Genomic DNA, 230686 nt, shown 5'->3' with positions numbered 1-230686 from the left:
GATCATCTGGTGCTGATGAAAGAACTTAAACGGTTACTGCGTCGTAAGGGAACCATTATGTTCTCGAACAATAAGCGCGGTTTCCAGATGGATTTGGCCGGGATTGAAGCCCTGGGACTGGTGGCAAAAGAAATCACCGCTCAAACGCAATCCGAAGACTTTGCCCGTAATCGTCAGATCCACAACTGTTGGCTGGTCACCCACGCCAACGAGGAAAAGTAGAAACTATGTCGTTAATTAGCATGTCAGGTGCCTGGCTGTCGTTCAGTGATGCACCTTTGTTAGACAATACCGAATTACATATTGAACCGAACGAACGTGTCTGTTTGGTCGGTCGTAATGGCGCGGGTAAATCCACACTGTTGAAAATCCTGAGCAAGGAAATTGCGCTGGACGACGGACGCATTGTGTACGAACAAGATCTGATCGTGGCACGCCTGCAACAGGATCCGCCGCGTAACGTGGCTGGCACCGTGTTTGACTTCGTTGCAGAAGGGGTGCAGGAGCAAGCGGAGCATTTGAAAGCCTACCATGCCACTTTGCATCAGGTTGAGTTGGACCCAAGCGAGAAAAATCTGAATCGTTTGGCGGCGTTACAGGAAATTCTTGACCACCAGGGCCTGTGGCAGTTAGATAGCCGCATTCATGAAGTTCTGGAACAGTTGGGGCTCAACGCTGACGCTGAGCTGTCTTCCCTGTCCGGTGGCTGGCTGCGCAAAGCGGCGTTGGGTCGGGCGTTGGTTAGTTCGCCAAAAGTATTGTTGCTAGATGAGCCAACCAACCACTTGGATATCGAGACGATCTACTGGCTGGAAGGTTTCCTGAAAGAGTTTCAGGGCAGTATCATCTTTATTTCCCATGACCGTTCATTTATCCGCGCTATGGCAACCCGTATTGTGGACCTGGATCGCGGTAAACTGGTGTCATGGCCGGGTAACTACGAGCTGTATCTGGCGAGCAAAGAAGAAGCGCTGCGGGTTGAAGAACTGCAAAATGCTGAATTCGATCGCAAATTGGCACAGGAAGAAGTGTGGATCCGTCAGGGCATTAAAGCGCGTCGTACGCGTAACGAAGGCCGCGTGCGCGCCTTGAAAGCGTTGCGTCAGGAACGTTCTGAGCGTCGTGAAGTGATGGGCACAGCCAAGATGCAGGTGGAAGAAACCGTGCGTTCGGGCAAGATTGTCTTCGATCTGGAAAATGTGAATTATCAGGTTGGCGATAAAGTGCTGGTGAAAAACTTCACCGCGCAGGTACAACGTGGCGATAAAATTGCACTGGTTGGGCCGAACGGCTGTGGGAAAACCACTTTGCTGAAGCTGATGCTCGGCCAGTTACAGGCCGATAGCGGTAAGGTTCACTGCGGTACCAAGCTCGAAGTGGCTTACTTCGACCAGCACCGTGCGGAACTGGACCCAGAGCGCACCGTGATGGATAACCTAGCGGAAGGTAAACAGGAAGTGATGGTTAATGGTCGTTCACGTCACGTTCTGGGTTATTTGCAGGACTTCTTGTTCCATCCAAAGCGGGCGATGACGCCAGTGAAAGCCTTGTCCGGTGGGGAGCGTAACCGCCTGTTATTGGCTAAACTATTCCTGAAACCTAGCAACCTGTTGATTCTCGATGAGCCAACCAACGACCTGGATGTCGAAACGTTGGAATTGCTTGAAGAGATGGTGGATGGCTATCAGGGCACCGTATTGTTGGTCAGCCATGATCGTCAGTTCGTTGATAACTCTGTTACCGAGTGCTGGATTTTCGAAGGCAACGGTGAAATCAGCAGCTTTGTGGGCGGTTATTACGATGCCCATAAACAGCGTGCTGAAGCCAAGCCGATTCGCCAAGCTGCGCCGAAGGTAGAAACACCTAAAGCTACTGCTCCGGTAAAAAATACGGCGTCGGCTAAGCGTTCGACAGGTAAACTCAGTTATAACTTGCAGCGTGAACTGGATCAGTTGCCACAACAGCTTGAGAAACTGGAAGAGGAAATTGGCGCATTACAAGCTCAGGTGAGCGATGCCAATTTCTTCTCCCGTCCTCATGAGGAAACCCAGCAAGTGCTAAAAGCACTGGCTGCCGCAGAACAAGCGCTGGAAGTGGCTTTTGCCCGTTGGGAAGAATTGGAAGCACAGAAAAACGGCTAATTAAAGCGGGGGAGGGTAGAGTTATTGCTGCACTCCACTGACTTAACGGCTGCCAAACCGTTCTGTTGCCAATGCGTAAAACGAATTGTGTAGCAGAACGGTATTTTTTGGCGCTGAAATATTGCCGTGAAGGAGAGTTCTATTGTGTTCTGTTAGCCATCACGATCACGGTCATCATCATGTTGAAAGTAATGACGCGATGCTATGCCCGCAGTGCGATATGCTGGTGGCATTGCCGAAGTTATCTTTCGGCACCAAAGCTGTTTGCCCGCGCTGTAAAACGACACTGAGTATGCGGTGGGAAGAACCGCGTAAACGGCCTATAGGCTATGCGCTCAGTGCGCTATTTATGCTATTGGTTGCTAACCTGTTCCCCTTCGTTAATATGCGGGTGGCAGGGATTACCAGTGAAATTACGCTAATTCAAATTCCTCGCGTTATGCTGAACGATAATTACGCCAGCATGGCGACGCTATTCATGGTGCTGGTACAGTTAATCCCCGCATTTTGCATGGTGGCGATTATCTTACTCTGTTCAGGTACTCGACTACCGAAACACCTGAAAACCGTGATGGCCAAAGCGCTGTTTATGTTCAAAACCTGGTGCATGGTGGAAATTTTCCTCGCCGGTGTTTTGGTCAGTTTCGTTAAGCTGATGGCTTACGGAGAGATCGGTATCGGCAGCAGTTTTGTGCCTTACTGTCTGTTTTGCCTACTACAGGTGCGAGCTTTTCAATGTGTGGATCGCCGCTGGCTGTGGCAGGATATCGAACCGGCGCCGGCGATAAACTGCGAACTGACCTTTGGTCGCACGGGGATCCGTCAGGGCGTGCGTTCTTGCTCTTGCTGCACCGCGATTTTACCGGTCAATCAGCGAGAATGTCCGCGTTGCCACACCTACGGCTACGCCCGTCGCCGCAATAGCCTGCAATGGACGATGGCGCTGCTGATTACCTCTATCCTGCTGTATATTCCGGCAAATCTGATGCCAATCATGATCACTGAAGCGCTCGGTAATGAAATGACTTCGACCATTATGGCCGGTGTGATTTTGCTCTGGGGAGAAGGTTCCTATCCAGTGGCAATGGTTATCTTTATCGCCAGTATTATGGTGCCTTCGCTGAAAATGCTGGCCATCGGTTGGCTGTGCTGGGACGCGAAAGGGAAAGGAAAAGCGGATAGCGAACGGATGCATTTTATTTACGAAGTGGTCGAGTTTGTTGGCCGCTGGTCAATGATCGATGTTTTTGTTATTGCAGTGCTTTCGGCGTTAGTCCGCATAGGTCAGCTCATGAGTATTTATCCGGCTATAGGCGCATTACTATTCGCAATGGTGGTGATTTTAACCATGCTGGCAGCATTGACCTTTGATCCTCGTTTAACCTGGGATCGGATGAGTGAAACAACTAAGAAGGAGCCGCAAGGTGACGGACAGTAACCCAAGCCATGGTGTGGCAGAGATAGAAAAAATCAAACGCTGGTCTCCGGTGTGGATCATTCCGATAGTGACTGCCTTGATCGGCGCGTGGATATTGTTTTACCACTTTAGCCATCAAGGGCCAGAGGTGACTTTATATACGCAAAATGCTGAAGGCATCGAAGCGGGTAAAACCAAAATCAAAAGTCGCAGTGTCGATGTTGGCACGGTAGAAATGGTGACGTTGAGTAACGATCTCAATCAGGTCATTATCAAAGCGCGGTTGAATTCGGGTATGGAGAAGTTACTGCGTACCGATTCAGCGTTTTGGGTGGTTAAGCCGCAAATTGGTCGGGAAGGGGTGTCAGGTCTGGGCACTTTATTATCTGGCGCCTATATCGAGCTACAACCGGGCCGCGCGGATAAAAACCATGATGAGTTCCATCTGCTTGATTCACCACCGTTAGCCTCTCCGGATGCCAAGGGGTTGCGTATCGTGTTGGATAGCGATCAGGCAGGGCAATTGAACGCCGGCGATCCGGTGCTGTTCCGTGGTTATCGTGTGGGTTCGGTAGAAACCGGTTCTTTCGATCCAAAATCTCGCTTAATGCAATATCAGCTCTTTATCAGCGCGCCTTACGACAGTCTGGTGACGTCCAACGTCCGCTTCTGGAAAGACAGTGGCGTGGCGGTGGATTTGTCCTCGCAGGGAATGCGGGTGGAAATGGCTTCGCTGGCGACCTTATTCAGTGGCGGCGTCAGTTTCGATGTGCCGGACGGTGTCGATTTAGGTAAGCCTGTTACTCAGGATAAAACTCAGTTTAAATTGTTTGATAATCGCAGCAGTATTCAGAATTCATTGTTTACCGAACATGAGGATTTCCTGCTGTTCTTCTCTGACTCTGTGCGCGGTTTACAGGCTGGCGCGCCGGTTGAATTCCGTGGTATTCGCGTCGGTACCGTCGGCGATGTGCCGTTCTATGCCGAAGGCGTGAGACAGCGCCTGGATAACGATTTCCGTATTCCGGTGTTAATTCGCATCGAACCGGGCCGTTTCCGTAACGATCTGGGGCCGGATGCCAACTTTGAGCAAATTCTGAAAACCGCCAAAGAGCGTGGTTTACGCGCATCGCTGAAGTCTGGCAACTTGTTGACCGGCGCGCTGTTCGTCGATTTAGACTTTTATCCAGATGCTAAACCGTGGAAAGGGCCGCAGGACGTAGCGGGTTATCCTCTGATACCAACGGTGAGCGGTGGGTTGGCGCAGATTCAGCAAAAAGTCATGATGACGCTGGATAAGATCAATAATCTGCCGTTAACGCCAATGTTAAATGAAGTCACGCAGACGCTGGCCGAAAGCCAGAAAACCATGCGTGAAACTCAGAAAACGTTGGCGTCGCTGAACGAAATCACCTCCAGTCAGGCGATGAAAGATCTGCCGCAAGATCTTCAGAAAACGTTAACCGAGCTGAATCGCAGCATGAAAGGTTTCCAGCCGGGTTCACCTGCCTACAATAAAATGGTCGGTGATATGCAACGTTTGGATCAGGTATTACGCGAACTGCAACCGGTACTGCGTACCCTGAATGAGAAGAGTAACGCGCTGGTATTTGAAGCTGCCGGCAGCCAGGACCCTCAGCCTAAGAAGGCCAAAAAATGATGAAATGGATGATGGTATTGATGGCGCTGTTACTCAGCGCCTGTAGCAGCAGCACCTCTAAAACCTATTACCAGTTACCAGCGTTAGGTACGCCGGTTGCCGTCAGCAGCGACACTCAAGGTGTGACTCGGCAACTGTGGCTGGAACATGTCAGCGTCGCGGATTATCTGGCCGCGTCCGGCGTGGTTTATCAGACGAATGATGTGCAGTATGTCATTGCTAATAATAATCTGTGGGCTAGCCCGCTGGATCAGCAATTACAGCAAACGCTGGTCACTAACCTGAGCAGCGCATTGCCGGGCTGGTTAGTTTCAGCTCAGCCGCTGGACAGCGATCAGGCGGTGTTGAATGTAACGGTGACCGGTTTCCATGGCCGTTTTGATGGGAAGGCAATAGTCAAAGGGGTTTGGGTGGTGAAATATCAGGGCAAGCTGATTAAACAGCCATTTGATCTGGAAGTGAAGCAGAGCGAAGATGGTTATGACGCGCTGATTCGTACGCTGGCACAGGGCTGGCAGCAGGAAGCTCAGAACATCGCGACTCAGTTGCAACGCATTCAGTAATATTTTGTACTCATTCAATCTAAACCCCTTTCCTTATTCATTATTCTGATGATACGGCAAGGGGTTTTTTATTTAAAATCATGATGTTATCTCTATTTCCTCTAAATCAATCACTTAGTTAATTAAGCGGGCGTAGCTCACAAATGTGACATTGGCGTGAATATTGCGCATTGATTTTCCCTGTCAAAAGGACTATTTCTTAATCGTGGTTGTACATAAAGCAGCCACTGTTTTCTTTCCAGCAGACAAGAAATGAGGGATAAGAGGCATGAAGAGACAGAAAAGAGATCGTCTGGAACGGGCATTATCAAGAGGATATCAGGCAGGTATTTCAGGGCGTTCAAGGGAAATTTGTCCCTACCAATCTTTAGACGCCCGGTCTCATTGGCTAGGAGGGTGGCGACAAGCCATGGCTGACAGGGCTGTGACCGCTTAAGCGGCTCCCTGTGTTTCGAGGATAACCTCCGCTTTATGCGGAGGTTTTCATTTCAGAGACCATACTATTCAGCAATAGCCTTGCTTATTGTCACAGAAAACTAGCCCTGCCAACGTTTCAGCAAAATACTGGCGTTAACCCCGCCAAAACCAAAACCGTTAGAAAGCGCATAAGTCATCTGGTGAGGGCGAGCTTTGCCGCTGACAATATCCAATCCGGCACTGGCAGGATCTGGATGGGCCAGATTCAAGGTCGCGGGTACGATTTGATCTCGCAATGCCAGCGCGGTAAATACCGTTTCCAGACCACCCGCGCCGCCGAGTAAATGACCGGTTGCTGATTTAGTGGAGGTGACGGCTAACTGACTGTTTGTGCCAAACAGGTGTTTGATCGCGTTGATCTCGCCCAGATCCCCTACCGGCGTTGAGGTTGCATGAGCATTTAAGTGCTGAACCTGATCTGGAGTCACCCCCGCCTGCCGTAATGCGATTTTCATCGCTCTGTAAGCGCCGTCACCGTCCTCTGCGCCGGAAGTCATATGGTAGGCATCCGCGCTGGTACCGTAGCCGACAATCTCCGCCAGCGGCGTTGCGCCACGAGCCAGAGCGTGCTCTAACTCTTCTACCACGAGTAGGCCAGCACCTTCTCCCATCACAAAGCCATCGCGAGCGCTGTCGAACGGCCGTGATGCCTGTTTCGGGTATTCGTTATAGCCATGAGAAAGGGCGCGAGCCGCCGCAAAACCGGCCAAACTGACCTTATCAATGGCCGCTTCGGCACCGCCGCACAGTGCGACGTCGGCCTCGTGGTTGCGAATCATACGTACCGCATCGCCAATGGCCTGAACACCTGCGGCACAGGCGGTAACCGGTGCGCCGATTGGCCCTTTGAAATGGTGTTTAATGGATACGTGGCCAGCAGCCAGATTGACCAGAAACGACGGAATGGTGAAAGGAGACAGCCGTTTGGGGCCGCGACTGTCGGTGGTGCGAACCGCATGCGCAATCGCGGGGAAACCGCCAATACCTGAACCAATCACGGTTGCGGTCCGCTCTTGTTGATCTTCGGCGATCGCCTGCCAGCCTGAATGCGCAATGGCTTCATCGGCTGCGGCTATGGCGAACTCGATAAAACGGTCCATTTTCTTTTGATCTTTCGGTAAAACGGCGCGGTCAGGATCGAAACCGCCTTCTGGATCTTCTGCCAGCGTAGGAACTTGTCCACCGACTTTGGTTACCAGCTCTCCTACAATCTCATCCGGTAGCCGGCGGATACCTGATTGCCCGGCTAGCAAACGCCGCCAGACGATTTCGAGACCTGTACCCAATGGGCAAACCACGCCCATACCGGTAATCACCACGCGACGCATACTCATACAATTTCCTTATTCGGATTCAATGGAACGGGCAGACGCTTTTTCTCGCATCAATGCAAGGCGTCGCTTCACGATATCACTGCTTACCGGGCCTGCGGCGATGGTGACATCCTGATAAAGGATAGGCCGTTGGGTCCGTTGATCAAGCAATTGGGGCTGAATCGGCTCACCGCTGCGGCGATCGACCAGAATCACTGCGGCGCCTTCCGGAGCGAGATGCTTATTACCCCAATCAAACATCGCCGCTAATACCGGGAAAAAATCGATTCCGCGTTGAGTCAGGCGATATTCATAGCGAGCGGGGCGGGCGTGATATAAATGCTTTTCTAGAATGCCACTGGCGACCAGATGCTTCAGTCGGCGAGTTAGCATGGTAGGGGAAAGCTGTAAACTTTGCTGAAACTCGTCAAAGCGCGACAATCCCTGAAAAGCATCACGGAGGATTAATATGCTCCACCACTCCCCAACGCGCTCTAGAGAACGGGCGACCGGACAGGGCAAATCGTCAAAATGGGTTCTTTGCATTAGCTGCCGGTATCCTTGCGAGTAAAGCTAAAAGTAGAAGCAAAATGTAACTCACTACACTTATAGTAGTGACTATGAATCAAAAAAATGCCGTTTGACTGGCACTGTTTTCACTTTACGGGATGACGCAGGGATTGAGATTGCTCTCTCCCTGCGCAAAAACGCTTAGAACGCGTTCGTGTCTTTAAATAAGCCCACTTTCAGATCGGTCGCGGTATAAATCACTTTACCGTCAACCAATACTTCGCCGTCCGCAACGCCCATAATCAGTTTACGCATAATGACGCGTTTGAAGTTGATACGGTAAGTTACTTTCTTCGCTTCAGGTAACACCTGACCGGTAAATTTCACTTCGCCTACGCCCAGCGCGCGGCCTTTACCTTCACCACCCAACCAACCGAGGTAGAAGCCGACCAACTGCCACATTGCATCGAGGCCGAGACAGCCGGGCATCACTGGATCACCTATGAAGTGGCAACCGAAGAACCATAGGTCTGGATTGATATCCAGTTCCGCTTCCACATAACCTTTGTTATGAGTACCGCCGTCTTCGGTCATCTTCACGATACGGTCCATCATTAACATATTACCTGCTGGCAATGGTGGTCCACCGGCGCCAAACAGTTCGCCGCGGCCAGATGCCTCAAGGTCTTCTTTTGTATAGGATTCGCGTTTATCTACCATGTTCTCAGTAAGCCTTATTTTATTGAAGGTCGCAGATTAGCGTACACTTGTACGCTGAACAAGTCCGATCAGCCCTGGTTAAACCAGTTGAGCCAGCGTAATGGCCAAGGTCGGCGTCGATCCTGGGGATTCATTTGGGCAATCCTTTCCTGAATTATACCTAACAAACTGGTTTGCTGTTCATCGGCATAAGGCAGGCCGGTCAGAAGCGGTAACGCTTCGGTGACGGAGTCCACGGCCCACAGATGGAATTGCCCGTTCTGTACTGCTTCAACCACTGACTGGTGCAGACAGAGATGGCGCACATTGGTGCTCGGTAAAATCACGCCTTGGTGAGAGGTTAACCCACGACGTTGACAAACCTCAAAGAAACCTTCGATTTTTTCATTTACGCCGCCAATAGGTTGCACATTGCCAAACTGGTCGACAGAACCGGTCACGGCAATTTGCTGATTAATTGGCTGTTGTGAAAGAGCGCTAATCAAAGCACATAACTCTGCCAAAGAGGCACTGTCACCGTCAACTTCACCGTATGATTGCTCAAAAACAATTGACGCGGAGAATGGCATCGGCTGGTCAAGTTCTAGCTCCGCATTCAGGAATGCCTGCATAATCATCATGCCTTTAGCATGCAGGTTACCGCCTAACTCAGCTTTGCGTTCAACGTCGACAAATTCGCCGTCGCCCATATGCACCACGCAGCTGATACGAGCGGGTTCACCAAAAGCACGTGGATGGCCAGGATATTCCAGTACCGAAAGCCCGTTGATTTGGCCGACAACCGCACCTTCGGTTTCAATTAGAATCTGTCCCAGTTCGATTTCGTCCTGCATCCGCTCGGCCAGATAATTCTGCCGCCAATCGCGATTATTTGCGGCTACATCAAGCGAATTACCGGTAATTTCATCTTCTTCAGCATACATGGCGGCTTCGGCCAACTGGCGAGTTAACCATTGTGGGCAGAGCGGTAAACTGCCTTGATCGCCACTATGGCGAATTGCTTGTTTAAACAATACCGGCCAGGCGTCTGCGGACAGAGGTGGCAAATGATTCTGTTGTACTAACCCATTGATATAACCACACCACAGCGCCATGCCTTCTTCGTCCAGCAGGGGCAATTCGGCTTCAAACTCGCCGTAAATGGCCAGCTCACCCAGCTCCGGTTCCATATCATGGAAATCCCCCAGACCGAGGCGATCGCCAACCAGAACCAAACGTAAATCGAGCGGCATCGACGGGATATGTAATGGTAAAGGCTTGGTTTCATCGGGAGAATGCCACTCGAAACGCTGTTGAGTTACCATTTGTTTCAGGCGTAGCCACATTAACGGCTGCGCCAACAGGGAACGTACCGACAGAATCAGCACACCGCCGTTGGCATGATGGACCAAACCCGGTTGCAAACTGACCGTATCTTTATGGATTCTAACGCAACCAAATAATTGTTCTGGTTCAATCCATTCCTGACATAAACAGGTAGATTTGGCAGCAAAAGCCTCATTGCCTTGCTGAGCCGGCTGCCAGCTCACTTGATGGCCATGTACCAGATAATCACCGCCCGCTAGCGCCGGCGTTTCATTTGCCTGCAACTCTTTAATTGCCTGAGAGAGCAGGTTGAGATAGTCGCCACTCTCTTGCGCTTTGATCAGCATAAAGCGCGGCTTGGATAGTGGGTGACAGAATAGCGTCAGGCCATTTTCCAACCGGGGTTGATATGCCGCAAAAGATACGGGAGCCAACTGAGTGGCGGTAGCAAACAACGCCTCATATGGCGTTGTGTTTGGCAGCAAAGACTGCCATTCAAGTCGGTTATTGGTCAAAGTGTTAGATGCAATCGTCAAAAAGGGAAAGGGCGATTATACAAGAATAACGCAGGCTGCATATACGCAGAGTGGCAGTTGTCGACAAGGAGTGTGACATCCTGATATTTAAGTACAAAAAACAGTCAAAATGAGCGCGATTTGCAGGGGGAAATTTCCTGTAAAGCTGTTATGCTTACTGAAGTTACGCGGTCACTGAAGAGATCACGATGAAATATCAACAATTGGAAAATCTTGAGAGCGGTTGGAAATGGGCCTATCTGGTGAAAAAACACCGTGAAGGTGAACCTATCACTCGCCACGTTGAAAAGAGCGCAGCTCAAGATGCGATTGAACAACTGCTGAAGCTGGAAAGCGAGCCGGTTAAAGTCCTTGAGTGGATCGCTGCGCATATGAATGCAGATCTGGCTAATCGGATGAAGCAAACCATTCGGGCTAGACGTAAACGCCATTTTAATGCCGAGCATCAGCATACGCGTAAAAAATCTATCGATCTGGAATTCCTGGTTTGGCAGCGTTTGGCGGCATTGGCGCGCAGAAGAGGGCATACCTTATCTGAAACGGTAGTGCAGTTGATTGAAGATGCCGAACGGAAAGAGAAATATGCTAATCAGATGTCATCGCTGAAACAAGATTTACAGGCAATTTTGGGTAAAGACGATTAGACACTGAATGAGAAGCAGGCGCTATTTGTTGCCGCTTCCCGCTAATCTGGTTGTTGATTTCAGGTGCAGAAAACAGCTAAAAAAAAACCCCGCAATGCGGGGTTTTTATTAAGAAGTAAACTTAAGCCTGTGGCTGAGTTACAACTTCTTTGATGCCTTTCACTTCGATCTCTACGCGACGATCTGGTGCCAGGCAGTTGATCAGTGCAGCACGTGGTTTCACGTTGTCACAGGTGTTGCCTGTAACTGGATCAGCTTGACCCATGCCACGAGCAGAGATCTTGTCTGCTGGGATACCTTTAGATACCAGGTACTCTACAACGCTGCGAGCGCGAGCTTCAGACAGTTTCAAGTTAGGAGCAGCTTGACCGATGCGGTCAGCGAAGCCCAGAACTACAACAGAACCGTCTTTAGGATCGATAGAGCTCAGCTGAGAGTACAGTTGGTCCAGAGCTTGCTGGCCTTCTGGTTTCAGAGTTGCTTTGTTGAAAGCAAACAGCACATCAGACTTCAGAGTGAAACGCTTAGTATCAACAACTGGAGCCGGAGCTGGAGCTGGAGCTACTGGAGCTACTGCGTCATCTTGACCGAAACGGTAAGAAACACCCAGGCTCAGCATGCCGTTGTCTGGACGAGCACCAACGGTAGCAGCATCACCAATGTTGTTAACCCATTGGTAGTCCAGGCGAGTTGCCCAGTTTTTGGTTACTGCGTATTCAAGGCCAACGGCAGCCAGCGGAGAAACGCCAGTGTCGTGGTTGCTAGCGTGGAAGTTTTCGCTAGGCACGTTTGCTTTAGAGTCTGCACGCCAAACCATACCACCCAGACGAGTGTACAGGTCCAGATCCTGAGCAATTGGGTAGCTCAGTTTAGCAGCCAGCTGAACGCCTTGTGCTTTGAATGCGCCGTTAGTTACGTCGCCTTTGTAAGGCATACGGCCAAGCCAGTCATATCCCATTTCGAAGCCAAGGTACTGGTTCGCTTGGTAACCCAAGAACGCACCTGCACCCAGTTGGTTCTGGTGAGTTGGGCCGTCGTTGCTTTCGTTGTAGATACCATTGCCGGTACCGACGTCATGGTACTGAGACCAGCCCAGTTTACCACCGGTGTACCAGGTATTATCTTTCGGTGCGGCTTGCGCTACTGTAGCGAAACCAGCCAGTGCCACTGCTAATGCGATAGCTGTCTTTTTCATTTTACGCCTCGTTATCATCCAAATAGGCAATGAGCTTTTGTAAAGCCAAGCCCTTGGTTAAAATTCTTCGTTAAGGTTTTAACGCTCCCGTTGATTCACGCTGCCAGTTTAATTTGGCGTTTTAGAGCAACCTTAGCGATGTAAAGTCTACAACGTGGCGAGAAAGTTACAAGTGTGATGTGATAAACCGCCTGAAAAAAAAGCAGAAATGAGCAGGTTTTTTAACACTTTTGGCATAAAAACGGTCGTTTTTAGAACAGTATTTTATGCTGCAAGCCGCGTAATGACTCGCTTTGCACTGATATTCAGAGGTTCCCATGTAATTCACGTTAAATTTCATGGGATAAATCCTAAATTTACTTAATGATACAAATAAGAATGAATTTTTAACGTTGGACACTGTCCTTGGTTCGATTTTGTGTCACTTTGTGGACGCATAATGAACCCATATGCATTTCCCTGCTCCGCAGCTAAGCGAAGTCTTAGTCGATCTTCATCTGTTAAATCAGGCAACCAACCTAGCACTACGCTGTAATTTCCCGTCAGTAGTGCTTTTTCCATAGCTTCAACGGTAGATAAAGAATCTATCTGGCTTAGTTGCACTACTTTATCTACGGGTAAACCGGATTTTTCAAGCCACAAACGGCTAAGCTTCTGCTGTGGCGTTAACCATAGCAACCAACGGGATTGTTTGCCCAATTGTTGCAGCAGGGGAACGAGCAGTTGAACCACTGCAGGCTGACTCTCACTATAAACAACTTCACTGATAAGTCCGCTATCCATAGGGGAAATGGTTCTTGTTGCTAATGTATTAGCAGCAAAAGTATGACTGTTGGAATTATGAGGTTTAAGTGAATGTGTGCGCATGTGATTTCCTGCCCGTAGTGATACTGTATGAATATACAGTAATGGGTGTTTGATGGAAGATCAACCTAATTTTTCAAACTGCTTCGCAAATTTGCGATGAAATTTCATGCAAATTAATTTTGTAATTGGATAGTCGATTTATATTGCGTACTTTTGCAATTAGTTGTTCCTCTTACACTTATTACAGCAAAGTTAGGACTACAGGCTAATCATTTGCTAAAGGAGTAGCGATGAAGCATTTATCAGAAAAAAGGATTGCCCAGGCTCAGGAACGTTTTGCTTTTCTCGGCCCGATCACATTTCGTTCTCAATTTGGCGGATATGGCCTGCTGGCTAACGGCATCATGTTTGCATTGGTTTCTGAAGGCGAAATGTATTTACGTGCGAATGAACGTACCGAATACACGTTCAAAACCTACGGTATGCGCTGTTTGGTTTATTCTAAACGCGGTATTCCCGTTACCTTGCGCTACTACTGGATTACGCCCGAGTTATGGCAGGATGAATCCAACCTTTCCCCATTTGCTCAATTAGCCTATCAAGGAGCAGAAGAAGATGTCGTTACCAGAAGCAGGGAAACCAACCGACTGAAAGATTTGCCTAATGTGAGCATTGCGCTTGAGCGTTTACTGTGGAAAGTCGGCATCAAGAATGCGGATGAGTTGAGAAATGAAGGAGCAAAACGCACTTATCTTAGACTCAGAGCCTTGAGGGAGTCGTTGGGGATCAATGTCCTGCTCTCATTAGCCGGTGCCATTACAGGCAATCATCATGCCGTTTTACCTCGTCGAATTCGCAATGAGCTGATGGAGTGGTTCGATGATGTAGGAATGCCGGTCAGCGCTTGTTATAAAAACTGAAGGCGATGGACGTTCAGTTAACGATGAGCCACGCGATATGTCTTGAAGTCGTCGCTGAGTGAAGGGGGCGTCACAGGCCGCTGAAATATCAACGACCTGTGACGGTGGGTGAGTTTCACCGTTTTATTTTGATAGGTTATTAATTGCTTTGACGAATTTGTTTATTTAATACGGCAAGCTCAGGTAGCAGTTCCAGTAACAATCCTACCTGCTGTAATACCAGCGGTTCTTTGCTTTCAGGATCGGGGGTGAATTGCGCGATACGTGCCGAAAGGGCGGCCAGCGCTTTGTTCATTCGGATATCATCCACCGGTTCTTCGCTAAGCGCCGCTTCTACATAACAGATAGCGTCATTTAATAGCTCTAGAATGGCTGGATTGGTCAGTTTCTCGCGGTGCGCGCCTAGCGCAGAGATGTAGCTCAGCATGGTGTGATTCAGGCACAGCAGCCGGAATGCCGCCTCATGTGTTTTGCGATCATTCTTAGGCTCTGCGGACATATTGGAAATAACCGAGGCTAACTCAGCATCGCTATTGTGCGCATCGCGGCGGGCAATCCTATAGGTCAGGCTGTTGTCCTTTCCCTGATGATATTGCAGCAGGATGGCATCCAGATAGCGGCAGTTGGCGTTGAAGGTCTTGCTGACCACCGCTGGCAGATGGCGAAATTTCCAATCCGGCCAGATAAAGGAAACAGCGACCCAGGAAATACCGCAGCCGAGTAAGGTATCAATCACTCGAGGCATGGCGACCTCAAAGCCTTCACCTAATAGGTTGAAGCACAGTAACACCAAAAGGGTAATAAACATGGTGGCGTGGGCGTATTGCACATTACGGAAGGCGAAGAACAGTACCCCGGTAATGACGATTAAAATCAACTGCCCTTCCAAAGAAGGCACAAAGTAAAGAATAGGTAAGCCGATCAGAATACCCGCGAGGGTTCCGATGATCCTCAGCGCTAAACGGCGGCGGGTGGCGTTGTAGTTAGGCTGGCAGACAAACAGGCTGGTCAGCAAAATCCAATAGCCGTGTTGCATGCCGGTGAATTGGATAAATGCGTAACCAATACAAAGTACTACAGACATGCGAACCGCATGGCGAAATAGGGCTGACTGTGGAGTCAGATGGCGGCTGATCCGGAGCCAGATATCTCCCCAACCGGTAATACGGTCGTCGGCGAGACGATTTTCCGGCTTAGCTTCTTCGGCCAGTACTTGCTCTGATTCAATACCAGCAAGCTGGGCATCAATGGCTCGCAGATTTCTGAGTAAATAGGATAATGCTTTAACCTCTGGAAGGTTTTTATGTTTTTCTGACATTCGCAGCAGCGTGGCGTCCAGATGAGTAAACGCTCGCTCAAAGCGAGGGTCGTGCTGATATTTTTGATGCAAAAGGATGGATTGCGATAATTGCTGGCAGGCTCTGGCCTGCATATTCAGCAGCCGCTGGAAGCGGAACAGCACATCGCTAAACCGAAATTTCTCTCGCAGGCTTTGGTATTGCACATGGGAGGAGCTGGCGCGCTCATGAATGTCCTGCGCGACGAAATAATAGTGTAGTGTTCGGCGTGTGCCCCGTTGCCCGCGATCTCCTTTTAGACGGGTGACGAGGGAGACCTTGGCTTGATTCAAGGTCGAAACCAGTTCGCCGTTGGCCATGGCGACAGCAATCAGCGGCTGATTGTCATTCGCTTCGATATCCGGATCAAACAGGTTAGCTTTGGCTTCCAGATAAGACGAAAGTTGCTGATAGCAGCGTGCCATATTGTCTTGTAGCGGGCGGATAGGGAAGATTAGATGGCCAGCTAGCGTCAGTAGGTTGTACCAAACAGCGCCCAGCACCAAAAGCAACGGTTGCTCATACCAGATAGCGTACATAGACGTACCCAGCATGGTGTAAATCGCGATCAGCAAAGCACCAAAGGCAATGGTGGCGTAACGTTGTCCAAGTGCGCCAAGCAGAATAAATCCGCAGGTCGAAAAAGTCAGGCCAATAGCAAATAGCCAAGGGTAGGGGAAGAGTAATTCAATGGAGGCTGAAGCGGTAAAGAAGCAAACCAACGTGATCAATAAATTGCGGATTCGTCCTACCAGCCTATCGTCCAGATCGGCCAGCGCCGCGGCTACGACTCCCAGAGTCAGAGGAATAGTCAGTGTGGGTTGGCCAAGCCACCAAGGTAGCGCCGTTGTGCCAGTCAGGGCGATAAAAATACGAACGTAATACAGAAAGCTGCTGTTATATGCGTAGCGACGTAAACCAGAAACAAAAGTGAGCACAAAAGACCCCTAAAACGAACAAAACAGCCTGACTGAATTGAGCATTAACCAGGCTAATCAACATAATAGCCTTTAGGCAAAAAAGAGCCTTACACTCGGGACACTCGGGCAAAGCAGATTCACTCGAGCGTAAGGCATCATTCTCAATCAGCGTTGCTGAAAGCGGCGTTTAGCATTCTCGGTTCTGGCTTGTTGCGCCATTTCAACCGAGACCACCCGGCGGCCGACTGGCCATAAGGCTATCGCTGCAATTTTAAAGTTAGCGATACCGACAGGAATACCGATGATAGTTAAGCACTGGGCAATCCCAGCCAAAATATGGGAAATACACAGCCACCAGCCAAACAGAATAAACCAGATAATGTTCAATACTGAACCACCGGTTGTTAGCAGAGCATTACTTTTTTCCGGGTATAATTCATTGACATGGATCGCTTCATTGCCATAAGGCAGAAAGGAAAGCTTGGTAATTTCCCAGCAAGAGCGGGTTAATGGTAAGGTAACGATCAACAGGGCGCTGACCAGCGTAGCCACCAGCCAGGCGAACGTTGTGAAAAAACCACCTAAAACAAAATTCAAAATGTTCAATGCAGTACGCATGATGATTAATCTGCCTGATAAAATTGAAGAACCGCAATGCGGGTGAGTCTAGAAGTGATCTTCCTTTTCCCATTATTACGCGTTTTTGACAATAACCCGTAAACTATCTGATAGCTGTTGTTTAAACTCAATTATTTTATTTACACTCCATTTTGATACGTAAACTCCCTCAATACTAGTTTTGGCGCAGGTATATGGAACTTAAAGCGACATCTTTCGGCAAGCATTTGGCTCAACATCCCTACAATCGGGTGCGATTATTGAATGCTGGCATCGAAGTGAGCGGTGATAAACATCAATATCTGATTCCGTTTAATCAATTGGTCAATATTCAATGCAAACGCGGCATCGTATGGGGAGAACTGGAGTTTGAACTGCCACAGCAGCAGGTTGTCCGGTTACACGGCACCGAATGGCAGGAAACTCAGCGTTTCTATCAGTATTTGCTAGGCGTCTGGCAAAAATGGAGCGAGGAAATGAGCCAGATCAGCGCTGAAGTACTTCAGGCTAAGGTGGCTTCGATCCGTAAAATTGAACAACAAGATAAATGGTTTAAGCGCTCGGATTTGGCTCAATTGCAAGAAAGCATCAAGCAAGCATTTGGCGCGTTACCAATGCCGTTAGAACGATTAAGTGAATTTGAGCTGTGCCGCGACGATTATGCCCTTTGCTTGCGTTGGTTGCAGCAAGGTGCCCGAAGCGTTGAGATGCGTAACCGACAGTGGACCGACCGCATACTGGAACAACACCGCGACTTCTTCCAGCAGGTTGAAACTTCTCCGTTGAACGATTCCCAGTGTCGGGCAGTAGTGAATGGGGAAGATTCGGTATTGGTATTGGCTGGCGCGGGGAGTGGTAAAACGTCGGTGCTGGTGGCGCGTGCCGGTTGGCTGTTACGTCGCCAGGAAGCGCTGCCGGAGCAAATCTTGCTGCTGGCTTTCGGGCGTCAGGCCGCCGATGAAATGAATGATAGAATTAAGCAACGTCTGGGGACAAAAGATATTCAGGCGAAAACCTTCCACGCGTTGGCGCTGCATATTATTCAACAGGGCAGTCGTAAAACTCCAGTTATCAGTAAGCTGGAATCAGACAGCCAGGCGCGTCGCTCGCTATTGATCAAGAACTGGCAGCAGCAGTGTGAAGAGAAGAAAGCGCAAGCCAAAGGTTGGCGGCAGTGGCTGACCGAAGAGCTGGAATGGGATGTGCCGGAAGAGCGTTTCTGGCAGGATAAACGTCTGGCGGCGCGGTTGGGTGGGCGTTTGGAACGTTGGCTTGGCCTGATGCGGATGCACGGGGGTAGCCAGGCAGAAATGATTGAACAAGCTGATGAAGAAGTTCGTGACCTGTTCCAGAAACGTATTCGCCTGATGGCGCCGTTGCTGAAAGCGTGGAAAAGTGCGTTGAAGGACGAAGGTGCGGTCGATTTCTCCGGCTTGATTCATCAAGCGGTGAATTTATTGGAGAAAGGGCGTTTTGTTAGTCCGTGGAAATACATACTGGTGGATGAGTTTCAGGATATCTCGCCGCAGCGCGCATTGTTACTTTCCGCTCTGCGTAAGCAAAATACCCAAACATCTTTGTTTGCCGTAGGGGATGACTGGCAGGCCATTTATCGTTTCAGCGGAGCCGAACTCTTGCTGACCACGGCCTTCAGTCATCATTTTGGTGAAGGTGCAGAATGTGCTTTAGATACCACCTATCGTTTTAACGATCGCATTGGTGAGATCGCCAATCAGTTTATCCAACAAAATCCTCATCAGTTAAAAAAACCGCTAAACAGCCTGAGTAAAGGCACGAAAAAATCCGTGGTAATCCTGCCGCATGGACAGCTAGAAGCGCTGCTGGATAAGCTGAGCGGCTATGTTAAAGATGATGAGAGAATCATGATTTTGGCTCGATATCATCATTTACGTCCGGATATTTTGCAGAAGGCCAAAACACGCTGGCCCAAACTGAATATCGATTTCATGACGATTCACGCCAGCAAAGGGCAACAGGCTGAGTACGTGATTATCGCTGGTTTGCATGAAGGTGGCGATGGTTTCCCGGCGGAAGCCAGGGAGTCGGTGTTGGAAGACGTACTCTTGCCGCAACCGGAAGATTTTCCCGATGCGGAGGAACGGCGTTTACTGTATGTCGCCATGACTCGGGCGAAACATCAGGTATGGTTATTGCAAGACAGCGACCGTCCTTCAGTCTTTATCAGCCAGTTACGCGATCTTGGCGTGCCGGTACAGAAGAAACCCTGACAGGAATAATTTACCCCGCAGGCTTTGGCTCGCGGGGTGAGGATTATTTCAGACGATCTTGCAGGTAGCGCTGATAATCGGGAATGGTAATCTCAATCTCCCGATCGAACAGCGGTGAGCAGACGAGAAAATCAGCGGTAGAACGGTTTGTGGCGACGGGAATATTCCACACCGTGGCCAGACGCAGCAGCGCTTTAACGTCGGGATCGTGCGGCACCGCATTTAACGGATCCCAAAAGAAAATCAACATATCAATTTTCCCTTCTGAAATCAGCGCGCCTACCTGCTGATCGCCACCCATTGGCCCGCTGAGCATGCTGTGTACCGGAATCCCCGTGGCCCGTTGCACCAGATTTCCAGTAGTTCCTGTGGCATAAAGTTCATGCCGTGACAGCAGATCTTTGTTGCCTTCAACCCAGGCAAGCAGCGATTTTTTACAGTGATCATGAGCCACGAGGGCGATATGTTTTCTCGCCGCAACGGTTCGGGTAGTCAGTTCCATAAAAATCCTTAAATAACTGAAGGTTCCCGACAGATTACTGAAACTGGAATTTTGTGCATAGAGGGAGCGCAAGAAATTGCGAGGAGGGATCGAAAAACTCGATACTCACATCAGATTCTGCCGCATTCGACTTCCGGCTGCTTTCTCGGCAAGCCTTCGAGAATGCGGGTTATCTGCACGAGAGAATAGGTGGCGATCCTGACAAACACGTGAATCGATAGCACCTATGATTTTGCCGCGTGTTTCCTAGCCCAAAGCAAAAAACGCTGTTGGGTTTCTTTATCTGCCTGTAAATACCAATACTGTAGCATTTGCTCAGAAACGTTCTCACCGTTCAGGCGCGTGGTTTTGTCGGCGATGCCATTGCCGGCTGCGGGTAGCGTTGTACCGGGTACCGCGCTAACGGTTGAAGGGGGAATAGCGGCGAAAGAGGGAACCGAGGCTTTATGATTGCCTAAGTTATAGATTGCCATGATGTTTTCCAGCGAAGCGCTACTGGTTAAATCATCCGGATGCAGCATATCGGAACGGACCGGCAGAATATGAGCATTGTGATCAATCAGTTGATACAGCGGGTTACGGGAAAATTTCTGCCCTTCTTGCGTATTAGCAATCGTCGGAAGGTGGATTGCGACAGATTTAACGTTTTGAGTATTAAACACCACGATAAGCGGCGGTGAGCTGTAAAACATTTGGGCTGGCGTGCTGGACGGCAGATTTTTGGTAACTTTAAACAGTATCTGATGCTGGCCGCTATTCAGCTCCAAACTTTCCGCGCCTTTTAGCAAAGAGCCGGACATGTTTTTACCGTCAACGACCAGCAAGTCAATCTCAGGCGACAGTTTTAACGTCGTTGCCAGCGCCGAACCGCTAGCGCAGGCGATTAAAACTGCGATAACCATAAGACCGATTTTCATGTTCCACTCCTTTTGCCCAATCTCTGTATTGTCAGATAAGCAAGATAATGCGCCAAAGATTATCCCTCACATTATTATAATTACATTCCGACACTTTTTGTATTATTTGCTTATGTTTATATTTTTGAATTTAAAAGGAAAAGCAATGTAATTTAACAGAAACTACATTGATCAAGGTTAAACGAAGTCAATTGTCGGCTTTCTTTTCAGTCACTTTGGCAGATGATATACACTTAGATAATCGACTCGATTCTAGGCCCTTTTGGGACACGAATCGGTCAAATAAGTTCTATTTATTATGCACATCAGAGGAACTGAAATATGCATGACAATGATATTGCTGAGGTACTGAAAAAAACCAAAACTATCGCATTAGTCGGAGCCAGTAATAACCCCGGTCGTCCAAGCTATGGCGTGATGGCTTACCTGCTTTCTCAGGGATATCAGGTGATTCCAGTGAGTCCGAAATTGGCGGGGCAAACTTTATTGGGGCAAACGGCCTACGGTCAACTGGCGGATATCCCTCATCCGATTGATATGGTGGATGTGTTTCGTAACGCCGAAGCGGCTTACGCCATCGCGCAGGAAGCGATTGCCATTGGTGCCAAGGTGTTGTGGTTGCAGATTGGTGTGATTAATGAACAAGCGGCGGTGCTGGCGGCTGATGCGGGTCTTAAAGTGGTGATGGATCGTTGCCCGAAAATTGAGATTCCGCGCCTAGGTTTAGAAAAACCCTAAAACCATTGCCTATGCTATCCCAATAAACTGTCTTAGTGCTAAGGCAAGGAAATGGAAATAAACGATAAAAAAACCCAACGTCGAGGTTGGGTTTTCATCACATTTCTCGCTTAGGCGATAAGCATTAGTTCCGTAATCTCGGTGCCTGTAACTGATCGCGAATAGAAACCGCCAATTCGTCTAATGAAGGTTGATCAGGATGCGTTTCCTGTACTTCATAGGCCAACTGCGCCTCCGCCAGATAAGTATGTATCGCCTGGCCGCGATCGTCCTCCATAACAACGTGATACCAAGGCGCTAATCGCAGAGTATCGCTATTAACGACGTCTTCAGGTTGAGGTTGATCCAAGGAATATTCGGGATCTATATCGATAACAACCCCCAAATAACCGAGTAGTTTATGGCGAACTTGCTGGCCAATACCGAATTTGCTGGCGATCATAGTCACCTCCTGAAAAACATTACGCTGCCTTCTGATATGAGGGCAGCGCAGGACATTTCAAGTTACATCACCTTCACGTTACATCACTCGACAGGCAAAGCCTTTCAGATACAAACCTTCCGGATATGTTGCGATAACCGGATGGTCGGCCGCCTGACGGAACTGCTCTACAAATTGTATATCACAACCTGCATCTAGCGCGGCATCGGCCAGAATTTTTTGGAACAAATCATTTGGCATTAATCCTGAACAGGAGAAGCTCAGCAAAATACCGCCCGGACGCAGTAACTGTAGCGCTAACATATTGATATCTTTATAACCACGGCAAGCGCTGGCCAGCTGATTTTTATTTTCGACAAACTTCGGCGGATCCATAATGATCATGTCGAATTTTTCCCCTTGCGTGCGGTAATTCCGCAGCAGTTGGAACACATCATCACGAACAAATTCGGCTTTGCTCAGATCAAGCTGGTTCAATTCCACATTTTGTTTAGCGATATCCAGCGCCGCCTGTGAGGTATCCACGCTGATAACCTGCTCGCATCCGCCCATCAGAGCTGAAACGGCGAATGCGCCAGTGTAAGAGAAACAGTTCAGTACACGGCGGCCTTTGGCATAATTGCGAGCGGCCAGACGGCTATCGCGCTGATCCAGATAAAAACCGGTTTTATGGCCCTGCTGGATATCGACCAGCAGTTTCATGCCGTGTTCCTGAATCGGTAGCAGTGCTGGTGGAATATCACCCAAAATAGGACCTTGGGTCAGTTCCATACCTTCTTTTTTACGAACCGATACGTCGGAACGATCGTAAATCGAACACTCTGGGTAGCAATACTGCAGAGCGTTGATCAAGGCTCCACGTTGGTATTCAGCACCGGCAGACAACAGTTGTAGAACAAAGAAATTTTGGAAACGATCGATGGTGACGCCAGGCAAACCGTCAGACTCACCGGCGATCAGGCGATAGCTGTCCAGACCGTCACGCTTTGCAATCCAGTCACGCCAGCTTTGCGCTTGCTGTAAGCGGCGGATAAAGAAATCATTGTCAACGGCTTCGTCCTGCTGGAAGGTCCAAATGCGGGCACGCAGCTGTGATTCTGGCGAATAGGCACCGCGAGCCAGCCATTTGCCTCGGCTGTCCATAATATCAACGGTTTCCCCAGGAAGCGGTTTGCCTTCAACACGTTCAACGGCGCCAGAAAATACCCAAGGATGACGACGGAGCAGGGACTTTTCGCGTCCCATAGCAAGAATTACACGGTTCATAATAATCTTTTATAATCAATTCGTTGGGATTGATAGCTTATTATCAATCAAAAATGAGGCCACAATCATATAGTAATATGAGATGAGTCACTACTTTGGCGGATTGGCGAACTATGATTGTGGATGTATTAAATTTTAATATAAAAATAGTAAAGTTGTGAGATGAACGCGTCATTATCACTTAACCCAGCGTAAAAAAATGCATTAACAGATTTTTATTCCGGCTTAAGCCGTTTATTTTTATGATAAATCACAGCCGGATTGCCTTTGCGCTCCTGATTACAATCGGTGATTTTATCTATAGGCTGGGATATTAAGGAATATGTTCCCATTTGATATCCACCACAACGCCGATAATTTTACAGTTTCCGTTGATAATAGTCGGCGGATGATGCGGGTTTAATGCCTTAAGGTACTTACGTCCAGCATCAGTCATAAACTGTTTGAACGTCGCTTCGTTTTCATTTTCCAGCTTGGCCACCACCAGTTTTCCGCTAACCGGCTCTTTCTCTGGGTCAACTAAAATAATCATTCCTTCGGGGACGGTAAAACCCGTTGGCGCGGTCATGGAGTCACCTTTCACCCGCAGCCAGAAAGAACCGGGGCTGGCATTCACCGTGGTGTCAGGCCAAATATCGATTTCATCTCTGCGATAGGGCTCTACCGCTTCCAGCCAGCTCCCGGCGCTCACCCAACTGATCAGCGGGAAGGTGCCAACCGTCGGTTTTTCTCCAAGATAACTCACGTTATTCGAATTGGCGTTTTCCCCAAGCAGGGCGGCCTCTTTGGCTAACGTAGGGCTGAAATCGGCAATAGCGACCTGAAGATGTTTGGCAAATGCCGCTGCCACCTTGGTGTTTAATGGATTCCGGCCGTTCAGGTAATGGCCAATCGCGCCTTGGCTGACGTCAAGGTCATCGGCTATCCCCTGTTGGGTGATATGCAGCGATTTTTTCTTTGCCTCATAAAGAGATTTCAAACGCATAGCGTCTTCGATCTGTTCGGGCGTGAGCGGCTTTTTCTTTTTCATACGCTCATTCTAATATCAGCGCTATTAAAATAACAATACCGCAGATATTGATTTGATAAATACTTGCGGTATTATTAATGAGTGTTTATTCATTCGGAGAAGACCCGTGAAGCAAACAGCGTCTAGCGATGATGCATGTGTCGTGCGGTTTTATACCGTTGAGCGGCGTTTAAAACGGGTAGGCATGTTGTTCAACTTGGGTAGCGACGTGATGCATATATGCTTATTGCTGGATTCCAGAGTGATGAAGCAAATGGCTATGGACAGTGACCTGTGAGGCAATTTGATTGGCTGAGCTATCGCTACAAGAGCGTCGCCAACGAAACGGTTTTTACGAGGAGTAAGAACTGAGAACGTTGCGCTCCGGCGTGGGGATACGTCAGGGACTGATATATATTTTTATTTACGTCTATCTACGGATAGGTGAGCAGGCGAGGAAAGCAATATGAACCTGGAATCAGCGACGAAGTATTTATTCTGTAAATCACAATCTTTCACCGATAGCCCTCGTGCGACGGGCGATATATTGACCGGTGCCGATGTGATGGGCGCTTTCGGCCTGTGTCAGTCCAAGGCTGAACTTGGGTTTAAAGCCTATTCAGGAAAGCTGGGTTTAAGTGCTAGTGATGCCAAAGATGCGATTCAGTTGCTCACTCAATATGGCATGACCCAATGCGATAAGGTGGCAGCCTTACGTAAGTTGGATGGTAGGGTTAAAGTGAAAGTCGTGCAGAAGCTGGCGGGTTTTGCCTATCAGGATTATTGTCGCAGCGCCTCAGGCGTTGAGGAATGTGCTTGTTGTCAGGGGGAAGGGTTCGTTATCGATCGGGTAGCAACGGCGAAAGATCGGGAAAAGAGAGTTTATAGCCAGCCTACTCAGGTTATTTGCAGCCCGTGTCGGGGAAAAGGCGTGGTTTCCGTTGCCTGCCGGGATTGCCGTGGCCGCGGGGTTGTTGTGGATCAAAAAGAGAGTAAAAAACAGGGTATTCTGGTAAAGCGCGATTGTAAGCGTTGCCGCGGTCGCGGGTATGAGCGAATTCCGGCATCAACCGCATTTCGGGCAGTGAGTTCGCTGACTAACGCCATCAGCGCAGCAACCTGGGATAAAAGTATTAAGCCATTTTACGATTCTCTGATTGGCCAGTTGGAGCAGGAAGAAGTCCGCGCCAGTAACTTATTGAGAAAAGCGATTAAATAGCGAATGAAAAAATAGTGAGTTATTTTATCGTTTACTATTTACTTTTCCGAAAATCGGGGTAAACTATTTCTCACAGTGGGCAATTTATAACAGCTCATCAGGTAAGGGCCTCGGATTAATCACCGGGGCTTTTTGCATTTATAGGTTCTTAGTGAATATCATCGTATCTCGCCGCTCATTTATTTTTTTGATGCAGAGGGGAGTAGAGATATTAGGTAAAGCGGTGTGCACCGTGATTCACCGAAATATCAAATCCAGCATCTTCAACTGATGCCAGGATGAGTCAATCAAGGCCTCGCTTCTGCGGGGCTTTTTCGTATCTGGCTTTCCGTCAAACTCCAACGTCTACAGGCCCCCGTAGCCCAAGGAACCGTGGCGGACAGCCATTCCTGTTTACACCTGAATCTTACAAATGCCCAGCCCGACCGGCAGGGGGAGGCTATGCGAATGGATAAATATTCCAGTGGATCGTCCTACTGGCTTGGCGGTATGACGGCCGCTTTGGGTGCGCTGTCGTTGAACGAGTGGGCAATTATTATCGGGATTGCCTGCAAGATTGGAACCTTTGCCGTGAACTGGCACTACAAGCGAAAAGAATTTCAATTACAGGAGAAATCTAATGGCTCCCGCTCTACGTAACAAACTTTTGGCAGTCTCCGCTGGCAGTGCGATGACGCTGACTCTCGCTTTGATTGGCGGTCATCACGGACTGGAAGGGCGTAAATATACTGCTTATTGTGATGTGGTTGGTGTGCTAACGGTCTGTGGTGGCCATACCGGCCAGGACATGACTCCCGACAAGCGCTACAGCGATAGGGAGTGCGATGAGGTGCTCAAGAAAGATTTAGCTCCGGTATTCGCAGCCATTGAATCTAGCGTGAAGGTGCCGATACCGGACTCTCGCAAAGCGGTATTAGCCTCTTTTGGTGACAACGTAGGTATCCGCGCCATGATTCAATCAACCCTAGTGAAGAAGCTCAATGCCGGAGAAATTCAAGCCGCCTGCGATGAGCTGCGGCGTTGGATAAGGGTGGGCGGTAAAGAATGGAAAGGATTAATTAATCGGAGAGAAGTGGAGCTTGAACTATGTCTGAAAAATTAATCGCATTCTTAACCGCTTCACTTATCGTCTGCCTGTTTGGCCTGATGTATTACCACCGTACTCTTGATGAATTACGGGGAGACGTTGCGGATTTAATCCAGCTTGCTTATCTACAGAAGCAGCAATTGCAGCGGATGGACAATCAGCGACAAGGTGTCACAGCCCTCGACGTCAAACACACCAGAGAACTAGCCGATGCCAAATCTAAAATTAACCATTTGCGCGACAGCCTTGCTGACGGTAATCGGCGGCTGCAAATCCATGCCAGTTGTAAGCGATTGCCCAACTCTGCCAGCGCCACCAGCGTGGATGATGTTGCCCGCCCCGGACTTACTCACGCCGCGGAACGAGGTTATCTCCGTCTCCGAGAACGGATCGCCATGGCCGGTAGACAAATAGCCGGTTTGCAGGAGTACATCAAAAATGTGTGTCAGCCACGGATGGCGGCTAATGCTGAGAATAAAGAGGTTTTTAATTAAAACCTGAGGACAACAACCGCTGGAGGTACAGGAAGACCTCTGTTCAGATTTGCTCACGTAAGCCTTACTTAAAACGGCTCGGGATGAGCTAACTAAAACCGCAGGGATGAAAACCCTTCTCAAGGGATTGAGATTTCAAACTTTGTCACTCATCTCTACCGGCTTAGGCTGGTTTTTTTGTAGCTAAAATTGGCGTATTGCCATGGGCTTCACCTGACCAAACGGTGCAGGGATCTATTGTGTATCAACGATGGCCAACCGATTGATATTCCTCATGGACGTTGGATCAATCTGCGCCTGACTATGCTGGAATGTGATCGAGGAATGCATCAATAATATTAATTTGTCTGACTGTATTTGGCGTGGAACGAGCCTAAGGCCATAATTAGTTGGTTGCGATGAGTTAACAGAAAAGTGGCGATAATAAGTTTGGTATCGGAATATATGCACTAAAAATAAAAATGAGGGAATAAATATGCCTAAAGTCTGTATCGCGGCCTATGTTTACGGTGTGGTTCAGGGCGTGGGTTTCCGTTTTTGTACCCAACATGAAGCGGTGAATCGCGGTATCACCGGTTATGCGAAAAACATGGATGACGGTAGCGTAGAAGTCATTGCCTGCGGTGAATCAGAATCAGTGGAAGAACTGATGGTGTGGCTGCGGCAGGGCGGGCCTCGTGGGGCACGAGTGGATAGGGTGTTGACGGAGCCCAGAGCGGTTGAGGTATTTGATGGCTTTAAGATTCGTTATTAAACCGCCGGCCATTAGGCCGGTCAGTTTATGCAGTGAGTCACTGATCTGAACGATCAGATACATTTTACCGGTTTAGGTAAACCTGCAATCTTGGTGGCCTGTTTCGCCGGGCCTTTTGGAAAAAGGCGGTAGAGGTAGCGGCTATTGCCTTTCTCCTCGCCGTATTTTTGTGCCATGGCTTTCACCAGCATGCGAATTGCTGGCGAGGTATTAAACTCCTGATAAAACGCTCGGACAAAGCGTACCACTTCCCAATGTGGCTCGGTTAGCGTGATGTCTTCCTGCGCGGCTAAAATAGGAGCCAGACTTTCAGACCAGTCATCGCTATTCTTTAGATACCCCTGAGCATCGGTATCAATTATCCGACCTTCAAACTCCAACATACGGCCTCAATTATGCAAAAAACCAAATCAGCGGTTAATTTAGCAAATATTCGTCGGTATCCCAAAAATGTCAGCGAAAAACAAGAAAGTGGCGGTGGGCTGCAGAGATAAAACGCAATGCGCCATTTTTCATCAAGCTGACGATAAATTCGGCTTTCGTTGCCGTGATGGCGGATTTTTGCCCAATTAAACCAAATCAGGCTTTACAAGCCATGTTGCGCTGTTTATAGTGCGCCTCATTGCGGAGGGGTGGCCGAGTGGCTGAAGGCAACGGTCTTGAAAACCGTCGACGGGAAACCGTTCGAGAGTTCGAATCTCTCCTCCTCCGCCATTCACTTCTCGGTTATCTCTTCGTTTTACTCTTCATTGACTCATCTAAAATCCAATCCAATATTTCCTGATTGAACGCTACGGCCTGTTTTCACCGTAAACGAGAGTTTGCATTTCATCGTTCGTTGTCATCATGCAGAAATATTCCCTTCAAACAGAAGTCTGTTTTATGTGCTTTGCGGATAATCTCGCTATCAATATCTGCAATAAAACATTCGCAATAACATTTTTGCAATAAAAAAACGGTGCTGCCTGTTTGAAGGGAACGCGCCACGCTGCTGTTATATCTGGATAAAATCGACTGCCCCGCCGTCTAATTGGTACATGGCTCCGACAATCTTGATTTTTCCTTCTTTTTCCAGCTTATTCAAAATCTCGCTGCGTTCACGAATAGTTTTTATCGTGTTCTCCACGTTAGTTTTCGCTACCGCATCCACGAAAGCGGCGTTATTACCCGAGCGATCGCCACTGTATTCGGTTGCTGCAATGGCCGGTTTTATTTGTGCCAGTAACCCGGTTAAATTCCCCAGTTCAACATTATCAATGGCTCCGCGGATAGCACCGCAGGCGGTATGCCCCAATACCAAAACCACTTTGGCTCCGGCTGCAGCACAGGCAAATTCCAAGCTACCGAGTAGATCGTTATTTGCAATGTTACCGGCGACTCGCCCATTAAATGTTTCACCAATTCCGGTATCAAAAATAATTTCAGCCGGAGCGCGGGAATCAATGCAGCTTAATATCACCGCCGAGGGAAATTGCCCACTGGCGCTGGCGCGTTTTTGCGCTAAATAATCGTGTTGCTGCATTTTCCCGTGTCGGAAACGGATATTACCGTCTTTCAAACCTTGGATAATCTGGTCTGGAGTGAGTTTATCTCTTTCTTCTTTGGTCAGCGCTGCGGCATAGGTTACGCCTGGGCTGGCTAAACCTATGGCACCGGTGATGCTTAGTGCTGACATACCGATGGCCGCTTTTAATAATGAACGTCGCTTATTTGGCGGGCCGTTCTCAGGATCTCTGGTGGGAAGTGATTCCATTTTTATTACCTCAGGGCAAATAAAAGCAGAGAGAAAATCGAATGTAACTGTATGTAACCCTGGTTGGGCTTCTATAAATGTAGCTCATTTTTTGTACGGCGCTGTAATGTCAGTTTACTGGCTCATCAATTGCACAAACTCCCGCGCGGCTTTATTCAGCGACTGATTCTTTAGCCAAACGGCGTGAAGCGGTAATTTCAGTTCGTTTTTGGTGTTTTTAAAATGCAGTTGTTTCAAATGCCCTTGTTTTAGTAATGGTTCGATCAATGAGAAGGGGAGATTTCCCCAGCCCAAACCGGCTTCTACCATGCCCAATGCCATAGCCAGCGTGTCGGTTCGCCAATAGCTGCCAGCAACCAGCGGACGAGTATCGCTGATCGGATGGCTCATGCTGGCAACGATGATTTGGCGAATGGTGACTAAATCTTCAATATAAAGTGCATCATCGGCATTTTCTGCCGCCCAGTGCTGCGCTGAAATAGTGGCAATCAATGATTCACTGCCTACGTATTGAAACTGTTCCTGCACATTGATGCTTAGCCCACCGAAGGCCAGTGCCACGCTGACTCTGCCGCTGTGCAACATATGTAACACATCATCTTGCGGCGCACTGAGCACCTCGATATTCAGTAGAGGATAACGCTGAGACAGCGTTTTTAGCGCCGCCAGAACGGGTGTTTTATCCACTTCCGCCGCCACAGCTAAAGCAAACGTGCTTTCCAATCCTTGAGATAATTCGACGGCGTGAACCCGTAGCTGCTGAAGTTGCTGGGCGATTATTCGCGCCTGTGGCTCCAGTGCTAATGCCAATGGCGTTGGGGTTGGTTCGCGGGAGCGACGGTCAAACAGGGGAAACCCTAGCTCGGCCTCCATATTAGCAATGCCCATGCTGACCGCTGACGGTACGCGCTGTAATGCTCTGGCCGCCGCCGAGAAGGAACCCCGGTCGATAACGGCTAAAAATAGCTCAATATTTTCACTAGAAAAATTCATCCGGCCTCCTATCAGTAAAACTGATAATAGCTAACTTTTAATGTCAGTGCGAATGACGATATCTTGGCGGCCTTAATCGATGGGCGACGAAGATTGTCCATCAGCTAATAATAATGAGGTGGTTATGCAAGGGTTAAAAAGAAAGCTGGTGTACGTCACGGCATATGAAATTATTGGGCTGGTGATTTCGGCTTTGGGGTTGGCGTTGTTATCAGGAACTTCGCCGGGAAATACAGGCCCGCTTTCGGTGATGATTACGACTATCGCGGTGAGTTGGAACTTTGTTTATAACTATATTTTCGAGTTTTGGGAAAGCCGGCAGGTCAGCCGGACGCGTACGGTTAAACGTCGGGTGCTGCACGCCATTGGCTTTCAACTGACGCTGGTGATGTATTTAATTCCGTTAATCGCCTGGTGGATGAATATCAGTCTGCGGGAAGCCTTCTATCTGGATTTGGCGCTCATTGTGCTAATTCCTTGCTATACCTTCATTTTTAACTGGTTGTTTGATCGAATTTTCGGCTTGCCAAGTTCTGCCATTTCTATTGAAACGGTCACGGCAAACTAGCTGAATGATATAAAACCAACGGAGAGAAAAGGGCAGGGTTAGCGAATAACCGCTGGCGACAATAATCACTGCCAGCGGTGTTAAGATTTTTATCGGATAGAATGAGCGGCTGAGAAGATATCAGCCGCTGAAATAACGATCAGGCTTTCTCGGTGAGAATTTTCACGCCAACTTTAGTGACGCGGTCATTATCCATTTCAGCAATAGTCCAGGTCAGGCCATCCCATTCGATCTGGTCACCGATAACCGGTTCCCCGCCCAATAAATAGATCACAAACTGCCCCAAGGTTTGCTGGCTATCAATTCCGTCTTCCAGATTTAATCCATAAATCTGAGAGATATCATTGAGTCGTGCATCAGCTTCCAAAATGAAGTCACCGAAGAAGCGCTCATCCAGAGTGATTGTCGGCGATTGGCTAAACAGTTTACCCAACGCTGGCAAATCGTGTTCCTGACCGATAACACACAGAATATCGCCTTCTTTCAGGCGGGTGCTACCGGTTGGGTGCAGTAAGTCTTTACCTCGAAACAACGCTGCAATTCGAGTGCCCTGCGGCATTTTCAGATCGCGCAGCGCCGCACCAATACACCATTTTTCCGAGCTTAGCTGATAGATGAACTGTTCCCATTGACGATTCATATCAATATCTAACCCGACGCGAGAAATCGGCGCCAGAGCTGGGGGAACCACCAGTTTGGTTTTTCTGGCCGCAAAGGACAAACTGGTGCCTTGTAACAGCAAAGAAACCAGCACCACAAAGAAGGCAACGTTAAAGAATAAATGGGCGTTTGGCAGACCGGCCATCATTGGGAATACCGCTAAAATCACCGGCACGGCACCGCGCAGACCGACCCAAGAGATAAAAATGCGTTCACGTAGGTTAAAACTGCGGAAAGGCAGCAGCCCGATAAATACCGAAAGCGGGCGAGCGAACAAAATCATCCACAGAGATAAAATCAGCGCCGGAATGGCGATCGGCAGTAAATCACTCGGATTGAGCAGTAGCCCCAATACCAGGAACATCCCGATCTGACTGAGCCACGCCAGACCGTCAAAGGTTTGCAAGATCCCGGAACGGTTGCGGATAGGGCGGTTGCCCAGCATCAGCCCACACAGGTAAACGGCCAGAATGCCGCTGCCGTTTAGCGCAGTGGTTAACGCAAAAATCATGATACCGCCGCTGACGGCCAGCAGCGGATATAGACCGTTGGCTAACTCGATGCGGTTAATCAGCATCAGCAGCAGGCTACCGCCCAGCAGGCCCAAGATAATGCCCAGCCCGAACTGCTGCAGTAAATGCACGATGAACATCCAGCTCAGACTGGTTTCGCCGGCGGAAATCATGGCTATCAGCGTGATGGTCAGGAAGACTGCCATAGGATCGTTGCTGCCGGATTCGATTTCCAGCGTAGCGCTGACGCGTTCGTTTAACCCTTTTCCCCCTAATAGTGAGAAAACGGCGGCTGCGTCGGTAGAACCTATAATCGCGCCAATTAACATCCCCTGAATGATATCCAAATCAAATAGCCAGGCCGCGGCCAGACCGGTTAACCCCGCGGTAATCATCACTCCAACGGTTGCTAAAGATAATGCTGGCCATAAAGCCACGCGGAATGATGAGGCTCGGGTGCGCATCCCGCCGTCCAGCAAAATCACTGCTAGCGCCAGGTTACTGACCAGATAGGCAGCCGGATAATTATCAAAAGGAATACCGCCGATACCGTCACCGCCGGCCAGCATGCCAATGGCGAGGAAGATAACTAAAATCGGGATACCTAACCGGGATGAGAGTGAACTGAGTAAGATACTTGCACCCACCAGTACTGCGCCGATTAAAAAGAGACTGTTGATAGTGGTCGCGTCCACGGTGGGGGATCTCCTGGTTTATGCATAAATGGCGGGTTAGGGATGGAACAAGTTAATTATACACAGAAAAGCGCAGTTAAAAGCTAAGATATGACCCAATTCAAGGTGTTAAATTTGTATATTTGAACTATCTCTCTTGCCCAATCGGGAAAAAAAAGTGTTTTATCCCATTGAGGAAGAATTAAGCGGAGCCGAGTGAGGAAATCAGGAGCAGAAGCGGCTCACCCGTGCCGATGGTGCAACGAGTGAGCACAGGCAAAACGTTATGCCCGATCGAGGGTGACCAGAGTACGTTTGATTAATTCGGTCACTATGGCGCGTTCGGGTTCCGGCACCTCTGAAAAGGTCAGTTGTGAAAGCTCATTGAGCAACACGCTGCGATCTTTTCCATTAATGGAGCCGTCCAACGCGCTGCTGAGTCGATTGACCAAGGCAAAAAGGGTGGAAAACTCGGCGCTGATATCGGCATCATTCGTCAGGTCTTTCCCGGTAGTGTCTGGTGTACTCATCACAAATCCTCTGTCATATCACTGCGAGCGAAGCTTATCCCAATGATTGTTGCTCGGTAAGAATGCCTGATTAACGGGCATACAGTGAGGTGTTGCTGCCCCAACTTGTTTTGCAAGGGTTGGACAGTGTAATGGTTTTAAGTGGTTAACGATATTGCCACAACCATATTACTTGGTAATAACATTATGCTGTGAGGAAATAGCGCTGACCGTTTTACCGGAAAACAAGAATTTTAGCAGTGGAATACGTAGATGAATTTCGTATAGCAAAAAGGCGACAGGGCAGACAAACAGTAGGCCCACCAGAAAGCCCATAGCGTTATTCTGAATATGCGGCGCGATGAAAATGCCGTAGATCAAGGTTAACGGATGATGCACCAGATAAATGAATAACGATGCGTTAACCAAATAGGTAATGCCGGACGACGAGTTGTTAAGCAGACGATAACCCAAAGAAAACACCACGTTAGTCATGGTGAGCCCCATCAGCGCTTTGATAATGATATCCAGCTCGAAGGAAAAATAATCCGGGTTATACACTTGTTGATTAATACAATAGGTTGCCAATAGGACAAAGGAGGCGATTAATGCCATCGGTGAAAAGTTTAGAAACACTTCTTTTAGCCAAAGGTATTTAAAAGTCATGGCGCCGAGAATAAAGAAAGGCGCATAAAACAGCGTTTCCATAACCACAAAATTGAAAACACTATTAAAGAGTAATTCGGGGTTAAGTATAAATATTATTCTACGAGCCACTGAATATAATAAATAGAAGAGAAAGAAAAACAGTGAGATTCTTCCTAAACTATTCAATTTATTAATCCCACAGTTAAGTGAGTGGTTGATATTTTTAATTTTATTGAACAGATAAAGGCCAGCTAAGGTCAGTAATGCCAAAGTTAACAAAAACCAGAGGTGGGAAACGCCTTCCCAAATAGCAATATTTATTTTTTGATAAAGTGTAAAAGAATCCCACTCCTGTAATTTATTTGTATAGTGTTTAAGCAAAAAAAATTGCGGCAGGGTAATCAATGGAATGGCGGTGATTAATGGAATACCCACGCGTTCTAGGCGAACTTTCAGCCAGCGGCGCCGCTCATAGCGCTGATACAGCATAAAAGAGAAGTAACCAGAGATAACGAAGAACACCTGCATGCGAAAGGCGTGGATAAAGTCATTCAGCAAGGTGAGAGACGGCGACGAGATGCTGCTGTTTACTGCCCAATGATGGTTGGAGTAAATCAGCGAAAGATGAAAAGGAATCCCTAGTAACATCAAATAGGCGCGAATAGCGTCTAGGAAATATTCTCGCTGTTTAGTACTTTTTTTCATAGATATTCGCTAGTTGTTATAATTGTGAGAATAACGCGCTTATTTTATCGGCACTGGCTAAGACGGAATGTAAAACCCTACTATAAGGTTTATTATTTTTCCATAGCCTATTGCAATGAGGCTTGCTAGGCTTAATGCTTAGTTCGTCGTTTAAACAATAGCCATAAACATGAAATCAGGATTTATCATATTGTCGCCAGACAGGATAATCCATTAAAATGTCTTTAAGAATTTAATTACCCGTAAAGGGGGAATTGTGCCAGTTAATATTTTATCGAAAAGCCAGAATGCGAATCGCGCTAAATGGCTGAGCGTTGCTATTTTGTTATCTTTATTCTCTTGTTCGGTTTCAGCTTTTACTTTGGATGACGTGGCAAAAAAAGCCCAAAATCTGGCGGATAAAAGTTTTGATGCCCCTAAGAGTAACCTTCCTTCGCAATTCCGCGAGATGAAATTCGCCGATTATCAGCAAATTCAGTTCAATCACGATAAGTCCTATTGGAATAAGCTGAAAACACCTTTTAAGTTAGAGTTTTATCATCAGGGTATGTACTTCGATACGCCGGTGCAAATCAATGAGATTACTGCCAAAAGCGTTACACCGATTAAGTACAGTCCGGATTACTTTAATTTTGGTTCGGTAAAGCACGATCCTGACTCGGTGAAAAACCTCGGTTTTGCAGGTTTCAAGGTGCTTTATCCACTGAATAAAGCCGATAAAAACGACGAAGTCATGAGTCTGCTGGGTGCCAGCTATTTCCGCGTGATTGGCAAAGGGCAGGTTTATGGCCTGTCTGCGCGCGGGTTGGCGATTGATACCGCTTTGTCTTCCGGTGAGGAATTCCCTCGTTTTCGTGAGTTCTGGATTGAACGACCTAAGCCTAACGACAAACATTTAGTGATTTACGCGCTACTGGATTCTCCGCGCGCTACCGGAGCTTACCGCTTTACCGTTTATCCGGGCCGAGATACCACTATTGATGTGCAGGCTAAGGTATTCCTGCGCGACAAAGTCGCCAAACTGGGCATTGCACCACTTACCAGCATGTTCCTGTTCGGGCCGAATCAGCCTTCTAAGGTATTGAATTACCGTCCGGCTCTACATGATTCCAACGGCTTATCTATTCACGCGGGCAATGGTGAATGGATCTGGCGTCCGCTGAATAATCCAAAACATCTGTCTATTAGCACCTACACCGTTGAAAATCCGAAGGGATTTGGTTTATTGCAACGTGGCCGTGCTTTCTCTCAGTATGAAGATTTGGACGACCGCTACGATCTGCGCCCAAGTGCCTGGGTAGAACCGCGGGGGGATTGGGGGAAAGGTAAGGTCGAGCTGGTGGAAATACCAACGGCGGATGAAACTAACGACAATATTGTGGCGTTCTGGACGCCAGACGTACTGCCAGATGCTAAGCATTCGCTGGATCTTAATTATCGTCTGCACTTTACCCGCGATGAAGACAAACTTCATTCGGACGACGTGGGTTATGTCAAACAAACCTTACGTTCTACCGGCGATGTGAAACAGTCGAATTTGATTCGAGAACCGGACGGCAGCGTGGCCTTCCTGGTTGATTTTATCGGACCGGTATTAAGCTCATTAGATCCGAATGTATCGCTGGCTTCTCAGGTCAGCGTTGGTGATAACGGCGAACTGCTGGAAAACAGTGTGCGTTATAACCCGGAAACCAAAGGCTGGCGTTTGACGCTGCGGGTCAAAATAAAAGACGAGAAGAAACCGATCGAAATGCGCGCAGCGCTGGTCAACGGTGACAAAACCCTGACAGAAACCTGGAGCTATCAGCTACCTGCCGATGAATAAGTCAACTCAGAGTCCATTACAGGATTACCTCGCCGCCTTGCCCCTGACGGTTGAGCAGCAGAGGGCATTGCGGACGGCGTTGCCCGATAACGATAACGACGCGCTGGCCCAGTTGCATCAACAACTGGCGGCGGGTCAGTCGGAACCGCACAGCGCGGTGGATAACGATGCCGCGCTGGCGTCGGTTAAGGCTCGCTTGCTGTCTGCTTGGCCAGACGCATTGCAGGACGGTAAAAAACTGTCCGTAGATGCGGAAGGGCGGACTGTTATTCGCGCCACGCCGCCTATCGTGCGCTCGCGTATGTTCCCGGAGGCCTGGCGCACCAATCCGGTGGCACGCTTTTGGGATTCGTTGCTCGGTCGCACCACGGTTTCACGTTCGACTACGCCGGAACAAGCGGACGCCGAGCGTAAATGGCGCGCGGTGGGTTCAATCCGTCGTTATATCCTGCTGGTGCTGATATTGGTACAAACCAGTATTGCCACTGTGTATATGAAGAGCATTTTGCCTTATCAAGGTTGGGCGCTGATCGATCCGATCGAAATCTGGAATCAAAACTGGCAACAATCGGTGATGCAGCTGCTGCCTTATCTGTTGCAAACCGGCATTCTGATTCTGTTTGCCGTCTTATTCTGCTGGGTCTCGGCCGGTTTCTGGACCGCTCTAATGGGCTTCCTTCAACTGCTGATTGGCAAGGATAAATACAGCATCTCTGCCAGCGTAGTGGGCAATGAACCGCTGAATCCAGCGCATCGTACCGCGTTGATCATGCCGATTTGTAATGAAGATGTAGAGCGGGTATTCGCCGGTTTGCGAGCGACTTACGAATCGGTGGCGGCGACCGGGCAGTTGGAACATTTCGATATTTACGTATTAAGTGACAGCTACGATCCGGATATCTGCGTGGCCGAACAAAAAGCCTGGCTGGAGTTGTGCCGGGATGTCGATGGTCACGGCAAGATTTTCTATCGTCGCCGCCGCCGTCGGGTGAAACGGAAAAGTGGCAATATCGATGATTTCTGCCGTCGTTGGGGGGGGCAGTACAGCTATATGGTGATTCTGGATGCCGATAGCGTGATGAGCGGTGAGTGCCTAACTGGGCTGGTTCGTCTGATGGACGCTAACCCTAACGCCGGTATTATTCAGTCAGCGCCAAAAGCCTCTGGCATGGATACGCTGTATGCGCGGGTGCAACAGTTTGCTACCCGGGTTTATGGCCCGCTGTTTACCGCCGGCCTGCATTACTGGCAACTGGGGGAATCTCACTATTGGGGCCATAACGCGATTATCCGTGTGAAACCCTTTATCGAGCATTGTGCATTGGCACCGTTACCGGGGGAAGGTTCGTTCGCTGGTTCCATCTTGTCCCATGACTTCGTTGAGGCGGCTTTAATGCGTCGCGCCGGTTGGGGTGTGTGGATCGCTTACGATCTGCCGGGTAGCTATGAAGAGTTACCGCCCAATCTGCTGGACGAGCTAAAACGCGATCGGCGTTGGTGCCACGGTAATCTGATGAACTTCCGCCTGTTTCTGGTGAAAGGTATGCATCCGGTACACCGGGCGGTGTTCCTGACTGGCGTGATGTCTTATCTGTCTGCGCCGCTGTGGTTTATGTTTTTGGTACTGTCCACCGCGTTACAGGTGGTGCATACCTTAATGGAGCCGCAGTATTTCTTGCAGCCGCGTCAGTTATTTCCTGTGTGGCCGCAGTGGCGGCCTGAGCTAGCGATTGGCCTGTTCTCTACCACTTTGGTATTACTGTTCCTGCCGAAATTGCTGAGCATCATTCTGATTTGGGCCAAAGGAGCGAAAGAATACGGGGGCAGTATTCGGCTACTGTTTTCAATGCTATTGGAAATGCTGTTCTCGGTGCTGCTGGCTCCGGTCCGTATGCTGTTCCACACGGTATTTGTGGTCAGCGCTTTTCTCGGTTGGTCGGTTCAGTGGAACTCACCGCAGCGGGACGATGACGCCACGCCGTGGAGCGAAGCACTGGTGCGTCATGGGCCGCAGCTGTTGTTGGGGCTGATTTGGGCCGGTGGTGTGGCCTGGCTGGATCTTCGTTTCCTGTGGTGGCTGTCGCCGATCGTATTCTCGCTGATTCTGTCGCCGGTGGTTTCTGTACTGTCTAGCCGCAGAACTTTGGGTATGGCCAGTAAGCGCGCCAAATTGTTCCTGATACCAGAGGAATATAACCCACCGCGTGAATTGGTCGCGACTGAGGAATATCTCCAGCTTAACCGCCAACGGGCTTTGGCCGATGGCTTCCTGCACGCGGTCATGAATCCGTCTTATAACGCACTGGCAAGCGCAATGGCGACGGCGCGTCATCGGGCAAGAGAGATTATCGAGCAAGAGCGAGAGCGACAGGTGAATCAGGCGTTGAGTCGGGGGCCTGCGGAGCTTGAGAAGCTGCAACGTTTGGAGCTGTTGAGCGATCCAGTTATGATTTCCCGTCTACACCAGAAGATTTGGCAGCAGCCAACGGCTTACGCGCAGTGGGCTGATTTTTACCAGCACCTGCCGCGTAACCCGCAGGCAATGCCGAGCTAATCCTGCGGAATACCCATAAGCTATAATAGCGGGCAATGTGTTAGGCGCATTGCCCGTTTTGAGTTATAACTTCGCGCCGATTTTTGAACGGATAGGCCAACAAATATGTGGTTAAAATGAACGACCTTAGCCAACAATTGATTACCCGGCGAGCCTGATACTGTGAAGAAAATATTAGATATTGGACTGAAAAAAAGCCTGCGTTTGCTACTGATTCTCACGGGCATTGTGACGCTATCCGGCTGCGGCAGCATTATCAGCCGCACGGTGCCGGGAGCCGGGCACGGCAATCAATATTATCCGGGCGTGCAGTGGGACGTAAGAGATTCAGCATGGAAATATATTACGGTACTCGATGTCCCTCTTTCCATGATTGTTGATACCTTTATGCTGCCTTTTGACGCCCAGCACGGCCCTTACGAGTAGCGTCAGCCTTAGCTTTTTGTCGGGAAAACCAGCAATTTGTAGCCTTTTTGGTGACAAGTAAAGTTTGCCACTGGCGTCATATGTAATCCTTTTACATGCACCACGAATGAATGTGGATTGGCATCATCTACAAAAGCCGCTCCGACGTCATAATTAGCCTGAGTATGTTGCTTTACAGCAGCTAATAGCTTACTAACGATGCCATGACCGCGTTTATTCTGAGCGACGCACACCGGCCCATAGAGAAACACTCGCCGCTCGGTCAGCGGTTTACCCTCAAAACGTTGCTGACTCAGGGCTTCCAGCATTGCGTCTACCACAGGCGGACGCGGTCGGGCATCGGTTTTCATCATGCAGACAAAACCAGCGACTTCGCCATTCTCATCTTCTGCCACCATTATGCCCAAATCATTATTTATCGCGGCTAACTGTTTCTCATCCATGCGGGAAACGATAAATCCCTGTTTTTTTTGCTCGTCACTCAGGTTTTCAGGGATGTTTTCCTGCTGTAATTGCAGGATTGCCGAATAGTCATTAGTGTGAGCCAATCTGATCTTCATCATTAACCACGCTTTTAAGTTATTGGAGTTAACCATGCTGTTTGGGGACGGGAGAAAATTATGTTACCTATTGATGCGGTCATGCGCGTAGCCAGACCGACAGATAATCTTGATTTTATCACTGAAATGTATCGTTTGGGGTTGGGGTTTAACGTGCTGGGCCGTTTTGCAGACCATCAGGGTTTTGATGGTGTGATTCTGGGTCATCCGCATCATGGCTATCATCTGGAATTTACGCATCATCGCGGTACTTCCGTTGGGCGCGCGCCAACGGCAGACACTCTATTGGTCTTTTACCTTCCGGATCCAAACAGATGGGCGACACAATGTCAGCAAATGCTCAAAGCCGGTTTTCAGATTGTGGAGTCCTACAATCCCTATTGGGACGTCAGTGGTCAAACTTTTGAAGACGTTGATGGCTACCGCATCGTGTTGCAACAACGGGCGTGGCCGCTGTAAACGGCAGTGCAGCTGAGCGCGCAGTAAAAAGCCAGCCGAAAATTAGGCTGGCTTTCTTATCAGGTATATTCCGACCAGTTACGCGGTTTTTTCAGCGCCTTGGGTGTTATTCATCATGCGACGAATAGGCACAATCAGCAGAATCAGGATAGCGGCGCAGATGACTAATGCGATGGAGCAACGGGCAAACAGCGTTGGCAGCATATCCAACTGATCGGCTTTTACGTGCCCACCAATCAGGCCTGCGGCCAGATTACCCAGCGCGGAAGCACAGAACCACAGCCCCATCACCTGACCACGCATTCTGTCTGGTGCCAGCAATGTCATCGTCGCCAGCCCGATAGGGCTAAGGCAGAGCTCACCCAGCGTCAGCATTAGAATACTGCCTACCAACCAGAAGGGAGAAACCCCTTCGCCGGTGGCCAGCACATGCTGCGCTGCCAGCATCATCACACCAAAACCGGCAGCGGCGCACAAAATACCGATGACGAATTTGGTTATGCTGCTTGGGCGAATGCTTTTCTTCGCCAGGGCGGGCCATGCCCAACTGAAAATTGGCGCTAACAGAATAATAAATAAGGCGTTAATTGACTGGAACCATACGGTTGGAATTTCAAAGCCCATGACCATACGATCGGTGTAATCATTGGCGAACAGGTTGAAAGACGTCGGTTTTTGCTCGAAGGCTGACCAGAAGAACGCGGCGGAGACCAGTAGGATAAAGCACACCAGCAACCGAGCTTTGTCTTTGCGGCTTAAACCGGCAAAAGCGAAAAGATAGACGAAATACAGCGTTACGGACGCGGCAATCAGGTACACCAGACTACTGGCGACCAGTACCGGATTGATTTCAATCATGCCTTGAGCGACCAGTACTACCACCGCCGCCAATGCCACCATCGCCGCGCAGACCCATTTACCGACGTTTTTACGTTGAACGGTCGGGCTGTTCCAACTGGAGTCCATGCCAACTTCGGCATCGTAGCGAGTCATTGATGGAATCACGAACATGCGGAAGGTTAATAATGCCACCAGCATACCGACGCCGCCGATACCGAAGCCCCAGTGCCAGCCGTGGGTGCGTAATAGCCAGCCAGAGAGCAGCGGGGCAATAAAGGAACCCATGTTGATTCCCATATAAAACAGTGAAAAACCGCCGTCGCGGCGCGCATCGCCAGGCTTATATAAAGTTCCGACCATCACGGAAATACAGGTTTTGAATAGGCCAGTTCCCAATACGATAAAGACCAGTCCAATAAAGAACATGTCATTACCGAAGAATGCGGATAAAGCGATGGAAAGGTGCCCCATAGCAATCAGGATAGAGCCGTACCAAACGGCGCGCTGTTGGCCTAGCCAGTTATCGGCTAGCCAGCCGCCGGGCAATGAAGCTAAATACAGGCTACCGGCAAAAATACCGACGATAGCGGAAGCATTTTCTCGCGGTAAACCTAACCCACCGTCATAAACCGTAGCAGCCATAAACAGAATCAGCAGCGGACGGATGCCATAAAACGAGAAGCGCTCCCACATCTCGGTAAAGAATAGCGAACTCAGAGGATAAGGATGGCCGAAGAAAGTCCGGCTACTGTTGGTATTAGAGGATTGCATAAAGTCTTCCCATAGAAATCGCCTGTTAAGGTCGGGCTGTTGTGCTGTGGTATGAGTGATTCAATACGCCTTATTCCCCTGTTAATGCCGTCCGTTATCGTCAGGTTATCGGGCAGTCATTAATTTCATGAATAATCGATTTAACACTCTCTATAATAGGATTTAACTCCATAATAACGTCATTTTGGTTTTCTACCGTGCTTATATCCCATTATTTAGACGAAAAGTCGATATACATCTCGTTTTTTAGATTTATATCTGTAGGTGGATGTGGATTTTAATGACGAAATCACAGTGCATATTTCGAGACTAATAATCTAATTTATTTATTGTTTTTCAAGTGATTAGCCTGTTTTTTTTAGGGCGACCTTACACCTTTTTCTGAGTGAGTAAATTATTTTTTATTGGAAAGAGAGGAAAATGGCAGTTTTGGGGGGAATAAGGGGGATAGCCACTTTTTAAGTAGGTATAAGTGACATTTATAAGAGGAAAGTCAGCGATAAACTGTGATTTTAGTCACGGCAAAATTTTGTCGTTGAGGAAGAGAGATTTAGCGCTCATCTGGTGGTTGGTTTTAGCTATCTTCCTGACGATTGGTAGATTGTTTCACAGCCTGAGCTGGTCGCCGTTGCAGACACCAGTAGGAGTAAAATGCGTTAAATAACACCACCACGGCGGTGACGCAGAATACCGCGCGGAAGCCATAACTGGCGGAAACGGCGGCGCCCAGTAGCGGGCCGCTGACGTTGCCAACATCCCGAAATGATTGGTTGTAGCTGAAAATTCGACCAGCCACCTGATTTGTACAATTATAAATCAGTAATGTTTGCACTGCAGGCAGTAGCGCGCCATCGGTAGCACCGAGCAGAAAGCGTAATACCGCCAATTGCCACGGAGTCTGTACCAACGCCATTGGGATCAGTAACAACACCGACAGTGCCAGCATGGCAATAAGAATACGTTCGGGGCCGATTTTATCGCCGAGTTTTCCCAGTCTGGGGGCGCTGATTAATGCCGCAACGCCAGGCACCGAGGCAATCATTCCGCTGACAAATGCCAGATTGTGAATATCACCCGCCAGCTCGCGGACATACAGGGTCAGAATCGGTGCGATAGAACCGGTTGCCACCTGAATAATCATGGTGGTAACAAACAGGCTGAGCACCAGTTTAGGATTTTTCAGCGATCGCAAAACCTGCCGTCCGTTGAGCATGTCTTTTTTCAGCACCGGCGTAAATTGCTCTTTAACGCACAGTAATGTCATAACAAAGCACAGGAACAGTACGGCGGCGGTAATAAAGAATACCGGACGCAGGCTGTAGCTGTCTGCCAGTAAACCCCCGATCAGCGGGCCAATTAACGCGCCGCTGACGCCACCGGTAGACAGTGTGCCCAGCGCCCAACCGCTTTTATGTCGTGGCACCTGAGTGGCAATTAGCGCATTGGCGTTGGGAATAAAACCACCGAGCAGGCCCAGCAGGGCGCGTAACGCCAGAAATTGCCAGATATTTTGCGCCACGCCCATTAACACCATCACAAGACTCATGCCTAATGCCGATCGTAACAGCATGATTTTTCTTCCTTTACGGTCGGCAAGATTGCCCCAAAACGGCGAAGCAATGGCGGAAAACAGGAAGGTAATACTGAACACCAACCCGGACCACATATTCAGCGCCTGATGACCGGTCACGCCGAGGATTTCCACGTATAAAGGCAGAAAAGGCATGATCAGACTGAAAGCAGCACCGGTCAGAAAACAGCCCAGCCAGGCGACAAATAGGTTCCGTTTCCAGTTAATAGGTTCTGGTGACGAGGTCATAAATTACCGATAGAAGAAAGTGTTAGCTCTGCGGCACGGTTTAGCGTCATGGTGAGGGCGTTAATATGGCAAAGCATAAAAGCAGATAATTAGCCTGTTAAGTATGCGCCTGTTGAATAGAGACATCAACCATTTGGGTAATGGTTTTTATAAAAATGAAAAGCAGGTTTATTATTTGGAAATAAGCATATAAATTTTTTGAATAAGAAAATAAGGAAGATGAACGAGTACGGCTGAAAACGGGAAGACTAACAGGCGTTATCAAAGTACAGCGATATTTGAAGGTGTGAAAGTACAGACAGGGGAAAAGAATACAAACGCGATAAAATAGCCGCGGGGCATTGTTCACCCCGCGGGAATAGCGATTAAATCTAATAAATTTCCCGAAGTTTACTCGAATTAACGGTAGGCTTCGTTTTTGGTGATTGAGTAACGACCGCTGCCCAACAGCATAATGATGATACCGCCGAAGAAATACAGCGCTTCGTTTTCCAATCCCCAGGCACCCACGTCGGTTAGCGTAAAGAACTTACCGGTGCCGACCATCAGAGTGGCAACCAGCAGGTTAACGGCATAAATAAAGGCCGCTGGACGAGTAAATAGCCCCAGAATCATCAGAATAGGCACAACTATCTCACCAACATACACGCCGTAGGCAACAAAACCAGGGATGCCCTGAGCCTGTAGCATATCGGAAATCCAGTTGGTGCCATGTTGGATTTTTGCTACTCCGTGGAATAACATCAAGATACCAAAGGTCAGGCGTAACAGTAGCTTACCGCCGTCTTGATGATCGGTTAATCGTGTGAACCACTGATTTGCACTTGCCAGCATGGTGTATATCCTTATAGAAATTGAAGAAATAACCGGATAATAACTCTTATTAATTACATTTAATTATGTGTAGTTAATAATCATTCTCATAGTGGATAAAACTGACAGAGTAGGTCAAAAATATTGAACCTGCCGGATTAATTTCTTATTTCTTTTGGGTCTCTACCTTAATTTCCTACTTTTATGCCCTGCTTTGGCAAATCGATATCTTACAAACCTTTCAGAGCAGCTAGCGAGTCTGACGTCATGGTTGGGGTAAATTCGATGACTTCATATCGGGCGACGGCGTTGAAAGAATCTTCAGCCAGAATGGCATCCAGCTCGTCGCGGGGTAAGGCGATGGCAAAAATAATGCCGCCAGTGCGTGGGTTTTTACGCCCAGAAGTGATGAAAATGCCCTGATCGTAGTATTTGTGTAACCAGGCAATATGGGCATCGAGATGAGTATCGACTTCTTCAACGGGACGATGATAAGTGAGATTAATGATGTACATAGCAAAGCCATAGGGAGAAAAGAGAAAGATAAATTCCCATGTTGATTACAAATTAACAAGACTTTGCTCGGTATTTTTGTCGTTAATAAGGGTTAGCGAGGCATAACTCGAGGGATGCAGCGTTGATTTACGCCGGTGCAGAGCAAGGCCCGGCGTGATATTGCGAAAGGAATCAGAGCGCTAATCGTACAGCGAGGGGGCGCCTTCTGGACGGGTTTTGAAGCGGCGGTGCAGCCACATATATTGATCCGTTGCCAACTGAATTTCTTCTTCGATCACTTTATTCATAAAGGCTGCGGCAGTGACTTCGCTTTCCAGCGGGAAGTCTTCCACCGCCGGTTGCAGAATCAGTTCGTAACCTTTGCCATCGGGTAGGCGGCGCGGGGTGAACGGGATCACCGCCGGTTTCGCCGTGCGTACCAATAAATAAGTGCCGGTGGTGGTGGCCGCATCGTCAACGGCAAACAGCGGAACAAACACGCTGCTGCGTGGACCATAGTCATGATCCGGTGCATACCAGATGATTTCGCCTTGTTTCAGGCTACGAATCATCCCTTTCAAATCTTTGCGATCCAGCATGGATTTATTGGAGCGCATACGGCCCCAAGTCTGCATCCAATCCATTGCTTTATTATCGTGGGGACGATAAACCCCGATTCCTGGGTTATGAATGCCGAAAATACGTGCGCCCAGTTCCAGCGTTAGAAAATGCAGGCCGATCAACAGTACGCCCTGACCATTCTCCCGTGCTTTCTCAATGTGTTCCAGACCGCTGACTTTACACCAGCGATTGATGCGCCAGTCTGGCCAAAACCAAGCCATACCGGTTTCGAACAGTCCCATACCGACGGATTCGAAGTTCTTGACCACCAGTTGATCGCGTTCTGCTTTGGACATTTGCGGAAAGCACAGTTCCAGATTACGTTCTGCGATATAAAGGCGGCGTTTGAGGAAACGCATTGAGAAACGGCCGAGGGAAGTACCCAGCGTATAAATCACTGGATAAGGCAGTAAAACCAGCAAGTAAAGGATACCCAAGCCTAACCATGTCAGCCAGTATCTTGGGTGCAGTAACGAGCGATTAAAAGAAGGAACTTGCATCATGTGTTCTCAGCTTCAGAGTGGTCATTTAGGACAGTTAACTTTTACTTTATGGCGGCTAATCTGAGGCCGCTAGTCATGCTTTCAATATGTTTATCTGTCATTTAAGGTAGTTCTATTGTGGCACTTTTAGGGAAAAACGCGAAAACAGACCGCATTAAAAAACTATTCTCAGTAACATTTGCTTTATTTTTGTGCAAAATAAGCCAACTTTAGTTGATAAAATAAACATACCTAGCTTATGCCGCTACGCTTATTCAGCAAACTGACTAATTCTGCCAGACTCCCAGCCGCCATTTTTTCCATGACTTTAGCTCTGTGAACCTCAACAGTTCTTACAGAAACACAGGCTTTATTGGCAATATCGCGGTTGATCAATCCTTGCGCTACCCATTGTGCAATCAACTGCTCTTTGGGTGTCAGACTGGCGTAGCGCAAACTGACCTGATGGCGTGAAACCGCCTGTTCGGAATGTTTCAATGCCTGCTGGAGTGCGTTGATCAAAGGCTGAGTGGCGACGGGTTTTTGCAGGAAATCGATAGCCCCTTGCTTCATTTGCTCAACCGCTAACGGAACATCCCCATGACCGGTAAGAAAAACTACCGCCAGCGTGCTGCCTACTTCACGTAAACGCCGATGAATTTGTGGGCCGTCCAGCACTGGCATACGAATATCCAGCAGTACTACGGCGGTTTGAAACAAATCGGCGTCGTTTAGGAAACTCTGGCCTTGATGCCAGAGACAGACTTTATAGCCCAGACTTTCCAATAAAAAACGACAGGCATCGGTCACGGCCAAATCGTCGTCCACTAAATGTATGACTGACACTAACTTGTTCCTTTTACTGTGGAATGTAGAGGGAAGAACAGTCGAACCTGTGACCCTGCAGCGCCGTTAGCGGCAAGGGCGTTGCTTAACGTCATTTGTCCCCCCTGACTGCCCATCAGCCGTTGGCAAATTACCAAACCTAAACCCAGGCCATCTGGTTTTCCCGATTTGAATGGCATAAATAGCTGATTGAGCTGCGAAGCCGTTAATCCACCACCATCGTCCTGCAAACTGAGTTCTATTCCTTCGGGCGTTTGATTGCCGTTCAGAAACAGTCTCCGCGCACCGGCCTGTAGGCTGTTGGTGAACAGGTTGCAAAATATCTGGTCGAGCAAGGTTGCGGGGAGCATTAGCTGTATTTCAGCCGAAAGTTCAATATTAAGCCTGCTATCAGGATAATGATGTGACGCACCGATAAGTTGCCAAACGTGCTCTGCCACGTCCCTAGGTGCCTGCGGAATACGCGTGGCCGCGGCTGGCGCTTTTTCCACCCAAAGACGCAGGTTGGCGATAATATCCGCTCCTCGCTGCGCCTGCGCGCCGATTTGCTGTAACACCGGTAGCAGCGGATGATCTGGCTGTTCACGTTTTAAACGGATATCACAGCCTTCGGCGTAGTGGCGAATCGCCGAAAGTGGCTGGTTGAGTTCATGAGCAAAGCCGGACGCCATTTCCCCCAAAATACTTAGGCGCTGAGCTTGCTCCAGCGCTGTTTCTCGCTCTCGCAGCTGCAGGTGGGCCAGTTCTAACTGCTGGCTGCGGCGACGCACTAAAAAGGCCACCCAAATATGATTCGCACCCAATAGCAATAATATTGCCGCAATAATCCCGAGCAATAGCCGATTTTGTAGTGCCCAAGAAAGTATCGCCTGCCATAGCTGCGGCTGTTCCGGATGCTGATTTATGGAACGCAACAGAGCTTCGACTTGGCTGGTAGAGGATGGCGCGCCCCATTGAGGCCCCTCGCTGCCCGTTGGTGTGAGCAGTGTCCGCGTCACTCGGTCTGCTAGGGAATCCGGTACCTGCGTCAGCGCGGCAAATGACCAATTGGGGTATAAATCACTGCTGGTCAGACAGGGAACTGTGGTGGGTTTAGCCAGTAACGCCCTGAAATCCGTGGCCTGCAATAATCCTTCGCTTTGCATATCTTCCAGCAAGCAGGTGGGGACTATCGCGGCATCCAGAGCGCCATCTCGTAGCAAATACATCAACGCATCCACCGGGAAGCCGGAAAAGTGCAGCTTAAAATCCTGCTCTGGCCGTAAGCCAGCGTCCCGCAATGCTTTGTAGCCTAAAAGATAACCGCCGAATGCATCGGCTGACACCGCGCCAACCTGTTTACCGCGTAACTCATTCGCTTGAGTGATAGGACTGTCCTGACGCACCAAAATCACGCTGCCAACCACGTTGCGGCTGGCGTTGTCCGGCTCATGGCTGGATCGCAGTGAAACCAGCCAGCGCAGCGGATAGTGGCTATCAATTTGTACGTACTGCGCCGGATTGGTGAGCAGAAAATCCACGCGCCCTTGCTGCACGGCGGTTTTCATCGCTGTGAGATCCAACGGCAACAGGCGAAAAGGCTGGTCGGGCAATCCTTGATTCAGGCTATCCACCAGCGGCTGCCAGCGGTGCAGCGATTGGGCATCGCCGCGTAATGCCAGTACGCCAATCGTCCATTCTTTGCCGTATGCCGCCAGCGAAACACCGTAACACAGCAAGATAATCAACAGGTTTCGCAACGTGTCTTCTCCTTTTTATGACCCAGATCGCCCCAGTGAATTGTCCTGGATCAAGTCCCTAAAGGGAATGTGGAAAACCACAATAGGGCTTCTGTTTGGCAATTTCTACACTCCTCATCATCAACTCGTCACATCTTCCTATCAATTAACCGACGGCGGGTTTGGAGAACACCATGGATCGAGGGAAAAGAGAGTTTCTACAACGATTGGGCGTGCTAACCGCCGGTGCGGCTTTGGTTCCGCTGGCTGATGCCGGTTGGAAACTGGAACCGACCCGTCGCAACGGCAACCCCCAGCGCCGCTACGCCATGCTGATCGATCTGCGTCGCTGTATTGGCTGTCAGGCCTGTACGGTCAGTTGCGCCATTGAAAATCAGTCGCCGCAAGGCCAGTTCCGCACCAGCGTTAACCAGTATCAGATCGCGCTAGAAGGTGAGGGCAGCGTGACTAACGTGCTGCTGCCGCGATTATGCAATCACTGTGATAACCCGCCCTGCGTACCGGTGTGTCCGGTACAGGCAACCTACCAGCGGCAGGATGGCATTGTGGTTATTGATAACACGCGCTGCGTTGGCTGCGCGTACTGTGTGCAGGCCTGCCCGTATGAGGCGCGGTTTATCAATCACAGCACTCAAACGGCGGATAAATGTACTTTCTGCGTACACCGTCTGGAGGCCGGTTTATTGCCTGCCTGTGTGGAATCTTGCGTCGGCGGGGCGCGTATTATTGGCGATTTGCACGATGAAAACAGTGAACTGCGACGGATACTCAAACAGCATGAGGGGGAAATTAAGGTGCTGAAACCGGAGCAAGGTACGCAGCCACAGGTGTTTTACCTCGGTTTAAATGAAGTGTTTACTCGGCCGCTGCAGGGGCAACCGGCGCTGTGGCAGGAGGTTCACCCATGATTCACGAAATTCTGGCGCGTCCGCAGGAAATCAGTTGGTTACCTTGGGCAGTGCAATATTTTTTCTTTATCGGGCTGGCCTGTGGCGCAGTGTTGCTCGGCTGTTGGCAACGCTGGTTCAGGCGAGATAAAGGGCAACCGCTAGAGCGAGCGGCGCTGATGTTGGCTGTCACGGCGGCTATTGTGGCACCGTTGGCCCTGAGTGCGGATTTACATCAGCCGGCGCGTGCCTGGCATTTTTATCCTTATTTTACGCCTTGGTCGTGGATGTCATGGGGTTCGCTGTTTCTGCCGCTGTTTAGCGGGCTGGTGGTGACCTATTTTCTGGCCTTAATCTACGGCCAACGAGTGAACCGACCTTTGACCGGATTATTGCGGTTGTTATCGATTCTGACGGCGTTATCGGCACTTTCGATTCTGATGTATACCGGGCGGGAAGTGTCGGTGCTGCGCGCTCAGCCGCTGTGGTTCACCCTGTGGCTGCCACTGTTTATTTTCCTGACGGCGATGCAGGCGGTGCCTTCGTTGCTGGCTTTGTGGCTGTGGCGTCAGCCGCAGGTTCAGCGGTATCTGGCGCGCTGGCAACTGGTTTCTCTACTGTTTTTGGCGTTGGTGACGTTGCTATGGGCCAGCGGCTCGACGCTTTCTGCTGCGGCGTTACGTCAGTGGGCCAGCGGACACCCATTAACCGCGGCTGCGCCATTATTGATTGGATTGATGCTATTTGGATTGGCATTGCTGAATCTGACACGTCGCTTATCTATCGGTGCGGTTATCCTGCAAAGCCTGCTAGCGATGGTGCTGTGCTGGATGGTGCGTTGGCTATTGCTGATGCAAAGCCAAACCTTACCGAAATATAACGTGCTCACTCATCCTTATCAGTTATCGCTGGGGACTGACGGATTGCTGGCGATTATCGGTACGTTCGGTTTATGGGTGACATTAATTATTGCGCTCCGTGAAGGAGTCAGAAGGTGGGAAGGGAGAGTGCAACATGGCTAAAACAACGCGGCGGCAATGGTTAAAGGGCGGTTTGGCACTGGGCGGATTAGTGGCCTTTGGCGCAGGTTATCACGATGTGGTGCGTAAAACGCTAATTGGGCTGCGGGACGGCAGCGCCGGAAAGCTGACGCGAGACCCAATTAGCGGCAACTCTCTCACGCCGGAAGGTCATGCCGGGCAGGAATGGCAGGCTACGCCGCATCAGGCGGTTTCGATGACACAATGTTTTGGCTGTTGGACGCTGTGCGGGCTACGAGTGCGAGTGGATACGCAGCAAAATCGCATTTTGCGTATTGCAGGTAACCCCTATCACCCGTTGTCTCACGATCACCATTTTCCCTACGGATTACCAGTGAGCGAAGCTTTGCGCCGCATGGGCGGTGAGCAAGGGTTAGCGGACAGATCTACCGCCTGTGCTCGAGGTGCGACGCTGCTGGAAGGTGTTACCAGCCCTTATCGCGTTCTTGAGCCGATGAAACGAGTGGGGGCCCGTGGTGAAGGTAAGTGGCAACGCATTAGTTTCGAACAGTTAGTAAAGGAAGTGACGGAAGGCGGCGATCTGTTTGGGGAAGGGCATGTCGACGGCCTGCGGGCGATTCGCGATCTGGAGACGCCAATCGATCCGGCCCAGCCGTCCTTGGGGCCGAAGGCTAACCAGTTGCTGATGACCAACGCCGGTGACGACGGGCGGGATGCTTTTATCCAGCGCTTTGCCGCCAAAGCCTTTGGGACTAAAAACCTCGGTAGCCACGGTGCTTACTGTGGGCTGGCTTATCGCGCCGGTTCTGGGGCGTTAATGGGGGATTTGGATAAAAATGCTCATGTAAAACCGGATTGGGATAATGTGCGTTTTGCTTTGTTTTTGGGAACCTCTCCGGCGCAATCGGGCAACCCGTTTAAACGGCAAGGTAGACAATTAGCCAATGCACGCCAACGGGACGACTTTAATTACGTGGTCGTGGCTCCCGCGTTGCCGTTGACGACCACGTTGGCGAATCAGCATAACCGTTGGGTGCCCGTGCTACCGGGTAGTGATTCGGCGCTGGTGATGGGAATGATTCGCTGGATTATCGAACAGGAACGTTTTAACGCGCCATATCTAAAAGTACCGGGAGAGGCGGCTATGACTGCCGCTGGAGAGCGTAGTTGGACTAATGCTACCCATTTGGTGATTGTCAGCCCGCAGCACCCGCTGGCCGGTCAGTTTCTGCGGGCGACACATTTGAACGGTGAAATCCTTGCGAAAGGGGAAGAAAGCCCGGTGCTGGTAGCGCAGAGCGATGGGGCGTTAGTGGCGGCACCGGCTGCGATGGACGCCGCGCTCTATGTTAGTCAGAGCGTGACGCTAGCTGACGGGCAACAGGTTGAAGTGCAATCTGGGCTGAGCCTGCTGCGTGAGGCGGCTAATCGTTTTACGCTGGAAGAATACAGCCAGCAGTGCGGTGTACCTGTGGCGACCATCAGCGGGTTAGCGAAAGAATTCACCGCCTATCAGCGTCAGGCGGCGGTGATTTCCCACGGTGGAATGATGAGCGGTAACGGTTTCTATACCACCTGGGCGGTCATGATGCTGAACGCGCTGATTGGTAACCTGAATCTGAAAGGCGGTGTTTCCGTCGGCGGAGGCAAATTTGACGGCTTTGCTGATGGACCGCGCTACCAACTGGCCAGTTTCCCCGGTCAGGTTAAATCTCGCGGTTTGTCATTGTCCCGCAGTAAACAACCTTACGAGAAATCTGAGGAATATCAGAAAAAACTGGCTATCGGTGAACCGCCGTATCCTGCAAAAGGGCCGTGGTATCCCTTTGTGGGCGGGCAGTTAACCGAGCAATTGGCTCCGGCGCTTTCCGGCTATCCTTACCCGCTAAAAGCCTGGATCAGCCATATGACCAATCCGTTGTACGGTGTCGCCGGTTTACGTGGTCTAGTCGAAGATAAGTTGAAAGATCCTAAACAGTTACCGCTGTTTATTGCCATCGATGCATTTATCAATGAAACCACTGCGTTGGCTGATTATATCGTGCCGGATACGCATAATTTTGAAAGTTGGGGATTTAGTGCGCCTTGGGCTGGCGTATGGGTTAAAGCCAGCACTGCCCGCTGGCCGGTGGTGGAATCGCGCACGGCGCGCACTGCCGATGGGCAAGCGGTGGCGATGGAGAGTTTCCTGATCGCCGTTGCCAAAGCGCTGGCTTTGCCCGGTTTTGGTGAAAATGCGATGCAGGATGCACAGGGTATGGGATTACCGCTCGATCGCGCCGAAGATTTTTATCTGCGCGCCGCTGCCAATATCGCCTATCTGGGTGAAAACCCCGTGCCCGCAGCTCAACTGGACGAATTACAACTAACCGGCGTGGCACGTTTACTGCCGGAAATTCAGCGCAGTCTGTCTCCAGATGAGCAAATGCGAGTCGCGTATTTACTGGCGCGAGGCGGGCGTTTTGCGCCGTATGAAAAATCATGGAACGGCGACGCGACCGGGCCGCAGTGGAAGAAACCGCTACATATCTGGAATGAAAATGTGGCTAAACATCGTCATGCCATGACCGGAGAGCGTTATTCTGGTTGCCCGACTTTCTATCCGCCGCGGTTGGCCGATGGCTCCAGTATTCACCAGCATTATCCTGCACAGAATTGGCCATTCAAGCTGATGTCGTTTAAATCACATTTGATGAGCAGCTCTACGCCAATGATTGAGCGCCTGCGGGCAGTCAAAGCCAGTAATCTGGTGGCGATTAATCCGCAGGATGCTAAAGCGCACGGCGTGGCACACGGGGACTGGGTCAAATTGGAAACCCCCGGCGGCAGCATGAAAGCACAGCTCAGTGTATTAGACGGTGTGATGCCCGGAGTTATTGCGATTGAGCACGGTTATGGTCATCGTGAAATGGGCGCGAATCTGCATCAGCTTGACGGCGTGGAAATGGCGAGTGACAGCCGAATCGGCGCAGGAGTTAATCTTAATGACCTCGGATTTACCGATCCTACCCGAGAAGTGCCAAATACTTGGCTAGATTGGGTGAGTGGCGCGGCGGTGCGGCAAGGGCTTCCGGCTAAACTGACGCGATTAGGCTGACATCAGTCTGTTGCTCTGCGTGCGGAACCCCTTCTGGAAAAGAAGGGGTTTTTCTTTTTATGGCGTATTATATACGCAGCAAATTAATCGCCATAAATAGGATAGACAGCGGATGATGCAAGCAGCAAAAATCAGCGTCGGGTTATTGTTCAGTGGCGTCCTGCTCGGTTATGCAGGCGCACACTGGCAGCACAGTTTTTTACTGGTACTGGCCGGCGTCTCAATGCTGGCTGGCATTATAGCCTCTGGTTTCACCGATTGTCGCCACAGCAAAAAACCTTAATTCCGCGCCGTAGAAGGCGATCGGCGCTGTCCGATAAAAGGCGCTACGCTGTGGATGATCATCCCGATAATCACCAGCGTAATTCCCGCCAGTGATAAACCGGTTGGTAATGGCGCCGCCAGCCAGACCATTTCCCCCAGTAAAGCAAACAGCACTTCTCCAGATTGAGTGGCTTCCACCGCCGCTAAACGAGAATAATCCTGTTTGACCAGATTGGTTGCGGCAAAGAACAGCAAAGTGGCAATCACGCCTGAGAACAGCGCCACCAGCAGGGATTGCTCGACTTGCCCCTGAGAGGGCCAGCCGACCTGAAATACCCCAACGGCAGACAGCACAATCCAGAATGGCAGGCTGGCCAGCGTCATATTGAGCACCCGCTGGAGGGTATTCACCTCGCCCTGACAAATAGCCATCATCTTGCGGTTGCCCAGCGGATACATAAAAGCAGCCAATGTAACCGGCAACAAACACCACAGCGTTTGTTGTAAGTTCAACGATTGAGCGTGCTGCCACTGCATTAACCCCACGCCGATCAAAATCAACAGCGACCAGCGCAATCCTTTGAAAGGGATTTTCCCTCGCTGCGTCTGTAACCCCTGTTCCGTGGTAATTTGTTGTTTAAACAGCGGAATCAGCAGTGAGCCGGCAATAATGGTCATTTGCCAGGAACCGGCCACCAGCCAGCCTTCACCATAAGAACCGGCCAGACTCAGTGGCGCGTAAAATAGGCCAAATCCAACGGTGCTCCACAGCAGATAGCCTGACCCGTATTGGCGCAAATGGCTCAGACTTTGCCGCAGTTGCCCACGCATCATTACCAGCAGCCACAGCATGGGAGCCATAAAAATAAACCGCAGCGAGGCACTCCAGATCCAACTGCCGCCGGATAAATCCATGGCTCGATTAAGAATAAAAGTAAAAGCGAAAAAGAACGATGCGGCGAGGCCATAAAATATAGCGCGCATAATTTTCCTTTTTTAAGCTGGCGCCAAAATCCCTCAATAAAATCTGATGATTAACGGAACAGAGTCGCGAGAGTCGATGGCCATCAGGCGGAAAGCGGAACAATAAAACAGAAATATAGATCAACGTCGCTAACGTCAAGTCTCTGATAATTAACCTGCCCCTAAAGATGTGACTGCGGTCAGTTTCGGGTATGATGTGCGCCGCGCGGGTAAATGCTCGTCGCAACCGCAGTCTCGCTGCGTAAAAATCTCTTAGTAACCTCTTCGAAAGACAGGAAAGTACACCATGCCAGTGTTACATAACCGAATTTCTAATGAGGAACTTAAAGCACGGATGTTGGCTGAAACCGAACCCCGTACCACAGTTTCTTTTTATAAATACTTCAATCTGGATGACGCCAAAGCATTCCGTGACAGCCTTTACAGCCAATTTGTGAAATTGGGCGTATTTGGCCGGGTATACGTGGCGAAAGAAGGTATCAACGCGCAAATTAGCGTTCCCGCCAACCGTTATGATGAGTTTAAAGCGGTTTTGTTCGCTTCTCATCCGGCGTTGGATCTGGTTCGCCTGAACGTGGCTCTGGAAGACGACGGAAAGTCCTTCTGGGTGCTGCGAATGAAAGTGCGTGAGCGCATCGTCGCCGACGGTATTGATGACGACAGCTTTAATCCGGCACACGTCGGCCAGTATCTGAAGGCCGATCAGGTTAATCAGATGATTGACGATCCGGATACATTGTTCGTTGATATGCGTAACCACTATGAATATGAAGTGGGGCATTTTGAAAATGCGATAGAAGTTCCGTCCGATACCTTCCGGGAACAGCTGCCGATGGCAGTAGAAATGCTACAGCAAGACAAAGACAAAAATATTGTCATGTATTGCACCGGCGGTATTCGCTGTGAAAAAGCCAGCGCCTATATGTTGCATAACGGCTTCAAAAATATTTATCACGTTGAAGGCGGCATTATTGAGTACGCACGCAAAGCCAAAGAGCAGGGTTTACCGCTGAAATTCGTCGGTAAAAACTTTGTCTTCGACGAGCGCATGGGCGAGCGGATTTCGGATGATGTGATTGCGAACTGTCATCAGTGCGGCACGCCCTGCGATGCTCATACCAACTGTAAAAATGACGGTTGCCACCTGCTGTTTATCCAATGTCCAACCTGCGCCGCCAAATTTGACGGCTGCTGTAGCCAGATTTGTCAGGACGAATTGAAACTTCCCCGTGAAGAACAGCGCGCCCGTCGTGCTGGCCGTGAAAACGGAGTGAAGATTTTTAATAAATCAAAAGGATTATTGCAAACCACTATGCATATTCCTGCGCCTGAAAAATCTGACGACTAAAGCTAAGCTTAAAGGGTTAGTTTCTACCTCAACCCTCTGGCTATATTCGGAAAATTAAGTTTAAGTTGAGAGATCGCTCTGTTATTTTCGATCTCTCACTATTTCTATCATCGTTCTCGATGACGACCTCGATGCAAGGACAGATTATGGTAACGCCGGCAGTCAGCAATAAAGGTTTACGTATTGTCGCCATGTTGGCCATGCTGGTCGTGATTATGGCCGGAATCAAGGCGGCGTCGCCCATCGTGGTACCTTTCCTTTTGGCAGTATTTCTCTCCATTGTGTTGAATCCACTGGTGAGCTTGCTGCAAAAAATCAAAATTCCCCGCACACTGGCGATTGTTCTGTTGGTGGTGGTTATTATTTTGTTGATGTCATTCCTGTTGGGAATGCTCGGTAATTCTTTAAATGAGTTTGCTCGCACATTACCGCAATATCGCGGCATGATGCTGGAAAAAATTCGCGATCTGCACGGTTTTGCCGTGCGTTTCAATATTGATATGTCCGTGGATGACGTAATGAAATACGTCGATCCCGGCGCCGCTATGAATTTCGTCACTCGCTTGATTAGCCATCTTTCCGGCGCGATGACCGGTATTTTCCTGTTGTTGATGACTGTGGTGTTTATGCTGTTTGAAGTTGAGCGCCTGCCGTACAAACTGCAATTAATGTTCGACGATCCGGTAAAAGGCATTGCGGTCTTGCAGCGTGCGGTAAAGGGCGTCACTCACTATCTGGTGATTAAAACGATTATCAGCCTTGCTACGGGGTTGGTGGTTTGGATATTCCTAGCATCAATGAATGTTCGCTTTGCTTTTATCTGGGGTTTGTTGGCATTCGTGCTCAATTACATTCCCAATATTGGCTCGGTGCTGGCGGCTATCCCACCAATTATTCAGGCTTTATTGTTCAATGGCTTTGCCGACGCGCTGGCGGTTACCGGCGGCTTTATTCTGATAAACCTGATTGGTGGAAATATCATCGATCCGCGCATGATGGGACGTGGACTCGGACTTTCTACGTTGGTGGTGTTTCTGTCATTGATCTTCTGGGGATGGTTACTGGGGCCGATAGGGATGCTGCTGTCAGTGCCGTTGACCATCATCGCTAAAATTGCGTTGGAGCTGACGCCAACCGGCCATAAATTTGCTGTATTGCTGGGGGATGGTAAACCAGCAACAGATGAAAGAGAGTCGTAAATCAAACCATCGCAGCGCGATGTGGCTTCAATTTATGCTTCATCGCGCATTTGGGGTAACAAATACGCAAAAAGAATGATTCGGAAAGAGGGATAAACCGTCGTTGGGAAAGGCGTTAAGCGTAGAAAAAGAAGTAGATATCCAGCGCCAGTAAAATCAGCCATAGGCAAATGTAGAACACTAAATGTGCGCGTACGTTGTTGATCAACATCGAAAATAATTTATTGAACATGAATGCCAACGGGCTGCTGAGCTTTGTGATTATTATAGTTATATTTATTATTAAAACAATAAGTTACTACTAAACCCTCAAAGTATATTGCCCAATAGAGTTTCTATTTCATGGTGATCTTCATTAAAAATAAAGGGTGTTCCTTTCCAAAAATAAGGAAAGTGGTAGGTAGGCCTGAGCTCTGACTAAATAACTATAACAAGTGATGTTGGGAAAATAACCCACATTCAACATAAGAATAGTTAATTAATTAAAGTTATCTTCAGTGACGTCTCAATTGTAGATTCCGGCTATATACTCGCCATATTATCGTGCATGGTTAATATTAGCCGGATTTTTAATTCTACTAGTAAGACATTGGTGCCATTAATTTTATCCTAAAGATAATGTTAACCAGTATCTTCGGATGCATTATTGATGGAAATAAAGCCTACCAAGAAATGTGTATCTAAAGAGGTGCTGACTGATGCAGAAAACAGTGAGTCATCTTCAATACAAATATTTAAAAACGTTATAGATAAAGCATAGCTCCAGACGATTCCTAACTTTTATTTTTTCGGTGATATGTCTTTTATGCGAATATACAGTGCTATCGCTGATATTTAGCTTTTTTGCTATGCGATAATTTGGCATTTCTGTCATCCAGTAACACATCACTTTATGTTCTTGCGGACTAAATAAGGACGACTGCGTTGTCCCTTCCTGCCAGCCTTCCTGACTACCCGCATCCTGCAAGTGCGTCAGTGAGTGCAATAAATCGGGTAATCGCCGCTTGGCTAATATTGATACAGACTCCGTTAAAGGTATTGGTGTTTCGCTAAAGGGATAAGATGCATCCAGATAAATATAGACTCTGGCGCGTGTACAGCGGGTAATAAATTCTTCCAGCAATGGACAATGCCCACCGTAGCGACAATATTGGGTTAAATTGACCATTATTACCGCAGGATCGAAACTCTGAATTACCAGCGTTGCTTGCTCAACTGTTGCTACATCCATTAAATTTACAGATGACATGCTATTTAAGTATTTATTTACACCAGAGCGAGTGTAATAACATTCGTCGATGATTAATATTCTCATGGTGTTACATCCTTGTCATACGGGCAACCATACCCGGCCGCAAACGCGAATAAGTTAATCCTCAGGTAGCTTTAGCGTCAATTCGGGATTCGCGATGATAATAGACGGCATTTACGAATGGATAATTATAAATAAGCAGAAAATAGCAGGAATAGCAGCGGGAGAATTGAAGATGAACAGAATAATAAAAAAATGCAGGAAATTCTAAAACTATCAGAATATCCTGCGATAAATAGTCCGATTACGCTAAGACGATCAGTTAAACCGGCTCAAAGAAAAAGGTTTAATATCAATAGGAGACGCCTTATCTTGCGCAAACAGCGCGGCGATTTCGCCCAGAGCCGTCGCGAATTTGAAACCGTGGCCACTTAGCCCGCTAAATACCATAATTCTTTGGCTTTCTGGCAGCGTATCGATAATAAAATCTTCATCAGGACTCATATCGTAAGTGCAGGATGCACCCCTTAAACACACGCCAACGCCGGGCAAATAGTTGCGTAAAAAGCTGAAAACTTCGGTTCCATCTTCGGCAAAACCGCCAAAAGGCTTGCGTTGCTCCGCTGATTCAATGAGCTGTCCACCATTGTGTTTACCGATTTTCAGTTCTTCCTTCTTCGATGGGAAACCATAGTAATGAATGTTATCCGGGGTTTCTACGGTGAAGGCGGGGAAGTGATTTTCTTCGCTGTAACGTCCGTCTGCGTGATGCCAGGCAAAGACTTTACGCACGGCGGTGATGGGTAGCGTAGGAAGCAATTTTGTCACCCAGGTGCCAGCGGTTACCACGACTTTCTTACCGCGGTAGGTACCATCGATAGTCACCACATCCACGCCGTTATCATCAGGATGAATAGCCGAAACCGGACAGTTGAATAGAATCCCGCAGCCCGCGGCGGTGACTTCTTTAATCAGGGTGGATATGGCCAAATCAGATTGCAGATAGCCTGATTTCGGCTCAAATACGCCGACATAGTCGTCAGGGACGGTGAAAAGCGGCCATTTTTGCTTGACTTCGCTACCGTTCATGATCTGAACTGGCAAATCGTACTGGCGGGCACTTTCCTGCACGTTTTTCAGGAATTCGGAGTCTTGTGGCCCCAGGTTAATCACGCCGCAGGCATGAAACAGCTCCGCGCCAGTCGCTGCGGACAGGTCATCCCACAAGGTTTGCGCACGAAGAATCAGCGGCACATATTTCTCTCCTTCGCCATAAGCATGACGAATCAGTCGAGTGTCGCCGTGGTGACTACCGGATTGATGTGGCGGCATACCGCTGTCGATCATCAGAACCTTTAATCCAGCCTGCGCCGCGTAATAACCCGCAGCTGAGCCAACGGAACCGCTGCCAACCACAATCAAATCATATTCCATGCTCTGGGACTCCAGGAAAATAGCGTATATGCCTGATGAACCTTCAGGCCATCGTAGAACGGCAGGCTACGCCAGGGTAATAATTATGTGTATTAGTAATAACATGAGTAGAAGACTATCTAAAGGGGCGAAACGAGCGTGAGGGCGGGAGTGGCGAATAAAAAGGCACCTGATGAAGACTCATCGGTGCCCTGGGGTTTTGCTTTGATATAACTAGTGTTTTCGGTGGTCAATGTCTACATAATCCGTTGATTCGATCTTAGCAATGCCTGCTTCTAGAATATTAATTAATTGGCGTGCTACATCGGTGGTCAGCCACAGTGTTCTATCGACTAAGGCGTTCTCTGTGGGTTGATCCACGGAAGACAGGTAATGAAGACGAATCATCATGGCATTGTACGCGTCTACAGTGCTGATATCCCAGCCTACGAGCGGGTGAGTCTGAATAACTTCATCATTTCTGTCCATATAGACCCCTTGTTAAGTAGTAACTAATTGAAGTAACTAATGAGGATCAATGCGGCTCATAATTGAGTGAGCTTTTTCAGTATACGCAACTAGATATTTATTTGGTGAATAACACAACATCTTTACAAATTTGTTTAATAACGCTGAGAAAATGCACAATAACGCGATTCAGCTTCAATATGGGAATAGAAAGAAAGAGGACAAGGGGTGGGGAAAAAATAATCAAGGAAAATGATGTGAGGACAAAAAAGCCGAGGAGCGACTCCCCGGCAAAACAGCATGACAATGAGTTATTCTGCGTCAAACCAATCGTCGGCGCTTTCCCAAATTTCTTGCAATATTTCAGAGATCCGATCTTTATCGGTTTTGGCTCCGCCAAGTACTGAAAGATCGTTAGCTCCGGCATAACGAACCCTAACGGTCGTATCCGGGAATTGAGCATTGAGCCTTTTAGTTAGCTCCCCGGTCAGGGCTTCAATTGCGCCTGCGGGTAACGGGTTTTTTCTATCAATGCTGACTTCAACACGCATGTTTCATCCTCCGAATATTGATACTGTATATTTATACAGTTAAATGTAACGTCCGACAAGAGGGAGAATGAAAAATGAGAAAAATAAGGGAAGAGAATAACGCTTCCCTTTGAAAGAAATTAGCTTTTTACTGACCAATTCAGCGTTTGGCCTGCCAGATAAGGCACGATAGATTCGTGACCAAGCGAAATTTCTTCCGGCTGGGTGAAGGGCTGGCGCACTAACTCAACAAAATCCTCATTGACTGGCAAACCATAGAAACGCGGTCCGTTCAATGAACAGAAGGCTTCAAAATGCTGTAAAGCATCCATTTCTTCAAACACGGTAGCGTAGGACGGCAACGCCGATGGGGCATTAAATACGCCCGCGCAGCCACAGGAAGACTCTTTACGGTGTTTGGCATGTGGCGCTGAGTCGGTTCCTAGGAAGAAACGCTCGCTGCCGCTGGCAACGGCCTGACGCAGAGCCTGCTGGTGGGTGCCACGTTTCAGGATTGGCAAGCAGAACAGGTGGGGGCGAATACCCCCAACCAACATGTGGTTGCGGTTAAACATCAAATGCTGTGGCGTGATGGTCGCGGCAAGAAAATCATTGCCCGCGAGCACATAATCAGCCGCATCTTTGGTGGTGATATGCTCGAAAACGATTTTTAGCGCAGGGAATTTCCGGCGGATAGGCTCCAGAATCTGATCGATAAAGCGGGCCTCTCGGTCGAAGATATCGACATCTGCATCGGTGACTTCTCCGTGAATCAACAGCGGCATGCCTAATTTCTGCATCTGCTCGAACAGCGGATAAATCCCTAAAATATCGGACACACCGTGGGTTGAGTTAGTGGTGGCATTGGCAGGGTACAGTTTGGCTGCGGTAAATACACCTTGCTCGAAACCTGCGGTTAGCTCTTTCTCGGTTAACTGGTTGGTCAGATAACACGTCATCAGCGGAGTGAATGTTTGGCCTTTAGGCACCGCCGCCAAAATACGTTCCCGATAAGCAATGGCGCTGCTAACGGTGGTGATGGGAGTTGCCAGATTTGGCATCACTATCGCCCGGCCAAATACCTCACTGGTATAAGGGAGAACCCTGGCTAACATGTCGTCGTCACGCAAGTGGATGTGCCAATCGTCAGGGCGGCGAATTTTCAGGGTTTGGGATTGTGCAGTCATTTGGCTAGCTCCACTTTGATGATGAGAGTTTCGAGGTTTTTTTGCTGGTACGGGAGTGTTTCCGGCGGGGTGTAAGGATAAGCGGAAAGTGTGATAGATGCATCTGATTGTTCGGGTTAAGTTGAAAACAATTAGAAAAAGGCATCTTATAGAGACAGGTATTGTGTCAGTGAATTCGATGTAATAAACAGTTATCGGTCGTCAGGCCGACAGAATGTTGAAACAGGAGAGGGCAAAATGGAAGTTCGCGTAATCGCCAGTTTAGTGGCAAAACCAGAGTTTATTGAAGATGTTAAGGCTATTGTGCACCAGATTATTGAGCCAAGCCGTGCCGAAGGTGGCAATCTGCAATACGATCTTCATGCGGAAATCGGTCAGCCGGGTACCTTTGTGTTCTTTGAGCGTTGGGCCTCCGATGATGCGCTGCAAAAGCACAATAAAACCGCTCATTTCCAGGCATTTGTCGGCCAGTTAGATGGCAAATTGGATAATCTGGATATTAAAACGCTGAAACAGATTGCCTGATTGAATCGGGTTAGTACTAAGAAATTACGGTTTTCAGTCGTAAAAAAACCCGCCGTTTGGCGGGTTTTGTCGTTCAGGTGCTTGCTGTCAGTTACTTGACTGGCTGAGGCTTGGTAGCCGGTGCCGTAGCCTTGTTCACTGCCGCGTGGGCGCCCGCAGAGCCTTTACCTGCAAAGTCAAACGCAGGGCGTTGCCATTCACTGTGAGCTGACGCTTGCGTAGCCTGAGTTGGGGCAGAAGCCGGTGCTTTGGTCATCGGAGCGAAGGCATGATGTTTAAAGCGCACGCCTTCCGGATGAACAACCGCTTCGGTCACTAAGGTAGCGGCCACTTCAACGGCTTTCGCTGCTTCAACTACCGGTGTTTCCGCCGCGTCTTCAGTCGCAGTAACTTCAGCAGCAACGATTTCTGCCACATTCTCTTCTACCACAGCTTCTGCTGCTGGCACGGTTTCTTCAACTGCGTCAGTTTCGCTAGCACTGGTTTCGGTATGAGCTTCAAACGGTGCTTCAACAGCGACTTCTTTCGCTACGATTTCTTCAACCGCAGGTTGAGCAGTCACTTCTGGCTCGGACACCTCTGGCTTAACAACCGCTTCCGCTGCTGGCTGGTTAACCGGAGTTTCGGCTACTGTTTCAGCTTTCGTCGTTTCAACGCTAGCCGTTGCAACTTCAACGGTTTTAACTTCAGCAGTTTCGACTACAGGCGTCTCAACTACAGGCGTCTCAACGACTGGAGCAGCAACAGGCGCACGGCCCGGTACGGCAGCAGCTGATGAAGATGAACCACCTGGCTGATGTTTGTAAGCCGCTGGCGCTGGCGCTACCGCTTCAACCGGTTTTTCAGCTTTAGGCGCTTCAATGACCGCAGGTTCAGCGACAATGGCTGGTACCGCCACGATTTGTTCAATCGCTGGCGCTGCAGCAACCGAATTCGCCTGACCGGTGGTGACTGCCGGTACTGTGATGACAGCAGGCGCTTCAGCCGTTTGGGTATTCACGTTTTCTGCGATATTTTCCGCTGCTGGCTCAGCAACTTGCTGTTCCTGCGGTAGTGCAACCGGATAACGAATAAACACCTTGCCTGACGCCATTTCCGGAGAGGCAAACGCCCCGGCCAGTGGCATAGCAGATTGGGTTGGGTAACGTTCGTCACGATAGCGACGACGACGCTGACCACTGACACGCAGGTGACGTGGTGAACGGCGTGAACGACGCGGCATACCATTCTCGTTATTGGCAGAACGATCGTTACCGTTGTCTTCATCCGCGGCTGGCGCTAACAGTTTTACTTCTTCCTGTGCAACCGGAGCGGCGTTTTGCTCGGCGATTTTAGCCACAGGAGCCGTTTCAGTGGCGGTATCCGCAGGGTTCAGTTCATCATTAGCCGATTGAATACGTACTTTTTGATTCAATTGACGGCGCTGACGACGTTGCATCACCTGTTGGCGTTCTTCCTGCTCAGGCTGTGCTTCTTCTACCAGAGTTACCGCTGCAACGCTTTCAACCACTTCAGCCGCTTTCACTTCCTGCGGATTCTGGCGTTGACGACGTTGACGATCGCCACGTTCACGACGCGGTTGCTGTTCTTCCCGTGGCGCTTTGTCGTTGTCGCGATTTTCTACCGTAGCTTCAACCGCGGTATTTTGCTGGTTTGAACGACGGTTACGGCGCTGATCTTCACGACCTTCACGGTTGTCACGATTATCGCGGTTAGCATCCCGGTTGCCGCTGTCACGCGTGTTTTCACGAGTATTTTCGCGACCTTCACGCGGCGTGCGGTCACCGCGATCTTTGCGGCCATTGTTCTGGCGGCGCGGATTACGACGATCCTGACGACGATTATCAGTATTTTCGGTTTTTTCGACGACTGCCGGTTGCACTTCCGCTTCAACTGGCGCGGCGAACAGGCTTTTCAGGCCGCTAATCAAGCGACTGAATAGACCTGGCTGTGCTGCACTGACGGCTGTTTTTGCTGGCTGCGCCGCCGGTTTGGCCGCTGCCACAGGTTCAGCTTCCGGTGGGACTTCCGTTGGCAGAGAGAAGGTCGCCAGCGCCGGTTGTTCCGGACGTTTGCGTTCCATTGGCGCTTCTTCCAATGGTTGAGCCATCTCTTCTTCATGCAGTTTCGGCAGCAGATAGCTCAGGGTCGGAACTTCTTCACCTTTACGCACGCGCAGCACTGAGTAATGCGGAGTTTGCATCTGGTCGTTAGGTACGATAACTGCACGCACGCCGCCCTGACGTTTCTCAATGGCATTAACCGATTCACGCTTTTCATTCAGCAGATAAGAGGCAATCTGTACTGGAACGATAGCGTGAACTTCATGGGTATTCTCTTTCAGCGCTTCTTCTTCAATCAGACGAAGAATCGACAGTGACAGAGATTCGTTGTCACGTACGGTGCCGGTGCCGCTACAGCGCGGGCAGACGTGGTGGCTGGATTCACCCAGTGACGGACTAAGGCGCTGACGGGACATTTCCAGTAGACCGAAGCGAGAAATTCGGCCGATCTGAATGCGTGCGCGGTCTTGACGAACGGCGTCACGCAGACGGTTTTCTACTTCACGCTGATGGCGAACCGGCGTCATATCGATAAAGTCGATAACGATCAGGCCGCCGAGGTCACGCAGACGCAATTGGCGAGCAATTTCGTCCGCCGCTTCCAGGTTGGTATTGAACGCCGTTTCTTCGATGTCGCCGCCGCGAGTCGCGCGTGCGGAGTTGATATCAATCGCGGTCAACGCTTCGGTGGTATCAATAACGATAGAACCGCCGGAAGGCAAACGCACTTCGCGCTGGAACGCAGATTCAATTTGAGATTCGATCTGATAGTGGCTGAATAACGGGATTTCGCCACTGTACAATTTGATTTTGCTGCTGAAATCCGGGCGACCCAGAGCGGCAATATGCTCTTTGGCCAGATCGAGAATTTTGGGATTGTCGATCAGGATTTCGCCGATGTCCGGGCGCAGGTAATCGCGGAAGGCACGCACGATAACGTTGCTTTCCTGATGAATCAGGAACGGAGCAGGGCGGCCTTCGGCGGCTTTTTTTATCGCATCCCAGTGTTTCAGGCGGAATGACAAGTCCCATTGCAGCGCGTCGGCAGATTTGCCTACGCCAGCCGTACGGACAATCAGACCCATGCCGTCAGGTAACTGGAGTGAAGACAGGGCTTCTTTTAGTTCAGTACGGTCATCACCTTCGATGCGGCGAGAAATACCACCGGCACGCGGGTTATTAGGCATCAGAACTAAATAGCTGCCAGCCAGACTGATAAATGTGGTTAAGGCTGCGCCTTTATTACCACGTTCTTCTTTATCAACCTGAACAATAACTTCCTGGCCTTCGCGCAATACATCTTTGATGTTTGGACGGCCATGAGAGGAATAATTACTTGGGAAGTACTCGCGAGAGATTTCTTTTAAAGGAAGGAAACCATGTCTTTCTGCACCGTAATCAACAAAAGCGGCTTCCAGACTTGGCTCAATTCGGGTGATTTTACCTTTGTATATATTCGCTTTTTTTTGCTCATGCCCCGGACTTTCAATATCCAGATCATAAAGCCGCTGTCCATCTACAAGGGCAACACGCAACTCTTCCTGCTGAGTTGCGTTAATCAACATTCTTTTCATCTTAACTTACTCGTTATTTTTACATTGGCGTTAGAACTGCGGGCAAAATAACCTCATGGCCGGATAAACCGATGACCCCGAGTCTTCTAGCAAAGCCGTCAACCTCACGGTTGTCGCCTGCATAGGGGCGCATTATCTCGGTAAGCCTGTGTTTCTTTCTGAAAAACAGCGCTTTTAGTAGAGGGCAGCTTCTGAATTTATGACAACAGATCTGATCCCATTTGCCGGCCAAGCTGCAACCCGCAGCCCGCTAATTGCTTGATTTCACATTACGTCTTACGCCATTGCTGCGTTTTTGTGCGATCAGGCAAACTTATTATTCCACAAGTTCCTTGATCTAACGAGAATCAACGCGGAATTAACTGCATTATTCCATTGCTGATACTGATATAGCAAGGTGACTTTAGCTGTCTAAGTAAAGATTATTTTACTGTGCTCACAGTGTTGGCGAGTATTGTTGTGTTATTAAACAAAAATAATGCGCAAACGTTCTCTTCAATAGCCAGACTGACAGTTAAGCACATAAAAAGGGGTGGCGCTAATTCCTCTGTATAATTAGAATCGCGCACCATGAAAACAGATAATCCAGTAGTACAATTAATCACCATTTCTGCCGACGAAGCCGGTCAGCGGATCGATAATTTTTTGCTCGCTAAATTAAAAGGCGTGCCAAAGAGCATGATCTACCGCATCGTGCGCAAGGGTGAAGTTCGCGTCAATAAAGGACGCATTAAACCAGAATATAAGCTGGCGGATGGCGATGTGGTGCGTGTACCGCCGGTACGCGTGGCCGAGCGTGAAGACGCGCCGGTTTCAGCAAAACTGGATAAAGTCGCGGCGTTGGCCGACTGTATCCTATTTGAGGACGATTACCTGCTGGTGCTGAATAAACCTTCGGGAACCGCGGTACACGGCGGAAGTGGCCTGAGCTTTGGCGTGATTGAAGCGCTGCGAGCGTTACGTCCAGAAGCGCGGTTCCTCGAATTGGTGCATCGTCTTGACCGCGACACGTCCGGCGTTCTGTTGGTAGCGAAAAAGCGTTCTGCATTGCGCTCCCTACATGAACAGCTGCGGCTGAAAGGCATGCAAAAAGACTATCTGGCGCTAGTTCGCGGCCAATGGCAATCTCATTGCAAGGCGATTCAGGCACCGTTGCTGAAAAATATTATGCAGAGCGGCGAGCGAGTCGTGAAGGTGAGCAGCGAAGGTAAACCGTCGGAAACCCGCTTTAAAGTGGAAGAACGCTTTGAACACTGCACGTTGGTAAAAGCCAGCCCGATTACTGGCCGAACTCACCAGATTCGCGTTCACGCATTGCATGCCGGCCATCCGATCGCTTTTGATGACCGTTATGGCGACCGTGATTTCGATGCGCAGCTTAAAGGCACTGGCTTACATCGCCTGTTCCTGCATGCGGCAGCTTTACGCTTTGAGCATCCGAATAGCGGCGAAACTATGCGGCTGGAAGCGCCGTTGGATAATCAGTTACGCCACTGCCTGTTAATGCTGCGGAAAAACTTCCCGGCAAAATAACTGCGCTGTCAGCTTTGAATCGCATCGGTAAGGCGCGAGAGTGCGCCTTACTTTGGTATCTCACTCTTTTTATTGTCTTATTATTAGCGCTTATCTGCGCTGTTCTGACTTAACAACGCATTAACCCCTTGTTCCATCAACATCTGATTAAGCGCAATTAGCGGTAGACCAATCAAGGTATTGGGATCGCGACCTTCTAAGCGATCGAACAGACTTATTCCCAACCCCTCACTTTTAAAGCTACCGGCACAATTCCAGGGCTGTTCTATGCTTAAGTAGCCGTTTATTTCATCATCGCTTAGCGTTCTGAAATACACCTGAAAAGTTTCGCACTGAATATTTATATGGCCGCTAGCGGAATTGAGCAGCGCCAAACCGGTATAAAAAGTGACACATTGGCCGCTGGCTTGGCGTAATTGTTTAAACGCATTCTCATGATTGTGCGGTTTACCGGTTATTTTGCCGTTTAGCACGCAGACCTGATCAGAGCCAATAATCAAATGCTGCGGATAGTATTCAGCCAACGCAGCAGCCTTGGCGCTGGCGAGTCTCTGCACTAACGTTGGGGCGTCTTCCTGCGGTAATGGGGTTTCATCGATATCTGGCGCTGCGGTAATAAAGGGCAATTGAAGTTTTTCCAGCAATGCCTTGCGATAAGAAGAAGTTGAAGCCAAAACTAACTGAGACATAATATTTTCCATAAACCGTGGCGTAATTTAATCAGTCATTTTAAACTGTCCGCCGCTGAGGAAGCGAATATTGGTGAAAGGTGCGGTTGAATGGCCTTTTTCTTTGACTCTATGTCGTTACAAAGTTAATATGCGCGCCCTATGCAAAAAGTAAAATTACCCCTGACCATTGATGCGGTTCGTACTGCCCAGAAGCGACTAGATTACGCAGGTATCTATTCCCCTGAGCAAGTTACACGCGTTGCCGAATCCGTGGTTAGTGTGGACAGCGATGTCGTGGCCTCCTTATCGTTTAATATCGATAATCAGCGCCTGGCGGTTATCACAGGTCATGCGGACGTCGACGTTACGTTGATGTGCCAGCGCTGCGGTGGCACCTTCGCACACCATGTCCACACAACATATTGTTTTAGCCCGATCGTCAATGACGAGCAGGCTGAAGCATTACCGGAAGCGTACGAACCGATCGAAGTCGACGATTTTGGCGAAGTTGATCTGTTGGCAATGATTGAAGACGAAATTATTCTTTCACTGCCGGTCGTTCCGGTACATGAATCTGAACACTGTGAAGTGTCCGAGGCGGACATGGTATTTGGTAAACTGCCTGCAGAGGTGGAGAAACCGAATCCATTTGCCGTATTAGCCAGTTTAAAGAAAAGTAATTAAGGAGTAAGGTCAATGGCCGTACAACAGAACAAACCAACTCGTTCCAAACGTGGCATGCGTCGTTCACACGATGCTCTGACCACTGCCACTCTGTCTGTGGACAAAACTTCCGGTGAAACTCACCTGCGTCACCACATCACAGCCGACGGTTTCTACCGCGGCCGCAAGGTTATCGGCTGAGTAGTACTTGCTAATCTTTAGCAAGGCGATACCTTGACTTGTCTAACCCTAGCGTTAGATGCAATGGGTGGGGACTTCGGTCCCTGCGTCACAGTGCCTGCTTCATTGCAGGCACTGGCCTTTAATCCACAACTTAAGCTTCTGCTGGTCGGAAACCCCGACGCCATCACTCCATTACTTGCCCACACCGATCCTTTGTTGCTGGAAAGGTTGCAGGTAATTCCCGCTGAGCATGTTATTGCCAGCGACGCTAAACCCTCACAAGCAATTCGCGCCAGCCGTGGTACATCGATGCGTGTCGCATTGGATTTGGTCAAAAACGGTGAGGCTCAAGCCTGTGTGAGTGCCGGGAATACCGGAGCGTTAATGGGGTTGGCAAAGTTGATGATTAAGCCGTTAGAAGGGATTGAGCGGCCGGCTCTGATGACGGTGATCCCGAACCAACGCCGTAGTAAAACCGTGGTGTTGGATCTGGGAGCAAATGTGGAGTGCGACAGCACCATGTTGGTGCAATTTGCCGTGATGGGTTCAGTCATGGCCGAAGAAGTCGTGGGGATAACCTCCCCTCGTGTCGCGCTGTTAAATATTGGCGAAGAAGAAACCAAAGGTTTGGATAATATCCGCGAAGCCGCCGCAGTATTAAAAAATACACCGGCGATAAATTATATTGGTTATCTGGAAGGCAATGATTTGCTGACCGGGAAAACCGACGTAATGGTTTGTGACGGCTTCGTGGGTAACGTCACCCTTAAGACCATGGAAGGCGTGATAAGAATGTTCTTGTCGTTGCTCAAACCATCGGGCGAGAACAATAAAAAGTCCTGGTGGCTTAAACTACTGGGGCGTTGGCTGCAAAAACGCGTGGCCAAGCGGTTCGGGCATCTGAACCCCGACCAGTATAATGGCGCATGTCTGTTAGGATTACGGGGCATCGTAATCAAGAGCCACGGCGCTGCGAACCAACGTGCGTTTGCAGTCGCAATAGAACAGGCTGTGCAGGCGGTGCAGCGGCAGGTTCCTGAAAGGATCGCCGCGCGCCTTGAAGCGGTATTACCCAAGAGTGACTGAACGTACATGTATACAAAGATTCTCGGCACGGGGAGCTATCTGCCCGTACAAGTGCGCAGCAATGCTGATTTAGAAAAAATGGTGGAAACCAGCGACGAGTGGATCGTGACTCGCACCGGTATTCGTGAACGTCGTATTGCAGCACCGGATGAAAATGTGGCCACCATGGCTTTCCGTGCAGCAGAGAACGCGCTGGAAATGGCTGGCGTCAGTAAAGACGATGTTGGGCTGATTATTGTCGCCACCACCTCTTCCAGTCACGCTTTCCCAAGTTCTGCCTGCCAGGTGCAGCAGATGTTAGGAATCAAAGACGCCGCGGCGTTTGATTTGGCTGCCGCCTGCGCTGGTTTTACCTATGCGCTGAGCGTGGCCGATCAGTATGTGAAAAGTGGTGCAGTGCGTCATGCGCTGGTGATTGGTTCCGACGTATTGTCTCGCGCATTGGATCCGGAAGATCGCGGCACTATCATTCTGTTTGGCGACGGCGCTGGTGCCGTGTTGCTGGGCGCGTCTGAAGAGCCGGGTATTCTGTCGACGCACTTACATGCGGACGGCAGCTACGGCGGGTTATTGACTCTGCCTTACCAGAATCGCGAAACCCAGGAACAACCTGCTTACGTCACTATGGCGGGTAACGAAGTGTTTAAAGTGGCCGTGACCGAACTGGCGCATATTGTCGATGAAACGTTACAAGCCAACGGCTTGGATCGTTCAGAACTGGACTGGCTGGTTCCGCATCAGGCAAATTTACGCATTATCAGCGCTACGGCGAAAAAATTAGGCATGGGGTTGGATAAAGTGGTGATCACTCTCGATCGTCACGGTAACACCTCTGCTGCATCAGTGCCTTCAGCCTTAGACGAAGCGGTACGTGATGGCCGGATTCAACGTGGTCAGCTAGTCCTGTTGGAAGCATTTGGTGGCGGTTTCACCTGGGGCTCTGCGCTGGTTCGTTTTTGATTTAACAGAAAGTCTTTTGATTTAACAGGAAGGCAAGATGTCGAAATTTGCAATGGTTTTTCCAGGTCAAGGGTCTCAGACCGTGGGTATGCTGGCTGATTTAGCTACACAATTTCCGATAGTTGAAGAAACTTTCACCGAAGCTTCTTCGGTTTTAGGCTACGATTTGTGGCAGTTGGTGCAGCAGGGACCGACAGAAGAACTGAACAAAACCTGGCAGACTCAGCCTGCGTTGCTCACCGCTTCAGTAGCCATCTGGCGCGTTTGGCAGCAGCAGGGCGGAAAAGCGCCTGCGATGATGGCGGGCCATAGTCTGGGTGAATACTCAGCATTGGTATGTGCTGGCGTTCTGGATTTCAAACAGGCGGTTAAGCTGGTTGAATTACGCGGCCAACTGATGCAAGAAGCCGTACCTGAAGGGACTGGCGCGATGTCTGCTATTATTGGCCTGGATAATGAATCTATTGCCAAAGCTTGCGAAGAATCGGCACAGGGTCAGGTGGTTTCACCGGTTAACTTTAACTCGCCGGGGCAGGTTGTGATTGCCGGGAATAAAGAAGCGGTAGAACGTGCCGGTGCAGCCTGTAAAGCGGCTGGTGCCAAGCGAGCCCTGCCTTTGCCGGTTAGCGTGCCTTCACACTGCGCATTAATGAAACCTGCGGCGGATAAAATGGCCGTTACTCTGGAAGACATTGAATTCCAGGCGCCGCTGTTCCCTGTGGTGAATAACGTAGACGTAAAAACCGAAGTGTCACCAGACGCTATCCGTAGCGCGCTGGTACGTCAGCTATACAATCCGGTACGTTGGACTGAAAGCGTTGAATTTATGGCGGCAGAGGGCGTTGAACTGCTGCTGGAAGTTGGCCCAGGTAAAGTTCTGACTGGCCTGACCAAGCGTATCGTGGACACACTGTCAGCAGCACCGGTAAACGATGTTGCGACCCTGACCGCAGCGCTTGAACAATAATAAAGAGGATAGCATGAGCTTTGAAGGAAAAATTGCGCTGGTAACTGGCGCAAGCCGTGGCATTGGCCGCGCTATTGCAGAATTATTGGTCGAACGTGGTGCCGTTGTCATTGGTACTGCGACCAGTGAGAAGGGGGCTGAAGCTATCAGCGCCTATTTGGGTGACAAGGGTAAAGGTTTAATGTTGAACGTCGTGGATCCCACGTCGATCGACACGGTACTGGCAACTATTCGTGCTGAATTTGGCGAAGTCGACATTTTAGTGAATAATGCCGGTATCACGCGTGATAACCTGCTGATGCGTATGAAAGACGATGAGTGGCAGGATATCCTGGATACAAATCTGACTTCCGTGTTCCGTCTGTCAAAAGCGGTAATGCGAGCTATGATGAAAAAGCGGTTTGGCCGTATCATCACAATTGGTTCTGTTGTTGGGACCATGGGCAATGCAGGGCAGGTTAACTACGCGGCCGCTAAAGCTGGCGTTATTGGTTTTAGCAAGTCTTTGGCGCGTGAGGTTGCTTCACGTGGCATTACTGTCAACGTCGTGGCACCTGGCTTTATTGAGACGGACATGACTAGGGCGTTGACAGATGATCAACGCGCAGGCATTTTAACCCAAGTACCAGCTAACCGGCTTGGGGAAGCTAAAGAAATCGCCAGCGCTGTTGCATTTTTAGCCTCTGACGAGGCCAGCTACATCTCTGGTGAAACATTGCATGTCAATGGCGGCATGTACATGGTTTAAGCACTGGCAGAACTTTTTGCATTATTTGAGGTGAAAACCGCAAAATAATGCAAAATTGTGGTTCGACCAGCCGAGATTTAGTTGCATCTTTTTCAACATTTTATAAACTACGAAAACCATCGCGAAAGCGAGTTTTGATAGGAAATTTAAGAGTATGAGCACTATCGAAGAACGCGTTAAGAAAATCATCGTTGAACAACTTGGTGTTAAACAGGAAGAAGTACTGAACAACGCTTCTTTCGTAGAAGATCTTGGCGCTGATTCTCTTGACACCGTTGAGCTGGTAATGGCTCTGGAAGAAGAGTTTGATACCGAGATTCCAGACGAAGAAGCAGAAAAAATCACTACTGTTCAGGCAGCTATTGATTTTATCAACGCTAGTCAGCAGTAAGCGAACATATCTAGGCGGTCACTCGACCGCCTAAGTTTTTTTGTCCCAAAGTGTTATTTTCCCTCCTTGGAGGACAAACGTGTCTAAGCGTCGAGTTGTTGTGACTGGACTGGGCATGCTGTCTCCTGTCGGTAATACAGTAGAATCCACATGGAATGCTGTTCTTGCTGGGCAGAGTGGCATCAGCCTGATCGACCATTTCGATACTAGCGCCTATGCAACCCGGTTTGCTGGCTTAGTAAGAAATTTTGACTGTGAAGAATTCATTTCGCGCAAAGATGCACGAAAAATGGATGCCTTCATTCAGTACGGTATTGCGGCAGGTATTCAGGCGATGCAAGACTCCGGTCTTGAAGTGACTGAAGCTAACGCTGACCGTATCGGAGCCGCTATCGGTTCTGGTATTGGTGGCTTAGGCCTGATTGAAGAAAACCATACCGCGCTGGTTAACGGTGGGCCACGGAAAATCAGTCCGTTCTTCGTGCCTTCAACTATCGTGAATATGATTGCAGGTCACCTGACCATTAAGTTTGGTTTACGTGGACCGAGTATCTCTATCGCGACTGCCTGTACCTCTGGTGTGCACAATATCGGCCATGCCGCCCGTATCATTGCTTATAATGATGCTGACGTGATGGTCGCCGGTGGCGCAGAAAAAGCCAGTACGCCATTGGGCGTTGGCGGTTTCGGTGCTGCGCGAGCCTTGTCAACCCGTAACGACGATCCACAAGCGGCTAGCCGCCCATGGGATAAAGATCGCGACGGTTTTGTTCTGGGCGATGGTGCCGGCATGATGGTACTGGAAGAATATGAACACGCGAAGAAGCGTGGCGCTAAGATCTATGCAGAAGTTGTCGGTTTCGGTATGAGCAGCGATGCCTACCACATGACCTCGCCGCCGGAAAACGGTTCAGGCGCAGCTTTGGCTATGGTGAATGCGTTACGTGACGCGGGTGTCACTACCTCGCAAATCGGCTATATCAACGCGCACGGCACTTCCACGCCAGCGGGTGATAAAGCGGAAACGCAGGCGGTTAAATCGGTGTTTGGCGCTGATGCAGAGAAAGTCATGGTTAGCTCAACCAAATCCATGACCGGCCACTTGTTAGGTGCTGCGGGCGCGGTAGAATCTATCTTTACCGTCCTGGCACTGCGCGATCAGGCTATTCCGCCGACCATTAACCTGGATAACCCAGATGAAGGCTGTGATTTGGATTTCGTTCCACACACCGGACGTCAGGTTTCAGGCTTGGAATACACCCTGTGTAATTCGTTCGGCTTCGGCGGCACTAACGGTTCATTAGTTTTCCGTAAAGTGTAACAGCGGCTGATTAGTAGCACAGATGATAAAAACCCGGTTATCCGGGTTTTTTTATAGCTATTGTTTGCCAATTTAAGCGAACCGAAAACAGATAAATCCGGAAGAAGCGGTAGATCCGGTTGAGAAAATTTTGGGATGTAAACTCAGTGATAGCTTATTAATATGTTTGCTCACTCGATAAACCTCCTAATTAATAAAAGAGAGTTGGATATGATGTTGATAAACGGTATGGCGCAAAACCAGCTCTCTGCAACCGACAGAGGCTTGCAGTTCGGGGACGGCTGTTTTACCACGGCGCGAGTGATCAATGGTGAAGTTTGTTGGCTGCCCATGCATATACAACGCTTGCAGCAAGGTGCGGAGCGTTTACTGCTGCCAACGATTGACTGGGCGCGATTACAGCATGAAATGACCGAACTGGCGCGGCAGGCTCAGCAGGGCGTGCTGAAAGTGATTTTAACCCGAGGCAGCGGTGGGCGGGGTTACAGCGGTGTGGCCTGTGAACAGCCGACGCGCGTATTATCGATTAGTGGTTATCCGGCACACTATTCATCATGGCGCGAGGAGGGCATCACGCTGGCGTTAAGTCCGGTGGCGTTGGCGCGCAATCCGTTGCTGGCGGGGATTAAACATCTCAATCGTTTGGAGCAGGTACTGATTCGCGCGCATCTTGAGCAGACAGCGGCGGACGAGGCTCTGGTGCTTGACACTGCAGGCCAGCTGGTGGAATGCTGTGCGGCTAATTTATTCTGGCGAAAAGGCGAGGCGGTATTTACGCCAGATCTGAGTCAGTCTGGGGTGGCGGGTATCATGCGTCGTCGTATTATGGCGCGATTGTTTGCTTCCCGATACGCGTTACACTGCGTATCCGAACCCTTAGAGACGCTGAGAGACGCAGATGAAGTGTTGATCTGCAACGCGTTAATGCCGCTGGTTCCAGTTAATCAAGCGCATGAATGGACTTATAGCTCGCGAGAGCTGTATGAATTCTTGCGACCACATTGTTAATATCGATTTAATCGCTAATATCGATTCCAAATTTTAAAGATGGCCGATAGATGAAAAGAAAAAACCTCAGAATACTAACCATCCTAGTGGGGATCTGCTTGGGTTTGCTGTTTTTTGGCTATCAAAAAGTGCAAAATTTTGCCGGTTCCGCGCTGGAAATCAAGCAAGACACCATTTTTACCCTGCCTGCGGGGACTGGCCGAGTAGGGCTTGAAACCTTATTACTGCAAGATCATATCGTGGCGGATACGACACTGTTCCCGTGGTTACTACGGATCGAACCGGATCTGGCCAATTTCAAAGCCGGAACCTATCGTTTTACGCCGGGTATGACGATACGTGAGATGTTGAAACTACTGGCCAGTGGTAAAGAAGCCCAGTTCAGTATCCGTTTTATTGAAGGCTCTCGTTTGAGTGACTGGATGGAAACCTTGAAGCAGGCGGACTATGTCAAACATGAGCTAGCGGGTAAGAGTCACGCTGAAATTGCCGAACTGATCGGCCTGAAAGATACCGAACATCCGGAAGGCTGGCTGTACCCTGACACGTATTCTTATACCGCAGGTACCCCGGACCTGGCTTTGCTAAAACGGGCGCATAAAGAAATGGAAAAAGCCGTTGCCCAAGTGTGGGAAGGGCGGGATAGCTCGTTGCCATATAAAACGCCGAATGATTTAGTCACTATGGCTTCTATTATTGAGAAAGAAACCGCGATCAATGATGAGCGAACCAAAGTGGCTTCGGTATTTATCAATCGCCTACGCATCGGTATGCGGCTGCAAACCGATCCTACGGTGATTTACGGTATGGGTGATAAATATGCCGGAAATATCACGCGTAAGGATTTAGAAACCCCAACGCCGTATAATACCTACGTGATCGCTGGAATGCCGCCGACGCCGATTGCCATGCCAGGGTTGGCATCGTTACAGGCCGCAGCACATCCGGCTAAAACGCCTTATCTCTACTTTGTTGCTGATGGTAAGGGCGGGCATACCTTTACCACCAATTTAGCCAGTCATAATCAGGCAGTACGCGTTTATCGTCAGGCGTTAAAGGATAAAAATGGACAGTAAATTTATCGTTATCGAAGGTCTGGAAGGTGCGGGCAAAACCACCGCCAGAGATACCGTGGTCGCCACGCTGCGCGAGCAGGGTATTAACGATATCGTGTTTACCCGCGAGCCGGGCGGTACGCCGTTGGCCGAAAAATTACGCGACCTGATTAAACAAGGCATTGATGGCGAAGTTCTGACAGATAAGGCCGAAGTGTTGATGCTATACGCCGCGCGGGTGCAGTTGGTGGAAAACGTGATTAAACCGGCGCTAGCACGCGGTGCCTGGGTGGTTGGCGATCGCCACGATCTTTCTTCGCAGGCTTATCAGGGCGGGGGGCGCGGTATTGACAGCCAACTGATGACATCGCTGCGCGATACGGTTTTAGGCGATTTTCGCCCAGACTTAACGTTGTATCTGGATTTATCGCCGGCGATTGGATTGCAGCGCGCTCGCCAGCGCGGGGCGTTAGATCGTATTGAACAAGAATCCTTGGTTTTCTTTGAGCGCACTCGGGCGCGTTATCTGGCGCTGGCGGCAGCAGATTCAACCATTCAAACCATTGATGCTTCGCAGACACTGGAGAAGGTCAGCGCGGATATTCGCCGAACCCTGACCCAGTGGTTAAACGCACGGGAAAGCGCGTAATGAATTGGTATCCGTGGCTGAACGCACCTTACCGCCAGTTGGTCGGGCAGCATCTCGCCGGTCGTGGCCATCACGCCCTGTTGATCCATGCGTTGTCGGGCAACGGGGCCGATGCGCTGATTTACGGATTGAGCCGTTGGCTGATGTGCCAGAAACGTCAGGGAGAGAAAAGCTGCGGCGAATGTCACAGTTGCCGTTTGATGCTGGCTGGAAATCATCCGGATTGGCACGTCCTGTCGCCGGAAAAAGGCAAAAGCAGCATTGGCGTTGAATTGGTCCGGAACTTAATTGATACCCTTTATTCCCATGCTCAGCAGGGCGGAGCTAAAGTGGTCTGGCTGCCTCAGGCTGAATCCCTGACCGATGCGGCGGCCAACGCCTTACTGAAAACGTTGGAAGAACCGCCGGAAAACACGTATTTCCTGTTGGGATGCTTTGAGCCTTCCCGCCTGTTGCCGACGCTGCGGAGTCGCTGTTTTTACTGGCATCTGGCTAGCCCCGAAACCGCCTTAAGCATGCAGTGGCTAGGGCGGCAAATCAGCGCTGAGCCGGTCGCCATGCTTGCGGCGTTGCAACTGAGCGAAGGCGCACCTATTGCGGCAGAGCAACTGTTGCAGCCGGTGCGGTGGGCGCAGCGAACGGCGCTGTGTCAGGCGTTGGCAGAAGCGTTAGCCCGTCAGGATTTGTTGTCACTGTTGCCGCAGTTGAATCAGGATAACGTTGCCGATTGCTTGTATTGGCTGTCTTCTTTATTGCTGGACGCATTGAAATGGCAGCAGGGCGCGGGGAATTTTATTGTCAATCAGGATCAGCGAACGCTGGTGCAACAACTGGCTGAGTCAGCTTCTATCGCTGTGTTGTTGAAATCGGCCAATCAATGGCTGCGCTGTCGCCATCAATTATCTTCAGTCGTCGGCGTGAACCGAGAGCTGTTACTCACTGAGCAGTTGCTCAATTGGGAAAACGGACTGTCTGGCGCCGATCGTACATTTTCTCATTCGTTGTAAAAGAGTTTACTTATTATGTTGTTAGTCGATTCCCATTGCCATCTGGACAGTCTGGATTATCAAGCGCTGCACACCAGCGTCGATGACGTGGTTGCTAAAGCCAAAGCGCGTGACGTCGGTTATATGCTGGCGGTGGCGACCACTTTACCGGGTTTTCGTGCCATGACGTCGATGATTGGTGAACGTCCGGAAGTGGCATTTTCCTGCGGAGTGCATCCGTTAAATCTGGAAGATGGCTATGATTTTGCCGAACTGCGCGCGTTGGCCGCCGCGGATAATGTCATCGCTATGGGGGAAACCGGGCTGGATTATTTCTACCAGCAGGATAATATCCCGTTGCAGCAGGCGTCTTTCCGCGAACACATTCGTATTGGTCGGGATCTGAATAAACCGGTTATTGTGCATACCCGCGATGCTCGCGTAGATACTCTGACCCTTCTGAAAGAAGAGCAGGCGCAGGAGTGCGGTGGGGTGCTGCATTGCTTTACCGAAGATATCGCAACGGCAGAAACTTTGCTGGATTTGGGTTTTTATATTTCCTTCTCCGGCATAGTCACTTTCCGTAATGCCGAGCAATTACGCGATGTGGCGCGTTATGTGCCGCTGGATCGTATTCTGGTTGAAACAGATTCACCTTATCTGGCACCGGTTCCTCATCGGGGCAAAGAAAATCAGCCAGCCTATGTGCGCGATGTGGCGGAATACATGGCAGTGCTGAAGGGCATTAGTCTGGAAACGCTGGCCGAGGCCACCACGGCTAATTTCTGTCGACTGTTCCATCTGGATGATTTGGCACAATCTGCCACACTCAAATAGCGTGAACGACGATAGTTATTTTTAAGCTCGTAATTAATCCCCTAAGCGAGTAATGTTCCCACCCGTTTTATTGCGGGTGGAAAGGTTTCATTGACGTGTCTTTACGGAAAATCGCCTTTTTATACGGGTTAAGGCATCTTCTTCAAAGAAACGTGACTGTCATCAAACATTACGCAGGCTATTTATTTTACTCTTCGTAATAATTAAAGGGGTGCTGTAGACACCCCGATTCGCAAAGGCTTTACTCCCCCCTTTGTAACGCCAATAAAAAGCGAGAAGCAGTAAGAAAGCACTATTTACTCAGGAGCACTCTCAACTATGTTTAAGAACGCATTTGCAAACCTGCAAAAAGTAGGTAAATCGCTAATGCTTCCGGTATCCGTCCTCCCTATTGCAGGTATTCTGCTGGGTGTCGGTTCCGCGAATTTTAGCTGGCTACCTTCGGTAGTCTCTCATGTTATGGCAGAAGCGGGCGGTTCAGTCTTCGCCAATATGCCGTTGATCTTCGCTATTGGTGTAGCTTTAGGTTTTACCAATAACGACGGTGTTTCCGCATTGGCGGCGGTTGTTGCCTACGGCATCATGGTGAAAACCATGGCGGTTGTGGCTCCGCTGGTACTGCATCTGCCTCCTGAAGAGATTGCAGCTAAGCATTTGGCCGATACCGGCGTGCTGGGCGGGATCATTGCAGGTGCGATTGCAGCCTATATGTTTAACCGCTTCTATCGTATTAAGTTGCCTGAGTATCTAGGCTTCTTCGCGGGTAAACGTTTCGTTCCGATTATCTCCGGCTTCACGGCGATCTTCCTGGGCGTAGCGCTGTCCTTCATCTGGCCGCCAATCGGTACGGCGATTCAGACTTTCTCCCAATGGGCAGCTTACCAAAACTCTGTAGTGGCTTTCGGCATCTACGGTTTAGTTGAGCGTTCGCTGGTACCTTTCGGTCTGCATCACATCTGGAACGTTCCTTTCCAAATGCAAATTGGTGAATACACCAACGCAGCCGGTCAGGTATTCCACGGTGATATTCCACGTTATATGGCCGGTGACCCAACTGCGGGTAAACTGTCCGGTGGCTTCCTGTTTAAAATGTACGGCCTGCCAGCGGCGGCAATTGCGATTTGGCACTCAGCCAAGCCGGAAAACCGCGCTAAAGTCGGCGGTATCATGATTTCTGCTGCATTGACCTCGTTCCTGACCGGTATTACCGAACCGATCGAGTTCTCCTTCATGTTCGTTGCGCCGATTCTGTACGTAATCCACGCTATTCTGGCGGGGCTGGCTTTCCCAATCTGTATTCTGTTGGGTATGCGCGATGGCACCAGCTTCTCACACGGTCTGATCGACTTTGTGGTGTTGAGTGGTAACAGTAGCCGCATCTGGCTGTTCCCTCTGGTCGGTATCTGCTACGGTCTGGTGTACTACACCATCTTCCGCGTGCTAATTGCCAAACTGGATCTGAAAACGCCGGGTCGCGAAGATAACTCTACTGAGCAAAGCGCTAAAGGTGGCACAGAAATGTCAGCCGCGCTGGTTCAAGCCTTCGGTGGCAAAGAGAACATCACCAATCTGGACGCCTGTATCACTCGTCTGCGTGTGAGCGTGGCGGATGTATCCAAGGTTGACCAAGCTGGATTGAAGAAACTGGGTGCAGCGGGCGTAGTCGTGGCCGGTTCCGGCGTTCAGGCTATCTTCGGTACCAAATCTGATAACCTGAAAACGGATATGGACGAATACATCCGTAACCACTAATTCAGGTCGGGGAGTGCAAAAAGGAGGCTAAGGCCTCCTTTTTTTATGGGCTTTATCTTTGATTTCAACGTGTGATTCTGGCTGACGCTTCTTGTGGTCAGCAGACGGTATTTTCCGACTCTTGCCGAGGGGGGGATAATTCACTGAGAAAACTGGGCGATTCTGCGGCACTTGCGCCGGAAATAGCTTAATGAGGTTGAAACAGATAGAAATTGTCGCTCATACTGCATGCACTGATTTTTCCCCTATGAAGGAAATATGTTATGGCCGAAGAAACAATTTTCAGTAAAATTATCCGCCGTGAAATTCCGGCTGATGTAGTTTATCAGGATGAGTTGGTTACGGCGTTTCGCGATATTGCACCACAGGCTCCCACCCATATTCTTATTATTCCTAATATACTGATCCCTACGGTTAATGATGTCACCGTCGAACATGAAGCGGCGCTGGGGCGTATGATTACCGTTGCGGCTAAAATCGCAGAGCAGGAAGGTATCTCCGAGGACGGTTACCGCTTGATTATCAACTGTAATCGTCACGGTGGTCAGGAGGTTTATCATATCCATATGCACCTGGTCGGCGGTCAGCCACTGGGACCACTGCTAAGTCGAAATAATTAAGCAATTTATAATTATTCGGTAAAGTGATGGCTCTGTGCATCGCGACTTTTCCGGTCATCGCTAAATCGAGGTATGCCTATGCGCCGTTTCAAGGCGTTTTTACTGCCGGGAATGTTTCTGATTCCTGTTATCACTTTACTGGGCTGTAGCGCGCCGCAGGGTATCGCCGTTAACCAACGGCAAGCGGTTGTGATGGATTCGCCGGTTCTCACCGCCGGAATTCTGGCCGAGAAGCCAGCAATCTCGACGCTTTCTGGGCGGAGTATTGCAACATCAACCTTAATGAGTAGCAGTACCAAGCCAGTCACGGTGAATTATCGTTTCTACTGGTATGACGCTCAGGGGCTGGATTTGTTGCCCTTTGAAACGCCGCGAAAGGTCACGATAGCGCCAAACTCAGAAGTCGATATTCAGTCAATCACCCCGAATCTGGATGCGCGCAGCGTGCGCCTCTATCTGTTTTTATAATTGCGTTGTTGGAGTGGGATAATGAAAAGGTATTTATTTGTGGCGTTGGCCGCGCTGGTATTGACCGGTTGTCCTTCCCGGCCGCCGGAGCCGACCGAGCAGCCTGCGACCATTGAACCTATTACCCCGGTGCCACCGATTGAAACACCGCCACCGGCCGATAAGGTTCCTCAACCGCCTAAAGCCCCGCAGCCTATTGATTGGACGGCTAGCGTTGAGCCATTGGTGGCGCAAATGGTCAACGCCAACGGTGTTGCCGCAGGTAGCGTTTTGTTGCTGGACAGCGTTAAAAATAATACCAACGGTGCCTTACAGATCGGTAAAGCGACTGCCGCGCTGCACCAGGTATTGGCGTCCAACAAGAAATTTGCCCTGATTCCGGCTGCGCAGTTAACCGCAGCGAAACAGACTTTAGGTCTGTCGGAAGAAGATAGCCTTGGTTCTCGTAGCAAAGCCATTGGTCTGGCACGTTACGTTAGCGCTCAATATGTGTTGTATAGCGACGTGAGCGGCGACGTGAAAGCACCGGAGATCGATATGCAACTGATGCTGGTACAAACAGGCGAAATTATCTGGTCAGGTCATGGCAACGTACAGCGTTGAAGCGAGTCTACGTGCCTTGATTGAAACACGGATACCGGCGGTGAATACCGCCGGTTGCCATTTCAGCCCGGTGTCCGGTTTGACGGGTGAAAGCTGGCGGATAACCGGGCAAAACTTCCAATGGCTGGCGCGGGAACAATCGATAGCCAAAAGCGAATTAGGTGTTAATCGTCAGCGTGAGCGACGCATTTTGCAGCAAATGTCGGCGCGTGATTTATCTCCGCGAGTGATGATTGCCAATCAACGGTGGTTGGTGGTGGAATGGCTGGATGGTACGGTGGTCGAACCGCAGCAGTTTCTGCAACTGGCCGAACGAGGCACGTTGGCGGAATGGGTGGCGCGGCTGCATCAGGCTCCCCGCACCGGCTATCCGTTGAATATCCATCGACAATTACTCGGTTATAGCGAAAGAATGGATCCGTCGCGCCGTAGCGCGGACTGGTTACGACTGCATAAACGCTTTATGACACAAAAAACGCCGCGTCCGCTAAACCTGGTTCCTTTGCATATGGATATTCACCCTGGAAATATTATCGAGACAAATTCTGGCCTGCGATTAATCGACTGGGAATATGCGGCAGACGGTGACGTGGCGTTGGAGCTGGCCGCGATGTTTCGGTTTAACGAGTGGGACAACGCGCGGCAGCAGGCGTTCTTACGCCAATATGGTCAGCAGGCGGGAGCCTATCAGGATATCGTCGCCTTAACGCGGCAAATAGCGCGCTGGTCTCCGTGGATCGATTATCTGATGTTGATGTGGTTTGAAGTGCGTTGGAAACAAACCGGCGAGATCGGTTTTTTGCAGTGGGCAGCGCCGCTGCGCCGACGATTTAATTTATCGGGTCTGGATTCATCCGCCGAATAACAACATATTTTATTCAATGACGTGAGGTAGTTGTGGGTCCTGTCATGTTAGATGTTGCCAGCTACGAGCTGGATGCCGAAGAACGCGAAATCTTGCAGCATCCGCTGGTGGGCGGGTTGATTTTGTTTAGCCGTAACTTCCACGATGCCGATCAGTTGCGTGAGCTGGTGCGACAGATTCGCGCGGCCTCCCGCCAGCGGCTGGTTGTGGCGGTCGATCAGGAAGGCGGGCGGGTACAACGCTTCCGAGAAGGTTTTACGCGTTTGCCTGCGGCGCAGTCTTTTGCGGCTCTCAACGATAAGGAAACCGCCGGGCGTTTAGCGCAAGAAGCCGGTTGGCTGATGGCTTCTGAAATGATTGCCATGGATATTGATATCAGCTTTGCGCCGGTATTGGATATTGGCCACGTTAGCGCCGCTATCGGCGAGCGTTCATTCCACAGTGACCCGCAAAAGGCGCTGGAAATGGCCGAACGCTTTATTTTAGGAATGCACAGTGCAGGTATGAAGACCACCGGAAAACATTTCCCCGGCCACGGTGCGGTGACCGCTGATTCCCATAAAGAAACGCCGAGAGATACGCGTCCACTGGCAGAAATCCGTGCACATGATATGGTTATATTCCGTGAGCTGATTCAGCGTAACCTGCTGGATGCCATTATGCCCGCTCATGTGATCTACACCGATGCCGATCCGCGTCCAGCCAGTGGCTCGGCTTATTGGCTCCAGCAGGTATTGCGTCAGGAGCTCGGTTTTGAGGGCATTATTTTTTCAGACGACCTCTCAATGGAAGGCGCGGCGATCATGGGCGGCTATGCGGAGCGCGGGCAGGCCTCTCTGGATGCGGGTTGCGATATGATTCTGGTGTGCAATAACCGCCAGGGGGCCGTCAGCGTGCTGGATAACCTGTCTCCGGTCAAAGCAGACAAGCTGAGTCGGTTATATCATCGTGGGCAGTTCAGTCGCGAAGAGCTACTTGGTTCTCCACGCTGGCAGCAGGCCAATAAAGCGTTAACGGCGCTCAGCGAGCGGTGGGACGCCCATAAACAAGGGTTAGGGAACTAGCACGTACCGGGGTGTGTCCGGTGCGATTTACCCTGTCGTAGCGAGGATAAAGATGATCGTCTATTTACACGGTTTTGATTCAACCAGTCCCGGCAATCACGAAAAGGTTCTGCAATTACAGTTCATCGATCCGGATGTGCGTTTTATCAGCTACAGCACCTTACATCCCCGGCACGATATGCAGCATTTGTTGAAGGAAGTGGACAAAGCTATTCAGCAGGGCGGTGACAGTCATCCCCTGATTTGTGGCGTAGGTTTGGGCGGGTTTTGGGCAGAACGCATCGGTTTTCTATGCGGAATTCGGCAGGTGGCCTTTAACCCGAATCTGTTCCCGCAGGAAAATATGAGCGGTAAAATCGATCGCCCGGAAGAGTATCTAGATATCGCGACCAAGTGCGTGCAGGATTTTCGTGAGAAAAACCGCGATCGTTGCTTAGCGGTGCTTTCCCGTCACGATGAGGCGTTGGACAGTCAGCGCACGGCGGCAGAATTGCACCCTTATTACGAAATCGTCTGGGATGAAAAGCAGGGGCACAAGTTTAAAGATCTTTCCGTTCACCTGCAGCGGATCAAGGCATTTAAAACTCTCGGTTAACATTTTTTTCTCATACTCAAGGCCCGAAGCGATCGTTTTTTGACGGTGACTTCGGGCTTTTTCTTTCCCAAAGCCATCGGTAAGCGGTGATTTTTGGTAAAAAAGTATGAAATTGGTAAACTGTGATCTATCGCTAACTATTTGAATATTCTTCTAGAAAAAATCCACTCGCCGCGTCTTTCAGCAAAATAAATTGATATATATCAATTTTGGTATGACCAAATAACCCTGCATGATATTCTGAGGTCAGATAATTGAATTAACTCAAGCGAACCCTATGTTATCTAAGGATATTATTCATTTACCCTTAGCTAACAATTGGTTCACATTTAGGGGGTCATTTTGACAACGCCAAAGAAAAAAATCGTTATTATTGGTGGTGGTGCCGGCGGACTGGAACTGGCGACCAGCCTGGGCCATAAACTGGGCCGCAGTAAAAAAGCGGAGATTGTTCTGGTCGATCGCAACCACAGTCATTTGTGGAAACCATTGTTGCACGAAGTGGCAACGGGCTCTCTAGATGACGGGGTTGATGCGCTGAGCTACCTGGCTCATGCTCGCAACCATCATTTCAATTTCCAACTGGGTTCATTAACCAATATTAATCGGGAAACCCAAACTGTCAGCCTGGCCAAAATCTGCGATGAGCAGGGTGACGTGCTGGTGACTGAGCGTGAATTGTCTTATGACATTTTGGTGATGGCGTTGGGCAGTACATCTAATGATTTCGGCACGCCGGGCGTGAAGGAAAACTGTATTTTCCTGGATAACCCGCATCAGGCGCATCGTTTCCACAACGAAATGCTGAATCTGTTTCTGAAATATTCCGCGCAGCCGGGTGAAAAAGGCAAGGTTAACATTGCTATTGTTGGCGGCGGTGCAACCGGCGTGGAGCTGTCTGCCGAGCTGCATAACGCAGTTAAACAACTGCACAGCTACGGTTTCGAAGGCTTGGACAATCAGGCGTTGAACGTGACGCTGGTGGAAGCCGGTGAGCGCATTCTTCCTGCGTTGCCACCGCGTATTTCCGCTGCGGCTCATCAGGAACTGACCAAGCTGGGCGTGCGTGTATTGACCAAAACCATGGTTACCAGTGCAGACAGTCAAGGTCTGAATACCAAAGACGGTGAATTGATCAACGCTGACCTGATGGTGTGGGCGGCAGGTATCAAAGCGCCTGACTTTATGAAAGATATCGCCGGACTGGAAACTAACCGTATCAATCAGTTAGTGGTTGAACCAACGTTGCAAACCACTCGCGATCCAAACATTTTCGCTATCGGCGACTGTGCCTCTTGCCCGCAACCAAACGGCGGTTTTGTGCCTCCGCGCGCGCAGTCGGCTCACCAGATGGCCAGCCGCTGCTACAGCAACATTCTGGCGTTGCTGAATGGTCAAAGTCTGAAACCTTACGTGTACAAAGACCACGGCTCATTGGTTTCCCTGTCTAAATTCAGCACCGTTGGTAGCCTGATGGGTAACCTGATGCGCGGTTCAATGATGGTAGAAGGGCGCGTGGCACGTGTGGTGTATATCTCCCTGTATCGTATGCATCAGGTGGCGTTACACGGCTATACCAAAACCGGCCTGATGATGCTGGTAGGCGGGATAAACCGAGTGATCCGCCCTCGGTTAAAACTGCACTAATAGCCCGAACTCAGTATTCGCTTAGTGAATCTGACACCCGGAAATTGAGTTCTGGGAAGTTAAACCTTGTAGTAGCACAGAGAACCGTCGTCACAGTGTGACGGCGGTTTTTTGTTTTCGGAGGCTTATCCGTTTTTGCGAGTGGTTATTCGGATTCTTATCAGAGAGTTTTAGCGTATCAAATCGAGGATATTGTGCTTGAAATGTCAGCAGTGCATTGAGCGCTGACAGCTGGCGCAGCCTTGGGCGTCAGGAGGACGGATTTTCCTTATTCCTGAGGAAAAAATCATGCTGGAACTGTTGGACACGCAGGCTTGTTTTAACCTGGAGACCAAACAGATCTAGCAACCGTAGGCATCACATCAGCTTATCGCGTTGATAACTCGGCAGAACATTTCCCCTTATCGGGCAGGAATGATTACGGACAGTCTGTGGGAGTTTGTCGATCGTGATACCTCAGTACAAACCCGGTAGGACAGAGAAACCGGGAATATCTGGCTCGCCCAATTCCTTTCTTTGCACCTAACCAGCCGCTGGAGGATATCCGCGCATTAAGTGTTATTCAGGGAATGGGTGCGGATGTTTATCAAAGGATTAAGCCTCTGGTATGTACACTACCCATGACAAGGCAAAGCATTAATGTTAATACCCGACATGTCGCTCACAGTGTCATTCTGGTGGCGTTATTTACCCCCCTAGCTTAGCGCCCCTTAGACGCGGATGCTATTGCAGCAGCGGCCGGAAAAAGGGGGAGAAGCGTGGGACAGTTATTGGGCTGCCGATGTTGAGTCTGAATCGCCGCTACTTTTGGCTGCGTGCCTGAAGTGAGGCTAACGACGTGAGCTTGGCCCTGCAGTCTTTGATCGTGCGGAATGGCGCGCAAAAATTTGATGTGCAGTGGCATCAGACAGGAGAAGTGGAGTGAGTGAATCTCTGAATCTTTTTTTCCCCCTTGGCGAAGCGCAGCCGATCAAATGGCGACGTGACTCGGATACGCCGTTAGTACCAGAAACTGATGGGGAATGGATTTCCCCACAGGCGGCGCAGGATATGTTGACGCAATGGCCGAAATTCGATGCGATTCGGGTGTTTTTCCCCGGAGAATGGGCCGGTGTTCGTCAAGTCGAATTGCCTAGAGTCTCCAGAAAACAGGCAGAGAAAATTATCCCTGCGCTGTTAGAGGAAGACTTATGCGAAGACATTGATGATTTACATTTTTCCATACTGAAAATAGATGAAAAGCTGGCCACCGTTGCGGTGATCAATCATCAGAAAATGCAGCATCTTACTCAGTGGCTGCATCAGGGCGAAATATTGGCGACAACGTTATTGCCGGACTGGCTGGCGTTGCCAGAAGGCCATCTGCTGGTGAGCGGCGAGCGCTGTCTGCTTCGCACCAAGCAATGGCAAGGATGGAGCGCAGAATCATCCCTTGCTCCGTACTTACTAAAGGCACAGTTACGTGACAGTGATTCGGTGAGCCAGCTCGGCGTTTACGGTGAGCTGCCTATGGCGCTGGCGGCGGCGCTGGATTCGTGCGGTATTGAGAAAACGACGTCAGAAACACTGCCCGCGCCTCAGACTACCGTTGTGGGTTTGCTCTGTGGTCGCTGGAAACCACGAGTCAACTATCAGAAACAGTGGGAGCGTTGGCGTCCGACGATTACGTCGTTAATAGTGCTTGTCGGGGTCATGACAGTGGAACGTCTGGTGTCATTGTGGAGTGTCACGGAACGCGCGCAGCAGACTCGCACGGTAGCCGAGGAGAGTTTCCGCCATTTGTTCCCCGAACAGCGGCGCATCGTTAATTTACGGGCGCAGCTCAATGTCGCGCTGCGGGAGGCGGAAAACGGGGTCGCAGAGGACGAACTGCTGGTGATTCTGCCCCTGATTGTGGAAACGCTTGAGTCTAAAGGAATACTGAAGCAGGTAGATGTTCAGGGAATGAAATTTGATCAGCTGCGGCAGGAATTGCATCTCAGGCTGCGAGCCGACGATTTTGCGACCTTTGAGGCGCTACGGGAAAATCTGGCGACTGTATTTTCCGTCAAACAAGATGCGCTGCTGCAGGATAATGAACGGGTTACAGGGGGAATGACTTTGAAAAGGAAGCAAAATAATGCGTCTTAATTTACGGCCTTTGTATCAACGAGTGGTATCAAATGGAATGTCCATTGGAGGGGACATTCTGACACATCACTGGCAGCCTCGCTCGACTCGGGAGAAATGGCTGATTGGTGTCGCGCTCTGTAGCCTGATTTTGGCAGGATACTATTGGGGAGTATGGCAGCCTTTAACCCGACAGATCGCGCAGCAAGAAGGAGTATTGCAGCAGCAACGAGCGTTGATTGCCAAAATGCGCGCCGCGGCTCCGGAAATTAGCGCGTGGCGTCAGCAAACCCAATCAATGGCAGAGAACGCTTCTGTGACCTCATTATCACAAAGAATCAGCACCAGCGCCGCCGAGCACAAGATTACGTTGAAGCGTATTCAGGAGCGGGAAGGGTTCGTTCAGATATGGCTGGAACCCTTGCCCTTTAATTCTCTACTAGATTGGTTGAATGGATTACGTCAGAAGTCGGGCGTTCGGGCGGTGCAGCTGGATATTGTCGCGGCGGACCAACCCGGAATTGTCAACGTTCAGCGGCTGGAGCTGGCGGAAATCTGACAAGATCGGTTCAGTTTTTATTGCTGAAAAAATGGTGAGGTCAGAACCGCAGGTCAGCAGAACATCAGCGACCCGCGCGCGATGTAAAAATCATTCGAGCCGATGGTGTGCGTCAGGGAAAGTTAGCCTAAGACTTGGCGGAGAGATGGGCAGGTGTCGCAATGACGCTGTTTTGGTCATCAATTCGGTGGGGACAACATTGGCGGTTTTATCCAGTCGTATGCTGAGATTGCGCACCTAATGTTAAACTTTTAGCATAAAACCCTTCGTTACATTTAATAGCTTGCTAAGATTCGTCCTAAAGCCACAGTTTCCCCGTAGTTTCCGCTGATTTGGCGTATTTATCTTATTGCTGTCCTAAATGACATTGTGCAGACTCACTCCCGAACACAGAGGCGAGTCACGCACGCCGACGCCCGAAGTTCAAACTGACGAGGCCGCTGTCAGATTTATCGCCGTTAGGCGAAGGTACTGCGGTACGGAGTCTACGGCATAAATTGCGTGGTAACATTTTAGGAGGATTTCCTGTGAACAAATCAATGTTAGCAGGCGTGGGTATTGGTATAGCTGCCGCTCTGGGAATAGCCGCAGTGGCAAGTATGGATGTATTTTCTAGTGGTCCTCAGTACGCACAGGTGATAGCCGCTACGCCAATAAAGGAAACGGTTAAAACGCCACGTAAAGAATGCCGCAATGTTACGGTCACTCACCGTAAACCGGTGCAGGATGAAAACCAAATTGCAGGATCGGTACTTGGCGCTGTCGCAGGCGGGGTATTGGGGCATCAGGTGGGTGGCGGTCGCGGTAAAGATATCGCAACCGTGGCAGGCGCGTTAGCCGGTGGTTACGCCGGTAACCGGGTGCAAAGCAATATGCAAGAAAGCGACACTTACACCACCACGCAGCAGCGTTGCCAGACGGTGTATGACAAATCGCAGAAAATGCTGGGATATGACGTCACCTACAAAATTGGCGATCAGCAGGGAAAAATTCGTATGGATCGTGATCCAGGTACGCAGATCCCTGTCGATAAAAATGGTCAACTGATTCTGAATAATCGAGCATAACGAAATATTTGTTGTCCAAAACCTCGTAACAAGAGCCCGCGGTGTAGTGTTAGTTCTGATCGTTTAATAGTCAGTTAGGGCGGTTGTCCGGCCTAGCGTTAAGCGAGTGGCATTAGCATTGACGCGGGTTTCCTTCTGACTTTACCGCGCCAACACTATTATCTACATCAATACTTATCGAGGCCAACCTGATAACCGCGTCGTTAAGCGATACGGTGCTGCTCGAAAGAAGCCAGCAGGTCCTCAACAAATTTCAAGCGTTTGGTCCGATCGCTCAAATCCTGCATAAACTTCAGCTTGGTTGGGCCTTCTAATCGGAATATCTGCGGCTGACGCTGCAATAAACCAATCAGATATACCGGGTCGACCTTGTTTTTCTCGCCGAACTCGATAAAACCACCGCGTTCATTGCCTTCAATCCGTTTAATGCCCAGTTTGTGCGCATGTTGACGTAACGAAGCGGTTTGCAGCAGGAATCGCGCCGCATCTGGTAACAGACCGAAACGATCGATCAGTTCGACTTTCAGTTCATCCAGCTCGACGTCGTCGCGGGCGCTGGCGATACGTTTATAGAATGAAAGCCTGATATTTACATCAGGAATAAAATCATCGGGCAACAGCACCGGCATACGCATTTCGATTTCGGTCTGGTTGCTGGTGAGGTCTTCCAGCGACGGTTCGCGCCCTTCTTTCAACGCATCGACCGCGCTTTCCAATAGTTCCATATACAGTGAGAAACCAATGGTCGTCATCTGGCCGCTTTGATCTTCACCTAACAGTTCCCCTGCGCCACGGATTTCCAGATCGTGAGTTGCCAGAGCGAAACCGGCGCCAAGATCTTCCAGTGAAGCAATGGCTTCCAGCCGTTTTTTGGCATCGGTCGTCATGGCTTTCGGATTGGGTGTCAGCAGGTAAGCGTAGGCCTGATGGTGAGAACGACCGACGCGGCCGCGCAGCTGATGCAGCTGCGCCAGACCGAAGTGATCTGCCCGCTCGATAATAATGGTATTGGCGCTAGGAATATCGATACCGGTTTCAATAATTGTGGTACAGACCAAAACGTTAAAGCGTTGATGATGGAAATCATTCATCACTCGTTCCAAATCTCGCTCACGCATCTGACCGTGACCAATAGCAATGCGGGCTTCTGGCACCAGTTCTGCCAAACGTTGAGCTGCTTTCTCAATATTTTCAACGTCGTTGTACAGATAATAAACCTGCCCTCCGCGTAAGACTTCACGCAGAATGGCCTCGCGGACTACCAGATTGTCGTATTCACGCACAAAGGTTTTGACCGCCAGACGGCGCGCTGGCGGCGTGGCAATAATCGATAGGTCGCGCATACCGCTCATCGCCATATTCAGCGTGCGAGGAATCGGCGTCGCGGTCAACGTCAGAATGTCCACATCGGCGCGCATGGCTTTGATTCGCTCTTTGTGGCGCACGCCAAAGCGGTGTTCTTCATCCACAATCAGCAGGCCCAGATCTTTCCAACGTAAGTGACTTTGCAGCAATTTATGGGTGCCAATTAGAATATCGACTTTCCCTTCTGCCGCCTGCTCCAGAATCACCTGCTGCTCTTTCGCGCTGCGGAAACGAGAAAGCATTTCGATACGAACCGGCCAAGTAGCAAAGCGATCGCGGAAATTATCAAAATGCTGCTGCGCCAGCAGGGTGGTCGGCACTAATACCGCCACTTGTTTATTATTATTCACCGCAAGGAAAGCCGCGCGCATTGCTACTTCGGTTTTACCGAAGCCGACGTCACCACATACCAGACGATCCATCGCCAGCGGCTGGCACATATCGCTCAGCACCGCATTAATCGCTTGTTCCTGATCCGGCGTGGTTTCAAACGGGAAGCTTTGGCAGAACAGCTGATATTGTTCGCGATCCTGTTTGAATTTAAAGCCGGACTTCACCGCACGCTGGGCGTAAATATCCAGCAGCTCAGCGGCTACGTCCCGAACTTTCTCCGCGGCTTTCTGACGGGCACGGGTCCAGGCGTCACCGCCCAGTTTATGCAACGGCGCGTTTTCATCAGCGCCGCCAGAATAACGGCTGATCAGGTGTAGGGAGGAGACCGGTACATACAGTTTGTCTTCCCCGGCATAGGTCAGAATCAGATATTCTGCTTTGATTCCACCGGCTTCCAGCGTTGTTAGGCCAAGATAACGGCCAACGCCGTGCTCCAGATGCACCACCGGCTGGCCAGGACGCAGTTCCGCCAGATTGCGAATTAGCGTATCGGTATTAATCGTGCGACGATTATCCTGGCGACGACGGCTCACTCGTTCACCGAGTAAATCACTTTCGCAAATCAGCGCTATCTGACGAATATTATCGAGAAAACCGCGTTCCGCCGCGCCGATCATCAGATAGTGACCGGTTTTTTTCACTTCATCCAAACGGGAAATTAGCGTCGGGCGTAATTTAATCCGGCCAAGTAAATCCTGTAGAGTCTCGCGTCGGCCTTCACTTTCTACCGAGAACACGACGCTGCCGCTGAAGCCTTCAATAAAGCGGCGTAGGTTATCTAACGGAGCTTTCGCCTGAGCCTGTACCGCGACGACAGGCAACGCCTGATAATCCAGATTGGTGTTGGCGGTTTTTTTCGGCAGAACGTCAGTTTTAAGCTGAATGCGCGGCCAGTCTTTTAGCGCGCTAAACAGACCGTCAGTTCGCAGCCACAGGGTTTCCGGTGCCAGCAAAGGCCGCATGGGATCAATGCGACGGCTTTCATAACGCTGATTGACATCCTGCCAGAAACGCTCGGCGGCGGCTTCCAGATCGCCGGTATTCACCAATAAAGTGTTGTTCGGCAGGTAGCTAAATAGGGTGGGTAACGCCTGACTGAAAAATAGCGGTTGCCAGTACTCAATACCCGCAGGCCAGATGCCTTTGCTCACCTGTTGATAAATATGTTCAGGGTCGCGTCGGACTTCAAACTGCTCGCGCCACTGGCTGCGAAATAGCTCAATGGCGGCCTGATCGATAGGAAACTCATGAGCAGGCAATAAATTGATGTGTTCCACTTCTGACAGAGTGCGTTGAGAGTCAACGTCAAACACCCGCAGGCTATCGATTTCATCATCAAAGAAATCAATGCGATAAGGTTCTTCGCTGCCCATTGGATATAAATCCAAAAGCGCTCCGCGGGTAGCAAATTCGCCGTGTTCCATCACCTGGTCTACGCTGCGATAGCCAGCTTGCTCCAATTGGGAGCGCAGTGTATCGCGAGATAAATGCTGGCCTTTTTTCATGACCAGCGCGTGGCCGTGTAGGAATTCGTGAGGACAGACCCGCTGCATCAGAGTGTTTACAGGAAGAATGATTACGCCGCGTTTCATCGCCGGTAACTGATACAGGCAGGATAAACGGGCGGAAATTATATCCTGATGGGGGGAGAAACTGTCGTAAGGCAGCGTTTCCCAGTCGGATAAAGTCGTGACGCTGTGGGAAGTAAATTGCTGAATTTCATCCCGCAGGCGCAAGGCGTTTTGCATATCCGGCGCGATTAACATCACCGGTCCCGGATGGCGTTCAATAATTTCGGCGCATTCGATGGCGCAGGCCGCGCCGGTTAACTGGCCTAACTGGCGTATATCGCCACGGCGCTCAGGCAATGAGTAACGGTATTGTTGGGACATAAGCAGTTAAGCAATCTCTTTGGTTCAGCACTGTGGCAATAACAATATTGCCTATCCTAGCATGCGACGACAGCAAGGCTGTGGAATTGGCGCTATTTCTGGAATAAAAGCCGGAGATATAGGCTGTTAGTGGTTCCATAAAGCGACGGTACGCTTTATTATCCTCGATCACTTTGCTTTAGCAACAGGATCTCAACAGATTTCATGTATCAACCTGTCGCACTATTTATTGGCCTGCGTTATATGCGCGGGCGTGCTTCTGACCGCTTTGGCCGCTTTGTTTCCTGGCTGTCCACCATTGGCATTACTTTGGGCGTGATGGCGCTGATAACGGTGTTATCGGTGATGAACGGCTTTGAGCGGGACTTGCAGAATAATATTCTGGGGCTGATGCCACAGGCGTTGATTACCGCGCCAAAAGGCTCTCTCGATCCGGAAAAAATCCCCGTCTCGGCGCTAAAAGGGCTGAGTGGCGTTAGCGATATTGTGCCTTTGACCACCGGTGAAGTGGTGTTGCAAAGCCCGCGTAGCGTGAACGTCGGCGTAATGCTGGGTGTCAATCCCGATCAGCACGAGCCCCTAACCAATTCGTTAGTGAATGTACATTTGCGTGATCTGCAACCGGGTCAATATAACCTGATTATGGGTGAAAAGCTGGCGGGAAAACTGGGCGTAAGCCGCGGTGAAACCATTCGTCTGATGGTGCCCAGTGCCAGCCAGTTTACGCCGATGGGGCGCATTCCCAGTGAGCGTCTGTTTAACGTAATTGGCACCTTTGCCGCGGGCAGTGAAGTCGACGACTATCAATTGCTGGTGAATCAGCAGGATGCTTCTCGTCTGATGCGCTACCCGGCGGGGAATATCACCGGCTGGCGTTTGTTCCTCGATCAGCCGTTGCAAGTAGATTCTCTCAGCCAGCAAAACCTGCCGGAGGGCACGGTGTGGAAAGACTGGCGCGAGCGTAAAGGCGAGCTGTTCCAGGCTGTACGCATGGAGAAAAACATGATGGGGCTATTGCTGAGCCTGATCATCGCCGTTGCTGCGTTTAATATTATTACCTCACTGGGATTACTGGTGATGGAGAAGCAAGGGGAAGTGGCGATTCTGCAAACCCAAGGGTTGACCCGACGCCAGATTATGCTGGTGTTTATGGTACAAGGGGCCAGCGCCGGGGTAATTGGCGCGTTGCTCGGCACGGGATTAGGCATTTTACTCGCCAGTCAGCTCAATGTGCTGATGCCGGTTCTGGGCCTGCTGTTAGACGGCGCGGCGCTACCGGTTGCCATTAATCCGCTACAAGTGACGGTGATTGCGCTGTTGGCTATGGCCATTGCGTTGCTGTCCACGCTTTATCCTTCTTGGCGCGCTGCCGCCGCTCAACCCGCTGAGGCTTTACGTTATGAGTAACCAACCTTTATTGCAGTGCGAAAACCTGTGCAAACGCTATCAGGAAGGGCAACTTCATACCGACGTATTGCGTAATGTGACCTTTACCATTCAGCCGGGTGAAATGATGGCGATCGTCGGTAGCTCCGGCTCCGGCAAAAGTACGCTGCTGCATCTGTTGGGCGGATTAGATTCGCCAACCTCCGGCGAAGTCATTTATCAGGGGCGCTCACTGAGTCAGCTTTCTTCCGCCGCCAAAGCGGAATTACGTAACCGCGAGCTCGGTTTTATCTACCAGTTCCACCATTTGCTTCCAGATTTTACCGCGTTGGAAAACGTGGCGATGCCGTTGTTGATCGGCGGGACCAAACCGGCAGAAGCACAGGATAAAGCGCGTGCAATGCTGGCGGCGGTGGGGCTGGAGCCACGCAGTCAGCACCGTCCTTCCGAGCTTTCTGGCGGTGAACGTCAGCGCGTAGCGATTGCCCGTTCGCTGGTGAATAACCCATCGCTGGTATTGGCGGATGAGCCAACCGGCAACCTCGATCAGCGCAACGCCGACAGTATTTTCAATCTGTTAGGTGAGCTGAACGTACGTCAGGGGACGGCGTTTCTGGTGGTGACTCATGATTTGCAGTTGGCAAAACGGATGAGCCGCCAGCTGGAAATGCGTGACGGTCAGCTACAGCAAAATTTGACGTTGGTGGGAGCGGAGTAATGCGCAGTTCACCTCTTTCACTGCTAATCGGTTTGCGGTTTAGTCGTGGTCGCCGTCGCGGCGGTATGGTATCGATGATTTCGATCATTTCCACTCTGGGTATTGCCTTGGGCGTCGCGGTGTTGATTATCGGCCTGAGTGCGATGAACGGCTTCGAACGTGAGTTGAAAAACCGCGTTCTTGCCGTGGTTCCACACGGTCAGATCGTTTTCCTCGACCAACCATTTAACGCTTGGAATGCGAGCCTACAGCGGATCGAAAAAGTGCCCGGCGTCGCGGCGGCGGCACCCTATATTGATTTCACTGGCCTGATGGAGAATGGCAACCAATTACGGGCGGTGCAGGTCAAAGGCGTCAATCCGGAGCAGGAAGAAAAACTCAGTGCGTTACCGCAGTTTGTACAGAATAACGCTTGGCAAGAGTTTAAGGCTGGTCAGCAGCAGGTGATTTTAGGCAAAGGGCTAGCGGACGCATTAGGGGTTAAGCAAGGTTCTTGGCTGACGGTGATGATCCCAAACAGCGATCCGGAAATGAAGCTATTGCAGCCGAAGCGCATTCGTCTGCAGGTTGCCGGTGTGTTCCAGCTCAGCGGTCAATTGGATCACAGTCTGGCGATGGTTCCCCTCAGCGATGCCCAGCAGTATCTGGATATGGGCGATAGCGTGACCGGTATTGCACTGAAGTTTAACGACGTTTTCAATGCCAATAATCTAACGCGCAGCGCGGCAGAAGCCTCCAATGCTTATGTGAATTACAGCAGTTGGATTGGCACTTACGGCTATATGTATCGCGATATTCAAATGATTCGCACCATTATGTATTTAGCTATGGTGCTGGTGATGGGCGTGGCCAGTTTTAACATTGTGTCTACGCTGGTGATGGCGGTCAAAGATAAAAGCAGTGACATTGCCGTGCTGCGAACTTTGGGTGCCAAAGACGGACTGATTCGGGCAATTTTCATTTGGTACGGCCTGCTGGCCGGGCTGGTGGGAAGTATCAGCGGCGTGGTGGTCGGTGTCGTCGCTTCATTGCAGTTAACCAATATTATCAGTGGATTGGAAACGTTGATTGGTCACCATTTCCTGTCCAGCGATATTTATTTTATTGATTATCTACCTTCAGAACTGCATTGGTTCGACGTGGCCTGCGTATTAGCCACGGCCATTGTGCTAAGTCTAGTGGCCAGTTGGTATCCGGCCCGTCGCGCCAGCCGTATTGACCCTGCGCGGGTATTAAGCGGGCAGTAACAGCGCGATCACAATAGACAAGGAATCCGGTTGTTTTAGCCGGAACTGAATGGTACTGATAAACCGTTTACTGAATAAAGGTAAAGCTATGTATTACGGTTTTGATATGGGTGGTACCAAAATTGAAATGGGCGTGTTTGATGCCGATCTACAACGTATTTGGCAAAAACGTGTTCCAACGCCAAAACAAGATTATCAGCAATTGTTGCAGGTACTGACGGAACTCACCCACGAAGCCGATGAGTTTTGCGGCACGCAGGGCAGCGTAGGGATTGGTATTCCCGGTTTACCCAATGACGACGGCACGCTGTTTACCGCGAACGTACCGGCGGCGATGGGTATGCCGTTGCAAGCCGATCTTTCCCGGCTGATTGGGCGGGAGGTTCGTATCGACAACGATGCTAACTGTTTCGCTTTATCCGAAGCCTGGGATCCAGAATTCCAGTCTTATCCCAGCGTGCTGGGGATTATCCTGGGCACCGGCGTTGGCGGTGGTATTATTCTCAACGGTCAGGCGATTACCGGACGCAACCATATCAGCGGTGAATTCGGTCACTTTCGCCTGCCAATTGATGCGCTCGACGTTTTGGGCGCAGATATTCCCCGGGTTCACTGCGGTTGCGGCCAGTACGGCTGTATTGAAAACTATATTTCCGGCCGTGGTTTTGAATGGATGTACGCCCATTTCTACGGCGAAAGGCTACCCGCTACGCGCATTATCGAAAATTATTACGCCGGTAATGCGCAGGCCACAGAGCATGTCGAACGCTTTATCGCCGTTCTGGCGATTTGTCTGGGGAATCTGCTGACCATTATCGACCCACATTTGGTGGTGATAGGCGGCGGATTGTCGAACTTTGAACACCTTTATCAGGCATTACCGCAGCGTTTAGCTGCGCATTTGCTCCCCGTTGCGCGTTTACCGCGCATTGAGAAAGCTCGCTATGGCGATGCTGGCGGGGTGCGTGGCGCGGCGTTTTTGCATTTGTCTGATAGAAAACCATTATAAATAAAGCAAAAGAGGCAATAGGTTATGCGCATTCGCCATCGGCTGTGTCGGTTTCGCAAGAATAAGCATCTGCGTCATCAACGTTTTCGCTCTCGTATTTTCCACCGTGATAGTCCCGCCAGTTCAGAAATGAAGAAACCTTTCGTGGTCGTACTCACCGGCGCGGGTATTTCTGCTGAGTCAGGAATTCGTACTTTTCGCGCGGCGGACGGTCTGTGGGAAGAACATAAAGTTGAAGACGTGGCGACGCCGGAAGGCTATCAGCGCGATCCTGAGCTGGTGCAGGCTTTTTACAATGCGCGTCGGCGTCAGCTACAGCAGCCGGAAGTGGTACCCAATGCTGCACATTTCGCGCTAGCAGATCTGGAGGCGGTATTAGGCGATAATTTCCTGCTGGTTACGCAAAATATCGATAATCTTCATGAACGGGCCGGCAGTAAACGAGTGATTCATATGCACGGTGAATTACTCAAAGTACGCTGCACTCAATCTGGTCAGGTTCTGGATTGGCCGGGCGATCTTAGTGCCGATGAGCGTTGTCATTGTTGCCAGTTCCCTTCGCCGCTGCGCCCGCATATTGTCTGGTTTGGCGAAATGCCGATGGGGATGGATGATATTTATCAGGCGTTGGCTGAGGCTGATTTCTTTATTTCCATTGGTACCTCCGGCCATGTTTATCCGGCGGCAGGTTTTGTACATGAATCGGCGTTGAATGGCGCACATACCGTAGAACTGAATCTGGAACCGAGTCAGGTAGAAAGCCAGTTCGAGGAAAAACATTACGGCTTAGCCAGCAAAGTGGTGCCGGAGTATATCCGCGAGTTTCTTACTACTCGTGGAGAAAACCGCGAAGGCGAATAACTTCCTCAGGGATTACCACATTTTTTATGCAGGGGCGTCCTAGCGATGTCCCTGTGTCATTTCTGTCATAGCGTTATTATTCTGGCTTAAGTTTGTTTAAAACTGACCTGACGCAATATTTGATCGTGATCACTTCCCCATAATGATATCCATCATTTTGAGGGTGGGAACCATGGACAAATTACTCGATCGCTTTTTTAACTATGTCTCTTTCGATACACAATCAAAAGCTAAGGTAAAATCCGTGCCGAGCACCGATGGGCAACGTAAGCTGGCGGCAGCGTTGCAACAAGAACTGCTGGCATTGGGCTTTGAGCCGGTTACCTTGAGCGAGCACGGCTGCGTGATGGCAACGTTACCGGCGAACGTTGACTGGGAAGTACCCACCATCGGTTTTATTGCCCATTTGGATACCGCACCTGATTTCAGTGGCAAAAATGTCAATCCGCAAATAGTGGAGAACTATCGCGGCGGCGATATCGCGCTGGGTATGGGCGATGAAATTCTGTCGCCGGTAATGTTCCCAGTGTTGCACCAATTGCTTGGACACACTCTGATTACCACCGATGGTAAAACCTTATTGGGTGCCGATGATAAGGCGGGTATTGCCGAGATCATCACCGCTATTGTGCGTCTCAAAGAGAACAATATTCCCCACGGCACGATTCGAGTGGCGTTTACGCCGGATGAAGAAGTGGGGAAAGGCGCACAATTTTTCGATGTAAAAGCCTTTAATGCTGAATGGGCCTATACCGTGGACGGCGGTGGTGTGGGTGAACTGGAATATGAAAACTTCAACGCGGCCTCGGTGACCATCAAAATTGTTGGCAATAATGTCCATCCCGGCAGTGCCAAAGGGGTTATGGTCAATGCGCTGTCCTTGGCCACTCGTTATCATCAGTCGCTGCCGGCAGATGAAACCCCAGAAAATACCGAAGGTTATCAGGGGTTTTACCATCTTCAGAGTATTAAAGGTACGGTAGAACGGGCTGAAATGCATTATATCCTGCGTGATTTCAGCCGCGACGGCTTCGAAGCGCGTAAGAAAAATATGGTGGATATTGCCAAACAGGTCGGTAAAGGATTACATCGCGATTGTTACATCGAAATCATTATCGATGACAGTTATTACAATATGCGTGAACACATAGTTCAGCATCCGCATATTATTGAACTGGCACAACAGGCGATGTGCGATTGCGATATCGAGCCTATTATGAAACCGATTCGTGGTGGTACCGATGGCGCTCAGCTGTCGTTCCGCGGTTTGCCTTGCCCGAATATTTTTACCGGCGGTTATAACTTCCATGGAAAACATGAGTTCATTACGCTGGAAGGGATGGAGCAGGCGGTGTCAGTGATTATGCGTATCGCCGAATTAACCGCGCTACGGGCTAAAAACGCTGCATCACAGAGCGAGAAAAACGCAGTGTTGATGAAGTAATCTCGCGATAAATAAACGTGTGTTCCGTAAAGCTTCACCCAATAAAAACGCCCCTCAGGTCAAAACCTAAGGGGCATTTTTTTAGCTTTAAACAGCCGGATATCTCACCCGCTAATCGCGGAAATACCAGTAGCCGCTGTTAACCAGCTCGGTCAGCGTTGCCAAGAAGGACGGCTCGTCTAATGCATCACCGAGCATTTCGGCGCTGATGCTAAAGTGTTGGCACAAAGCATCGGCTGCTGGCAGGTGCGGAGTATCGATCAATTCGCCGTTAACAAAACAATTATCACCTACGCGAATAACCCGTAGTCCACTCAGGCGATGCAACTCTTCACCTTGGCTCAGCAACTCATAGATCTCACCGGCCTGATAAGGCGGTTCCGGCGGCGAAATATCCAGCTCATGGCGAGACTGGGACACAAATTCGCCAAACCAGTGTTGGAAGTGCTCAGGCTGTTGGAACAATTCCAGCATCATTTGTCGTAGCGTATCCATTTCCTCTGGCAATACGTCCGCCGGACGATTGCGTAGCTTCAGATCTGGATCGCTATAACGCTTGCTGCCTAACTCTCTAGCTAGCACGTAATCGGCAAAACCGCTGACCAGTTCCCGGCCGTTTGGCGCACGGAACCCGACGGAATAGTTCAGCGCGTTTTCCAGCGCGTAGCCTTCGTGCGGGAATCCCGGTGGAATATACAGAATATCGCCCGGCTCCATTTCTTCATCGATAATGGCGTCGAATGGACCGACTTGCAGTAAATCAGGATGTGGGCAGTGCTGTTTCATCGGCACTTTTTCACCTACGCGCCAACGGCGGCGGCCCGTCCCCTGAATAATAAACACGTCATATTGGTCAAAGTGAGGGCCAACGCCGCCGCCCGGCACGGAATAGGAGATCATCAGATCATCCATTCGCCAGTCGGATAGCGCGCGGAACGGACGCATCAGCGCTGCGGATGGCTCATGCCAATGATCAACGGCCTGGACCAGCAGGGACCAATTGGTTTCCCCCAAATGATCGTAGCTCTCGAACGGTCCGTGGCTGACCTGCCAGCGACCTTCCTGATGGCTGACCAAACGGCTATCCACCTCCGTTTCCATAGCCAGACCGGCTAATTCATCGGGAGATAGGGGGTCGATAAAGTTTTTAAAGCCGCGTTTCAGGAGCACGGGGCGCTTTTGCCAATAGCGTTTCAGGAAGTCTTGCCAATCCAGATCGAGTTGGTAATCCATTTTTTATCCCAGGGATTGAGTGAACTTGCGAATGATTATAACGGATGGCGCGTGACAGTATCAGGGGCAGGGCGGCAAATTTTGTAGGAATGGCACTGTATGCAGAAAATGCGGGCGGTTTTCTACGTCCGCACAGAGAGTTTGCGAAATTTATCTGGTAACTGAGTTCGGTTATGAATTATTCGTCGTGATGATGATCTTGCTGCCGCCCAAAGGTTACCAGCATTTTAGCTCCGCCTAAGGGACTGTCGGTGACGGAAATTCGCCCCTGATACTGTTCAATAATTTCTGCCGCGACGGATAATCCTAGCCCTTGCCCAGGACGTAAGGTATCTACCCGCTGACCGCGTTGGAAAATCACTTCGCGCTTGCTTTCCGGAATGCCAGGCCCATCATCGTCCACAACGATGGTTAACTGTTTTTCCGAGTGCAGGGCGGTAATTTCCACGAACTCGAGACAGTATTTGCAGGCATTTTCCAGCACGTTACCCATCACTTCCATAAAGTCGTTTTTCTCTCCCATAAAAGTGACCTCGGGGGAGATATCTAGGGTGAGTACGACGCCTTTACGCTGATAAACCTTATTTAATGCACTGCATAAACTATCTAATAGCGCCGGAACTGAATGGATTTCCCGAGTTAATACATTGTGTTCAGAGCGCATGCTGGCGCGATGGAGATAATAGCCAATCTGCTGGGAGATTCGGCTAATTTGTTCCAGCATGATTGGCTCCACTTCTTCGATAGTGGTCTGTTTGCCGGAGCGCAATGAGCGCAGCGTAGTTTGCAGCACCGCCAGCGGGGTTTTTAGACTGTGGGTCAGATCGGAAAGCGTTGTGCGGTATTTGGTATAACGCTGGCGCTCGTTGGTCAGCAAAATATTCAAATTTCGCACCAGGCTGAGCAACTCGCGCGGCGGATTCTCATCCAACTGTTCCCGCTCGCCTTTTTCCAGTTGGCTGATTTGACTGACCAAAGCTTTGATAGGGCGCAGGCTCCAGTACGCCGCCAGCCACAATAGGGGGACAACTAACAGCAGGTTGGCTAGTAGCACATAACTAAACCAGTTCCATACCATATCCGAACGCTGTAGCTCTTGCGGAATGGTATCTACTACCACAATGGTTAAGGCGGGAAGGCGATCGGTCGCCTGATAAGTGTTGACAGAAACCGAGTGCGTTAGTGCGCTGGCGTCGGTATCGTCGTATTTCTTCAGCTGATCCTGCGCTTTGGGGTTGTCGCCTAACACCGCGCTACTGATTTCGGTACCGGTATCCAACTCATAGAATCCGGGCTTGCTAAGCCAGCTTTTCTGAATATGAGATTCCAGTTCAGGCACATGGCGCTGTCGCCACAGAATGTTGCCGTTATGGTCATAAATCAGTACTAGCGTAGGAACATTCAGCTCCAGCTCAGGAGGAATGGTAATGCTGAGTTTGTTGTCATGCCATTGAGCCAGACTAAAGAACAGATTGCTTTCCCCCCGGTGAGCGCGGAAGGTGTTTTTATCGAAGCTAACAATATAGCCCACCACCGCCACCATTCCGTAGGAAAGCGAAAGCGCCAGAATCACGCCCGCCGTAGCCATCAGGAAGCGGGCGCGCAGAGAGAACGGTTTACTGTTCGATTTAAACATGGCGATTAGTTGGCATCAAACCGGTAGCCTTGGCCACGGATAGTGGTGATAACTTCTTTTTCGTGTTCAACCTGCAATTTTTTGCGCAAACGGCCCATTAATACATCGATGGTGTGGCTTTCGCGTAATTCAGCGTCGGGGTAGAGCTGTAGCATCAGCGTGTCTTTACTGACAACTTTACCTGCGTTTCGAATCAAAGTTTCGATAATGGTGTATTCAAAAGCGGTCAGTTTGATTTGTTGCTGATTCACGCACAGTTCGCGGCGAGAAAGATCGATCAGGAACGGTGGGAATTCGATAATCTGCGAAGCCAGACCACTGTTGCGGCGCATTAATGCCTGCATACGGGCAATGACTTCTTCCAGATGGAAGGGCTTGGTGACGTAATCGTCGGCACCGGCTTCCAGTACCGCCACTTTATCCTGCCAGCTTTCACGAGCGGTCAATACCAAAATCGGCAACTTGGTTTGATGACTACGCCAGCGGCGAATCAGGCTTAGCCCGTCTTCACCTGGCAGGCCGAGATCGATAATGGCGATATCCGGAGCATGTTCCTGCAAAAAATAGTCGGCTTCTTTCGCATCTTCGGCGGCATCGACCTGGTGTCCCATCTCGCGCATCTGTACCGAGAGGTGGTGACGCAGTAGAGCATTATCTTCTACGACTAAAACGCGCATACCAAATTCCTCAAAAAGCTTGGGCCGGGTAAAAACTTACCCGGAAAAATAAGGGTGAGATTGATGGCTTAGAAAGTATAACGCAAACCAACCTGACCAATCTGATCGTCTACCTTCCAGTTATGGTAGGTATAACCGACTTCAGCAGCCAGACTTTGCGTTAGGGCATAGCTCGCCTCAATACGTGCTTCGTGATACATCTTGCTATCATATTCCGCCAGGCGATAGGCAACGTCTAAGCCAATGTCCTGGGTCAATTTAGTCTTGATACCCACTTCACCGGTCGCACTGTTGTAAGCTTCTGTTTTATTACCATCTTTCTTGACATCGTACAGCATTGCATGGCGGCTTGCACCGGCCAGCAGGTACATATCCGCATCTGGCGTCAGAGCGAAATGATAACCCACGCCGAGCAAACCATCACCCATACCACGATCGTTATCTGCGATAGCGCTCAGACGAGCGGTCATGAACAGATTGTTTTCAAAGCCATAACCGCCGTTTAAGTAGAAACCGCGCATTTTGTCGCTACCAATGTGGCTGGTGCCGGATTGGTTAAATTGCTTATCGAAATTTTGCTTATTATCGATGGAACCGAACTGGAACCCGCCGCCGATAAAGGTGTAATCATCCGCGATAGCCAAAGTGCTGGTAGTGATAAGTGCCGCTGCTAATAAAGATTTTCTGAACATAACTGCTCCTATGATTGTGATTCCCTGAATGTCAGAAGGCAATTATCAACGGGGAGAACTAAACCTTTATTCAACGAGGGGGCAGTGTAAGTAAATGAAAGTTAAACGGCAGAGAGTAGGATACTGAAAAATAAGCAGGCGACGGGGAGCCGCCTGCTGCAAAGACTTACTTCAGTTCATCAACCAGAGCGACGGCACGGCCAATATAATTGGCTGGCGTCATGGCTTTCAAACGAACTTTTTCTGCTTCTGGCAGCGCCAAACCATCGATAAAGGCTTGCATACCGGCGGCGTCAACGCGTTTTCCGCGAGTCAGCTCTTTCAGTTTTTCGTAGGGTTTTTCAATGCCATAACGACGCATAACCGTTTGAATCGGCTCTGCCAGCACTTCCCAATTGTGATCCAGTTCGTCCAACAGATGAGGCTCGTTGACTTCCAACTTGCTGATGCCTTTCATCGTTGATTGATAGGCGATCAACGCGTAGCCCAGACCCACGCCGAGGTTACGCAGTACGGTAGAGTCGGTCAGGTCGCGCTGCCAGCGGGAAACCGGCAGTTTGCTCGCCAGATGCCCCAATACGGCGTTAGAAAGACCCAGATTACCTTCGGAGTTTTCGAAGTCGATCGGGTTAACTTTGTGCGGCATGGTGGAAGAACCGATTTCACCGGCAATAGTTTTTTGTTTGAAGTGATTGAGTGCGATGTAACCCCAAATATCACGATCGAAATCGATCAAGATGGTGTTAAAACGCGCTACACAGTCAAACAATTCGGCGATGTAATCGTGTGGCTCGATTTGTGTGGTGTACGGGTTCCAGTTGATACCCAGCGAGGTCACGAAGCTCTCGCTAAACTGGTGCCAGTCAACTTCCGGATAAGCCACGATGTGTGCGTTATAGTTGCCGACGGCGCCGTTAATTTTGCCCAGAATTTCAACCTGAGACAGCTGACGGAACTGGCGCTCCATACGGTAAGCCACGTTCGCCATTTCTTTGCCAACGGTGGATGGTGTCGCAGGCTGGCCATGAGTACGGGACAGCAGCGGCAAATCGCGATATTGGTGGGCCAGCGCTTTGATGGCGTCAATCATCTGGCGCCAGAAAGGTAAAATCACTTCCTGACGAGCGGTTTGCAGCATCAGAGCGTGAGACAGGTTATTGATATCTTCTGAAGTACAAGCAAAGTGAATGAATTCTGACACAGCCTGCAGTGCGGGAATGCTTTCAACTTTCTCTTTCAGGAAATACTCAACCGCTTTGACGTCATGGTTGGTGGTGCGTTCGATGGCTTTAATGCGCAGGGCATCCTGTTCATTGAACTCTGCCACGATCTTGTCAAGGTAAGCGTTTGCGTTGGCATCAAAAGCAGGAACTTCTTTAATTTCTGCGCAGGCTGCCAGTTTTTGCAGCCAACGTACTTCGACCTGCACGCGGAATTTCAGCAAACCAAATTCGCTGAAGATAGCGCGCAGTGCGCTGACTTTGTCGCCGTAGCGTCCATCAATTGGGGATACGGCGGTCAGTGAGGATAATTCCATCGGTAGCAACTCCTGGGATCAAATATTAACGATGAGCAAGAATACTCTGCGCCTGCTTGAACAGACGATTACGAGAAAACATAAGCTGTAAACGGCTTCCACCTACCTGTTGCCACAGCACCGCAGAGCGGATACCGGCTAACAGGGCGGCGCGAACTTTGGCCTGGATTAAGGTGCTTTGCAGCATGGCCGGGTTGCCGGTCACCTGAATGCGCGGCCCAAGTGGGCTAATTACATCCACATAAATGGCGGCCAGAGCGCTCATCATAGTCTCTGACTCGAGATCAAAATGAGCGAGCTGACGATCTAACTGACTGATACGTTCGCCCAAGGTGCTCATGGCGGACTGGTGAGCATTTAGCTTACGCTCCAGTACCATCAGGCTCAGAGCGTAACGCGTCAGTTCGGCGCTAGGGCCTTGGCGGTTGGCATTCAGCACTACCTGTAAGGTTTCCAGCCCCATGGTGAGGAATTTCTCATCTCCACCGTACACGGCAAGAGTCGAATCGGGATTGGTCAGCAGCACGCTGTTGAGTGAAGTATGCAGGGCCTCGTTGTCGCATTGGCCTTCGTGAGCCAGTTGCTGAACCAGACGCGCAGACTGACAGATACCTGCCAGCGCCAGCGTGATGTCGTAATAATTCTTTGCCACGATTGCTCCTGTCGAAATTATTGGTCGCTAACTGGGTGACGTGATTCGATGATACCGCCGCCGAGACAGATTTCTCCCTGATAAAACACAGCGGACTGACCGGGGGTAACGGCGGCAACCGGATCGTCGAAACGCACATCAATGCGTTCATCATCCAACGGCGTAACCGTACAAGGAATATCTTGCTGACGGTAACGGGTTTTGACCACGCAGCGGAAAGGAGCCGTAACCGGTTCGCGATCGACCCAATGTAATTGCTGAGCAATCAAACCGGTAGACATCAAACGCGGGTGCTCATGGCCTTGGGCTACAATCAGCAGATTGTTGGCAACGTCTTTATCCACCACATACCACGGGTCATCGCCACCTTCTTTGGTGCCGCCGATGCCCAGACCTTTACGTTGGCCCAAAGTGTGGTACATCAAACCTTGGTGTTCGCCGACGTGTTTGCCTTCAACGGTCATAATTGGGCCGGGTTGAGCAGGCAGGTATCGACCAAGGAAATCGCGGAATTTCCGCTCGCCGATAAAGCAGATACCGGTTGAGTCTTTTTTCTTGGCGGTAACCAGGTCAAGCGCTTCCGCGATACGGCGGACTTCCGGTTTTTCCAGCTCGCCAACCGGGAACAGGCTTTGTGCTAACTGATCGTGGCCCAGCGTATATAAGAAGTAACTTTGATCTTTATTGCCATCCAGACCGCGCAACAGCTGGCTTTTGCCATTGACATCGTGGCGACGAACATAGTGGCCGGTGGCGATATAATCGGCGCCCAGATCTTCGGCGGCAAATTCAAGGAAGGCTTTAAATTTGATTTCTTTATTGCACAGAATATCTGGATTCGGCGTGCGTCCTGCTTTGTACTCTTCGAGGAAGAGTTCAAAAACGTTATCCCAATATTCCGCGGCGAAATTGACGGTGTGTAACTCCATGCCCAGCTTGTCGCACACTGCTTGAGCATCGGCCAAATCGGTCGCTGCGGAGCAATATTCTTCATCGTCGTCTTCTTCCCAGTTCTTCATGAACAGGCCTTCAACCTGATAGCCCTGTTGCTGTAGCAGGTAAGCTGAAACGGACGAGTCGACACCGCCGGACATACCGACGATTACTTTTTTCTGGCTGTTATCTGACATGGGAGTCTCACTAACTTAAGCGCCGGGCGTGCTGACAACGGATAATCCGTTTCGCATTGCGCGGCAAACAAGGCATTACAAAAACAAGCGCCGGATTTTATCACGTTGCCCGTCGGGGCGCACCGCACAATCACGGCTTAGGGTAAATTACGCCAATTAATTATCGGGCTGAATCAATGTGGCCAGTTAAAGGTACCAATTAGATCGAGCGAATAGCGCTCAGGCTGTAAATAACAACGGAGACTTTCGGCGACCAAAGGAGAGCGCAGATTGGGCGCGTGCAATATTTCATCGGCGGTTAGCCACAGGCAGCGATCGATATCGCTATCGTGAGGCTGAGTGGGCAAAATGGTTGCCAGTTCAATCACAAAAGCGAAGCGCAGGAACGGCGTATTATCTGGTGCAACCCATTGGTGCATGCGTAAAAAGGATTGAGGCGTCGCACGGATACCGGTTTCTTCCCACAGCTCACGTTCTGCGGCCTGTAGCAAGGTTTCATTGGCTTCCAAATGACCGGCCGGTTGGTTCCACAGCGCTTTGCCATTAATCGTTTCTTCAACCACTAAAAATTTGCCTTGAGCATGCACTACGCAGGCCACGGTAACATGAGGTTTAAACATCGTTAATCTCCTTCCATTGACCGGGTTGCAAATCTCCCAGGCTAAAATTACCCATACTAAAACGAATCAGTCGCAGGGTAGGGAAACCGACGTGGGCCGTCATTCTGCGTACTTGGCGATTGCGCCCTTCGTACAGCGTTATTTTCAGCCAACTGGTCGGAATGGATTTGCGCTCCCGAATTGGCGGGTTTCTTGGCCACAACCACTCCGGTTCCGACACTTTTTCAGCGCCAGCGGGAAGCGTGGGGCCATCTTTTAACGTGACGCCCTGCCGTAAAAGGCTTAGCGCTTCTTCGTTCGGCTCACCTTCAACCTGCACATAATAAACCTTACCGGTTTTTTTCCCCGGCTGCGTCAGTTTTGCCTGTAATTTCCCATCGTTAGTCAGAACCAGCAAACCTTCGCTATCTCTATCCAAACGACCGGCGGCATAAACATCATTAAAAGGAATAAATCCCTTCAATGTTGCCCGTCCAGCCTCATCGGTAAACTGTGGTAACACATCAAATGGCTTATTCAGTAACACCACGCGACGTGGACCTTGCACCGGCGCAGGTTTCGCCTGTGAGCGGGAGCTGAATCGGTTAACTTTGTGATTTTTAACAGAGATTTTATTCATGATGATTGCGCTTCCAGTTGATTAGCGCATTATACATCAATCCGTTTTGGATTGGCGTGAAACGAATATTCAAGTACTATTGACAAGAATCTTACAAGGCATTAACAAAAATTGCGCTGAAGGAGAGGTTGATGGAAAGCAAAGTAGTTGTTCCGGCAGAAGGTAAAAAAATTACGGTCGACGCTAAGGGTAAATTAGTCGTTCCTAATAACCCGATCATTCCGTTCATTGAAGGCGACGGCATTGGCGTTGACGTGACTCCTGCTATGATCAACGTAGTGGATGCGGCAGTTAAGAAGGCCTATAACGGCGAGCGTAAAATCTCCTGGATGGAAATTTACACCGGTGAGAAGTCTACTCAGGTTTACGGTAAAGATGTTTGGCTGCCAGAAGAAACTCTGGATTTGATCCGCGATTATCGCGTTGCCATCAAAGGCCCATTGACCACTCCGGTTGGCGGCGGTATTCGTTCTTTGAACGTGGCTCTGCGTCAACAGCTTGACCTGTATATCTGCCTGCGTCCGGTACGTTATTACGAAGGCACCCCAAGCCCGGTAAAACACCCAGAACTGACTGATATGGTGATCTTCCGCGAAAACGCAGAAGATATCTATGCCGGTATTGAGTGGAAAGCTGGTTCACCAGAAGCAGAGAAAGTGATCAAGTTCCTGCGTGATGAAATGGGCGTGAAGAAAATTCGCTTCCCTGAACAATGCGGTATCGGTGTAAAACCTTGTTCAGAAGAAGGCACTAAACGTCTGGTGCGTGCAGCGATTGAGTATGCAATCGACAACGATCGTGAATCAGTTACGCTGGTCCACAAAGGCAACATTATGAAATTCACCGAAGGCGCTTTCAAAGACTGGGGTTACCAGTTGGCGCGTGAGGAATTTGGTGGTGAGCTGATTGACGGCGGCCCGTGGGTTAAGATCAAGAACCCAAAAAATGGCAAAGATATCATCGTTAAAGACGTTATCGCCGATGCCTTCCTACAACAAATCTTGCTGCGTCCGGCTGAATACGACGTTATCGCCTGTATGAACCTGAACGGCGACTATATTTCTGATGCTTTGGCTGCACAGGTTGGCGGTATTGGTATTGCTCCGGGTGCCAACATTGGTGACGAATGCGCGCTGTTTGAAGCGACCCACGGCACGGCACCTAAGTATGCTGGTCAGGATAAAGTGAACCCAGGTTCTATTATTCTGTCCGCAGAAATGATGCTGCGTCATATGGGCTGGACTGAAGCCGCTGATTTAATCATTAAAGGTACTGAAGGCGCGATTCAGGCCAAGACAGTGACTTATGACTTCGAACGTTTGATGGAAGGCGCTAAGCTGCTGAAATGCTCAGAGTTTGGCAACGCTATCATTAAACACATGTGATATTGACATGTCTATAAAACTTCACGGGAGCTTATGCTTCCGTGGGTTTTCCAACGACTTAATATTTCTTCTGCAAAACTGTACAAAAAACACCCTCAATTAAACAGCTAATACCAGCCATTCTTTACCCCTATCATCATTATATTTATCAGTCATAGCCTGATTTTTATGTCCGAGTAATGTTTTAGTATCCACTCCTTGTTCTCGATATAACCGCTCTGCTAAGGATCGCTGTTCAGGAAAGTAGGTGGGGTACCCTCTTTCCATTGCAATCCACTTTTATCTCTGGCCGCCGAAAATCCGGTAGTGATTGCGTTGCTAGATACTTGACCACCACGTTTAGCCATTGATGTTGTATGATGATAATGAAGCATGTACGGACTAACGATCATATTGCGACACCGTGCTATAACATCTTGCAGCGTATAACCGACAGTCTCACATTTTAAGGTTATGGGTATGGCTATTCTGGTGCCCGTTTTTTCCTGCACGATATGAAGGTGATTATCCCAAACATCGCTAAATTTCATGCCAGCGATGTCACCTAAGCGCTGACCGGTAACCAAGGCAAGAAGCATTGCATTTTGGATATAACCTTGCATATTGGCAGCGGCATTAAATATTGACTCCCATTCATCAAAGTTCAAGCGAATACGGGTAACCTTGTTTGCTGGTTGCTTGGTGGCCAGAGCAGGGTTATAGCCAGGCGGCACCTCCCCAGCGTGTTGAGCTTCTTTGTACACATCGATCAGCACCATCCGAACAACCTGCGCCATCCGTTTTTGCCCCTTCTCCTTATACTCTTCAATGACAAAGGCTATATCTCTAACGCCAACATCAGGAAGGGTTAGCATTCCACAATGACGTCTGAACGCTTCGGCTGGTGCATTTTTTTGCTTAAGTGTGTTGAGTTTTATTTCCTCACTGTCGTAACGTTCTTTCTGGATAGTGAGATAGCGATCCAGCCAAGAGTTAACTGTTATTGCCTTACCAGTTTTGAGACTGATCTCATCTCGCGCTTTGAGCAATTGCCCCATTTGTTGACGGGCAAAACGGCTATTAGCCTCAATAGCGATAGCCTTTGCTGCAGCCTCATCATCACCTAATCCATGGAATTTACGGGTGATAAGAACTCGCCGCGCAAATCAAGCGAAGCCCCAGTAGGATAAAGAGCAGCAAGCCGAGGGTAACGACTCTTGTCAAAAGCAGAGCCATTACACTTGATATATCCAATCGGGACACTGGCTGATGGGTAATAAATTGGCTCACCAATAAAAGAAAATACGCCGCTGTCCTCGGTAGCTTTCCAGCCGGAAAATACACCATTGGTATAGCTTCCCGTGGCAATCTTGCCGCTTTGACTGAGCGCCATCATGGACAAAAAATCACCGCCATGATTGAAGATAATCACGTCGAACCACTCCCCACCAAAAGAGGCGATGGAGTTGGTATATTCATTAGCAGCGCCACCGCTAAACATTAAACCGGGATTATTCTTGATGTGGGCAGGCAGGTTAAATCCCGTTGGTACACTGACCGATGCGCCACCAATACCAAAACTGCCCACTGGCATTAACTGTCCCACTCCGGTTCCAGCGTCACGGGTTGCAGCAGTCCCTAGCTCTAATGCAGATCTAGCAGTAGATTTATTGGTTAAGTCAGAAAGGTTGGCGCTTTTTTTCAGTGCATCAGCGGCGGCGGCAATGACTTCGCCCAAACCAAGGTTTACGAGAGCACCGGCGGCAACACTTTCTTTAGTCACCAGCCTTGCTGTGACACACTCCGATTATTTTTTCGGGGAAATCAACATGCTGATCGGCTATATCCGGGTATCAACAAATGACCAAAACACCGAATTGCAACGTAATGCCTTAATTAGTGCAAAATGCGACCTGATTTTTGAGGATAAAATCAGCGGAAAATCCACCGACCGGCCGGGATTGAAAAAAGCCATGCGCCATCTATCTACCGGTGACAGTCTGGAAGCTAGATCGCCTTGGCCGCAGCGTCAGACACCTCATTACGTTGGTTGAAGATTTAAAGAATCGGGGCGTTCATTTCCGTAGCCTTACGGACAGTATTGATACAGGAACGGCGATGGGGCGCTTCTTTTTTCATGTTATGAGTGCGCTGGCGGAAATGGAAAGAGAGTTAATTGTCGAGCGTACCTGTGCCGGGCTGGTAGCTGCGAGAGCGGAAGGGCGGATAGGAGGGCGGCGTCGTATTATGACTGATGAGGTTATTGAGAGAGCAAGGCGTATGTTTGCTAACGGCGCAACGTTGCATCAGGTTGCGTTGGTATTGGAAGTGTCACCTAAGACAATTTATAAGTATATTCCCGCCGCGGAGCAGGGATGATGATTTTTCTGATTGATCACTGCTCACACCCAACTCACCGCCATTTGCCCAGAATAAACGGGACGGCTACAGCGATGGTCAGCCGGTGGATATTCCGCATGGGCGATGGGTGGATTTGCGGTTGGAGATGCCAGTGGGTGAAATCGAGGGTTCAGAATAGGCTCATATGATACGTAAAGGGCAACTTCAGCACCCTGCCGGAGAGCATCTATCACCGACAGAACAATTTTATTGGTTGGCCGCCTAAAAAATAGGCAACACAATTTTTGCCGATACAGCAATGTTAATGCGACAAAACCTGCATGTGTACTATGTGCCGTTTTTCGATTTATTAGACGCCATTTTCGGTATGACTTTCACTGTCTATAATGTTTTTGATTTAACGGACAAAATAGCCTTAACGTGTGAAACCGTTCCGTTGAGCGTTGAACCCCTATTATGGATACTTAGTCCAAAGTAAATTTTCATCTTGCATTTCTAATAAATCTTCCTCTGTTTTATTGTAAGGAGGATCCCAACAACTTACTTCTGTTTCTATCCACTCATCATATTCGGCTCCTGACAGTTTTGACTCCAATTCAGCATTAATGATTCTCCTTACTTTTGATAATCTGTCCAATATATTACTTTCACTAAAGAACAATAATATAGCAAGAGCCATTTTCGTATGGTTATCAAATCCTGACGTGACTTTATCAGTAACAACAATAAGCTCCTCAACTGAGGAAAATATTTCCTTTAGCTCGTCGATAGATAAACCATTTATTTTTTTCATATACCTAGCACCTTTTAAAGAAATTAGTGGTTTTTTTATCTAATTTTACATCACCTTTTATTTTATACTCTTCAACTCCCAAATTATTTTTTCTAAATTCAATATCGTGATTTTTCGTATCAACTTCGAAGTCGATATAATTTCGAGCATGATGCTGCTTTATTTTAAAGTTATCTGAAGCATCAGCTGCACTTAAAGGTTTTCCTTTTGCTTTTGTAGCAAATACGGCATTTTGATCTGCCGCCTTGATTGTCATACTTTCTTTAATACCCTCAAAACCTTTATTACTCGTATAATGCCTTAAACGAATAACGTCAAGACCCAGCGGATCAATCCAACTCAACGGATTCGGCGCATACTGATATAAATTCAGTCCGCCCAGTAACCCGATCGGGTCAGGCGTGATAAACCGACCGACTTCCGGTGCATAATAGCGGTAAGTATTGTAGTGTAACCCGGTTTCTTTATCCAGATATTGCCCGGCATAACGCAGCGGCTGCCTGAACTGCCCCAGCGGTTTGCTGAGGTTGCGCCACATCGCATCGGTCTGGCGGGTCACCTGCCCAAACACGCCATATTGCCCTGACCACACCATCTCGCCCTGTTTGTTGGTCACTTCCTGCGGTGAGCCGTTCAGGTCGGTATGATACCAATACAACTGGTCTTCACCGTAGCGCCGTTCAATGCAGGCCAACGGCGTATAGGCTTCGTTCGGGTCGTAACAGTAGGTTTGCTGGCTGTCTGCGGTGCGGCTTTGCAATAACCGTAATCCTTGCCACAGGAAATGCGTTTCGTGCCGCTCCTGCCGATGAGTCACGGTCTTGCTCAACCGGCGGCCCAACGCATCATAGTGGTACTGCGCTTCAAACACTCCCTTCGGCCCGTCCCCCTTGGCCCCCACCAACCGGTTATCTCCGTCGTAGCGGTAACGCTGGATACGGGCGCTGTCCTGCCTTGTCAGCATGTTGCCAAAGGCATCATACTGATATTGCCACTGCTCCCAGTGTGTTAGGCGGTTATCGCGGTAAGGTTCGCTGCCACGGGTATGGGGTGAACTCTCTGGCGTCTGTAGCGGCAGCATCAGCACATTGTCGGCCCGGTCATAATGCACCGAGGCTTGTCCACTGTGTGCCGAGTAGACGTGACGTAGCCGTCCTTCTTCATCATAACCATAGCTCACCGTGCCCCGGTTACTGTCTTCCACCGCCGCCAGTTCATGCAGGTCATCATAATGGTAGGCTCGCCACAACATCCCCTGCTCCGGGGATGTGAGTGCTTCGGTAATCCGATGGCTGATACTGCCCTGCCACTGGCGACGCCCCAGACGGTCATACTGCCGGTGTTGTATCAGGCTACCCTGGGTGCGGCTGGTTTCCCGGTGCAATGCATCCCGCTCAAACTCACTGACTATCTGGTCATTGAAGCGGATGGCGGTGACATGCCCGGAGCCGTAGTGGAGATACTGGAACTGGTCGTCATTCGGCAGTCCCAACGTGGTCAGGTTGCCCAACGCATCGTATTGGTAGGTCAGTGCCTCTGCGCCGTTATGCTCACTGACGACCCGGCCCAGTTTATCCCGTTCAAAAGTGACGGTATTGGGCTGGATACCCAGTTTTTCACCCTGTTCTGTGGGGGTGCGGCTGGCACTGAGCAAGTTGCCCATCACATCCCACTGGTATTCCCCCCGTTCGGTCTGTGTCTGGCGTTCAATCACCCGACCCGCGGCATCGTAGACAAGCTGACTGGGTTTCTCGGGCCGTTGGCCTTCATCGTTTGCCGTGCCCCGTTGGGTGACCGTGCTCATCTGCCCATCGGCATCGTAGGCGTAGCCATAACGGGTATCGTCCGGGCGCTGTTCGTCCAGCAACCGGCCTTCCGCATCACGGGTAAAGCGATACACGCCACCGTTGTCGTTATCCAGACTGAGCAAACGCCCTTCAACATCGTAGTTGTAGCGGATAGTCCGGTTCAGGCGGTCAGTGGTACTCAGGGTTTGCCCACGGGCGTTGTAATGCCAATGGCGGGGCAGATTGTTCCCCAACTGATGACTGAGCAACAGCCCGGCTTCAGACCAGCCAAACTGCTCTGTGGAGCCATCCGGCAGGCTCAGTGTGACCAGTTGGCCTGCCGCGTCATACTCGTAGCAGGTTTCCTGTTGCAACGCATCGCGGCGGGAAAGCAGTTGACCCAAGGTATCGTAGCGCCAGGTCGTCGGCTGGCCGGAACAGTCGATATAACCTGTCAGCAGTCCCTGCATATTCCAACTTAGCTGATTCTCGCCGCCTCTCGCATCGGTGAGTCGGTTCGGCAACAGCGTGTTGTCACAGGGGTAATGATAATGGGTGGATTGCAACAGTCGGTCGGTTTCCTGTACTACCCGTCCTTGTTCATCCCATTGGGTACGTTCTGACGTGCCATCCGGCCAGAACACAAACGTCTGTCGGTCGCTGTTGCGCTGATACTGCCAGCGCGTTTTCGCACCATTGGCCTCGGTGACCGACACCAGCCTACCCAGTTCATCCCACTGGCACTGGCGCAGATGCCCCAGCGGCGAGCGGTAACCGGCGGGTTGCCCTACGTCGTCCCACAACAGATGATGCGTGTTGCCAGAGCGGTCGGTGTAACGGCTGACACGACGGTGTTCGTCCAACGCCCACACCGTCTGGCTGCCGTCCTGCCAGGTGGCAATACGTTGACGCTGCTCTTCATCATAGGTCAGCCGATAACCATCACCTTCACTGGTGTGCTGTTCAACCACACACCAGATGTCGTCAATCTCTTGCCACTGATAGTCACAACGCAATCCGGTGGCATTCTCATGCCACAGTAGCAAACCGTTATGTTCATCCCAGCCAAAGCGGCGCATCACCGCCTCACCCCGGTGCTGTACCGCCACCAGTTGCCCTTTCTCGTTATACTGGTAACGGGCACGCAGCACCTCACCAGACACCGTGTGCTGCCAGACTGCCGTCAGACGATTCAGTTCGGGATGGTACTCACAGCGCAGGGTTTGCCCACGGGTGCAGGTGACGCTCTCCATCTGCCGTTGTGCGTTGTAGTGGAATGACTGCTGGTTACCGACATTATCGCTGATGACACTCAGCGAAGCGAAACCGTCGGCATCAAAGGCCGGGTAGTGGTAACGCAGTTCGCCCGCATCGTGGACAGACCAACGGCCATTCTCATGATGCGTGAGCCAGCACTGCTGGTCAGGGCAGAACGTCTGGTGGCCTGCGGGCACATCCGGGAAGGGAATGAAGTCGCCATAGGTGTTACGCCACAGAATACCGTCTTCCACCTGCCGCAGTTCACTCTCCCAGAACAGGCTCCAGCCGCGTCCCAGCACGCCCTCATAGACATGGCTGCTGAGATAGCGACGCTGCCAGAACAGGGGTAATTCACCGTCGAGAGTAAAATCCAGTTCGTCGTCATCATTGAGGAATTTCTGCCCGGTCGTCACGTCCACCGGTTTAGCCAGAATACCGGCCACCCCTGCGACGATGGCCAGAGGGGCCAACCGACAGGCGATTTTGGCAATCTTGTCGGCTCCCGGCAATTTGGAAAACAGTTTTTGAATCGCACCCGGCCCCTTGCTGGCCGCCCCCCCAAAACTTATCAGGCCCGCCGCAAACATCGTCAGGTCAGACACGGTGTAGGCCCAAGCGGGAATTTCAGTTGTGATGGCTTCCGTGGTGGTCGTACCGCCACCAATAAACACGTTGGGTGATCCCGCCGTGATGGTCGCATCACAGGTGGTTTTATCGCTCTTGCGGGCGGCTGGTAGTCCATTGATAAACACAGAGGATGAGCCCTGTGCCACCTGCTGAGCCTTGTCCTTGTCGCAGTTCACCGTGCTGAGTGACGAAACAGCCGCCGCTTTGCCATTGGTAAAGACATTGCCCGATCCGGTGATAATGGCACCGCTGGGACTCATCGAACCGGCCCCTGCCTCAACACCGGCATCCCGCGCTTTCTCCCCCAGGGCGTTCGCCGCCATACCGACGGCAATCGAGGCCCCAATCAGCAGAATACCGACACCGAGACACGCAGACGCGCACCCGGCAGCAAACAGCATCCCGCCCAGAATGCCCCCGGCAACGTTGATGATTCCGCCTAAAATAGTTCCACCAATCAACCCGGCGAGAGCCTGAGAATGGCCGATGGGATCACCGACGCGTGCCGCTTCCAGCATGAGTATTCGCTCCTGTCCGTGTGCGAAAGATTAGGGGTGTTGGTAACTGTTTAAGCAATCAGAGAAGAAGGCTTCATCCTGTTCACTCAGGACATGAGCACTGGTCAGCGTGAAAATCAGCACGGTGGAGGCCGAAACCAAAAACGCCGCCTGACGTTGATGCAGTGTCTGGCCTTTTTGCGGATGGTAACGGTAAAGCAGCGTGATGCCATGGAACAGGCTGTCGCCCAAGACTGCTGGCTGTTCGTCGAGAGCCTGATACTTGCGCAGACCTTTTTGCAATACCTCACGCTGGCGAGTGAGATAGGCTTCAAAGCTTTCGTCCGGGCGTAACTGGTCACGGGAAATATTGAGTGAGGGCTTTTGCGGGGCAATCAAAATATTGACGGTCTGCTCACGGTAATCAGCAGGCAAGGCGATACTGCCTTCAGTGAACACACAGCGTAGGTCTGACATCTGATTCATCCTTGAAATCCATTCGATATCCTTATTAATGTCATGTATATTTATCATACTGTCTGCAGATAAGCGATGGAAAAATCAGGAAAATCGATTTACAGGCCAGACGGAATTTTCGGTGGTTTGGGCGTGGAACCCCTTGCTCACAACGTTACAACCCGCCCTATTGAGAGACGCCCTAAACGATGCAGCAGTCCGTAAACGGCGCACAATTAGCTGATAGTATAAGTTCGTTTACCTACGGTTCTCGCGCGATATATTGTGGCGTAAGCCTTTGTTAACAGTGCCTTCGTTGTTCCAAAGTTCTGAAACCAGCCACTGATTGGCTTCATCAAACATTTCTTCAAGCAGGCGGTTAAGGATCGCTTTATCACCTTTGCTGGCGTCGGTATTGATGCCGTTCGCTTGCATTGGCTTAACCTTGACCTCAGCTTTAGGGAATACACGGTGCACACGCTTGGTTAGTTCAGCCAGGATCAGACCATTAGCACCCGGTATCTCTTCCACATTTCGCTTATGGTAAACCAGTTCAACTATCATGTTTCCACTTCGCCCTGTGACTGTTTGCATATACAGTGGGGAGTTCTATCGCGGTTGAAAAGTCCTTCTGCAAAACTATCTTTCTTCACTTAATAATCAATCGGTTATAAGCGTCACTTTTAATTGTGTTGAGCGAATAAAAAAAGCCGATAACCATCTATGAATCATGTGGTTACCGGATTTTGGTATGTCTACTGCTGCGTCATATGGGCTGGACTGAAGCCGCTGATTTAATCATTAAAGGTACTGAAGGCGCGATTCAGGCCAAGACAGTGACTTATGACTTCGAACGTTTGATGGAAGGCGCTAAGCTGCTGAAATGCTCAGAGTTTGGCAACGCTATCATTAAACACATGTAATCAGCTTGGCTGATGATGTGACAACGGGAGCCTGATGGTTCCCGTTTTTTATTGGAGAGAAAAATTCTTCCCCAAAACTTTTCCCCAAAACCCCTGTAAATTTACCCCGCTTTGACCTCCACAACAGCCCAGTCTTTCCCTCTGTCGTCGTTATATTTATCGGTCATTTTCCGTGATCGATGCCCTTGTAAGTATCCCGCTTAAACGGCCCATTCTCTCTTACAACATTCGCTACAAATAAACGGGAAGCATATCTGGATTTACATGGAGATACGGTGAGAGCTTTAATACTTGTAACCCTGCCATATAAAAAGTTAATATTCAGACAGGATATTAACTATAAAATTAGGGATATACATGGCTAACTCAATTTATTTAACCTTGAGTGGTAATAAACAAGGGCTGATTTCTGCTGGTTGTTCAAGCGTCGATTCGATAGGTAATAAGGGACAGGAAAGCCATCTAGATAAAATATTCATATACAGTCTTTCGCATTCAATGACAAGGGAACAAAATGCAAGCCACCATCCTATCACAATAAAAAAACCTATTGATAAATCGTCACCGTTACTTGCGGTTGCCATCTCAGATAATGAATTATTAACTGCGACTTTTGATTGTTATCGTACTAACCAATCGGGGGCTCAATAACTGTACTACAGTATTTCTATTACTGATGCAACCATCTCAGATCTAGCTGTATTTCATCCACATAGTGTGACTCATACAGGTTCAGAACCTCAGGGAACAATTTCTTTACGTTATAAAAGCATAACCTGGAACCATCATATTGCAGGGACAAGTGGCTATAGTATTTGGGATGAACGGGCTTACTAAATAGCGGACTGGGAAATTTATGATTTGTAGTGGATAACTTTCCCAGTAACTAATTAAACGCCGATTTTTCTTCTTGCAATAATATATGGTGCAGCACTTAAATAACCAAAAACTAGAGATGTGTACTGAAGGAATTCTTTGTTATTTATATCTATTTTAAAAACAGGAATAACATCGAAATTCGAAACGTAAAAGTGGAATAATGGCGATATTGACGCCACAGCAATAGCTGCAAATTGACTGTAATTATCGTTGGAATTGGCAAGTTTTTTAATTATTGGATATAAAATAAACAATACTGCTGTTGATAAGGTAATATATAAAAAATCCATTTATTTAACCCTTGTATGATAGATATTGGCCGTATGCAGTATTGTAATCGCCCACTATCTCTAAAAAAATATCGCCAGCAGTCATTAGTCTTATCCCTTTCTTAGTTAAACCAGTGATAAGGTCTGCATCTATATATCTAAATAATCTCTGTATGTCTGGTTCAAGTCTATATCCGAATAGGCTATTTAATGAAACTGATATATCTACAGTGGAGTAAAGTACGTCTGCACCAGATTCATCTATATTGAGAAGTTGTTTTGCTAGGCCACGATACACAAATCTCACCGGGCCGACATAATCCTCACGGTAAAGAAGATAATAACCATTCTCAATAGTGTTATTAAAACCATGAGCTAGCATCAACCCGCCAGCTGGACCAGTTTCAATTAGTCCAAGGCCAGCCACAATTTGTAAACCGCCAGATACAAAACCTATAGCAGCGATTACTATTTTCTTATTTTCTTATTTTCTTTTATTTTGTTCTTATTGAATTCTTCTATAACCTCTCTCTTTAAAATTATAGCTTGTTTTATTCTGTTGCTTGTTAATATTCTATCTTGTTCTTTTAATGACGCAATTTCATTATCCAATGCAGAAACAGCTTCAGGTAATGAAAACTCACCAGTATTAGTCTTCGCTATAATATCAGAGGAATATGCTATTACCTCGGAGATAAATTTATCTTTGGCTAAACTCCATTTTATATATTTATTGGCAACGTTGTTCATTGTCTGAAGAAGCTCATTCTGCTTATTTGCAATGATATTATTTAGCCGGTTAGATTCTCTTTGCGCGCTATCACCATATCCAGTAGCCCACGGGTGGCGTTCTTCAAACTCCTCATAGGTATCCATATCGTCTGATCCTTGACTTATTTTTAGATAAATTCAATTACATTATATAGTTACATTAGCTTAATTGTAAGCCCTCCAAAAATAATTGAAATTTTCATATGTGAAAGCGGCATTTTGCATGCCTGAATAACTGTTCCTAATACCGCTACACTTTTGCCTGACCATGTTTCCCACCAGGGAATGGGCTTACCATTTTCATAAAGTGGCGCACTTTGTTCAGTAATTGCCACATCGAACGACAACTGTGATTTCTGGTTATCGTGTCATGTAATGCTTGCCATAATCGCTCTGTGTGGTTGACCCGCGGCGAGTAGACTGTTTGATAAATAACAATAAATTTTGGGTTCTTCTTCAACCATCTCAGCGTTTCACGGCTTTTATGGATAATGTAGTTATCTACGATCAGTGTGATAGTTTTTGCCCGCCTATAGGTACTTTTAAGATGCTTTAACAGGCTGATAAATAAACCCGATTTTTTACTGCAACAACCGATGTAGCTGACTTTTCCCGTGCCACGCACCGGTCAGATAATATTTTTCATTTTGCCCCGGCGTGACAACGCGTTTTTGCTGGCCCGCCGTTGCCAGTCGGCACCGATTTTTGGTTGGGATGGATATTCACCTCATCCTCGTAAAATACGGGATTTTCGGCGTACATCCTGCAAGCGCTTCTGCGATGGTGGCCATTTTCTCTTCTTTATGCGGGGCGCGAATACGCAGCGTGGGTGCCGTTCTCCGCCAGACCAGCCCGGCAGAGGGAAGCCAGCGGCGTATCGTTGAAGCATGTAGATGACAGCCTGTTATCTCATTGATTTTTAGTGCTAACAGTTCAGTATTCCAGCGAAATCGCTGATAACCAAAATCTCCCGGCGAGTGTTTAATCAACTGACGCAACAATGCGCAAATATGCTCAAACGGCCAGCGTCGTCCGCGCCCTGAGGGCAATGATTTCAGACCTCAAATACCATAAACCGTGAACCAGTTAATCCAGCTCCCCAATGATGAACGCACGCAGCAAAGCGTTTTTGCAACGTCGCTGACTTTGTCACCACGATGAAGCATCAACATAGCGGTCAGTCTGCGGGCATGATCTTTGTCGCGTGTTTGATGAATAGTTTTCTGTATCAGGCGTCTTTCGTCGCGGGGTATCGATGCTATGATCGGTATAACTCAGTCCGGTTGGTGGTTTGGGATATTCAGCGATTGATCAGATCGCTTAAATCGGACTGAATTCCTTTCGAGTGATCTACTATTTGGAACAGCTATTTAGACTGGCGCTGTTTTCAGGGAGGAGATCACATCAGCCGGTGGGTGAAATCGAGGGATCAGAATAGGCAGAATGTATATAACGAATCCGGGCTGAATTGCCCGGACTAAAAATTCAAAGTTCTGAAACCAGCCACTGATCGGCTTCATCAAACATTTCTTCAAGCAGGCGGTTAAGGATGGCTTTATCACCTTTGTTGGCATTGGTATTGATACCGTTCGCCTGCATTGGCTTAACCTTAACTTCTGCCTTAGGGAATACACGATGTATTCGCTTGGTTAGTTCAGCCAGGATCAGACCATTAGCACCCGGTATCTCTTCCACATTTCGCTTATGGTAAACCAGTTCAACTATCATGTTTCCACTTCGCCCTGTGACTGTTTGCATATACAGTGGGGAGTTCTATCGCGGTTGAAAAGTCCTTCTGCAAAACTATCTTTCTTCACTTAATAATCAATCGGTTATAAGCGTCACTTTTAATTGTGTTGAGCGAATAAAAAAAGCCGATAACCATCTATGAATCATGTGGTTACCGGCTTTTGGTATGTCTACTGCTGCGTCATCATATGGGCTGGACTGAAGTCGCTGATTTAATCATTAAAGGTACTGAAGGCGCGATTCAGGCCAAGACAGTGACTTATGATTTCGAACGTTTGATGGAAGGCGCTAAGCTGCTGAAATGCTCAGAGTTTGGCAACGCTATCATTAAACACATGTGATATTGACATGTCTATAAAACTTCACGGGAGCTTATGCTTCCGTGGGTTTTCCAACGACTTAATATTTCTTCTGCAAAACTGTACAAAAAACACCCTCAATTAAACAGCTAATACCAGCCATTCTTTACTGACCTGCTCCCTGCGATGTTAGTCATGTCTTCATAAACAACATGAAGAAGCGTTTTTCCGACGAACAGATCATCAGTACTCTCCGCGAAGCCGAGACTAGGATGTCAGCCCGTGCATTATGAAGTTGGATAAAAAAGTCAATAGAGGCTTAGCGACCGAAGCCGCATTGAACGGGCTCATGCAACCCTATGGCGTTGGTAAATTTAGTTTTACTGCGGCAGTGGGTGGTTACGAATCAGAGCAAGCGATTGCTGTAGGGAGCGGCTATAGATTTAATGAGAGCCTTGCGGTTAAAACAGGCATTTCAACGAACGCGGGGAATCTCGAGGGGGTGGTATATAATGTTGGCATGATAGTTGAGTGGTAAACTTATAACAGCACAACTACATTAACTCTGACCAAGTAAATCTATTGGCATGAAATAGATTTACTTGCCAAATTAAATATCGATGAATGTTTTACGAACTGTATACGTATCGGGTGAAAAATGAATAATCTGCTTAAGTACTCACTCATTTTTTGCATTCATGATTTCAGTTTGTGATCATGATGTCATGAGGCCTCCCAAGAATGGAAATGTAGTTATAGTAGATATGAATAAAGTGTTTAGTAACGCTACGACGGGAAGTAACACTTTAAAATACATCAGTACCATTGAGAATTATATTAATGACAATATCAAGTTAACTGGAAAATACTATGGCCCTAAGAGGGTTAAACCGTCTGTCGACATTTATAATAATGGCATGGATGTTCTTTGGACATATTTTGATAGTGAGAGAAACTCTGCAATGGATATTTTTCTGCGGCGTTATCACAGAGCGAAGGATAGTGGTTAAAACAACATCCAGGAAGCATTATCATAACCGGGAGTACAACCACGTCGTTCGATGCTAACAGAGATATAGCTGAAAAAATCATTATTGACATGGATAAAAAGAGTTTTCATTTGATGAAATAAAAATAACTGGCGCAAAGCCAAAACAAACATCAACTAAGTAAACTTGATTAATGATTAATCTGGGGGTTCGAGGTTGATATTAAAATTCACGTTTTTATTTTACGTAAGACTAATGTACTTAAATAGATGCAATAATTTTTTGAAAAATAAAACTGAGTGCGCTACCAACAACGACAATTTATTAAATTTCTATTTGTTTAAGTATGGGGTAAATGGTTGACTAAAATATGGAAACAATGTGTCGCCACTTTATTGTTATATATTTAACGGCCATCTCAACTTCGCTGTCGTCATTTGTGTATCGTGTGTTAAATGTTTAATTATGCATTTTTTCGGTAATTTACATAAAAAAACGGAGGATGGACATGGGTATTGCCATTCTTGATGAGGATTGCTTCTCTTTAATATCAATGAAGTTTTTCATTGAAAATTATTTAAAAATGAACTGTGACATAGCTACGCAAAATGCTTCAGAATTTCTCCGTGCTATAGACTCCCGATATATTATCCGTTCCAATCGCCGCCCCAGTGATGTCGTCGCTGATTTCTTTCTGGGATCGGGAGCGACATTAACGGTCGCAGCTAAATTGGGTAGGAAGAAGGGGATTGGTGTGGAGCGGGAAGAAGAGCGATCTGAGCAGACAGTAAAGGAAATAACAAAATTCGTTGTTTAGATTCAATTCCCTCTATTTTTGCTAAATTTTTCTTATTTTTACGGCAAATAACTTAAATATGAAAGTTTTTTCGAGCGGATTCGAATATAAAATTCCTTCTTAATTACACAAGTATGGAGTCATAGATAATGAAATTAGTTAGTACGGTAAATCATCTTGCATTGCAAAATCAATCTTCTATGAAGTCTGAGAATCTTACCCCAAAGGTCGAGATTTCTGATGTGGCTTCAAGCATGAAAAGTATTAAAAATGTCAGCTTCGATAGTATTCCTGTAATTCATGTTTTAAATGATAAGGGAGAATCTAGGGGTAACTCTGAATTTAAACTTTCACTTATTGAAAGAGAATATAGAAAAGATGTGGATAAAGAAGCAAGAAATAATGGCTTAACGTTTGCTGCAGGGCATGATTTTGAGGGGCCAAAAACTATTTACCCTTATGATCACAATTTAGCTTTGGAAGCATTCCGTCAGCTGTAAGTAGTCTGGTTATCGGTATTGTAACTACAGGTCGCTTTTAGCGACCGTTTTCGTTTTAGCCCACCAGCCCCCCCAATTAACTCCACACACTCTGAACCTGAGTGGCTGCGCTGGTGGGCTAATGCGCTTAGCCTACGCAATCTGGAAGAAATGATGGCAGAACGCGGCATCATCGTTGGCCATTCCCCTTGCACTTTGGGTTAGTGTGTATCGCGGTTTTTTTCCTTACTTATGATTATGATATTTTGCTGGTGGTGAACTCTTTGTCGCTTGTGGTATGAATCACAGACTAAAATTAAGGCTGCCATCAGGATATACAAGAGCGTCTTGATAAACTCTGAAATTTCACTTTGGTAAAGGGAGCACCACGATGCACAGAGAACGGCATAGCATAGAAAAAATAGGCTGGCTCCGGGCCGCAGTTCTGGGTGCTAACGATGGGATCGTCTCTACGGCAAGTTTGTTATTGGGGGTCGCGTCTGCCAATGCAACACATCAAAGTATTCTTTTGACTGGTATCGCTGGTCTGGTGGCTGGTGCTATGTCGATGGCAACCGGAGAGTATGTCTCGGTATCATCTCAATCAGATACTGAAAAAGCTGCGCTGGCTGAAGAGCAAGCAGAGCTTGATGCTGATTTTCAAGGTGAATTTCGGGAGCTGACTTCGATTTATATCCATCGGGGTCTCGATGTGGCACTAGCTAGGCAAGTGGCTGAAAAATTGATGAATCATGATGCGTTAGGTGCACATGCGCGTGATGAACTGGGGATATCAGAAATCACTACTGCCCGGCCATTACAGGCTGCGTGGGCTTCTGCAGCGAGTTTCTCAGCAGGGGCGATATTGCCCTTGTTTGTTGCGGTAATCTCTTCGGCGAGCTGGGCTATTCCAGCCATTGCTCTCTCAGCATTGGTTTCTTTGGCTATTTTGGGGGGGATTGCGGCGAAAGCGGGCGGGGCACCAATACGCTCAGGAGTTATCCGTATTACCTTCTGGAGCGCGCTTGCAATGGGCATGTCATCGGGGGTGGGTATGCTATTTGGTTCTTTCTCTGGCTGAGAACAGAACGGGGCAGCGCTTTATAAGGAATAGCTGACGATCAGAAGGGGTATTTTAACCGCCTAATGTTGACTTAATGTCATGGGCATAAATTAAAGTATCAACATTCAGGGGCGAGTCATGAACAGAAAGTTTGCACCAAGCCAAATTTTATTCCATTGGATTATTTTTATTTTGGTTGTACTCACTTATGCAGCAATGGAATTAAAAGGATTTGTCCCTAAGGGCAGTGATACTCGTGCATTGATGAAGACCATCCATTATACCCTAGGTGTCAGTGTCATTATTTTAATGTTAATCCGCATAATACTAAAAGTGATAAATAAAGATCCTGATATCACCCCAACCCCTCCACGCTGGCAAATCGCAGCTTCAAAAACCGTTCATGGCATGTTGTATCTTTTGTTTATCAGCTTGCCATTACTTGGCATGTTGTCTCTGTATTATGGTCATGTGGAATGGTCATTTTTCTCTTATGCGATGCCGATAGCGGAGGTTGAAAATAGTGCTATGCAGAATAACTTAAAAAACATTCATGAACTTATTGCCAATACGGGTTACTTCATTGTGGGTTTACACGCGGCGGCGGCAATATTTCATCACTATATTATGCGCGATAATACGTTGGTTAGAATGTTGCCAGGAAAGCACTAAGTTCATCAATGTGGCTATCAGGTCATATGACATTACCTGATACTGCTATTTTTTCTGAATCGCCGCGCAAAGGCGTGGAGAGACAATCGCCTATCACCGAGTATTCCTGTCTGAACTAGTGGAATGCAATGTTTTGCATGCTTATGGCACATCCTGCAATTTATATAAAATTATTAATTTTAAGCAAAATTGTCCTATTGCTTGCATTGTTCTACAGTTAAAAGGAGCTAATGTTTTCAAAGGGAAGTGGGTTAGGCTGATAAATTAATGCTGCCCCCTTTTTATCGACAGGTGATTTTTGCGGGTGATTGGATGATTCACGCATTTTCTGTGCTTGAGGATAAATGTAGGACAATACCTGCTTGGGTAAAATCGCTTCGCTATATGTCATCAGATAAGCGCGATCTAAGGATTGATCTGCTGCGAGGCATTGCTCTGGTGATGATGGTGGTAGCCCACATTGAAGTGATGTCAGTATTGAACATCTTGACCTGGGAACGTTTTGGCCTAACAACTGGCGCTGAAGGGTTTGTTATTCTCTCGGGATTTATGTTGGGTGTAATCAATCGCCAACGTTTAAAAAAAGAAGCTCTACTCACTATAAGCTATTCAATATACCGACGAGCAGCGAAATTATATGTAGTTAATATAGTGATTATACTTAGTATTCTCCTTCTAACTAAATTAACTTTCATAAAGACTTTCGAAGTAACCCATTTTACTGATCGCTTTTCAGAACTAAGTTATACGCTATATCCGCTTTACGATCAGCTAAAGGAAACCTGGTTTAACATGGTGCTCTACTTACAGATTGGCCCCCACCAGAGTCAGATTTTGGGGCTGTATTTCTATTTGTTGTTGGCGAGTCCTATCGTTATCTATTTATTGCAACGCCGGTGGGTCGGTGTATTGCTATTGTTATCTCTGGCTTTATATATCACTAACCATATTACCGGGATACGACTGACATCGGCAGAGTTTGAGTTTGCTTTTCCATTTCTGGCTTGGCAATTTATTTATGTCTTAGGGATGACGATTGGCTGGTACAAAGAAGAGTTGCTTTCTTTAGCACGCACTCAGGCCGGATTTTTGGGTTTGTCAGTTACAGTATTATTTACGCTGGTCATGATGTTCATTGCACAGAATCATACCAATCCATTTATACCCTATAACACAAGACTCCATACTATAAGTGCGGAAAACTTCAATTGGCTCTATCTGAACTTTGCTGAAAAGAATGCACTGGGTCCACTGCGTATTATCAATGATTTCAGTCTGCTAACAACGTGTTATCTGGTGTTGAGTTACTTTTGGAAACCAATAAATAAGATATGCGGTTGGTTCTTCATAACACTAGGCCAACACTCTTTGTATGTTTTTATTATCCATGTGTATGTGGTTTTACTGGTTAGTCAGGTAGTGGATTTTGGCTTATGGCACCGAGCATGGTTGCTAAATACACTGGTTCATCTCTGTGCTTTAACAATGTTATGGCTATTAGCAAAATATGATGTTGGCAGAAGATTCATTCCTAACTGATTTGTATTTTCTCAACTCAATATTATCAAGAGGTCAGCAGTGAAAAATACTTCATCGACTGCAGATAAGAATCAAATTACTAAACTACGTAATTGTATTCTCTATGAACTGAAATATTCTCTCGGGGTGACATTGTCAACGGCATCATCCAGTGACATTTTTAGTGCATTAGCATTAGTTGTGCGCCGCAACCAAACTGATGATTATTTTAATACTCGAGAACGACATCATCAGGCAAGAAAAAAACGCATTTACTATATCTCTATGGAGTTTTTGATTGGTCAATCTCTGCGGAATAATTTAATAAATCAAGGAATGATGGAGGTAGCCAAAGCTGCATTAGAATCTCTTGGGGTAGATTTTGAAGTTATTGTTAAAGGTGAAGAAGATGCGGCGTTAGGTAATGGAGGACTGGGTCGTCTGGCTGCATGTTTCATTGACTCAATGGCAACTTTGGATATTGCTGGTTCTGGTCACGGTATCAAATATGAATATGGCTTGTTTCACCAACAAATTCAGGATGGACAACAAGTAGAGAAGCCTGATGATTGGCACTCGGCACACTCACCTTGGCTAATAGAACATCAAAGTCAGGCAATGATAATTCCGCTATATGGCCGCATAGTTGAAGCAGAAGACCAGCAAGGACATTACAATCCAATGTGGATGGATTGGAAAATAATTATTGGTGTACCTCACGATTATCTGGTCTCTGGGTTCATTAATCATACCGTAAACGCGTTGCGGCTATACAGTGCTTGCGCTTCAGATTCATTTGATATTCATATCTTTAATCATGGTGATTATCTGAAAGCGGTGAATCAAAAAATAGCATCTGAAAATATCTCTAAAGTGCTTTATCCCTCCGATGAAGTATTGGCAGGGAAGGAATTACGTTTGACACAAGAGTATTTTCTGGTGGCTTGTACATTACGCGATGTCATGCATGATTTCTTTTTACTTTCCAATGATATTAATCAGTTACCGGAGTTTGTGGCCATTCAACTTAATGATACCCATCCGGCGCTGGCTATTGTTGAGCTGATGAGAATATTAGTGGATGAACATACTGTTGATTGGGATATCGCCTGGGATTTGACACAACGAGTTTGCGCCTATACCAATCATACTTTAATGCCTGAGGCATTAGAAAAGTGGTCAGTCAATTTGTTTGAGCTGTTACTGCCTCGGCATCTACAAATTATCTATGAAATTAATCGCCGTTTTTTACTGGAAATACATAGATGGCGCCCGGAACGTACGGATTTGTTAGTATCAATGTCTTTGATAGAAGAGACGCCTGAAAAGAAAGTGCGCATGGCTTATCTTGCTATTATTGGCAGTCATAAAGTTAATGGGGTAGCTAAACTTCATTCGGAATTAATTAAATCTAATCTTGTACCTGATTTCTATCATTTAATGCCTGAGAAGTTCACCAATCAAACGAACGGTGTTACACCTCGTCGCTGGATCCAGCAGGCTAATCCCCGGTTATCGGCGTTTCTGGACTCTCACTTAGGCGGTGAATGGGTTACTGATCTGACACGTCTGAGCAAACTGAAATCATTAGCGAACGAACGTGACATTATTGCTGAACTGGCTGAAATAAAAAAATTTAATAAGTTAAAGTTAAGTCATATAATTACGCGTCAGCAAGGGATTATTATTAATCCAGAAGCTATGTTCGACTGTCAGATTAAACGAATTCATGAATATAAACGACAATTGCTCAACATCCTTTATGTGATAAACATTTACCAGAAAATTTTGAATGGAAAAGATATTGCTTCGCCGAAAGTACATATTTTTTCGGGGAAAGCTGCGCCAGGTTATGCAATGGCTAAATTGATTATCCAGTTGATTAATCAAGTTGCTCTGAAAGTAAATAGTGATCCCAGGGTCAATGAACAACTTAAAGTGGTTTTCTTAGAAGACTATAAAGTCTCACTAGCTGAAAGTATTATTCCAGCCGCTGACTTATCAGAGCAGATATCAACTGCGGGTACTGAAGCTTCGGGTACCAGTAATATGAAGCTGGCCATGAATGGTGCTTTAACTATCGGAACGTTAGATGGCGCTAATATTGAAATCAGAGATGCTGTTGGCCATGAGAATTTCTATGTTTTTGGCTTGTCCGCGGATGAAATTTCTGAGCAAAGAACTAGAGGGAGATCGTCGTATGACGAGTATTTATCTCACCCAGAAATTAAAGAGACTGTTGATTTACTGATTTCAGGTATTTTTCATCCGAATAAAAATCTATTTTCACCGATATTCCATATGCTAGTGAGTCACGGTGACCACTATTTTCATTTGGCTGATTTTGACAGTTATTGTCTTGCGCAATATCAAGCGTTGACCGACTATAGTGATACTTACAGTTGGCACAAGAGAGCATTAACCACGATAAGTAGTATGGGCGATTTTTCCAGTGACAGGACTATTCGTGGGTACAACAAGGATATTTGGGGGGAGGGTAACTTTAAGTGAAATACTACAAACCACTCAGGTTGTTACTTAGTGGGATATTTTTTAGCCCACTAGTAGCTGCGAGTGAAACAGCTAACACACCCGAGGTTAAATTATTTACCAGCCCTTGGTCTCGCCTTTTCTATGGTAATGATGACACATTTTCGACGGCATTAACCTATAGTTCGCCATTGAAAAAAAGTCTGATTAATGTCCCTACAGGGAGATATTCTTCGGAAGAAGTATACAAGGTAAATCAACGGGGGCTCTTTAGCATGCAATATTCCCCGATAAGTTACTTTTTTGCCAATATGACAGTTCGTGTCCCATTACAAAATACGAGTAAATACAGTACCAATTACGTTTATAGTTTTGGTTATGATGATTGGCATCCAGGAACTTTCAGCCTGGTCTATGGTAATTACAGCGATAATAATAGTTTTTTCCCGGCTGCAGGTGCCCAGAGTACTCGATTTGAACAAGGTGCTTGGACGTTAGGTTATAAATTCACCCTACCTAAGCCCGTAGAGTCCGCATTATTGATTAACAAAGGTGATACGCTAGTTTGTCAGGTTGGCTATAGTTATGTGCCGCGTTATTTCTCTGACGCTTCATCAAGTATAGAAGAAAATAAAAGTAGCTTGCTAGGAAGTTGTGGTTATACCTTACTACAGCACTATTTCTTGCGTTTATCTGCATTTTACTACCCAGACCATAAACAGCAACAGCCGTGGGATTATGATTATACCTATAGTGTTGGCTATACGTCGGGCTATGCTCCCGGTTCCTGGTCAATTCATTATGATAATTATACTGGGACTCGCTACCCGTGGCGGCAGAATGCCAATGCTAACTTTCGTAGTGGAACAATCAATTTTAGTTGGACATTACCCTTGTAAATTGAAGGTGTAAAAATCTGTGCTAAGCTGAATTACGTTGTTAATAGTTAAATGTGCATAATGTTTTTCGTAAGTATGAAAAGTTCAAGGACATGAGCATTCTCTAGTGAAGATAATGCTTGATAAATTATGTTGATATGAAGCTTTTAGGTAACTTATGCAACCACATCCTTCCGCTACAGGTGTGACCTCTATTCTTGTTGTTGATGATTCAGCAAGTTATCGTTTTTTACTGGTTAACCTACTGAAAAATTGGAAATTCACTGTTTTTGAAGCAGAAAATGGTCAAGACGCCTTGGCTATCCTAGAGAGTCATTCCATCAATATGGTGATCAGTGACTGGGAAATGCCGGTTATGGATGGGGTGAAACTCTGTACAACTATCCGTAAACATTATACCGATCGCTATATTTATTTAGTATTGATAACCGTGCGGCAATCCATCGAGGATTTGATCGCGGGATTAGATGCGGGCGCCGATGATTTTCTATCAAAACCGATCAATCAAAGTGAGTTACGCGCCCGATTACATGCGGGTGAACGGATATTAATGCTAGAGGCAACCCTCGATGCTCGTAATCAGAAACTGTCCCAAGCCTATGAACAAATAGAAAATGACTTGCAGGCTGCGGCAAAATTGCAACGTAGTATTTTACCTGCAGAAAAGTTAATGGTGAATGGTTTTCAAGCTGAATGGATGTTTATACCATCTGCTTATGTTTCGGGCGACTTGTTAAGTTTTTTCCAACTGGGCAACCAACACATTGGTTTTTATAGTATTGATGTTGCAGGGCATGGTGTGGCGGCGGCGATGCTCTCACTGTCAGTTGCGCGCCAGTTTCTTAATGGGCGTACGGTGGATAACTTACTTATTTCACTTGCAGATACTCCCGCTGGTTATCTGATTACCCCGCCACATAAAGTTGTCAACGAACTTAATCGTCGTTTTTGTATAGAAAATGATGATATATCCACTTACTTCACTCTTATTTATGGCGTTATTGATGTTCAAACCGCGGCCGGGGTGCTGTGTCAAGCTGGGCATCCGACACCCTTTATTGTCAGTAGCTCGAGTCAGATTACGCCCGTTGGTGAAGGGGGGCCACCGGTTGGACTTATTGATTCGATGGACTATCAGGACACTGCATTCACTCTTGCTTCGGGCGATCGGCTCTATTTATTCACCGATGGCATTATTGAGTGTGAAAATGCTGAGCAAGAGCTATTTGGCGAACGACGGTTACAAGAATTACTGGCCGCCAGTCAGCACGACAATGTGCAAACCGTTTTTCGGCAAGTACAGCAGTCATTGAAATGCTGGCATCCTGTACAAAAAAATGAACATCAAAGTGATATTCAGAATGGTCGTTCTGCATTTAGTGATGATATTTCGTTACTGGTCATTGAACGTAATGACAACTCTCTTCTCCTAACAGAATTGTAAGGAAGAAATAATGAATTTTGAAACTAAAACAATTGATAATGTATTGGTGATAACCCCTTTAATCAGACGACTCGATGCGTCAGTTTCGCTGAAATTTAAAGAAGATATACAAGCAATGATTGCCCAGGGAACCAATAATATTTTATTGGATTTTAATCGGGTAGATTTCATTGACAGCAGTTGTTTAGGCGCACTGGTTTCGTTGTTGAAAACCTTAAATGGAAAAGGTGAACTGGCTATTTGCTCATTGAATAAAAATATCCACGGAATGTTCAAGTTAACCCGGATGGATAGGATATTTACTATCGGCACCAATCAACCTGATACATTACAGCAAATGCATTCCATATCGCGTTGATTTATAAGGAGTAACTATCTATGAAAGCCATGATTCTTGCTGCCGGGAAAGGAACCAGAGCCAGGCCACTGACCACCATATTACCAAAACCAATGATCCCATTAATTCGAAAGCCTATTATGGAATCGATTATTGAACATTTAAGAAAATATGGTTTTAATCAGTTAATGGTGAATACTAGCTATCTGTCTTCGGACATTGAGAATTATTTCCGTGATGGCCATGCCTGGGGAGTGGAAATAGGTTACTCTTACGAAGGTATTATGGAGTGTGATACTTTTGTTGATAATGTTTTGGGGTCTGCCGGTGGAATGAAGCACATCCAAAATTTCTCAGGTTTTTTTGATGAAACTTTTGTAGTCGTATGTGGTGATGCATTAATTGATGTGGATTTCGATGAGGTACTGGCTTTCCATCGAGCTAGAAAAAGTATGGCAACCTTAGTTATGCGTCCAGTCTCAGCGGATCAAGTAAACAAATACGGTATTGTTGTTACTGATGAACAGGGTAGAGTGAGTCAGTTTCAGGAAAAGCCCAAAAATGAAGAGGCATTATCCAATAATGCCAATACTGGGATCTATATTTTTGAGCCGGAAATATTCGATTATATTCCTGATGGGGTTGAATATGACATTGGCAGTCAGCTATTTCCTAAACTTGCTGAACTAGGTGTTCCTTTCTACGGTATTGCCTTGTCATTCCAATGGGTTGATATTGGATCTTTACAAGATTTTTGGCATGTGAATCGCATGATCCTTAATCAGGATTTACCCAATTATCCTATGCCGGGAATTAAGATCGCACCTCAAATATGGTGTGGGCTAAATATTAAAGCCGACTTTTCGACCTTAGATATTGAAGGGCCAGTGTATATCGGTAGTAGTACAGAAATACAGTCTGGCGTGACAATTAAAGGTCCTACGATTATTGGCGCGGGGTGTTTATTAGAACAAGGCGCTGTTATCGATCAAAGTTTTATTGCTGATTATACTCGGGTTGGGGGGATTGCACATTTGCATCAACAGATGATTTTTGCAGGGAAAGTTATCTCACCAGACGGTACGGCAATTGATTTATCTGAGGCGGGTTTAAACTGGCTCATTGATGATAAACGGCGTAAAGATATTATTATGGCGGAGAAGTCTCTGTTTGAAGAGTTGCTACATAAAGATACGTTGATATGAGTTATCGCCACTATGACTCACAGGGCTGGTTAATGAGAATATGTTTGCCTGCTTCATTATCTAGCCTGCACGCTTTACATGAAAAGTTACTACAATTTATTCAACCATTACAGATTGACTCGTCCAGCGGTTATGCTATGGAACTTGCATTGAATGAAGCATTTATCAATATTGTAAAGCATGGTGTTAATTATGATGCCACTCAAAATATTACTATTGTGATGCATTATAGTAATAATCAACTCGCCGTGACTTTACAAGATAAAGGGAAACCTATTCCTGCAAAATTTTTGCAAAATAAAAGCGGATTATCTCATATGCCTGAGTTGTTAGCGCCGGATTCCTGGCCAGAAAATGGGATGGGGTTGATGATGATGTTTAATGCTGTTGATGACATCAGTTATCAAATAAAAGGAGGAATTAATTATCTGTCGTTGATAAAAAAAATAGAAGAGAAGACGTGAGTATTCTGTTTATTAATAAAATGATGTTCTTTTAACGCCCCCTTAAGTGGGTTGATTTATCGCACTTATCTTCCTAGATTGGCTGAGGTAGTGATAATGGCATTTTATTTCTCTTCGTTTGAAAACAGGAAACCACCATTACCACTGAAAACTCATTGGGCTACTGAGTTTTTATGGCAAAGTCTGGCGGTTGCTGCGCTTATCTTGGGGGCAAACTATATCCGATGGCGCTGGATGTATTCACTTAATTACGATGCACTTTGGTATTCAATCCCCTTAGTTATGGCTGAAACACTGGCTTATATTGGTTCTGTTTTATTTACTATAAATCTCTGGAAAGTAAGAGATATTCCTGTTCTTCCCGCACCTGAAACCATCGATGACTGTATAGCCCCTGCAGAGATGCAAGAAAGGCGTCAGATAAAAGTTGATTTGTTTATTGCCACTTATAATGAAGATGTCGAATTGGTACGCTTATCAATTCGGGATGCACTCGCCGTAAATTATCCCTTCCCCTTAGATTATCGTATTCATGTATTAGATGATGGTAAACGAAGCGAAATGGAGGCTGTCGCAATACAAGAGGGAGTTAATTACTTAAGTCGGGAAAATAATGTTGGATACAAAGCAGGCAATCTTCGTCACGGGCTGGATATGACGGACGGTGACTTTATTATTATCTGTGATGCCGATACCCGAGTTTTCCCCACAATATTGACGCATACTTTGGGGTATTTTCGCGATATTGATGTTGCGTGGGTCCAGACTCCTCAGTGGTTTTATGATTTACCGCAAGGCAAGCGATTACCTGAATGGGCAAAGCAAAAGCTAGGGTCAGCAGGCTATTTTGTTGGCAAAGGGATTGAGACGTTGGTTGGTCCGCTGACGGTGGGACACGATCCCTTTTTTAATGATCCGCAAATGTTTTACGATGTCATTTTACGCAGACGTAATTGGGCTAATGCGGCTTTTTGTTGTGGTGCTGCATCAATTCATCGTCGCGAGGCTATTATGCAAGCTGCGCTACGTCGCTATGTAGATAATATAGAAGATGAGATTGAACAATATACAGGTGACGTCACTGATAAAGAAACCAAGGTAGACTTGGCTAAGGCTATGTTACCTCATGTGGTACATGATACCGAGCTGATGCCATATAAGTTTCATGTTTCAGAAGATATTTATACCTCTATCGTTTTGCATGGTGATCCTGGCCGTAAATGGCGTTCTGTCATGCACCCTGAAATAGAATCAAAAATGCTTTCACCGCAGGATTTATTGACCTGGATGATCCAGAGATTTAAATATGCAGCTGGTTCAATGGACATTGCGTTGCATGACAGACTTTTCACCGGCAAGAGGATCAAGCTCAGTGCAATACAAAAATTAATGTATGGAACCACTTTTTGGTCCTATTTTGCCTGTATCTGGAATACGGTATTTTTGATTGCCCCATTGATTTATCTTTTCACGGGTATCCCCCCTGTTTCGACTTACTCATCTCCTTTTTATTTGCATTTTCTGCCCTTCATGATTGTCTCTGAATTAGCATTTATGTTTGGAACATGGGGTATATCCGCATGGGATGGGAAATCGTCTTTTCTGGCTTTATTTTCTATGAACTTACGAGCATTGGATACAGTGCTCCGTGGAGAAAAAATCAAGTTTCATGTGACGCCAAAAGAACGCCAACAGGGCAATTTTTTATCTTTAGTTAAACCTCAACTCGCCATTATTGGGCTGACGTTATTGGGGTTGATTTGGGGAGCGATTCAGATAGCCGGAGGGAACATAAAAGATCCCTCTGGGTTTGTGATCAACATCTTTTGGGGGGCGGCAAATATTGCAGCTATGATGCCGATGGTTTTAGCTGCGCTTTGGCAACCTGAGTATGCTGAATCCACTGTGCAGGAGGGGTCCTGATGTCATTCAAATATAACCTCCTTAAGGCGCGAAGTTATCTGGCGATGGTGATCGGTATTTTAATCGCTTTCTCTGTTGTGTTGTATGTCGAGAAGAACTCTCAAGATATAGAAGACTCCCGTGTCCATATCACCTCCAGTATTGGCCGGCCGTTAGCACCGACTCCTCGACCGTTGAGTTCCGAAGAAATAGTTTGGGCTAAGGCTGCATGGCAATATTTTATTAATAATACTCAGCCGAGTGGTTTAGTTAATTCTGTGGATAAATTCCCATCGTCTACAATGTGGGATACCAGTAGTTATTTAATGGCGCTGATATCAGCGCAACGAATTGGTATTATCCAACAAGATGAATTTGATACTCGAATCAGCAATGCATTAGGTGCATTGGCTAAATTGCCACTATTTGAAGGTAAATTACCCAATAAAGCGTATAATACACAGACTTTGTCAATGGTTAATTATATTAATCAGCCCAGTACGAAAGGTATAGGTTGGTCGGCTATTGATATTAGTCGAATGATGGTGCCATTAAATATAGTAGTCTGGAATTATCCCCAGCATGCTGCCGAGGTCAATAAGGTTATTTCACGTTGGCAATTAGAGGCGCTAGTGGCCGATGACCAATTACAAGGCTCGGTAGTTGATCAAAAAACTCAGGCCATTTCATTGCATCAGGAAGGGCGTATGGGGTATGAACAATATGCCGCACGAACCCTGCAATTGGTAGGTATTAATGCTAGTTTAGCCCTTGATTACACTGCACATCTACAATTTATTAAAGTTGAAGGAATACTGGTGCCTGATGATGACCGTATCTCGCAAAAAGACGGGGCGAATACATTCATTGTCAGTGAACCCTATATTTTGACTGGCTTAGAGCTGGGTTTTGATCTTTATTCATCAGAATTAGCATGGCGGGTTTTTAAGGCTCAGGAGAATCGTTTTCAGCGCACAGGTATATATACCTCCGTCAGTGAGGACCATGTGGATCAAGCTCCTTACTTTATTTATAGCACACTGCATTATGCTGATGAAGATTGGGCTGTAATTACGGATAAAGGCGAACGCGTTGATCAGTTGCGACAGTTATCAACCAAGTCGGCATTTAGTTGGTATGCCCTATGGCGCACAGCTTATAGTGAACACACACGAAATAAATTAAATAGCTTGATGGATTCGAACAAAGGTTGGTATAGCGGAATCTATGAAGCTAACAATAAAATAAATACTTCACTAAATGCCAATACTAATGGTGTGGTGTTAGAAAGTTTGGCTTTTATCCATGGTGGAAGACTGCTTTGTGCTGCCTGTACTCAGGCGATGCAATCCGTTGGTGCAACAGATAAACAACTAAAGTAGGAAGGTTTTATAATGGGCAATCAGTCATTTTTGATAAGGTTAAGTCTCATTGTTAAGGCTGGCTGCTTAATTTTGATACTTTCGACCATACCGTCTTTTAATACTTTTGCCGAATTACCCGATGATAAATTAGCTGCTGAAAACTACCCTGTGCGGCACGGTGAGTTAACGCCCAGAGAGATGGCAGTTGCAGTTAATGCCTGGCAATATTTTGTCCATAATTTACAGCCTACAACAGGGCTTGTTAATGCAGTTAATAATTATCCTTCAACCACCATGTGGGACAGTGCATCTTATTTGGCAGCACTGGTTTCAGCACGCGAGTTAGGGATTATTAATAAAGAAGAATTCGATCATCGTATGTTACCATTTTTGAAGACACTGAATAACTTATCGTTATTTCAAGGGCAATTACCCAATAAAGCCTACAACACTATAACGGCTGAAAAAGTTGACTACCTTAATAAACCGGGTGAGATAGGATTCTCTGCTATTGATACTGGGCGTATGTTAATTTGGTTAAAAATTATTAAAGAACGTTATCCTGAATACGCCAATAGTATTGATAACGTGGTCTTGGGCTGGGATTTTTCACATGTTGTCGATGATTGCGGTACATTATATGGCGCGATATTAGATAAAAATAACATGCCTCAGTATGTACAGGAAGGGCGATTGGGCTATGAGGAGTACGCCGCCAGTGGCTTCCAACTTTGGGGTTTTTCAACCTGTCAGGCATCACGACCTGAACCTTATGATTTGGCTAAAATTTACTGTGTATTAGTGCCTTATGATTCACGGGACCCGCGAACTAATAATCAACATAACTATGTAGTGACTGAGTCGTATATTTTGCATGGTTTTGAAATGGGATGGGATCGTAGTGATGATCGGGCCAATAAAGCGGGAAGCTACAGCCATCCGTGGATGAAGAACTTCGCTAATCGCGTCTATCAGGCGCAGGAAAATCGTTATCGTGAAACGGGGATACTGACTGCACGTTCAGAACATCAGTTGGATAAAGCCCCTTTCTTTGTTTACGACACGGTTTTTGCCGATGGTTATAACTGGAATACAATCACCGACCAAGGTGTTTTTGTCCCCGAAAATGCGGCAGTATCATTAAAAGCTGCATTAGGTATGTGGGTATTATGGCATTCGCCCTATACCGACAGATTATTTGATGCGATAGAGAATGCCAATGTGAAAGGATTTGGCTTCAATGAAGGGCTTTATGAGAATGGACATGGGCCGATAAATGAATTTACGGCAAATAATAATGGCATCATGTTAGAAGCTTTATTTTTCAAAAAAGCAGGGAAAATACTTCGGTTCACCAGTGGTGATCCTAGCCACAGCGACTATATACCGTCGTTGTGGGAGCGGAAATTAATTAACGAATTTGATACGAATAACAGCAAACGAAATAGGCCATATATTGATGCAACGCCTAGCCTGAAAGCATTTTGTGATCAAACGGGCATCGCGATACGTAAAGCACCAAATTGTAAGAGCTGCCAGTGTGCTCAGTGTCCAGATGAAAGCAGCAGTAATAATAATTTATTTAAATTACCGGCAGCAACATCATGCGCAAAACAGTGACGTCTGCCGCTATTGCCTGGGTTATGGGGGCTGGGCTACTAGGTGCTGCGTTTACGGGCGGTATGTTTGTGGCAAGCAGTATTACTCCTAGTTCCGTTGCCTATTCAGCCCGTAGTGGTGTGATATCTGATAATGAGCAATTATGGGCGAAAGTCGCTTGGCGTTACTTTGTTAATAATACGCAAATGGGCACTGGGTTGGTTAATTCATTGGATAATTACCCGGTTGTTAATTTCTGGCAAATCGGTGACACCCTTGTTGCATTAACCGCAGCAGCCCAATTAGGACTTATTAATCGGCAGGAGTTTGATCAGCGCCTCTCACTATTATTAGCAACGATCAGTCAGTTACCTTTGGTTGAGGGGAAAGCGCCAAATTTGCTTTATAACACCGTCAACGGGCAGATGACTGATTATACTCACCAGACAACAGCGTTGGGGTGGTCGGCACAAGATATCGGCCGCTTAATGGTTGGCTTGAAAGTTGTTGCGCGTTTTTATCCTGAATATGCCGAGTATCTGGATAAGGTGCTATTGCGATGGAATTTTTGTCAGATTATTGATGCTGACGGTGAGTTGTTGAAATCGTCTACTGTTAATGGCCAATTTATAGCCAAGCCAGAAGGCGTGTTGGGTTACAGCGAATATACCGCTGGCGCGTTTGGTCTGTGGGGGTTTCCTGTAGGAATATCAGCTAATCTTCCTTATAACACCACGTTTATTTACGGCATCCCCATTGATTTCGATATCAGAGATGCTCGTATAACCTATGTACCCTCTATTGTTGTCAGTTTGCCTTATTTACTGACGGCGATGGAATTAAAGAGTACCCCAATATTTAAGCAGCAGAAAAAAAGGATAGATAATATCTATCGAGTACAGGAAATCCGCTGGCAAAAAGAGCATATATTGACGGCACGTAGTGATTACTTCACCTCGGTTGCGCCATATCATGTTTACGATACGGTGTTCGCTAACGGTTATCATTGGAATACTATTAGCGAGAACGGGCAATACCACCCTGATTTGGCATTGGTATCAACCCGCGCAGTTTTTGGCTTATGGGTTTTGTGGAATAGTCCGTATACCGATGCATTAATGCAGTTGACTCAGATGCAGCATGATGAAAAACGCGGATGGTATGAGGGACGTTATGAAAATAATGGCGCGTATAACAAGACAATTAGTCTGACGACTAATGCCATGGTATTGGAAACATTGCTCTATAAAGTGGCGGGGAATTTAATTAATACCGATCCTACTGCAGGATATCTGGACGTGCGTATGAGTGATATTTTTTCACGCCCGCAATTATGCCTGCCGCAAGAAAGAGTCATCCTTCGAGAGGTCGCATCGAAATGAACATTAATTATCGGTGCAGAGCTTCTATTTTAAGTTTGGGTTTTCTTTTGCAACTAATCTCGCCGGTTGTTGTTGCTCAGTTGCCATCCACTTTAGATTTGTCCGGTCAGTGGCGAATACGGGATGGCAACCCGCCAGCTTCTGAAGCTTGGCGTGATACCCTTGATGACAGCCAGTGGCAATATTTGAAAGTGCCCGCTAATTGGTACAGTGAGGGTGTCGATCATCAAGGCGTATTATGGTATCGAACCCAATTTACATTACCGGTTTTAGATACCGATGATATGGCGACCTTGGTATTCGATGGCGTTGACTATCAAACGGATATTTGGCTTAACAATCAACAAGCAGGTCAACATCAGGGCTATTTTCAACGATTTAGCGTCGATATTACCGATATAGCTCGAATAGATAATGTGCTGGCTATGCGTGTTGATAGCCCTTACGAAACTCCGGGAAAAATTTGGTCATTTCATAAGCGACTAATTAAGGGTGTGTTCAATCATCATGACACCCGACCCGGAGGGGCGTGGTCGGATCGCGGACAAGATGCTAATTCGGGGGGGATCTGGGCTCCGGTGGCGTCACATATCAGCCGTGGCGCCGTTATCGATAATGTACTGGCGGTGCCTGACTGGTCACGGGGGCTTGAACATCCGATTCTAAAAGTGAGTTTGGATTATCGTGCTAACCACAACCGTTCCGCTGTTATGTTGCTACGTCTGATACCCGATAATTTCATCGGCCAATCTTATCAACTGGAGAAAAGTGTTTCATTGGTTGCCAGTCAGCATAATGCACAAACTCTTACAGCCAATTTTCTGCTTGATAACCCCGTATTGTGGTGGCCGTCTGGTCATGGGAAACAAAATCTTTATCGACTGGAGGCCAGTTTCTCCGATCGTTTTGGCATGATGGATATGACACATGTTCGCACCGGCTTACGACAAATTGCGATAGATCCGCAAGAGCAAAGTTGGTCAATCAATGGCAAGCGCCTATTCATTAGAGGGACGAACTATATTGGTAGCCCGTGGTTGGGAAGCTTGACGTCAGCCGATTATCACCGTGATTTAGTAATGATGCAGCAGGCCAATATCAATGCCATAAGAGTGCATGCCCATGTGGCTGGGCGTGCCTTGTACAGTCTGGCTGATGAGATGGGGATACTGCTCTGGCAAGATTTTCCACTGCAATGGGGATATGACAATTCAGCCTCTTTTGCCAGAGAGGCCGCCAGACAGGCCGCAGATATGACTCGGCAGTTTGGTAGTCATCCAGCGATTGTACTGTGGTCTGGGCACAATGAACCTCCCTGGGACGCTACGTGGATGCAATATCGTTATTCAGACTGGCGACCAGACACCAACCGAGCGTTAACTGCGAGTGTTGCGCGAGTGCTTAGTCAAGACCCTAGCCGGATCACTCATGCTTACTCATCAACCGCAGAACACTACTGGCAAGGGTGGTACTCAGGGCAGAAAAATGATCATCGTAAACCGGCAACTACCTCAATAATCAGTGAGTTTGGCGCACAAGCCTTACCTGATTTGGCAACGTTAAAAACGATAATTCCGTGCGCTGATCTGTGGCCAAAAACGACGGATAAACAAGATGAAGGTTGGCATATCTGGGCATACCATAATTTTCAACCTCATGAGACATTTGAATTAGCTAAAGTGAGTCGCGGGCCGAATATCAATACGTTTATCAATAACAGCCAACAGTATCAGGCAAGTTTGATCCAACTCGCCGCAGAAAGTTATCGACGCCAACGTTATCAGCCGGTCGCTGCATTATTTCACTTTATGTTTACTGAAAACTGGCCGTCAATTAACTGGGGCGTTGTGGATTATCTCCGCCATCCTAAACCGGGTTATTTTGCTTTGCAGCGAGCTTATCAACCTGTTTTACCCTCCATAGAACCTAAAACAGAAAATTGGGGTCAGGGACAGACAGGGCGTATTGATTTATGGGCCATTAACGATCGCTGGTTCGACTATCAAAAAGCATCATTACATTGGAAAATATTGCAAAGTGGCATGATTTTATCTGAGGGAACGCAGAAAATAAAACTAATGGCGGATAGCGGTCAAAAAGTGATTGAATTACAAGTTACACCTCGTAGCATTCAACCAGTGAACGTAATGAGTGACATTATTAATGAACGGGGTGAGATATTAGGCCACAATGAACTAGAAATTCACATTCAACCCTAACTCATGCTGTTCATTATTAACTGAGAATACTTAAGTGAGTTTTGATTGCGGCCAATACTATCTTAAGTAGTAGAGTGATCCTATGCTATTAGCCAATAGTGATGATAAGAGTATAGATATTATATGAATCCTTCTCCATTCGATGCCCGTACCCAGCAATCATCCTCATCGTGGCTTTCATTTAAGTTACAACAAAATATTTTGCTGCCACTGGTTATTTTCATTATTGGACTGGTTATTTCAGGCGTGGGAGCCGGGTGGCTTTATAACGAAATTGAAGCCAATGCCAAAGTCGATTTTCAACGCAATGTCGATCGAGTCTCTGGAGAAGTTGAGCGGCGTTTCAATCTCCCTATATATGGGATGAATGGTGCAAAAGGAACCTATGCGGCGGACGGTGATTTAACCCGTGAACAATTTCATGCTTATGTCGCCTCGCGTAATTTGCCGGTGGAGTTTCCTGGTGTGAGGGGATTTGGTTTTATTCAGCGGGTGCAACGCAACCAGTTAAATTCCTTTATGGCTGATACCCGTGCTGACGGTGCACCAAACTTCGCTCTACGTCAATTGCAGGATAAACAACATGATGATTTGTATATTATTAAATATATAGAGCCATCAGAAGGAAACCAAGGTGCGGAAGGATTAGATGTTGGATCTGAGTCGGTACGACGAGCAGCGGTACTCTCGGCAATAGACAGTGGTAAGCCTACGCTTTCAGGCTCAATTCATCTTGTTCAGGCTAACGTTAACACTCCTGGGGTACTGCTTTTTGTTCCTGTTTATATCTATGGCTCAAATCCTACCACCCCAGCTGAAAGGCAAGCGTCATTAGTGGGTCTTCTTTATTCACCCATCGCCATTGCAGAATTATTAAGTGATATTCCTGAGTTTATGAGTGGGCGAGTGGATGTTGAACTGTTTGATAGTATCAACGACTTGTCTGATAAAAATTTGGTCTTTGATGCGGATGGTAGCAAATCCGCTAATTTTGTCCCTACAGAAGAGCATAGCGATAAAGTAATCTCTGCGAGAATATTCCATAGTACCAATGTATTACGGTTGCCGGGTCGTGATATGACACTGCGAATCAGTAGTACACCTACGTTCGAAGCACAGATAGAGCGTTATGTCCCATGGCTGTTATTTGCTTTTGGTTTTTTGCTAAGTTCGGCATTGGCTTTACTTATTCGCCAGCAAGTCAGTGGGCGTAATCGGGCAGAGATGTTGGCTCGGAATATGACCGCAGATCTTGAACGCTTGGCTTTAGTTGCCAAAAATACTTCTAATGCCGTCGTTATTACCGATGTAAAGCGTAATATCGTTTGGGTTAACGAGGGATTTGAACGTATTACCGGATACAGTCAAGCCGAAGCTTTCGGCAAGTCGCCGGGGAGATTACTGCAATGCAGTAATACCGATCGAGGTGTAGCCAGTCAGATCAAGGTAGCGTTAGATGCCGGAGAGCCATTTAAGGGTGAAATAGTCAATTGTACTAAATCAGGGCAAGAATATTGGATTGAGCTGGAGATTCAACCGCGTTATAACGATAAGAATGAACCTATCGGTTTTATGGCTATTGAGTCAGATATTAGTGAACGTAAAGCGACTTATCAACGTCTTGAAGCGGCCTTACGTGAAAATAATGCTTTACTCAGCACCCTTAATTTACACGGTATTATTTCTACCGCAGATCGAGATGGGATAATCACCGATGTTAATGACGCATTTTGTACCATTAGTGGTTACAGCCGCGAAGAACTTATGGGGCAGACTTACCGCTTAGTTGATTCTCATACACATTCGACTGATTTCTGGCAATCGATGTGGAATGATATTGCTAATGGGATCTCGTGGCGTGGGGAAATCTGTAATAAAGCTAAAGATGGTACTTTATATTGGGTCGATACCACAATTGCTCCGTTTAACAATAGTTCTGGCCAGGTTGAGCGATATATTTCCATTCAAGTTGATATTACCGCTAATAAAAACCAACAAGCCAATCTTATTATTGCTAGAAATCAATTAGTCAGAGCGGCAGATGTTGCTGAGTTAGGTATTTGGACTTGGAATATTCCAGAAGATACGCTTTCTTTCGATGATCGGATGAATGATATCTATGGTGTCCCCGAGGAGTTACACCATGCTCCTATCCCGTTGGCATATTGGTATAGTCTTTTGCATCCAGAGGATATTCCCAATGTTAAAAGCGCGATAAAAGCGGCGTTAGAAAATGAAAGTGTCTATCGCCAGATTTTCCGTATTGTAGTGAGAAATCAAGTCCATTTTATTCAATCAACTGGAACGGTTGAGCGGGATGAAAATGGAAAAGCCTTATTGATGATGGGAATTAATCGCGATATTACTCAACAACGTGAGGCCGAAAATATCCTCAAAACAGCAAGAGAAGCGGCTGAAAAAGCTAATAAGGCCAAATCTGCATTTTTGGCTAATATGAGTCATGAGCTGCGGACCCCGATGAATGCCATCCTCGGCATGCTGACATTACTACGTAGGACGGGTCTTGATAGAAAACAAGCTGATTATGCTGTTAAAAGTGAAGCCGCCACGCGCACTTTACTGCGTTTGCTGAACGATATTCTGGATTTCTCCAAAATCGAATCCGGTAAAATGGAACTGGAATGCATTCCTTTTGATATTCATGTCATGCTGCGTGATTTGGCGGTTATCTTATCGAGTTATCTGAAGGTTAAAAAGGTTGAGGTCTTATTTGATATTGACCCTTCACTACCCCAATTTGTTGAGGGAGATAGCATGCGGCTTCAACAGATATTAACCAATCTGGGGGGCAATGCGCTGAAGTTCACCGAGCTGGGTGAGGTGGTGCTTTTCATCAAGGTTATCAAGCAGGATAGCCATCAAGTGACGTTGCATTTTGGGGTGCGCGATACCGGAATTGGCATTGCACCAGAGAATCAAGAAAGTATTTTTAGTGGTTTTACACAAGCAGAAGCCTCGACAACGCGCCGGTTTGGTGGCACGGGCTTAGGGCTGGTGATAAGCCAGCGCTTTGTTGCACTGATGGGGGGGACGCTCACCTTAGAAAGTCAACCGGGTAAGGGGAGTCTGTTTCATTTCACTATAACGTTACCGCTGCCTTCTTATACCAATTTGGTTATTAATAATGAAACACCAGACACGTTGGTAAGTAGAGCACAAGCATTGAATAATTTACGGGTCTTGATTGTTGATGATAATCCGACAGCCTGTCACCTGATCAAACAGATGGGGGAATCGCTAAAATGGAGCGTTGATGTTGCCACCAGTGGTAGTGATGCACTGCAACTGATGAGACAGCAGCATGATAGGGGGATTACCTATGGGGCACTCTTTATTGACTGGCAAATGCCGGGGTTAGATGGCTGGCAGACCAGTAAATATGTGCGTGAACTGATGCCAGTCGATAACGGCCCTATGATTGTCATGATAACTGCCCATGATCGCGAAATGTTATTACAGCGCAGTGAAGAAGATCAGGCATTACTGGATGGTTATCTGGTTAAACCGATCACGGCATCTATGTTGTTGGATTCAGTGATCGATGCATTAAGTGAACGCAAACAACCTGATGTTGTGAAACCGGCAATAGCTGAATCTTTACACCGATTGTCTGGCATAAGACTGCTGATAGTGGAAGATAACCTGAATAACCAGCAAATAGCCCGTGAGTTACTTGAGGATGAAGGGGCAGAGGTCAGTATTGCCAATCATGGCAAAGAGGCGATAGAGATATTAGAACATCATCCGTCTTCATTTGATCTGGTCTTGATGGATTTACAAATGCCGGTCATGGATGGCTTCAATGCGACAAAGTATATTCGAAAAAGTATTGGGTTAAAAAACTTACCGATCATAGCCATGACAGCCAATGCGATGGTCTCTGATCGCGATGCCTGCCTTGCAGCTGGCATGAATGATCATATTGGTAAACCCTTTGACTTGAATAATCTAATACACATCGTCCTAAAATACAGTGGGAAAGCGGATGTTGCCGCCGCGGTTAGCCATATGCCCCCTTGCTTGTTATCTGATGAATTAAAAAATGTGGCGGCAACGGCAGGAATTGACGTTGATGCTGCCCTCAATCGATTAGGCGGCAATATTACGCTATACCAAAAAATGCTATCGCTGCTCAGTGAGGATTTGGCTAGTTTCCCTATTCAGTTAGAGACATTGTTGACTGCAGGCGACCATATGTCTGCATCTCGTCTGTTGCATACCATCAAGGGACTTTCCGCACAGCTGGGGGTCTCTGAACTCTCTTTGAGTGCGGGGCAGGGGGAGAAGTTATTTAGCCAGGGGGCAATACCCACAGCAGACACGATTAATCAATTACTGAGCGAGATGCGAAATAAAGTATCCGCTATACAATCTGGGATAGTGACATTAATCCAAATGTTATCGCAGGATAACGTTAGTCATGTTTCGGCGGAGGTATCTGATATACAACTTATTGAGTCGGAACTGAATCGTTTGATGTTGTTGTTACAAAACTCCGATATGGCTGCGTTAGAAGTGATGAATAAATTGATGATGACTTTTGCTGAGCAACTTAATGGACAATTATCTACCCTTAACAATGCAGTAAATCAATTAGACTTTGCCAAAGCTATTCAGTTATGCCAAACCATAATGGTTAATCTTCCAACTCGGAGAAATTAGAAGATATGACGATAATCCATTCTTTTTCTCAAGATTTGGCCTTGAATTTACCTGGAGTTGGGAAACCTAAGATCCTTATTGTTGACGATCATCCGATAAATATCCAAATGCTCTATCAAGCATTCTCTTCGGATTATCATGTGTGTATGGCAACCAGCGGTAAACAGGCGCTCGACGTCTGTATCAGCCAACGTCCAGACTTGATTCTGCTGGATATTGAAATGCCCGGTATGAATGGTTTTGAGGTCTGCACTAGGCTTAAGGCATCGCCAGATACGCAGGATATTCCTGTTATCTTTGTCACTGCACGTATTGATGAAGAGACCGAAACCCGCTGCTTTAGCGAAGGTGCCGTAGATTTTATCAGTAAACCGATTAACAGGAATACCGTTCGGGCTAGAGTGAAAACACACTTGTTGCTTAAAGCTCAATCTGACTTATTACGCCAACTCGTCTATTTAGATGGATTAACCGAAGTACATAACCGACGTTACTTTGATAAACAGTTAGAACTGGAGTGGAAACTATCAAATCGTAACCAGACTCCACTTAGCATGATTATGATTGATGTTGATTTTTTCAAGAAATATAATGACTTATATGGGCATCAGGCAGGGGATGATTGTTTGCGGAGGGTTGCAACGGTTATCCGAGATACTCTCAGACGCCCTGCGGATCTGGTGGCCCGCTATGGCGGCGAAGAATTCATCTGTTTGCTCCCCGACACCGAGTTAGTCGGAGCAATGGATATTGCGGAAACTATTAGACTGCAAATTCTTGAGCAGAAAATTCCCCATTCTGGTTCCACGGTTTACCCCTTTGTCAGCGTAAGTTTGGGGGTCTGTTGTAAAGAAACCAATAGTGCAGATTCACCCTCAAACCTTTTGCTCAAGGCTGATACACAACTGTATCAGGCAAAGAATAGCGGTAGAAATAAAGTGAGTGGACAGTGTGTTATCTGAGTAAGGTAAAAGGGATGAAACCATATTTCATATAAAATGTTTTAGCCGGTGCAGTTGTTGCTTCGATATATCAGGCCCGCACACCGATAGTTGAGCGTGCGGCATTCAAGATAGTATCAACCAGTAATGAATCTCCGCTCCCTTGACCTGTATTGGCAACATGCTTGGTAAAATGTGTGCGCAATGCTATTGGTGGTAGAAATATGAGTATCTCAGCCAGGCCGGAGTGTCACTAAAAGTGGAACTGCATACTAAGAACGACAATGCCGGGGAGAATAACGCCGCCTTCTAGGCCAAAATGGTCATTAAAATCATACTGGAGGGCGTGATAAATATAGGGCGCAAAGCCAATCCCAACGGCGTCCTTGATATTTCTATAAATCCCTTCATCGCCACAATGGCTAAATTGAGAAAAGAAAAACTCTCCTGCATACGCATACCCGCCTTTGAAGGTCCAATGACCCTTTTCCCACCAGTCTTTTCGCACGCCTAGCAACATACATCTGTTGGAAAAGCTATTGACTAAAGTTCCAACGGATAAACTGTAATCTGACTGGGCATTTAATTTTCTCTCTACAGCAATATATTGATTATCAAAGTATTGCGTATAGTCAGTTTTGGGTTCATATGCATGAAATATAAAAGCCCCTGGATTCACAGAGTAAAGCTTGTCATTTGATGCGATAGCACTGGTTGAAATAGCCATCAAAACGGTGGCGATAGCCGCTCTCATTATTTGTACCTGCATATGTTCGTGTCGTCACGCTCGGTGATGGGTTGTTTATAGAGGCCCAAGTTTGGAACTGTGTACAGTTCAAACTTAATCGTAGCAGCCTAATTTTGTTCCGGCGTTAATAATAGGTAGATAAACGGTTTCAGTTTTTCGCCTGTTAACCAAATTGGTATTTTTTATTTAAAGAAAACAGCGATTTTACATTTTGCCTATTCAGCCTGCTTAATCAGATAAAGTTGCCCGGCTTTCTGATGTTCTCCCTTTGACTCACAAGATGCCTTCGCCGTCTCTCAATAATGCGATGAACATAATTGTGTACTTGTTACCTGAATTCAGTAAGGTTTTTATACACGCCAGCGTTTTTACAACACTGGCATCTAATTTTTTTGAATACCCTAGGCGTTTTAATTACACCACATTGACTTTTCCTAGGCTGCTGTTAACACTTTAGTGATGCTTATCAGAAATTATTGTCTAAGTGTGGCCTGAACCTGTGTGCCCATACGGTTATTATGACGATGAGCTTTGCACATGCGCGCCTTACGAATATTACGGCTCGGAATGTTTTGTGGGTGAACGTTTTATTGGTGTCGCCCCTTGGTTCCATGGTCTTGGTGATTTTTACGGTCACGTAGATAACCGGTTTGATCCCCACAATGGTTTTTGGCGCATTTCCGGAACGTGTAGACGCACCTTTCCATCATTTCAGAAGGAACGAGATGCACAATGACCGTGGTGAATATGCCGGCGGTAGCAGAAAATCTTTTATCAGGTTATTTATCGCACTTTTAGCTTAAGGAAATACCAATGAATAAATTTATCTTTTGTGTTTTTCTCTGTGCCCTTTCTGGATGTTCCGGCGGGGATCGCTCCGAATTGGGCAAAGCCCCCGCTGAATCTCTGGATGCGCAAACTTGCATGGATGATATCAGCGATGCAAATAGCGATTGCGCGCACTCTGTCGAACCAAAATTTAATTAACATGATGGCTTTCAGATAATAATTAAAGAGAGACCTAAGTCTCTCTTGGTACATGAAGTAAAGCTAGTCGTATTTTAATTATGCAGTGTCAATGTCATGATTAAAGTCTTGCATTTATATTCGCCTATTTATGCAAGTTAGCCGGAGGCTTTTTAAATATTAATGCTTGCCGGGATGTTTTCAGGAATCAAGTAAGTATAAGGGAAAGGGCGATCATCGTTCTTTCTATTAATTGTCTCAGTGATCTCCGATAGTTCATTTCGGAAATCTTTTAGGTGTTGGTAAATAATCGGGTTCTCTTTTCTGGTAAAAATTTCTTTCCCTTGCCAATCAATATACTCTCCCAAATAGCCATGATGAAGCTCTCCGAGTAGGGTGTAAATTTCAACCTTTCTTAGTGAGCGGGCTATGCTGGGAATCATATTTATCCATTGTTCCTCTGTATTATCTTGCCGTTGTGTAGGTTTTTTATGATGCAAGGTACCGGTACTGGCTGGAGTGTATATCATCCACGGAGGTTGAGTGAAGTTTACCGCAGCATGTTGTGCCGAGCAGGTGAATATTATCATTGTAAGTACATCTTTTATTTCATTCTTATCAGTGACTTTTCGGAATCCATTGATTCTGCCGTTGGCGACAATATCATCCATCCAATCCATTAAATATTTATCTTGTTCAAGTGCCTTGTTGGTTTTGTAATAATATTCAATGTATTTAGAAACCCAGTCTTTAATAGCACTCCAGATCAGCAGACCGTCATCACGATAGGGATAATCGGGTAAGGCGGTTATATCATCTACGCCACGGATTTTTAGTTCTGTGGGTAAAAAATGCTCATAGAAATTATAATTGAGGCGTACATCAATGACTTTTTGCGCCAGGCTTTCTAGCGGGGCGGCAAATAAACTGTCAACGAATTGCCCTGCGCCCAATAACGCTACAGTCGCGTTATGATTAATGCGGTTAGTCCCTTCAAAGTGTGAAATCAATAAATCATGAATTGGATGTTTTTCAGGTAATTTACGCACGGTTGCGAGCGCAAAAACTTCAGCTAATAAATGTGTCAGGCCTAAGTGAGTTGATAGTTGATGTTCTGATTCATCGGCAGTCTGAATGACGTATTTTGCGCGCTCCCAACCCCAGAAATGCTTTTTATCTAACAAGGGTAAGAACATAGGATTATTATTTTCAGGATTTTGTCCGCATTGGATAGCAACGGCAACCAATTTTTTTGTTATTTTACTGACGGCAAATAAGGCAATAGCAGCATAGGAATATCCTGTTACGTTTTGAGTTCCGGGGCCATTCTCTTGCTTAGAAAACCCATTCTCAGTAACGGCTGATTCAAGGTAGTGATAATCCAGCATGTAGATCCGTTTTTCCTTCAGTGCCAATGATAAACTATCATTTTTACCCATGACGGATTTGTATTGAGTATCGGTTAGCGGGAATTTTTCAGGAATATGCTGTACGCCGCGCAATGCGACGGGATTACTGCCTGCGACTCGCCAATAGGAAAATAGATCATTGTCATGCATATGATCGGCAACAAAAGGTCGATCGATAACCGTAAATAGCTCGTCATATTTTTCCAAAGAATATCTTAGAACTGATTTTTTATCTGGGAAATACTGAGTTAGCGCGTTGGTTAATGTATTGACCTCGTCATTTATATCCACCTTTTCCCAGTCAGGAGCTGAGTGAAAAAGGGTATGATATTGTTTGTTGACAGAATTAGTTAATTTCCTGATCGCTTTTTTTTCTTCGGGCGTAGGGTTGGGTATCAGCGAATCGGTATAGTTTGAAAAGTTATCGGAAACTCGTTGTATGAGCTCATCGAGTTTTTGTGTATATTCGGCTCGCGGATGGAAGTATTTGTCGATATCAACACCTGGTTTTGAGTCTAGCATAGGAACCCCAATGAGAGGGGACAGATTGGTGGTCCAGTTTTTATCAATAGTATTTTTCATGGCTATATCCTGATTTTATCCCTATTTCTTTTGATTGAAATGAAGGAGTTAATAAATGCTGGCCTCGAATTTAACGTAGCTTCAACGGCCAGGATTACGAAAGGCGTAACTATCCAAGCTAATAATCACGGCTAATGCTTGGAGGTTTTGCGCTGAGTACTGAATTTTTTTTTCTATCTATTTTTTCTACACTACGTTTTTTTCATCATCATTAGCCTCCTCAATGGGATTAATTAATTACTGCTAATTAACCTTTCTGTATTAATGCTTTTAATTGATTATTCAGCATGTTTTTAATGGCCTTATGAAATCACGCTGGCTTTTCTTCGTGATATTTATTTTCTTTTGATATTAATTCGCCAGATGATTTAAGTCCTGTTTAATTGGCAAGTCAACATTAGGATTATTGCTAATTGGTTAATTTGAACGTGTGTCGTGAAGTAACTAATAGATGTGTTGATTAATGCAGGTCAGCGCTATGATTTCTTTCCTTAAGACATGCCTCGGCAGTATAAATATTTTTTTATTTATTATTTTTTCCAAACGATGATAATTAGCAGTTAAGGAATACAACTTATCTCTCTTATCGTTATTGATAGCAAGTAACCGAGATTTCTTCTGTTTTAGCATTTTACGGCTAGATAGGGCGGTCAATGACATCTATTGGCTACGGTTACACCGTATATATAGCGTCTTTGGCGGAGGAGGACTAGGGGGGATTATATTTTTGCTAACTATATTGTTCGTATGATTAGTTCTGCATCAGTCAGACGCAAAGGTTTGCAGTTTATGCTAGCTCATTTCATTGCTTAATACAGGCAGACATTGGTCATTAACACGGTTTGTTTGACGCATTTAAAAGCTGAACTATCACTTTAAACAAGGTAAATAGTATCCAAAATATTATCGCAAAATCGACCGAGCGTCTGGTAATGGTGACGAAAATCATAAGGTGTAAAAATTTTAGTTAATCCCTACAATATGTTAGATGCCAAGTCATGCATCCTAATGGAATTTTTTCTTCGAGGTAAAAGCAGTAAAACCTGCGAGTGTCGGGCATTGGATGATATGCAAAATAGAATGAATAACACCGGTAGTTTTAACCATAGAGAGACAGATATGATCGATATACGGGACGTCGAGGCTGAGAATTTTTTTGATGTCTGTGAGTTAACATCGAATAGTAATGGGATCGGCACTCTGTTAGAGGAGTTTGTTTGTTGTAACGCCATTTCACTTGCTGAATCAAAATTTTTCCCAGAGTGTGAACCTAAGGCATTATATTTTAATGAGACCTTGATCGGTTTCTTTATGTACAAACAGATACCTGGTGAATATACCGAAGTAGAGCTTTTCCGCTATATGCTGGATTATAAATTCATAGGAAAAGGGTTGGGGCGCTCTTCATTTGAGGCAATGCTCTCCTTGTTCAGGAATAACGGCGTGACAAAAGTCACCTTAATGATAGAGGAGAGCAATCTGGTTGCGAGGAAACTGTATCTTTCTTGCGGTTTTAGCTTTACCGGAAAAATTGAAAAAGGTGAACATTATTACAGCCTGAGTCTCAATAACGATTGATCAAGGATCGTGCCGACAAACCTGTCCTCCTTCTATGATGTTTTCTGCTCATGCCTTATTTTGCATCTTGGCGCCTTAGCGCCGTATATTTTCTCGAGAATCCAAACTAAGGGGAATGCTGCCGCTTCCAGTGGCAGATAGCCGCGAGGCTCCAGATACTATCTTCGCAATTTTGCCGTTGGTTAGGGGCTAAGCCTATGGGAATAACTGAGGTGAAGCTCAACATATTGGCAAAGTTGATGTTACTGAAAATCCAGAACGATAGGCCAACAGTGACAGGCATAAGCGTATAGCAATGAGATGCAACACATACAAAGGGACTTGAGCTCACTTGTTGCAAGCTGTTTTTTTCTGGGATTAAAAACAAAAAACCCTTACACGAGGTAAGGGTTGCCAAATGGCCAACACCAGGGAAAGTTAAGATGATTTTATTGATTATAAGGATATTGAATCTTATTAATGTGATTCATGTCACGCATTTATTTATAACTCAAATAAATTCAATGCATTAATTTGAAGATTAATAATTGTGCTTATGTCAAATTCGCTATAAACATTATTTAATCTAATGTTTATATTGTTTTAATAAAAATAGTAAATCATAGAAAATTGTTCATCTGCCTCTTATTTTCTCGGTACCATCCCTGAAAAATGGGTGGGGCTAGGTCTTATCCTTATCGGAATCTGTAGCCTTCTGAAAGGTAAAAAACGATAACGCCGTTATTTTTGTGACAATCGGTCTTTAAGGTTTTGTCATCGGCGGTTTACGAAGAATATGATTTAGTGATGTTGATTCATATGGTTATAGGATTTGTAACGATGAGATATGCGACGGTTTTATATTTTGCGGGTTATTTTATTTTCTTATGACCTTTCGCAAATTGACGCTGACTAATCACTTATTTAATGTGTGGCTTTATTTGCCCGTGAATACAGGAATACCTGATTACATCCTGCCATTCATTTCCAACGCTCCGGCTGTAGAATCTAACAAATTGAAATCAAATTTACCGCATCTCGCTGTTAAGTTGGTAAGCATTAAAGCCTCACTAGGTTTGCAGGCTAAAGCGGCATTCCTCTCACTCATCGCGATAATGCGCAAAACCGTCGGCTAATGATAGAGAACGCTCAAAAAGACCCAACCGTCGGTTGAGAAGATCTGTCGGTAGGTTAACAAACGCTGGTCTTTTATATGGGGCTGAATCAGGCGGCAGAGACTCAGTTGATCCGCAACGGTATGAATATCACCATGCCGGTTGCGTGGGTGGAAAAAGGTACTTGTGCGCAGCAAAAAGTGATGACCGGCGAGTTTTCCGACTGAGCAGAATTGACGTTACGGGTGGAAAGTCCAAGTTTTAATCTTCAAGGCTCGCGCGTTGAACGAATATCGTTTCTCTAAAGTACGTTCGAAGGTCATGATTAGCGTCAGTATTTCCAGCGGTCGTCTGACGCAAATTCCTCCCTAACTTTAGCTTTATGCTGAAATAAGGGAGGGCTCCATTTATTTATTATTAGACTTTATGTTAAGCCATTGAATTAAAAGCGGGCGCTTAACCCAATATTATACATAAATTGCTCGCCGCTGCTCAGGCCGGTGGTCTGTGATATGGAGGCAAACGAGGCCACGTTATCCGTGAGCGGCACGCTGGCACCGAGGGTGAGATTCACCCAGTTCTTATCCTGTCTGGCGCTGTCCCGGACGAAATGGGTTTGGGTTGATTTCAAGCCGCCACCGGTCCGGTAAATGTCATCCCCAAACTGATGTTGGTAATTCACTTCGGCATAAGGGTTAAATAAGGATAATTTGCCATCCAGCCGCCAGCCCAGAGATCCTATTTGCGAATGATAATTTTGATCGCTGAAGCGCATGGCTGTACTGTCGTGACCGTTTTCGCTATATCCCGATACATTGCTGTAATCCAGTGCAAATTGCGCCATTGGGCCAGTGGTCAGATAATTGGTGATCGGAATATTATATCCAGCAGTGAATCTGGCTCCCCATTGTTTTCCATCGGTATTACCGGTTTCAGTTCGGGTCAATGGGCCGATCTGCATATTACGGCGTATATCATCGTAATTCATGCTGGCATAGTGTACGTCTGCATTAATCCAGGCATAATCTGCGAATTCTAGAGCACTGAAGGCCGAAAGCAGCAAACCACGCGCCTTATAATCGTAACGGCTGGAAGGCCGCTGATTATCATCCGATCCCGCCATTAATGCGCCAATCAGCCAGTTTTCGGTCAACTGATAATCTATCCCTAAGGTCAGATTATGAGTCGTGGCATTGCCATCTCCGGCTGCAATGTTGGCTGAATAATCATAATGCTGCCCGGCATAACCGCCAAATACGCCAAATGAGTCCTGCGGATTTTTATGAGTGCGTAATTGCTGGAAGCGACTATCCAAGGTGGCACGAGTGTCGCGAGCCATTGCCGCAGTTGCCTGCGTTAGCGCAGCGGCTTGAGCGGGGGCGTCAAGTACCGCCTGAATATAATCGGCTATCATCTGATGCGCCTGCGGACTTGGGTGAAAATGATCGGAAAATAGGTAAGATTGGGCAGAGTCAAAGCCTGCCTGACCCGAAGTACAAACCGCTGAAGAAACGCCTATCGGGCAGGGCATACCCGCCGTATTGGTAAACCCGAACAGATTCGGGTTACTAATAACTTCACCGAATAGTTTATTCACATCGACACGGACAATATTGCCGCCACCTTGGGCGAGCAAGGCGTCCTCACTATTATTATAAAAATCGGTGAGTTGCTCGGCCAGCGCGCTTTGATCGTCAAAGGCAGTAATGAGCCGATCGGCTATCCCTTTTTGTATTTGTGGAATAGGACTGATTTGTTTAGCGGCAGCGGCGAGTGCCTGATGAATAGCCTGAGTGCGGGAGAGATTATCCGGCGTAGTCAGGGCATTTAGCGTGCTGAAAGCGGCCTGTAAAGCACCGGGGACTGCCGAAGGCTGTACGGCAGACAATCCCTGTTGAATAACCCGTTCCATTAACATTGGGGTTGCGCCGATATTGGGCACGGTCGGAACGATAACCGTATCAGCTCCGGCATTGAGTAAAGCGTGTACCTGCGTTGCGGCGGCGGCAGCGCTGCTATACGCCACGCTGGGTGCGCTGGACGGGTTTGAGGCCGCCGCGGCCAAATCGTTACCGCCTATCCAATGCAGATACAGGCCGTTACTGTCGGCCTGACCGTTCACTCGCTGTAAGTAACTTTGTACTTGATTCTGCGTATTGTCTGCGGGGTTGAGTGTTGGCACAGCAACGGCACCGCCAGCAGCGTAGTTAAACCCGCCTTTATCCGACGCGACTAATGTCACGCCTGCATTTTTCGCCAGAATCTCGTCGTATAAATAATGTTGGTTGTTATCGTAGGTGAATCTGCCGTTATTTCCGGTATCACTCAGACTGTCGCCGAAAACATATACATGGTCGTAAGCGAATGTTGGGACACTGGCGAAAAAAAATAAAGCAATGGCCAGTGCATCCATGCGATACGGATGCATTATTTTGATAGGCATATATCAACTCCCTTGAACCTAAATATGAAAGAGGAAACTTTTTATCATCGTTCCTGATGTGACAATCGCTACCTAAATATTGTCGGTTTCTTGATTTAGTCAAGGCGAACGGATTTATTCCTGCCTGCAGGCCTATGAATCAACATCGAATTATGACCAGTAAGCTGCCGTGAAACGGGCTTTAGCGACGATGAATCGATAAGCAGGTGTAATAAAGGGGGGGAACTGGCAAAGTAGAGCAAACCTCAATATAATCGGTTAATTCATTCACTATAAATATATTAAGGAGGATTGCTATGTTGACTCGTGAATTGTTTCTTTTTTCACCCGTCCTCAGTCATCGCAACCGCTCAAGCGTTACCGGTATCGTGCTGCGATAACCAGCTTGAGCGAAGCTAACTGACAATCTGAGAACTTCCCTCCGGCTTACCGGTTATCGTCAGCTTTATTGACGAGAGGCATACTTATGCCTGCAAAACTTGAGTAAGCACATGACCACATTACTTTCTGCACAATCCATTCGTTTTGATAACACGTACGGCCCATTGCTGGCTGAGATTTCTTTTGGCCTGAAAAAGGGTGACCGCATTGGTTTAATCGGCCATAACGGCAGCGGAAAAAGTACCTTATTGAAAATACTCAGCGGTGATTTGGCCGCAACGTCCGGCTCAGTGACGACCGCAAACCAGTGTCTGATGGCGCGGGTAGAACAGCATCTTCCCCGTGCGCTGGCGAATAGTACGTTACTGGAAGCCACTCTTAATCATCTGCCAGAAAGTCTTCATCAGCCCGAAACTTGGCAGGCGGAAGCCTTGCTTGCTAGCCTGGGATTTGATGAAGCAGCCTGGAGTCTGACGGCGGGTACGCTCAGTGGCGGGCAGCATACCCGCTTATTGCTGGCGCGCGCGTTGATTCGGCAGCCTGATTTGTTGTTGCTGGACGAGCCGAGTAACCATCTGGACCTTCCGACATTGCTGTGGCTGGAGCAGTTTTTGCAAAACTGGAGTGGCAGCTTTGTGCTGGTTTCCCACGATCGCTGCCTACTGGATAGCGTGACTAACTGCACTTGGATTTTGCGTGATAAAACCTTGCTGTTTATCCGCTTGCCTTGCACTCAGGCGCGGCAAGCGCTGGTGGATCAAGATATAGCCGATGCCAACCGCCGACGGGCGGAGCAAAAGGAAATTGATCGCGTGGCAAAAAGCGCCAAACGGTTAGCTCTTTGGGGCAGCGTGTACGATAACGATAAGCTGGCGCGCAAGGCCAAACAAATGGAGAGGCAGGTTGATAGGCTGAAAGAAGATCAAACCGAAGTGACGGCTGGCAACCAGTGGCAATTGCGGTTGAACGGTGAAGCATTGCCCGCGGATCGGGTGTTGGCGCTTTCAGCATTGCAAGTGCGTCCGGCGACTGAGGCTCCGGTACTGTTCAAACTCGATGAAATGCGGGTGAAAAGTGGCGATCGTATTGCGCTGGTGGGCCAGAATGGTTGCGGTAAATCCTCGTTGCTTCACTGCCTATGGCGAGCATTTAGTCAGCCTGAAACGGCTGACAATGGCGTGGTTTTTCATCCGCGGGTGCGAGTGGGTTATTACGACCAGAGTTTGCAGCAACTGCGGGACGAAGACACGCTAAGCGATGCGTTGACGCAGTTCAAACCCTTGACGGAAGAACAACGGAAAATGGCATTGATCGGCGCCGGTTTCCCTTATCTACGTCATCAGCAACAGGTTAAAACGCTGAGCGGTGGTGAGCGTTCACGCTTACTGTTTATCGGTTTAACCTTGGCAAATTATTCGCTGTTACTACTGGATGAACCGACCAACCATTTGGATATGGAAGGGAAGGAAGAGCTGGCCGAAACGCTGAAAACCTTTAGTGGCGCGGTATTGCTGGTATCTCATGATCGAACGTTGATTGAACAGAGCTGTAATCGTTTCTGGTTAATCGATAAACAGCGTTTGGAGGAGTGGCACGATCTGGCACCGGTTTACGATATTTTGACCGACAAACCTACGCCCGCCGCCACGACTCCGGTTGAGCCAACATGGGAAAGTATTGCGCAACAGGAAACTGAAGAAGAGCACTTACTCGCGATGTTGCTGGATCTGGAAAGCAAACTGGAAGGCGATCTGGCGCGGAAGCCCAAGCATCAAAAACCAGAGTTACAGCGCCAGTGGCAGCATGAAATTGCACAGTTAAGTCGACAGCTAGGTTTGGTTTAAAAGGTAAGAGGAGCATTCAGGCCGCAGAAATGCGGCCCGTTTATTGGGTGTTGTGTTTTATTGTTCCCTCGACTTAATTAGCAATCAAATACTGAAAACCCAACCCGATGCCGTTCATAGCAATATGTGGCGTGATTGGTATCAATAAACTTTTAGATTTTACTCTGGCGACGGACAACACCAAGGATATGAGGAATAGCAGAAGTAATGTCATCATATCAACATATTGGGTGTGGGTTACAACAAAGACTCTCGAAGTGACAATCGCTGACCAGCAAATATTATCATTAAACCAATAGGCAAAAGCACCAAACAAACAGCCTCTGAAAATAATTCCTTCGTATATCGGAACAATAAATATCAGTAATAACGGATTTATGATTGAAATATACCCACGAAGTGAAACTTGCTCCGTCATCCACTTTTCTGATTTTTTTATCCCCTGCAGACAAGGCCCGATGAACTGAATGGCAAGTATGACGAGCAGTAGTATCAGAAAATGGCGATAATAAAAATTTCCTTTCCCCCAAGTCGTCACTTTTTCTAAAGAAAAACTAATATAATGGAACGATAATACTGAGCGCTAATAGATACAGAATAGAGGGAGCCGAAATCCCTGTCTCAGCAATTCCTGACTGTGTGGCATAAATAAAGGGATGCAGGTGATACCCACATCAAGAAGAACATCGAGAAGCAGTCTGAAACTGCCTTGTTTTTTAGTAAACTCATTATCGGCCATGCTATATCTTTACATTCTATCCGACGAATGAGCCTCAACGCACTACAGGGCACATTGTCTTTTTAGTAGAGCGCAGCCTTTAATTGAAATCCGATATCCCTAATCCGAATAGTCAGAGGCGGATAGTTTGTAAAATCTGCCTTTCGTCAGGAAAGGCAGGAAGTTTACGTTTAATGTCTCTTTAATTTTTGCATTTTCTGCCTTTAGCTGAAAACACGGCTACGGAGCCATGTAATTGCACGTCCACCTGTTTGAAATGTGTAGAGAGCACTGAGTGTAAATTATCTAACGCATCCTGATGATTACTAAAAATTCCTTTTTGGTTATACACTGACATAAGTTTGCGGGCAAAGGCATTGTGTTCCACTCCTTCACCCAGAATCGTTGCGCCACAAACAACGCCATCGTCCTTTATTGCTGACGCTGCGAGTGTAATAGCGGGCGCTTTCTCTGACATATTGCCGGGCAGGCAATGAAGCAGATAAAATAAAGAAACTGAGTCGAACTGATTATTCAGATGCTCAGGTAACGGCTGAAAAACATCATGCAATACGCACTCTGAAATACGATGCAGTCCGACGCGATTTTTAGACGCTTCAAGACAGTTTGGGTTGAGATCCAACAGAGTAATATCCTGCGAGCCTCGAGGTGTATTGGCTAGGTAATAACCGGTCCCAACGCCAATATCCAGATGTTTTTTTCCCATGTGTTGCTGTAAATGAGGTAATAAAATATCTTTGGTACTACAACCCCAAGCGTATTTATTCGAAATGCTCAGTACCCACCAATCATAGAGTTTCAGTGACAGTGGGGTATAAACCTGGGCACCTTTAGTGTTTTTGGCATTCATCCGTAAAACCTTTTCTTATGTTTTTATTCAACGACAAATAGCAAAAATAACCAATTCTTATCTTGGAATTCAAGCGAGTTTATTTGTTGTTATTTTGTTGAGAGCTTTAGCTCTATTTCCCCAAATCGATATATTAAAAACTCTTCTGAATTCAGGCTATTTCCCGCTAAATTATCTTTTCTGCGTGAAGGTGAGTTTGATTCAGGCCTCCTCGCGTTGAGAATTCTACCGCTTTTTCTTTTTTTTTGATGAAATTCCTGCAGTTTTTTCTATAAAAAATCAGCGTTTGGCATTTCATGCCAGTTGCAAATTAATGTGCGGTATCGGCCATTTTTTTACTTATCCCAATAATTTTGTACGGATTTTTCGCAATTCCTTTCGTGGGTGCTATTTTATTTTTTATAAATCAATAAATTAAACTTATTTCGCAAAGCTAAAAAATGATGATTTTGGGAGGTTCATCACAATGCGAACCCCAAGAAGTGTGAAGAATGTCAATCTGAAAGGTCAATGAGAGACGATTACCCCAAATAGTGGATTACTGCCTTATCTGGCAACTCCGTATACTTTCGACAACCAGAGACAATGGATGTGGGCTAAGGCTCGCGATGACGTACAGATAAAGGGAATTTTACCATTGCAACTGGCATATCAATAACTTGTGTCTTTTGAACATCAAAAGGTGTTGGGTATGGAAAAGAAAAAAATTTATCTGTTTTGTTCTGCCGGTATGTCCACCTCGTTGCTGGTATCCAAAATGAAGGCGCAAGCGGAGAAGTATGAAGTTCCGGTGGTGATTAACGCCTATCCGGAAGCGCTGGCATCAGAAAAAGGCCCAGAGGCCGATGTGATCTTGTTAGGGCCACAAATCAGCTACATGTTGGGTGAAATTGAAAAAATGTTCCCACACAAACCCGTTGAAGTTATCGATGCGCAGCTCTACGGCAAAGTCGATGGTTTAGGGGTATTAAAAGCTGCCGTGGCCGCTATAAAAAAAGCAAAACAATAATAGGGGATTGTCGTGAGCCAATTTATTGCTTCTCTGGAAAAAGTCATCTTACCCTTTGCCGTTAGAATAGGCAGACAGCAGCATATCAACGCCATCAAAAATGGGTTTATCAGGTTGATGCCGTTAACCCTGACCGGGGCGATGTTTGTTCTGATCAACAACGTGTTCTTAAGTTTCGGCGATGGCTCGTTCTTCTATTCAATGGGGGTGCGTTTAGACGCAGATACCATAACCATGCTGAATGGTTGGAAAGGGATTGGCGGCAACGTTTATAACGGTACTCTTGGTATCATGTCGCTGATGACGCCGTTCTTTATCAGTATGGCACTGGCCGAAGAGAAAAAGGTCGATCCTCTGGCCGCTGCGCTGCTGGCGGTTGCAGCCTTTATGACCGTTACACCGTACAGCGTGGGTGAAGCCTATGCCGTTGGTGCCAACTGGCTGGGCGGAGCAAATATCATTTCCGGTATCATTATCGGGCTGGTGGTAGCCGAACTCTTTACCTTTATCACTCGTCGTAACTGGGTTATCAGCCTGCCAGACAGCGTGCCTACCTCGGTTTCGCGCTCATTCTCTGCGGTTATTCCTGGTTTTATCATCCTGTCGATCATGGGGGTGATTGCATATTTCCTCGCCCAATATGGCACCAACTTCCATCAGGTGATTATCGATAGTATCTCGGCACCGCTGTCTAAAATGGGCAACGTAGTCGGCTGGGTGTACGTCATGTTCTCCTCCCTGTTGTGGTTCTTCGGGGTGCACGGCGCAATGGCGTTATCCGCGCTGGAAAGTGGCATTATGATGCCGTTCGCGCTGGAAAACGTTGCAACCTATACCCAATACGGTTCGGTAGATGCCGCGCTGGCGGCGGGTAAAGAGTTCCATATGTGGGCCAAACCTTTCGTCGATTCCTACATTTTCCTCGGCGGAACCGGTGCGACTCTGGGTCTGATTATTGCCATCTTTATTGCCTCACGTCGTGAAGATTACCGCCAGGTTGCGAAACTGGCCGCTCCAGCAAGTATTTTCCAGATCAATGAACCAATCCTGTTCGGTCTACCGGTCATTATGAACCCACTGCTGTTTATCCCGTTCATCATGATCCAGCCGATATTGGCCATTATTACTTCCGTGGCTTATTACAGCGGCTTTATCCCGCCAATCACCAACATTGCGCCATGGACAATGCCTGCCGGTTTAGGTGCCTTCTTCAATACCAACGGTAGCATTGCGGCTTTACTGCTCAGTTTGTTTAACCTGGGAGTGGCGACATTGGTTTATCTACCGTTCGTGATTATTGCTAACAAGGCGCAGGGCGAGATTGACCGTGAAGTCGAAAGCGAAGAAGAGATCGCTAACAGCCTGAAATTCTAATCATTACACTTTGTTTAAGCCGCACTCTGTTTATGGCGTAAAGGTTTGGGAGCTGGAATGAAATATCAATTTTCCGATGATTTTTGGTGGGGAAGTGCCACCTCGGCAACGCAGTCCGAAGGGGCGGCGTTACGGGATGGTAAAAGCAAGAATATCTTCGATTACTGGTATGAGATTTCCCCGGAGCGTTTTCATGACCAAATTGGTCCAGAAAATACCTCGACCTTTTACGATAACTATAAGCAGGATATTTTGCTATTAAAGGCGCTGGGGCATAACACGTTCAGAACGTCTATTTCCTGGTCCCGACTGATCCCCGATGGTGACGGCGAGCTGAATCCTCAGGCCGTCACCTTTTATAACGGGGTGATAGATACTTTACTGGCGAACGGCATTAAGCCTTTTATCAACCTCTACCACTTTGACATGCCGCTATGCATGCAAGAGCTGGGGGGGTGGGAAAACCGAGTTGTAGTGGAGGCTTATGCCCGTTATGCCGAAGCTTGTTTTAAGTTGTATGGCGATAGAGTTAAACACTGGTTTACCTTCAATGAACCGATTGTACCGGTTGAAGCCGGTTATCTGAATGACCTGCATTACCCTTGCGTGGTGGATTTTAAGCGAGCGGTGACGGTGGCTTACCATAGCGTATTGGCTCATGCGAAAGCGGTGGAACGCTACCGTAGCACGGAGCAAAACGGGACAATTGGTATCATTTTGAACCTGAGCCCGACTTATCCGCGTTCAGATAGCGCCGAAGATCGTGCGGCGGCGCATCATGCCGATCTGTTGCTCAATCGCAGTTTCCTCGATCCAGTGACGAAAGGCGCTTACCCTACTGATTTGGTTGAATTATTACGCCAGCATGATTTATTGCCTCACACTGAGCCGGAAGACGCTCAGCTGATTGCCAGCGGAGCGGTGGATTTGCTTGGAGTGAATTATTACCAGCCTAGACGTATCCAGGCTAAAGAGGTCCCGGTTTCTGCCGGGCAGGTAAAGACCCCGGAAGATTTATTTAGTTTTTATGCGATGCCGGGTCGTAAGATTAATCCCCATCGTGGCTGGGAAATTTATGAAAAAGGGCTGTATGACATTCTAAAAGACCTACAGGAAAATTACGGCAATATTCCCTGCTATATTTCAGAGAATGGAATGGGCGTGGAGGGCGAGGAGCAGTTTATGGACTCGACTGGAATGATCAATGATGACTACCGAATTGATTTTATTCGTGAACATTTGATCTGGCTGCATCAAGCTCTACAGGAAGGCAGTAATTGTAAAGGCTACCATTTGTGGACCTTTATCGACTGTTGGTCGTGGCTTAATGCCTATAAGAATCGTTATGGATTGGTTCGGCTGAATATTGCAGACCAAACCCGTGAACTGAAAAAAAGTGGTTATTGGTTTGCAAATGTCGCAAGGCAAAACGGCTTTAACTGACGGAGTAATATCATGTTTGATTTAGATTCTATCGTTGATAATGAAGAAACCAGCAGTGAATTGGAAGACGTCGTTATGGGGCTGATTATCAACGCGGGTCAGGCGCGCAGCCTGGCTTACAAAGCGTTGAGGCTGGCTAAAACGGGTGACTTTGCTCAGGCTGAAGAAATGATGGCTCAATCCCGATTGGCACTCAATGAGGCGCATTTGGTGCAGACCCAACTGATTGAAGCAGATCAGGGGGAAGGGAAAACCAAAGTCACGTTAGTGCTGGTTCACGCTCAGGATCATTTAATGAATGCCATGCTGGCCAGGGAATTAATTGCCGAATTGATCGAATTACACCAACGAGTGGGTTGATGTTGATATTGGCACTTTGTCCGTTTTGAATATTAAAGTGACGGTGAATAAAATGGATATCAGATTAGTACGTGAAAAAGATCTTTTTAACGACAAAGAATTCCATCTATTTATTTACAATAAAACGGAAAGTGCCACAGGTTTGCATCGGCATGATTATTATGAATACACGCTGATTTTGACGGGAATGTGTTATCAGGAAATTAACGGTAAGCGGGTGTTTTTAGAGCGCGGAGACGTGGTTTTTATCCCCGTAGGGTCTCACCATCAAAGTTTTTATGAGTTTGGCGTGACTCGCATTCTCAACGTGGGTATCAGCAAAGCATTTTTTGAGCAGCACTATAAGCATATTTTATCCCGTAGTTTTGTGGCTTCTCAGGCCTATCGCATCAAAGGCGATTTTCTTTCCTATATCGAATCAGCGATTTCTGCGGCTCACGTACAGGAAGATGAGATAACGGAGCTGTTGGAATTGCTGACATTCTATGTCACAAACCGTATTAGTCATTATAAAGAGACTGCTCCCAGCGACGATATTCCCCTATGGTTGAAAAATACGGTTGATAAGATGCATGATAATTCGCAGTTTGGGGAGAGAGCTCTGGTCAATATGGTCGAACTTTCTGGCAAAACTCAGGAATATCTGACTCGCGCGACCCGGCGTTATTATCAAAAAACGCCAATGCAAATTATCAATGAAATCAGAATTAATTTTGCTAAAACTCAGCTTGAAGTGACTAATGACTTGGTTTCCGATATCGCTTTTGAAGCGGGTTATAGCGACACCACGTTATTTATTAAAAATTTCAAGAAGCTCACCTCTTTTACGCCGGGTAACTATCGTAAGAAGTTCTATGGCGTTGCTGAGAGTTTATCCCACTAATTTTGGCCGACGCTGGCGACGGCGGGCTATGCAGAAAGGTATTATTCATGGGTAAATTACTTATTATTAATGCCGATGATTTCGGACTAAGCAAAGGGCAGAGCTACGGTATTATCGAAGCATTTCGCCACGGAGTCGTTTCTTCTACCACGGCGATGGTGAACTGCACAGCGATTGATCACGCCGCGGCATTGAGTCGGGAACATCCTGATTTACCGGTGGGATTACATTTTGTCCTCACTTACGGTCGTCCACTCACTGCGATGCCTTCTTTGGTTAATGCCAAAGGCGAGTTGAATAAATCGCTGTGGCAGCACGCCGAGGCCGACACGTTGAATCTGGATGAAATTGCCGGAGAGCTGGCGAGCCAATTTGATAAGTTCGTTGCCCTATTTGGCCGCCCCCCAAGCCATATCGACAGCCATCATCATGTTCATATGTTGCCGCAGATTTATCCACTGGTTGCCGCTTTCGCCCGTGAGCGAAATTTACCGCTGCGTATTGACCGTCATTATGCGCAGCAGCAAAAAATCTCGTTGGGTGATTCTCGTAGTAGCCAATGGTTTGAGGACGGCTTTTATGGTGAAGAAATATCGGAACAGCTATTTTTACAATTGCTGGATAAAGCTGATGAGCGAGGCGTGAATTCCATTGAGTTTATGTGTCATCCGGCCTTTGTAGATAAAATCCTAATGACCAGCAGCTATTGTTATCCGCGTTTAACTGAATTAGACGTTTTAACCTCTCCCACGCTAAAACACGCTATTGAGCTGCGCGGTTACCGATTAGGTTCTTTTCGGGATTGCTAACGCCCGCCTATTTATCTGATAAACATCCGGGTAAAACGGCCCAATCAGGGCCGTTGGGTTGAGAATAAATAACGCTCAAAGGCCTACTTGTACTTCAGATGCTCTGGTTCATTATTCTTCAGCTGCGACTCACTTTATTGAGTAATTTATGGCAACCGCTTTTTTCCATTTTAATAATATGGGTGGCATCGGTGGTGGAGTCTTCATAGCTTTTTCGTAATTCCTCCAGATCACAGCCACTCGGATGATTGTCATTGCTGGAAGAAACTTGAAAGGGAAGTATATTCTGGTTGCTTAACATGGTTGCTCCCGTGTTGACACTCAGGACGCACAGCAAAAGCAATATGATGAATTTTGAATTTTTCAACATTGATCTTCCCTACGGAGTTTCTTAATCATGGGTCTCAGACCATACTCTCTGAATATTGTAGTAGTGAGAGTAAAGGTAAATATGATTAAGCTCAGTGTAATAAATTATAGACTTTCTCTCTGAGGCGGCTTAATTATTGACAATATTAGATATAATCAAGTGCGTGATTTTTTCCGCTGGCACTGATACTGGCTCTAGTGCTAAAAGCATTGTGCTGTAAAGTATCCGATGCCAGATAATAGGAATATTTCTATGGCAAATAGCAGAATCATCAGGATATTGATATTCGCCGTAGTTATCTTGAGTTGATCAAAAAACATACTACACATGGTGATAAATTTTTATATTGGAAACGTTATTAATCTTGCTGAGCATAAGCTTATCCTGATAGCCGCAGTGTCTAGCGCTACCGGTTTCAGACGTGATATTCCCTTCGGAGTAAACTTGTTTCAGCAAAGCTGGATAAGTCGTAATCAGCCGCGATGTATTTAACATGGTGGAAAGTTTGGGCGATAGTACGGTAGCAATATTGATCGCAGGATGAACCGGTTCTGAATTTTGCTGCGTGAGTTCGGCTAATCCTCCGCGTAAAAACCAGTAGTGAAGTTCGGTGCTATTACGGAAATTAAGCTTAGCCATCGCCGTACGTTTATGATTGCTCACGGTCTTAACGCTAATACGTAACACGTTGGCTATACTGCAATTTGTCATACCCAGCGCTAATGATTCTAAGACTTCACGCTCGCGGCGGGTTAACGCTTCCGTCATGGGTTTCATACCAATGAGAGCATTCCGGGGCTTTATTGAGGAAAACATTGGCTTTATCAAACTCAGTAATTTTTCAACCGAAAAATTACGTGAAATGACTCTAATATTTTCCTGATTGATAGTGAATGAAAGGTTATGAACGCTATCCGGATTTTGGATCAAAAAGAACCGAGTGTTAGAGGTTTCCAGGTTAGAGGCGATCTCCGATAATAATCCTGAGTCTGATAGTGAATTTCCACAAAAAATGATGTTGGCACGATAACGGTAGTAAATGTCATTAGTAAGAAATACACGTATATTTAATCTGGAGAAAAATGCAGTAAGCAACTGACGTAAACCTTCCGCATAGTAATTATCTTTCTCGACAATCAATATTGTCAGAGAGTGATTCCCAGAGATTCGATTATTTCTCATAGCGTGACTATAAATGGCGCTGGATTCCATGCGTGGTCTATCCTATGTGGTGGTAATATTTATTATTATTTTTCTGGAGGTTGAATTTATTTTATTTTCTGTTGTAAAACAAAAATATCAAATATCGCTCAAAGTAAGTTTAACTTCTTAATCGTTAGGCATCATATTTCAATCATATTCTCATTTTTTTTCAATCATTATTGATCTCTCGAGTGCGGCTATTATGAGCTGTCATGGGGTTTTAATATAAATTTCACTTTTCATTGGAAAAGCAAGAAACCTTTTATAAATCCTCAAGTTATTTAGGAAAGAGCACTAGAATATGAAACGTAAAATTAAAGGGATTTTTATTCCACTTACATCGCGTTTTGCGATGCCGGTTGCTTGGTTAAATATTGTCATACAGATTCTTTTTCCTTTGGCGGGTGCATTTACGCCAATCATGGCAGCAAAAGCAGATAATCGCTCATTGCTCAACCCTCCCTCGGAGAAAGATGTATTACATTTAACTAAGGTATATACGTTAGGTAAGGGGGAAACTCCATCAAGCGTGGCAAATAAGTATGGTATTAGTCTGGATGAGTTACGCCAGCTAAACCGCCATCGACTCTTTTTACAGGAGTTTGATAAATTGCCTGAAGGAACGTTGTTGAATGTGCCGAATAAAATTCCGGCAAAAACAGCTGAAACCAATATGGGAGAGTTGAATAAAAAACAGTCCGAAAAAGAAAATAAAATGGCCAGTTGGGCTTCACAATCTGGTCGCTTTCTTCAAAATAATCCTAATGGCGATGCAGCGGCAAATCTGGCGTTAGGCGCGGCAACCAGTAAAGCTAACCAGGAAGTGCAGCAATGGTTAAGTCGTTTTGGTACAGCGCGCGTACAACTGAATCTGGATAAAAGCTTTTCTTTGCAAAACTCACAGATTGATTTGCTTATTCCACTAAAAGATCGAAAAGACACGCTGTGGTTTAGTCAGAGTAGTTTGCATCGTACTGATAGCCGGACTCAGGCCAATTTGGGGCTGGGGATTCGCTATTTTCAGCCAACCCACATGGTGGGTACAAATAGTTTCCTGGATTATGATTTATCCCGAGATCATGCTCGCTTAGGCTGGGGGCTAGAATATTGGCGCGATTTCCTGAAGTTAGGGGCCAATACTTATTGGCGCCTCACTACCTGGAAAGACTCTAAAGATTTTGTCGATTACGAAGAACGTCCGGCAAACGGTTGGGATTTACGCGCCGAAGGATATTTGCCTGCTTACCCGCAGTTGGGCGCTAAATTAAGTTATGAACAATATTATGGCGATGAGGTTGGATTATTTGGCAAAGATAAACGCCAGAGCAATCCTCATGCTATTACAGCCGGCGTTAATTATACGCCGTTTCCTTTATTAACCCTTAGCGCGGAACAACGTCAGGGAAAATCCGGCGAAAATGATACCCGATTTGGAATCCAATTAACCTATCAGCCGGGAACACCTTGGAGTCAGCAATTGGACGGCGCGGCAGTGGCCGTTCGTCGTAGTCTGGCGGGAAGCCGTTATGACCTTATTGAGCGTAACAATAATATTGTCCTGGAATATCGCAAAAAAGACGTGGTGTTCCTCACGTTGACTAATAACGCCAGTGGCTATGCCGGTGAACAAAAATCACTGGGCGTATCCGTGAATGCAAAATACGGATTGGATCGTATTGAATGGGACAGCGCCGCGCTGGTGATGAACGGCGGCAGTATTGTTCAAGAGGCCGCCGATAGATTTAGCGTGATATTACCGAATCATCAACCCGGTGGACGCGCCGCGAACACCTATATCTTGAGCGCCGTCGCTTACGATAAAAAAGGTAACGCTTCATCCCGCGCGCAGACTGAGATTGTGGTGACGGAAGCCGCCGTCAGCACCTTATACAGCACCTTTAGTCCAGCAGAAAGTCAGCTCACTGCCGATGGGCAGCAGACTGTCGATCTCATATTGAATATTCGCGATAAAGATAATCAGCCAGTTGATGTGCAAGATACTGAGATCAACTTAGATATTAGCAGTCAGACGAGAAGTAAAGTCAGCACTCAGGTTCAGGCTACGCCATTTTCTCGCGTGGATGTGGGGCAATATCGTGCAACAGTGACAGCAGGAACTCAAACCGAGCGGCTCATCTTAACGCCTTCAACGCGCAATATGACATTGGCTGAAGCCAAGGTTACGCTGGTGGCCGGGGATGCGGATATCGGACATTCTACTTTAACGGTATCACCTGAAACTATTGTGGCTGACGGCTCTACCCGCAGCACGCTGACCTTTACCGCTAAAGATAGCCATGACAATTTGGTCAGCGGCTTAACCGATGTGAGTTTTGCTATCAATGGGCTGAATGATAATAGCAGCCTGGTGGTAGGCAAAGTGGCAGAGAATCACGGGGTTTATCGCGCAACATTGCAGGGAACCGATGCGGGCACGGCCAGTTTAACACCGGTCATTAACGGTGTGGCGCTCGGTGGTCCGGCGGCGTTGCTCACACTGACCGCCGATAACGGAACGGCGCAGATTACCGATGGCAATTTATGGGTGACCTCCGACGGCGCGCTGGCAAATGATAGTGAAACCAATGGTGCTAGCGTCAAAGTGACCGATGCATCAGGTAATTTAGTGCCAAATCAGGAGGTCAAGTTTAGCGCCAGTAACGGGCAGATCCTTACACCGCACGTCATAACTGATGTGAATGGATTGGCATCCACGCTGCTGACCAGCACCCTTTCAGGGGCTATTCCTGTCACCGCAACGGTCAATGGGCAATCGAAATCTGTCGATACTCAGTTTGTCGGTGATTTATCGACCTCTTTTGTTACCGATCTTACGCCATCAGTGACGCAGGCCGTGGCTGACGGCGGCACGAAGGTGATATATCGAGCGACGGTAAAAGATAAAAAGGGGAATGCTTTACCTAATGTGCCGGTGTATTGGGAACGCGACAATACTCAGGTTATATTGAGTGCCGCCCGCAGTGAAACTGATAGTCAGGGCATCGCGCAGATTGAGGCTTCCAGCCTGAAAGCGGGTGAGGTGATTGTCAGCGCTCAAAGTCGCCTTTCTCGTAAATCGGCAACGTTGGTTTCCTTTATTGCCGATATGACTCAAGCCAAGATCGATAGGCTTAGCGCGGATAAAAATATCATCGTGGCGGATAATACGGAAACCGCCATCTTGACGGTCGGTATCACTGACAAGAATGACAATATTCTGACGGGTGTACCGGTAAGCTGGCAGATTATTGAAGGCAGCGGCACGATCATTCCTGTTGAGTCAGTGACCGATACTCAAGGGCTGGCGACCGCCTCTTTAAATACCCGTCAGTCTGGCGTATTAAAAGCGAGTGTAAGCCTGAATAATGGTGATTCACGCAATATTACGCTGAATGCTATGGCCGATAACCGTACGGCAAAAGTGTTATTAACGGCGGAAAATAACAAAGACTCGGCCATTGCGAATGACGTAGATTCTGTTGTGCTGCTGGCTGAGGTTAAAGATGCCGAAGGTAACGCCATTATTGACTTGCCAGTCACTTGGCGCAGTTCGATTAATTCAGTAAATCAATCAGTGTCCAACACCGATATCAAGGGTGTTGCGCGGATGACGCTAAAAGGCAACCAGGCAGGAGATGCGCAGGTAACGGCGCTACTGTTCAATGGAGAACTGGCGGATAAAAGCGTCAGTTTTGACCCTGCGGCGGCAGAAAGTGGGAACAGCCAATTGAGCACATCACCACAAACTATCGTTGCGGATGGCGTTGCTAAGTCTCTGGCCACATTGATATTGCGCGATACCAACGGTAACCCGGTACCGGGGCAAAGTGTGAGATTCACCGCGGAAAACGGTTCCGATATTTCTTTCGTCAATCAACTCGAAAAAGGTCAGGGTGTTTATCAGGTCGAGGTGATAGGAACGCGTCAGGGAACGTATTCCTTAACCGCTCATATAGATGGAGCAAATCCATTTAACAAGAGTATTGATCTGGGGCTGGTTGCCAATGTTTCAGATGTGCGGATTAAGTCGGTAACCGTTGCTCGCTCACAGGCCAATGCTGATGGGAACGATGCGGTGGAAATAACCGCACAAGTTGAAGACAGCCACCAAAATACCGCGCTGGAAAACGTGGCGGTAGGCTGGAAAACCAATCTGGGAGAATTAATACGGCCGGTTAGCAAGACCAATAAACAAGGGGTTGCAGTGATTACGCTGACCAGTACCGAAGCCGGAAATGCGCAAGTTGTCGGGCTATTAGGTGACGGTCAGGAAGAAAACGCTGACAAACTCATTACATTTGTGGCCGGAATGGTATCCGATGACAAATCAACCTTCTCGTTGTCACCGACGGTCATTACTGCCAATGGTAACGATAGCGCCACGCTGCAGGTAACTGCGCGAGATGCTCAGGGGAATTTGTTAACTGGATTGAAGAAAGAGATCGTGCTTTCATCGGGGGGCTTCACCTTAATGACCTCGGCATTTGATGAGGTTTCCACCGGAATTTATGAAGGAGAAATCAGTGGGACGAAAGCTGGGGTCGCCACCCTAAACGTTGCAATCAAAGGTATAACCTTGAAGCAGCAGCGTCAATTAACGCTACGGGCGGATGCGGCTACGGCGAAAATGTTGGGTAGCGCAACGGCGACCCCAACGTCCGCTATGGTGGGTGAATCGGTTATTTATCGGGCGACCTTAGTGGATGCCTATGATAACCCGCTGGGGGCAGGTATTCCGGTGACCTGGCGTGCTAACGCCGACAGCTATTTGGACCAGCAGCGAACCCTGACTAATGCCCAAGGGATAACCGAGGTGTCGCTCAGTCGCACCAAAGTTGGTACGGCGAAACTAAGTCTGATACTGACCGGTGGAACCTTTGCTGCGCCGGATGTGCCTTTCCACGCAGGGGCGGTCGATGAAAGTAAATCCGAGTTGTCGCTCAGTCCGGGCAACATTACCGCCGATGGCGTAGATATTGCGACATTGAAGGTGATACTGCGTGATAAACAAGGCAATTTGCTGTCACAGCAAAAAGTATCGGCGGAGGCGGATCAAAAAGCTGCGGTGACCATCTCCACGGCTAAGGAAAACTTACCGGGGGAATATCTGATCCTGGTTCAGGGTAAAAAGGCGACCACCGTCAGATTATCCACTCAGGTCAATGACGCTCCGTTTAAAACTGCGCAGACGTTAACGCTTAAGGCTGATATTTCCAGTGGAAAGGTCGATAGCATTACGCCGGCTGTCACCAGCATTGTTGCGGGGAAGGACAGCGTCGTTTATCGCGCGGTGATTAGCGATGCTGAAGGTAATTTACTGAAGGACGCTATTGTGTCTTGGCAATTAATCTCAGGTTCGGCGGTCTTTGATCGAATATCCAGAACGGATGGGATGGGAGTAGCACAAACTACCTTGAGCAGCACCGTAGCGGGTGACGTGGTTATTGCAGCTTATCTGAACAGTAACCAATATAAGAATGCTATACCGGTAACGGTGAAACCCGGCGCCATCGATCAAAATGCGTCGACCTTTGTCAGTGACAAAATCACCATAGGCTCAGATGGAACCGAAGCGGCCAATTTGCTGGTTAAGCTGAAGGATATCTACGGGAATAATATTCCTAATGAGGTGGTTAACATTACCTCATCTTCAACATTGACCGGTTTTAAGGTGACGCCTCAGCGAATGAAGGATATAGGCAGCGGTAATTACACCGCAGCTGCTACCTCTACCGCCAAAGGTCAGCAGGTGATCAGTGCCAAAGTGGGCAGCACCCAAATTGGCAAAGATATTACGATCACCATCGGGGCAATAACGCCGGATTTGCGTTTTGATAATGCACAGCAGCAAGTGACCTATGTCAAAACCTTTAATCAATCGCAGCCGGTCAGAAATGTTCCCGTCGGCGTGCGCCAATATTGGAGCAGCAGCGATCCTGATGTGGCGCAAGTAGATGACTTGGGCAAAGTGACCCTATATAAATCGGGCAAGGTCAGTATCACGATTCAAACCAGTGGTAATGGGCAATATAACCCGGCTCAGGGCAGCTATGAACTTCAGGTAGATAAAGCCGATCCTCAGCTCACGGCGGGTCAGGGGATTATTGCCGATTACTGGGCGGGAGGTAACAATCCATCGGTGAAGGTTTCACTCAATAATAGTGATGCTGCCGCCTTAGCCCCAACTTATCAAAGTAGTGATAGCAAAGTGGTGTCTATCGATGCTCAAGGTAATCTGACGCAAGTCAGACCCGGAGCGGCTGATATTACCGTTTCAACGCCGGAAACCGATCAATTCAAAAGAAATGAATTAAAGATTGGCTATACCTTAAGTAAAGGGCGGCATCCTATTACCTTCAGCCAACCGACTTTCCAGGTAACGGATCAGGTAAATCTGTCGGTGCAGCAACCTATTGTGGCACTACCTGCTACTGCTCAATATAGCTGGGGAAGCAGCGATAGTTCCGTCGTTAATATTAAACCTACTACAGGGGATATAAATAGTCGGGCTGTTGGCAAGGCTCGGTTGACGCTAACCATGGCATCGAATGAATTCTACGAGGAAAGTAGCGGCTACTACGATGTGGAGATCTTCGGAAAACCGAGTATTAGCGGCAAGGTAGTACATCTGAGTAAAGGTCAGTCATCTAGCTCGAATAAATGGAATCCGACGTTTACCCGCGACACGATATCGGTGAACTGGTCATCCGGGATCAGTAATAAATACATGGCGCCAACGAAGGTGGTCATTCAGATGTTTGATAACAGCACCAACGATAAGCTTGAAGAAATAACGGAAACTTCCAGCTTTATGTCGAAAACAACGACCTTCCCAGCCAAAGAAAGCTATTGGGGAAAAAGGCTGAGGATCGTTGCCACAGCATACGGATTTAATAATCTGCAAGATCGCTACGAGTATACGGTTGACGCGAGCGCCTTAGCGCCGGACGCTATTTGGAATCGTGCTACGTTAACATCGTCTAGCATTATTTATAAAACTAAAAATGGGGTAGTCATGCCATCATGTCAGTATTTCCTTACTGATGATAAAACTCATGTTGGCGCGTACATTAGTAATTTGACCTTAAACTTTAGTCCAGGGGATACATTAATAGCACCAATGGAAGTGGCGGTAAACGTCGACTCTAAAGGTCAGTCCTATCCGAATGTTTATACACACAGCAATATTTTCTCCAGTGAGAGTATTGAAATTCATAAAAAAGCCATAATTAACAGCGATTGCTGGAGAGGTGACTTGGGGGGTTACTCGCCATCATTAGTTGTCAAGTTTGGAGGAAAGACAAAGACTTACTATGGTGGGAATTATGGTTGGGGGGGGAATGGTGACGGTAATCAAAAGACACGCGTGGACAACTTCTAATGCTAAAAATATGACTAAGGGGTAGTCATTATAGATAAGCAGGACAGGGATGTTATTTACAATCCTCACCGCGACACTCAGTTTCGGTGAGGGTTATTTTGACAATAACAGGCAATGATTTTCACAGTAAAAATGATATCAAAAAATCAGAAATGTCCTTCGATTCGTTATTTTAACCATGATGTTGTGAAGCAAGCCGACCACGATGATCCTTTTTCTCTGAGAGAGACTCAATTACTGAATATTTTTAATATAGGAGACAGTTTTGTTCAGGACAGAATGATATGCAGCGAAGATGTGTTGGATTTAAATCCGGCGTCGAATAAAAGAATACTTGCAGGAAGTAAAAATAAATCGGTATTGAGCTGTAGAGTAAAATTACAAACATTAAAAAACATAACCATTTATTTAATCGAGTGTAATGAAGAAGGTTTTTATTTTTTGAATCAGCGAACTGCCTTATCTGAAAATCCTGTTGGCATTAATAATAAACAGGAGATAAAACATAGCCTTTGCGCCAATGGTTATTTCCCTACGCGTAAAGATAAATCAGACCAGAGAATTTTGTAGTAAAAATTAGGGGGGCATGATTCCCATTATGTCAATAACAGCAAGTCAATCAATAAAAAGGAATGAAATATGCTATTAAAAAACTTCGCATTTAGATCCTCTTGTAGTTATTTTATTAAAAATTCAGAAATAATCAAAAAGGCATCAGAAATTTCTATAAATATAGGGGAGGTCAATTCTGGTCGATTTGCTAATTTATCGGGTGTAAGCAATTCCAATGTTAATATTGGTTGGAAAGGAAATTCAGTGTCATTAGATCTGAATAAGGTGATTGAGAAATGTTGGAAGACAATAGAAAATAATAATGAAGATATGGTGGAATGGCGACGGCAGGAGCGAAACGTATATATCCCTGCTGCCATTAATAAATCAATTGATACTGCGGCCGAGTGCTTAGGCACCAAGATAAATGCGGAGACTAAGAGCCGTGTGTTTGATAGGACATTTGAATATAAGCATATGACTACCGAGTTTTCTGGCGTGACTAACGTAAAGAACGCAGCTAAGACCTCTATTGGACAAACTGTAGAGAACTATCTTAGTCGGAATAAATCTCTAGACAATTTATTTCGGAAGAATGACGCGAAAATTAATTCCAGCCACCCAGATATAAAAAGAAAAATCAGAGAAGAAAATTCTTTTGTCAGTGCGGAAGTAACAAAATTTATCTCAGATCAGATATATGAAAAATATTTTTTACAGGATGTCGGTACGATAAGGAAAGTTGCATTGCAATTAACACTTGAGGAAAGTGGGGCGTTTAAAGCTAAAAAGGTCGTGCCGCCGCGGGTGTAAATTCTAAATGAAGTACCAACCTACGCATAAGTGACATTGACAGTACAGCCATATTTTTGCTAATGACCGAAAAAATAAAGCGCGATTAAAGTACGCAATATATTATCGAACTTTAAGGTCACGTGAACTAAAAGTGATTTCTCACTTTATGATATATAGAAGGAACAATAATGAAGGTTAACAATTCAAACACGCCAGTAATCAACCCGAACAAAGTCAATGAAAATAATAAGGCTGAAAGTGAGAGTGCTCGTCTCAAAAACAATGTCGCAACAACCACGGCAGTCAGTAATACGACATCTACATTAAAAGCAAAAATAAACAGATATAAAGCTCAAAGAGATGAAGCGAATAAGACATTTACACCTAAAGAACAGCGTGTAAATGAGTTTTATGGTTCAAAGTTTACTGTGACTAAAGAAGGCGGATTACTCACCACCTCTAAACCTTATCCAAAGGAAGTACACTCCTTATTACATACCGATGCTAATATATCCGGAGCCAAAACGGCTGCCACGATGAGGGCTTTAATTGCCGAGGGGAATATGCTCGCGGCCAAAAAATCGGACATGCCTGATGCCAATATTGATTTGGCTAAAGCGATACAAAACACTTTGTTCGATGCAGCCAAAAACAAATTATCAGCGCTCACTGCACCTATTTCCTTACATATAGATAAAGAGCAGGGAATTTCACTCAATAATGCTAAAACAGAATCGGTTAAGGAGTGGGTCGCAAGGAATGATAATAGTGAAACCTTTATCATCTTAAATGGAAATAATGATGAAACCTACGTCAATTTTATTGCTGAGACGCTGAAGGATTCAAAGAATATCAATTTCATTACCAGTGGATTTGGCGGACATGGAACAACGGATCGGCACAATATTGCGATTAACAAAACTGAAGGTGATCGCTTCAAGGAAATTTTGGTCGGGAAAGGGATTTCGGCTAGCCGGGTAACCGTCGATCCTTTTTCTACTAACAGTGGCCAAAACGCAACGAATGTCGCAGATATTCTAGATCGTGTCGCTGATTCAGGTAAACCTGTATCAACCGTCGTGGTCAGCGGTACGCCAGCTGCAGTATTAAGGCAGACTTATACCTATGGACAACAGCTGAAGTTAGATAATCCAAAGAGCTTCAATATAGAATCATTCCCATTCCTTAATCCAAGTGAATATAACACTTTGGCCGATAGCCTGGCGACAATCAGAGAGTTTTCAACAACGCTAAATTATTTGTTCAACACGTCATATTTGCCAGCCAAACCCGAGTTGTATTCCGATGATTTTTTCACTGCGGCTAAAGATTGTTTTAGCACATTGGAATCGAAATTGGGTAGTGAACATCCAGAGTTCGCCCAACAGAATAAATCTCTATTACAGGCAATGAGGAATGTGGACGATGGCATGATAGAGCGATTCCGCAGCCAAAGTTTGACTGTCAATGATAAGGAGACGGTAAAAACAATCGATAATTTCTTCAGATCTTTGTTCAATCCTCTCGAACTGACCTTTAAGCGCGATAATAGCTAGTCAATGCCTATGTGCCCTCTTTGGGGGGCACATTCAATAGTCTTTGGGGGGAGAGTCATCTGCAGCGATATGGGATTTTTTATCAGGTAGTGCTCATTGTCTAACGGGTACGAAAACTAGAAGGGCTGGTTTCCTTTTCGGTAAACGTCCCAAACTTTTTTCGCATATTTCATCCGCATTTCATGACGATTTTTTCCTGTTCCTGAATTATATGCCCCAACGGCTTCCCAACTATAACCATAGATCTTCATCATATCGGATAGTATTGAGGCACCGACCAATATGGAAACACAGGGATCTGAGGTCAACATTGCATCGTCTACGCCTATTTTGCGCAGTCGGGGAATATGGCTGCTGTTTATTTGCATTAATCCTAAATCGTAACTTCCGTTATTATTTTTTCCTACGGCTTCTGGTTTCAATCCCGATTCTACCTGAGCGATAGAATAGAGCAGCTTAGCCTCAATGCCGAAAAATTGTTCTGAATAGGTCCAGCAGTTGGCGTAACCTTGATAAGGAAAAAAAAGGTTTAGGATAAAAATGATTATCCTCGATAAAGTCACGCTATTCATTAATTTATTTTCCCTGGTGGAATGGAGCAATTTTCGTGATAAATGTGGTCATGAGAATTTTATCAGTAAATATATTGTCATGGAATGATAATAATGGTCTTTCTATAAATAGTTGGTTTTTTTGAACAAAAGTGACATGTTGTGGATTAGTAATATTAATATTTCACATAATCATATTTTGTATTGAACTTCCATTTTTTCTTTTTAATTGCTTTATTAACCCATTGTATTATATGTGTTTTATTGCCGGTGCTTGATTTTTGTTCTTATCAGATAAGGTTAGGGTATTTATTAAGTAATTCTAAATCAAAAGGGGTTGATTTGTCACTGGTACAAACTGCCTCACATCATGGATTGATGGTGGGTAGGTAACTATTTTTCCTAAATAATTAAATTTTCTCTCGTTAATACTCTCGTTATCGATATACTCTTACACCGTGTCTCGTCATTTTCTCATCATGTTTTTACTGAATCAAACACATATATTGAACCAAGAGATCATGACGCTCCCTATAAAGAATATAATAGACATATCATTGATCGAATATGTCGGAATGTTCCTGAAACGAATGGTAACTAACTTATGGATAGGCTTAGTACTCATCTATATCTACAACAAAATGATCGGTTAGAGTTTCAAAAGCCGCAGTTGTTGTTGACTGAATCTCATAAAAGCACCGGTGTTGATTTTAGATTGATCGGTGAGAACGGCAGCGATTTTACCTACCAGTTTAAGCCGGGTGAAACGGGTATTGCGGCTTTTTTACCAATGTCATTGCATATTATTGAAGGGAGTATGTGCTATCGGTCATTGGATCTCATTGCCATGTGCAAGCTACAGGCATTTATAGATACATCGCTCAATCGCGTAGGTTTTGAACGTAACAATGATATTTGCTGGGGATTTGAACCTCTAAGGTTTCAAGATAATGTTACTTTTAAACATATTGAGTATTGGTTAATCCGCCAATCGTTACAGGCAGACTCCGGAACGGGAAATATCGCCAGCATCTTACGTTCTACCGAATGGTATCGCTTGGTCAGATTTTTACTTCAGGAAGCTGATAGCACTGAACGTTTACAGGATTTGGGCGCACGCTATGGCGTTTCTGTGTCTCATTTTCGCCGCCTGACGCGTAAGGCTTTGGGTAATACAACCAAAGTAGAAATGTGCGATTGGCGGCTGGTTCGGGCGTTATTAGATCTGATGGGAGAGCAGAAAAGTTTGACTACCTTAGCGATGAAGCATGGTTATTCGTCTCTTTCCCATTTTTCTAACGACGTCAAAATATCATTAGGTGTTTCTCCACGTAGCCTGAAAGATGTCATTATCAGCGATGCTAAAAAATGAATTATGTTATTGGTTTTAAAAGAACCTGCGTCTGTATTTTAGGGGTGGTTGTACTAGCAGGAATGCCTGAAAAGGCATTTTCTGAAGAAGATTCATCCAGTATTTCAGGCTATATCGCACGGCAGAATGATATTAAAGGGCTTATTGATGCTTTGTCATCAAGAATGAATAAGCCAATTATTATCAGCAAAGCCGCGGCACGAAAGAAGATTAGCGGGGAGTTTGATCTTAATAATCCCCAGCGTTTAATCGACAACATTTCGGCGCAGTTAGGGCTGATTTGGTATCACGATGGACAGGCTATTTATATTTATGATGCATCAGAGATGCGCAATGCCGTGGTGGTATTGAGAAACACCTCTTTTTCAGCGGTGAGCAATTTTTTGCGTAAATCTGGTCTGTACGATCAGCGTTACCCATTGCGCTCAGATAGCGTGAGTTCCACGTTTTATGTGTCTGGGCCCCCGATCTATGTTGAATTGGTGACAAATACAGCCAAATTCTTAGATGAAAAAAACAACGATTTGGATGGGCGCTCTAAAGTTGCGTCTATCCCGTTATTTAATACGTTTGTTCAGGATCGCGATTTTAAATATCGTGACGATAGGATCATTATTCCGGGAGCCGCTAGCATTGTTCAGCAATTACTTAACGGTAATGAATCTGGCGGGGATGTTATGGTGCCAGCACCGGTGACGGATGCTATCGCCACTGATTTGCCTCCTCGATTGGATGAATTTCCTGGTGTCAGTCAGGCAAAGCCCAAATTACCTTTTGCAGATTTGACTACAGCAATAAGGAGTCGTCCTTCAGCCTCGGGTTTTCAGATTGTGGCTAATCCAGGAACCAATAGTCTGTTGGTTAAAGGAAGCGCTGAGCAAGTATCATACGTGCAAAATATTGTCAGCGTTCTGGATTTGCCCAAGCGCCATATTGAGCTATCGGTATGGATTGTCGATTTGCAAAAAGATGCGCTTGAACAAATGGGCGTTGAATGGAATGGTGGCGTGAATGTTGGGGGGAAACTGGGGATTTCTTTTAACGGTGGAGCGTCCAGTACTGTAGATGGCGCAACATTTATGGCCTCAGTACTGGCATTAAGCCAAAAGAACCAGGCGAATATAGTTTCCCGTCCGATGGTATTAACGCAGGAGAATATTCCTGCCATTTTTGATAATAGCCGGACGTTTTATACTCAATTGATTGGTGAGCGTAGCGTTGAATTACAGCATATTACCTATGGCACTTCAGTTAACGTATTACCGCGGTTTACCGATGGAAATGAAATTGAAATGATGCTGAACGTAGAAGATGGGTCGCAGGTTCCTGTCTCTTCAGACACCCCGAATGGTTTACCGGAAGTTGGCCGCACGAATATCAGTACTATTGCTAGGGTACCTAGAGGGAAAAGCTTGTTAATTGGCGGTTATACGCGAGATGAAAGTACCGATGGGGAAGCCAAAGTCCCACTATTGGGAGATATTCCTCTAATAGGCGGGTTATTCAGATATAAAAAATCACGTAACTCTAATACGGTACGGGTTTTCCTGATTCAGCCGCGAGAGATTGAATCTCCGTTGCAGCCGGATGCCAGTAATCTTATTGCCGATATGCAAAAAAACCTGGCCAATCCTGCGTTGCAAGACTGGATGCGAAATTATGTGGATAGTCAGAAATGGCTATAGATATTGGCAAGTTTTCCTCTTCATCACTCGATTTGTACCAGTTACGTCGGGATAAGGTGAGCAGTGAAAAAAGTGCTAATACGCAAAAAGCTGCCCAAGAAGGGGCTGTGAATAGTGAAGAAACGCAGAATATTGCAGATGATTCACCAGCCGCTGCGGTGCAGCGTTTTGGCGACTCTATTGATGAAATGTCGATCTTATTATCGCAATTTCGCAATCGTCGAGATTATGAAAAGAAGATTGGTAGTGCGAGTGAAAGCAGCTTTGAACAAATATTGGACGAGGATGTACTGCCTAAAGTCTATGTATTATTAAAAGTCACGTCGAGTGCCGATGGATCAAATATAAAGAATCTATTGCAACAGGTGCGCTCATTATTTCCTGATGATAGCGATCTGGTTTTGGTGCTGCGCGAACTGCTACGTCGCCGTAATATTAGTGAGTTAGCTAGACGTCGTCTTAAAATCATGTTGCAGCAGGTTGAAAAGCAGGCTAATCCGCGCCGGCTTAAGGCTGGAATAAATGTTGCGTTTAAGGCTCGCTTATTTGGGAAAGCACTACAGCTTGATCCGGCTCTCGTGCGTGAGAGTTACCGAGATTTTTTAGAGAGTGATTCCCATGAGGTCGAAGTTTATCAAGATTGGATTTCGACATATGGCGCTGGGCATCGAGCAGCGGTCGTCGATTTTATGGAAAGTTCGCTGCTTAGCGATATGGATGCCCAAGACCCAAGTTGTTCTCATATTGAATTTGGTAATTTATTAGGGCGGTTAGGGCAGGTAAAACTGATTCGTTCAAGCGACAGTGCTTTTATAGATTACGTATTGAAAAATGAGTTAATTCGAGCGCATAACGATTCAGAACAGGATTGGTTATTATTTATGCTATGCGTATTGCAGCATCCGGAACATATAAAAGATTATTTACAAAATGCGATTGGCGAGAGAATAAAACTGAGTAAACACACGGAACGTTCCTCGTTACTACATATTATTTCGCAAGCCTGTAAAAATTTACCCAGAGAATTATTTTATGAGCCTGAAGATGCCGATGTATTAGCACAGGAATTTGAGAGACTGGCAACAATAGCCTATCACTATGAGTTAATTGAGCTTCGTCGGGGTGATTTATATTAAACGACGAAATTACCCAGATCGCACACTGACTCTATTATTAGACAACCGCCCGTTCTTATGAAATCGGGTATGTCTGGTTGTGCCTAAAATTGCAGTAGACCTGTTTACTGTTAATTTCCTATTGCGTATGTGATTGATAACTCGGTTGGCATCAATAATGGAACTTGATTTTGATTACTGAATTTCTTATTAAAACTAGACGGCATCCAGAGTTATTTATTTTACTGCTGGTTATTGTCATTATTGCCATGTTGGTTATACCACTGCCGACTTATCTGGTCGATTTTCTAATTGGCCTGAATATTGTTATTTCTGCATTGGTTTTCCTGTCGTCTTTTTATATTGACAGAATATTGAGTTTTTCGACCTTTCCAGCCGTACTGCTGATAACCACGCTGTTTAGGTTGGCTCTATCTATTAGCACCAGTCGATTGATACTTAATGATGCTGATGCAGGCGATATTATCGCGACATTCGGGCAGTTTGTTATTGGCGATAATCTGATCGTTGGCTTCGTTATTTTCTCTATTGTGACCATAGTGCAATTTATGGTCATTACCAAAGGTGCCGAACGCGTTGCGGAAGTTGCCGCTCGTTTTTCTCTGGATGGAATGCCCGGCAAACAGATGGGGATTGATGCCGATCTCCGAGCCGGTTCTATAGATTCTGATGCAGCAAAAGAGCGCCGTAGCGTGGTTGAAAGAGAAAGTCAGCTCTACGGTTCTTTTGATGGTGCGATGAAATTTATTAAAGGTGATGCTATCGCTGGCATTATCGTCATTTTCATCAACTTTATTGGCGGTATCAGCGTGGGAATTAGCCAGCATGGCATGGATATGTCCACGGCGCTGACGACTTACACCATGCTGACTATTGGTGATGGATTAGTGGCTCAAATTCCATCTCTGCTCATTGCTATCAGCGCCGGTTTTATTGTCACCAGGGTAAACGGCGATGGCGATAATATGGGCCAAACCATGATGGACCAGTTATTAGGCAACCCATTTGTGTTGCTGATTGCTGCCATGCTGGCGCTAGGAATTGGTAGTTTACCGGGTTTCCCATTCTTTATTTTTGCGATTCTTGCCGCAGGACTCAGTGGATTATTCTATTTCAAATGGAGTGAGAAAAAGCGCCAGGTAGCCAAAAAGAATGCTCCGGCAGAAATAGCTTCAGGAGAAAAGAATGTCGATGCCGAAGGAACATCTCTGGGGTTAATTGGCGATCTAGACAGCGTGGCGGCAGAAACTGTGCCTTTAATCCTATTGGTTCCGACAGAGCAACTGGCCGCACTACAGAAAGCCAGCGTGGTGGAGCGTTATCGGAGCCAATTCTTTATCGATTACGGCATTCATTTACCTGAAATGATGCTGAAAGCATCCGATAATCTTAGTGCAAATACCGCCGCTATCTTAATTAATGAAATAAAAGCGGATGAATTTAGTATCTACTTTGGCCTGCTGCGCATCGTCAACAGTACCGATGAGCTAAAGCAGTTGGGTGTTGAATGTGTTACTCATAATAAAGAAAGTTGGACCGATAGCACTAATCAGGCATCGCTTACACAGCTGGGTTATCAGCTTAGATCGGCAATTGATGAGCTTTATTACTGTCTGTCAGTTTCTCTGGTTCGCCACGTCAATGAGTATTTTGGCGTACAGGAAACCAAAGATTTATTAGATAAGCTAGATAATAAATATCCTGACCTGATGAAAGAAGTCCTGCGTCATGCGACGGTTCAGCGTATTGCCGAAGTATTTCAACGCTTGCTAAGCGAAAAGATATCTATCCGTAATATGAAGATGATTATGGAGTCACTGGCTTTGTGGGCGCCCAGAGAAAAAGACGTGATTGCGCTAGTTGAACACGTACGCACTTCATTATCGCGTTATATATGCCATAAATTTTCACAGGGAGAGACGCTACGCGTTATTAATCTCTCTGCGGAGTTTGAAGAAAAATTACGGCAGGGAATAAGAAATACCTCCGGTGGTTCATTTTTGAATCTGGAACCTGCGGTAGCGGAGGAACTCATTGATGCGCTGACGTTAGCTACGGATAAATTGACAATATCTAATAAAGATATGGTTATTTTGTCTTCAGTAGATATAAGGCGGTTTGTTAAACGCTTTATAGATTCTCAGTTTAAAGATTTGGAGGTGATGTCTTTTGGCGAAATCACGGATAGCGTATCTATTGATGTTTTAAGAACTGTCTAATCAACAAGGAGAGTAATAATGAATGTAGATATTGTAACTTTAATTCGTGACACACTATTGGAAACAGGCTGCGATGAATCATTATTAAATAATTTTGACGGCCACTCAACTATATCACTAGATTTTTCCGATCGTGCCAGCATGTTAATTAGTCTGGTTGACGACCAGGTTTGGTTATGGTCGCGTATTGGTGAGGAAAACACTCACGTATTAAGTCAAAAAGCTGATGACCTTTTAAAAACTTTAATGGAAGGCTGCGCTTTCACTCCATCAGGGCAATTACAGTTAGCCACCAATGACGGATATATCGAATTAAAGGGGCTAGTTAGTTCAAGCTACACCGAGACAAGTACTCGATTTGCTGAAGCATTAGATGAGTTCTTTGCACTGCAAGAAAAGTTTGTGGAAATTCTTCAATAATGAGTGAAAAACCATTGATCCGTTATCAGGCTCATCCTTTGCGCCTGAGTGGGCCGATTCTTGAATCGGTCCTGCCTGGGGTAAAGATCGGTGAGATCTGTGAAATACGTCAGCATTGGCAAAGTACCGAGGTGGTTGCTCGTGCCCAAGTGCTGGGCTTTAATCGCGATCTGGCGGTACTTAGCCTGATTGGTAACGCCAATGGTTTATCCAGAAATGCTGTGATTAGCCCAACCGGTAGCGCATTGACGGTCGCTCTGACGCATTCATTATTAGGTTGTGTATTAGATCCCTCAGGGCAAATCGTCGAACGATTCTCCGATTCCACTGCCACATTGGGGCATGAAATTCGCCCCATTGATGCACCGCCACCGTCATATTTGCAGCGCGTGGGTATTCGCCAATCGTTTATTACTGGCGTGCGAGCCATTGACGGCTTGATTACCTGCGGAATCGGTCAACGACTCGGTATTTTTGCTGCGGCAGGCTGTGGAAAAACTACGCTAATGCATATGTTGATCGAGCAGGCAGATGCAGATGTGTTTGTTATCGCACTGATTGGTGAGCGTGGGCGAGAAGTCACTGAGTTTACTGAGATTTTACGAAAATCTGGGCGGCAAGAGCAGTGCGTGTTGATTTATGCCACCTCGGATTTCTCTTCTTTGGATCGTTGCAATGCGGCTTTAGTGGCGACCACGGTTGCTGAATATTTTCGCGATTCAGGCAAAAAAGTGGTGCTGTTCCTAGATTCGGTTACACGATATGCCCGCGCTTTGCGCGATGTGGCATTGGCCGCAGGCGAAGCACCAGCCCGGCGAGGCTATCCGGCTTCGGTATTCGAGGCTTTGCCAAAATTACTCGAGCGTCCCGGCTGTACTCATAGTGGAAGTATCACTGCATTTTATACCATCTTGCTGGAAAGTGATGATGAGCCAGATCCCATTGCGGAAGAGATTCGCTCTATTTTGGACGGGCATTTTTACCTTAGCCGTAAACTGGCGGCCAAAAATCATTATCCGGCAATTGATATCTTACGCAGCGTGAGTCGCGTAACCAGCCAGGTTTGTCAACCGCCGCATTTACGCAGCGCAGCCGAAGTCCGACGGATGTTGGCAAAAATCGAAGAGTTACAGATTTTTGTCGACCTTGGGGAATATAGCCCCGGAGAAAATGCGGAAAACGATCGCGCTATTCAGCGACGTGATGATTTATTCCGTTGGCTGTGTCAGCCCGTTGAAGAACACGCTGTATTCGAAAATACATTGAGTCAGTTGCATGAATTTGCTTCATAAATTCACTGCACTACTACAGCGCAGTGAAAGCAAAGCTCAGCGTCAGGAGCGGATATTAACGCAGCTTGATAGTCGGATACGTCAGACCCAAAGATCTGTTCAGGCTTTAGACGATCAACGTAAAGCGGTAACTGGCCTGTTGCATAGTTTACGCCCGCAGGGGCAGGGATTAAATCGCGCCATGCTGTATGCAGTACAGAGGAAACAGTCTGCGCTTCGTCGCCGAATTGCCAATATTGACCTGGAAAAAGTACAGCAGCTAACGGATCTGAAAAGCTGTGAGGAAGACAGGCAGAAGGCGCAGGTACAGCGTCTGAAACTCATTCATCAGTCTGATAAATACAAGCATTTGCAAATGCTTGAGCGGAAAGTTCACCGCGAGATGGCCGCCCGAATGGAAGAAACAGAAATTGAGGAGATTATTGCATGGAACAAGTAAATAGCGTTTCAGGAGCCAATACGGTGCGAACGGAAAATATCTCCGAAGCTGCGCAACCTATTTCCGATATTGTCAGAAAGAAACAGCAGGAAGAAAAGGGCGAGCATTTTACCGAGATTGCCGATAAAACCGTTCCGCCTATACCCACCCTATTATCGCCGCTATTGGCATTGCAGCTTGGGATTGGTCATATTGCTGGCCCTAAGACCAAAAAGGGTGAAATAAGCGCGCTGAAAGAAACTAAGGTTCAGGCAGCTCATCCGCGTTTAGATTATTTAACTCAGGAAATTCCTGCTAAGCCGAACGCTCAGTTTCAGCAGAAGATCCCTGAGCGTCTAACAACGAAAGATATGACAGATAAATCCCTACTGGCTGTTCTACCGACGGGAAAAGAAATAAAAAATATTGAAGTAATAAGAAATCCACAGTCGTTGCAGAGAAAGAGTCATGTCACCGATGTCATTCCCGTATCTTCTCTTGCCCGTGACTCTGCAGAGAAAACCAGCGCGCTTTCTGCCAATGGATATCGTCAAAATTTCACTGCGCCGAATCATGAAAGATTAAATCCTGTGCAACAGATTGTCGGAAAACCGATATCGACAGATATGACGGCTACTGGAGAGAATGAAGCTCTATTTCCTCAGTTTAAACAAGAGGTAAAAGTGGACTCTCTGTCCACAGAAAAAGGGCGCCCTGAATTGTTATCGCCGGCACCGAATAAATCAACCAATGCAGTCGCGGATATAGCAACTAAGGCTGCCTTGCCAATGGGGAAGACCGAGAAGTTTCCGCAGCCGCAATCAGGAAATAATGAAATAGAAGGGCCGGGAAAACTCACTTACCGTTTTAAACAATGGGGTGAAGGGCACCATGTCAATATTTCAACGCAAACCCAAAATCACTCAGCTCAGGTGGTCTTTCAACCCTCTGACGCCACGGTTCAGCAGCGTTTAGGTACAGGAGAAATGCCACAGCATTGGAGCTTATTGCGTGATGGCGAATCGCAACAGCAGCAGAAACAGCATCAGGAACAACCGACTCAGGATGAGGAGGAAGCTCAGTGATTGGCCAGCATTTTCGTCAAATAAGTCAGAAACAACTTGCTTGGTCACGTGTTGCTGAACATTGGGAAGGGCAAGGTATTCCCGTGAGTTTTACGATCCCTCCTCAAAATGTTTGCCTAGTGGCATTTGCTACTGATACGGGTTGGGAAGGCCTGATTGAATTACGTAACTGGTTTATGCAAATGATGCCAGAACAGGCAGGGTTGGCGACCAGCGCTTTTACCAATGAACAAATTAAAACTTTATTTATAGGCTGCTCGCAGCCGATAGATATGGGGTTACCGGAATTTAGCTATCAATCATTGCAGAATATTGAGACGGTTGAAGATAACAAACTATTTAATACTCCTTTGTACGCCATAGAGACGGATCAGGGTCGAGTATGGTTGACTAAATTTGCACATGAATCTGTCAATATTCCAGAAAAAAATCAACGGACAGATTTATCTCATCTTCCTTTGCCGATATGTTTTGAAATAGGAAATAGCAAGGGGAGTTTGAGGTTACTTAATAGATTAATCTGCGGTGATATTTTACTTATTTCTGATGTCAGGCAGCAAGTAACAATTCATGGCAAACATATTAGATATTACCAGCGTAATGGAGATGAAATAATGCTAGAGGAAGCGATGTTAGATATGCATGTAGAAAACAAATCTCAGGATAACCAGAGTGATGTTAATCATGATGAAGAAATGTCTATGGGTTTGTCCCCTCGCTCTAAAATGCCTGTTCGCTTAACATTTACCTTACAACAAACTCAGGTAACGGTTGAAGAACTGGAATTACTATATAAAGGTCATATTTTTACCTGCGATCCTGACGCGGAAAAGAAAATCATCATTAGCGGTAATGGGCTGGCATTGGCTCGCGGCGAATTAGTTTGGATAGAAGATCGCTTGGGCGTTGAAATAACCGAGATATACCACGAGGCTGGCAATGGAAAATGATGTTTCCCTTGTTGGGCTATTAGCGTTTGCCACCTTACTACCTTTTATTATTGCCTGTGGCACCTGCTATATCAAATTCTCTATTGTTTTTGTTATGGTCAGAAACGCGCTGGGATTGCAGCAAATCCCTTCAAATATGACGCTTAACGGTATCGCGTTGTTATTATCGATGTTTGTCATGATGCCTGTGGTGCAAGAAGGCTACAACAGTTATCGCGAGAATAATGTTGATATTAGCAGCGTAGAGTCGGTGACTTATTTCGTTGAAAATGGCTTCGAAGGTTACCATCGCTATTTAGAAAAATATTCAGATCCAGAGTTAGCGCGTTTCTTCTCTGATGCACAGCTAAAAAGGGATGGTGTTAAAAGTGGCAGTGCAGAAGATACCGAAAGAGTGTCTATTTTATCCCTGTTACCAGCCTACGCTCTAAGTGAAATCAAAAGTGCCTTTAAAATTGGCTTCTATTTATATCTACCTTTTGTGGTGGTTGATTTGCTGATTTCCAGCATTTTGCTGGCTTTGGGAATGATGATGATGAGTCCGGTGACCATTTCTGTGCCGATAAAATTGGTGCTGTTTATTGTGCTGGACGGTTGGTCGCTATTGTCAAAAGGCTTAATCACGCAATATCTGGATCTGGCTCTATAGCTCGGAGGGCTGGAACAATGAATGAACTCGTCTTTGCCGGTAATAAAGCCTTATACCTGATTCTAATGCTTTCCGCTGGGCCAATTGCTGTGGCAACCATCGTCGGATTAATTGTCGGTCTGATCCAAACAGTCACGCAGCTACAAGAACAAACTTTACCCTTTGGTATTAAATTACTTAGCGTCGCGTTATGCCTTTTTTTAGTTTCAGGTTGGTATGGTGATGTATTGTTGGGCTTTGCCCAAGAAGTATTAACAATAGCGTTGAAATAACCTATGCAAATCGGACTGTTTTTTAATATTCACGACTGGCTCTACGCAATGATATTGGCTTCGGCCAGGTTGATGCCTTCTTTTATCCTATTGCCGTTCCTTAATAATAATACTCTGACGGGGATGATCCGCATGCCGGTTGCCATGATTGTTGGGGTGACATTGTGGCCTTATCCTCTCCAGGAATTACCGAATTTTGATACGTTGTTTTATTTTGGACTGGTTGCAAAAGAAGTCATCATTGGACTATTAATGGCCTGTTTTTTTTGCTGGCCATTATGGGTATTACATGCTGTGGGAAGTATGATTGATAACCAGCGGGGGGCGACGCTCAGCAGTAGCATCGATCCATTAAGCGGTGTCGACACATCAGAACTGGCCAATTTATTTAATTTATTTGCTGCCGTGATTATATTAGAAAGCGGTGGGCTATTGCTCATTTCGCAGGTATTTCAAGCAAGTTATCAACTTTGGGACCCACTGTCTTTTACTTTGCCTTCCCTTTATCCGGCGCTAACTTTCCTGAGTATTATGATGGCGAAAGCGTTTGTTCTCTCCAGTCCGGTTTTGGTTGGTTTTCTATTGGCTGAAGCCATGTTAGGTCTGTTATCCCGCTTTGCTCCGCAAATGAACGCATTTTCGCTGGCGTTGACGATTAAAAGCAGCATAGCGTTCTTTATTCTTATTTTGTATTTTACCCCGATTATTCCAGGTGAGCTCATTAATATGCGCTTTCATGCGGATTCATTATTTGGCTGGTTGAAATAACACGGTGAAATGGACGTTTTATGTCATCAAATAAAACAGAACAACCCACGCAGAAAAAGCTGAAGGATGCGGCTAAAAAGGGCCAATCCTTTAAAAGTAAAGATTTAATTATCTCATGTCTTATCTTAATTGGTGCCGAGTACATAATTAATATATCGAGCTTTTCAGAAATGGGGAAAATCGTCACCGAAGCCATCGCAAATGGTTTTTCCAATACTTTTCATGAGTATGCGCGAATGGTGGCATGGACGGGATTGAAGTTATTGCTCCCATTTTTGCTGCTATGCATATTTGCATCCGTATTCCCGACGTTGTTACAAACGGGATTTCTCATCGCTACTAAAGCATTAAAGATTAATTTTGCAGCGCTTAATCCTGCGAGCGGTGTAAAAAAGCTATTTAGTTTACGGTCAGTTAAAGATGTGATTAAATCATGTTTATATTTGGTTAGTTTTATTGTTGCCACAAATATTTTTTGGGAAAAAAATAAAGAACTCCTCTATTCGCAGGTTAATGGGGCACCTCAGCAGATTATATTAGTTTGGGGGGAACTGTTTCACTCGCTGATCATGATATGCCTCTCTTGCCTGCTGATGGTCATTATTCTGGATGCATTAGCTGAGTTCTTCCTGCACATCAAAGATAACAAAATGGACAAGCAAGAGGTTAAACGGGAAGCCAAAGAGCAGGATGGCAATCCGGAAATGAAGTCCAAACGTAAAGAAATACATATGGAAATGTTGTCGGAACAGGTGAAGTCTGACATTGAAAACTCCAAGGTGATCGTGGCTAACCCAACTCACATCGCCGTGGGAATTTATCTAAATCTAGATGTTATTCCAATCCCCTTCATTTCGGTGCTAGAAACCAATCAGCGTGCCATCGCCGTTCGTGCTTATGCGAAAAAGGTCGGCATACCAGTAATCGAAGATGTGAAATTAGCCCGACAAATCTTTAAAACTCATCGACGCTATTCCTTTGTCAGTATGGAGGAGTTAGATGAAGTACTCCGTTTGCTGGCCTGGCTTGAACAGGTTGAAAATGCCTGGAGCAGTGAGGTTCCTAAAGAATAAGCATCGTTTTACAAAGGTATTTTTCGCTCATTCTTTAAGAATTGACTGTGTCTAAAAGGGGATGAGCGTTCCTTAAATGTAGTTTTTATTTACCCATGATTAAATATCGTTATCGGCAGCAGCATTCACGCGGTAACGAACAACCTAGGAGATAACAAGGTATGACCCAGGAAAATACGATTATCAGCGATAATGAAATTGAAAACATGCTGTGGGCTGCTCTCAATCAGGGAGCCATGCTAAAAGACATTCACGGTGTATCTGATGAAATGATGGAGCATATATATGCTCATGCCTATCAGTTTTATCACAAGGGGCATTTAGACGAGGCTGAGAATTTCTTCAGTTTTCTCTGTATGTATGACTTAAACAATACCGATTACTTTATTGGATTAGGCGCAGTGAATCAGCTGAAGAAAAACTATCAGAAGGCATGCGATCTCTATTCTCTTGCTTATGTGATGGGGAAAGATAATTTCAACCCGGTATTCTTCAGCGGTCAATGTCAATTATTAATGGGTAATTTTGTTAAGGCCATGCAGTGTTTTGATTTGGTGTGTAAGCGCAGTAACGATGAAAATTTAATTAAAAAAGCGAAAGTTTATTTAGAAACTATTCGACAAAACAGGAAAGAAACGAACGAAGAGGCTGATTAAGCCGAAGATCGTTACGTAATTGGAGAAATTATGGCTACGACGAGTGTTAATAATACCCCTATCCAGCTTGCTGGCTATTTGTTAAATGACGCCAGCAATGAAAATATGGCGGCATTAAAGCAAAAGACTCAAATGCTGCCGCAGCAGGGTGGTTCTATTCTGGCGGCGGCTAATCAAAAATTGCAGGCAGCGCAAGAATCTGCACGCAATATCATTTCCGCTGGCATTGACCCAACGCTAACGGGTGATGTTGAAGTTGAGCTGAATAATGCGCTTTTACAGGAAGCCCCAGCCCTGAGAAAAGCGAGCAGTAATCTGACTAAAGACGGATCTCTGTTGTTGTTATTAACTCAAATGCTGAATTTAAGCAGTGAAATGGCATTGAGTAAACTCTCGTCTAACCTTTCCATATTAATGTCTACCTTGGACGCGCGTAAGAAAGAGGGAGAAAGGGTAAATGCAGAGATTGATAAAGCCATGGGTGAGACCGAGCAGGCTTTATCTGAGTTTGAAGATGCTGTGAACCAATTAGGTTCGGCTAATAAAAATCTAACACAGAAAAAAGAGCAGCTCGATCAGGCTAAATCAGATCTGGATAAGCTAAAGAAAGAGGGCGTAGAAAAAGACGATCCTCGTTATATTTCCGCAGAAAAGAAAGTCGCTGGTGCGCAGTCCGAACTCAATACGGCAGAGGCGGCAACCAGCAAAGCTCAGGCCGTGGCGGACCAAAAGCAACAAGCGGCAATGAGTCTGCAAACGAAACTTGAAGGGTTAATAAAGGCGGCGGACGTTAAATTCAGCGCCGCCTTACCTGGCAACGCAGCTATCGCTGGGCAAATAGATCAGCAGAAAGAAAAACAGCTCAGCAGTATGGCCACCATGACCATGCTGATGGGTAAATTTATTGAAATCGTAGGTGAGAACTCGATCAATAAATTAAAGAATGATTTAGCCATGACGCAAAAACTCCAGGAAGCGCGTCAAAAGGACATGACCAAAAAAGCCGCTGATTACGATGAACAACTGCGTAAGGCGGAAGAAACACGCAAGATGACCGGCTGCATTGCCGATATTCTGGGCGGACTAGCCATTGCCATTGGTGCTATTACATCGGTATTTGGCGGTGCCGGAGTAGCATTAATGGCAATAGGTATAGCTTTAATGGTTGCCGACCCTATTATGGAGGCGGCGACGGGACAATCTTTGACTGGCATGATTTTAAATCCATTTATGGAACATATCTTTATGCCACTAATGTCATTAATTTCTAAAGTAGTGGAAGAGGTATTTGATAAAACGCCGATTGGTTTATTGCTTAAAGCAATAGATAAAGCCACCGGGGCAAATATGATGGATACCATTCATAGCGTAGTGTCTGCCGCAGTGACCGTGGCGGTTATTATTGCCGTAGCCTATTTTGCTAAGTCAGCGGCTAAGTTTGTCATCGAAAAAATGGGCAAGGCGGTGACAAATATGATTATGGAAACAATTAAGAAAACCATCGAGCAAGCGCTGAAAAAACTGGTGCCGAAAGTAGTTAAAAGTGCCGGGAAGCAAGTGAATCAGGTTATCAGACAAGCGAGCAAAAGCCTGTCCAAGTCACTGTCAAAAGATCCGGTGGCTTTGCAAAAGCAATTGAATAATATGGAGATGTTGCGTAGCGCAACCACCATTGGCTCTAGCGTAACTCAAGCCACCGGTAATATAGTGGCAGGGAATTTACAGGCTGATGCTATGGAGGCGTTGGCGGCATTTAAACTCGGTAGCGCAGACATGGATATACTGAAAAAATTCTCTGAGCAGATTCTTGAGTATTTTAAACAAGAGCAAACGCTAATGCAGGAGTTGATGAAGAATATGTCCTCGGTACTCCTTAAACAACAAGACACAGGACGTACTATTCTTCGCAACATGCACGTTTAATATCACTCCATAACCTAATAGGTAAATAATATGTCATCATCCATTGGCAGTAATAGTCACAACCTTATTCTGAATTATCCGAATCTAGATAATACAAAAAAAGAAATAAATGGCGATAAAGAGTTAATTAAAAAGAATGCAAATAATACGAATCAGCCGACTGATTCGAATAAATCAACGGCTCAAAACAAAAACGTAAAAACAGAGGGGAAAATTAATCCTCAGGCGGCGGCGCTGCGAGAACCTCAAGGTGAGATGCAGCCAACGGCGAGTAAGTTGATGATGGTGGATTTGGCTGAGAAAAGAACCACCGCTGCGGTGAGTCCAGCGGACGACACGCCAAAACCGGCGATTGCCGCGCCGACGGTTGAGACCCAGCCAACGCTATTGCAAGAGCAACTGAAGCATATTACCGGCGTCAGCAATTTCGCTGCTGAACAAACCAAGGCTATCGATGCAGCACAGCCTAAACAGGGCTTTGCCATCACCAATCTTAATAATTCATTTGGTGCCAGACTATCTAATGTCGTGATGCTTGCAGTGAAAGTATTGACTGAAATGCGAGTGGCGGAAAATAAGCTGGGCGGCCATCAGTTAGAGCTTTCGGCTAAAGCGGCGAAAGCCTCTGCCGACCATACTATCCAAAGTGGTAAAGAAGCCCGAAATCAGGCGATTACTCAAGGTGTTGTTGGGTTGGCTACCACCGTAGGTGGGCAAGCTCGGGCGATGAAAGGCACCAAAATGTCGAATAAATCGCTTGATGTGTCCAAGCAACAGGCTAATTTCCAGAACCAAGCGAACAAAAGTACCAGTGCTCTGAACAAAGTGGCTCCAGGGCAAAAACCTGGCTCTGCCGCACTACAAAATGATAAATCAATTATCGAAGGTGGTGCGATCCACGATAAACAACACAGTGCAACGCTGAAGGGGATCGAAAGCAGTCGCCAAATGGCTAATGCGCAAAAAGTCATTGGACAAGGTAACGCAGCTAGCCAGATGGGCAATCCTATGGGGGCGGTAGCGGCATCCCAGTTCCAGGTGAATGAGGCTGAGGAGAAAGCTGGCGCGGCGATTCAGGAAAATGAGAAATCCGTCAAGCTGGAAACGCATGCTGAATCAGTCAAACGTAGCGATCGTGATAAGCAGTTGCTGAATATGCTGATGAATATGCTGTTCCAAACGGTAACGGCAAAAAATGAAACGATTAGCAGCATGATCAATAACAAAGCCTAGTTGTTATGCCCCCAGAGTTTTGGGGGCAATTTTTCATATTTCTGAGCGAAAAGTGAGTCAGTTATGGATGGAATTACTAATAATCACAACACGGTGCGTTTTTCCGAGCATTTAACGGTTAATTCTAATGAAACGAGGCAGGCTCCCGCCGCTGCAGTTGATGAAGAGGCAAAATCTGCTCGCATGACCACCCGGCAACAGGTTTTGACGAAAACAAAAACTAAGTTAGATGCATTACTTAATTCAGATAAAACTCATCAGGCTGCCAAAACGCTGTCAGGAACATTACGTGATATTGAGCAGCGTCAGCCTGAGCGAGCTGCGCGATTAAACGCATTTTCAACTGAGGGGAAAAGTCAGCAGGATTGCGATAAACAGCTGGAGATATTACTGGCACCCGATAAAAGTGACGCTCTTGCTCGCACGCAGCTTGATGCATTACGTGCTACGGCTTCAGATAAAAGCAGCCTTGCTCGCCGCACGTTGTTAATTGACAGCATCAGTAAGCAATTGCAAACCATTGCACAATTGGCGCAGGAAAATCCTGAGGACTATGACTTAACCGACGCGGCTGAATTACAGGCTGCTGCGCCTCGTTCTGCTCGTTCTGCTCGTTCGACAGATCCGACGGAGAAGAAGGACCCGATCTCCAGTTGGGATATTTACCAGGACTTAGCCGACGCCATTGGCGAAATGGATGACAGTTACTTATCCGTCCATGAGTACGCAGTGAAACAATATTCTGATTTTTTCAGTGATTTCTCCAATCTGAAATCTAAATTACAGGAATTTATTAACTCTGGAAAAGATGGGAATATCATTCTTAATTCAGGTGAGATCAGAAAGGAATTAGATAAATTACTGGCAAAATATTCTGTAAACCCTGTCACTAAAGCCGCAGTTTTATTTCCTAAACAAAGTGAGACCGGTGGGGTTAAAGGGGCATCTCAAGAAGATGCGAAGGCATGGGCCAGCGAATTGGGCATTGATCCAAATACCTGCGTTAAACAACTGCCTGACGGTACTTGGGTTTGTACCATAGACACCAGCCCGTTAACAAAAATGAAAAGCGATCTGCCGCATAACGCTGTTGAAGATATGAACTCCGCCAAATTCCAAGCTTGGATGGCGGGTTTTGACGCGCAGGCAGAAAAACTACAAACGGCCATGCAAAGCCACTTACAGAAGTACAGTACCGCCAGCTCAACGTTCGATAATTTAATTAAAGTTCTCAGTAGCACTATCTCCAGTTTGCTCGAGACAGACAAAAGCTTTTTCAGTAATTAGCGATAAGGAAAGAGTATGCCATCTTCTATAAAACTGGCTGTCACTCCTCAAATTGATATCAGCCGTATCACGCGCAATGCTAATATAGATAGCCAGTCTGTGGCTGCGAAGATTAATCACATACACAATGTGCCTGTTAAACCCTCATTAGCATCAGCATGCAATAATCCCAGTAGCATGTGTTCTAATGTGCGTAGTGTTTGTGCCCAGATACATACCCAAACACAGTCGCAGTTGCCCGGTTCAAATTCTCCTGAGCCTCAGCCTCGTGCTGCGACCTTAAATGCTCCCGCTGATATTCCAAATGGCGACATTTTTTACGTTCAGCATTTGGAACAGGCCAAAGAAGCCTTTCTTTCAGAGCTACCGGCAGACAAAATGGCTGAGGTCAAAGGAATATTGGACAGAGCCGTTGATGCAAAGGGGAAAGATAATGTCCTGAGATTTATGCAGTTATTTAGCGAAACCAAAAAATATTGCCGCGAAAACCAGCTTACAGGGGAAAATAAAGACAAGGCGTTTTCTGCTATCGCTAATTCTTTAGTCAAATTGCTGACACAGGATAAATTGCGCAATAATTCTGCGTTAGGCGATAATAGTACAAAGAAAGATCATAAAAAATTTGCAGAATTGCAGCATCAGCTAATTAGTATGGGATCAGCGGAACCGAAAAAACTCGGTGAACAATTATTGGTTAATCAGGTATGGCCGCTGGTGTCTGCTTATTTTAGCGATAACGCCGATCCTCAGGAGATATTTCGTGAATCACTGTCATTGCTCGATAAGCAAAGGGATCAAAATATAGCGGACAGTGCCAAGTCACGGTTTGAGAATCTGACCCAGGATTTCAAGCTGATCGCTGTGGTATTAGATCTTCTGCAATCGAGAATTAACGCGCCGCAGGGGGACACCCTCGACAGCCCAAATCCACCCGCGGCACCTAATAGAGAAACGCCTGCCGCTCCGGCAGCACCGGCCACGCCAACGCCGACAGCAACCACGCCTGGAGTCACCTACAATACTTATAACTATAACTATTACTATGGTGATGGCTCCTCATCGCCAACTCAACCGGCCAATCCAGCGACTATTACGGTAAATCCGACTATCAGCCCTGTATTTAATCCGGTATTTAGCCCATCTATTAATGGTCATCCGGCAGGCGACAGACCATCATCGGCTCATGCGACGGAGACTAAAAGCGTTAATGTTGCGGATAGGACTCTGGAAAACGATGGACAAAGAGACATTGGGCAAAGAGAGCCAATAGGCAAATCGGTAATTGGTGTAAGTAATGAAAGCAAACCACCGCTATTCACTACTTTTATCGATGGTAATACACCAGAAACGGATTCAACGAATTCAACGGATTCAACGGATTCAACAGATTCAACAGATTCAACAGATTCAACAGATTCAACAGATTCAACGGATTCAACGGATTCAACGGATTCAACAGATTCAACGGATTCAACAGATTCAACGGATTCAACAGATTCAACGGATTCAACAGATTCTCGTAATCCCATTAGCCCTGAACCTTTGATAAATAATAAATCGATTCTGACCAGCGACACGCCAGCGCTGGACGATGATATACCTGTGACTGAAACTGATAACCACGACGGATTGGTGGCGCAGAAAAAAACGTCTCATCAATCGGCGATATCTCTGACAAGTCGTTCAGTAACAGATAGCATTTCACAGCTTGATTCAGATGTGGTGCTGCGTAGCAAGAATTCCCATAATGAAACTGGAATCACTGCTCGTTCCGCAACCATTACAGCGAATCCGATTAAGGCTGATATTAATGTGCCAGAGACGAACGCACAGGTAAATAATCGGATAGTGCCGCCACTGGTTAATGATTCCACTAAACGGTGGGATTCAGTTACCCCATATTTGCCAAAGCAAAATCATGTCAATTCTCCTAACACGCGCACGATAGGGGATGCATTTATCGGGGGAATGGAGTCGCCAAGCCGAATTGATCAATTAAACCGGAGAAGTAGCGAATCGGCTCGTAATAGCGGCCAGTTTTTGCCTAAGGTGACTGCGGAGCAGACCTCGTCACAAGAACGAGAGAGCCATAATGTCAATCGTACCCGCGTGATAACGCCTCCAAATCGGCCATTGAATAATCCTAAGGCGCAGACTCAGGTTGAAGTAGCGCTAAATATCACTGAAGCAGATTCTATTTCGACGCCAAATACTGCACGCACTAATTTAAATGCAGTATCAGAAGAGCAACCAGAATCATTTATCGCCAAACGCCAACGTTTTGAAGATGAGAGTAAAGGGCGTGATGCGTCAAGATTAAAACCGAAAAATCCTGCACCTGCAGCGGCGACTAATTCTGAACGCATAGTGATGAGCCCCGGTTCTTCCTCGGCATTATCTGGATATCAGCCTCCTCGCAGCGAACACAAATAAATTTAACTTAGCTAATTTCACCTTTCCTTATTATAAATAAGGGAGGGTGAAAATAAGGAACAGATTAGATATGAAAGCGATTATCGATGAAGTTTTGGTATCCTGCCTGTTTTGTGAGCAGATTGATATTTCACCAGAGAAGCACATTGTTAACGATCTTTATGCTGATTCCGTTGCTTTGCTTGATATTACGATGGCTCTGGAGGAACGATTCGGATTTGATTTCAGTAAACAGGATATCGAGCAGTTTGAGACCGTTGGCGACCTTTACAAAATTGTCATGAGAAATGCGGTGATTCTTTAGTTGTATCGGCATTTTCAATAAAAATCATTATTTTCTTATCATAAGGATAAAACAATGACTCACAAATCACTTTGAGTTAATGCATTAGTCATCATAGTTTTGTAAATATATGTATATATTTATCACTGGCAAAGAGTAAGGTATTGCACAGAATCTTTCTTTATCAAAAGGCCATAGGTTACGACCCCAAAAAAATCAATTCAATCTAAATCATAATAATTATAATGATCGTTTTTTTAAAGTAATCACTTAGTGATCTGGTTAATTATATAAGCATGTAGATATCTTGTGAGTTTATATTTGCAGGCCGATCAGTCTATTTTTCAGCATGGCTACGACTCGTTAGATACTTTACATAATAAGAATGATTTACATTACCTTTTGGAAAGTTAATATTCCCTTTTGATTTTTTAAAGGGTGAACATAGGAAAGAGTAAACTATGAGGGCCGCAAAGTGATTCAGCATGAATTTGGTAATTACTCATTAAGCTATGATGGCGACCTTATGCATCTTAACGAACGTATTCTTATTCCACCGAAAGAATTGGCGCTCTTAAGATTGTTTCTTGATTCACGAGAGCAACTGCTCTCTAAAGATATGATTATTGAAAAAATCTGGCATGGTGTGCAGATCTCTGATGAGTCTTTAACCCGCTGCGTTTATGGTTTAAGGCGATTGTTAGGTGGGAATAAAGATTACATTGTTACCGTATATGGGCGAGGTTATCGCTTTGTTCCTCCTGCTAAGGAAAAAGAAGCTTCAACGCTGTTTTTCTCCCGCAGTAATAGCTTTTTTCAACGGCCGGATCGATTTATCTATCCATTACTAAATTAATGTTAACTTAATGGTTAACTATATGGTTTTATAATGATTTTTATTGAGATTTACTTCGTGTTTTGAGAGGGCGTATTTATATTGCTCTCTCGCTTTTTCATTTGAACTCCTCTACTACTCAACCTGTTCCATCAGGACTATAAATCCGCATCAATCTCTCATCATTTTTTAATCAAGATCTCCTTCAAAAAAATGTTTCTAATAGCGTCAGTAATTTGAATATTTCAATAAATTAATAACGCGCGCCTGGGGCTAGAACTCTCAATTATGGTTAATGAAACTGAACATAGCGGCACATCACCACGCATTGTTGTGCGTCTACTTAACAGTGTCTTGCGAGGGTGCGAGTTTGTTTTAGACTCGGGTACAACTTTATTTATCGTGTCTGAGCGGGAAAATATTCACGCTCAAAGTTCAGGAACGGTGCTTCCTGAAAATATGATATTTGTTCCAATGGAGCAAGGCGGCGTTAGCTTTGAAGCCGTGGTGAAAAATAATGAAAATGAAAAATCCTCTCTAACACTACGGGAGTTAAAACCTGACGGAAACATCGAGAATACAGTTAATCTTAATGAAGTGATTCATATCGGTACTTTAGATCTTGCCGCGCGTTTTGAACATGATACGTGGAGCCAGGATATCCTTAACCATTCTGTCGCGGGAATCAAAAATACGCCTAAGCCGATGGAGAAGAAAAAAGGTTGGTTTTGGATTGGGGTGATACTTCTGTTGCTCACACTGTGCATAACGGTTTGGGGTTATACCTATTTTAATAGCCAGCAGCGCAAGATTTTAGAAATTTCGTCTCTGCTTGGCTATAAAAAAGATCAGTATCAGTATCTTCAGGGAAGAGACAAGATAACTTATATTCTGGCCAATGATGAAAAATCCATGTATTGGGCACAACAAGCTTTGGTAAGAAATCTACCTTCATCTTCAGTTAAAGTGGTTAATATTCCGGCAGAGGAGTTGCGTATTAGCCTTTGGCTGAATGAACATTGGCCATCGTTAAAATTTCACCGCATTTATCTCAGCAATCCCACCGAGCCGGTTGTGCTGTTGAGTTATGAAAGAGGGCGTCTGGACAATACACAGAAAAACAGATTGTCTGAATTGCTGAAAAAAGAAATACCTTATGCTGATTCAATTGTTTTTAATCAAATGAAAGATTCGTTAGTGGCGAAAGAGGCTGAGCAAGGTTTGAGTAAAATGTCGATTGTTTTTAGTGAGAATAAGAACGTCGATAGCGTCACTTTTGTTATCCGGGGGGAAATGGATGACAGCGAATTACAAAGAATAAAGACCTTTGTCCAAAGTTATTATCAGCTTTGGGGCGGCCAGTATGTGCAATTTTCCATAGAGTTAAATAATGACTGGCTCAAGGGCAAATCCTTTAAGTATGGTGATCAGGGGTATGTAAAGGTTTCTCCTTCTCACTGGTATTTTCCAAAACCTTTATCTTTAAATGAGAAATAAATATGGCTGATTCTACAATTAATGCGACGCCTCCGTGGGAAGGCTTTCTTTCCCAAAAATCTGCCTCTTTTGATACTGGCGTAACCAGTTTGAATGAGGAACTCGAGAAAGCATTGAACTCGTTGAAAGGCAATCCATCTGACCCGATGCTGTTAGCGCAATACCAATCACGACTTTCCGAATATACGTTGTACCGAAATGCGCAGTCCAACGTGGTTAAAGTCTATAAAGACGTTGGCTCGGCGATTATTACCAACTTCCGCTAGTTATTGCGTATGAGTTATTACACAAAGGGTATGACTGCCCTTTGTCATTATTTAATTGAGATGACTATGTCTGAATCTATTACTGGAGTTATGTCCGTCACGGCGTTTTCTCATGATGCGGTGATGGCATCTGATGATGTTATGTCGCTAGATAGCCTGGTTATGCAGGCTCTAGCTAAAGGCGCGGTGACTTCTGATGCTGAGAAAAACCATGTATTGAATAAAATACAGGACCAGCAAACAACGTCAGATCCGGCACAGCTATTCGAGTTGCAGCAAAGAACCGCTGAATATAATTTGAAAATGTCCTTATTCGCCACACTAACCCGAAAAGCTATCGGGGCAGTTGAAACCGTTGTGCGTGCATAACAATGCTTAAATTTAAAATATTTGTTCCTCTGCTATTATTGTTATTGGTCGGCTGTAAAGAACAGGAACTGCTTAAGAAGCTCGACCAAACGCAGGCCAATGAAATTATTGCGTTATTACTGCGTAATAATATTGATGCCAGTAAGAAGGAAATTACCAAAGAAGGCTATGTGGTATCGGTCAATAAGATCGATTTTGCCGCGGCAGTTGATCTGATGAATACCTATGATTTACCAACCAGACCTCGAATAGAAATTGCCGAAATGTTCCCCAGCGATTCTTTGATTTCTTCTCCACGAGCGGAAAAGGCACGACTTTATTCGGGAATTGAGCAACGCCTCGAGCAGTCGTTACAAACCTTGCAGGGGGTTGTTTCGGCTCGGGTTCATGTCAGCTACGATTTAAGTTCGAGTGAAGGCCAAAAGAAAACTATTCCGGTTCACCTTTCGGCGCTGGTGAAATACGACGCTGAAAATATTGATGCCACAGTGATGATCAGCGATGTTAAACGCTTCCTGAAGAATAGCTTTGATGACGTTGCTTATAACGATATTTCGGTGGTTCTTTCTAAAATACCGCAAATGCAACATCAGGCTCCTTTCACGGTGAAAAAAGGTTTAGGCGGGACGCTGTGGTTTATGATTGCCGCGGTCATTCTCTTTATTTTTTCCAGTATCGCTATGTATCTGTATCGGAAAAAACGCACTGAAATTCGTCCAGCGGCGGAAAGTGAATGAGCTTGAAGAAGGGAATGGGCGTTAGCCAGCTTGACCGGATATTATTTGATCCTTTGTCCTGGATACATCCTGAGCGCGTTCGGATTCCCGACCAATTTAACCACGGTCTATGTCGCAGTGTGATGAATCAATTCTTGCTTGACGCGCTGAATATTTCGACACAATACGACCACAGGGTATCTAATGGGCTAACGCGCCTTTTTATTGATAACTGGTTCATTCTTCCCAAGGTGGCTTTTTTAATGAGCTGCCAGCGTTATCGTGCCTGTCTGGCATATGGTGGAAAGCTGGAAATGCTTTCTGCTATGGCACGTCAGTTCGCCCAATTAGAATTAATGGAAACCAGTCGCTGCCCGTCAGATATCTCACAGGATATTCAGTGGCTACGGGCTGAGGCAATGAATGAATTATTGTGCTTCAGCCAGGATTTACCTGACGCAATCAGGCAGCGTATTCCATTACTTTTTCCTGTCGGTGGAGGAATCAGCCTTGAGCGGCAGATAAATCCGACTGCCGATGTATTGTTATTAAGGTTAGCTATTCAGCATGCAAAACGATATAGAGACTAGCCATCCGTTAAATGCGCTAGAAGGTATCTTGTTAACTAAGTCGGCTATTTTACGACGCAAGATGGCTAAAAATATTCTGGTAGAGGCTCAAATTCGCGCCAGAAAAATAATTAAACAGGCGCAAGCTGAAGCTGAAGTTTTACATCATCAGGCTTATACCCAAGGTTATGAAAAAGGGATAGTGAGCGCGGCAGAAGCCGTAGTCGGTTATATAGAAGATTATCAGTCTCTTAGCCACCAATTATACCAAGAGTTACAGCTCGAGGTTAAAAACATACTATCGGGAATATTGCATCAGGACGAAGTTTTTCTTGCCCTGCTGGATAATTGGTTACATGAATTACGCGTTGAAGATACGCCACAATCTCTGCATTTGTTACTGCCTGCCACGATGAATCAAGGCTCGAAGGAATTGACCGGATTGCTGGAGCGAATTTGGAAGGGACCGGTGGTGATTGATTACCATGCCGAACGGCGTTTTGTCATGAAATATAAAGATCAGCTCGCGGAGTTTATTCCAGATGAATTTATTGATAGCGAAATGCCAAAACTGTTAGGGGCAAAATCACTACGGGAATCATGTGGAAAACTTTCTGAGAGTGGCTTGCAGCGGTTGAGAACTGTACTGACCCGACAGTTGGATAACTCACCACAGGATTTGCCGGTAAACGATGCGTAATTAACTAAGGATGAATGTGATGGTCGGAGACATTAATAAGGTTAGCGGTGTGATCGTGGCTGGGGATGCGGGTGATAACGCAAAGGTAGAATCGCTGGATGTCATAATGAATCAAAAAGCAGAGAAGCCCATGACGCCTAAAGAGTTTGCTTTCAAAATGCTTTATAACGAGTGGATGCAGGAAACATTATTATCAGACGGACTTCGCCCTGAAGATAAGGTTGAATGGTGAAGTGGATGATATTTAAAAGAAAAAAAGCACCGCTATCTTTGCTCTCTTTGGGGCTAGCCATTGTTCTGAGTGGCTGTAGTTACCATAAGCAAATCCCCCCTTTGTTTAAATCACAGGAATCTTTAACGCGAGCTGAGATAATAAAGCAGTTGCAGTGCAATGATGCTAAAGATAATACGGCTGGCTCGTTGTTACCGGTGGCGCTTTACCAGCAAATGAATCAATGTGCAGAACAGGGAAATTATCGTTCAGCTACGCTGTTATTTTCATTAGCGGGAACCTATACCTGGTACGACGCCAGTCGAATAGATACGGATTCGGCGCGCAATAAACATGTGCAATTACTGGGAGAGTCTTTCGGGCGGCTAGCGCCAGAGCGAAGAGAATACCTGTGGCGCAATATTCAATCGGTGCTAGGAGATCGCCAACAGCTGGATACCGTTTGCCGAATGGTTCGCCTGATTGGCCCGCCGGCATACCAACCGAATTATATGGCAGGAGGTGAAGGTAAGATGATGCCTGATTTCTCTGCGCTGCCACGTTGGGATGGAGCATTGCAGAATTATCTACATTGTCCGATGGATTAAATGGTCGCATTGATATTGGCCAGCCGGTTTTTGTTTCCATTTTCAATCTATTCATGGCGGTGGCGTTTGTAAACTCGGGGCGGGCAGTGTAATTTCCCATCGTTCACAAACGCCGATTCCAGCTCATGATTCAGGACATCACGCGGATAAATGCAAATAATAGCGCCAGTAGGATAACGATTACCCCCGTGGCTAAAGCGAGCCGTTCAGAAAATAGACGACGCATTAGGTATATCCTCAGGCAAAGTGATAACGTTCGGAGTGGTATTTAGATAGCGGCACGTTCAATTCATCCAACGCTTTTTCTATGGCATCCATCATGATATCTGGGCCGCAGATAAAGTATTCATGGTCCGCATAGTCGGGCGGCAAATGACGTTTTAGTGCTTCACCCGTAATAAAACCGCGTTCGCCCTGCCAATCCGGCGGCGGCTGGGTGAGTACATGTACCACCTTCAGATCCAGTTTTAATTGCAACGACTCTAACTCTTCGCGAAAAGTAATAGATTCCCAGCTTTTACTGCCATAAAGCAGAATGATGGGGCGTTTATCCCCGCGATCGGCCAGCGTGCGAATCATGCTCATCATGGGGGTAATGCCGACGCCACCCGCAATCAAGATATGCATATCGGCCGGATTACCCAAAGTAAAAGCACCGTAAGGTCCATCAAGGTAAAGACGTTGTCCGGGGGTGACCTCAGGTATTTTTTGAGTAAAGTCCCCAAGATTGCGAATTGACATCTCAACTCGCCCATCCTGAGCCTCGGCGCTGGACGAAAATGAGAATGGATGACCGGTAATCTTAAACGGGCTGCCCCAAAGCGTTAACCAGCCAAACTGACCAGGAGTAAAACGAAAGCCCTTATGCCCATCTGGATGCATCACCAACGTCACGGTATCGCCGCGCTCCTGGCGTACTTCGCTCACTCTATAAGGTTTTCGTAGCATAAATAGCGGCTTAATCAGGCGAATATATAGCAGCAAGGCAAACCAGAAAGCGATCAGCGCCACCCATAGCCCCCGTTTCCACGGATCTTGCAAATAGAAACTCCAGCCAATCATATGCAGAATACCGGCGGTCACCGCCAGTAAGGCGAGAATAATATGGGTCAGATGCCAAATTTCGTAGCGAATTTTTAACTGCACACGCCATAAAGCCATCACGACTAATGCAATTAATGAATAAGTTGAAATAGCGGCGAAGCGGGCGCGCCAAGGCGCTTCGATAAAATTCAGCAGCGCCAGCAGTTCGGGGCGAATAACAAACAGAATTATCGGGTGTGCAATAACCAGCGCAACGGCAATCAGAGAAATACGGCGGTGGAAGTGATAAATCACGTCCTCCCCCCAAGGTTCTGTTACATAGCGAAAGCGAGCAGTTAGGCCGAATTGAAGCCCCATCATCGCCAAACCTGCATAGCCCAGAGCCACAGAAAACTCGGTCCAGAAATCTCGCGCAGGCGGCAGTGTGCCAAGCAACATGGCAAATAGCGGAGCCAGAATAAAGAACAGATAGACTAAAATCCAAAGCGTGCTGCGTACGGCATAAGGCATCTATTGGTCCTTTTTCTGGAACACGATATGACTAAGTATAATCGGACAATATAAGTCTCCATTTTTTATTAATCTTGAAGCGTTCCGATGCATAACTCATTGTTAACAATGAATTGTGCCCTCCTAGCTAAAGGGGCGGAGAAATTCGGGCGAAATATCACCCTGGTTGGCATCAACGTAGCCAATTAAATCGGCTTAACCAATAGTGAATACCAACCGGAACGTTATCTATTCGGTTGGTTATAGCGGTTCTTGTTGCGTTGTGCAGTGAATACCGCCGCCGCCTGCTGCGATCCCGTCAATGTTAATCATTACGATATCTCTATTTGGATACAGTTGTTTAAGCTGTGCTTTGGCCGCTGAATCAGTGATTTTGTCGCCAAACTCCGGTGCGATAACCGCATTATTACAGACATAGAAATTGATATAACCGGCGGCAAAATCGTGGCTGGCATATTTCCCTCGTATGTCAGAAGGACCGTTTAATACCACGACGTTGAGCTTACGGCCTTTGGCATCCCGCGCATCGCGTAGAATAGCTAAATGTTGTTTAGTGACTTCGTGATCGAAAGACTGCGGATCAGGATCGTAGCCAGCCACGAGCGTCCCCGGCGTGGTGAAACGGGCATAGAAATCGGTATGACCGTCGGTAATATCTTTACCTTTGATACCGGGTAACCAGATGATTTTTTCTAAACCTAACAGGCGTTTAAGTTCGATTTCACAATCTGCTTTGCTCCTGCCTGGGTTACGATTTTCGTTCAGTACACAGCTTTCTGTGATAATGGCGGTACCTTCGCCGTCAACCTCAATTCCGCCGCCTTCAAGAACCCAGTTCGTGGTAATCCGTTCGACGCCAGCCTGTTCAGTGACAAAACTGGCTACGTGCGCATCCTGTTGATGTTGTTGCTTATTTCCCCAACCGTTAAAGTTAAAATCAATACCGGCTTTTTTACCTTGAGCGTTATGAACAAACACCGGGCCGGTGTCGCGTATCCACAGGTCATCTAATGGGCAAATCAGCAGTTCTACCGCCGATCCTATTAATTGATAGGCGATATCGTAATCATTCTCTCTGACGAGCAGGGTGACCGGCTCGTAGTCGGCGATAGCTAACGCAATGGTGGCAAGGTTACGCTGCACTTCCGGTAATAAACGACTGCCCCAAATGGCTTTGCTGGCACCAAATGCCATCCAAGTGCGGCGATGGGGTGTGCCTTCATCGGGCATAATCCAGCGCTGCTTATCATCTTGATCAATCATAGAGTACCCCTTATTCGGCTGTGATAATAAGCCGCCCGCCATCAGCGTTGTGGCCTGAATAAATCGTCTACGCGTTATCATGTTTTTGTCCGTCGGTTTTATGTTTACTGTAGATAAGTCTGATTGGTGCGGCAGCATATCTCGTGCTGGCGCCGATCATTTCCCGCATGGCGGGTGAGTAGCGTTATTATCTGTGTTCTGTTTATTGATAAAAATTGATGTTTATTGCATTAATACCCCAATAAAATTCATGTGTGAGTGAAAAATGAACCGCATTCCCTCTCTCAAACTATTAATGGGATTCGAAGCCGCAGCGAGATTAGGCAGTTTTGCTCGCGCTGCCGATGAGCTTTGTCTGTCGCAATCCGCCATTAGTCATCAGATTTCGCAGATCGAAGCTCAGGCCGGGCAGCCGCTGTTTCGACGGGTTGGTCGCGGTGTAGAATTAACCGTAGCGGGAGAAGTGTTACAGCGAACGGTACTGCGCTCGCTGGACACTTTGCGCAGCGGAATGAGCCGGATTGCGACTTATCTCGATCCTGGGCTGGTGGCTGTGGTTTGTCCCTCACCGATATTACAGGGTTGGTTACAGCCGCGTTTAGATGCGCTGCAACAGCAGATTCCCGATCTTTGTCCCCTATTATCCTCCGATGAAACTGCACGTTTTATTGATGAAATTGATGTGGATATTGCCATTGGGAGTCGACCGCTCGATCAGGAAGGATTACTACAGCTTCCTTTTTTGCAGGATGAGTGGGTGATGGTGGCGAGCGCTACCATAGCGGAAAAGCTGATTCTTCACCCTGCGAATCACCACTGTGACATCACCAGCCTGATTTGTCTGGAGAACCATCTCACCGGGGAGAAAACCGGTGCGCTGCTGGCGACCTTGTTGCAGCGCTTCCGGTTGTCGGCCATTTATGATGATCAATCTGGCGTGTTGGATGCGGTGCGGCGGGGAAGGGGAATAGCGTTGCTGTCCCGTTTGGCGGCAGATAGCGGATTACAGGATGGAACGCTGGCAGTGGTCGCCGGTTATACGCCGTTGTCGGGGCAAACGTTCTGGCTTTCCCGCGTGGTGGGAGAGGCGCGATCGTCTCAAGTCATGGCGGTATTTGCCTGGCTACAGCAGCAAAGTAATATATCTTAGTCATTCCCAAAACGTATTTGGTTGACTAGAGATAATCCTCCCCTTTAATTTGCTGAATGGGATTTTAAAATCAATCAGTAGCGATTAAGTGTGAGTTAGGATTAAATGTAGCAAATAAGTTAAATAACTCCATGATTGCAGATATTAATTTTATTTAGTACATTACTGCGCGTATTTAGTCTGTATCTGGTTTTGAGCAAGCCTAATTGGAAAATTAATACAATCTAGAGAAATAGGGATATATGAAAACTTCTCATAAGTTACTTATCAGCTTCATTTGTGTCGCTGCGCTTTCCGGCTGCGCGCGTACCGCACCTGTATTAACACCGTATACCAATATCACGACCCATAATTCTACCGAACAGATCAAAACGATCATACTGGATGCAGGCCAGAATCGTGACTGGATCATGACCCCGATAGCGCCAGGTGTGATTGATGGCCGCTTAATGAATCGCGATCACAGCGTAAACATCCGTATCAACTACACCCCGACCAACTACACCATTAAATATGTCAGCAGCACAAACTTAAAAGCTGCTAATGGAAAAATCCATCGTAATTATAATCGTTGGGTTAATAACCTCGATAAAGATATTCAAAAACGTTTAATGGCTAATGCTAATAAATAATACGGAAATTTGAGTTAAGTCGGAGCTGGATTAACCGTAGTCTGGCTTTGGCTATTTGATATTGGACATCAAACCATGACCGTGCGCTATAACTACGATAAAGATAATATTAGTGCGCTTGACGCAATTACCGAGGCGCAGAGAATTGCTTTTGCGCCAATGTTATTTCAAGCAGCGGTAAATCTCAGGGATTCAGGTATTCTATCGCTGTTGGATAATTGCAGAAAGCAGGGCGCGACCCGGCAGGAAATTACCTACGGCTGCGAGCTGGACGATTATGCTGTAGGCGTGTTGTTAGATATGGGCATGAGCGGAAATATTGTTTACCAAACCGAAGGCCGCTATTTTATAGGTAAAATTGGTCACTATTTACTGCATGACGCTATGACCCGCGTCAATATGGATTTTACGCAGGACGTTTGCTATCAGGGTCTATATCACCTGAAAGAATCATTACAGCAAGGAAAACCGGCGGGACTTCAGGTTTTCGGTTCTTGGCCGACGATTTATCCGGCGCTGAGCCAGTTGCCTGAGCCAGCGAAGCAAAGTTGGTTTGCTTTCGACCATTTCTATTCCGATGGCGCTTTCAGCGCTGCTTTGCCTCATGTCTTTGCTCTTGAACCGGCAAAAATCTACGACGTGGGAGGCAATACCGGGAAATGGGCTTTACGCTGCTGCGAATATCATGCGCAGGTCGAAATGACCATCATCGATTTACCGCAGCAAATTCGGCTAGCTAAGAAAAACATCGCGGAACATGCGCTGTCTGAGCGTATTTCTCTCCATGAAGCAGATATGTTGACCGATGCGCCATTACCGCAGGACGCAGACGTTTGGTGGATGAGCCAGTTCTTGGACTGTTTTTCGGAAGCTCAGATTATTGCTATCCTCAAAAAAATCGCAGCGGCGATGAAGCCCGACGCCAGAGTGTGTATTATGGAGCTCTTCTGGGATTGTCAGCCCTACGAGGCTGGAGCATTCAGTTTAAATGCTTCTTCGCTGTATTTTACCTGCATGGCTAATGGTAACAGTCGTTTTTATCGCGTCACTGATTTCCTGGGTTATTTACAGAAAGCCGACTTTGAGTTGGAAAAACAGATAGATAATCTTGGCATTGGTCATACTTTATTGATTTGTAAAAAACGATAGCGGTCGATTGGAAATGGCCAAGTCGAGGCATTAACCTAAGAAATATAAGAAATAAGGGGCAAGTTGGCATCAGTCAATTATTGCCTCGGTATTTTGCTCATTTTCTCCGCCAGAGATCACGAATTCATGCAGTTTACTCTGAACATCACCGATTGGCAGGCTATCGCGCCCGGATTAGCCTTGGCAGATGAATGGCTCTGGTGGGCTAATCAATCGCCTGCTAGGGTAGATCACACCCAGCCGCTGGCTAAATGTAGTCTGTTGCCGATGATGACGGCCCGTCGCCTGAGTTCAGGGAGCCGTCTGGCCGTGGAATGTGGATTAGCGATTCTGAGCCGCCAATCGGTGGACGCGATTGTATATACCAGCCGTCACGGTGAGCTGGAGCGTAATTACCGCATTTTGCAGGCGCTGGCGACGGAACAAAGCCTGTCGCCTACGGATTTTGCTATGTCGGTGCATAATTCTGCGGTGGGTAATCTCACTATTGCGGCCAGAAAACCGCTGGTTTCATCGTCTTTATCCGCCGGTGTGGAAACTTTTCAGCAAGGTTTGCTCGAAGTTCTAGCGTTACATCAGGCCGGTTATTCCCGCGTATTAATGGTGGATTTCGATGGCGTAATTCCAGAATTTTACCATCCATATATGACATCGGATATGCCAAAATATCCGTTTGCCGTCGCTTTACTGATTGAACCGGGTGATATCTTGCGCTGCGCGACCCGCAAGGGGCAGCGGCCCGAGCCGGAGGTGCCTCAGAGTCTGCAATTTTTGCATCATTGGCTAGGTTCACACGCTTCCTTTGTCGTCACCGGTGGTCGATTCGATTGGCAGTGGAACCGTTAGGATGAAAGTGTTGAAGCTGGGGCGACAAATCAATTGGCTGTGGCGGCTGGTCATGACTGGGCTATGTTTTGCCCTGTTCGGGCTGGGCGGGTTGTTGCTATCGTTGCTGTGGTTCAATTTTCTCCTGCTCACTCAGCGTGATGGTCAGCAGCGACGCATTCTAGCCAGACGCAGCATTTCTGCCAGTTTTCGCTTGTTCCTCGCTTTGGCCCGCAGGTTGGGTGTGTTGGATTACCGCTTGCAGGGTATCGAAAAGATTCGCGCTGATAAAGGTTGCCTGGTCGTCGCAAATCATCCCACGCTGTTGGATTACGTTATTTTGGCTTCGGCCTTGCCGGACGTCGATTGTCTGGTTAAGGCTGGACTCTTGCGTAATCCTTTTGTAAACGGCGTGATTAAAGCCGCCGATTACCTGGTCAATAGTCAGGGACCAACCCTGTTGGCGGCCTGTCGCCAACGTTTAAACCGCGGCGAGAATATTTTGATTTTTCCCGAAGGTACGCGCACCAGTCCGGGAAAACCGCTGAAGTTACAGCGGGGTGCGGCCAACGTTGCCGTCCGTTGCGAATGTGATTTGCGTATTGTGCATATTCACTGTAGCCAACAAACGCTGGATAAACAGAGCCGCTGGTATCAGATACCGCCAGAAAAACCGGTGTTCAGCGTTGTGGTGGGCGAACGTATTGCTAACGAATATTTTGTGGCTGTAGAAGAGGATGCGCAGGCGCTTGCCGCTCGCCAGCTGAATCGACAATTAGCCCAGTTATTGACGCCTGAGAAAGGCCAACCCATGGATACGGATGATGCAAGAACTCTCTCTTGAATTAAAAAAACTCATTATTGATACCCTGAATCTCGAAGATATTACTCCCGATGAGATAGAGGCAGACGCCGCGCTGTTTGGCGAAGGTTTGGGACTGGATTCCATTGACGCGCTGGAGTTAGGTCTGGCGGTCAAAAATCGCTATGGCGTGATGTTATCTGCTGAAAGTGAGGAAATGCGTCAGCATTTTTACTCCATCGCCACGCTGGCGGCATTCATTCAATCTCAACGTGCTTAATAGTCGGATAACTTATGGATAAACAAGATATTTACCAGGAAGTGTCGGACCTCTTGGTTAAACTTTTCGAAATCGACCGGTCGCAGATCACGCCGCAGGCGCGTCTGTATGAAGAGCTGGAGCTGGACAGTATTGACGCCGTAGATATGGTGGTTCATTTACAGAAAAAGACCGGTCGCCGGATCAAGCCCGAATCCTTTAAGTCTGTGCGTACCGTGCAAGACGTCGTGGATGCGGTAGAACAATTATTACAGCAACCAGACTGATTGGTTGTTTCGGAAAACCACGCCGTTTATGCAAAGTTTCCTGCGCATCGCCAATGGGCTGATTATGCTGTTATGGCCGTTCATTATTTGGGCGGGCGTGACACAGGGTCAATCCTTCTGGTTAATTCCGTTGTTTATTGCCTTTTTCCTGCTGCGCCTGTGGTTACTGAAAGGTCATGGGGGACTGCAAGGTAAAACGGGCGGTCAAGCGTATGCGGGGAAAGCGCTGGCGTTAACCGGTATTGCTCTTTGTGCTGCGAGCGTGCTGATGCGCGACCACCAAGTGCTGATGTATTACCCGGTGGTGGTTAATCTGGTGCTGTTGACGCTGTTCGGCAGCTCTCTGTTTTACGGCATGCCAATCGTGGAGAAAATCGCCCGTTGGCGCGAGCCGGATTTACCGCCGCAGGGCGTGGGCTATACCCGGCGAGTCACTCAGGTTTGGTGTCTGTTTTTTATCATCAACGGGTCGATTGCATTGGCGACCTGTTTGTATAACGACATGAAAATCTGGGCATTATGGAATGGCATGCTGAGTTATATCTTTATTGGCGGCGTGATGGGTGTGGAATGGTTGGTACGTCAGCGGATAAAAAACGGATGAATACATTACCGCTGTCTCAATGGCTGTCTGAAGAACGGTCGGGTAGCACTTTGATTGCCCGTAGCGGTGATAAAGATATCCACCTGAATGAGTTTCGACAGGATGTGACCCGACTTTATGCTCGTCTGATAACCGGTTCAGAAACCTGTTGGGCGCTGTGTTTTAACGATAGCTATCAATTTTGTGTCGCGCTGCTGGCCACGCTGTATGCGGGCAAAATTCCGGTACTGCTAGGGCATCATCGGCGCGCACAGCTCGTTGAACAAAGCCAGCATTTCGATGGGGTATTAAGCGATCTGCCGCTGAAATTAGACTGCCCAGTGTGGTCGCTATCGGATGCTGCCCCTGTGAGCGTGCCGTTACCGCCGATTGCCGCCGACGCGAGTCTGCGGTTATTTACCTCGGGTTCCTCTGGCGAACCCCGTCGGGTGGATAAACCGGTTGCCGTGATGGATAGAGAAGCCGTCTGGTTGGCTGATTTATGGGGCGAACGGCTGAGTCACTGCGTGATTCGGGCATCCGTCAGCCATCAACATCTGTACGGTCTGACGTTCCGCATCTGGTTACCGTTGGCGTTGGGGCGACCTTTCGCCAGTGAAACGGTGGCGTTCCCTGAGCAACTGACTAACAGTCCACGCTGCGCCTTTATTACCAGTCCGGCGTTTTTACAGCGACTGGATAGCCAGTTGCCGCCGCCGCGTTGCGAATTTGTGGTTTCCGCCGGCGGGCCGCTACATTTTGACGATGCTCAACGAGCACAGCACTGGCTTGGAATCACGCCCGATGAAATTTATGGCAGCACAGAAACCGGCGTGATGGCATGGCGTAGCCGCCATCATCCGCAGGCAGCATGGCAGCCGTTTAGCGGCGTGCAACTGAATCGCGATGAGCGGGATAACTGGTGGGTGGTTTCCCCTTTGGTTCCTAATCCGTTGGGAATGGCGTTGGATGATCGGCTTATTGTTGACGATCGGGGGCGATTTACGCTGGCCGGTCGTCGTGATCGGGTAGTCAAAATTGAAGAAAAGCGTCTTTCTCTCAGTGATATTGAGCGGCGATTGCGGACTTTGTCTGGCATCGAAGACGTTGCGGTGCTGGTGGTTAAACGCGGTGCGAGGCAATGTATCGCCGCGGCGGTGGTGCTGAATCAGGCAGGATTGGACGAATTAGAGCAAATCGGCTGGCTGCGGTTGCCCCGCCGCTGGCGACAGCAGCTCGCCGGTTGGCTGGAACCGGTGGCATTACCGCGCTATTGGCGCAAATTATCGGCTATTCCAATTAATCAGCAAAGCAAACGTTCTTGGCCTCAGTTACAGGAGTTATTTAATGAAAACCGTTGAGCTTTCCCGCCAACAGTCGGAACGGCATCAGATGGAAGTTAGCCTGTATCTGGACCCCAAATTAAGTTGGTTTACCGGACATTTTGATATACAGCCTCTGTTGCCGGGCGTGGCACAGATCGAGTGGGTGATGGGGTACGCGGCAGATATAGCGGGCGCAGACTGGCAGTTTTCCGGCATCGATAAGGTCAAGTTCCAGTTGCCGCTGTTGCCAGGCAATCAGGTGTTACTCCGCCTCGATTGGAATGAATCCCGTGGCTTGCTCAGTTTTAGTTATACGTTGAATGAAGGTGTTACCGCACACACGGCCAGTAGCGGAGTGATAAAATTATGTCGCTAGCCGTTCACGCTTTCGCGCCGTGCGTGGTTATTCCTTGCTATAACCACGGTGCAATGATGAATGATGTGGTGGCGCGGCTGGCTCCCTTTGGCCAGCACTGTTTTATCATTGACGATGGCAGCGAGCCTGCCACACAACAGATTTTACAGCGCTTGGCCGAAACGCACTCTGGCATCACGTTAGTTCGGTTGCCTTGCAATCAGGGCAAAGGTGCGGCGGTATTAACAGGTTTCACCGTGGCTGCAGAGGCGGGATATAGCCATGTGTTACAGGTGGATGCCGATGGACAACACTGCATCGAGGATATCCCCGAGATGCTGAAACAAGCGCAGCGCTATCCGGATATGTTGATCTCCGGCCGCCCAATTTACGACCAGTCGGTACCTAAATCTCGTCTGTATGGTCGCTATATCACCCATGTGTGGGTGTGGATCGAAACCCTGTCGTTATCCCTGAAAGACAGTATGTGCGGATTTCGGGTTTATCCGCTGGTTCCGGTCATTGCTCTGATGGCGCAATATCCATTGGGGAAACGTATGGATTTTGATACGGAAATCATGGTGCGCCTTTACTGGCAAGGCACTGATAGCCGTTTTGTCCCTACGCGAGTGACTTACCCCGTTGACGGGCTTTCCCATTTTGATGCGTTGCGGGATAACCTGCGGATTTCGTGGATGCATACTCGGCTATTTTTGGGCATGTTGAGGCGTTTCCCGCGATTGTTAACGCGACGTAGTCCGCGTCACTGGGCCGGAGTTAAAGAGCGTAAAGGTTTGGGCGGCATGCGCTTTATGCTCGCGGTTTATCGTCTATTAGGGCGGAGAACGTTCGAGATATTACTACGTCCGGTAGTGGGGTATTTCTGGCTAACGGGCCGAACTCAGCGGCAGGTCTCGCAGCAATATCTGGCGCGTTTGCAGCAAACTGCCCAAAAAAAGTCATGGGTTGTGCCGGACAATCTAACTAGTTATCGACATTTCCTGCGGTTCGGTAGCGCGATGCTGGACAAAGTCGCCAGTTGGCGCGGTGATCTGCGGCTGGGGCAGCAAATTGTATTTGCTCCCGGAGCGCAAGAAACCATTAATACCGAGTCTGAAGGTGGGAAGCTGATTCTGGCTTCTCACCTCGGCGATATCGAAGTGTGCCGCGCATTAGCGCAGCAGGATGGTCATAGAATAATTAACGCGCTGGTATTCAGTGAACATGCCCAAAGGTTTAAGCAGGTATTGGAAGAGATCGCGCCGCAGGCGGGGATGAATCTGATTCCCGTGACCCACATGGGGCCAGATACCGCTATTTTACTGAAAGAGAAGCTGGATGCCGGTGAATGGGTGGCGATTGTCGGCGATCGTACCTCGGTCACTACCCAGCGCGGTGGGGAGCGCCGCGTGGTGTGGAGCGAATTTCTCGGGGTACCCGCGCCGTTTCCGCAAGGGCCATTTGTTCTGGCATCGGTATTGCGCTGTCCGGTTTTACTGATGTTTGCTCTGCACCAGCGGGGCAAACTGCATATCCATTGTGAACCTTTTGCCGATCCGTTGCTGTTACCACGTCAGCAGCGTGAAGCCGCATTGCAATCGGCGGTGGATCGCTATGCGTCGCGTCTGGAGCACTATGCGCTGCAATCGCCGCTCGACTGGTTTAACTTTTTTGATTTCTGGCGACTGCCTGATTCGCCATCCGGCAAGGAGTAACAAGTGCTGACCGATGCTCGTTTTACCACTGAAGTAGAGATGACCGTACCCTTTCACGATACCGATCCTATGGGCGTGGTGTGGCACGGTAATTACTTCCGTTATTTCGAAGTGGCGCGAGAGGCGCTGCTGAATCAGTTTAATTATGGTTACCGGCAAATGCGTGAGTCTGGCTATGTTTGGCCGGTGGTCGATACGCGGGTGAAATACCGCGACGTGCTGGCGTTTGAACAGCGAATTCGGGTCCGAGCCAGCGTTGACGAGTTCGAGAATCGGCTGAAAATTGTTTATCAGATTTTTGATGCTCAAAGCGGCAAGCGGACTACTACCGGCTATACCATTCAGGTGGCCGTCGAAGAAAGTACGCGAGAAATGTGTTTTGTCAGCCCTGACATATTGTTTGAAAGAATGGGAATCAAGCCATGAAAAAATGGATTTTAATGTTGTCGCTGGCGGTCGCCGCTGGCGCACAGGCAGTGACGCTGGATGAGTTACAGCAGCGTTTGGCGCAGCAGCCGGTGGTACGAGCGCAGTTTAGCCAGGAGCGCCAGATCAAGGATATGCCGCAGCCGCTGCGTTCCAGCGGTGAATTATTGATCGCTCAGAAAAATGGGCTGTGGTGGCAACAGCAGAAACCTTTTCCATTGACGCTGGTGCTGGATGATAAGCGTATGGTTCAGGTCATTAATGGGCAGGAGCCGCAGATTGTTACCGCTGATTCCAATCCGCAGATGTTCCAGTTTAACCACTTGTTGCGTGCACTTTTTCAGGCCGAACGTCAGGCGTTGGAACAAAACTTCTCACTGACATTCAGCGATTTAGGACAGGGTAAATGGCAGTTGGAGCTGAAACCGACCACTTCACCGCTGGATAAGCTGTTTAACACGATTATCCTGCAAGGGCAGCAGTATCTTGATCATATTTCGCTTAACGATCGTCAAGGAGATCGCACTGAGATTACCTTTAGCAATCAGCGCCTGACGCCAGACACGTTGACCCATGATGAGCAGCAACGTTTTGTCTTCTAGGCCGAGTTTATGGGCCTGGCTATGGCTGGCGGCTTGCCTGCTGCTAGGGGCCACTCTCACGGTGCTGTTACCGCAATCCAAGCTTTCCAGTAGCGTGTTGGCGCTGTTGCCTGCCCAAAGCATGGGACAGATTCCTCCTGCGCTGAACGACGGTTTTATGCAGCGTTTGGATCGGCAGCTGGTCTGGATGGTCAGCCCAGCCGAGGGAGATGATCCCGCGGCGGCCGCGCGCTGGCTGGAACGCTTGCAGGGTTTGCCGTCGTTGACCGCAGTTAAAGGGCCGCTCGATGCGGAGAAGCAGCAGAAATGGGGGGAATTCTTCTATCTGCATCGTAACGGCATGATTGACCCGCAGACGCGTCAGCGCCTGATGAGCGGTGGTGATGAGCAGGCTAACTGGGTACTGGCACAGCTTTATTCGGCTTTTGCTGGTGTGAGCAGCAGTGAAATAAAGAACGACCCGTTGATGCTGGTGCGGGGCGCCCAACTGGCGTTACAACAAAATGCCAGTCGCTTGGGGATGAAAAATGGCTGGCTGGTGGCTCAGGATGAGGCGGGGCGCAGTTGGTATTTTATCCACGGCGAGCTGAGTGGGTCCTCCTACAATATGCAGCAGGCGCATCAGGTAGTGACAGATTTGGCGGCGCTCGTGACCGATCTTAAGCATCATTTTCCTGGCGTTGAGGTCATGTCCCGCGGCACGCTATTTTATAGCGATTATGCCAGCCAGCAGGCCAAACATGATATTTCCACCTTGGGTTCCGCCACGGTAATCGGTGTTTTGTTGTTGATTCTGGGCGTGTTTCGTTCTCTGCGTCCGTTACTGTTGTGCGTGTTGTCCGTTGGTATCGGCGCGTTGGCCGGAAGTACGCTGACCTTATTGCTTTTTGGCCAACTGCATTTAATGACGTTGGTGATGAGTATCAGCATTGTCGGTATTTCTGCTGATTACACTATTTATTATCTTACCGAGCGCATGGTGCATGGACGTGAAACCACGCCGTGGCAAAGTCTGCACAAGGTTTTCCCGGCGTTAATGATGGCGTTGGGTACCACGGTTCTGGCCTACCTAATTATGATGTTGGCGCCGTTCCCAGGCTTACGTCAGTTGGCGGTTTTCGCCGCCGCAGGTCTGACCGCCTCATGTCTGACCGTGGTGTGTTGGTATCCGTGGTTATGTCGTGGATTACCGGTCAGGCCAGTGCCATTCATGATGCCGTTGATGCGTTGGCTTTCCGCGTGGCGTACCCAACGCACACTGTATTTAGGTTTGCCGCTGGCATTGGCGTTGTTCTCCGTCGCCGGATTACTGCGGTTGCAGATTAATGATGATATTGCCCAATTGCAGGCGCTGCCGCCGGATATTCATCGGGAGGAGCAGGCAATCACGGCATTGACTGGGCAAGGTATCGATCAAAAGTGGTTTGTGGTTTATGGCGATACTCCCGAGCAGACGTTGCAGCGGTTAGAGCAATTTGCACCGCAGTTACAACGGGCGAAAAAACAGGGCTGGCTCGGCGGCTACCGTTTGTTGCCATTGGCCTCTCAGGCGCAGCAACAGCGGGATCTGACACTGCTGCAACAGGTAGCCCCCAACGTGCTGGCACAGCTTGCTGCCGTTGGGATGGGTGGGTTGACGGTCGATCTCACACCAAGACCGGTCACGCCGGAGAACTGGCTCAATAGCGTAGTGAGCGAGGGATGGGCGTTGATGTGGATGACGTTACCGGATGGGCGTAGTGGAGTATTGGTGCCGACCGACGGCGTGCAAAACAGCGCCGCTTTGGCTGAGTTGGCGGCAAATCATACTGGCGTCAGTTGGGTCGATCGCAAAGCCAGCTTCGACCAGATGTTTTCTTTCTATCGCACTATGCTGGGCTGGCTGTTGCTGGGAGCCATTGCGATTATTGCCCTGAGTTACATGTTGCGCTTGGGCGTGCGGCGTGGGCTAGTCTGCGTATTGCCTTCGTTGCTTTCTCTCGGCTGTGGGCTAGCAGTGCTGGCGTTTAGCGGTCACTCCCTCAACCTGTTCTCCCTACTTGCGTTAGTTCTGGTGTTGGGGATTGGCATTAATTACACCCTATTTTTCAGTAATCCGCGGGGAACACCGCTAACGTCATTATTAGCAGTAACCGTGGCGATGAGTACCTCACTGCTGACCTTGGGTATGCTGATCTTTAGCAGCACTCAGGCTATCAGCAGTTTCGGTATTGTGCTGTGCAGCGGCATCTTTGCCGCATTTTTGCTGGCGCCATTGGCGATGCATCAACGTCGTAAAGGGAAGAAATCATGATGATTTTACGCTGTATCTCGGCTTTATCCTTGGCTTTGATGCTGACGGCCTGCGCCACTAAACCCGCTGATAATCGCCCCCAGGCCTGGTTAAAACCGGGCGTGAAGGTCAGATTACCCGCGCCAGGTATCACGCCGGCGGTGAATGAACAACAGTTGCTGACTGCCACGGTGAAAGGTAAGCAGCAGTCTTTGCTGGTATTGCTCAATGCGGATCGGCAACAGATTGTGCTGGCGGGGTTGTCATCTCTGGGTATTCGCCTGTTCAAACTGACCTACGATGCGCAGGGGATCAAAAGCGAGCAGTCAATTGTGCTACCTGAGTTGCCTCCGGCCAGCCAAGTTCTGGCCGATATTATGCTGAGTTACTGGCCGGTTTCTGCTTGGCATGAGCAGTTACCCGTAGGTTGGACGCTGGTCGACAACGGATCCCGCCGCGAACTGCGTGATAAGCAAGGACAACGGGTAACCGAAATTGTTTATATGACCAGCAAAGGCGTGCGCCAACCGATTAGCATCCGCCAGTACGTTTTTGGTTATCAGATCGCGATTCAACATCTGGACAGCTAACATGATTTATATTTCTGCGGTAGGCATGCTGAATGCGTTAGGAAACAATGCCGATCAGATTGCCAGCCAGCTTCCTTTGGGCATCGCTCCCGGCATGCAGCCACGCGATGGCTGGGTTCAACCCGAACAGTCCTGCTGGCTAGGCGCCGTTGAAGGTGAACTACCGGAAATTCCGGCGGCGCTTGCTATGCACCGCAGCCGCAATAATCAGCTGTTATTGGCGGCGTTGCAGCAAATTCGTCCGCAGGTCGATCAAGCGATAGCACGCTTTGGTCGCGATCGCGTGGCGGTGGTGTTGGGCACCAGTACTTCTGGATTAAATGAGGGCGATCGACAGGTTAACCACCGCTGTCACGACGAGGAAAGTGACGGCTATGATTATTATCAACAGGAATTAGGCGATCCGGCACGTTTTCTTTCGGCCTATCTCGAACTGGAAGGGCCAGCGTTCACTTTGTCTACCGCCTGCTCCTCCAGCTCCAGAGCTATTATCAGCGGTCGGCGTTTGATCCAAGCCGGGCTGGCGGATGTGGCAATTGTTGGCGGTGCGGATACGCTCAGCCGGATGCCCGTCAACGGTTTTAACAGTCTTGAATCACTTTCCACTCAGCGTTGCCAGCCTTTTGCCGCGGAACGCTGCGGTATTACTATAGGTGAAGCATCGGCTCTTATGCTGCTCACGCGGGAACCTCAGGAGATAGCCTTGCTCGGCGTCGGTGAATCCAGTGACGCATGGCATATGTCGGCACCGCATCCGGAAGGCGAAGGCGCCATTCGCGCTATTGAACAGGCGTTGGATGATGCGGCAATTCAACCGCAGGATGTGGGGTATATCAATCTGCATGGCACCGCTACCCGGCTTAATGACCACATCGAGGCCAAAGTGGTCAATCACATCTTTGGTAATGGCACGCCCTGTAGCTCGACCAAGCATTTAACCGGGCACACATTAGGTGCGGCAGGCGCGTGCGAAGCCGCGCTGTGCTGGCTGTTATTGACTCGTGATTTACCATTGCCGGCGCAGGATTTCTCTCATTCAACGCTGGATGACAGTTTGCCGCCTTGCGGGTTATTGCTCAAGCAGGAACCATTGATAAAGACAATAGTTATGTCCAATTCATTCGCCTTTGGCGGTAATAATACCTGCCTGATTCTGGGGAAGCGTCATGCCTGAATATTTACCGGCGGGAAATTATTTGCCTCATCATGCGCCGATGATGCTACTGGAAGAGGTTGTAGCGGTAGAAGAAGAACGCGTGCATTGTCGGGTTAAAGTCACAGAACAGGGGGTTTTGGCTCCTTTTCTCACTGCCGAAGGGCATTTGCCTGGATGGTTTGCGTTGGAATTGATGGCGCAAACCGTCGGCGTGTGGTCGGGCTGGCATAGTCGGCAGCGGGGTGAGCGGGTGGCGAGTCTGGGCATGTTGCTCGGCGCGCGCGCGTTACGCAGCCAGACTTCGTTGATTAAAAACGGCAATCTATTGGATATCACTATGGTCTTGCTGATGCAGGACGAAAAATTTGGCAGCTTTGAAGGTGAAATCAGCAGTGCGGGGCAGGTTTTAGCCACCGCGCGGTTGAATACCTATCAACCGGATCAACAAGAACTTAAACAATTATTTCAACGGGATGAAATGGAATGACGCGTTCAGTTTTGGTCACGGGCGGCAGTAAAGGTATCGGGCGAGCGATAGCCCTCCAACTGGCTGCCGATGGATTTAGCGTGGCAGTGCATTATCACAGCGATCTTCCGGGGGCTCAGCAAACGGCAGAACAGATAACTGCGCAAGGCGGACAAGGGCGGATTATCGGTTTTGACGTAGCCGATCGTGACGCGACACGGCAGGCCATTGAGCAGGATATTGAAACTCATGGTGCCTACTACGGCGTGGTGAACAATGCCGGAATTGCTCGCGACGGCGCGTTCCCGGCGCTCAGTGAAGACGACTGGGACAGCGTGATCCATACCAATCTGGACAGTTTTTATAACGTGATCCATCCCTGTATCATGCCGATGATCGGGTTGCGTCAAGGCGGCAGAATCATCACGCTATCGTCGGTTTCCGGTTTAATGGGGAATCGAGGTCAGGTCAACTATAGCGCGGCAAAAGCGGGCATTATCGGCGCAACAAAAGCGCTGGCAATAGAACTGGCGAAGCGCAAAATCACTGTAAACTGCATAGCGCCGGGGTTGATTGATACCGGCATGATTCAGATGGAAGAAGCATCGTTAAAAGAAGCGATGAATATGATCCCGATGAAACGGATGGGTGCCGCAGAGGAAGTGGCCGGGCTCGCCAGTTATTTGATGTCTGATATTGCGAGTTACGTGACGCGTCAGGTGATTTCCGTTAATGGGGGCATGCTATGACTCGCCGAGTCGTGATTACCGGCATGGGCGGCGTAACCGCCTTTGGCAATGACTGGCAGAGCGTGGCTGCTGGCCTGAAGTCCGGTAAAAATGCGGTGCGCAGCATGCCGGAATGGCGTGAATACGCGGGATTGAATACCTTAGTGGGCGCGCCTATTGATGATTTCACCTTACCGGAGCATTACACCCGCAAACGCATTCGCTCAATGGGGCGAGTTTCCCTACTAGCGACCAGAGCGACCGAGCTGGCACTGACTCAGGCGGGTTTGATCGGCGAAGCGGTGCTAACTAATGGTGAAACCGGCATCGCCTACGGTTCTTCTACCGGCAGTACTAAACCGGTTAGCGAATTTGCCACCATGCTAACGGAAAAACACACCAATAATATCACCGGCACCACCTATGTGCAGATGATGCCGCACACCGCGGCGGTGAATACCGGGTTGTTCTTCGGACTGCGTGGGCGAGTGATTCCTACTTCTAGCGCCTGTACTTCCGGGAGCCAGGCAATAGGTTACGCGTGGGAGGCCATTCGCCACGGTTATCAAACGGTGATGGTTGCCGGTGGAGCGGAAGAACTTTGCCCGTCTGAAGCGGCGGTGTTTGATACCTTATTTGCCACCAGTCAGCGCAATGATTCGCCACATACCACGCCGTCGCCTTTCGATATCAATCGAGACGGGCTGGTCATTGGGGAGGGCGCGGGCACGCTGGTGTTGGAAGAGTTGGAGCACGCCAGAGCGCGAGATGCGAAGATCTACGGGGAAGTCGTGGGATTCGCCACTAACTGTGATGCGGCCCACATTACTCAGCCACAGCGTGAAACTATGCAAATTTGCATCGAACAGGGGCTACGTATGGCGCAGTTGCAGGCGGTGGATATCGGCTATATCAGCGCTCACGGTACGGCGACCGACCGTGGCGATCTGGCTGAAAGTCAGGCTACCGCCGCGGTATTTGGCAGTAATACGCCGATTTCATCGTTGAAAAGCTATTTCGGCCATACGTTAGGTGCCTGCGGAGCGCTGGAAGCTTGGATGAGTCTGGAAATGATGAATGAAGGCTGGTTTGCGCCGACGCTCAATCTGACTCAGCCCGATCCGGCCTGTGGAGAACTTGATTACATCATGGGAGAGTCACGGCATATTGATACCGAGTTTTTCCAAAGCAACAACTTTGCCTTTGGCGGTATCAACACTTCACTGGTTTTCCGTCGCTGGCGTTAACCGATGATGCGCACTGCTCTGGCTCGAATCAGCGTTCTCAGCCAACCGGATGTAATCACCGGTTGGTTGTCGGCGGCGTTACTGGATCAGGCTCCCAACGGCAAACGGCGGGATGCGTGGGTAGCGGGCAGAGTGCTGCTGGCACAGCAGGTGGGTCAGCGGCCTCTCAGGGAAATGATCATTACCGCATCGGGAAAACCTACGTTTAGGTGTGCTCAATTGCCACATTTCAATATCAGTCACAGCGGCGATTTTGTTTTTGTCGCCGTGAGTGATAAAGGGCCGATTGGCTGCGATATCGAAGTGATCAGGCCGCGTTCCGCTGCGATAGAGATTGCCCAGCACTATTTCGGTGAGGCTGAATATCTGTGGTTGGCGGCGCAGCCAGCTGAAAATGTCATGATGGCGTTTTGGCGTTTGTGGACCGCCCACGAGGCACTATTAAAACAACGCGGGCTGAGTGTTTGGCAAATGCGTTCGATAGCGCTAAAGCCCGAAACATTGGGCATTGTCGGCAGCGAAATATTTCACTGGTATCAGCAAGGGTTGAGTGTGGCGGTCAGTTGCTGCCTGCCAGAAAGCGCAAACAGCGATTTCACCGTGGATAAATGAGCGTATTCCTTCCATTTATCAAATTATTGCCGATGAACTTCCCCACAAAGCAGCACCACATCCGGGCGACGCTGATGGATTTTAGCCGCCACGGCAAGGCATTCCTGACGGGTAGGATATATATCTTCAGACACGGGAAGCGCGTCACAAGCATCTATTCCGCATGTGCTGACCAGTAGAACAAATCCAATAAGCATATATCCCCCTTATTCTTCGAAGTATAGCGCGCTTATCTTGCGAGTATAGAGGTTTTGTTGTGGCATAGCGCCCGCTTTAATAATAAAAACTGCCTTACTAACAAAGATTTCCACAATCGGCCGCGTACGACTCAAGCTATGCCAATGCCACATGGCGTAACCCGCTATTTTGGGTGAAATTAATGAATAATTCTATTGGCAGCCATTAACGTAAAGCGGCAGTGGAAGGATCACTATGTCTTTTATTGAGCCTCTGGCGCGAACCATCGCCTATTAGGATTTTCTGCTTTGTATTTATGCCGTGACCATATTGGTTACCTTGAGCGTTTCATCTTCATCGTATGGGATATCTCCTATGGGGTGAATCATCGCGTATATATTCTTTAAAACTTTAGTTGGTCTTAAAGTGGAGTGAGAGTTCGCGTCTGCGGTGGTAAAAAAGAGTGAAATAGAGGCTGACGCATTGGAGATATTTCTCATAGCTATTAATAAAATAAGGATATGGGATGTAATATATCGCCTAGCTCGGTTTAACCGTAAAACACCAACGTAATGGAGTACAGACGAATGAACGGTAAGTTGTTATTAGCGATATTACTGAGCGCGAGCTTTTCGCTTCAGGCCGATGAAACCAGCACCTGGACTTATGAAGGTCAACGGGCTCCAGAGCATTGGGGGACGCTGAAACCAGAGTTTCATCTTTGTCAGGATGGACGCAACCAGTCACCGATAGATATCCGCGGGGAATTAAGAAGTAACCTGGCGCCGCTGACCATGCAATATTTTACCACGGCGCTGAGTATCGTAAATAATGGTCATACGGTTCAGTTGAACGTACCCAGCGGGAATAAAGTGCAGCTAGATGGTGAAACTTTTATGCTAAAACAGCTGCATTTCCATTCTCCTAGTGAAAATACAATAAAGGGTAAGCAATATCCGATGGAGGCGCACTTTCTACACAAAAATAAGCAGGGAGAATTGCTGGTTGTCGCCGTTATGTACGAACTGGGCAAAGAAAATGTGGTGCTGGAAAAAGTGTGGCAGCAAATACCAAAAGGATTGAACCAGGAAGAGAAGATCAAGCAGGCGTTGGATCTTAATGGCCTGATTCCGGACAGCAAATACTATTATCGTTTCAGTGGCTCGCTAACCACACCCCCTTGTTCAGAAGGGGTACGCTGGCTGGTGTTTAAACAGCCGTTAAGCGTTTCTGAAAACCAGATTACGCAGTTCAAGTCGGTCATCCATCACGATAATAACCGGCCGGTCCAAGAGTTACACGGTAGGGTTATTGTAAATTAATTTTTGGTTATTTTAATTTATCAGAGCACCCGAAGGGGTTTTTAATAAAACTTTTAATAAATAGCTAATGGTGAAAATAAATTTCTATCAATATATTTACTCTAATGTTTCGTCGGCGTAAAACTGTGTGCTTTATTTGGTTTTATGCTGACGCAGTTTTATTGGATATATTTATGGCTAAACAGCCAGACGTCTAAACGGGTGTTTGATTTATTTATAAATAAGGCTTGATTAAAATCATTGGGTATGAGTAAATAGCGTCATCGGTTTGGAACACAGACCTTATGAAAGCAGTTTTAGTAAAGCAGTTCACAGTATTAGCGTTATCCTCGATAGATACCTCTTCACCGCGAAACTCCTTCTTAAGTGCCCCATAAGAAATAACTGAAAGACAGACCTCTCTTGCCTTATGGCACTTAAAAAATAAATAAAGGAAGTATCGCTATGTCTAATACAATGACTGGTTTAGTAAAATGGTTTGACGCGGGTAAAGGCTTTGGTTTTATTACCCCAACGGACGG

210 protein-coding genes, 1 tRNA gene and 9 pseudogenes (1 of these 220 cut by a window edge) are annotated in these 230686 nt (G+C 47.3%); 151 read left to right on the top strand and 69 right to left on the bottom strand.

Translation table 11 applies throughout. From position 1 onward, the window contains the following. The 6 genes from rlmKL to rmf form a co-directional block, all read left to right on the top strand. Positions 1–222 carry the 3' end of a bifunctional 23S rRNA (guanine(2069)-N(7))-methyltransferase RlmK/23S rRNA (guanine(2445)-N(2))-methyltransferase RlmL gene (gene rlmKL, locus AD970_RS01040; protein ID WP_049596484.1) on the top strand. Its footprint begins 1899 nt before the window's first position, so 222 of the gene's 2121 nt are visible here — the last part of the coding sequence; the start codon falls outside the window, past its left edge; its stop codon occupies positions 220–222. A 5-nt stretch (positions 223–227) separates the two neighbouring features. Next, positions 228–2141, top strand: coding sequence for an ABC transporter ATP-binding protein (locus AD970_RS01035; RefSeq protein ID WP_049596483.1), 1914 nt, complete (start codon positions 228–230; stop codon positions 2139–2141). 142 nt (positions 2142–2283) lie between these two features. After that, entirely contained in the window at positions 2284–3579 is a 1296-nt protein-coding gene (pqiA, locus tag AD970_RS01030) for a membrane integrity-associated transporter subunit PqiA (RefSeq protein ID WP_072080570.1), read from the top strand. Beyond that, positions 3566–5218 carry an intermembrane transport protein PqiB gene (gene pqiB / locus AD970_RS01025; RefSeq protein WP_049596482.1) on the top strand — a complete coding sequence of 551 codons (1653 nt, stop codon included), beginning with the start codon at positions 3566–3568 and terminating at the stop codon, positions 5216–5218. Before pqiA ends, pqiB begins: the two co-directional genes overlap by 14 nt. Next, positions 5215–5781, top strand: a complete 567-nt coding sequence (gene pqiC, locus AD970_RS01020; RefSeq protein ID WP_049596481.1) for a membrane integrity-associated transporter subunit PqiC — start codon at positions 5215–5217, stop codon at positions 5779–5781. Before pqiB ends, pqiC begins: the two co-directional genes overlap by 4 nt. Positions 5782–6049: 268 nt before the next feature. Next, positions 6050–6217: a ribosome modulation factor gene (rmf, locus tag AD970_RS18600; protein WP_038402188.1), complete on the top strand. Its 168-nt coding sequence runs from the start codon at positions 6050–6052 to the stop codon at positions 6215–6217. A gap of 100 nt (positions 6218–6317) precedes the next feature. Here the strand turns inward: rmf and fabF (AD970_RS01015) are convergent, their stop codons facing one another. The 4 genes from fabF (AD970_RS01015) to AD970_RS01000 form a co-directional block, all read right to left on the bottom strand. Then, positions 6318–7592, bottom strand: a complete 1275-nt coding sequence (gene fabF / locus AD970_RS01015) for a beta-ketoacyl-ACP synthase II (RefSeq protein ID WP_049596480.1) — start codon at positions 7590–7592, stop codon at positions 6318–6320. A 9-nt stretch (positions 7593–7601) separates the two neighbouring features. Then, a complete protein-coding gene (locus AD970_RS01010) occupies positions 7602–8117 on the bottom strand; it encodes a winged helix-turn-helix transcriptional regulator (RefSeq protein WP_049596479.1) in 516 nt (171 codons plus the stop codon). Positions 8118–8282: 165 nt separating this feature from the next. Then, the gene (fabA, locus tag AD970_RS01005) at positions 8283–8801 is read right to left on the bottom strand and encodes a bifunctional 3-hydroxydecanoyl-ACP dehydratase/trans-2-decenoyl-ACP isomerase (RefSeq protein WP_049596478.1); all 519 of its coding nucleotides are present in this window, start codon (positions 8799–8801) and stop codon (positions 8283–8285) included. A gap of 68 nt (positions 8802–8869) precedes the next feature. Next, positions 8870–10621 carry an AAA family ATPase gene (locus AD970_RS01000; RefSeq protein ID WP_049596477.1) on the bottom strand — a complete coding sequence of 584 codons (1752 nt, stop codon included), beginning with the start codon at positions 10619–10621 and terminating at the stop codon, positions 8870–8872. Positions 10622–10830: 209 nt separating this feature from the next. Between AD970_RS01000 and matP the strand changes: the two genes are divergently transcribed. Continuing rightward, positions 10831–11286: a macrodomain Ter protein MatP gene (gene matP, locus AD970_RS00995; protein ID WP_049596476.1), complete on the top strand. Its 456-nt coding sequence runs from the start codon at positions 10831–10833 to the stop codon at positions 11284–11286. 121 nt (positions 11287–11407) lie between these two features. Here the strand turns inward: matP and ompA are convergent, their stop codons facing one another. Together ompA and sulA are read right to left on the bottom strand one after the other, a co-directional pair. Then, a complete protein-coding gene (gene ompA / locus AD970_RS00990; RefSeq protein ID WP_049596475.1) occupies positions 11408–12481 on the bottom strand; it encodes a porin OmpA in 1074 nt (357 codons plus the stop codon). 360 nt (positions 12482–12841) lie between these two features. Then, entirely contained in the window at positions 12842–13348 is a 507-nt protein-coding gene (sulA, locus tag AD970_RS00985; RefSeq protein ID WP_049596474.1) for an SOS-induced cell division inhibitor SulA, read from the bottom strand. 230 nt (positions 13349–13578) lie between these two features. Between sulA and AD970_RS00980 the strand changes: the two genes are divergently transcribed. Beyond that, the gene (locus tag AD970_RS00980) at positions 13579–14208 is read left to right on the top strand and encodes a TfoX/Sxy family DNA transformation protein (RefSeq protein WP_049596473.1); all 630 of its coding nucleotides are present in this window, start codon (positions 13579–13581) and stop codon (positions 14206–14208) included. Between the two features lie 139 nt (positions 14209–14347). On the opposite strand, the gene yccS is transcribed toward AD970_RS00980, so the two are convergent. Next, a complete protein-coding gene (gene yccS / locus AD970_RS00975; protein ID WP_049596472.1) occupies positions 14348–16483 on the bottom strand; it encodes a YccS family putative transporter in 2136 nt (711 codons plus the stop codon). A gap of 147 nt (positions 16484–16630) precedes the next feature. Further along, a complete protein-coding gene (locus tag AD970_RS00970; protein WP_049596471.1) occupies positions 16631–17083 on the bottom strand; it encodes a YccF domain-containing protein in 453 nt (150 codons plus the stop codon). Positions 17084–17277: 194 nt separating this feature from the next. On the opposite strand from AD970_RS00970, the gene helD reads away from it, so the two are divergent. Further along, a complete protein-coding gene (gene helD, locus AD970_RS00965) occupies positions 17278–19332 on the top strand; it encodes a DNA helicase IV (protein WP_049596470.1) in 2055 nt (684 codons plus the stop codon). 43 nt (positions 19333–19375) lie between these two features. Here helD and AD970_RS00960 read toward each other — a convergent pair whose 3' ends face one another. Continuing rightward, positions 19376–19834, bottom strand: a complete 459-nt coding sequence (locus AD970_RS00960) for a methylglyoxal synthase (RefSeq protein ID WP_049596469.1) — start codon at positions 19832–19834, stop codon at positions 19376–19378. 224 nt (positions 19835–20058) lie between these two features. Then, complete coding sequence (locus AD970_RS00955) at positions 20059–20751, bottom strand: DUF2057 family protein (RefSeq protein WP_049596468.1); 693 nt, start codon at positions 20749–20751, stop codon at positions 20059–20061. Between the two features lie 321 nt (positions 20752–21072). On the opposite strand from AD970_RS00955, the gene AD970_RS00950 reads away from it, so the two are divergent. Beyond that, on the top strand, positions 21073–21489 hold the full coding sequence (locus tag AD970_RS00950) for a CoA-binding protein (protein ID WP_049596467.1): 417 nt from the start codon (positions 21073–21075) through the stop codon (positions 21487–21489). A 124-nt stretch (positions 21490–21613) separates the two neighbouring features. On the opposite strand, the gene hspQ is transcribed toward AD970_RS00950, so the two are convergent. The 3 genes from hspQ to AD970_RS00935 all read right to left on the bottom strand — a co-directional run bounded on the left by hspQ (position 21614) and on the right by AD970_RS00935 (position 24227). Further along, positions 21614–21931, bottom strand: a complete 318-nt coding sequence (gene hspQ, locus AD970_RS00945) for a heat shock protein HspQ (RefSeq protein ID WP_049596466.1) — start codon at positions 21929–21931, stop codon at positions 21614–21616. A 78-nt stretch (positions 21932–22009) separates the two neighbouring features. Next, the gene (gene rlmI / locus AD970_RS00940) at positions 22010–23197 is read right to left on the bottom strand and encodes a 23S rRNA (cytosine(1962)-C(5))-methyltransferase RlmI (RefSeq protein ID WP_049596465.1); all 1188 of its coding nucleotides are present in this window, start codon (positions 23195–23197) and stop codon (positions 22010–22012) included. Positions 23198–23510: 313 nt separating this feature from the next. Further along, positions 23511–24227, bottom strand: a complete 717-nt coding sequence (locus AD970_RS00935; protein ID WP_049596464.1) for a LexA family protein — start codon at positions 24225–24227, stop codon at positions 23511–23513. A 106-nt stretch (positions 24228–24333) separates the two neighbouring features. On the opposite strand from AD970_RS00935, the gene AD970_RS19485 reads away from it, so the two are divergent. From AD970_RS19485 to yccX, 6 genes are all read left to right on the top strand, one after another. Next, positions 24334–24504, top strand: a complete 171-nt coding sequence (locus AD970_RS19485) for a hypothetical protein (protein ID WP_157045409.1) — start codon at positions 24334–24336, stop codon at positions 24502–24504. Between the two features lie 168 nt (positions 24505–24672). After that, a complete protein-coding gene (locus AD970_RS00930) occupies positions 24673–25425 on the top strand; it encodes an antitermination protein Q (protein ID WP_049596463.1) in 753 nt (250 codons plus the stop codon). Between the two features lie 441 nt (positions 25426–25866). Continuing rightward, a complete protein-coding gene (locus AD970_RS00925; protein WP_049596462.1) occupies positions 25867–26064 on the top strand; it encodes a phage holin family protein in 198 nt (65 codons plus the stop codon). Beyond that, positions 26045–26527, top strand: a complete 483-nt coding sequence (locus tag AD970_RS00920; protein WP_049596461.1) for a lysozyme — start codon at positions 26045–26047, stop codon at positions 26525–26527. The genes AD970_RS00925 and AD970_RS00920 overlap by 20 nt, the downstream gene beginning before the upstream one ends. Further along, complete coding sequence (locus AD970_RS20315; protein WP_053215254.1) at positions 26512–27006, top strand: lysis protein; 495 nt, start codon at positions 26512–26514, stop codon at positions 27004–27006. The genes AD970_RS00920 and AD970_RS20315 overlap by 16 nt, the downstream gene beginning before the upstream one ends. A 475-nt stretch (positions 27007–27481) precedes the next feature. Then, positions 27482–27760: an acylphosphatase gene (gene yccX / locus AD970_RS00910; protein WP_049596460.1), complete on the top strand. Its 279-nt coding sequence runs from the start codon at positions 27482–27484 to the stop codon at positions 27758–27760. Positions 27761–27813: 53 nt separating this feature from the next. Here the strand turns inward: yccX and tusE are convergent, their stop codons facing one another. After that, positions 27814–28143 (bottom strand): sulfurtransferase TusE, encoded by a 330-nt coding sequence (tusE, locus tag AD970_RS00905; protein WP_049596459.1) that lies wholly within the window; start codon positions 28141–28143, stop codon positions 27814–27816. Positions 28144–28386: 243 nt separating this feature from the next. Here tusE and AD970_RS00900 point away from each other — a divergent pair. After that, positions 28387–28474: transfer RNA gene (locus tag AD970_RS00900), tRNA-Ser, on the top strand. 280 nt (positions 28475–28754) lie between these two features. Here AD970_RS00900 and AD970_RS00895 read toward each other — a convergent pair. Both AD970_RS00895 and AD970_RS00890 read right to left on the bottom strand, forming a co-directional pair. Next, the gene (locus AD970_RS00895) at positions 28755–29513 is read right to left on the bottom strand and encodes a carbonic anhydrase (protein ID WP_049596458.1); all 759 of its coding nucleotides are present in this window, start codon (positions 29511–29513) and stop codon (positions 28755–28757) included. A gap of 114 nt (positions 29514–29627) precedes the next feature. Further along, positions 29628–30506: a LysR family transcriptional regulator gene (locus AD970_RS00890; protein ID WP_049596457.1), complete on the bottom strand. Its 879-nt coding sequence runs from the start codon at positions 30504–30506 to the stop codon at positions 29628–29630. Positions 30507–30630: 124 nt separating this feature from the next. On the opposite strand from AD970_RS00890, the gene AD970_RS00885 reads away from it, so the two are divergent. Then, positions 30631–31074, top strand: coding sequence for a PACE efflux transporter (locus tag AD970_RS00885; RefSeq protein WP_049596820.1), 444 nt, complete (start codon positions 30631–30633; stop codon positions 31072–31074). A 139-nt stretch (positions 31075–31213) separates the two neighbouring features. On the opposite strand, the gene AD970_RS00880 is transcribed toward AD970_RS00885, so the two are convergent. The 3 genes from AD970_RS00880 to mdoC form a co-directional block, all read right to left on the bottom strand. Further along, positions 31214–32941 carry a potassium/proton antiporter gene (locus tag AD970_RS00880; RefSeq protein ID WP_049596456.1) on the bottom strand — a complete coding sequence of 576 codons (1728 nt, stop codon included), beginning with the start codon at positions 32939–32941 and terminating at the stop codon, positions 31214–31216. Between the two features lie 263 nt (positions 32942–33204). Continuing rightward, the gene (locus AD970_RS00875; protein ID WP_049596455.1) at positions 33205–33450 is read right to left on the bottom strand and encodes a hypothetical protein; all 246 of its coding nucleotides are present in this window, start codon (positions 33448–33450) and stop codon (positions 33205–33207) included. Between the two features lie 168 nt (positions 33451–33618). Further along, positions 33619–34782, bottom strand: a complete 1164-nt coding sequence (mdoC, locus tag AD970_RS00870) for a glucans biosynthesis protein MdoC (protein WP_049596454.1) — start codon at positions 34780–34782, stop codon at positions 33619–33621. Between the two features lie 307 nt (positions 34783–35089). Between mdoC and AD970_RS00865 the strand changes: the two genes are divergently transcribed. The 3 genes from AD970_RS00865 to AD970_RS00855 all read left to right on the top strand — a co-directional run bounded on the left by AD970_RS00865 (position 35090) and on the right by AD970_RS00855 (position 39587). Then, complete coding sequence (locus AD970_RS00865; RefSeq protein ID WP_408068301.1) at positions 35090–36607, top strand: glucan biosynthesis protein G; 1518 nt, start codon at positions 35090–35092, stop codon at positions 36605–36607. Next, the gene (gene mdoH / locus AD970_RS00860) at positions 36600–39161 is read left to right on the top strand and encodes a glucans biosynthesis glucosyltransferase MdoH (protein WP_049596453.1); all 2562 of its coding nucleotides are present in this window, start codon (positions 36600–36602) and stop codon (positions 39159–39161) included. Before AD970_RS00865 ends, mdoH begins: the two co-directional genes overlap by 8 nt. Before the next feature lie 171 nt (positions 39162–39332). After that, entirely contained in the window at positions 39333–39587 is a 255-nt protein-coding gene (locus AD970_RS00855) for a YceK/YidQ family lipoprotein (protein ID WP_235786891.1), read from the top strand. 8 nt (positions 39588–39595) lie between these two features. Here AD970_RS00855 and AD970_RS00850 read toward each other — a convergent pair whose 3' ends face one another. Then, complete coding sequence (locus tag AD970_RS00850; RefSeq protein ID WP_049596817.1) at positions 39596–40147, bottom strand: GNAT family N-acetyltransferase; 552 nt, start codon at positions 40145–40147, stop codon at positions 39596–39598. A gap of 60 nt (positions 40148–40207) precedes the next feature. Between AD970_RS00850 and AD970_RS00845 the strand changes: the two genes are divergently transcribed. Continuing rightward, complete coding sequence (locus AD970_RS00845; protein ID WP_049596452.1) at positions 40208–40606, top strand: VOC family protein; 399 nt, start codon at positions 40208–40210, stop codon at positions 40604–40606. A gap of 78 nt (positions 40607–40684) precedes the next feature. On the opposite strand, the gene AD970_RS00840 is transcribed toward AD970_RS00845, so the two are convergent. The 7 genes from AD970_RS00840 to ttrS form a co-directional block, all read right to left on the bottom strand. Continuing rightward, positions 40685–42217, bottom strand: coding sequence for a peptide MFS transporter (locus tag AD970_RS00840; RefSeq protein ID WP_049596451.1), 1533 nt, complete (start codon positions 42215–42217; stop codon positions 40685–40687). Between the two features lie 574 nt (positions 42218–42791). Further along, positions 42792–44036: a multidrug efflux MFS transporter MdtG gene (mdtG, locus tag AD970_RS00835; RefSeq protein ID WP_049596450.1), complete on the bottom strand. Its 1245-nt coding sequence runs from the start codon at positions 44034–44036 to the stop codon at positions 42792–42794. A gap of 399 nt (positions 44037–44435) precedes the next feature. After that, positions 44436–44870 carry a DoxX family protein gene (locus tag AD970_RS00830; RefSeq protein WP_049596449.1) on the bottom strand — a complete coding sequence of 145 codons (435 nt, stop codon included), beginning with the start codon at positions 44868–44870 and terminating at the stop codon, positions 44436–44438. A 209-nt stretch (positions 44871–45079) separates the two neighbouring features. Next, entirely contained in the window at positions 45080–45364 is a 285-nt protein-coding gene (locus tag AD970_RS00825; RefSeq protein WP_049596448.1) for a YciI family protein, read from the bottom strand. Positions 45365–45544: 180 nt separating this feature from the next. After that, positions 45545–46468 carry a Kdo(2)-lipid IV(A) acyltransferase gene (locus tag AD970_RS00820; protein ID WP_049596447.1) on the bottom strand — a complete coding sequence of 308 codons (924 nt, stop codon included), beginning with the start codon at positions 46466–46468 and terminating at the stop codon, positions 45545–45547. Positions 46469–46699: 231 nt separating this feature from the next. Next, positions 46700–47293 (bottom strand): tetrathionate respiration response regulator TtrR, encoded by a 594-nt coding sequence (gene ttrR / locus AD970_RS00815; RefSeq protein WP_049596446.1) that lies wholly within the window; start codon positions 47291–47293, stop codon positions 46700–46702. Further along, a complete protein-coding gene (gene ttrS, locus AD970_RS00810; RefSeq protein ID WP_049596445.1) occupies positions 47293–49032 on the bottom strand; it encodes a tetrathionate respiration histidine kinase TtrS in 1740 nt (579 codons plus the stop codon). The genes ttrR and ttrS overlap by 1 nt, the downstream gene beginning before the upstream one ends. Before the next feature lie 173 nt (positions 49033–49205). Between ttrS and ttrB the strand changes: the two genes are divergently transcribed. From ttrB to AD970_RS19475, 4 genes are all read left to right on the top strand, one after another. Further along, complete coding sequence (ttrB, locus tag AD970_RS00805; protein ID WP_049596444.1) at positions 49206–49940, top strand: tetrathionate reductase subunit TtrB; 735 nt, start codon at positions 49206–49208, stop codon at positions 49938–49940. Beyond that, positions 49937–50941 (top strand): tetrathionate reductase subunit TtrC, encoded by a 1005-nt coding sequence (gene ttrC / locus AD970_RS00800; protein WP_049596443.1) that lies wholly within the window; start codon positions 49937–49939, stop codon positions 50939–50941. Before ttrB ends, ttrC begins: the two co-directional genes overlap by 4 nt. After that, a complete protein-coding gene (ttrA, locus tag AD970_RS00795) occupies positions 50934–54017 on the top strand; it encodes a tetrathionate reductase subunit TtrA (RefSeq protein ID WP_049596442.1) in 3084 nt (1027 codons plus the stop codon). Before ttrC ends, ttrA begins: the two co-directional genes overlap by 8 nt. Positions 54018–54129: 112 nt before the next feature. After that, positions 54130–54300: a hypothetical protein gene (locus AD970_RS19475; RefSeq protein ID WP_157045408.1), complete on the top strand. Its 171-nt coding sequence runs from the start codon at positions 54130–54132 to the stop codon at positions 54298–54300. Here the strand turns inward: AD970_RS19475 and AD970_RS00785 are convergent. Then, positions 54297–55265, bottom strand: a complete 969-nt coding sequence (locus AD970_RS00785) for a DMT family transporter (protein WP_049596441.1) — start codon at positions 55263–55265, stop codon at positions 54297–54299. The genes AD970_RS19475 and AD970_RS00785 overlap by 4 nt on opposite strands. Positions 55266–55551: 286 nt before the next feature. Between AD970_RS00785 and trhO the strand changes: the two genes are divergently transcribed. Continuing rightward, positions 55552–56613: an oxygen-dependent tRNA uridine(34) hydroxylase TrhO gene (trhO, locus tag AD970_RS00780; RefSeq protein ID WP_049596440.1), complete on the top strand. Its 1062-nt coding sequence runs from the start codon at positions 55552–55554 to the stop codon at positions 56611–56613. Positions 56614–56759: 146 nt separating this feature from the next. Next, a complete protein-coding gene (locus AD970_RS00775) occupies positions 56760–57812 on the top strand; it encodes an AI-2E family transporter (protein WP_049596439.1) in 1053 nt (350 codons plus the stop codon). A 115-nt stretch (positions 57813–57927) separates the two neighbouring features. Here the strand turns inward: AD970_RS00775 and AD970_RS18595 are convergent, their stop codons facing one another. The 6 genes from AD970_RS18595 to pyrC all read right to left on the bottom strand — a co-directional run bounded on the left by AD970_RS18595 (position 57928) and on the right by pyrC (position 62662). Then, positions 57928–58044, bottom strand: a complete 117-nt coding sequence (locus AD970_RS18595; protein ID WP_049596438.1) for a DUF2770 family protein — start codon at positions 58042–58044, stop codon at positions 57928–57930. A gap of 489 nt (positions 58045–58533) precedes the next feature. Then, positions 58534–59127, bottom strand: a complete 594-nt coding sequence (locus AD970_RS00765; protein ID WP_049596437.1) for a LuxR C-terminal-related transcriptional regulator — start codon at positions 59125–59127, stop codon at positions 58534–58536. Positions 59128–59382: 255 nt separating this feature from the next. Then, entirely contained in the window at positions 59383–60498 is a 1116-nt protein-coding gene (solA, locus tag AD970_RS00760) for an N-methyl-L-tryptophan oxidase (protein WP_049596436.1), read from the bottom strand. Positions 60499–60711: 213 nt separating this feature from the next. After that, positions 60712–60966 (bottom strand): biofilm formation regulator BssS, encoded by a 255-nt coding sequence (gene bssS, locus AD970_RS00755; RefSeq protein ID WP_049596435.1) that lies wholly within the window; start codon positions 60964–60966, stop codon positions 60712–60714. A 290-nt stretch (positions 60967–61256) separates the two neighbouring features. After that, complete coding sequence (gene dinI / locus AD970_RS00750; RefSeq protein ID WP_049596434.1) at positions 61257–61496, bottom strand: DNA damage-inducible protein I; 240 nt, start codon at positions 61494–61496, stop codon at positions 61257–61259. A 119-nt stretch (positions 61497–61615) separates the two neighbouring features. Beyond that, positions 61616–62662 carry a dihydroorotase gene (gene pyrC / locus AD970_RS00745; protein WP_049596433.1) on the bottom strand — a complete coding sequence of 349 codons (1047 nt, stop codon included), beginning with the start codon at positions 62660–62662 and terminating at the stop codon, positions 61616–61618. A gap of 237 nt (positions 62663–62899) precedes the next feature. On the opposite strand from pyrC, the gene AD970_RS00740 reads away from it, so the two are divergent. After that, positions 62900–63187, top strand: coding sequence for a putative quinol monooxygenase (locus AD970_RS00740; RefSeq protein WP_049596432.1), 288 nt, complete (start codon positions 62900–62902; stop codon positions 63185–63187). 91 nt (positions 63188–63278) lie between these two features. Here the strand turns inward: AD970_RS00740 and rne are convergent, their stop codons facing one another. After that, the gene (gene rne, locus AD970_RS00735; RefSeq protein WP_049596431.1) at positions 63279–66824 is read right to left on the bottom strand and encodes a ribonuclease E; all 3546 of its coding nucleotides are present in this window, start codon (positions 66822–66824) and stop codon (positions 63279–63281) included. A gap of 570 nt (positions 66825–67394) precedes the next feature. On the opposite strand from rne, the gene rluC reads away from it, so the two are divergent. Then, on the top strand, positions 67395–68357 hold the full coding sequence (rluC, locus tag AD970_RS00730) for a 23S rRNA pseudouridine(955/2504/2580) synthase RluC (RefSeq protein ID WP_049596430.1): 963 nt from the start codon (positions 67395–67397) through the stop codon (positions 68355–68357). An 83-nt stretch (positions 68358–68440) separates the two neighbouring features. On the opposite strand, the gene AD970_RS00725 is transcribed toward rluC, so the two are convergent. Then, positions 68441–69046, bottom strand: coding sequence for a Maf family protein (locus tag AD970_RS00725; protein WP_049596429.1), 606 nt, complete (start codon positions 69044–69046; stop codon positions 68441–68443). Positions 69047–69187: 141 nt separating this feature from the next. Here AD970_RS00725 and yceD point away from each other — a divergent pair, with 141 nt between their 5' ends. The 25 genes and pseudogenes from yceD to AD970_RS00605 all read left to right on the top strand — a co-directional run bounded on the left by yceD (position 69188) and on the right by AD970_RS00605 (position 91231). Beyond that, positions 69188–69712, top strand: coding sequence for a 23S rRNA accumulation protein YceD (gene yceD / locus AD970_RS00720; protein ID WP_049596428.1), 525 nt, complete (start codon positions 69188–69190; stop codon positions 69710–69712). Between the two features lie 12 nt (positions 69713–69724). Continuing rightward, on the top strand, positions 69725–69892 hold the full coding sequence (rpmF, locus tag AD970_RS00715) for a 50S ribosomal protein L32 (RefSeq protein ID WP_002210931.1): 168 nt from the start codon (positions 69725–69727) through the stop codon (positions 69890–69892). Positions 69893–69925: 33 nt separating this feature from the next. Then, the gene (gene plsX, locus AD970_RS00710; protein ID WP_072080569.1) at positions 69926–70960 is read left to right on the top strand and encodes a phosphate acyltransferase PlsX; all 1035 of its coding nucleotides are present in this window, start codon (positions 69926–69928) and stop codon (positions 70958–70960) included. Positions 70961–70966: 6 nt separating this feature from the next. Further along, the gene (locus AD970_RS00705; protein ID WP_049596426.1) at positions 70967–71920 is read left to right on the top strand and encodes a beta-ketoacyl-ACP synthase III; all 954 of its coding nucleotides are present in this window, start codon (positions 70967–70969) and stop codon (positions 71918–71920) included. Positions 71921–71957: 37 nt separating this feature from the next. Then, the gene (gene fabD, locus AD970_RS00700; protein WP_049596425.1) at positions 71958–72887 is read left to right on the top strand and encodes an ACP S-malonyltransferase; all 930 of its coding nucleotides are present in this window, start codon (positions 71958–71960) and stop codon (positions 72885–72887) included. Between the two features lie 13 nt (positions 72888–72900). Next, complete coding sequence (gene fabG / locus AD970_RS00695) at positions 72901–73635, top strand: 3-oxoacyl-ACP reductase FabG (RefSeq protein ID WP_049596424.1); 735 nt, start codon at positions 72901–72903, stop codon at positions 73633–73635. A 154-nt stretch (positions 73636–73789) separates the two neighbouring features. Then, a complete protein-coding gene (acpP, locus tag AD970_RS00690; RefSeq protein ID WP_004719003.1) occupies positions 73790–74026 on the top strand; it encodes an acyl carrier protein in 237 nt (78 codons plus the stop codon). A 79-nt stretch (positions 74027–74105) separates the two neighbouring features. Then, positions 74106–75347, top strand: a complete 1242-nt coding sequence (fabF, locus tag AD970_RS00685; RefSeq protein WP_072080568.1) for a beta-ketoacyl-ACP synthase II — start codon at positions 74106–74108, stop codon at positions 75345–75347. 210 nt (positions 75348–75557) lie between these two features. Beyond that, a complete protein-coding gene (gene pabC, locus AD970_RS00680; protein ID WP_049596422.1) occupies positions 75558–76355 on the top strand; it encodes an aminodeoxychorismate lyase in 798 nt (265 codons plus the stop codon). A gap of 50 nt (positions 76356–76405) precedes the next feature. Then, positions 76406–77431, top strand: a complete 1026-nt coding sequence (gene mltG, locus AD970_RS00675; RefSeq protein ID WP_049596421.1) for an endolytic transglycosylase MltG — start codon at positions 76406–76408, stop codon at positions 77429–77431. Beyond that, entirely contained in the window at positions 77421–78059 is a 639-nt protein-coding gene (tmk, locus tag AD970_RS00670) for a dTMP kinase (RefSeq protein WP_049596420.1), read from the top strand. The genes mltG and tmk overlap by 11 nt, the downstream gene beginning before the upstream one ends. Beyond that, complete coding sequence (holB, locus tag AD970_RS00665; RefSeq protein ID WP_049596419.1) at positions 78059–79066, top strand: DNA polymerase III subunit delta'; 1008 nt, start codon at positions 78059–78061, stop codon at positions 79064–79066. The genes tmk and holB overlap by 1 nt, the downstream gene beginning before the upstream one ends. A 15-nt stretch (positions 79067–79081) precedes the next feature. Beyond that, on the top strand, positions 79082–79882 hold the full coding sequence (locus AD970_RS00660; RefSeq protein WP_049596418.1) for a metal-dependent hydrolase: 801 nt from the start codon (positions 79082–79084) through the stop codon (positions 79880–79882). Between the two features lie 318 nt (positions 79883–80200). Beyond that, positions 80201–81634, top strand: coding sequence for a PTS glucose transporter subunit IIBC (gene ptsG, locus AD970_RS00655; protein ID WP_049596417.1), 1434 nt, complete (start codon positions 80201–80203; stop codon positions 81632–81634). Between the two features lie 263 nt (positions 81635–81897). Then, positions 81898–82254, top strand: coding sequence for a purine nucleoside phosphoramidase (hinT, locus tag AD970_RS00650; protein WP_049596416.1), 357 nt, complete (start codon positions 81898–81900; stop codon positions 82252–82254). A gap of 78 nt (positions 82255–82332) precedes the next feature. Next, complete coding sequence (locus AD970_RS00645) at positions 82333–82722, top strand: YcfL family protein (RefSeq protein ID WP_049596415.1); 390 nt, start codon at positions 82333–82335, stop codon at positions 82720–82722. 21 nt (positions 82723–82743) lie between these two features. Beyond that, complete coding sequence (lpoB, locus tag AD970_RS00640) at positions 82744–83325, top strand: penicillin-binding protein activator LpoB (RefSeq protein WP_049596414.1); 582 nt, start codon at positions 82744–82746, stop codon at positions 83323–83325. Continuing rightward, positions 83306–84190 (top strand): thiamine kinase, encoded by an 885-nt coding sequence (gene thiK, locus AD970_RS00635; RefSeq protein WP_049596413.1) that lies wholly within the window; start codon positions 83306–83308, stop codon positions 84188–84190. Before lpoB ends, thiK begins: the two co-directional genes overlap by 20 nt. A gap of 44 nt (positions 84191–84234) precedes the next feature. Beyond that, positions 84235–85254: a beta-N-acetylhexosaminidase gene (gene nagZ / locus AD970_RS00630; RefSeq protein ID WP_049596412.1), complete on the top strand. Its 1020-nt coding sequence runs from the start codon at positions 84235–84237 to the stop codon at positions 85252–85254. 52 nt (positions 85255–85306) lie between these two features. Beyond that, entirely contained in the window at positions 85307–85849 is a 543-nt protein-coding gene (gene ycfP, locus AD970_RS00625; RefSeq protein ID WP_049596411.1) for an alpha/beta hydrolase YcfP, read from the top strand. A 342-nt stretch (positions 85850–86191) separates the two neighbouring features. Continuing rightward, positions 86192–87496 (top strand): NAD(P)/FAD-dependent oxidoreductase, encoded by a 1305-nt coding sequence (locus tag AD970_RS00620; protein WP_049596410.1) that lies wholly within the window; start codon positions 86192–86194, stop codon positions 87494–87496. Positions 87497–87972: 476 nt separating this feature from the next. Next, positions 87973–88200, top strand: a pseudogene (locus tag AD970_RS20480) (type II secretion system minor pseudopilin GspK); the annotation flags it as partial. Positions 88201–88417: 217 nt separating this feature from the next. Further along, on the top strand, positions 88418–89626 hold the full coding sequence (gene gspL / locus AD970_RS00615; RefSeq protein ID WP_049596409.1) for a type II secretion system protein GspL: 1209 nt from the start codon (positions 88418–88420) through the stop codon (positions 89624–89626). Continuing rightward, positions 89616–90164 (top strand): type II secretion system protein M, encoded by a 549-nt coding sequence (locus AD970_RS00610; RefSeq protein ID WP_049596408.1) that lies wholly within the window; start codon positions 89616–89618, stop codon positions 90162–90164. Before gspL ends, AD970_RS00610 begins: the two co-directional genes overlap by 11 nt. A 527-nt stretch (positions 90165–90691) precedes the next feature. After that, positions 90692–91231, top strand: coding sequence for a glycine zipper 2TM domain-containing protein (locus AD970_RS00605; RefSeq protein ID WP_049596407.1), 540 nt, complete (start codon positions 90692–90694; stop codon positions 91229–91231). Positions 91232–91434: 203 nt separating this feature from the next. Here the strand turns inward: AD970_RS00605 and mfd are convergent, their stop codons facing one another. After that, positions 91435–94881, bottom strand: coding sequence for a transcription-repair coupling factor (gene mfd, locus AD970_RS00600; RefSeq protein ID WP_049596406.1), 3447 nt, complete (start codon positions 94879–94881; stop codon positions 91435–91437). A gap of 204 nt (positions 94882–95085) precedes the next feature. On the opposite strand from mfd, the gene lolC reads away from it, so the two are divergent. The 6 genes from lolC (at position 95086) to pepT (ending at position 101546) form a co-directional block, all read left to right on the top strand. Then, a complete protein-coding gene (gene lolC / locus AD970_RS00595) occupies positions 95086–96288 on the top strand; it encodes a lipoprotein-releasing ABC transporter permease subunit LolC (RefSeq protein ID WP_049596405.1) in 1203 nt (400 codons plus the stop codon). After that, complete coding sequence (lolD, locus tag AD970_RS00590) at positions 96281–96985, top strand: lipoprotein-releasing ABC transporter ATP-binding protein LolD (protein WP_049596404.1); 705 nt, start codon at positions 96281–96283, stop codon at positions 96983–96985. The genes lolC and lolD overlap by 8 nt, the downstream gene beginning before the upstream one ends. Next, a complete protein-coding gene (lolE, locus tag AD970_RS00585) occupies positions 96985–98232 on the top strand; it encodes a lipoprotein-releasing ABC transporter permease subunit LolE (RefSeq protein ID WP_049596403.1) in 1248 nt (415 codons plus the stop codon). The genes lolD and lolE overlap by 1 nt, the downstream gene beginning before the upstream one ends. Before the next feature lie 88 nt (positions 98233–98320). Continuing rightward, positions 98321–99241: an N-acetylglucosamine kinase gene (gene nagK / locus AD970_RS00580; RefSeq protein ID WP_049596815.1), complete on the top strand. Its 921-nt coding sequence runs from the start codon at positions 98321–98323 to the stop codon at positions 99239–99241. Positions 99242–99265: 24 nt separating this feature from the next. Further along, positions 99266–100102 carry a Sir2 family NAD+-dependent deacetylase gene (gene cobB / locus AD970_RS00575; RefSeq protein ID WP_049596402.1) on the top strand — a complete coding sequence of 279 codons (837 nt, stop codon included), beginning with the start codon at positions 99266–99268 and terminating at the stop codon, positions 100100–100102. Positions 100103–100274: 172 nt separating this feature from the next. Beyond that, positions 100275–101546: a peptidase T gene (gene pepT / locus AD970_RS00570; RefSeq protein WP_049596401.1), complete on the top strand. Its 1272-nt coding sequence runs from the start codon at positions 100275–100277 to the stop codon at positions 101544–101546. Between the two features lie 111 nt (positions 101547–101657). Here the strand turns inward: pepT and AD970_RS00565 are convergent, their stop codons facing one another. The 9 genes from AD970_RS00565 to rluE all read right to left on the bottom strand — a co-directional run bounded on the left by AD970_RS00565 (position 101658) and on the right by rluE (position 110342). Continuing rightward, positions 101658–102779: a ribosomal protein uL16 3-hydroxylase gene (locus AD970_RS00565; RefSeq protein WP_049596400.1), complete on the bottom strand. Its 1122-nt coding sequence runs from the start codon at positions 102777–102779 to the stop codon at positions 101658–101660. 178 nt (positions 102780–102957) lie between these two features. Next, a complete protein-coding gene (gene phoQ, locus AD970_RS00560) occupies positions 102958–104415 on the bottom strand; it encodes a two-component system sensor histidine kinase PhoQ (RefSeq protein WP_049596399.1) in 1458 nt (485 codons plus the stop codon). Positions 104416–104420: 5 nt separating this feature from the next. Then, positions 104421–105092 carry a two-component system response regulator PhoP gene (gene phoP, locus AD970_RS00555; protein ID WP_049596398.1) on the bottom strand — a complete coding sequence of 224 codons (672 nt, stop codon included), beginning with the start codon at positions 105090–105092 and terminating at the stop codon, positions 104421–104423. A gap of 68 nt (positions 105093–105160) precedes the next feature. Further along, positions 105161–105784: an outer membrane beta-barrel protein gene (locus tag AD970_RS00550; RefSeq protein WP_049596397.1), complete on the bottom strand. Its 624-nt coding sequence runs from the start codon at positions 105782–105784 to the stop codon at positions 105161–105163. Between the two features lie 166 nt (positions 105785–105950). Next, complete coding sequence (gene purB / locus AD970_RS00545; RefSeq protein WP_049596396.1) at positions 105951–107321, bottom strand: adenylosuccinate lyase; 1371 nt, start codon at positions 107319–107321, stop codon at positions 105951–105953. Positions 107322–107346: 25 nt separating this feature from the next. Then, entirely contained in the window at positions 107347–107973 is a 627-nt protein-coding gene (hflD, locus tag AD970_RS00540) for a high frequency lysogenization protein HflD (RefSeq protein WP_049596395.1), read from the bottom strand. A 17-nt stretch (positions 107974–107990) separates the two neighbouring features. Next, on the bottom strand, positions 107991–109103 hold the full coding sequence (gene mnmA / locus AD970_RS00535) for a tRNA 2-thiouridine(34) synthase MnmA (protein WP_049596394.1): 1113 nt from the start codon (positions 109101–109103) through the stop codon (positions 107991–107993). A gap of 173 nt (positions 109104–109276) precedes the next feature. Continuing rightward, positions 109277–109723, bottom strand: coding sequence for an NUDIX hydrolase (locus AD970_RS00530; protein WP_049596393.1), 447 nt, complete (start codon positions 109721–109723; stop codon positions 109277–109279). Continuing rightward, complete coding sequence (rluE, locus tag AD970_RS00525; protein ID WP_049596392.1) at positions 109716–110342, bottom strand: 23S rRNA pseudouridine(2457) synthase RluE; 627 nt, start codon at positions 110340–110342, stop codon at positions 109716–109718. Before rluE ends, AD970_RS00530 begins: the two co-directional genes overlap by 8 nt. A 131-nt stretch (positions 110343–110473) precedes the next feature. Between rluE and icd the strand changes: the two genes are divergently transcribed. Next, positions 110474–111727, top strand: a complete 1254-nt coding sequence (gene icd / locus AD970_RS00520; protein ID WP_049596391.1) for an NADP-dependent isocitrate dehydrogenase — start codon at positions 110474–110476, stop codon at positions 111725–111727. 99 nt (positions 111728–111826) lie between these two features. Here the strand turns inward: icd and AD970_RS00515 are convergent. Continuing rightward, positions 111827–112854 (bottom strand): annotated as a pseudogene (locus tag AD970_RS00515) (tyrosine-type recombinase/integrase); the annotation flags it as partial. After that, positions 112830–113099 (bottom strand): phage tail protein, encoded by a 270-nt coding sequence (locus AD970_RS20650; RefSeq protein WP_456294426.1) that lies wholly within the window; start codon positions 113097–113099, stop codon positions 112830–112832. The gene AD970_RS20650 and the pseudogene AD970_RS00515, both read right to left, overlap by 25 nt. Positions 113100–113535: 436 nt before the next feature. On the opposite strand from AD970_RS20650, the pseudogene AD970_RS00505 reads away from it, so the two are divergent. The 3 genes and pseudogenes from AD970_RS00505 to AD970_RS19460 all read left to right on the top strand — a co-directional run. Beyond that, positions 113536–114085 (top strand): annotated as a pseudogene (locus tag AD970_RS00505) (recombinase family protein). A gap of 19 nt (positions 114086–114104) precedes the next feature. After that, a complete protein-coding gene (locus AD970_RS20645) occupies positions 114105–114245 on the top strand; it encodes a phage tail fiber protein (protein ID WP_456294425.1) in 141 nt (46 codons plus the stop codon). A gap of 3 nt (positions 114246–114248) precedes the next feature. Continuing rightward, positions 114249–114332: pseudogene (locus tag AD970_RS19460) on the top strand (IS6 family transposase); the annotation flags it as partial. 189 nt (positions 114333–114521) lie between these two features. Here the strand turns inward: AD970_RS19460 and AD970_RS00500 are convergent. The 4 genes from AD970_RS00500 to AD970_RS00485 all read right to left on the bottom strand — a co-directional run bounded on the left by AD970_RS00500 (position 114522) and on the right by AD970_RS00485 (position 120051). Further along, positions 114522–114860: a hypothetical protein gene (locus tag AD970_RS00500; protein WP_049596389.1), complete on the bottom strand. Its 339-nt coding sequence runs from the start codon at positions 114858–114860 to the stop codon at positions 114522–114524. 4 nt (positions 114861–114864) lie between these two features. Beyond that, positions 114865–119052 (bottom strand): RHS repeat-associated core domain-containing protein, encoded by a 4188-nt coding sequence (locus AD970_RS00495; RefSeq protein ID WP_084728093.1) that lies wholly within the window; start codon positions 119050–119052, stop codon positions 114865–114867. Positions 119053–119082: 30 nt separating this feature from the next. After that, positions 119083–119508, bottom strand: a complete 426-nt coding sequence (locus tag AD970_RS00490; RefSeq protein ID WP_235786886.1) for a DcrB-related protein — start codon at positions 119506–119508, stop codon at positions 119083–119085. Positions 119509–119745: 237 nt separating this feature from the next. Next, on the bottom strand, positions 119746–120051 hold the full coding sequence (locus AD970_RS00485) for a DinI-like family protein (RefSeq protein WP_084728092.1): 306 nt from the start codon (positions 120049–120051) through the stop codon (positions 119746–119748). A gap of 191 nt (positions 120052–120242) precedes the next feature. Between AD970_RS00485 and AD970_RS18585 the strand changes: the two are divergent. Then, a pseudogene (locus tag AD970_RS18585) lies at positions 120243–120410 on the top strand (NADP-dependent isocitrate dehydrogenase); the annotation flags it as partial. Positions 120411–120511: 101 nt separating this feature from the next. Here the strand turns inward: AD970_RS18585 and AD970_RS20405 are convergent. Next, positions 120512–120601, bottom strand: a pseudogene (locus AD970_RS20405) (hypothetical protein); the annotation flags it as partial. A gap of 166 nt (positions 120602–120767) precedes the next feature. On the opposite strand from AD970_RS20405, the pseudogene AD970_RS18575 reads away from it, so the two are divergent. Beyond that, positions 120768–121247: pseudogene (locus AD970_RS18575) on the top strand (Hcp family type VI secretion system effector). 53 nt (positions 121248–121300) lie between these two features. Here AD970_RS18575 and AD970_RS00480 read toward each other — a convergent pair. The 6 genes and pseudogenes from AD970_RS00480 to AD970_RS00465 all read right to left on the bottom strand — a co-directional run bounded on the left by AD970_RS00480 (position 121301) and on the right by AD970_RS00465 (position 124057). After that, positions 121301–121579, bottom strand: coding sequence for a hypothetical protein (locus tag AD970_RS00480; RefSeq protein WP_049596387.1), 279 nt, complete (start codon positions 121577–121579; stop codon positions 121301–121303). Positions 121580–121583: 4 nt separating this feature from the next. Beyond that, positions 121584–121985: a DUF4225 domain-containing protein gene (locus tag AD970_RS00475; RefSeq protein WP_235786885.1), complete on the bottom strand. Its 402-nt coding sequence runs from the start codon at positions 121983–121985 to the stop codon at positions 121584–121586. A 41-nt stretch (positions 121986–122026) separates the two neighbouring features. Beyond that, positions 122027–122434, bottom strand: coding sequence for a hypothetical protein (locus tag AD970_RS00470; protein ID WP_049596385.1), 408 nt, complete (start codon positions 122432–122434; stop codon positions 122027–122029). Between the two features lie 50 nt (positions 122435–122484). Continuing rightward, entirely contained in the window at positions 122485–122664 is a 180-nt protein-coding gene (locus AD970_RS19810) for a hypothetical protein (RefSeq protein WP_162199307.1), read from the bottom strand. Further along, positions 122580–123600 (bottom strand): annotated as a pseudogene (locus AD970_RS19305) (IS630 family transposase). Before AD970_RS19305 ends, AD970_RS19810 begins: the two are co-directional and overlap by 85 nt. A 214-nt stretch (positions 123601–123814) precedes the next feature. Continuing rightward, the gene (locus AD970_RS00465; protein WP_049596384.1) at positions 123815–124057 is read right to left on the bottom strand and encodes a DinI-like family protein; all 243 of its coding nucleotides are present in this window, start codon (positions 124055–124057) and stop codon (positions 123815–123817) included. 203 nt (positions 124058–124260) lie between these two features. Here AD970_RS00465 and AD970_RS18560 point away from each other — a divergent pair. From AD970_RS18560 to AD970_RS00365, 20 genes and pseudogenes are all read left to right on the top strand, one after another. Continuing rightward, positions 124261–124419, top strand: a pseudogene (locus AD970_RS18560) (NADP-dependent isocitrate dehydrogenase); the annotation flags it as partial. A 247-nt stretch (positions 124420–124666) separates the two neighbouring features. After that, positions 124667–124915, top strand: coding sequence for a YadA C-terminal domain-containing protein (locus AD970_RS00460; protein ID WP_049596383.1), 249 nt, complete (start codon positions 124667–124669; stop codon positions 124913–124915). 959 nt (positions 124916–125874) lie between these two features. Beyond that, positions 125875–126183: a DNA methyltransferase gene (locus AD970_RS00450; protein ID WP_049596381.1), complete on the top strand. Its 309-nt coding sequence runs from the start codon at positions 125875–125877 to the stop codon at positions 126181–126183. 128 nt (positions 126184–126311) lie between these two features. After that, entirely contained in the window at positions 126312–126662 is a 351-nt protein-coding gene (locus AD970_RS00445) for a hypothetical protein (protein WP_049596380.1), read from the top strand. A 370-nt stretch (positions 126663–127032) separates the two neighbouring features. Then, positions 127033–127722, top strand: coding sequence for a VIT1/CCC1 transporter family protein (locus AD970_RS00440; RefSeq protein WP_049596379.1), 690 nt, complete (start codon positions 127033–127035; stop codon positions 127720–127722). Between the two features lie 120 nt (positions 127723–127842). Next, positions 127843–128376 (top strand): cytochrome b, encoded by a 534-nt coding sequence (locus AD970_RS00435; RefSeq protein ID WP_049596378.1) that lies wholly within the window; start codon positions 127843–127845, stop codon positions 128374–128376. Positions 128377–128760: 384 nt separating this feature from the next. Continuing rightward, positions 128761–129915, top strand: a complete 1155-nt coding sequence (gene opgC, locus AD970_RS00430; protein ID WP_235786890.1) for an OpgC domain-containing protein — start codon at positions 128761–128763, stop codon at positions 129913–129915. Between the two features lie 39 nt (positions 129916–129954). Further along, positions 129955–132405, top strand: a complete 2451-nt coding sequence (locus tag AD970_RS00425; RefSeq protein ID WP_049596377.1) for a glycogen/starch/alpha-glucan phosphorylase — start codon at positions 129955–129957, stop codon at positions 132403–132405. A gap of 20 nt (positions 132406–132425) precedes the next feature. Then, positions 132426–133283, top strand: a complete 858-nt coding sequence (locus AD970_RS00420; RefSeq protein ID WP_084728102.1) for a hypothetical protein — start codon at positions 132426–132428, stop codon at positions 133281–133283. 157 nt (positions 133284–133440) lie between these two features. After that, positions 133441–134727, top strand: coding sequence for a PP2C family protein-serine/threonine phosphatase (locus tag AD970_RS00415; protein ID WP_049596375.1), 1287 nt, complete (start codon positions 133441–133443; stop codon positions 134725–134727). Between the two features lie 10 nt (positions 134728–134737). Then, the gene (locus AD970_RS00410) at positions 134738–135085 is read left to right on the top strand and encodes an STAS domain-containing protein (RefSeq protein WP_049596374.1); all 348 of its coding nucleotides are present in this window, start codon (positions 134738–134740) and stop codon (positions 135083–135085) included. 20 nt (positions 135086–135105) lie between these two features. Then, positions 135106–136269, top strand: a complete 1164-nt coding sequence (locus AD970_RS00405) for a sugar phosphate nucleotidyltransferase (RefSeq protein ID WP_049596373.1) — start codon at positions 135106–135108, stop codon at positions 136267–136269. Further along, positions 136266–136733 carry an ATP-binding protein gene (locus AD970_RS00400; RefSeq protein WP_235786884.1) on the top strand — a complete coding sequence of 156 codons (468 nt, stop codon included), beginning with the start codon at positions 136266–136268 and terminating at the stop codon, positions 136731–136733. The genes AD970_RS00405 and AD970_RS00400 overlap by 4 nt, the downstream gene beginning before the upstream one ends. A gap of 96 nt (positions 136734–136829) precedes the next feature. Beyond that, the gene (locus AD970_RS00395; RefSeq protein WP_049596372.1) at positions 136830–138656 is read left to right on the top strand and encodes a glycosyltransferase family 2 protein; all 1827 of its coding nucleotides are present in this window, start codon (positions 136830–136832) and stop codon (positions 138654–138656) included. After that, a complete protein-coding gene (locus AD970_RS00390) occupies positions 138656–140017 on the top strand; it encodes a DUF3131 domain-containing protein (protein ID WP_049596371.1) in 1362 nt (453 codons plus the stop codon). Before AD970_RS00395 ends, AD970_RS00390 begins: the two co-directional genes overlap by 1 nt. Positions 140018–140029: 12 nt before the next feature. Next, complete coding sequence (locus AD970_RS00385; protein ID WP_053215252.1) at positions 140030–141619, top strand: DUF3131 domain-containing protein; 1590 nt, start codon at positions 140030–140032, stop codon at positions 141617–141619. Next, positions 141604–142980 carry a DUF3131 domain-containing protein gene (locus AD970_RS00380; RefSeq protein WP_235786883.1) on the top strand — a complete coding sequence of 459 codons (1377 nt, stop codon included), beginning with the start codon at positions 141604–141606 and terminating at the stop codon, positions 142978–142980. Before AD970_RS00385 ends, AD970_RS00380 begins: the two co-directional genes overlap by 16 nt. Then, positions 142977–145199 (top strand): glycoside hydrolase family 2 protein, encoded by a 2223-nt coding sequence (locus AD970_RS00375; protein WP_049596370.1) that lies wholly within the window; start codon positions 142977–142979, stop codon positions 145197–145199. The genes AD970_RS00380 and AD970_RS00375 overlap by 4 nt, the downstream gene beginning before the upstream one ends. A gap of 123 nt (positions 145200–145322) precedes the next feature. Beyond that, the gene (locus tag AD970_RS00370; protein ID WP_084728090.1) at positions 145323–149882 is read left to right on the top strand and encodes a PAS domain-containing hybrid sensor histidine kinase/response regulator; all 4560 of its coding nucleotides are present in this window, start codon (positions 145323–145325) and stop codon (positions 149880–149882) included. Positions 149883–149887: 5 nt separating this feature from the next. Then, a complete protein-coding gene (locus AD970_RS00365) occupies positions 149888–150844 on the top strand; it encodes a diguanylate cyclase (RefSeq protein ID WP_049596369.1) in 957 nt (318 codons plus the stop codon). Between the two features lie 232 nt (positions 150845–151076). Here AD970_RS00365 and AD970_RS00360 read toward each other — a convergent pair whose 3' ends face one another. After that, positions 151077–151577, bottom strand: a complete 501-nt coding sequence (locus AD970_RS00360) for a hypothetical protein (RefSeq protein WP_049596368.1) — start codon at positions 151575–151577, stop codon at positions 151077–151079. A gap of 807 nt (positions 151578–152384) precedes the next feature. Here AD970_RS00360 and AD970_RS19455 point away from each other — a divergent pair. Then, positions 152385–152558, top strand: coding sequence for a hypothetical protein (locus AD970_RS19455; RefSeq protein WP_157045406.1), 174 nt, complete (start codon positions 152385–152387; stop codon positions 152556–152558). Positions 152559–152710: 152 nt separating this feature from the next. On the opposite strand, the gene AD970_RS00355 is transcribed toward AD970_RS19455, so the two are convergent. After that, positions 152711–154528, bottom strand: coding sequence for a lipoxygenase family protein (locus AD970_RS00355; protein ID WP_049596367.1), 1818 nt, complete (start codon positions 154526–154528; stop codon positions 152711–152713). Positions 154529–155608: 1080 nt separating this feature from the next. Here AD970_RS00355 and AD970_RS00350 point away from each other — a divergent pair. Both AD970_RS00350 and AD970_RS20310 read left to right on the top strand, forming a co-directional pair. After that, complete coding sequence (locus AD970_RS00350; protein WP_209429055.1) at positions 155609–156106, top strand: GNAT family N-acetyltransferase; 498 nt, start codon at positions 155609–155611, stop codon at positions 156104–156106. 1192 nt (positions 156107–157298) lie between these two features. Next, positions 157299–157427, top strand: a complete 129-nt coding sequence (locus AD970_RS20310) for a hypothetical protein (protein WP_268872096.1) — start codon at positions 157299–157301, stop codon at positions 157425–157427. 215 nt (positions 157428–157642) lie between these two features. Here the strand turns inward: AD970_RS20310 and AD970_RS00340 are convergent, their stop codons facing one another. Next, complete coding sequence (locus AD970_RS00340; protein WP_049596364.1) at positions 157643–159643, bottom strand: autotransporter domain-containing esterase; 2001 nt, start codon at positions 159641–159643, stop codon at positions 157643–157645. A gap of 491 nt (positions 159644–160134) precedes the next feature. On the opposite strand from AD970_RS00340, the gene AD970_RS00335 reads away from it, so the two are divergent. Then, complete coding sequence (locus tag AD970_RS00335) at positions 160135–161868, top strand: ABC-F family ATP-binding cassette domain-containing protein (RefSeq protein WP_049596363.1); 1734 nt, start codon at positions 160135–160137, stop codon at positions 161866–161868. Between the two features lie 73 nt (positions 161869–161941). Here AD970_RS00335 and AD970_RS20400 read toward each other — a convergent pair whose 3' ends face one another. Further along, positions 161942–162286: a CPBP family intramembrane glutamic endopeptidase gene (locus AD970_RS20400; RefSeq protein WP_328286826.1), complete on the bottom strand. Its 345-nt coding sequence runs from the start codon at positions 162284–162286 to the stop codon at positions 161942–161944. A gap of 502 nt (positions 162287–162788) precedes the next feature. After that, on the bottom strand, positions 162789–163457 hold the full coding sequence (locus AD970_RS00325) for a class I SAM-dependent methyltransferase (protein ID WP_049596362.1): 669 nt from the start codon (positions 163455–163457) through the stop codon (positions 162789–162791). A gap of 691 nt (positions 163458–164148) precedes the next feature. On the opposite strand from AD970_RS00325, the gene AD970_RS00320 reads away from it, so the two are divergent. The 6 genes from AD970_RS00320 to chbG are packed head-to-tail and all read left to right on the top strand — an operon-like array spanning position 164149 to position 169335. Next, positions 164149–164466: a PTS sugar transporter subunit IIB gene (locus tag AD970_RS00320; RefSeq protein ID WP_049596361.1), complete on the top strand. Its 318-nt coding sequence runs from the start codon at positions 164149–164151 to the stop codon at positions 164464–164466. Between the two features lie 12 nt (positions 164467–164478). Continuing rightward, positions 164479–165840 carry a PTS N,N'-diacetylchitobiose transporter subunit IIC gene (gene chbC, locus AD970_RS00315; protein WP_049596360.1) on the top strand — a complete coding sequence of 454 codons (1362 nt, stop codon included), beginning with the start codon at positions 164479–164481 and terminating at the stop codon, positions 165838–165840. A gap of 57 nt (positions 165841–165897) precedes the next feature. Further along, positions 165898–167283, top strand: a complete 1386-nt coding sequence (locus AD970_RS00310) for a glycoside hydrolase family 1 protein (RefSeq protein WP_049596359.1) — start codon at positions 165898–165900, stop codon at positions 167281–167283. Positions 167284–167295: 12 nt separating this feature from the next. Next, complete coding sequence (chbA, locus tag AD970_RS00305; protein WP_049596358.1) at positions 167296–167643, top strand: PTS N,N'-diacetylchitobiose transporter subunit IIA; 348 nt, start codon at positions 167296–167298, stop codon at positions 167641–167643. Positions 167644–167686: 43 nt separating this feature from the next. Continuing rightward, positions 167687–168526 carry a transcriptional regulator ChbR gene (chbR, locus tag AD970_RS00300; RefSeq protein WP_268872130.1) on the top strand — a complete coding sequence of 280 codons (840 nt, stop codon included), beginning with the start codon at positions 167687–167689 and terminating at the stop codon, positions 168524–168526. Between the two features lie 47 nt (positions 168527–168573). Continuing rightward, entirely contained in the window at positions 168574–169335 is a 762-nt protein-coding gene (chbG, locus tag AD970_RS00295) for a chitin disaccharide deacetylase (protein ID WP_049596356.1), read from the top strand. Positions 169336–169453: 118 nt separating this feature from the next. Here chbG and AD970_RS00290 read toward each other — a convergent pair whose 3' ends face one another. Together AD970_RS00290 and AD970_RS00285 are read right to left on the bottom strand one after the other, a co-directional pair. Continuing rightward, positions 169454–169636: a hypothetical protein gene (locus AD970_RS00290; protein ID WP_157045405.1), complete on the bottom strand. Its 183-nt coding sequence runs from the start codon at positions 169634–169636 to the stop codon at positions 169454–169456. Positions 169637–170026: 390 nt separating this feature from the next. Continuing rightward, the gene (locus AD970_RS00285; protein WP_049596354.1) at positions 170027–170917 is read right to left on the bottom strand and encodes a response regulator transcription factor; all 891 of its coding nucleotides are present in this window, start codon (positions 170915–170917) and stop codon (positions 170027–170029) included. A 292-nt stretch (positions 170918–171209) separates the two neighbouring features. Between AD970_RS00285 and AD970_RS00280 the strand changes: the two genes are divergently transcribed. From AD970_RS00280 to AD970_RS00265, 4 genes are all read left to right on the top strand, one after another. After that, positions 171210–178289: an inverse autotransporter beta-barrel domain-containing protein gene (locus AD970_RS00280; protein WP_049596353.1), complete on the top strand. Its 7080-nt coding sequence runs from the start codon at positions 171210–171212 to the stop codon at positions 178287–178289. A gap of 186 nt (positions 178290–178475) precedes the next feature. Then, complete coding sequence (locus AD970_RS00275) at positions 178476–178859, top strand: hypothetical protein (protein ID WP_157045404.1); 384 nt, start codon at positions 178476–178478, stop codon at positions 178857–178859. Between the two features lie 69 nt (positions 178860–178928). Next, positions 178929–179654: a hypothetical protein gene (locus AD970_RS00270; protein ID WP_049596351.1), complete on the top strand. Its 726-nt coding sequence runs from the start codon at positions 178929–178931 to the stop codon at positions 179652–179654. 170 nt (positions 179655–179824) lie between these two features. After that, positions 179825–181192, top strand: a complete 1368-nt coding sequence (locus AD970_RS00265) for a YdcF family protein (protein ID WP_157045403.1) — start codon at positions 179825–179827, stop codon at positions 181190–181192. Positions 181193–181308: 116 nt separating this feature from the next. Here the strand turns inward: AD970_RS00265 and iagB are convergent, their stop codons facing one another. Further along, positions 181309–181764 carry a type III secretion system invasion protein IagB gene (gene iagB / locus AD970_RS00260; RefSeq protein ID WP_084728089.1) on the bottom strand — a complete coding sequence of 152 codons (456 nt, stop codon included), beginning with the start codon at positions 181762–181764 and terminating at the stop codon, positions 181309–181311. Between the two features lie 655 nt (positions 181765–182419). On the opposite strand from iagB, the gene AD970_RS00255 reads away from it, so the two are divergent. The 28 genes from AD970_RS00255 (at position 182420) to AD970_RS00120 (ending at position 208668) form a co-directional block, all read left to right on the top strand. Continuing rightward, positions 182420–183115, top strand: coding sequence for a helix-turn-helix domain-containing protein (locus tag AD970_RS00255; protein ID WP_162199308.1), 696 nt, complete (start codon positions 182420–182422; stop codon positions 183113–183115). Continuing rightward, on the top strand, positions 183112–184800 hold the full coding sequence (gene sctC, locus AD970_RS00250; protein WP_053215251.1) for a type III secretion system outer membrane ring subunit SctC: 1689 nt from the start codon (positions 183112–183114) through the stop codon (positions 184798–184800). The genes AD970_RS00255 and sctC overlap by 4 nt, the downstream gene beginning before the upstream one ends. Then, positions 184791–185936: a type III secretion system gatekeeper subunit SctW gene (sctW, locus tag AD970_RS00245; protein ID WP_049596349.1), complete on the top strand. Its 1146-nt coding sequence runs from the start codon at positions 184791–184793 to the stop codon at positions 185934–185936. The genes sctC and sctW overlap by 10 nt, the downstream gene beginning before the upstream one ends. A 170-nt stretch (positions 185937–186106) precedes the next feature. Continuing rightward, a complete protein-coding gene (locus tag AD970_RS00240; protein WP_049596348.1) occupies positions 186107–188155 on the top strand; it encodes an EscV/YscV/HrcV family type III secretion system export apparatus protein in 2049 nt (682 codons plus the stop codon). 18 nt (positions 188156–188173) lie between these two features. Further along, entirely contained in the window at positions 188174–188575 is a 402-nt protein-coding gene (locus AD970_RS00235) for an InvB/SpaK family type III secretion system chaperone (RefSeq protein ID WP_049596347.1), read from the top strand. Further along, entirely contained in the window at positions 188575–189867 is a 1293-nt protein-coding gene (gene sctN, locus AD970_RS00230) for a type III secretion system ATPase SctN (RefSeq protein ID WP_049596346.1), read from the top strand. Before AD970_RS00235 ends, sctN begins: the two co-directional genes overlap by 1 nt. Next, on the top strand, positions 189851–190306 hold the full coding sequence (locus tag AD970_RS00225; protein WP_049596345.1) for a hypothetical protein: 456 nt from the start codon (positions 189851–189853) through the stop codon (positions 190304–190306). The genes sctN and AD970_RS00225 overlap by 17 nt, the downstream gene beginning before the upstream one ends. Next, the gene (locus tag AD970_RS00220; protein ID WP_049596344.1) at positions 190294–191370 is read left to right on the top strand and encodes a SpaN/EivJ family type III secretion system needle length determinant; all 1077 of its coding nucleotides are present in this window, start codon (positions 190294–190296) and stop codon (positions 191368–191370) included. The genes AD970_RS00225 and AD970_RS00220 overlap by 13 nt, the downstream gene beginning before the upstream one ends. Beyond that, positions 191367–192320: a type III secretion system cytoplasmic ring protein SctQ gene (gene sctQ / locus AD970_RS00215; RefSeq protein WP_049596343.1), complete on the top strand. Its 954-nt coding sequence runs from the start codon at positions 191367–191369 to the stop codon at positions 192318–192320. Before AD970_RS00220 ends, sctQ begins: the two co-directional genes overlap by 4 nt. Continuing rightward, the gene (locus tag AD970_RS00210) at positions 192310–192969 is read left to right on the top strand and encodes an EscR/YscR/HrcR family type III secretion system export apparatus protein (RefSeq protein WP_049596342.1); all 660 of its coding nucleotides are present in this window, start codon (positions 192310–192312) and stop codon (positions 192967–192969) included. The genes sctQ and AD970_RS00210 overlap by 11 nt, the downstream gene beginning before the upstream one ends. Before the next feature lie 17 nt (positions 192970–192986). Beyond that, positions 192987–193241, top strand: a complete 255-nt coding sequence (locus AD970_RS00205; RefSeq protein WP_049596341.1) for an EscS/YscS/HrcS family type III secretion system export apparatus protein — start codon at positions 192987–192989, stop codon at positions 193239–193241. Positions 193242–193244: 3 nt separating this feature from the next. Next, positions 193245–194009, top strand: coding sequence for a type III secretion system export apparatus subunit SctT (gene sctT, locus AD970_RS00200; RefSeq protein ID WP_049596340.1), 765 nt, complete (start codon positions 193245–193247; stop codon positions 194007–194009). 20 nt (positions 194010–194029) lie between these two features. After that, complete coding sequence (locus AD970_RS00195) at positions 194030–195082, top strand: EscU/YscU/HrcU family type III secretion system export apparatus switch protein (RefSeq protein WP_049596339.1); 1053 nt, start codon at positions 194030–194032, stop codon at positions 195080–195082. A 161-nt stretch (positions 195083–195243) separates the two neighbouring features. Continuing rightward, entirely contained in the window at positions 195244–195738 is a 495-nt protein-coding gene (gene sicA, locus AD970_RS00190; RefSeq protein ID WP_049596338.1) for a type III secretion system translocator chaperone SicA, read from the top strand. 30 nt (positions 195739–195768) lie between these two features. Then, the gene (gene sctE / locus AD970_RS00185; RefSeq protein ID WP_049596337.1) at positions 195769–197661 is read left to right on the top strand and encodes a type III secretion system translocon subunit SctE; all 1893 of its coding nucleotides are present in this window, start codon (positions 195769–195771) and stop codon (positions 197659–197661) included. A gap of 30 nt (positions 197662–197691) precedes the next feature. Beyond that, on the top strand, positions 197692–198894 hold the full coding sequence (locus AD970_RS00180) for a hypothetical protein (protein WP_049596336.1): 1203 nt from the start codon (positions 197692–197694) through the stop codon (positions 198892–198894). Positions 198895–198957: 63 nt separating this feature from the next. Further along, complete coding sequence (gene sctA / locus AD970_RS00175; RefSeq protein ID WP_049596335.1) at positions 198958–200181, top strand: type III secretion system needle tip protein SctA; 1224 nt, start codon at positions 198958–198960, stop codon at positions 200179–200181. A gap of 15 nt (positions 200182–200196) precedes the next feature. Continuing rightward, the gene (locus AD970_RS19450) at positions 200197–202614 is read left to right on the top strand and encodes a hypothetical protein (RefSeq protein WP_049596334.1); all 2418 of its coding nucleotides are present in this window, start codon (positions 200197–200199) and stop codon (positions 202612–202614) included. A gap of 70 nt (positions 202615–202684) precedes the next feature. Beyond that, positions 202685–202918 (top strand): phosphopantetheine-binding protein, encoded by a 234-nt coding sequence (locus AD970_RS00165; RefSeq protein WP_049596333.1) that lies wholly within the window; start codon positions 202685–202687, stop codon positions 202916–202918. A 454-nt stretch (positions 202919–203372) separates the two neighbouring features. Further along, positions 203373–203753, top strand: coding sequence for a winged helix-turn-helix domain-containing protein (locus AD970_RS00160; protein WP_053215250.1), 381 nt, complete (start codon positions 203373–203375; stop codon positions 203751–203753). Positions 203754–204020: 267 nt separating this feature from the next. Then, entirely contained in the window at positions 204021–205229 is a 1209-nt protein-coding gene (locus tag AD970_RS00155; protein ID WP_072080560.1) for a PrgH/EprH family type III secretion apparatus protein, read from the top strand. Between the two features lie 2 nt (positions 205230–205231). Next, positions 205232–205495, top strand: coding sequence for a type III secretion system needle complex protein (locus AD970_RS00150; RefSeq protein ID WP_049596331.1), 264 nt, complete (start codon positions 205232–205234; stop codon positions 205493–205495). 66 nt (positions 205496–205561) lie between these two features. Continuing rightward, positions 205562–205864 (top strand): type III secretion system inner rod subunit SctI, encoded by a 303-nt coding sequence (sctI, locus tag AD970_RS00145; protein ID WP_049596330.1) that lies wholly within the window; start codon positions 205562–205564, stop codon positions 205862–205864. Between the two features lie 2 nt (positions 205865–205866). Next, complete coding sequence (locus AD970_RS00140; RefSeq protein WP_049596329.1) at positions 205867–206601, top strand: EscJ/YscJ/HrcJ family type III secretion inner membrane ring protein; 735 nt, start codon at positions 205867–205869, stop codon at positions 206599–206601. After that, positions 206598–207170: a type III secretion apparatus protein OrgA/MxiK gene (locus AD970_RS00135; protein WP_049596328.1), complete on the top strand. Its 573-nt coding sequence runs from the start codon at positions 206598–206600 to the stop codon at positions 207168–207170. The genes AD970_RS00140 and AD970_RS00135 overlap by 4 nt, the downstream gene beginning before the upstream one ends. Then, on the top strand, positions 207148–207849 hold the full coding sequence (locus AD970_RS00130) for a hypothetical protein (protein WP_049596327.1): 702 nt from the start codon (positions 207148–207150) through the stop codon (positions 207847–207849). The genes AD970_RS00135 and AD970_RS00130 overlap by 23 nt, the downstream gene beginning before the upstream one ends. A gap of 16 nt (positions 207850–207865) precedes the next feature. Beyond that, positions 207866–208081 (top strand): hypothetical protein, encoded by a 216-nt coding sequence (locus AD970_RS00125; RefSeq protein WP_157045402.1) that lies wholly within the window; start codon positions 207866–207868, stop codon positions 208079–208081. A gap of 5 nt (positions 208082–208086) precedes the next feature. Beyond that, on the top strand, positions 208087–208668 hold the full coding sequence (locus AD970_RS00120; RefSeq protein WP_049596325.1) for a hypothetical protein: 582 nt from the start codon (positions 208087–208089) through the stop codon (positions 208666–208668). Positions 208669–208905: 237 nt separating this feature from the next. Here AD970_RS00120 and AD970_RS00115 read toward each other — a convergent pair whose 3' ends face one another. Continuing rightward, positions 208906–210222, bottom strand: coding sequence for a ferredoxin reductase family protein (locus AD970_RS00115; RefSeq protein WP_049596324.1), 1317 nt, complete (start codon positions 210220–210222; stop codon positions 208906–208908). A gap of 240 nt (positions 210223–210462) precedes the next feature. Continuing rightward, complete coding sequence (locus AD970_RS00110) at positions 210463–211566, bottom strand: agmatine deiminase family protein (protein ID WP_049596323.1); 1104 nt, start codon at positions 211564–211566, stop codon at positions 210463–210465. A gap of 184 nt (positions 211567–211750) precedes the next feature. Here AD970_RS00110 and AD970_RS00105 point away from each other — a divergent pair, with 184 nt between their 5' ends. From AD970_RS00105 to AD970_RS18545, 22 genes are all read left to right on the top strand, one after another. Then, a complete protein-coding gene (locus AD970_RS00105) occupies positions 211751–212635 on the top strand; it encodes a LysR family transcriptional regulator (RefSeq protein WP_049596322.1) in 885 nt (294 codons plus the stop codon). A 242-nt stretch (positions 212636–212877) separates the two neighbouring features. Continuing rightward, positions 212878–213267, top strand: a complete 390-nt coding sequence (locus AD970_RS00100; protein WP_049596321.1) for a hypothetical protein — start codon at positions 212878–212880, stop codon at positions 213265–213267. Between the two features lie 75 nt (positions 213268–213342). Beyond that, entirely contained in the window at positions 213343–214416 is a 1074-nt protein-coding gene (locus AD970_RS00095) for a methyltransferase (protein ID WP_072080559.1), read from the top strand. Between the two features lie 126 nt (positions 214417–214542). Continuing rightward, complete coding sequence (locus tag AD970_RS00090) at positions 214543–215262, top strand: beta-ketoacyl synthase chain length factor (RefSeq protein ID WP_049596320.1); 720 nt, start codon at positions 214543–214545, stop codon at positions 215260–215262. A 1-nt stretch (position 215263) separates the two neighbouring features. Next, positions 215264–216085 (top strand): lysophospholipid acyltransferase family protein, encoded by an 822-nt coding sequence (locus AD970_RS00085; protein WP_049596319.1) that lies wholly within the window; start codon positions 215264–215266, stop codon positions 216083–216085. Continuing rightward, positions 216066–216323: a phosphopantetheine-binding protein gene (locus AD970_RS00080; protein ID WP_049596318.1), complete on the top strand. Its 258-nt coding sequence runs from the start codon at positions 216066–216068 to the stop codon at positions 216321–216323. Before AD970_RS00085 ends, AD970_RS00080 begins: the two co-directional genes overlap by 20 nt. Positions 216324–216337: 14 nt before the next feature. Next, the gene (locus AD970_RS00075) at positions 216338–216589 is read left to right on the top strand and encodes an acyl carrier protein (protein ID WP_049596317.1); all 252 of its coding nucleotides are present in this window, start codon (positions 216338–216340) and stop codon (positions 216587–216589) included. A gap of 28 nt (positions 216590–216617) precedes the next feature. Continuing rightward, the gene (locus tag AD970_RS00070; protein WP_049596316.1) at positions 216618–217193 is read left to right on the top strand and encodes a COG4648 family protein; all 576 of its coding nucleotides are present in this window, start codon (positions 216618–216620) and stop codon (positions 217191–217193) included. Beyond that, the gene (locus tag AD970_RS00065; protein WP_235786881.1) at positions 217160–218533 is read left to right on the top strand and encodes a class I adenylate-forming enzyme family protein; all 1374 of its coding nucleotides are present in this window, start codon (positions 217160–217162) and stop codon (positions 218531–218533) included. The genes AD970_RS00070 and AD970_RS00065 overlap by 34 nt, the downstream gene beginning before the upstream one ends. Beyond that, positions 218520–218873 (top strand): ApeI family dehydratase, encoded by a 354-nt coding sequence (locus tag AD970_RS00060; protein ID WP_049596314.1) that lies wholly within the window; start codon positions 218520–218522, stop codon positions 218871–218873. Before AD970_RS00065 ends, AD970_RS00060 begins: the two co-directional genes overlap by 14 nt. After that, the gene (locus AD970_RS00055; protein ID WP_049596313.1) at positions 218864–220567 is read left to right on the top strand and encodes a glycosyltransferase family 2 protein; all 1704 of its coding nucleotides are present in this window, start codon (positions 218864–218866) and stop codon (positions 220565–220567) included. The genes AD970_RS00060 and AD970_RS00055 overlap by 10 nt, the downstream gene beginning before the upstream one ends. Before the next feature lie 3 nt (positions 220568–220570). After that, positions 220571–220993 carry an acyl-CoA thioesterase gene (locus AD970_RS00050; protein ID WP_049596312.1) on the top strand — a complete coding sequence of 141 codons (423 nt, stop codon included), beginning with the start codon at positions 220571–220573 and terminating at the stop codon, positions 220991–220993. Beyond that, the gene (locus AD970_RS00045) at positions 220990–221595 is read left to right on the top strand and encodes a LolA family protein (protein WP_049596311.1); all 606 of its coding nucleotides are present in this window, start codon (positions 220990–220992) and stop codon (positions 221593–221595) included. Before AD970_RS00050 ends, AD970_RS00045 begins: the two co-directional genes overlap by 4 nt. Further along, positions 221567–223888 (top strand): MMPL family transporter, encoded by a 2322-nt coding sequence (locus AD970_RS00040; protein ID WP_049596310.1) that lies wholly within the window; start codon positions 221567–221569, stop codon positions 223886–223888. The genes AD970_RS00045 and AD970_RS00040 overlap by 29 nt, the downstream gene beginning before the upstream one ends. Further along, a complete protein-coding gene (locus tag AD970_RS00035) occupies positions 223885–224457 on the top strand; it encodes a DUF3261 domain-containing protein (RefSeq protein ID WP_049596309.1) in 573 nt (190 codons plus the stop codon). Before AD970_RS00040 ends, AD970_RS00035 begins: the two co-directional genes overlap by 4 nt. A gap of 1 nt (position 224458) precedes the next feature. Continuing rightward, positions 224459–225631 carry a beta-ketoacyl-[acyl-carrier-protein] synthase family protein gene (locus tag AD970_RS00030; RefSeq protein ID WP_049596308.1) on the top strand — a complete coding sequence of 391 codons (1173 nt, stop codon included), beginning with the start codon at positions 224459–224461 and terminating at the stop codon, positions 225629–225631. Further along, positions 225624–226100, top strand: a complete 477-nt coding sequence (locus tag AD970_RS00025; protein ID WP_049596307.1) for an ApeP family dehydratase — start codon at positions 225624–225626, stop codon at positions 226098–226100. Before AD970_RS00030 ends, AD970_RS00025 begins: the two co-directional genes overlap by 8 nt. Next, entirely contained in the window at positions 226097–226828 is a 732-nt protein-coding gene (locus tag AD970_RS00020; RefSeq protein WP_049596306.1) for a 3-ketoacyl-ACP reductase FabG2, read from the top strand. Before AD970_RS00025 ends, AD970_RS00020 begins: the two co-directional genes overlap by 4 nt. After that, positions 226825–228054, top strand: coding sequence for a beta-ketoacyl-ACP synthase (locus AD970_RS00015; RefSeq protein ID WP_049596305.1), 1230 nt, complete (start codon positions 226825–226827; stop codon positions 228052–228054). The genes AD970_RS00020 and AD970_RS00015 overlap by 4 nt, the downstream gene beginning before the upstream one ends. 3 nt (positions 228055–228057) lie before the next feature. Further along, a complete protein-coding gene (locus tag AD970_RS00010; RefSeq protein ID WP_049596304.1) occupies positions 228058–228666 on the top strand; it encodes a 4'-phosphopantetheinyl transferase superfamily protein in 609 nt (202 codons plus the stop codon). A 764-nt stretch (positions 228667–229430) separates the two neighbouring features. Further along, positions 229431–230165: a carbonic anhydrase gene (locus AD970_RS00005; protein WP_049596303.1), complete on the top strand. Its 735-nt coding sequence runs from the start codon at positions 229431–229433 to the stop codon at positions 230163–230165. Between the two features lie 444 nt (positions 230166–230609). Next, positions 230610–230686, top strand: a 77-nt coding sequence (locus AD970_RS18545; RefSeq protein WP_162199311.1) for a cold shock domain-containing protein, incomplete at its 3' end; no start/stop codon positions are given.

Source organism: Yersinia nurmii, assembly GCF_001112925.1.
GTDB classification, from domain to species: Bacteria; Pseudomonadota; Gammaproteobacteria; order Enterobacterales; family Enterobacteriaceae; genus Yersinia; species Yersinia nurmii.
The sequence above is the reverse complement of the archived record's forward strand: the minus strand, read 5'-3'. Positions and strand labels throughout refer to the sequence as shown.

Bases quoted from the DNA above. Each gene is read 5' to 3' on its own strand.
- AD970_RS01035 (WP_049596483.1), top strand. From the start codon at position 228: ATGTCGTTAATTAGCATGTCAGGTGCCTGGCTGTCGTTCAGTGATGCA.
- pqiC (WP_049596481.1), top strand. From the start codon at position 5,215: ATGATGAAATGGATGATGGTATTGATGGCGCTGTTACTCAGCGCCTGT.
- rmf (WP_038402188.1), top strand. From the start codon at position 6,050: ATGAAGAGACAGAAAAGAGATCGTCTGGAACGGGCATTATCAAGAGGA.
- fabF (WP_049596480.1), bottom strand. From the start codon at position 7,592: ATGAGTATGCGTCGCGTGGTGATTACCGGTATGGGCGTGGTTTGCCCA.
- AD970_RS01010 (WP_049596479.1), bottom strand. From the start codon at position 8,117: ATGCAAAGAACCCATTTTGACGATTTGCCCTGTCCGGTCGCCCGTTCT.
- fabA (WP_049596478.1), bottom strand. From the start codon at position 8,801: ATGGTAGATAAACGCGAATCCTATACAAAAGAAGACCTTGAGGCATCT.
- matP (WP_049596476.1), top strand. From the start codon at position 10,831: ATGAAATATCAACAATTGGAAAATCTTGAGAGCGGTTGGAAATGGGCC.
- ompA (WP_049596475.1), bottom strand. From the start codon at position 12,481: ATGAAAAAGACAGCTATCGCATTAGCAGTGGCACTGGCTGGTTTCGCT.
- sulA (WP_049596474.1), bottom strand. From the start codon at position 13,348: ATGCGCACACATTCACTTAAACCTCATAATTCCAACAGTCATACTTTT.
- AD970_RS00980 (WP_049596473.1), top strand. From the start codon at position 13,579: ATGAAGCATTTATCAGAAAAAAGGATTGCCCAGGCTCAGGAACGTTTT.
- AD970_RS00970 (WP_049596471.1), bottom strand. From the start codon at position 17,083: ATGCGTACTGCATTGAACATTTTGAATTTTGTTTTAGGTGGTTTTTTC.
- helD (WP_049596470.1), top strand. From the start codon at position 17,278: ATGGAACTTAAAGCGACATCTTTCGGCAAGCATTTGGCTCAACATCCC.
- AD970_RS00960 (WP_049596469.1), bottom strand. From the start codon at position 19,834: ATGGAACTGACTACCCGAACCGTTGCGGCGAGAAAACATATCGCCCTC.
- AD970_RS00955 (WP_049596468.1), bottom strand. From the start codon at position 20,751: ATGAAAATCGGTCTTATGGTTATCGCAGTTTTAATCGCCTGCGCTAGC.
- AD970_RS00950 (WP_049596467.1), top strand. From the start codon at position 21,073: ATGCATGACAATGATATTGCTGAGGTACTGAAAAAAACCAAAACTATC.
- hspQ (WP_049596466.1), bottom strand. From the start codon at position 21,931: ATGATCGCCAGCAAATTCGGTATTGGCCAGCAAGTTCGCCATAAACTA.
- rlmI (WP_049596465.1), bottom strand. From the start codon at position 23,197: ATGAACCGTGTAATTCTTGCTATGGGACGCGAAAAGTCCCTGCTCCGT.
- AD970_RS00935 (WP_049596464.1), bottom strand. From the start codon at position 24,227: ATGAAAAAGAAAAAGCCGCTCACGCCCGAACAGATCGAAGACGCTATG.
- AD970_RS00930 (WP_049596463.1), top strand. From the start codon at position 24,673: ATGAACCTGGAATCAGCGACGAAGTATTTATTCTGTAAATCACAATCT.
- AD970_RS00925 (WP_049596462.1), top strand. From the start codon at position 25,867: ATGCGAATGGATAAATATTCCAGTGGATCGTCCTACTGGCTTGGCGGT.
- AD970_RS00920 (WP_049596461.1), top strand. From the start codon at position 26,045: ATGGCTCCCGCTCTACGTAACAAACTTTTGGCAGTCTCCGCTGGCAGT.
- AD970_RS20315 (WP_053215254.1), top strand. From the start codon at position 26,512: ATGTCTGAAAAATTAATCGCATTCTTAACCGCTTCACTTATCGTCTGC.
- yccX (WP_049596460.1), top strand. From the start codon at position 27,482: ATGCCTAAAGTCTGTATCGCGGCCTATGTTTACGGTGTGGTTCAGGGC.
- tusE (WP_049596459.1), bottom strand. From the start codon at position 28,143: ATGTTGGAGTTTGAAGGTCGGATAATTGATACCGATGCTCAGGGGTAT.
- AD970_RS00895 (WP_049596458.1), bottom strand. From the start codon at position 29,513: ATGGAATCACTTCCCACCAGAGATCCTGAGAACGGCCCGCCAAATAAG.
- AD970_RS00890 (WP_049596457.1), bottom strand. From the start codon at position 30,506: ATGAATTTTTCTAGTGAAAATATTGAGCTATTTTTAGCCGTTATCGAC.
- AD970_RS00885 (WP_049596820.1), top strand. From the start codon at position 30,631: ATGCAAGGGTTAAAAAGAAAGCTGGTGTACGTCACGGCATATGAAATT.
- AD970_RS00875 (WP_049596455.1), bottom strand. From the start codon at position 33,450: ATGAGTACACCAGACACTACCGGGAAAGACCTGACGAATGATGCCGAT.
- mdoC (WP_049596454.1), bottom strand. From the start codon at position 34,782: ATGAAAAAAAGTACTAAACAGCGAGAATATTTCCTAGACGCTATTCGC.
- mdoH (WP_049596453.1), top strand. From the start codon at position 36,600: ATGAATAAGTCAACTCAGAGTCCATTACAGGATTACCTCGCCGCCTTG.
- AD970_RS00850 (WP_049596817.1), bottom strand. From the start codon at position 40,147: ATGAAGATCAGATTGGCTCACACTAATGACTATTCGGCAATCCTGCAA.
- AD970_RS00845 (WP_049596452.1), top strand. From the start codon at position 40,208: ATGTTACCTATTGATGCGGTCATGCGCGTAGCCAGACCGACAGATAAT.
- AD970_RS00840 (WP_049596451.1), bottom strand. From the start codon at position 42,217: ATGCAATCCTCTAATACCAACAGTAGCCGGACTTTCTTCGGCCATCCT.
- mdtG (WP_049596450.1), bottom strand. From the start codon at position 44,036: ATGACCTCGTCACCAGAACCTATTAACTGGAAACGGAACCTATTTGTC.
- AD970_RS00830 (WP_049596449.1), bottom strand. From the start codon at position 44,870: ATGCTGGCAAGTGCAAATCAGTGGTTCACACGATTAACCGATCATCAA.
- AD970_RS00825 (WP_049596448.1), bottom strand. From the start codon at position 45,364: ATGTACATCATTAATCTCACTTATCATCGTCCCGTTGAAGAAGTCGAT.
- AD970_RS00820 (WP_049596447.1), bottom strand. From the start codon at position 46,468: ATGATGCAAGTTCCTTCTTTTAATCGCTCGTTACTGCACCCAAGATAC.
- ttrB (WP_049596444.1), top strand. From the start codon at position 49,206: ATGGATCGAGGGAAAAGAGAGTTTCTACAACGATTGGGCGTGCTAACC.
- ttrC (WP_049596443.1), top strand. From the start codon at position 49,937: ATGATTCACGAAATTCTGGCGCGTCCGCAGGAAATCAGTTGGTTACCT.
- ttrA (WP_049596442.1), top strand. From the start codon at position 50,934: ATGGCTAAAACAACGCGGCGGCAATGGTTAAAGGGCGGTTTGGCACTG.
- AD970_RS19475 (WP_157045408.1), top strand. From the start codon at position 54,130: ATGATGCAAGCAGCAAAAATCAGCGTCGGGTTATTGTTCAGTGGCGTC.
- AD970_RS00785 (WP_049596441.1), bottom strand. From the start codon at position 55,265: ATGCGCGCTATATTTTATGGCCTCGCCGCATCGTTCTTTTTCGCTTTT.
- trhO (WP_049596440.1), top strand. From the start codon at position 55,552: ATGCCAGTGTTACATAACCGAATTTCTAATGAGGAACTTAAAGCACGG.
- AD970_RS00775 (WP_049596439.1), top strand. From the start codon at position 56,760: ATGGTAACGCCGGCAGTCAGCAATAAAGGTTTACGTATTGTCGCCATG.
- AD970_RS18595 (WP_049596438.1), bottom strand. From the start codon at position 58,044: ATGTTCAATAAATTATTTTCGATGTTGATCAACAACGTACGCGCACAT.
- AD970_RS00765 (WP_049596437.1), bottom strand. From the start codon at position 59,127: ATGAGAATATTAATCATCGACGAATGTTATTACACTCGCTCTGGTGTA.
- solA (WP_049596436.1), bottom strand. From the start codon at position 60,498: ATGGAATATGATTTGATTGTGGTTGGCAGCGGTTCCGTTGGCTCAGCT.
- bssS (WP_049596435.1), bottom strand. From the start codon at position 60,966: ATGGACAGAAATGATGAAGTTATTCAGACTCACCCGCTCGTAGGCTGG.
- dinI (WP_049596434.1), bottom strand. From the start codon at position 61,496: ATGCGTGTTGAAGTCAGCATTGATAGAAAAAACCCGTTACCCGCAGGC.
- pyrC (WP_049596433.1), bottom strand. From the start codon at position 62,662: ATGACTGCACAATCCCAAACCCTGAAAATTCGCCGCCCTGACGATTGG.
- AD970_RS00740 (WP_049596432.1), top strand. From the start codon at position 62,900: ATGGAAGTTCGCGTAATCGCCAGTTTAGTGGCAAAACCAGAGTTTATT.
- rne (WP_049596431.1), bottom strand. From the start codon at position 66,824: ATGAAAAGAATGTTGATTAACGCAACTCAGCAGGAAGAGTTGCGTGTT.
- rluC (WP_049596430.1), top strand. From the start codon at position 67,395: ATGAAAACAGATAATCCAGTAGTACAATTAATCACCATTTCTGCCGAC.
- AD970_RS00725 (WP_049596429.1), bottom strand. From the start codon at position 69,046: ATGTCTCAGTTAGTTTTGGCTTCAACTTCTTCTTATCGCAAGGCATTG.
- yceD (WP_049596428.1), top strand. From the start codon at position 69,188: ATGCAAAAAGTAAAATTACCCCTGACCATTGATGCGGTTCGTACTGCC.
- rpmF (WP_002210931.1), top strand. From the start codon at position 69,725: ATGGCCGTACAACAGAACAAACCAACTCGTTCCAAACGTGGCATGCGT.
- AD970_RS00705 (WP_049596426.1), top strand. From the start codon at position 70,967: ATGTATACAAAGATTCTCGGCACGGGGAGCTATCTGCCCGTACAAGTG.
- fabD (WP_049596425.1), top strand. From the start codon at position 71,958: ATGTCGAAATTTGCAATGGTTTTTCCAGGTCAAGGGTCTCAGACCGTG.
- fabG (WP_049596424.1), top strand. From the start codon at position 72,901: ATGAGCTTTGAAGGAAAAATTGCGCTGGTAACTGGCGCAAGCCGTGGC.
- acpP (WP_004719003.1), top strand. From the start codon at position 73,790: ATGAGCACTATCGAAGAACGCGTTAAGAAAATCATCGTTGAACAACTT.
- pabC (WP_049596422.1), top strand. From the start codon at position 75,558: ATGATGTTGATAAACGGTATGGCGCAAAACCAGCTCTCTGCAACCGAC.
- mltG (WP_049596421.1), top strand. From the start codon at position 76,406: ATGAAAAGAAAAAACCTCAGAATACTAACCATCCTAGTGGGGATCTGC.
- tmk (WP_049596420.1), top strand. From the start codon at position 77,421: ATGGACAGTAAATTTATCGTTATCGAAGGTCTGGAAGGTGCGGGCAAA.
- holB (WP_049596419.1), top strand. From the start codon at position 78,059: ATGAATTGGTATCCGTGGCTGAACGCACCTTACCGCCAGTTGGTCGGG.
- AD970_RS00660 (WP_049596418.1), top strand. From the start codon at position 79,082: ATGTTGTTAGTCGATTCCCATTGCCATCTGGACAGTCTGGATTATCAA.
- ptsG (WP_049596417.1), top strand. From the start codon at position 80,201: ATGTTTAAGAACGCATTTGCAAACCTGCAAAAAGTAGGTAAATCGCTA.
- hinT (WP_049596416.1), top strand. From the start codon at position 81,898: ATGGCCGAAGAAACAATTTTCAGTAAAATTATCCGCCGTGAAATTCCG.
- AD970_RS00645 (WP_049596415.1), top strand. From the start codon at position 82,333: ATGCGCCGTTTCAAGGCGTTTTTACTGCCGGGAATGTTTCTGATTCCT.
- lpoB (WP_049596414.1), top strand. From the start codon at position 82,744: ATGAAAAGGTATTTATTTGTGGCGTTGGCCGCGCTGGTATTGACCGGT.
- thiK (WP_049596413.1), top strand. From the start codon at position 83,306: ATGGCAACGTACAGCGTTGAAGCGAGTCTACGTGCCTTGATTGAAACA.
- nagZ (WP_049596412.1), top strand. From the start codon at position 84,235: ATGTTAGATGTTGCCAGCTACGAGCTGGATGCCGAAGAACGCGAAATC.
- ycfP (WP_049596411.1), top strand. From the start codon at position 85,307: ATGATCGTCTATTTACACGGTTTTGATTCAACCAGTCCCGGCAATCAC.
- AD970_RS00610 (WP_049596408.1), top strand. From the start codon at position 89,616: ATGCGTCTTAATTTACGGCCTTTGTATCAACGAGTGGTATCAAATGGA.
- mfd (WP_049596406.1), bottom strand. From the start codon at position 94,881: ATGTCCCAACAATACCGTTACTCATTGCCTGAGCGCCGTGGCGATATA.
- lolC (WP_049596405.1), top strand. From the start codon at position 95,086: ATGTATCAACCTGTCGCACTATTTATTGGCCTGCGTTATATGCGCGGG.
- lolD (WP_049596404.1), top strand. From the start codon at position 96,281: ATGAGTAACCAACCTTTATTGCAGTGCGAAAACCTGTGCAAACGCTAT.
- lolE (WP_049596403.1), top strand. From the start codon at position 96,985: ATGCGCAGTTCACCTCTTTCACTGCTAATCGGTTTGCGGTTTAGTCGT.
- nagK (WP_049596815.1), top strand. From the start codon at position 98,321: ATGTATTACGGTTTTGATATGGGTGGTACCAAAATTGAAATGGGCGTG.
- cobB (WP_049596402.1), top strand. From the start codon at position 99,266: ATGCGCATTCGCCATCGGCTGTGTCGGTTTCGCAAGAATAAGCATCTG.
- pepT (WP_049596401.1), top strand. From the start codon at position 100,275: ATGGACAAATTACTCGATCGCTTTTTTAACTATGTCTCTTTCGATACA.
- AD970_RS00565 (WP_049596400.1), bottom strand. From the start codon at position 102,779: ATGGATTACCAACTCGATCTGGATTGGCAAGACTTCCTGAAACGCTAT.
- phoQ (WP_049596399.1), bottom strand. From the start codon at position 104,415: ATGTTTAAATCGAACAGTAAACCGTTCTCTCTGCGCGCCCGCTTCCTG.
- phoP (WP_049596398.1), bottom strand. From the start codon at position 105,092: ATGCGCGTTTTAGTCGTAGAAGATAATGCTCTACTGCGTCACCACCTC.
- AD970_RS00550 (WP_049596397.1), bottom strand. From the start codon at position 105,784: ATGTTCAGAAAATCTTTATTAGCAGCGGCACTTATCACTACCAGCACT.
- purB (WP_049596396.1), bottom strand. From the start codon at position 107,321: ATGGAATTATCCTCACTGACCGCCGTATCCCCAATTGATGGACGCTAC.
- mnmA (WP_049596394.1), bottom strand. From the start codon at position 109,103: ATGTCAGATAACAGCCAGAAAAAAGTAATCGTCGGTATGTCCGGCGGT.
- AD970_RS00530 (WP_049596393.1), bottom strand. From the start codon at position 109,723: ATGTTTAAACCTCATGTTACCGTGGCCTGCGTAGTGCATGCTCAAGGC.
- rluE (WP_049596392.1), bottom strand. From the start codon at position 110,342: ATGAATAAAATCTCTGTTAAAAATCACAAAGTTAACCGATTCAGCTCC.
- icd (WP_049596391.1), top strand. From the start codon at position 110,474: ATGGAAAGCAAAGTAGTTGTTCCGGCAGAAGGTAAAAAAATTACGGTC.
- AD970_RS20650 (WP_456294426.1), bottom strand. From the start codon at position 113,099: ATGGCGCTCAGTCAAAGCGGCAAGATTGCCACGGGAAGCTATACCAAT.
- AD970_RS00500 (WP_049596389.1), bottom strand. From the start codon at position 114,860: ATGAAAAAAATAAATGGTTTATCTATCGACGAGCTAAAGGAAATATTT.
- AD970_RS00495 (WP_084728093.1), bottom strand. From the start codon at position 119,052: ATGCTGGAAGCGGCACGCGTCGGTGATCCCATCGGCCATTCTCAGGCT.
- AD970_RS00490 (WP_235786886.1), bottom strand. From the start codon at position 119,508: ATGTCAGACCTACGCTGTGTGTTCACTGAAGGCAGTATCGCCTTGCCT.
- AD970_RS00485 (WP_084728092.1), bottom strand. From the start codon at position 120,051: ATGATAGTTGAACTGGTTTACCATAAGCGAAATGTGGAAGAGATACCG.
- AD970_RS00480 (WP_049596387.1), bottom strand. From the start codon at position 121,579: ATGGATTTTTTATATATTACCTTATCAACAGCAGTATTGTTTATTTTA.
- AD970_RS00470 (WP_049596385.1), bottom strand. From the start codon at position 122,434: ATGGATACCTATGAGGAGTTTGAAGAACGCCACCCGTGGGCTACTGGA.
- AD970_RS00465 (WP_049596384.1), bottom strand. From the start codon at position 124,057: ATGATAGTTGAACTGGTTTACCATAAGCGAAATGTGGAAGAGATACCG.
- AD970_RS00460 (WP_049596383.1), top strand. From the start codon at position 124,667: ATGAAGTTGGATAAAAAAGTCAATAGAGGCTTAGCGACCGAAGCCGCA.
- AD970_RS00450 (WP_049596381.1), top strand. From the start codon at position 125,875: ATGGGTATTGCCATTCTTGATGAGGATTGCTTCTCTTTAATATCAATG.
- AD970_RS00445 (WP_049596380.1), top strand. From the start codon at position 126,312: ATGAAATTAGTTAGTACGGTAAATCATCTTGCATTGCAAAATCAATCT.
- AD970_RS00440 (WP_049596379.1), top strand. From the start codon at position 127,033: ATGCACAGAGAACGGCATAGCATAGAAAAAATAGGCTGGCTCCGGGCC.
- AD970_RS00435 (WP_049596378.1), top strand. From the start codon at position 127,843: ATGAACAGAAAGTTTGCACCAAGCCAAATTTTATTCCATTGGATTATT.
- opgC (WP_235786890.1), top strand. From the start codon at position 128,761: ATGTCATCAGATAAGCGCGATCTAAGGATTGATCTGCTGCGAGGCATT.
- AD970_RS00415 (WP_049596375.1), top strand. From the start codon at position 133,441: ATGCAACCACATCCTTCCGCTACAGGTGTGACCTCTATTCTTGTTGTT.
- AD970_RS00410 (WP_049596374.1), top strand. From the start codon at position 134,738: ATGAATTTTGAAACTAAAACAATTGATAATGTATTGGTGATAACCCCT.
- AD970_RS00405 (WP_049596373.1), top strand. From the start codon at position 135,106: ATGAAAGCCATGATTCTTGCTGCCGGGAAAGGAACCAGAGCCAGGCCA.
- AD970_RS00400 (WP_235786884.1), top strand. From the start codon at position 136,266: ATGAGTTATCGCCACTATGACTCACAGGGCTGGTTAATGAGAATATGT.
- AD970_RS00395 (WP_049596372.1), top strand. From the start codon at position 136,830: ATGGCATTTTATTTCTCTTCGTTTGAAAACAGGAAACCACCATTACCA.
- AD970_RS00390 (WP_049596371.1), top strand. From the start codon at position 138,656: ATGTCATTCAAATATAACCTCCTTAAGGCGCGAAGTTATCTGGCGATG.
- AD970_RS00385 (WP_053215252.1), top strand. From the start codon at position 140,030: ATGGGCAATCAGTCATTTTTGATAAGGTTAAGTCTCATTGTTAAGGCT.
- AD970_RS00380 (WP_235786883.1), top strand. From the start codon at position 141,604: ATGCGCAAAACAGTGACGTCTGCCGCTATTGCCTGGGTTATGGGGGCT.
- AD970_RS00375 (WP_049596370.1), top strand. From the start codon at position 142,977: ATGAACATTAATTATCGGTGCAGAGCTTCTATTTTAAGTTTGGGTTTT.
- AD970_RS00370 (WP_084728090.1), top strand. From the start codon at position 145,323: ATGAATCCTTCTCCATTCGATGCCCGTACCCAGCAATCATCCTCATCG.
- AD970_RS00365 (WP_049596369.1), top strand. From the start codon at position 149,888: ATGACGATAATCCATTCTTTTTCTCAAGATTTGGCCTTGAATTTACCT.
- AD970_RS00360 (WP_049596368.1), bottom strand. From the start codon at position 151,577: ATGAGAGCGGCTATCGCCACCGTTTTGATGGCTATTTCAACCAGTGCT.
- AD970_RS19455 (WP_157045406.1), top strand. From the start codon at position 152,385: ATGAATAAATTTATCTTTTGTGTTTTTCTCTGTGCCCTTTCTGGATGT.
- AD970_RS00355 (WP_049596367.1), bottom strand. From the start codon at position 154,528: ATGAAAAATACTATTGATAAAAACTGGACCACCAATCTGTCCCCTCTC.
- AD970_RS00350 (WP_209429055.1), top strand. From the start codon at position 155,609: ATGAATAACACCGGTAGTTTTAACCATAGAGAGACAGATATGATCGAT.
- AD970_RS20310 (WP_268872096.1), top strand. From the start codon at position 157,299: ATGGGGCTGAATCAGGCGGCAGAGACTCAGTTGATCCGCAACGGTATG.
- AD970_RS00340 (WP_049596364.1), bottom strand. From the start codon at position 159,643: ATGCCTATCAAAATAATGCATCCGTATCGCATGGATGCACTGGCCATT.
- AD970_RS00335 (WP_049596363.1), top strand. From the start codon at position 160,135: ATGACCACATTACTTTCTGCACAATCCATTCGTTTTGATAACACGTAC.
- AD970_RS20400 (WP_328286826.1), bottom strand. From the start codon at position 162,286: ATGACGGAGCAAGTTTCACTTCGTGGGTATATTTCAATCATAAATCCG.
- AD970_RS00325 (WP_049596362.1), bottom strand. From the start codon at position 163,457: ATGAATGCCAAAAACACTAAAGGTGCCCAGGTTTATACCCCACTGTCA.
- AD970_RS00320 (WP_049596361.1), top strand. From the start codon at position 164,149: ATGGAAAAGAAAAAAATTTATCTGTTTTGTTCTGCCGGTATGTCCACC.
- AD970_RS00310 (WP_049596359.1), top strand. From the start codon at position 165,898: ATGAAATATCAATTTTCCGATGATTTTTGGTGGGGAAGTGCCACCTCG.
- chbA (WP_049596358.1), top strand. From the start codon at position 167,296: ATGTTTGATTTAGATTCTATCGTTGATAATGAAGAAACCAGCAGTGAA.
- chbG (WP_049596356.1), top strand. From the start codon at position 168,574: ATGGGTAAATTACTTATTATTAATGCCGATGATTTCGGACTAAGCAAA.
- AD970_RS00290 (WP_157045405.1), bottom strand. From the start codon at position 169,636: ATGTTAAGCAACCAGAATATACTTCCCTTTCAAGTTTCTTCCAGCAAT.
- AD970_RS00285 (WP_049596354.1), bottom strand. From the start codon at position 170,917: ATGGAATCCAGCGCCATTTATAGTCACGCTATGAGAAATAATCGAATC.
- AD970_RS00280 (WP_049596353.1), top strand. From the start codon at position 171,210: ATGAAACGTAAAATTAAAGGGATTTTTATTCCACTTACATCGCGTTTT.
- AD970_RS00270 (WP_049596351.1), top strand. From the start codon at position 178,929: ATGCTATTAAAAAACTTCGCATTTAGATCCTCTTGTAGTTATTTTATT.
- AD970_RS00265 (WP_157045403.1), top strand. From the start codon at position 179,825: ATGAAGGTTAACAATTCAAACACGCCAGTAATCAACCCGAACAAAGTC.
- iagB (WP_084728089.1), bottom strand. From the start codon at position 181,764: ATGAATAGCGTGACTTTATCGAGGATAATCATTTTTATCCTAAACCTT.
- sctC (WP_053215251.1), top strand. From the start codon at position 183,112: ATGAATTATGTTATTGGTTTTAAAAGAACCTGCGTCTGTATTTTAGGG.
- sctW (WP_049596349.1), top strand. From the start codon at position 184,791: ATGGCTATAGATATTGGCAAGTTTTCCTCTTCATCACTCGATTTGTAC.
- AD970_RS00235 (WP_049596347.1), top strand. From the start codon at position 188,174: ATGAATGTAGATATTGTAACTTTAATTCGTGACACACTATTGGAAACA.
- sctN (WP_049596346.1), top strand. From the start codon at position 188,575: ATGAGTGAAAAACCATTGATCCGTTATCAGGCTCATCCTTTGCGCCTG.
- AD970_RS00225 (WP_049596345.1), top strand. From the start codon at position 189,851: ATGAATTTGCTTCATAAATTCACTGCACTACTACAGCGCAGTGAAAGC.
- AD970_RS00220 (WP_049596344.1), top strand. From the start codon at position 190,294: ATGGAACAAGTAAATAGCGTTTCAGGAGCCAATACGGTGCGAACGGAA.
- AD970_RS00210 (WP_049596342.1), top strand. From the start codon at position 192,310: ATGGAAAATGATGTTTCCCTTGTTGGGCTATTAGCGTTTGCCACCTTA.
- AD970_RS00205 (WP_049596341.1), top strand. From the start codon at position 192,987: ATGAATGAACTCGTCTTTGCCGGTAATAAAGCCTTATACCTGATTCTA.
- sctT (WP_049596340.1), top strand. From the start codon at position 193,245: ATGCAAATCGGACTGTTTTTTAATATTCACGACTGGCTCTACGCAATG.
- AD970_RS00195 (WP_049596339.1), top strand. From the start codon at position 194,030: ATGTCATCAAATAAAACAGAACAACCCACGCAGAAAAAGCTGAAGGAT.
- sicA (WP_049596338.1), top strand. From the start codon at position 195,244: ATGACCCAGGAAAATACGATTATCAGCGATAATGAAATTGAAAACATG.
- sctE (WP_049596337.1), top strand. From the start codon at position 195,769: ATGGCTACGACGAGTGTTAATAATACCCCTATCCAGCTTGCTGGCTAT.
- AD970_RS00180 (WP_049596336.1), top strand. From the start codon at position 197,692: ATGTCATCATCCATTGGCAGTAATAGTCACAACCTTATTCTGAATTAT.
- sctA (WP_049596335.1), top strand. From the start codon at position 198,958: ATGGATGGAATTACTAATAATCACAACACGGTGCGTTTTTCCGAGCAT.
- AD970_RS19450 (WP_049596334.1), top strand. From the start codon at position 200,197: ATGCCATCTTCTATAAAACTGGCTGTCACTCCTCAAATTGATATCAGC.
- AD970_RS00165 (WP_049596333.1), top strand. From the start codon at position 202,685: ATGAAAGCGATTATCGATGAAGTTTTGGTATCCTGCCTGTTTTGTGAG.
- AD970_RS00155 (WP_072080560.1), top strand. From the start codon at position 204,021: ATGGTTAATGAAACTGAACATAGCGGCACATCACCACGCATTGTTGTG.
- AD970_RS00150 (WP_049596331.1), top strand. From the start codon at position 205,232: ATGGCTGATTCTACAATTAATGCGACGCCTCCGTGGGAAGGCTTTCTT.
- sctI (WP_049596330.1), top strand. From the start codon at position 205,562: ATGTCTGAATCTATTACTGGAGTTATGTCCGTCACGGCGTTTTCTCAT.
- AD970_RS00140 (WP_049596329.1), top strand. From the start codon at position 205,867: ATGCTTAAATTTAAAATATTTGTTCCTCTGCTATTATTGTTATTGGTC.
- AD970_RS00135 (WP_049596328.1), top strand. From the start codon at position 206,598: ATGAGCTTGAAGAAGGGAATGGGCGTTAGCCAGCTTGACCGGATATTA.
- AD970_RS00130 (WP_049596327.1), top strand. From the start codon at position 207,148: ATGCAAAACGATATAGAGACTAGCCATCCGTTAAATGCGCTAGAAGGT.
- AD970_RS00120 (WP_049596325.1), top strand. From the start codon at position 208,087: ATGATATTTAAAAGAAAAAAAGCACCGCTATCTTTGCTCTCTTTGGGG.
- AD970_RS00115 (WP_049596324.1), bottom strand. From the start codon at position 210,222: ATGCCTTATGCCGTACGCAGCACGCTTTGGATTTTAGTCTATCTGTTC.
- AD970_RS00110 (WP_049596323.1), bottom strand. From the start codon at position 211,566: ATGATAACGCGTAGACGATTTATTCAGGCCACAACGCTGATGGCGGGC.
- AD970_RS00105 (WP_049596322.1), top strand. From the start codon at position 211,751: ATGAACCGCATTCCCTCTCTCAAACTATTAATGGGATTCGAAGCCGCA.
- AD970_RS00100 (WP_049596321.1), top strand. From the start codon at position 212,878: ATGAAAACTTCTCATAAGTTACTTATCAGCTTCATTTGTGTCGCTGCG.
- AD970_RS00095 (WP_072080559.1), top strand. From the start codon at position 213,343: ATGACCGTGCGCTATAACTACGATAAAGATAATATTAGTGCGCTTGAC.
- AD970_RS00090 (WP_049596320.1), top strand. From the start codon at position 214,543: ATGCAGTTTACTCTGAACATCACCGATTGGCAGGCTATCGCGCCCGGA.
- AD970_RS00085 (WP_049596319.1), top strand. From the start codon at position 215,264: ATGAAAGTGTTGAAGCTGGGGCGACAAATCAATTGGCTGTGGCGGCTG.
- AD970_RS00080 (WP_049596318.1), top strand. From the start codon at position 216,066: ATGCAAGAACTCTCTCTTGAATTAAAAAAACTCATTATTGATACCCTG.
- AD970_RS00075 (WP_049596317.1), top strand. From the start codon at position 216,338: ATGGATAAACAAGATATTTACCAGGAAGTGTCGGACCTCTTGGTTAAA.
- AD970_RS00070 (WP_049596316.1), top strand. From the start codon at position 216,618: ATGCAAAGTTTCCTGCGCATCGCCAATGGGCTGATTATGCTGTTATGG.
- AD970_RS00065 (WP_235786881.1), top strand. From the start codon at position 217,160: ATGGTTGGTACGTCAGCGGATAAAAAACGGATGAATACATTACCGCTG.
- AD970_RS00060 (WP_049596314.1), top strand. From the start codon at position 218,520: ATGAAAACCGTTGAGCTTTCCCGCCAACAGTCGGAACGGCATCAGATG.
- AD970_RS00055 (WP_049596313.1), top strand. From the start codon at position 218,864: ATGTCGCTAGCCGTTCACGCTTTCGCGCCGTGCGTGGTTATTCCTTGC.
- AD970_RS00045 (WP_049596311.1), top strand. From the start codon at position 220,990: ATGAAAAAATGGATTTTAATGTTGTCGCTGGCGGTCGCCGCTGGCGCA.
- AD970_RS00040 (WP_049596310.1), top strand. From the start codon at position 221,567: ATGATGAGCAGCAACGTTTTGTCTTCTAGGCCGAGTTTATGGGCCTGG.
- AD970_RS00035 (WP_049596309.1), top strand. From the start codon at position 223,885: ATGATGATTTTACGCTGTATCTCGGCTTTATCCTTGGCTTTGATGCTG.
- AD970_RS00030 (WP_049596308.1), top strand. From the start codon at position 224,459: ATGATTTATATTTCTGCGGTAGGCATGCTGAATGCGTTAGGAAACAAT.
- AD970_RS00025 (WP_049596307.1), top strand. From the start codon at position 225,624: ATGCCTGAATATTTACCGGCGGGAAATTATTTGCCTCATCATGCGCCG.
- AD970_RS00020 (WP_049596306.1), top strand. From the start codon at position 226,097: ATGACGCGTTCAGTTTTGGTCACGGGCGGCAGTAAAGGTATCGGGCGA.
- AD970_RS00015 (WP_049596305.1), top strand. From the start codon at position 226,825: ATGACTCGCCGAGTCGTGATTACCGGCATGGGCGGCGTAACCGCCTTT.
- AD970_RS00010 (WP_049596304.1), top strand. From the start codon at position 228,058: ATGATGCGCACTGCTCTGGCTCGAATCAGCGTTCTCAGCCAACCGGAT.
- AD970_RS00005 (WP_049596303.1), top strand. From the start codon at position 229,431: ATGAACGGTAAGTTGTTATTAGCGATATTACTGAGCGCGAGCTTTTCG.